This is a genomic window from Actinoplanes xinjiangensis, from assembly GCF_003148685.1.
Lineage (GTDB): Bacteria > Actinomycetota > Actinomycetes > Mycobacteriales > Micromonosporaceae > Actinoplanes > Actinoplanes xinjiangensis.
Genome location: NZ_QGGR01000003.1, coordinates 286302 through 516987 on the forward strand (window position 1 = coordinate 286302; position 230686 = coordinate 516987).

195 protein-coding genes, 4 tRNA genes and 1 pseudogene (2 of these 200 only partly in view) are annotated in these 230686 nt (G+C 71.0%); 83 read left to right on the top strand and 117 right to left on the bottom strand.

Going from position 1 to position 230686, the window contains the following annotated elements:
- Positions 1-1836: the 3' portion of an RNA degradosome polyphosphate kinase gene (locus BC793_RS08240; RefSeq protein WP_109590903.1), read on the top strand. 513 nt of this gene lie to the left of the window's left edge; only the last 1836 of its 2349 coding nucleotides appear in the window; its start codon lies off the left edge, out of view; its stop codon occupies positions 1834-1836.
- Positions 1837-1848: 12 nt separating this feature from the next.
- On the top strand, positions 1849-2727 hold the full coding sequence (locus tag BC793_RS08245; RefSeq protein ID WP_109590905.1) for an NUDIX hydrolase: 879 nt from the start codon (positions 1849-1851) through the stop codon (positions 2725-2727).
- Here BC793_RS08245 and BC793_RS08250 read toward each other — a convergent pair.
- The 4 genes from BC793_RS08250 to leuC form a co-directional block, all read right to left on the bottom strand.
- Positions 2654-3115, bottom strand: a complete 462-nt coding sequence (locus tag BC793_RS08250) for a hypothetical protein (protein ID WP_109590907.1) — start codon at positions 3113-3115, stop codon at positions 2654-2656. The two genes, BC793_RS08245 and BC793_RS08250, sit on opposite strands and share 74 nt — an antisense overlap.
- Positions 3116-3205: 90 nt before the next feature.
- Entirely contained in the window at positions 3206-3970 is a 765-nt protein-coding gene (locus tag BC793_RS08255; protein ID WP_109590909.1) for an HU family DNA-binding protein, read from the bottom strand.
- 161 nt (positions 3971-4131) lie between these two features.
- On the bottom strand, positions 4132-4722 hold the full coding sequence (gene leuD, locus BC793_RS08260; protein WP_109590911.1) for a 3-isopropylmalate dehydratase small subunit: 591 nt from the start codon (positions 4720-4722) through the stop codon (positions 4132-4134).
- 13 nt (positions 4723-4735) lie between these two features.
- Positions 4736-6190, bottom strand: coding sequence for a 3-isopropylmalate dehydratase large subunit (gene leuC, locus BC793_RS08265; protein WP_109590913.1), 1455 nt, complete (start codon positions 6188-6190; stop codon positions 4736-4738).
- A 49-nt stretch (positions 6191-6239) separates the two neighbouring features.
- On the opposite strand from leuC, the gene BC793_RS08270 reads away from it, so the two are divergent.
- Positions 6240-6926: an IclR family transcriptional regulator gene (locus BC793_RS08270; RefSeq protein WP_014447202.1), complete on the top strand. Its 687-nt coding sequence runs from the start codon at positions 6240-6242 to the stop codon at positions 6924-6926.
- Positions 6927-7250: 324 nt separating this feature from the next.
- On the opposite strand, the gene BC793_RS08275 is transcribed toward BC793_RS08270, so the two are convergent.
- From BC793_RS08275 to BC793_RS08295, 5 genes are all read right to left on the bottom strand, one after another.
- A complete protein-coding gene (locus BC793_RS08275) occupies positions 7251-7922 on the bottom strand; it encodes an N-acyl homoserine lactonase family protein (RefSeq protein WP_109590915.1) in 672 nt (223 codons plus the stop codon).
- 455 nt (positions 7923-8377) lie between these two features.
- Positions 8378-8453, bottom strand: a tRNA-Glu gene (locus BC793_RS08280).
- A gap of 715 nt (positions 8454-9168) precedes the next feature.
- Positions 9169-9241: transfer RNA gene (locus BC793_RS08285), tRNA-Glu, on the bottom strand.
- Between the two features lie 50 nt (positions 9242-9291).
- Positions 9292-9363, bottom strand: a tRNA-Gln gene (locus tag BC793_RS08290).
- Between the two features lie 63 nt (positions 9364-9426).
- Positions 9427-10224 (bottom strand): NAD(P)H-binding protein, encoded by a 798-nt coding sequence (locus BC793_RS08295; RefSeq protein WP_109590916.1) that lies wholly within the window; start codon positions 10222-10224, stop codon positions 9427-9429.
- A 46-nt stretch (positions 10225-10270) separates the two neighbouring features.
- Here BC793_RS08295 and BC793_RS08300 point away from each other — a divergent pair, with 46 nt between their 5' ends.
- Positions 10271-10975, top strand: coding sequence for a TetR/AcrR family transcriptional regulator (locus BC793_RS08300; protein ID WP_109590918.1), 705 nt, complete (start codon positions 10271-10273; stop codon positions 10973-10975).
- Here the strand turns inward: BC793_RS08300 and BC793_RS08305 are convergent.
- The 4 genes from BC793_RS08305 to BC793_RS08320 are packed head-to-tail and all read right to left on the bottom strand — an operon-like array spanning position 10964 to position 13752.
- Entirely contained in the window at positions 10964-11758 is a 795-nt protein-coding gene (locus BC793_RS08305) for a fumarylacetoacetate hydrolase family protein (RefSeq protein ID WP_203896042.1), read from the bottom strand. The genes BC793_RS08300 and BC793_RS08305 overlap by 12 nt on opposite strands.
- 38 nt (positions 11759-11796) lie before the next feature.
- Entirely contained in the window at positions 11797-12039 is a 243-nt protein-coding gene (locus tag BC793_RS08310) for a helix-turn-helix transcriptional regulator (RefSeq protein WP_109590922.1), read from the bottom strand.
- Between the two features lie 7 nt (positions 12040-12046).
- Positions 12047-12862, bottom strand: coding sequence for an ABC transporter permease (locus tag BC793_RS08315; RefSeq protein WP_109590927.1), 816 nt, complete (start codon positions 12860-12862; stop codon positions 12047-12049).
- Positions 12859-13752 carry an ABC transporter ATP-binding protein gene (locus tag BC793_RS08320; RefSeq protein ID WP_109590929.1) on the bottom strand — a complete coding sequence of 298 codons (894 nt, stop codon included), beginning with the start codon at positions 13750-13752 and terminating at the stop codon, positions 12859-12861. Before BC793_RS08320 ends, BC793_RS08315 begins: the two co-directional genes overlap by 4 nt.
- 133 nt (positions 13753-13885) lie before the next feature.
- Between BC793_RS08320 and BC793_RS08325 the strand changes: the two genes are divergently transcribed.
- Entirely contained in the window at positions 13886-14827 is a 942-nt protein-coding gene (locus tag BC793_RS08325; RefSeq protein WP_109590931.1) for a 3-methyladenine DNA glycosylase, read from the top strand.
- A 667-nt stretch (positions 14828-15494) separates the two neighbouring features.
- Here the strand turns inward: BC793_RS08325 and arfB are convergent.
- Positions 15495-15932, bottom strand: coding sequence for an alternative ribosome rescue aminoacyl-tRNA hydrolase ArfB (gene arfB / locus BC793_RS08330; protein ID WP_109590933.1), 438 nt, complete (start codon positions 15930-15932; stop codon positions 15495-15497).
- A 174-nt stretch (positions 15933-16106) separates the two neighbouring features.
- On the opposite strand from arfB, the gene BC793_RS08335 reads away from it, so the two are divergent.
- The 6 genes from BC793_RS08335 to thrS all read left to right on the top strand — a co-directional run bounded on the left by BC793_RS08335 (position 16107) and on the right by thrS (position 22076).
- The gene (locus tag BC793_RS08335; RefSeq protein ID WP_109590935.1) at positions 16107-17420 is read left to right on the top strand and encodes a M16 family metallopeptidase; all 1314 of its coding nucleotides are present in this window, start codon (positions 16107-16109) and stop codon (positions 17418-17420) included.
- Entirely contained in the window at positions 17417-18757 is a 1341-nt protein-coding gene (locus BC793_RS08340; RefSeq protein WP_109590937.1) for a M16 family metallopeptidase, read from the top strand. The genes BC793_RS08335 and BC793_RS08340 overlap by 4 nt, the downstream gene beginning before the upstream one ends.
- 85 nt (positions 18758-18842) lie before the next feature.
- Positions 18843-19124: a hypothetical protein gene (locus BC793_RS08345; protein ID WP_146246203.1), complete on the top strand. Its 282-nt coding sequence runs from the start codon at positions 18843-18845 to the stop codon at positions 19122-19124.
- Between the two features lie 52 nt (positions 19125-19176).
- A complete protein-coding gene (locus BC793_RS08350) occupies positions 19177-20172 on the top strand; it encodes an endonuclease/exonuclease/phosphatase family protein (RefSeq protein WP_109590941.1) in 996 nt (331 codons plus the stop codon).
- Entirely contained in the window at positions 20169-20708 is a 540-nt protein-coding gene (locus tag BC793_RS08355; protein ID WP_373871187.1) for a GNAT family N-acetyltransferase, read from the top strand. The genes BC793_RS08350 and BC793_RS08355 overlap by 4 nt, the downstream gene beginning before the upstream one ends.
- Before the next feature lie 147 nt (positions 20709-20855).
- Entirely contained in the window at positions 20856-22076 is a 1221-nt protein-coding gene (gene thrS / locus BC793_RS08360; protein ID WP_109590943.1) for a threonine--tRNA ligase, read from the top strand.
- Here the strand turns inward: thrS and cimA are convergent.
- A complete protein-coding gene (gene cimA, locus BC793_RS08365; RefSeq protein ID WP_109590945.1) occupies positions 22043-23629 on the bottom strand; it encodes a citramalate synthase in 1587 nt (528 codons plus the stop codon). The genes thrS and cimA overlap by 34 nt on opposite strands.
- Before the next feature lie 246 nt (positions 23630-23875).
- Here cimA and BC793_RS08370 point away from each other — a divergent pair, with 246 nt between their 5' ends.
- A complete protein-coding gene (locus BC793_RS08370) occupies positions 23876-24622 on the top strand; it encodes a tyrosine-protein phosphatase (RefSeq protein WP_109590947.1) in 747 nt (248 codons plus the stop codon).
- 174 nt (positions 24623-24796) lie between these two features.
- Here the strand turns inward: BC793_RS08370 and BC793_RS08375 are convergent, their stop codons facing one another.
- Both BC793_RS08375 and BC793_RS08380 read right to left on the bottom strand, forming a co-directional pair.
- Positions 24797-25915, bottom strand: a complete 1119-nt coding sequence (locus BC793_RS08375) for a branched-chain amino acid aminotransferase (RefSeq protein WP_109590949.1) — start codon at positions 25913-25915, stop codon at positions 24797-24799.
- A gap of 143 nt (positions 25916-26058) precedes the next feature.
- Positions 26059-27084: a 3-isopropylmalate dehydrogenase gene (locus tag BC793_RS08380; RefSeq protein ID WP_203896045.1), complete on the bottom strand. Its 1026-nt coding sequence runs from the start codon at positions 27082-27084 to the stop codon at positions 26059-26061.
- A 462-nt stretch (positions 27085-27546) separates the two neighbouring features.
- Here BC793_RS08380 and BC793_RS08385 point away from each other — a divergent pair, with 462 nt between their 5' ends.
- Positions 27547-27897: a hypothetical protein gene (locus BC793_RS08385; protein WP_109590953.1), complete on the top strand. Its 351-nt coding sequence runs from the start codon at positions 27547-27549 to the stop codon at positions 27895-27897.
- A 7-nt stretch (positions 27898-27904) separates the two neighbouring features.
- On the opposite strand, the gene serA is transcribed toward BC793_RS08385, so the two are convergent.
- The 5 genes from serA to BC793_RS08410 all read right to left on the bottom strand — a co-directional run bounded on the left by serA (position 27905) and on the right by BC793_RS08410 (position 35413).
- Positions 27905-29479, bottom strand: coding sequence for a phosphoglycerate dehydrogenase (serA, locus tag BC793_RS08390; RefSeq protein ID WP_109590955.1), 1575 nt, complete (start codon positions 29477-29479; stop codon positions 27905-27907).
- Between the two features lie 37 nt (positions 29480-29516).
- The gene (gene ilvC / locus BC793_RS08395) at positions 29517-30530 is read right to left on the bottom strand and encodes a ketol-acid reductoisomerase (protein ID WP_109590957.1); all 1014 of its coding nucleotides are present in this window, start codon (positions 30528-30530) and stop codon (positions 29517-29519) included.
- A 47-nt stretch (positions 30531-30577) separates the two neighbouring features.
- Positions 30578-31096, bottom strand: a complete 519-nt coding sequence (gene ilvN / locus BC793_RS08400; protein ID WP_109590959.1) for an acetolactate synthase small subunit — start codon at positions 31094-31096, stop codon at positions 30578-30580.
- Positions 31093-32922 carry an acetolactate synthase large subunit gene (locus tag BC793_RS08405; RefSeq protein ID WP_109590961.1) on the bottom strand — a complete coding sequence of 610 codons (1830 nt, stop codon included), beginning with the start codon at positions 32920-32922 and terminating at the stop codon, positions 31093-31095. The genes ilvN and BC793_RS08405 overlap by 4 nt, the downstream gene beginning before the upstream one ends.
- 151 nt (positions 32923-33073) lie before the next feature.
- Positions 33074-35413 (bottom strand): putative bifunctional diguanylate cyclase/phosphodiesterase, encoded by a 2340-nt coding sequence (locus tag BC793_RS08410; protein WP_109591470.1) that lies wholly within the window; start codon positions 35411-35413, stop codon positions 33074-33076.
- A 120-nt stretch (positions 35414-35533) separates the two neighbouring features.
- Between BC793_RS08410 and ilvD the strand changes: the two genes are divergently transcribed.
- Entirely contained in the window at positions 35534-37381 is a 1848-nt protein-coding gene (gene ilvD, locus BC793_RS08415; RefSeq protein ID WP_109590963.1) for a dihydroxy-acid dehydratase, read from the top strand.
- 542 nt (positions 37382-37923) lie between these two features.
- On the opposite strand, the gene BC793_RS08420 is transcribed toward ilvD, so the two are convergent.
- The 4 genes from BC793_RS08420 to BC793_RS08435 form a co-directional block, all read right to left on the bottom strand.
- Positions 37924-39051 carry a hypothetical protein gene (locus BC793_RS08420; RefSeq protein ID WP_146246204.1) on the bottom strand — a complete coding sequence of 376 codons (1128 nt, stop codon included), beginning with the start codon at positions 39049-39051 and terminating at the stop codon, positions 37924-37926.
- Between the two features lie 421 nt (positions 39052-39472).
- Positions 39473-45265: a peroxidase family protein gene (locus BC793_RS08425; protein WP_109590967.1), complete on the bottom strand. Its 5793-nt coding sequence runs from the start codon at positions 45263-45265 to the stop codon at positions 39473-39475.
- A 142-nt stretch (positions 45266-45407) separates the two neighbouring features.
- A complete protein-coding gene (locus tag BC793_RS08430; protein ID WP_109590969.1) occupies positions 45408-46142 on the bottom strand; it encodes a hypothetical protein in 735 nt (244 codons plus the stop codon).
- Complete coding sequence (locus BC793_RS08435) at positions 46142-47812, bottom strand: multicopper oxidase family protein (RefSeq protein ID WP_109590971.1); 1671 nt, start codon at positions 47810-47812, stop codon at positions 46142-46144. The genes BC793_RS08430 and BC793_RS08435 overlap by 1 nt, the downstream gene beginning before the upstream one ends.
- Before the next feature lie 133 nt (positions 47813-47945).
- On the opposite strand from BC793_RS08435, the gene BC793_RS08440 reads away from it, so the two are divergent.
- On the top strand, positions 47946-49661 hold the full coding sequence (locus tag BC793_RS08440) for an AfsR/SARP family transcriptional regulator (RefSeq protein WP_109590973.1): 1716 nt from the start codon (positions 47946-47948) through the stop codon (positions 49659-49661).
- Between the two features lie 97 nt (positions 49662-49758).
- On the opposite strand, the gene BC793_RS08445 is transcribed toward BC793_RS08440, so the two are convergent.
- The 4 genes from BC793_RS08445 to BC793_RS08460 form a co-directional block, all read right to left on the bottom strand.
- On the bottom strand, positions 49759-51882 hold the full coding sequence (locus tag BC793_RS08445; protein WP_109590975.1) for a PKD domain-containing protein: 2124 nt from the start codon (positions 51880-51882) through the stop codon (positions 49759-49761).
- A gap of 262 nt (positions 51883-52144) precedes the next feature.
- Positions 52145-52984, bottom strand: coding sequence for a carbohydrate ABC transporter permease (locus BC793_RS08450; protein ID WP_373871188.1), 840 nt, complete (start codon positions 52982-52984; stop codon positions 52145-52147).
- An 11-nt stretch (positions 52985-52995) separates the two neighbouring features.
- Positions 52996-53976: a carbohydrate ABC transporter permease gene (locus BC793_RS08455; protein ID WP_239169710.1), complete on the bottom strand. Its 981-nt coding sequence runs from the start codon at positions 53974-53976 to the stop codon at positions 52996-52998.
- Between the two features lie 65 nt (positions 53977-54041).
- Positions 54042-55325: an ABC transporter substrate-binding protein gene (locus BC793_RS08460; RefSeq protein ID WP_109590979.1), complete on the bottom strand. Its 1284-nt coding sequence runs from the start codon at positions 55323-55325 to the stop codon at positions 54042-54044.
- A gap of 284 nt (positions 55326-55609) precedes the next feature.
- Between BC793_RS08460 and BC793_RS08465 the strand changes: the two genes are divergently transcribed.
- Positions 55610-56623 (top strand): LacI family DNA-binding transcriptional regulator, encoded by a 1014-nt coding sequence (locus tag BC793_RS08465; protein ID WP_109590981.1) that lies wholly within the window; start codon positions 55610-55612, stop codon positions 56621-56623.
- A gap of 10 nt (positions 56624-56633) precedes the next feature.
- On the opposite strand, the gene BC793_RS08470 is transcribed toward BC793_RS08465, so the two are convergent.
- Positions 56634-59105, bottom strand: coding sequence for a putative bifunctional diguanylate cyclase/phosphodiesterase (locus tag BC793_RS08470; RefSeq protein ID WP_109590983.1), 2472 nt, complete (start codon positions 59103-59105; stop codon positions 56634-56636).
- Positions 59106-59288: 183 nt separating this feature from the next.
- On the opposite strand from BC793_RS08470, the gene BC793_RS08475 reads away from it, so the two are divergent.
- The 3 genes from BC793_RS08475 to BC793_RS08485 are packed head-to-tail and all read left to right on the top strand — an operon-like array spanning position 59289 to position 62655.
- The gene (locus BC793_RS08475) at positions 59289-59756 is read left to right on the top strand and encodes a PH domain-containing protein (protein WP_239169711.1); all 468 of its coding nucleotides are present in this window, start codon (positions 59289-59291) and stop codon (positions 59754-59756) included.
- A 37-nt stretch (positions 59757-59793) separates the two neighbouring features.
- A complete protein-coding gene (locus tag BC793_RS08480) occupies positions 59794-60978 on the top strand; it encodes a PQQ-dependent sugar dehydrogenase (RefSeq protein ID WP_109590985.1) in 1185 nt (394 codons plus the stop codon).
- 48 nt (positions 60979-61026) lie between these two features.
- On the top strand, positions 61027-62655 hold the full coding sequence (locus BC793_RS08485) for a metallophosphoesterase family protein (protein ID WP_239169712.1): 1629 nt from the start codon (positions 61027-61029) through the stop codon (positions 62653-62655).
- 311 nt (positions 62656-62966) lie between these two features.
- On the opposite strand, the gene BC793_RS08490 is transcribed toward BC793_RS08485, so the two are convergent.
- The gene (locus BC793_RS08490; protein ID WP_146246205.1) at positions 62967-64133 is read right to left on the bottom strand and encodes a PPC domain-containing protein; all 1167 of its coding nucleotides are present in this window, start codon (positions 64131-64133) and stop codon (positions 62967-62969) included.
- 135 nt (positions 64134-64268) lie between these two features.
- Between BC793_RS08490 and BC793_RS08495 the strand changes: the two genes are divergently transcribed.
- Complete coding sequence (locus BC793_RS08495) at positions 64269-65501, top strand: hypothetical protein (protein WP_146246206.1); 1233 nt, start codon at positions 64269-64271, stop codon at positions 65499-65501.
- A gap of 205 nt (positions 65502-65706) precedes the next feature.
- Here the strand turns inward: BC793_RS08495 and gatB are convergent, their stop codons facing one another.
- Positions 65707-67206, bottom strand: coding sequence for an Asp-tRNA(Asn)/Glu-tRNA(Gln) amidotransferase subunit GatB (gatB, locus tag BC793_RS08500; protein ID WP_109590991.1), 1500 nt, complete (start codon positions 67204-67206; stop codon positions 65707-65709).
- A gap of 95 nt (positions 67207-67301) precedes the next feature.
- On the opposite strand from gatB, the gene BC793_RS08505 reads away from it, so the two are divergent.
- Complete coding sequence (locus tag BC793_RS08505; RefSeq protein ID WP_109590993.1) at positions 67302-68744, top strand: M1 family metallopeptidase; 1443 nt, start codon at positions 67302-67304, stop codon at positions 68742-68744.
- Positions 68745-68782: 38 nt separating this feature from the next.
- Here BC793_RS08505 and gatA read toward each other — a convergent pair whose 3' ends face one another.
- The 9 genes from gatA to BC793_RS08550 form a co-directional block, all read right to left on the bottom strand.
- Positions 68783-70246 (bottom strand): Asp-tRNA(Asn)/Glu-tRNA(Gln) amidotransferase subunit GatA, encoded by a 1464-nt coding sequence (gene gatA, locus BC793_RS08510; protein ID WP_109590995.1) that lies wholly within the window; start codon positions 70244-70246, stop codon positions 68783-68785.
- 2 nt (positions 70247-70248) lie between these two features.
- Positions 70249-70548 (bottom strand): Asp-tRNA(Asn)/Glu-tRNA(Gln) amidotransferase subunit GatC, encoded by a 300-nt coding sequence (gene gatC / locus BC793_RS08515; protein ID WP_109590997.1) that lies wholly within the window; start codon positions 70546-70548, stop codon positions 70249-70251.
- A gap of 16 nt (positions 70549-70564) precedes the next feature.
- On the bottom strand, positions 70565-72598 hold the full coding sequence (locus tag BC793_RS08520; protein ID WP_109590999.1) for a putative bifunctional diguanylate cyclase/phosphodiesterase: 2034 nt from the start codon (positions 72596-72598) through the stop codon (positions 70565-70567).
- 125 nt (positions 72599-72723) lie between these two features.
- Positions 72724-75051: an NAD-dependent DNA ligase LigA gene (gene ligA / locus BC793_RS08525; protein ID WP_109591001.1), complete on the bottom strand. Its 2328-nt coding sequence runs from the start codon at positions 75049-75051 to the stop codon at positions 72724-72726.
- Positions 75052-75119: 68 nt separating this feature from the next.
- The gene (locus BC793_RS08530; RefSeq protein WP_109591003.1) at positions 75120-76115 is read right to left on the bottom strand and encodes a methionine synthase; all 996 of its coding nucleotides are present in this window, start codon (positions 76113-76115) and stop codon (positions 75120-75122) included.
- A complete protein-coding gene (mnmA, locus tag BC793_RS08535; protein ID WP_109591005.1) occupies positions 76108-77196 on the bottom strand; it encodes a tRNA 2-thiouridine(34) synthase MnmA in 1089 nt (362 codons plus the stop codon). Before mnmA ends, BC793_RS08530 begins: the two co-directional genes overlap by 8 nt.
- Before the next feature lie 66 nt (positions 77197-77262).
- Positions 77263-78438: a cysteine desulfurase family protein gene (locus tag BC793_RS08540; RefSeq protein WP_109591007.1), complete on the bottom strand. Its 1176-nt coding sequence runs from the start codon at positions 78436-78438 to the stop codon at positions 77263-77265.
- A gap of 224 nt (positions 78439-78662) precedes the next feature.
- Entirely contained in the window at positions 78663-79595 is a 933-nt protein-coding gene (locus BC793_RS08545) for an electron transfer flavoprotein subunit alpha/FixB family protein (protein WP_109591009.1), read from the bottom strand.
- A 20-nt stretch (positions 79596-79615) separates the two neighbouring features.
- On the bottom strand, positions 79616-80392 hold the full coding sequence (locus tag BC793_RS08550; RefSeq protein WP_109591011.1) for an electron transfer flavoprotein subunit beta/FixA family protein: 777 nt from the start codon (positions 80390-80392) through the stop codon (positions 79616-79618).
- Between the two features lie 412 nt (positions 80393-80804).
- On the opposite strand from BC793_RS08550, the gene BC793_RS08555 reads away from it, so the two are divergent.
- The 3 genes from BC793_RS08555 to BC793_RS08565 are packed head-to-tail and all read left to right on the top strand — an operon-like array spanning position 80805 to position 81906.
- Positions 80805-81179: a YidH family protein gene (locus BC793_RS08555; RefSeq protein WP_203896043.1), complete on the top strand. Its 375-nt coding sequence runs from the start codon at positions 80805-80807 to the stop codon at positions 81177-81179.
- Positions 81179-81532: a DUF202 domain-containing protein gene (locus tag BC793_RS08560; RefSeq protein ID WP_109591015.1), complete on the top strand. Its 354-nt coding sequence runs from the start codon at positions 81179-81181 to the stop codon at positions 81530-81532. The genes BC793_RS08555 and BC793_RS08560 overlap by 1 nt, the downstream gene beginning before the upstream one ends.
- Positions 81533-81570: 38 nt before the next feature.
- Positions 81571-81906, top strand: a complete 336-nt coding sequence (locus BC793_RS08565) for a PLDc N-terminal domain-containing protein (RefSeq protein WP_109591017.1) — start codon at positions 81571-81573, stop codon at positions 81904-81906.
- A gap of 3 nt (positions 81907-81909) precedes the next feature.
- On the opposite strand, the gene BC793_RS51145 is transcribed toward BC793_RS08565, so the two are convergent.
- Together BC793_RS51145 and BC793_RS08575 are read right to left on the bottom strand one after the other, a co-directional pair.
- On the bottom strand, positions 81910-84258 hold the full coding sequence (locus tag BC793_RS51145) for an Hsp70 family protein (RefSeq protein ID WP_239169713.1): 2349 nt from the start codon (positions 84256-84258) through the stop codon (positions 81910-81912).
- Positions 84259-84300: 42 nt separating this feature from the next.
- A complete protein-coding gene (locus tag BC793_RS08575; protein ID WP_109591019.1) occupies positions 84301-85074 on the bottom strand; it encodes an enoyl-CoA hydratase/isomerase family protein in 774 nt (257 codons plus the stop codon).
- An 82-nt stretch (positions 85075-85156) separates the two neighbouring features.
- On the opposite strand from BC793_RS08575, the gene BC793_RS08580 reads away from it, so the two are divergent.
- From BC793_RS08580 to BC793_RS08595, 5 genes are read left to right on the top strand one after another with little or no spacing between them, the layout of a single operon-like run.
- Entirely contained in the window at positions 85157-85618 is a 462-nt protein-coding gene (locus BC793_RS08580) for a DUF6232 family protein (protein WP_109591021.1), read from the top strand.
- On the top strand, positions 85615-85968 hold the full coding sequence (locus BC793_RS08585; RefSeq protein ID WP_109591023.1) for a DoxX family protein: 354 nt from the start codon (positions 85615-85617) through the stop codon (positions 85966-85968). The genes BC793_RS08580 and BC793_RS08585 overlap by 4 nt, the downstream gene beginning before the upstream one ends.
- A gap of 51 nt (positions 85969-86019) precedes the next feature.
- Positions 86020-86562, top strand: a complete 543-nt coding sequence (locus BC793_RS08590; RefSeq protein WP_109591025.1) for a PAS domain-containing protein — start codon at positions 86020-86022, stop codon at positions 86560-86562.
- Positions 86559-86807 carry a hypothetical protein gene (locus BC793_RS50180; protein ID WP_146246207.1) on the top strand — a complete coding sequence of 83 codons (249 nt, stop codon included), beginning with the start codon at positions 86559-86561 and terminating at the stop codon, positions 86805-86807. The genes BC793_RS08590 and BC793_RS50180 overlap by 4 nt, the downstream gene beginning before the upstream one ends.
- A gap of 17 nt (positions 86808-86824) precedes the next feature.
- Positions 86825-87478, top strand: coding sequence for a methyl-accepting chemotaxis protein (locus tag BC793_RS08595; protein ID WP_275416084.1), 654 nt, complete (start codon positions 86825-86827; stop codon positions 87476-87478).
- Between the two features lie 32 nt (positions 87479-87510).
- On the opposite strand, the gene BC793_RS08600 is transcribed toward BC793_RS08595, so the two are convergent.
- The 3 genes from BC793_RS08600 to BC793_RS08610 all read right to left on the bottom strand — a co-directional run bounded on the left by BC793_RS08600 (position 87511) and on the right by BC793_RS08610 (position 90596).
- Positions 87511-88404, bottom strand: a complete 894-nt coding sequence (locus BC793_RS08600; RefSeq protein WP_109591027.1) for a ribokinase — start codon at positions 88402-88404, stop codon at positions 87511-87513.
- Positions 88404-89219, bottom strand: a complete 816-nt coding sequence (locus tag BC793_RS08605) for an ABC transporter ATP-binding protein (protein ID WP_239169714.1) — start codon at positions 89217-89219, stop codon at positions 88404-88406. Before BC793_RS08605 ends, BC793_RS08600 begins: the two co-directional genes overlap by 1 nt.
- Positions 89220-89417: 198 nt before the next feature.
- Positions 89418-90596 carry an ROK family transcriptional regulator gene (locus BC793_RS08610; RefSeq protein ID WP_109591029.1) on the bottom strand — a complete coding sequence of 393 codons (1179 nt, stop codon included), beginning with the start codon at positions 90594-90596 and terminating at the stop codon, positions 89418-89420.
- A gap of 170 nt (positions 90597-90766) precedes the next feature.
- Between BC793_RS08610 and BC793_RS08615 the strand changes: the two genes are divergently transcribed.
- Positions 90767-92455 carry a glycoside hydrolase family 3 protein gene (locus BC793_RS08615; RefSeq protein WP_109591031.1) on the top strand — a complete coding sequence of 563 codons (1689 nt, stop codon included), beginning with the start codon at positions 90767-90769 and terminating at the stop codon, positions 92453-92455.
- 616 nt (positions 92456-93071) lie between these two features.
- Here the strand turns inward: BC793_RS08615 and BC793_RS08620 are convergent.
- Positions 93072-97883: pseudogene (locus BC793_RS08620) on the bottom strand (NAD-glutamate dehydrogenase); the annotation flags it as partial.
- A 229-nt stretch (positions 97884-98112) separates the two neighbouring features.
- On the opposite strand from BC793_RS08620, the gene BC793_RS08625 reads away from it, so the two are divergent.
- Positions 98113-100020, top strand: coding sequence for a penicillin-binding transpeptidase domain-containing protein (locus BC793_RS08625; RefSeq protein WP_109591035.1), 1908 nt, complete (start codon positions 98113-98115; stop codon positions 100018-100020).
- A gap of 845 nt (positions 100021-100865) precedes the next feature.
- Here the strand turns inward: BC793_RS08625 and BC793_RS52765 are convergent.
- From BC793_RS52765 to BC793_RS08645, 4 genes are all read right to left on the bottom strand, one after another.
- Positions 100866-104279 (bottom strand): arginase family protein, encoded by a 3414-nt coding sequence (locus BC793_RS52765; protein WP_282959000.1) that lies wholly within the window; start codon positions 104277-104279, stop codon positions 100866-100868.
- 29 nt (positions 104280-104308) lie between these two features.
- Positions 104309-105271, bottom strand: coding sequence for a tetratricopeptide repeat protein (locus BC793_RS08635; protein WP_109591037.1), 963 nt, complete (start codon positions 105269-105271; stop codon positions 104309-104311).
- Positions 105272-105415: 144 nt separating this feature from the next.
- Complete coding sequence (gene icmA, locus BC793_RS08640) at positions 105416-107089, bottom strand: coenzyme B12-dependent isobutyryl-CoA mutase large subunit (RefSeq protein WP_109591039.1); 1674 nt, start codon at positions 107087-107089, stop codon at positions 105416-105418.
- Positions 107090-107254: 165 nt separating this feature from the next.
- Positions 107255-108460 (bottom strand): FAD-dependent oxidoreductase, encoded by a 1206-nt coding sequence (locus BC793_RS08645; protein WP_109591041.1) that lies wholly within the window; start codon positions 108458-108460, stop codon positions 107255-107257.
- Positions 108461-108513: 53 nt separating this feature from the next.
- On the opposite strand from BC793_RS08645, the gene BC793_RS08650 reads away from it, so the two are divergent.
- Positions 108514-109095, top strand: coding sequence for a PadR family transcriptional regulator (locus BC793_RS08650; RefSeq protein ID WP_109591043.1), 582 nt, complete (start codon positions 108514-108516; stop codon positions 109093-109095).
- A 19-nt stretch (positions 109096-109114) separates the two neighbouring features.
- Here BC793_RS08650 and meaB read toward each other — a convergent pair whose 3' ends face one another.
- On the bottom strand, positions 109115-110083 hold the full coding sequence (gene meaB, locus BC793_RS08655; RefSeq protein WP_109591045.1) for a methylmalonyl Co-A mutase-associated GTPase MeaB: 969 nt from the start codon (positions 110081-110083) through the stop codon (positions 109115-109117).
- A complete protein-coding gene (locus tag BC793_RS08660) occupies positions 110080-111264 on the bottom strand; it encodes an acetyl-CoA C-acetyltransferase (RefSeq protein ID WP_109591047.1) in 1185 nt (394 codons plus the stop codon). Before BC793_RS08660 ends, meaB begins: the two co-directional genes overlap by 4 nt.
- A gap of 81 nt (positions 111265-111345) precedes the next feature.
- Between BC793_RS08660 and mce the strand changes: the two genes are divergently transcribed.
- The 4 genes from mce (at position 111346) to BC793_RS08680 (ending at position 116259) form a co-directional block, all read left to right on the top strand.
- Positions 111346-111813: a methylmalonyl-CoA epimerase gene (mce, locus tag BC793_RS08665; RefSeq protein ID WP_109591049.1), complete on the top strand. Its 468-nt coding sequence runs from the start codon at positions 111346-111348 to the stop codon at positions 111811-111813.
- 279 nt (positions 111814-112092) lie between these two features.
- Positions 112093-113412, top strand: a complete 1320-nt coding sequence (locus BC793_RS08670; RefSeq protein ID WP_109591050.1) for a coiled-coil domain-containing protein — start codon at positions 112093-112095, stop codon at positions 113410-113412.
- Between the two features lie 244 nt (positions 113413-113656).
- Positions 113657-115048 carry a Laminin subunit beta-1 gene (locus BC793_RS08675; RefSeq protein WP_109591052.1) on the top strand — a complete coding sequence of 464 codons (1392 nt, stop codon included), beginning with the start codon at positions 113657-113659 and terminating at the stop codon, positions 115046-115048.
- An 80-nt stretch (positions 115049-115128) separates the two neighbouring features.
- A complete protein-coding gene (locus BC793_RS08680) occupies positions 115129-116259 on the top strand; it encodes an AI-2E family transporter (RefSeq protein ID WP_109591054.1) in 1131 nt (376 codons plus the stop codon).
- On the opposite strand, the gene BC793_RS08685 is transcribed toward BC793_RS08680, so the two are convergent.
- Positions 116256-117035 carry an alpha/beta hydrolase gene (locus tag BC793_RS08685; protein ID WP_109591481.1) on the bottom strand — a complete coding sequence of 260 codons (780 nt, stop codon included), beginning with the start codon at positions 117033-117035 and terminating at the stop codon, positions 116256-116258. The two genes, BC793_RS08680 and BC793_RS08685, sit on opposite strands and share 4 nt — an antisense overlap.
- A gap of 52 nt (positions 117036-117087) precedes the next feature.
- The gene (locus BC793_RS08690) at positions 117088-117414 is read right to left on the bottom strand and encodes a hypothetical protein (protein ID WP_109591057.1); all 327 of its coding nucleotides are present in this window, start codon (positions 117412-117414) and stop codon (positions 117088-117090) included.
- A gap of 53 nt (positions 117415-117467) precedes the next feature.
- Between BC793_RS08690 and BC793_RS08695 the strand changes: the two genes are divergently transcribed.
- From BC793_RS08695 to BC793_RS08705, 3 genes are read left to right on the top strand one after another with little or no spacing between them, the layout of a single operon-like run.
- Complete coding sequence (locus BC793_RS08695) at positions 117468-118961, top strand: aldehyde dehydrogenase family protein (protein ID WP_109591059.1); 1494 nt, start codon at positions 117468-117470, stop codon at positions 118959-118961.
- A 9-nt stretch (positions 118962-118970) separates the two neighbouring features.
- On the top strand, positions 118971-119618 hold the full coding sequence (locus tag BC793_RS08700; protein WP_109591483.1) for an ABC transporter ATP-binding protein: 648 nt from the start codon (positions 118971-118973) through the stop codon (positions 119616-119618).
- Positions 119615-121090 (top strand): DUF6297 family protein, encoded by a 1476-nt coding sequence (locus tag BC793_RS08705; RefSeq protein WP_109591061.1) that lies wholly within the window; start codon positions 119615-119617, stop codon positions 121088-121090. The genes BC793_RS08700 and BC793_RS08705 overlap by 4 nt, the downstream gene beginning before the upstream one ends.
- 789 nt (positions 121091-121879) lie before the next feature.
- Here BC793_RS08705 and nucS read toward each other — a convergent pair.
- Positions 121880-122539, bottom strand: coding sequence for an endonuclease NucS (nucS, locus tag BC793_RS08710; RefSeq protein ID WP_109591063.1), 660 nt, complete (start codon positions 122537-122539; stop codon positions 121880-121882).
- Positions 122540-122610: 71 nt separating this feature from the next.
- Here nucS and BC793_RS08715 point away from each other — a divergent pair, with 71 nt between their 5' ends.
- From BC793_RS08715 to BC793_RS08730, 4 genes are read left to right on the top strand one after another with little or no spacing between them, the layout of a single operon-like run.
- Positions 122611-123231: a DUF4126 domain-containing protein gene (locus BC793_RS08715; protein WP_109591065.1), complete on the top strand. Its 621-nt coding sequence runs from the start codon at positions 122611-122613 to the stop codon at positions 123229-123231.
- On the top strand, positions 123228-124565 hold the full coding sequence (locus BC793_RS08720) for a hypothetical protein (RefSeq protein ID WP_239169720.1): 1338 nt from the start codon (positions 123228-123230) through the stop codon (positions 124563-124565). Before BC793_RS08715 ends, BC793_RS08720 begins: the two co-directional genes overlap by 4 nt.
- A gap of 38 nt (positions 124566-124603) precedes the next feature.
- Complete coding sequence (locus BC793_RS08725; RefSeq protein ID WP_109591069.1) at positions 124604-127066, top strand: FtsK/SpoIIIE domain-containing protein; 2463 nt, start codon at positions 124604-124606, stop codon at positions 127064-127066.
- A 32-nt stretch (positions 127067-127098) separates the two neighbouring features.
- Positions 127099-127854 (top strand): hypothetical protein, encoded by a 756-nt coding sequence (locus BC793_RS08730; RefSeq protein WP_109591070.1) that lies wholly within the window; start codon positions 127099-127101, stop codon positions 127852-127854.
- A gap of 648 nt (positions 127855-128502) precedes the next feature.
- Here BC793_RS08730 and BC793_RS08735 read toward each other — a convergent pair.
- Positions 128503-129351 (bottom strand): 3-hydroxyacyl-CoA dehydrogenase family protein, encoded by an 849-nt coding sequence (locus BC793_RS08735; protein ID WP_109591072.1) that lies wholly within the window; start codon positions 129349-129351, stop codon positions 128503-128505.
- Between the two features lie 118 nt (positions 129352-129469).
- Between BC793_RS08735 and BC793_RS08740 the strand changes: the two genes are divergently transcribed.
- Entirely contained in the window at positions 129470-129802 is a 333-nt protein-coding gene (locus tag BC793_RS08740; RefSeq protein WP_109591074.1) for a hypothetical protein, read from the top strand.
- A gap of 36 nt (positions 129803-129838) precedes the next feature.
- On the opposite strand, the gene murA is transcribed toward BC793_RS08740, so the two are convergent.
- Positions 129839-131125, bottom strand: coding sequence for a UDP-N-acetylglucosamine 1-carboxyvinyltransferase (gene murA, locus BC793_RS08745; RefSeq protein WP_109591076.1), 1287 nt, complete (start codon positions 131123-131125; stop codon positions 129839-129841).
- Positions 131126-131167: 42 nt separating this feature from the next.
- Here murA and BC793_RS08750 point away from each other — a divergent pair, with 42 nt between their 5' ends.
- Both BC793_RS08750 and BC793_RS08755 read left to right on the top strand, forming a co-directional pair.
- Positions 131168-131746: a cob(I)yrinic acid a,c-diamide adenosyltransferase gene (locus tag BC793_RS08750; protein ID WP_109591077.1), complete on the top strand. Its 579-nt coding sequence runs from the start codon at positions 131168-131170 to the stop codon at positions 131744-131746.
- Positions 131716-132126 (top strand): VOC family protein, encoded by a 411-nt coding sequence (locus tag BC793_RS08755; RefSeq protein WP_109591079.1) that lies wholly within the window; start codon positions 131716-131718, stop codon positions 132124-132126. Before BC793_RS08750 ends, BC793_RS08755 begins: the two co-directional genes overlap by 31 nt.
- 300 nt (positions 132127-132426) lie before the next feature.
- Here the strand turns inward: BC793_RS08755 and BC793_RS08760 are convergent, their stop codons facing one another.
- From BC793_RS08760 to BC793_RS08820, 14 genes are all read right to left on the bottom strand, one after another.
- Entirely contained in the window at positions 132427-133242 is an 816-nt protein-coding gene (locus tag BC793_RS08760; protein WP_109591081.1) for a PhzF family phenazine biosynthesis protein, read from the bottom strand.
- Between the two features lie 91 nt (positions 133243-133333).
- On the bottom strand, positions 133334-133801 hold the full coding sequence (locus tag BC793_RS08765; RefSeq protein ID WP_109591083.1) for a DUF2550 domain-containing protein: 468 nt from the start codon (positions 133799-133801) through the stop codon (positions 133334-133336).
- An 8-nt stretch (positions 133802-133809) separates the two neighbouring features.
- The gene (locus tag BC793_RS08770) at positions 133810-134091 is read right to left on the bottom strand and encodes a F0F1 ATP synthase subunit epsilon (RefSeq protein WP_093619050.1); all 282 of its coding nucleotides are present in this window, start codon (positions 134089-134091) and stop codon (positions 133810-133812) included.
- Positions 134092-134188: 97 nt separating this feature from the next.
- Positions 134189-135247: an LCP family protein gene (locus tag BC793_RS08775; RefSeq protein WP_109591485.1), complete on the bottom strand. Its 1059-nt coding sequence runs from the start codon at positions 135245-135247 to the stop codon at positions 134189-134191.
- 252 nt (positions 135248-135499) lie between these two features.
- On the bottom strand, positions 135500-136942 hold the full coding sequence (gene atpD, locus BC793_RS08780; RefSeq protein ID WP_109591085.1) for a F0F1 ATP synthase subunit beta: 1443 nt from the start codon (positions 136940-136942) through the stop codon (positions 135500-135502).
- Positions 136942-137883 (bottom strand): F0F1 ATP synthase subunit gamma, encoded by a 942-nt coding sequence (locus tag BC793_RS08785; RefSeq protein WP_109591087.1) that lies wholly within the window; start codon positions 137881-137883, stop codon positions 136942-136944. Before BC793_RS08785 ends, atpD begins: the two co-directional genes overlap by 1 nt.
- A 2-nt stretch (positions 137884-137885) precedes the next feature.
- Positions 137886-139451 (bottom strand): F0F1 ATP synthase subunit alpha, encoded by a 1566-nt coding sequence (gene atpA, locus BC793_RS08790; protein ID WP_109591089.1) that lies wholly within the window; start codon positions 139449-139451, stop codon positions 137886-137888.
- Positions 139452-139525: 74 nt separating this feature from the next.
- Entirely contained in the window at positions 139526-140347 is an 822-nt protein-coding gene (locus tag BC793_RS08795) for a F0F1 ATP synthase subunit delta (protein ID WP_109591091.1), read from the bottom strand.
- Positions 140347-140895, bottom strand: coding sequence for a F0F1 ATP synthase subunit B (locus tag BC793_RS08800; protein WP_109591093.1), 549 nt, complete (start codon positions 140893-140895; stop codon positions 140347-140349). The genes BC793_RS08795 and BC793_RS08800 overlap by 1 nt, the downstream gene beginning before the upstream one ends.
- Positions 140896-140921: 26 nt before the next feature.
- Positions 140922-141149: an ATP synthase F0 subunit C gene (locus tag BC793_RS08805; RefSeq protein ID WP_109591095.1), complete on the bottom strand. Its 228-nt coding sequence runs from the start codon at positions 141147-141149 to the stop codon at positions 140922-140924.
- Positions 141150-141226: 77 nt separating this feature from the next.
- A complete protein-coding gene (gene atpB, locus BC793_RS08810) occupies positions 141227-142012 on the bottom strand; it encodes a F0F1 ATP synthase subunit A (protein WP_109591097.1) in 786 nt (261 codons plus the stop codon).
- 15 nt (positions 142013-142027) lie between these two features.
- Positions 142028-142189: an AtpZ/AtpI family protein gene (locus BC793_RS50185; protein WP_170167211.1), complete on the bottom strand. Its 162-nt coding sequence runs from the start codon at positions 142187-142189 to the stop codon at positions 142028-142030.
- A 285-nt stretch (positions 142190-142474) separates the two neighbouring features.
- The gene (locus tag BC793_RS08815; RefSeq protein ID WP_109591487.1) at positions 142475-142894 is read right to left on the bottom strand and encodes a hypothetical protein; all 420 of its coding nucleotides are present in this window, start codon (positions 142892-142894) and stop codon (positions 142475-142477) included.
- Positions 142895-143043: 149 nt separating this feature from the next.
- Positions 143044-144354, bottom strand: a complete 1311-nt coding sequence (locus BC793_RS08820) for a serine hydroxymethyltransferase (RefSeq protein ID WP_239169721.1) — start codon at positions 144352-144354, stop codon at positions 143044-143046.
- 82 nt (positions 144355-144436) lie between these two features.
- Between BC793_RS08820 and BC793_RS08825 the strand changes: the two genes are divergently transcribed.
- Positions 144437-145900 carry an SDR family oxidoreductase gene (locus tag BC793_RS08825; RefSeq protein ID WP_109591102.1) on the top strand — a complete coding sequence of 488 codons (1464 nt, stop codon included), beginning with the start codon at positions 144437-144439 and terminating at the stop codon, positions 145898-145900.
- Here BC793_RS08825 and BC793_RS08830 read toward each other — a convergent pair.
- From BC793_RS08830 to prmC, 4 genes are read right to left on the bottom strand one after another with little or no spacing between them, the layout of a single operon-like run.
- Positions 145883-146848 carry an L-threonylcarbamoyladenylate synthase gene (locus BC793_RS08830; protein ID WP_109591104.1) on the bottom strand — a complete coding sequence of 322 codons (966 nt, stop codon included), beginning with the start codon at positions 146846-146848 and terminating at the stop codon, positions 145883-145885. The genes BC793_RS08825 and BC793_RS08830 overlap by 18 nt on opposite strands.
- Complete coding sequence (locus BC793_RS08835) at positions 146845-147441, bottom strand: arsenate reductase/protein-tyrosine-phosphatase family protein (RefSeq protein WP_109591105.1); 597 nt, start codon at positions 147439-147441, stop codon at positions 146845-146847. The genes BC793_RS08830 and BC793_RS08835 overlap by 4 nt, the downstream gene beginning before the upstream one ends.
- Position 147442: 1 nt before the next feature.
- Positions 147443-148087: an L-threonylcarbamoyladenylate synthase gene (locus BC793_RS08840; protein ID WP_109591106.1), complete on the bottom strand. Its 645-nt coding sequence runs from the start codon at positions 148085-148087 to the stop codon at positions 147443-147445.
- Between the two features lie 24 nt (positions 148088-148111).
- Entirely contained in the window at positions 148112-148999 is an 888-nt protein-coding gene (gene prmC / locus BC793_RS08845; protein ID WP_109591107.1) for a peptide chain release factor N(5)-glutamine methyltransferase, read from the bottom strand.
- A gap of 67 nt (positions 149000-149066) precedes the next feature.
- On the opposite strand from prmC, the gene BC793_RS08850 reads away from it, so the two are divergent.
- Positions 149067-150563 (top strand): GGDEF domain-containing protein, encoded by a 1497-nt coding sequence (locus BC793_RS08850; protein ID WP_109591108.1) that lies wholly within the window; start codon positions 149067-149069, stop codon positions 150561-150563.
- A 2-nt stretch (positions 150564-150565) separates the two neighbouring features.
- Positions 150566-151939: an outer membrane protein assembly factor BamB family protein gene (locus BC793_RS08855; protein WP_109591110.1), complete on the top strand. Its 1374-nt coding sequence runs from the start codon at positions 150566-150568 to the stop codon at positions 151937-151939.
- Here the strand turns inward: BC793_RS08855 and prfA are convergent.
- Entirely contained in the window at positions 151923-153014 is a 1092-nt protein-coding gene (gene prfA / locus BC793_RS08860; protein ID WP_109591112.1) for a peptide chain release factor 1, read from the bottom strand. The genes BC793_RS08855 and prfA overlap by 17 nt on opposite strands.
- Positions 153015-153093: 79 nt before the next feature.
- The gene (gene rpmE / locus BC793_RS08865) at positions 153094-153318 is read right to left on the bottom strand and encodes a 50S ribosomal protein L31 (RefSeq protein ID WP_109591114.1); all 225 of its coding nucleotides are present in this window, start codon (positions 153316-153318) and stop codon (positions 153094-153096) included.
- Between the two features lie 210 nt (positions 153319-153528).
- Here rpmE and BC793_RS08870 point away from each other — a divergent pair, with 210 nt between their 5' ends.
- Genes BC793_RS08870 through BC793_RS08880 form a run of 3 tightly spaced genes read left to right on the top strand, consistent with a single transcriptional unit; the run spans position 153529 to position 156108 of the window.
- The gene (locus BC793_RS08870) at positions 153529-154596 is read left to right on the top strand and encodes an RNA ligase (protein ID WP_109591116.1); all 1068 of its coding nucleotides are present in this window, start codon (positions 153529-153531) and stop codon (positions 154594-154596) included.
- Positions 154593-155489 carry a phosphatase domain-containing protein gene (locus BC793_RS08875; protein WP_109591118.1) on the top strand — a complete coding sequence of 299 codons (897 nt, stop codon included), beginning with the start codon at positions 154593-154595 and terminating at the stop codon, positions 155487-155489. Before BC793_RS08870 ends, BC793_RS08875 begins: the two co-directional genes overlap by 4 nt.
- A gap of 1 nt (position 155490) precedes the next feature.
- Positions 155491-156108 carry an RNA ligase family protein gene (locus BC793_RS08880; protein ID WP_109591120.1) on the top strand — a complete coding sequence of 206 codons (618 nt, stop codon included), beginning with the start codon at positions 155491-155493 and terminating at the stop codon, positions 156106-156108.
- On the opposite strand, the gene BC793_RS08885 is transcribed toward BC793_RS08880, so the two are convergent.
- The 5 genes from BC793_RS08885 to BC793_RS08905 all read right to left on the bottom strand — a co-directional run bounded on the left by BC793_RS08885 (position 156092) and on the right by BC793_RS08905 (position 165391).
- Positions 156092-157252, bottom strand: a complete 1161-nt coding sequence (locus tag BC793_RS08885) for a nitric oxide synthase oxygenase (protein ID WP_109591122.1) — start codon at positions 157250-157252, stop codon at positions 156092-156094. The genes BC793_RS08880 and BC793_RS08885 overlap by 17 nt on opposite strands.
- A gap of 134 nt (positions 157253-157386) precedes the next feature.
- Positions 157387-159537, bottom strand: coding sequence for a transcription termination factor Rho (rho, locus tag BC793_RS08890; protein ID WP_109591124.1), 2151 nt, complete (start codon positions 159535-159537; stop codon positions 157387-157389).
- Between the two features lie 297 nt (positions 159538-159834).
- Positions 159835-160779, bottom strand: a complete 945-nt coding sequence (thrB, locus tag BC793_RS08895) for a homoserine kinase (protein WP_109591126.1) — start codon at positions 160777-160779, stop codon at positions 159835-159837.
- Positions 160780-160799: 20 nt separating this feature from the next.
- Positions 160800-162056: an MFS transporter gene (locus BC793_RS08900; protein WP_109591128.1), complete on the bottom strand. Its 1257-nt coding sequence runs from the start codon at positions 162054-162056 to the stop codon at positions 160800-160802.
- A 62-nt stretch (positions 162057-162118) separates the two neighbouring features.
- The gene (locus tag BC793_RS08905) at positions 162119-165391 is read right to left on the bottom strand and encodes an efflux RND transporter permease subunit (protein ID WP_109591130.1); all 3273 of its coding nucleotides are present in this window, start codon (positions 165389-165391) and stop codon (positions 162119-162121) included.
- Between the two features lie 258 nt (positions 165392-165649).
- Between BC793_RS08905 and BC793_RS08910 the strand changes: the two genes are divergently transcribed.
- Entirely contained in the window at positions 165650-166120 is a 471-nt protein-coding gene (locus BC793_RS08910; RefSeq protein WP_109591132.1) for a MarR family transcriptional regulator, read from the top strand.
- A gap of 8 nt (positions 166121-166128) precedes the next feature.
- Here the strand turns inward: BC793_RS08910 and thrC are convergent, their stop codons facing one another.
- The 4 genes from thrC to argS form a co-directional block, all read right to left on the bottom strand.
- Positions 166129-167178 carry a threonine synthase gene (gene thrC / locus BC793_RS08915; RefSeq protein WP_109591134.1) on the bottom strand — a complete coding sequence of 350 codons (1050 nt, stop codon included), beginning with the start codon at positions 167176-167178 and terminating at the stop codon, positions 166129-166131.
- 155 nt (positions 167179-167333) lie between these two features.
- The gene (locus tag BC793_RS08920) at positions 167334-168632 is read right to left on the bottom strand and encodes a homoserine dehydrogenase (protein ID WP_109591136.1); all 1299 of its coding nucleotides are present in this window, start codon (positions 168630-168632) and stop codon (positions 167334-167336) included.
- Positions 168629-170014 carry a diaminopimelate decarboxylase gene (gene lysA, locus BC793_RS08925; RefSeq protein ID WP_109591138.1) on the bottom strand — a complete coding sequence of 462 codons (1386 nt, stop codon included), beginning with the start codon at positions 170012-170014 and terminating at the stop codon, positions 168629-168631. Before lysA ends, BC793_RS08920 begins: the two co-directional genes overlap by 4 nt.
- 3 nt (positions 170015-170017) lie before the next feature.
- Positions 170018-171679: an arginine--tRNA ligase gene (argS, locus tag BC793_RS08930; RefSeq protein WP_109591140.1), complete on the bottom strand. Its 1662-nt coding sequence runs from the start codon at positions 171677-171679 to the stop codon at positions 170018-170020.
- Positions 171680-171765: 86 nt separating this feature from the next.
- On the opposite strand from argS, the gene BC793_RS08935 reads away from it, so the two are divergent.
- The 3 genes from BC793_RS08935 to BC793_RS08945 all read left to right on the top strand — a co-directional run bounded on the left by BC793_RS08935 (position 171766) and on the right by BC793_RS08945 (position 173379).
- Positions 171766-172557: a thioredoxin-like domain-containing protein gene (locus BC793_RS08935; protein ID WP_109591142.1), complete on the top strand. Its 792-nt coding sequence runs from the start codon at positions 171766-171768 to the stop codon at positions 172555-172557.
- 3 nt (positions 172558-172560) lie between these two features.
- Positions 172561-173202 (top strand): DUF305 domain-containing protein, encoded by a 642-nt coding sequence (locus BC793_RS08940; RefSeq protein ID WP_109591144.1) that lies wholly within the window; start codon positions 172561-172563, stop codon positions 173200-173202.
- A gap of 105 nt (positions 173203-173307) precedes the next feature.
- A tRNA-Arg gene (locus BC793_RS08945) sits at positions 173308-173379 on the top strand.
- 1512 nt (positions 173380-174891) lie between these two features.
- Here BC793_RS08945 and BC793_RS08950 read toward each other — a convergent pair.
- Both BC793_RS08950 and BC793_RS08955 read right to left on the bottom strand, forming a co-directional pair.
- The gene (locus BC793_RS08950) at positions 174892-176796 is read right to left on the bottom strand and encodes a capsular polysaccharide synthesis protein (RefSeq protein WP_109591146.1); all 1905 of its coding nucleotides are present in this window, start codon (positions 176794-176796) and stop codon (positions 174892-174894) included.
- Between the two features lie 77 nt (positions 176797-176873).
- Positions 176874-178430, bottom strand: coding sequence for a serine/threonine-protein kinase (locus tag BC793_RS08955; protein WP_109591148.1), 1557 nt, complete (start codon positions 178428-178430; stop codon positions 176874-176876).
- A gap of 217 nt (positions 178431-178647) precedes the next feature.
- On the opposite strand from BC793_RS08955, the gene BC793_RS08960 reads away from it, so the two are divergent.
- Genes BC793_RS08960 through BC793_RS08970 form a run of 3 tightly spaced genes read left to right on the top strand, consistent with a single transcriptional unit; the run spans position 178648 to position 181287 of the window.
- Positions 178648-179106 carry a hypothetical protein gene (locus BC793_RS08960; protein WP_109591150.1) on the top strand — a complete coding sequence of 153 codons (459 nt, stop codon included), beginning with the start codon at positions 178648-178650 and terminating at the stop codon, positions 179104-179106.
- Positions 179107-179146: 40 nt separating this feature from the next.
- Positions 179147-179737, top strand: coding sequence for a TetR/AcrR family transcriptional regulator (locus BC793_RS08965; RefSeq protein ID WP_109591152.1), 591 nt, complete (start codon positions 179147-179149; stop codon positions 179735-179737).
- Positions 179734-181287 carry an MDR family MFS transporter gene (locus BC793_RS08970; RefSeq protein ID WP_109591154.1) on the top strand — a complete coding sequence of 518 codons (1554 nt, stop codon included), beginning with the start codon at positions 179734-179736 and terminating at the stop codon, positions 181285-181287. Before BC793_RS08965 ends, BC793_RS08970 begins: the two co-directional genes overlap by 4 nt.
- Before the next feature lie 59 nt (positions 181288-181346).
- On the opposite strand, the gene BC793_RS08975 is transcribed toward BC793_RS08970, so the two are convergent.
- Positions 181347-181703: an STAS domain-containing protein gene (locus tag BC793_RS08975; RefSeq protein ID WP_109591156.1), complete on the bottom strand. Its 357-nt coding sequence runs from the start codon at positions 181701-181703 to the stop codon at positions 181347-181349.
- 297 nt (positions 181704-182000) lie between these two features.
- Here BC793_RS08975 and BC793_RS08980 point away from each other — a divergent pair, with 297 nt between their 5' ends.
- Positions 182001-182978, top strand: a complete 978-nt coding sequence (locus BC793_RS08980; protein WP_109591158.1) for an AraC family transcriptional regulator — start codon at positions 182001-182003, stop codon at positions 182976-182978.
- Positions 182979-182985: 7 nt separating this feature from the next.
- Here the strand turns inward: BC793_RS08980 and BC793_RS08985 are convergent, their stop codons facing one another.
- Together BC793_RS08985 and BC793_RS08990 are read right to left on the bottom strand one after the other, a co-directional pair.
- Positions 182986-183315 (bottom strand): hypothetical protein, encoded by a 330-nt coding sequence (locus BC793_RS08985; protein WP_109591160.1) that lies wholly within the window; start codon positions 183313-183315, stop codon positions 182986-182988.
- 252 nt (positions 183316-183567) lie between these two features.
- Positions 183568-184464, bottom strand: coding sequence for a Gfo/Idh/MocA family protein (locus BC793_RS08990; protein WP_109591162.1), 897 nt, complete (start codon positions 184462-184464; stop codon positions 183568-183570).
- Positions 184465-184541: 77 nt separating this feature from the next.
- On the opposite strand from BC793_RS08990, the gene BC793_RS08995 reads away from it, so the two are divergent.
- A complete protein-coding gene (locus BC793_RS08995) occupies positions 184542-184907 on the top strand; it encodes a hypothetical protein (RefSeq protein ID WP_109591164.1) in 366 nt (121 codons plus the stop codon).
- On the top strand, positions 184900-185334 hold the full coding sequence (locus BC793_RS09000; protein WP_109591166.1) for a hypothetical protein: 435 nt from the start codon (positions 184900-184902) through the stop codon (positions 185332-185334). The genes BC793_RS08995 and BC793_RS09000 overlap by 8 nt, the downstream gene beginning before the upstream one ends.
- Here the strand turns inward: BC793_RS09000 and BC793_RS09005 are convergent.
- From BC793_RS09005 to BC793_RS09030, 6 genes are all read right to left on the bottom strand, one after another.
- On the bottom strand, positions 185327-186757 hold the full coding sequence (locus BC793_RS09005; RefSeq protein WP_239169722.1) for a glutathionylspermidine synthase family protein: 1431 nt from the start codon (positions 186755-186757) through the stop codon (positions 185327-185329). The genes BC793_RS09000 and BC793_RS09005 overlap by 8 nt on opposite strands.
- A gap of 27 nt (positions 186758-186784) precedes the next feature.
- Positions 186785-187174 carry a hypothetical protein gene (locus tag BC793_RS09010; RefSeq protein ID WP_109591169.1) on the bottom strand — a complete coding sequence of 130 codons (390 nt, stop codon included), beginning with the start codon at positions 187172-187174 and terminating at the stop codon, positions 186785-186787.
- A 48-nt stretch (positions 187175-187222) separates the two neighbouring features.
- Positions 187223-187984 carry a 3-oxoacyl-ACP reductase FabG gene (fabG, locus tag BC793_RS09015; RefSeq protein ID WP_109591170.1) on the bottom strand — a complete coding sequence of 254 codons (762 nt, stop codon included), beginning with the start codon at positions 187982-187984 and terminating at the stop codon, positions 187223-187225.
- Between the two features lie 96 nt (positions 187985-188080).
- Complete coding sequence (locus tag BC793_RS09020) at positions 188081-189727, bottom strand: alpha-amylase family protein (protein WP_109591171.1); 1647 nt, start codon at positions 189725-189727, stop codon at positions 188081-188083.
- A complete protein-coding gene (locus BC793_RS09025) occupies positions 189720-190739 on the bottom strand; it encodes a hypothetical protein (protein ID WP_109591172.1) in 1020 nt (339 codons plus the stop codon). Before BC793_RS09025 ends, BC793_RS09020 begins: the two co-directional genes overlap by 8 nt.
- Positions 190736-191083, bottom strand: a complete 348-nt coding sequence (locus BC793_RS09030) for a PadR family transcriptional regulator (RefSeq protein ID WP_109591173.1) — start codon at positions 191081-191083, stop codon at positions 190736-190738. The genes BC793_RS09025 and BC793_RS09030 overlap by 4 nt, the downstream gene beginning before the upstream one ends.
- Positions 191084-191208: 125 nt before the next feature.
- Here BC793_RS09030 and BC793_RS09035 point away from each other — a divergent pair, with 125 nt between their 5' ends.
- Complete coding sequence (locus tag BC793_RS09035) at positions 191209-191859, top strand: DedA family protein (protein WP_109591175.1); 651 nt, start codon at positions 191209-191211, stop codon at positions 191857-191859.
- Positions 191860-191863: 4 nt separating this feature from the next.
- On the opposite strand, the gene BC793_RS09040 is transcribed toward BC793_RS09035, so the two are convergent.
- Entirely contained in the window at positions 191864-193240 is a 1377-nt protein-coding gene (locus BC793_RS09040; RefSeq protein ID WP_109591177.1) for a carbohydrate-binding protein, read from the bottom strand.
- 126 nt (positions 193241-193366) lie between these two features.
- On the opposite strand from BC793_RS09040, the gene BC793_RS09045 reads away from it, so the two are divergent.
- Both BC793_RS09045 and BC793_RS09050 read left to right on the top strand, forming a co-directional pair.
- Complete coding sequence (locus tag BC793_RS09045) at positions 193367-194527, top strand: carboxylate-amine ligase (RefSeq protein WP_109591179.1); 1161 nt, start codon at positions 193367-193369, stop codon at positions 194525-194527.
- Between the two features lie 274 nt (positions 194528-194801).
- Positions 194802-196055, top strand: a complete 1254-nt coding sequence (locus BC793_RS09050; RefSeq protein ID WP_239169723.1) for a polysaccharide deacetylase family protein — start codon at positions 194802-194804, stop codon at positions 196053-196055.
- On the opposite strand, the gene BC793_RS09055 is transcribed toward BC793_RS09050, so the two are convergent.
- The gene (locus BC793_RS09055) at positions 196003-196863 is read right to left on the bottom strand and encodes an Fpg/Nei family DNA glycosylase (protein WP_109591181.1); all 861 of its coding nucleotides are present in this window, start codon (positions 196861-196863) and stop codon (positions 196003-196005) included. The genes BC793_RS09050 and BC793_RS09055 overlap by 53 nt on opposite strands.
- A 91-nt stretch (positions 196864-196954) precedes the next feature.
- On the opposite strand from BC793_RS09055, the gene BC793_RS09060 reads away from it, so the two are divergent.
- The 4 genes from BC793_RS09060 (at position 196955) to rocD (ending at position 200603) form a co-directional block, all read left to right on the top strand.
- Positions 196955-197560 (top strand): ATP-dependent Clp protease proteolytic subunit, encoded by a 606-nt coding sequence (locus BC793_RS09060; RefSeq protein WP_109591183.1) that lies wholly within the window; start codon positions 196955-196957, stop codon positions 197558-197560.
- A 102-nt stretch (positions 197561-197662) separates the two neighbouring features.
- Positions 197663-198247 (top strand): DUF308 domain-containing protein, encoded by a 585-nt coding sequence (locus BC793_RS09065; RefSeq protein ID WP_109591185.1) that lies wholly within the window; start codon positions 197663-197665, stop codon positions 198245-198247.
- A gap of 258 nt (positions 198248-198505) precedes the next feature.
- Complete coding sequence (gene ddaH, locus BC793_RS09070; RefSeq protein ID WP_109591188.1) at positions 198506-199303, top strand: dimethylargininase; 798 nt, start codon at positions 198506-198508, stop codon at positions 199301-199303.
- Between the two features lie 85 nt (positions 199304-199388).
- Positions 199389-200603 carry an ornithine--oxo-acid transaminase gene (rocD, locus tag BC793_RS09075; RefSeq protein WP_109591190.1) on the top strand — a complete coding sequence of 405 codons (1215 nt, stop codon included), beginning with the start codon at positions 199389-199391 and terminating at the stop codon, positions 200601-200603.
- Between the two features lie 61 nt (positions 200604-200664).
- Here rocD and BC793_RS09080 read toward each other — a convergent pair whose 3' ends face one another.
- Positions 200665-201813 (bottom strand): FHA domain-containing protein, encoded by a 1149-nt coding sequence (locus tag BC793_RS09080; protein ID WP_109591192.1) that lies wholly within the window; start codon positions 201811-201813, stop codon positions 200665-200667.
- Between the two features lie 141 nt (positions 201814-201954).
- Between BC793_RS09080 and BC793_RS09085 the strand changes: the two genes are divergently transcribed.
- A complete protein-coding gene (locus BC793_RS09085) occupies positions 201955-202725 on the top strand; it encodes a hypothetical protein (RefSeq protein ID WP_109591194.1) in 771 nt (256 codons plus the stop codon).
- 19 nt (positions 202726-202744) lie between these two features.
- Here the strand turns inward: BC793_RS09085 and BC793_RS09090 are convergent, their stop codons facing one another.
- Both BC793_RS09090 and BC793_RS09095 read right to left on the bottom strand, forming a co-directional pair.
- Complete coding sequence (locus BC793_RS09090; protein ID WP_109591196.1) at positions 202745-203785, bottom strand: 1-acyl-sn-glycerol-3-phosphate acyltransferase; 1041 nt, start codon at positions 203783-203785, stop codon at positions 202745-202747.
- The gene (locus BC793_RS09095) at positions 203785-204630 is read right to left on the bottom strand and encodes a patatin-like phospholipase family protein (protein ID WP_109591198.1); all 846 of its coding nucleotides are present in this window, start codon (positions 204628-204630) and stop codon (positions 203785-203787) included. The genes BC793_RS09090 and BC793_RS09095 overlap by 1 nt, the downstream gene beginning before the upstream one ends.
- 84 nt (positions 204631-204714) lie before the next feature.
- Between BC793_RS09095 and BC793_RS09100 the strand changes: the two genes are divergently transcribed.
- Entirely contained in the window at positions 204715-205077 is a 363-nt protein-coding gene (locus tag BC793_RS09100) for a MerR family transcriptional regulator (RefSeq protein ID WP_109591200.1), read from the top strand.
- Entirely contained in the window at positions 205059-205406 is a 348-nt protein-coding gene (locus BC793_RS09105; protein WP_109591202.1) for a thioredoxin family protein, read from the top strand. Before BC793_RS09100 ends, BC793_RS09105 begins: the two co-directional genes overlap by 19 nt.
- 42 nt (positions 205407-205448) lie before the next feature.
- Here the strand turns inward: BC793_RS09105 and BC793_RS09110 are convergent, their stop codons facing one another.
- From BC793_RS09110 to BC793_RS09140, 7 genes are all read right to left on the bottom strand, one after another.
- On the bottom strand, positions 205449-205604 hold the full coding sequence (locus BC793_RS09110) for a hypothetical protein (protein WP_239169724.1): 156 nt from the start codon (positions 205602-205604) through the stop codon (positions 205449-205451).
- Positions 205605-205706: 102 nt separating this feature from the next.
- Positions 205707-208820: a cyclic nucleotide-binding protein gene (locus BC793_RS09115; protein ID WP_109591206.1), complete on the bottom strand. Its 3114-nt coding sequence runs from the start codon at positions 208818-208820 to the stop codon at positions 205707-205709.
- A gap of 229 nt (positions 208821-209049) precedes the next feature.
- Positions 209050-210627 carry a S1C family serine protease gene (locus BC793_RS09120; RefSeq protein WP_109591208.1) on the bottom strand — a complete coding sequence of 526 codons (1578 nt, stop codon included), beginning with the start codon at positions 210625-210627 and terminating at the stop codon, positions 209050-209052.
- A 39-nt stretch (positions 210628-210666) separates the two neighbouring features.
- Positions 210667-212247, bottom strand: coding sequence for a sensor histidine kinase (locus BC793_RS09125; RefSeq protein ID WP_109591210.1), 1581 nt, complete (start codon positions 212245-212247; stop codon positions 210667-210669).
- 8 nt (positions 212248-212255) lie between these two features.
- Positions 212256-212969: a response regulator transcription factor gene (locus tag BC793_RS09130; RefSeq protein WP_093619114.1), complete on the bottom strand. Its 714-nt coding sequence runs from the start codon at positions 212967-212969 to the stop codon at positions 212256-212258.
- Positions 212970-213044: 75 nt separating this feature from the next.
- Positions 213045-213824, bottom strand: coding sequence for a lysophospholipid acyltransferase family protein (locus BC793_RS09135; protein ID WP_109591212.1), 780 nt, complete (start codon positions 213822-213824; stop codon positions 213045-213047).
- The gene (locus BC793_RS09140; RefSeq protein WP_109591214.1) at positions 213821-214582 is read right to left on the bottom strand and encodes a GNAT family N-acetyltransferase; all 762 of its coding nucleotides are present in this window, start codon (positions 214580-214582) and stop codon (positions 213821-213823) included. Before BC793_RS09140 ends, BC793_RS09135 begins: the two co-directional genes overlap by 4 nt.
- Positions 214583-214675: 93 nt before the next feature.
- Between BC793_RS09140 and BC793_RS09145 the strand changes: the two genes are divergently transcribed.
- From BC793_RS09145 to BC793_RS09170, 7 genes are all read left to right on the top strand, one after another.
- Complete coding sequence (locus BC793_RS09145; protein ID WP_109591216.1) at positions 214676-215344, top strand: hypothetical protein; 669 nt, start codon at positions 214676-214678, stop codon at positions 215342-215344.
- A 38-nt stretch (positions 215345-215382) separates the two neighbouring features.
- The gene (locus BC793_RS09150) at positions 215383-216303 is read left to right on the top strand and encodes an ABC transporter ATP-binding protein (RefSeq protein WP_109591491.1); all 921 of its coding nucleotides are present in this window, start codon (positions 215383-215385) and stop codon (positions 216301-216303) included.
- Entirely contained in the window at positions 216300-217106 is an 807-nt protein-coding gene (locus BC793_RS09155; protein WP_109591218.1) for an ABC transporter permease, read from the top strand. Before BC793_RS09150 ends, BC793_RS09155 begins: the two co-directional genes overlap by 4 nt.
- Positions 217107-217301: 195 nt before the next feature.
- Complete coding sequence (locus BC793_RS09160; RefSeq protein WP_428839520.1) at positions 217302-221057, top strand: multifunctional oxoglutarate decarboxylase/oxoglutarate dehydrogenase thiamine pyrophosphate-binding subunit/dihydrolipoyllysine-residue succinyltransferase subunit; 3756 nt, start codon at positions 217302-217304, stop codon at positions 221055-221057.
- Between the two features lie 60 nt (positions 221058-221117).
- Positions 221118-221294, top strand: a complete 177-nt coding sequence (locus BC793_RS50190; protein WP_170167212.1) for a DUF6104 family protein — start codon at positions 221118-221120, stop codon at positions 221292-221294.
- A 130-nt stretch (positions 221295-221424) separates the two neighbouring features.
- On the top strand, positions 221425-223497 hold the full coding sequence (pta, locus tag BC793_RS09165; RefSeq protein ID WP_109591222.1) for a phosphate acetyltransferase: 2073 nt from the start codon (positions 221425-221427) through the stop codon (positions 223495-223497).
- Positions 223494-224609, top strand: coding sequence for an acetate/propionate family kinase (locus BC793_RS09170; protein WP_109591224.1), 1116 nt, complete (start codon positions 223494-223496; stop codon positions 224607-224609). The genes pta and BC793_RS09170 overlap by 4 nt, the downstream gene beginning before the upstream one ends.
- A 6-nt stretch (positions 224610-224615) precedes the next feature.
- On the opposite strand, the gene BC793_RS50195 is transcribed toward BC793_RS09170, so the two are convergent.
- The gene (locus tag BC793_RS50195) at positions 224616-224777 is read right to left on the bottom strand and encodes a hypothetical protein (protein ID WP_170167213.1); all 162 of its coding nucleotides are present in this window, start codon (positions 224775-224777) and stop codon (positions 224616-224618) included.
- 125 nt (positions 224778-224902) lie between these two features.
- On the opposite strand from BC793_RS50195, the gene BC793_RS09175 reads away from it, so the two are divergent.
- On the top strand, positions 224903-225709 hold the full coding sequence (locus tag BC793_RS09175) for an alpha/beta hydrolase family protein (RefSeq protein ID WP_158319210.1): 807 nt from the start codon (positions 224903-224905) through the stop codon (positions 225707-225709).
- Here BC793_RS09175 and BC793_RS09180 read toward each other — a convergent pair.
- The 3 genes from BC793_RS09180 to BC793_RS09190 all read right to left on the bottom strand — a co-directional run bounded on the left by BC793_RS09180 (position 225706) and on the right by BC793_RS09190 (position 228419).
- Positions 225706-226647, bottom strand: coding sequence for a zinc-binding dehydrogenase (locus BC793_RS09180; RefSeq protein WP_109591228.1), 942 nt, complete (start codon positions 226645-226647; stop codon positions 225706-225708). The two genes, BC793_RS09175 and BC793_RS09180, sit on opposite strands and share 4 nt — an antisense overlap.
- 79 nt (positions 226648-226726) lie before the next feature.
- Positions 226727-227965, bottom strand: coding sequence for an NAD(P)-dependent malic enzyme (locus tag BC793_RS09185; protein ID WP_203896049.1), 1239 nt, complete (start codon positions 227963-227965; stop codon positions 226727-226729).
- A gap of 145 nt (positions 227966-228110) precedes the next feature.
- Positions 228111-228419 (bottom strand): S26 family signal peptidase, encoded by a 309-nt coding sequence (locus tag BC793_RS09190; RefSeq protein WP_275416100.1) that lies wholly within the window; start codon positions 228417-228419, stop codon positions 228111-228113.
- A gap of 85 nt (positions 228420-228504) precedes the next feature.
- Here BC793_RS09190 and sodN point away from each other — a divergent pair, with 85 nt between their 5' ends.
- On the top strand, positions 228505-228909 hold the full coding sequence (gene sodN, locus BC793_RS09195; protein ID WP_093619126.1) for a superoxide dismutase, Ni: 405 nt from the start codon (positions 228505-228507) through the stop codon (positions 228907-228909).
- Between the two features lie 99 nt (positions 228910-229008).
- Positions 229009-229410 carry an ATP-binding protein gene (locus BC793_RS09200; protein ID WP_109591233.1) on the top strand — a complete coding sequence of 134 codons (402 nt, stop codon included), beginning with the start codon at positions 229009-229011 and terminating at the stop codon, positions 229408-229410.
- A 22-nt stretch (positions 229411-229432) separates the two neighbouring features.
- On the opposite strand, the gene BC793_RS09205 is transcribed toward BC793_RS09200, so the two are convergent.
- Both BC793_RS09205 and BC793_RS09210 read right to left on the bottom strand, forming a co-directional pair.
- Positions 229433-230125: a FadR/GntR family transcriptional regulator gene (locus BC793_RS09205; RefSeq protein ID WP_109591235.1), complete on the bottom strand. Its 693-nt coding sequence runs from the start codon at positions 230123-230125 to the stop codon at positions 229433-229435.
- A 38-nt stretch (positions 230126-230163) separates the two neighbouring features.
- The gene (locus BC793_RS09210; protein ID WP_109591242.1) at positions 230164-230538 is read right to left on the bottom strand and encodes a hypothetical protein; all 375 of its coding nucleotides are present in this window, start codon (positions 230536-230538) and stop codon (positions 230164-230166) included.
- Between the two features lie 50 nt (positions 230539-230588).
- Here BC793_RS09210 and BC793_RS09215 point away from each other — a divergent pair, with 50 nt between their 5' ends.
- Positions 230589-230686: the 5' end (the start) of a diacylglycerol/lipid kinase family protein gene (locus tag BC793_RS09215; protein ID WP_109591244.1), read on the top strand. The gene runs 853 nt beyond the window's last position; the window shows 98 of its 951 coding nt (coding positions 1-98); the start codon lies at positions 230589-230591; its stop codon lies off the right edge, out of view.

Sequence of the window (230686 nt, forward strand, 5' to 3'; positions counted from 1 at the left end):
ATCGAGATGATCACCGAGCGGACCACCGACCTGGTGACCCGGCACTCGGCCTGCTTCTCCGACGAGGTGCGGCCGAAACTGGCCGCGGAGAGCATCGAGCTGGTCTCGTGGAAGGAGCTGAACGCCGCCGAGCAGGGGCGGTTGCGGACCTTCTTCCGCGAGCAGGTCTTCCCGGTCCTGACCCCGCTCGCGGTCGATCCGGCGCACCCGTTCCCGTACATCTCCAGCAAGTCCTTGAATCTCGCCGTCGCCCTTCGTTATCCGGACGGTGACGCGCCGGAGCTGTTCGCCCGGGTCAAGGTGCCGAACAACGTGCCGCGTTTCGTGACCGTGCAGAACGACAGCCGCGGCATCCGGTTCCTCCCGGTCGAGGAGCTGATCGCGGTCCACCTGAGCCAGCTGTTCCCGGGCATGCAGATCCTGGAGTGGCACCTGTTCCGGGTGACCCGCAACGCCGAGCTGGAGGTCGACGAGGACCGCGACGAGGACCTGCTGCAGGCCCTGGAGCGGGAGCTGGCGCAGCGCCGGCTGGGTCCGCCGGTCCGGCTCGAGGTGGCTGCCTCGATCAGCGACCACGTGCTCGACCTGCTGGTCCGCGAGCTCGACATGGACAGTCACGACGTGCTGCGGGTGCCCGGTCTGCTCGACCTGTCGTCGCTGTGGCAGGTCTACGGCGAGTGCGACCGTGACGACCTCAAGGACCGTCCGTTCGTTCCGGCGACCCACCCGCATCTGGCCGACGGCGAGGTGCCGCGCAGCGTGTTCAACCGGCTGCGCGAGTCCGACATCCTCGTGCACCACCCGTACCACTCGTTCTCGACGAGCGTGCAGCGCTTCATCGAGCAGGCCGCGGCCGACCCGCTGGTGCTGGCGATCAAGCAGACCCTGTACCGCACGTCCGGTGACTCGCCGATAGTCGACGCCCTGGTCGACGCGGCCGCCGCGGGCAAGCAGGTGGTGGTCCTGGTCGAGGTGAAGGCCCGGTTCGACGAGGTGGCCAACATCGCCTGGGCACGCACCCTGGAGCGGGCCGGCTGCCACGTCGTCTACGGCCTGGTCGGCCTCAAGACCCACTGCAAGACCTCCCTGGTGGTACGTCAGGAGGGCAACCAGATCCGGCGCTACTGCCACATCGGCACCGGCAACTACCACCCGAAGACCGCCCGGCTGTACGAGGACTTCGGCATGCTGACCGCCGACCCGGAGGTGGGCGCCGACGTCACCGACCTGTTCAACGTGCTCACCGGGTACAGCCGGCAGACCACCTACCGCCGGCTGCTGGTGGCCCCGCACGGGGTGCGCAAGGGCCTGCTGGAGCGGGTCGAGGAGCAGGCCCGGATCGCCCGGGAGGGCGGCGAGGCGCTGGTGCAGTTCAAGGTGAACTCGCTCGTCGACGAGAAGACCATCGACGCGCTCTACCGGGCCTCGCAGGACGGGGTCAAGGTGGACCTGATCATCCGGGGCATGTGTGCGCTGCGCCCCGGTGTGCCCGGCCTGTCGGAGAACATCCGGGTCCGCTCGATCGTCGGCCGGTTCCTGGAGCACTCGCGGGTGTTCCGGTTCGGGCCGGGCGCCGACGCCGAGTACTGGATGGGCTCCGCCGACCTGATGCACCGCAACCTGGACCGCCGGGTCGAGGCTCTGGTCAAGGTGACGCTGCCGTCGGCCCGCGAGGAACTGCGGAATGTGCTGGAACTGTCGATGGCGGAGACCACCGAGGGCTGGGACATGGACGCCGACGGCCTCTGGCATCGCAACCAGGGCACTCCGGGCCGCCCCCAGGTGCATCTCCAGGCGGCGATGCTCCGGCGCATCATCGGCAAGAAGAACGCCTGAGAAACGCCGTTGATGACAGACGTGGAACGTGCGGCCGGCGGGGTCCTCTACCGCCGCGCCGGCGATCGGGTCGAGGTGTGCCTGGTGCACCGCCCGCGCTACGACGACTGGAGCCTGCCCAAGGGCAAACTGGCCGGCGGTGAACACCCGCTGGCCGGGGCCCTGCGGGAGGTCGAGGAGGAGACCGGCGCCGCGGCCGTCCCCCAGCTGCGGCTGCCGGACACCGACTACGTGCTGCCGGACGGCCGGCCCAAGAACGTGGCGTACTGGCTGATGGCGGCCGCCTCGGACGGGCCCGTGCTGGACACCGCCGAGGTGGACGAGCTGGCCTGGCTGCCTCTGGCGGAGGCGGCCGCGCGGTGTACGTACCCCGATGAGAGAACCGTCCTCGCCGGAGTCGCCGCGCTGCCGCCGGTGACCGCGGTGGTCGCGCTGGTCCGGCACGCCCGCGCCGGGGAGCGTAAGAAATGGGCCGGGCGCGACGAGCTGCGGCCGATCGATCCGGTCGGTGCGAAGCAGGCGGACCGGATCGCCGCCCTGCTCACCACGCTGCGCCCGCGCCGGCTGGTGGCGGCGACGCCGCTGCGGTGCACGCAGACGCTGGAGCCGCTGGCGGCGGCGCTCGGCGACCGGCCGATCGTCCGGGACGCGGCGTTCGCCGAACCGGCCCGGCCCGAGGAGGTGCCGGCCCGGGTGGCCGCCGCGCGGGCCCGGCTGGCCGAGCTGCGCGGCTTCGAGCGGGTCGTGGTGTGCAGCCAGGGCAAACTGATGCCGCACCTGCTGGCGTCGCTGCTCGGCGAGGCCGATCACCGGCCCTTCAAGACACCCAAGGGCGACGGGTGGTTGCTGACCTGGTCCGGCGAGACGTTGCTGGGCGCTTCGCGGCTGTGACGGTACGGTGCGCGGGCGCGTCGGCCCGCCAGTGACCGATCAGGTCGCCGGTGAGCCAGCGGGCCTGCCACAGCTCGTCCCGGCGCGGCTCCCAGTCCCGGTAGGGCAGCAGCGCCAGCCGCCAGCTGAGGACCCCGGCCAGGTACCAGCCGTACAGCGGCACCGCCCCGGCCAGCCCGTCCATCCGCCGGTACGAGCCGTAGGGGGCGCCCACCGCCACGGCCAGGCCCGACCAGCCGCAGGTGATCAGCCAGTCCAGCACCGGCCACCCGGTGGCGTCCTCGGCCAGGTCGCCGAGTGTCCATCCGGGCACGACCGCGACCGTGAACAGCGCCGCGGCGATGCCGGCGCGGCTGGTCAGGCCACGTGGCCTCGATCCTCGCTGCATGATGCGGACGGTAGGGCGGCCGGACGGGGCCGCGCCGGAACACCGAAAAGGCGTCCACCGTACGGGTGGACGCCTTCGGTCTGCCGTGGATCAGCGGCTGCGGCGGGGTGACGCCGCGCGTGCGGGCGCCGGGGCCGGAGCAGCCGTCTTGCGGGCGGTCCGCTTGGCCGCCGGAGCAGCCTTCGCGGTCTTGGCCGCCTTCGTCGTCTTGGTCGCCGGGGCGGTCTTGGTCGCCTTCGGCGCCGTTGCGGTCTTGGTCGCCGCCGCCTTGGTGGCGGTGGTCTTCTTGGCCGCCGTAGTGGTGGCCGCCGCGGTCTTCTTCGCCGCGGCGGTGGTGGTCGCCGTCTTCGCCGGCGTGGCCTTGGCCGTCGTCGTCGTCGACTTCTTCGCGGCGGCCGTGGTCTTCGTGGCCGCCGCCTTGGTGGCGGTGGTCTTCTTCGCCGCCGTGGTCTTGGTGGCCGCCGTCGTCTTGGCCGCCGCCGTTGTCTTGGTGGCCGCCGCCGCCTTGGTGACCGGGGCCGCCTTGGTGGTGGTGGCCGCCTTGGCGGAGGCCTTCTTCACCGCGGCCGCCTTGGCCGGCTTTCCGCTCGCGACCAACTCGCGGAATGTGTTGCCGACCTTGAAGACCGGGACCGACGTCTTCTTCACCTTGACCGGTTCGCCGGTTCGCGGATTACGCGCGACCCGCGGATTACGGACCCGCTTCTCCCAGGAACCGAATCCGGTGAGTGCCACTCGGTCGCCCTTGGCGACAGCGTTCTGCACTTCACTGATGAACGCGTCGAGCGCCAGGGTCGCGGTCTTCTTGTCGCCCAGCTTGACTGCGAGCGCCTCGATGAGCTCGGCCTTGTTCACGGTTTCCTCCCGGACGTGAGAACTGGCCCGTCACGGGCCATTCTGCGCGCACGGTATGCCCTGTGACCTGGTTACAGAAACATTCAGGGGAAAAAACCGTTGTGTCCCAACGAATTCGCCCCTGCCGGGTGACCCGGGCAGGGGCGAATTCGACGGCGGAGCTAAAGGACGACGACCGGCTTGAAAGCGGGGCGGCCGTTCTCGTACGCGGTAATCGCTTCCTCATGCCGCAGTGTCAGTCCGATGTCGTCGAGGCCCTCCATGAGGCGCCAGCGACTGAAATCGTCGATCGGGAAGCCGTATGCGGCGTCGTCGACGCGGACCACGCGGCCCTCCAGGTCGACGGTGATCTCCTTCTCCGGCTCCGACTCGGCCAGGTCCCAGAGGCTCTCCACGACCTTCTGGTCCAGCTGGATCGGCAGCAGGCCCTCCTTGAGGGAGTTGCCGCGGAAGATGTCGCCGAAGCGGGAGGCGATGACCGCCTTGAAGCCCCAGTCGCGCAGCGCCCAGACGGCGTGCTGCCGGGACGAGCCGGTGCCGAAGTTCGGCCCGGCGACCAGGATGGTCGCGCCCTCGTGCCGAGGTCGGTTCAGCACGAAGTCCGGGTCCTCCCGCCAGGCGTTGAAGAGGCCGTCCTCGAAGCCGGTCCGGGTGACCCGCTTCAGGTAGACCGCCGGGATGATCTGGTCCGTGTCCACGTCGGAACGGCGCAGCGGCATGACCTTGCCGCTGTGGGTGACGAACTTGTCCATGACTCTCCCCTACTCAGAGGTCGGAGGGGGCGGCCAGCCGGCCGACCACGGCGGTGGCGGCGGCGACCTGCGGCGAGACCAGGTGGGTGCGCCCACCCTTGCCCTGCCGGCCCTCGAAGTTGCGGTTGGAGGTGGAGGCGGCACGCTGGCCGGGGCTGAGCGTGTCCGGGTTCATACCCAGGCACATCGAGCAGCCGGCGAACCGCCACTCGGCGCCGGCCTCGGTGAACACCTTGTCCAGGCCCTCGGCCTCGGCCTGCTCCCGCACCAGGTAGGAGCCCGGCACGATCATCATGCGTACGCCGTCGGCGACCTTGCGGCCCCGGATGACGTCGGCGGCGGCGCGCAGGTCCTCGAGGCGGCCGTTGGTGCACGAGCCGACGAAGACCACGTCCACCGGGACCTCGCGGAACGGGGTACCGGGAGTGAGGTCCATGTAGTCGAGGGCGCGCTGGGCGGCGCCGCGCTCGACCTCGTCGAGGAAGTCCTCGGGGCTGGGGACGACGCTGTTCAGCGCGGCGCCCTGACCCGGGTTGGTGCCCCAGGTGATGAACGGGCTGATCGCCGAGGCGTCCAGGATGATCTCGGTGTCGTACTCGGCGTCCGCGTCGGTGGCGAGAGTCTTCCAGTACTCGACCGCGGCGTCCCACTGCTCGCCCTGCGGGGCGTGCTTACGGTCCTTGAGGTACGCGAACGTGGTCTCGTCCGGCGCGATCATGCCGGCCTTGGCGCCCCACTCGATCGACATGTTGCAGATGGTCATCCGGCCCTCCATGGAGAGCTTCCGGATGGCCTCGCCGCGGTACTCCACGATGTGGCCGTTGCCGCCGCCGGTGCCGGTCTGCGTGATCAGCGCGAGAATCAGGTCCTTCGCGGTGACACCCTCGCCCAGCTCGCCGACGACCGTGACGGCCATCGTCTTCGGCTTGGCCTGCGGCAGCGTCTGGGTGGCGAGCACGTGCTCGACCTCACTGGTGCCGATGCCGAAGGCCAGCGCGCCGAACGCGCCGTGGGTCGCGGTGTGCGAGTCGCCGCAGACGATCGTCATGCCGGGCTGGGTGAGCCCCAGCTGCGGGCCGATCACGTGCACGATGCCCTGGTTGACGTCGCCCAGCGGCCGGATCTCCACACCGAACTCGGCGCAGTTCTTGCGCAGGGTCTCGATCTGCGTCCGCGAGACCGTGTCGGTGATCGTGAGCAGGTCACCGCGGCGGGTGTTGAACGCGGGGTCCGCATACCCGGTCGGGGTGTTGTGGTCCTCCGTCGCGAGCGTGAGGTCGGTACGGCGGACCGGGCGACCGGCCATCCGCAGACCGTCGAACGCCTGCGGGCTGGTGACCTCGTGCAGGAGATGCAGGTCGATGAAGAGCAGGTCCGGCTCGCCCTCGGCCGTGCGCACCACGTGGTCATCCCAGACCTTCTCGGCCAGGGTCCTGGGTTTCCCGCTCTGGGGAGTGACTCCCACCATCTGGACATCCTAAATTCTGGAATGTATGTTTCGGCTTGTGGGACACAGTATGAGCGGTGTAGGCGTTCTCGACAAGGCGGTTGTCATCCTCGCCGCATGTGTCGACGGCGCCAGCCTTGCCGAGTTGGTCGAACGCACCAAGCTGCCGCGGGCGACCGCACATCGCCTGGCCCAGGCCTTGGAGATCCATCGGATGCTGGTGCGTGACACTCAAGGAAGATGGCGTCCGGGCCCACGATTGGGCGAGTTGGCCAACGCCGCACCGGACGTTCTGCTGACCGCCGCCGAACCCCTGCTGTCCGCACTTCGGGACGCCACCGGTGAGAGTGCTCAGCTCTACCTGCGCCGTGCCGATGAGCGTATCTGCGTCGCCGCCGCCGAACGCGCGAGTGGTCTTCGCGACACCGTGCCGGTCGGCTCGGTGCTCCCGATGGTCGCCGGCTCGGCCGCACAGATCCTGCTCGCGTGGGAGCCCCCCGAGGCCGTGATGCCGCTCCTGCCGCGCTGCAAGTTCACCGGCCGCACCCTCGCCGAGGTCCGCCGCCGCGGCTGGGCCCAGAGCGTCGCCGAACGCGAGCCCGGTGTGGCCAGCGTCTCCGCGCCGATCCGGGACCGGACGGGCCGGGTCATCGCGTCGATCTCGATAAGCGGTCCGATCGAGCGCCTCGGCCGCCGCCCCGGCGAACGGCACGCGATGGCCGTCGTCCGCGCCGGACAGCGCCTCTCCGGCCTCTGACCCTCCGCCTTCCCCCCTTTCCTCCCGGTCCGCCCCGCGATTCCGCGGGGCGGCCTGTCTTTTCCCCCGCACCCATGGCCTTTCAACGGTGTCGCGCCCGGGGTCGGCTCCCGAACCGACTCCCGGACCGGCTTGCGGACCGGCTTGCGGACCGGCTCCCGGACCGGCTCCGGGGCCGGCTCCCTGCCGGTGAAGGCGCTCGGCGACGTCACCGCCACCCCCGGCTGGTTCTCACCGCTGTCTCGAGCGCGCTGAGACAGCGGTGAGAACCAGCCGCGTCCGCCTTTCGCCTTGCGTGCCCGGCCGCGCCTGCGGATCCCTGGGTCAGGGGGTCCAGACGGCGTTGTCGTGGGCGAAGACGATCCGGCGGGGGTCGTGGGCCAGCAGGGTCTCGATCCAGGATGGAGGTGTGCCGATGCCGGTCCGGTGTGCCAGCGCGTCGTACGTGAACGCGGTCGCGTGGTCATGGCTCTGCCCCGCCACGATCACCGTGCCGTCGGCGGCGATGACCACCACGGACTGGTGACCGTCGGTGTGGCCCGGGGTCGGCACGATCCGCACGCCGGGCAGAATCTCCGCCTCGCCGTCCAGTTCCTCGTAACGGGCACCGGCATGGTCGACGAGTTCCGGCAGCGTGTGCCCTTCGACGGTACGGGCCAGCGCCAGTTCCGCCCGCTGCGCGAAGATCGGTCGGCCGGCCAGGTCGGGATTTCCTCCACAGTGGTCGAAGTGCAGGTGACAGTTCACGACGTACCGAATGTCGTCGATCCTCGTCCCCGCCGCGGCGAGGGCGTCGCCCAGAGGAACCCGTCGCGGCTGATAGTGGCGGTCCACGTCCGGGTGGCTGCCCATACCGGTGTCGACCAGGATCCGCCCCGCCGGATGGTCGATGAGATACCCGAGCGTCGGCTCCACCCGAGCTACACCGGTCCCGGTCTCCTCGCCCGGCCGGACGAACCATCCGAAGTCGACTCGCCGAATCGTGATCTCGCTCATCGCCGAAGTATCAATGCCCCGACAGGGCGGGAGCCCTGAAATCTCCGCCCAGCAGAACAGCACGGGGCCAACTGTCGACGTGGCGCCGGACAAGCAGCGTGCGGCCCACCGGCGGCGTGCGCCGGAAATGCAGCATGCGGCCCACCGGCGGCGTGCGTCGAAAGAGCAGCATGCGGCCCACCGGCGGCGTGCGTTGAACGCAGTATGCGGCCCACCGTCGGCGCGAACCGAAAACACCGGATGCAGCGCCGTCGGCATACACCGGAAACATGGCCCGCGGCGCATCGTCGGCGTGCGCCGGAAACGCAGCATGCGGCCCACCGTCGACGCGAGCCGAAAACACAGCACACGGCCAACCGTTGGCGGGCGCCAAAAACAGAGGAGGCGGCGCACCGTCGGCATGTGGCGGGAACGCAGATCGGCCCGCACCGTCACCGATGCGGGCCGATCTTTTCTGGTAGTCCCGAAGGGATTCGAACCCTCGCTACCGCCTTGAGAGGGCGGCGTCCTAGGCCGCTAGACGACGGGACCAGAACTTTCCATTCACCGCCCGGTTGCGGCGGCGGACTGAACTCTATCAGCACTCCGCCCGCAGCCGAAATCGGATATCCACCCACCTCAGCAGGGGTGACCCGGGCCACTGAACACCCACACACCCCACCCGCGGGCCGTTGCCCAAACCCTCCATCGCCGCTTCGAAGGGTGCGTGGTGACGGCGCCTCGAAGGGCGTGGTGACGGCGCCTCGAAGGGCGTGGTGACGGCGCCTCGAAGGGCGCGGGGTGACGGCGCTCAGCGGTGGGCGGAGTGAGGGCGCCTCGAAGGAGGCGGGCCGACCGCGCTCAGAAGGGCGCGGGGCGATGGCGCCTCGAAGGAGGCGGAACGACGGCGCTCAGAGTGGCGCGGAGCGATGGCGCCTCGACGGTGCAGGGTGACCCCGCCCGCAAGACGTGGGGCGGACCCGCCTCGAAGGTGTCGGGTGAACGCGCTCAGAGGGGCGCGGAGCGACGGCACCTCGAAGGAGGCGGGGCGACGACAGGTGGCGGCTTGCGATCTGCGGTGACCGTCGCATCCGCCCGGCGGGCGCGTTTCGGGCGGGAGTGCCGCCTGCCTCGCGCGGGAGCCACGGGCGTCGATCGTTGCGGTTGCGGGAGGTGTGGCTCGTACCGCTGCATGGTTGGTGAGAAGTGAGCGGGAGTGCCGGAATGCGAAACGGCCCGCATCAGTTGACGCGGGCCGTCCTCGATGTAGTCCCGAAGGGATTCGAACCCTCGCTACCGCCTTGAGAGGGCGGCGTCCTAGGCCGCTAGACGACGGGACCAGAACACGCTGACTGCTTCCAGCACTGCCCTTCCCGGGGGAAGGACTGCGCTGGGGTACCAGGACTCGAACCTAGACTAGCTGAACCAGAATCAGCCGGGCTGCCAATTACCCCATACCCCATTTGGCCCGGCTTGCCGCGCCGTGGAGAACTTTACCCGAGGCCACCCGGGCCGCCAAATCGGGTTACCTAAATAGATCCGCGTGACGGCGCACCCACTCGGCGTAGTTCATCGCAGGGCGGTTGAGCAGGGTGGCCACGGTCGGCAGGGCGGGCTGCGGGTGTTCGGCGAGTTGCGCGAGGCCGTCCAGATACCAGTCGCCGAACTCGCCCATCAGCTCGCGGTAATGGGCGACCGCGGCGTCGCCGGTCAGCTCGACGTAGGTGAGATCGCGGCCGAGTTCCGCGCCGATCAGGGCGACCTGTTGCCGCCGGCTGAGGGTCTCGGGGCCGGTCAGTTCGTAGGAGCAGCCGTAGTGGTCCTCGGAGAGCAGCAGCCGGGCGGCGATCGCGGCGATGTCCTCCTGGGCGATCGGCGCATTGGCCGCGTCGCCCCACGCGTCGCGAACCTCGTCACCGGCTCTGATCTGCGGTGCCCAGCTGGTGCTGTTGGCCATGAACTCGCCCGGCTCCAGGTGGGTGAACGGGACTCCGGACGCCTCCACGGCGTCCTCGATGACCTGCCAGTGCAGGCCTTTCACCCCGGCCAGGTCGACGATGTGGCGCACGCCGGCGTCGCGTGCCGCGCGGCAGACGTCGAAGGCGGTGGGGCGGTGCGGGGCCAGATACATCTTGTCGACGCCGTCGAGTGCCGCGGCGAGGGTGTCGGGCCGGTTGAAGAAGCCGGTCGCCACCTCGACGCCGGGTGGCAGTGCGGCCCGGACCGGGTCGACGGTGAAGGCCCGCACCTCGGCGGCGCCGAGCAGCTCGTCGACGACCATGCGGCCGATGTTGGCGGTGGCGCCGGTCACCAGGATGCGCATTCTCGTACTCCCTACGGAAAGTCTTTCCCGTAGGGTATACGGAATCATGGAGAACTACCCACTGCTCTGGCGCAGAAGCCGGCCCGCGAAGAAGGCCGCCGGGCGCCCGCCCCGGCTCACCGTGGACGCCGTGGTGGCCGCCGCGATCCGGATCGCCGACGCGGACGGCCTGGATGCGGCCTCGATGGCGCGGGTCGCGGCGGATCTCGGAGTGGCGACGATGACGCTCTACAGCTACGTGCCGTCCCGCGCCGATCTGGTCGCGCTGATGGTCGACGAGGTGCTGCTGGCGCGGCGGCTGACCGCAACGGCGGAGACCTGGCGCGAGCGGGTCGGGCTCTTCGCGGAACGGACCCGGGGGATGTATGCGGCGCACCCGTGGCTGACCGAGGTGTCGCTGGTCCGGCCGCCGCTCGGGCCGGGGACGATGGCCGAGCGGGAGTTCCTGATCGCCACGATGGCACTGGCGGGCGTGCCGACCGCGGCCGTCAACCGGGCGTCGCTGGCGGTGACCGCGTACGTCTACGCCTTCGCCCGCGAGGCCGGCGAGGACGCGCGCCTCAGCCGGGCCAGCGGCCAGTCCACCGAATCGTGGTGGCACGAGCGGGGCGAGTTCTGGGAGAAGTGGTTCGACGTCGAGGCGTATCCGGCGATGACCGCCCTGTGGAACGCGGGCGGATTCGAGGACCAGGCCGTGTTCGATTACGGCCTGGTCCTGATCCTGGACGGGATCGAACGGTCAGTCGAGTGAGACGACCGGGTTACGCAGTTCGCCGATGCCCTGGATGCTGACCGACACGGTGTCGCCCGGGGTGATCCGGCTGACTCCGGCCGGCGTGCCGGTCAGGATGACGTCGCCGGGCAGCAGCGTCATGACGTGCGACACGTACGAGATCAGGCTCGGAATGTCGAAGACCATGTCCTTGGTCCGCCCGATCTGGCGCACCTCCAGGTTCGCCGGGTCGCGGCCGACCTCGCAGCGCACCTCGATGTCGCTGACGTCCAGCCCGGTGACGATCCACGGGCCGATCGGGCAGAACGAGTCGAAGCCCTTGGCCCGGGTCCACTGCGGGTCCTTGCGCTGGAGGTCGCGGGCGGTCACGTCGTTGCCGCAGGTGTAGCCGAAGATCGCCTTCTCGGCGCCGGCCCGGTCGACGCGGCGGGCGCCGCTCGCGCCGATCACGACGGCGAGCTCGGCCTCCTCCTCGACGTGCTGGGTCACACTCGGGATGCGGATCGCGTCGTTCGGCCCGATCACCGAGGTGGACGGCTTGATGAAGATCAGCGGCTCCTTGGGCACCTCGTTGCCCATCTCGGCGGCGTGGTCGGCGTAGTTGCGGCCGATCCCGATCACCTTGCTGGAGAAGATCGGGGCGAGCAGCCGGACGTCGGCCAGCGCCCACCGCTGGCCGGTGAAGCGCACCTCGTTGAAGGGGATGCTGTCGATCTCGGCGACCGTCAGTCCCGAGGAGCTGTCGCCCTCGACGACGCCGAACGACACTCCACCAGGGTGGACAAAACGGGCGAAGCGCACGGGGATTCCCATCTCTAGCGGTGCTGGCGCCTCAAAATCTACGCCGGTCGCGACTCCGTACCGAGTCGCGGGAACGGCTCCAGCGAGAACACCACCTCGACCGGCACCTCGAAATAGGTGCAGATGCGCAGTGCCAGGTGCAGGCTCGGGCTGAACTCGCCGCGCTCCAGGTAACCCACGGTCTGGTAGTGGACCCCGAGAGCGTCGGCGAGTTGCCGCCGCGAGATGCCGCGCTCCGCGCGCAACATCGCGATCCGGTTGTACGTGATCTCGCTGCCCATGGCTCCCTCAGATGACCCGGGCCATCGCCCGTTCCCGACGGGCCGCCACCAGAGAGCCGGACTCCCGGCGCGCCATCCGCCGCAGAATACGCGGAGCCAGGGCCAGCCCGATCACGGCCCAGAGTCCCAGCACCGCCGCCACGGCCAGGCGCTGCTCCGGCTCACCGGGCAGAAAGGCGGACCGCAGCCCGGAGCCCATCCAGTACATCGGAAAGACCTTGGAGACACCCTGCACCCAGCCCGGCAGCACCGAGTGCGCGTAGAAGACCCCGGAGATCGCGGTGAGGGCGATCACCGGCAGCATCAGGATCGCGGCACCGCGGGCGCTCTGGAAGAACGACCCGAGAACGGCGCCGGCCGGCAGGAGGGCGAGCATGATCAGCGGCGTCAGCCAGAGCAGAGTCACCCAGGTGTCGACGTCGAACCGCAGCCCGTCGACCATGAGGGCCCCCGGCGCGAGGGTCACCACACAGGTGATCACCATGACACCGGCCACCAGCACGATCTTGCCGATCAGGTAGCCGGTCATGCCGTTCGGCGTGGCCTTGGCCCGCAGGAGGGTGCCGTCCTCCCGGTCCATCGTCAGATACTGCGCGGTGGAGGTCAGGCCGCTGATCACCAGCATCAGGGCCAGGGAACTGACCAGGCTGTAGGCGCCGAGGGACACCTCCGAGCCGGGCACGTCGTCGTCTCTGCTCAGGTACAGCCAGCCGAGCAGAAGGGCGACCGGGAACAGGTAGCCGAAGATGTCGCTGACGTTCGTCACGGTGTGCCGCAGCTCGATCAGGCCTCGGCGCAGACCGATACGGATCAACCGGCTCATGACCCCTCCGCCTCACGGACCAGCTTCATATACGTCTCCTCCAGGCTGGCCCGGCGCACCTCGAGGTCACCGACGGCCGCACCGTGCTGCTGGAACAACTCCCGCACGAACTTGGTGGCGTCGACGTCGGAGTGCACGAACCGCCGGCCGTCCTGCGTCCAGCGCACCTCGGCCTCACCGGCCACCTGACGGGACAGCTCGTCGGCCGAGCCGCTCGCCACGATCCGCCCCTTGGCCAGGATCAGGATGCGATCGGCGAGTTTCTCCGCCTCGTCCAGGTCGTGCGTGGTCAGCAGCACCGTCGTCGAATCGAGATCGGTCATCCGGTGGATCAGGTCGTGGAAGTCGCGCCGCGCCTCCGGGTCGAACCCGACCGTCGGCTCGTCGAGGAAGAGCAGGTCGGGTCGGCCGACGATCCCGATGGCCACGTCGAGACGCCGCCGCTGACCGCCGGAGAGCCGGCCGATGACGCTGCCGGCCGCAGCGGTGAGGCCCACCACCTCGAGAAGCTCGTCGATCACCCAGGGCCGCCTCTTGTCCGGAGTGGAGAAGGCGGCGTAGTAGGCCCCGAGGTGGGCGAGCAGCTCCCGGACCCGCCATTTGCTGTGGTCACGCCAGGACTGCAGGACCACGCCGAGCCGGGCCCGCCACGCCTCGCCACCGTCGGCCGGATCGACGCCGAGCACCCGGACATCACCCCCGGACCGCATCCGGAAGCCCTCCAGGATCTCGATCGTGGTCGTCTTGCCCGCGCCGTTCGGCCCGAGGAGCACGACCACCTCGCCCGGCGCCGCCGAGAATTCGACGCCGGACAGCACTTCCCTGTCGCCGTAACGCATGCGGAGGTCACTGACCTCCATCACCGGCGTGTCGACCAAGGTCCCCAACATATCCAGGACACTATCAAATATGTAGTACATCTACTACACATCAATGTACGTCTCTCATGCCACATTCGGTGGTGCAACTCATTCGCGCCAAACGGTGATCGTGTTGATCGCCTCGGCTAGATACATTGGTGCGATGGGGATCAAGCAGGTGAGGGCACTCACCACCACGCTGCCCTCGGTTACCTGGATTCCCCTCGCCCGGGCGCACTCCGAGCGCGCCGACCAGATGACCGCGGGCCACCGCGCCCGCCGGGCGACGGGCGAGAAGCATGCCATCGAAGATTTTCTCTACGACTACTACGGGACCCGCCCGTCGCTGATGCGCCGCTGGCACCCCGGCGTCGGCACCGGCCTGTCAGCGGCCCCCGACGGCCTGGCCGAGCACGCCGGGTGGAAGTTCTACATGTCCTACCCCGACGGTGTCGTCACCCTCGATCAGGACGCGTTCATGCACGCCCGCGCCGAGAGCGTGCGCTACATCCACGGCCTGCTCACCGCGACCGCGTCCCGGCCGGTCTTCTCCGGCTGCTTCGGCCTGCACGAGTGGGCGATGGTCTACCGCGACACCGAGCACCGGCACGAGCTGCCGCTGCGCCTCGGCCAGGCCGGCACCAACGAGGTGGTCGAGCAGCACAGCATCCGCTGCACCCACTACGACGCGTTCCGGTTCTTCACGCCCGAGGCGGTCGGCCTCAACCGGTTGCAGCCGACCCGCGCGACCCAGGTCGACCTCGACCAGCCCGGCTGCCTGCACGCCGCGATGGACGTGCACAAGTGGGCGCAGAAACTCGGTCCCGCCGTGCCCGGCGCCCTCGCCCTGGACTGTTTCGCCCTGGCCGGCGAGATCCGCCTGCTCGACATGCAGGCCAGCCCCTACGACCTGACCTCCTACGGCCATCCCCCGGTCAAGATCGAGACCGCGGAGGGCAAGGCGGAGTATGTGGCACGCCAGCGCGAGCTGGCCCGCCGGGCGGCCGGCCTGCGCAGCCGCCTCATCCGCGTCTGCGAGGCCCTGCTCGGCGCGGACGCCGCCGCGCAGAACCGCGAGGCGGTCGCACCCTTCAACCAACGCTGAGATCTTCTGGTACGGAGTGAGCGCGCCCCGGCGCCAGGCGACGTCCGCACTCCGCGCCAGTCGACGTCCGCGCCCCGCACCAGTCGACGTCCGCACTCCGCGCCAGTCGACGTCCGCGCCCCGCGCCCCGCGAAGTCCGCGCTCCGCGCCAGTCGACGTCCGCGCCCCGCGCCAGGCGAAGTCCGCGCCCCGCGCCAGGCGAAGTCCGCACTCCGCGCCAGGCGAAATCCGCACTCCGCGCCAGGCGACGTCCGCGCCGCACCGACCTCGCCGTCCGACATCGTCGCCCGGCCACGACAGGCGCACACAATCGCCGATCGTGAGATCTCACCCACGCCATCACGACGACCGGCGCACACAGAACCGTGATCGTGGACGCCCACCCACGCCATGACGACGGCCAGAGCACACATACCCGCAATGTGTGCTCCGGTCGTCGACGCCGGCTCCCGAAGATCTGTCGAGGTGGGGGTCTGCGCCCACCCGGGACTGCGCCCGCCCGTCCGGGACCCGACCGAGGACTGCGCTCGCTCGTCCGGGACCCGACCCGGGACTGCGCTCGCCCGTCCGGGATCCGACCCGGGACTGCGGTCGCCCGTCCGGGATCCGGCGCACCGTCCCATCGCGAAGCGTCACAGGACCGGGTGACGGAACGCGGACGGCGCGGTCAGTCGTCGGTGTCCCGGCGGTTGCGTTTCGTCTGGCCGCGCCGCTTCTTCTCGGCGATACGGCGCTCGACCGACCCACGGGTCGGCTTGGTAGCGCGGCGGGCCCGCGGTGGTGCCGCGACGGCGCCGGCGATCAGGCCGGCCAGGCGCCCCGCGGCGGCCTCCCGGTTCCGCAACTGGGACCGGTGCTCGGCGGCGATGACAGTGATCACACCCTGCACCAGCCGCGCACCGAGTCGTTCGGCGGCACGCTCCTTGAGCATCGGGGGCAGCAGGTCGGAGCCGAGCACGTCCCACGACAGCTCGACCCTCGAATCGGTGGTGTTGACGCCCTGACCACCGGGGCCGCTCGCGCGGGAGAAGCGCCACGAGAGCTCGGCCGCCGGGATGGTCAGGCGGTCGTTCACCCGTACGTCCTCAAGCACGCCGCCCAGCATCGCACCCGGCCATGATCACGCGCCACGCAGTAAAGCCGGAATCGTGCCCGGCAGGCCGGGATCGCGGGCGACGCAGTCGCCACACACAGGTCGGGATCGCAGGCGACGCAGTCGCCACACACAGGTCGGGATCGCAGGCGACGCAGTCGCCACATACAGGGCAAGATTGGTCGGGTGACGTCACCATCCGCACCGGTCGCCACGACCGGGTATCCGTGGCCCATCGAAACCACGCAGCTCGCGAACGGTCTGCGCGTCGTCGTCAGTGAGGACCGCACGGCGCCCGTCGTCTGCGTCAACCTCTGGTACGACGTCGGCTCCCGGCACGAGCCGCCAGGCCAGACCGGGTTCGCGCATCTCTTCGAGCATCTGATGTTCGAGGGTTCGCAGCACGTGAAGAAGACCGAGCACATGAAGCTGGTCCAGGGCAACGGCGGCTCCCTGAACGCGACCACCAACCCGGACCGGACGAACTACTTCGAGACGATGCCGTCCGAGCATCTGGAGCTGGCGCTCTGGCTGGAGGCGGACCGGATGGGCGGTCTGGTCCCGGCGCTCACCCAGGAGACGCTGGACAACCAGCGCGAGGTGGTCAAGAACGAGCGGCGCCAGCGGTACGAGAACGTGCCCTACGGTGACGCGTGGCTGCGCCTGCTGCCGCTGCTGTACCCGGAGGGGCACCCGTACCACCACTCCACGATCGGGTCGATGGAGGACCTGAACGGGGCCGCCCTGGACACCTTCAAGGCCTTCCACCAGCAGTACTACGCGCCGAACAACGCGGTCCTGACGGTCGTCGGCGACGCGGCGGCGGCCGAGGTGTTCGCGCTGGCCGAGAAGTACTTCGGCGCGATCGCCACGGTTCCGGACATCCCGGCGGCGCCGGACGGCACCCTGCCGGGCCCGGCGGAGCAGGCGGTACGCGAGACGGTCACCGCGAAGGTGCCGGCCCCGCGGATCTACCTGTCGCACCGCACGTACCCGTTCGGCACGGCCGGGTACGACGCGGTCACGGTGCTGGCGACGGTGCTCGGCAACGGCCGGGGCAGCCGGCTCTACCAGCGGCTCGCCGACGGCGCCCGGATCGCCCAGCCGGACTACATCGGGGCGTACGGGGTGGATCTGGCGCACGCGCCCGCCCCGCTGATCATCACGGCCACCGCGAAGGACGGCGTCGACCTGGAGACGCTGGAGGCGGGCCTGGCCGAGGTGGTGCAGAGCCTGATCGACGAGCCGGTGGGCGAGGACGAGCTGAACCGGGCGAAGGCGCTGCTGACCACCTCGTGGTGGCGGGGTGTGTCGACGGTGTACGGCCGGGCCGACCTGCTGGGGCGGTACACGACCCAGTTCGGTGACCCGGCGACCGCCGCCGACCGGCTGCCGAAGTGGCTGGCGGTCACGGCCGAGGACGTCACCGAGGCGGCCCGGCACGTGCTGCGTCCCGAGTCCCGCGTCACCCTCACCTACGTTCCCGGGGAGCCGTCATGAGCCTCGTCACCACCCGACCGGGCGCCGGCTCGGCCCGGCCGTACGCCTTCCCGGCGATCCGGCGGGTCACCGCCCACGGCGGCACGGTCATCGCCGCCCACATGCCGGGCCAGATCCTGGCCAGCGCGCTGCTGCTGCTGGACGCGGGCGCGGCCCGGGAGACCGACGGCCGCGAGGGTACGGCCACCGTGCTCGCCAAGTCGCTGGAGGAGGGCACCCGTAGGCGTGACTCGGCGGCGTACGCGCTGGCGCTGGAGAGTCTCGGCGCGGAGCTGTCCCCCGGGGTCGACTGGGACACCTTCCGGGTCGGCGTGTCGGCGCCGGGACCGCTGCTGGCCGACGCCGTGCGCCTGGCCGCGGAGGCCGCGCGTACGCCGAAGCTGGACCCGGAGGACGTGGCCCGGGTCCGCGACGACGAGGTGACCGCCCTGCGGATGGACTGGGCGCAGCCGGGTCCACGGGCCGACGCCGCGCTGCGGGCCGACCTGTTCGGCGCCGACGGGCGGTACGGCCGGCCACTGCACGGCGATCCCACCTCGGTGGCCGCGGTGACCGTCGACGACGTGCTCGCCTTCCACGAGGCCTGGCTGCGGCGGCCGGGGGTGCTGCTGGTCGCCGGCGATCTGGACGCGCTGGACCTGGCGGCGCTGGCCGAAGCCGCGTTCGAGGGCACCTCCGGCGACCCGCTGGAGCAGACCGGGCCGCTGGGGGTGGTGCTGCCGGCACGACGGCGCACGATCCTGGTGGACCGGCCGGACTCGGTGCAGTCGACGCTGCGGCTGGGGCACCGGGCGCCGGAGCGGGCCACCCCCGACTACGTGCCGATGACGCTGGCGGCGACGGTGCTGGGCGGCGCGTTCACGTCCCGGCTCAATCACCTGATCCGCGAGGTGAAGGGGTACACGTACGGGATCCGTGGGTCGTACGCGATGACCCGCCGCTGGGGCCGTTTCGAGGTGGCGGCCGGGGTGCAGACCGCGGTGACCGCCCCGGCGATCCGTGACACCCTCGGCGAGATCGCGCGCACCCAGGCGGAGGGCATCACCGAGGACGAGCTGGAGGTGGCCCGTTCCTGGCGGGCCGGCCAGCTGTCGGTGGAGATGCAGACGCCGGGTGCCATCGCCGGTGCGCTGAGCACCCTGGTCGTGCACGGTCTGCCGGACGACTACTACGCGACGCTGCGCCGGGAGTATCTGGAGGCGACCGTCGAGCAGGTGTCGAAGGCGGCGGCCGAGCATCTGTCGGTGGACGCCCTGACCTTGGTGGTGGAGGGCGACGGCGCGGCGATCCGGGCGGAGCTCGCCGAGTTCGGCGAGGTCGTCGACTCGACGATCTGACGACGGACGGGGTGTGCGATCACACGGTCGCGCACCCTGTCGTGCGCCTAGCTGTCATGGTTCAGCTAGGCGTACGCTGTCACCCATGACGCGCATCGGATACAGCCTTCCGAAGGATCTCCTGCGACGCATGGCCGCCCGGGCGGAGGCCGAGGGCCGGGCCGAGGGGCGGCTGATCGGCATGATCGGCGCGCTGTTCCATGTCCTCAAGGCACGCGGTGTCGAGATCTCCGGGGAGACCCGTGACACCATCCGGGGCTGCAAAGACCCTGCTCAGGTCTATCGCTGGGTCAGACGGGCGGCGACCGCGAACCGGGTGGAGGATCTGGGCGGCCCACTCGCCCGCCGACCACCGTCGATGATGTGACGTGAGCCGCGTTGCCCCTTCATGGTGGCAGCCTGCGGATACCGTCGCCGCCATGACGATCACCGACGCGCCACCTGCGGCACGCCCGGTCGGGCGCCGACGCATCGTGTGGACCGTTCTGTTCTGGTTGTCGCTGGTCCCGGCGGCGATCTGGCTCGTTGCGCGTACGTTCGGCTGGGACGCCGGCTTCTGGGTCCAGTTGCTGGCCTTCACGCCGTACGTCGCGATATGGACCCTGATTCCCGCCCTCGGTGCCCTGATCACCCGCCGGTGGGCCGCCGCCGCGGTGGCGGTCCTGATCGCCGCCGGTTTCGCGACGGCGACCGTGCCGCGGGTCCTGGCCGACGGTGACAAGGGTCCGTCGACCGGCGTCGAGCTGCGGGTGATGACGTCGAACATGCTGTTCGGCGGCGCCGACGCCGGCGAGATCGTCGCGCTGGTGCGCGACAACCGGATCGACGTGCTGGCCGTGCAGGAGTTCACCGAGCGCGGGCAGCAGGCGCTGAAGGCGGCCGGGCTGGAGCAGCTGCTGCCCTTCAACCAGCTGGCGCCGGAGTGGGGTGCGAGCGGCTCCGGCCTCTACTCGCGTTACGACTTCGCCGAGCAGGCGTCGCGCCGCAACGACGGCGGCTTCCAGCAGGCGCACGCGGTGGTGCAGGTGCCGGGCGCCGGGACGGTCTATGTCGAGTCGGTGCACCCGCTCGCCCCGGCGAGCCGGGACATGGTCCCCGGCTGGGCCGCCGACCTGGGCGACCTGGTGCCGGCCGCCGGGGGGCTGCCGAAGATCCTGATGGGCGACTTCAACGCGACGCTGGACCACCGGCCGCTGCGCGACCTGATCGACACCGGCTACCGGGATGTCGCGGACGCCGTCGGGAAGGGCTGGATCGGCACGTGGGGTCCCTACGACGGCGACCCGATCCCGCCGGTCACCATCGACCACGTGTTGGCCGACGACCGGATCGGGGTGAAAGATGTCCAGGTGCACAGTGTGAAGGACTCCGATCATCGCGCGGTGATCGCCTGGCTGGTCGTCCCGGCCGCATGACCGACATCGCGATCCGGTTGATCAGCCCCGTCGACGCCGCGGAGATGGCGGCCCTGCTGCGCGCCAACCGGGAGCACCTGGCCCCGTGGGATCCGCTGCGCGAGGAGAGCTACTACACCACCGAGGGCCAGTGGCAGATCATCTCCGACGCGCTGCGGGCAGGTAACGCCCTGCCGCACGCGATCGTCGAGGGCGGCCGGATCATCGGCCGGGTCAACCTGTCGAACGTGGTGCACGGTGCCTTCCAGTCGGCGAACCTGGGTTACTGGGTGGACGCGTCCGCCGCGGGGCGCGGCGTCGCGAGCACCGCTGTCGCGGCGGTGGTCGAGGCGGCGTTCCTCACCTACGGTCTGCATCGGGTCGAGGCGGGCACGATGCTCCATAACGTACGGTCGCAGCGCGTCCTCGAACGCAACGGCTTCGTCCGCTTCGGGATGGCGCCCCGGTATCTGAAGATCGCCGGTGACTGGCAGGACCACTACCTGTTCCAGCTGCTCTCGGAAAACTGGCTGGCCGCCCGCGAGGGGGCTGTCTAGCATCGTCGGCATGATGCTCAGCTCGAACACGACGACGCCGGGAAGACCCGGCGCCGAGTCGATGCCGAGCTAGAAGCGACGACGCAGCCCCGGGCGACATGCCCGGGGCTTTGTCGTCCGGGGTCCCCGAAACGAGGGAGACCCACGATGTCCATCGATCACCGCAGGCTCGGCCGGGAGCTGAACCTGTTCGACTCCGACCCGCTGATCGGCGCGGGACTGCCGTTCTGGCTGCCGGCCGGCGCGGCCGCGCGCCACGAGGTGGAGTCCTACCTGTACGACCTGGAGCGGCGCGCCGGATACCGCCACGTGTATTCGCCGGCTCTGGGCAAACGCCGGATGTACGAGCTGTCCGGCCACTGGCACAACTTCGCCGACGACATGTTCCCGCCGATGCGCGTCGGTGAGGACGAACTGGTGCTGCGGCCCAGCCTGTGCCCGCATCACGCGCTGATCTTCCGGTCCCGCGGCCGGTCGTACCGTGATCTGCCGTTGCGGATCGCCGAGCTGGGGCCGATGTACCGGGCCGAGCGGTCCGGCGTGGTCGGCGGCCTGTCCCGGGTACGGTCGATGCTGCTCAACGACGCGCACATCTTCTGTGCCGAGGAGCAGGCGGGCGCCGAGGTGGCCGGGGTGCTGGCGCTGATGCGGCAGGCACACGCCGCGCTCGGCATGGGCCCGGTCTCCTACCGGCTGTCACTGCGCGGACCGGGAAAGCGGTACGGCGGGGACGACGGCTCGTGGGCACGTGCCGAGGAACTGCTGCGCGGGGCGCTGGCCGACGCCGGCGTCGAGTACGTCGCGGTGCCCGGTGAGGCCGCGTTCTACGGCCCGAAGATCGACATTCAGGTCGCCGATCCGTCCGGCCGCGAGTGGACCCTCGCGACCGTGCAGATCGACTACCACCAGCCGGAACGGTTCGAGCTGGAGTACGCCGACCGCAGCGGCGGACGGGACCGGCCGGTGATGGTGCACCGCAGCCTGGCCGGCTCGATGGAGCGACTGTTCGGGCACCTGATCGAGGTGCACGAGGGCGCGTTCCCGGTCTGGTACGCACCGGTCCAGCTCGCGGTCCTGCCGGTCGGCGCGGACCAGGATGCGGCGGCTCGCGGGTTCGCCGCGTCGGCCGCCGGTCTTCGGGTGGAGGTGATCCACGACGGCTCGGTCGGTGCCCGCATCCGGGACCACCACAGGGTTCCGTACCTCGCGGTCATCGGTGCCCGCGAGGCCGCATCCGGCGAGGTGGCCCTCCGGCTGCGGGACGGCAGCCGGCTGGACCCGATGCCCGGGGCGGCGGCGATCGAACTGATCGAGGCCGCCGCCCGGGACGAGCGTCAGGCCGGAGCGGAGGTACGGGCCAGACCGTAGGTGAGAGCGTCGACGAGAGCCGTCCAGCTGGCCTCGACGATGTTCTCGTGCACACCGACGGTGGTCCACTCGCGGTTGTGGTCGCTGGTCTCCAGGAGCACCCGGGTGACCGCGTTGGTGCCGTGGCTGCCCTCCAGGATCCGCACCTTGTAGTCGGTCAGCTCGAACGACTTGAGGTGCGGGTAGTGGCCGGTCAGCGCGGTACGCAGCGCCTCGTCGAGGGCGTTGACCGGGCCGTTGCCCTCGGCCGTGGCGATCACCCGTTCGCCGCGGACCCGCACCTTCACGGTCGCCTCGGAGATGACCGTGCCGTCCTCCCGGTGCTCGACCAGCACCCGGTACGACTCCAGGGTGAACGGGCGGGCCACGTCGGCGCCGGGCAGCTCACTGCGTACCAGCAGCTCGAACGAGGCGTCCGCGGCCTCGAACGACCAGCCGGTCGCCTCCAGGTCCTTGACCTTGCGGGTGACCTTCGTCAGGGTGTCCGGGTGGCCGGCCAGGTCCAGTCCGAGCTCACGGCTCTTGAGCTCGATGCTGGCCCGGCCGGCCATCTCCGTCACCAGGATCCGCATGTCGTTGCCCACAACCGCGGGGTCGATGTGGTTGTAGAGCAGCGGATCCACCTTGATCGCGCTCGCGTGCAGCCCCGCCTTGTGAGCGAACGCCGCGGCCCCGACATAGGCCTGGTGGGTGTCGGGGGCGATGTTGGCGATCTCGGCGAGCGCGGTGGAGACCCGCGTCGCCTTCTCGAGGCATCCGTCCGGTAGGACCTTCAGCCCGAGCTTGAGTTGCAGGTTGCTGACGACGGCGAACAGGTCGGCGTTGCCGGGTCGCTCGCCGTACCCGTTGGCCGTGCACTGGAAGTGCCTGACGCCCGCCTCGACGGCGGCGACCGTGTTCGCGACCGCACAGGCGGTGTCGTTCTGGCAGTGGATGCCGAGCTGGTCCGCGCGGACCCCGGTCCTCTCCACCAGCGAGGCGATCGCCTTGGTGATCATCGACGGAAGCATGCCGCCGTTGGTGTCACACATGACCACCCGCTCGGCGCCCGCCTCGAACGCGGCCTTCACCACCGACGCGGTGTACTCCGGGTCGTAGCGGAACCCGTCGAAGAAGTGCTCACAGTCGACGAACGCACGCCGCCCGTTCGCCACCAGGTGCCGCACCGTGTCGCGGACCATGGCCAGGTTCTCGTCGCCGGTGGTGCGCAGCGCCCGCTCCACGTGCCGGATGTCGGATTTCGCGACCACGCAGACCACCGGGGTGCCGGCGTCGAGCAGCGCCTTGACCTGGGCGTCCCGGGTCACGTCGACACCCGCCTTGCGGGTCGAACCGAACGCGACCAGGACCGCGTGTTTCAGGTCCAGCTCGGTCTTCGCCCGTTCGAAGAACTCGGTGTCCTTGGGCATGGCGCCCGGCCAGCCGCCCTCGATGAACCCCACACCGAACTCGTCCAGCAGGCGCGCGACCGCGAGTTTGTCGGCGACCGTGTAGCTGATTCCCTCGCGTTGCCCGCCGTCGCGCAGCGTCGTGTCGAACACCTGGTAGTCCATCGGGGAAAGTCCTTTCGATCGGTCATCCACGAGCCACAACAAAAAGACCCCCCGCGGATGCGGGAGGTCTGCGCGTCGACGAGGAGTCAGTCGGCGCGCTAGGTGCGAATAATCAGCACGGAGTGGGTCATGTCCCGAAGCATGCCACGCGCCGCCACGGGATGAGACGGAAATCCACTTGATGAGACGGCGAGAGTGACGAAATCGACGGGTGGAGCAGTCGCCGTCGCCGGTTAGGTTGGGACCGTGGTCGCCGAATCGTATTCACGCAATCTGCCGTTCTCGAAGGCGTACAACTTCCGGGACGTCGGCGGTTACGCCGGCCTCGACGGGCGCCGCGTCCGCTGGCGGCGGCTGTTCCGCGCCGACTCCCTGCACCGGATGCACGAGGCCGACGGCGAGGCGTTCGCCGCCCTCGGCATCCGCACGGTGATCGACCTGCGCCGCGAGTTCGAGGTGCAGAAGTTCGGCCGGGTCGCCGAGGAGCACGGCGTCGACTACCGCAACCTGGTGATCCGGCACGTCGACTGGGAGGAGGTCGAGCACTCCGCGGACACGGTCCACGAGCGCTGGCTGGCCGACCGCTATCTCAACTTCGCCGAGGACGGCCGCGAGGGCATCGCCGGCTCACTAAAGGTCATCGCCGACCCGGCGGCCGGCCCGGTCGTGGTGCACTGCATGGCCGGCAAGGACCGGACCGGCACGGTGTGCGCGCTGACGCTGTCCCTGCTCGGCGTGTCCGACGAGGACATCGCCGCCGACTACGCCCTGACCACCGAGGCGATGCGCCCGCTCACCGAATACCTGCTGCGCGCCAGCCCTGAGGCGGTCAAGGGCAACGAGCACATGTTCGACTCCCCCGCCGAGGCGATGCACTTGTTCCTCGACGACCTCCGCGCCCTGCACGGCTCGGTCGAGGCCTACGCCAAGGACATCGGCCTCACCGACGACGACCTGCAATCGCTGCGGTCCCATCTCCTCACCGACATCTAGCGGATGACGACCGGCCGCTGAGTGGTCAGGGACGGATACGCCCCGGCGGACGCGCTGGGATCTGGACGGACCTCGGCGGTCGCGGTGTAGTGCGGGACGGGTGGGTGCGTTTGTCGGCGCTCCCACCCGTACCGAAAAAGTGCGGTGACCCTGTGGAAAGGGTGACCGGACCGGTCAGAGGACCCGGTGGACCCAGCCGAAGGGGTCTTCGGCCCGGCCGCGCTGGATGTCGACGAGTTCCTTGCGGATGGCCATGGTGACCTCGCCGGAGCCGCCGTCGGCGACGGCGAAGTCGCCGTCGGCGACGGCGAAGTCGCCGTCCTCGCTCTTGATCGTGCCGATCGGGGTGATCACCGCGGCGGTGCCGCAGGCGAACGCCTCGCGGACCCGGCCGGAAGCCGCGCCCTCACGCCACTCCTGGAGGCTGATCGGGCGCTCCTCGACCTTGCGGCCGGCCAGCTCGGCGAGTTTGATCACCGAGTCGCGGGTGATGCCGGGCAAGATCGTGCCGGTCAGCGGCGGGGTGATCAGGCTGCCGTCGTCGAGGACGAGGAAGACGTTCATGCCGCCGAGCTCGTCGATGTACTTACGTTCCACCGCGTCGAGGTAGACGACCTGGTCGCAGCCGTGTTCGGAGGCCTCGGCCTGGGCGGAGAGGCCGGCCGCGTAGTTGCCGCCGCACTTGGCCGCGCCGGTGCCGCCGGGGGCCGCGCGGGTGAAGTCGGGCGTCACCCAGATGCTGACCGGCTTGACGCCGCCGGAGAAGTACGGGCCGACCGGCGAGGCGATGACCAGGTAGAGGTACTCGGTGGCGGGACGGACGCCGAGGAACACCTCGCTCGCGTAGGCGAACGGGCGCAGGTAGAGGCTGCCCTCCGGGTCCTCGGGAATCCAGTTCCGGTCGATCTTGATGATCTCGTGGAGGGACTGGAGGAACGTCTCGACCGGCAGAGCCGGCATCGCCATCCGGGCCGCGGACTGGTTGAACCGGTTCGCGTTCGCATCGGGGCGGAACATCGCGACACCACCGTCGGGTGTCGTGTACGCCTTCAGACCCTCGAAGATCTCCTGCGCATAGTGCAGGACGGCGCTCGCCGGGTCCATCGGGATCGGCGCGCGAGCCTCGACACGCGGCTCATACCAGCCTTTACCGTCGGCGTAGCGCACCGTGACCATGTGGTCGGTGAAGATGCGGCCGAAACCGGGATTGGCCAGCAGGGCGGCGCGGTCCGCGTCGCTGACGGGTGCCGGGTTCGGACGGATCTCGAAATCGAGGTGGTCACCACCGCTCATAACAGGTGGACCTGCTTTCTTACGCAGAAGTTGGGAAGCATGCATGAGGGCACCCGCAGTGCCCCATGAATTTACCCCGAACGGTCGTTAAAAAATAATGACCGTGGGTGACGAGCCCCGCAGGGCTGAGTGACGGGCCGCGCTCAGACGGCGGCGGCGACGCGGTCGCCGACTTCGGCGGTACGCAGCGGCGCGCCCGGAGTCCGGGACGCGACCTCGACCGCGACCGCCTCGGTTACTCGCCGGGCCTCGTCGAGCTTGCCCAGGTGCTCCAGCAGCAGGGCCGCGGACAGGATCGCGGCCGCCGGGTCGGCGATGCCCTTGCCGGCGATGTCCGGCGCGGAGCCGTGCACCGGCTCGAACGTCGACGGGTAGATGCGCTCCGGGTTGACGGAGCCGCTGGCCGCCATGCCGATGCCGCCGGTCACGGCCGCGGCGATGTCGGTGAGGATGTCACCGAAGAGGTTGTCGGTCACCACCACGTCGAACCGCTGCGGGTTGCTGACCATGAACATGCTGGCCGCGTCGATGTGCTGGTATTCCGTGGTGACCTCGGGGTGCTCCGAGGCGACGGCGGCGAACGCCCGCGACCACAGGTTGCCGGCGTGGGTCAGCACGTTCGTCTTGTGCACGAGGGTGACATGGCGGCGGTCGCGGCGCTGCGCGCGGGCGAACGCGTCGCGGATGACCCGCTCCACGCCGTGCCGGGTGTTCAGGCTCTCCTCGGTCGCGATCTCAGCGGGGGTGTTCTTGTGCAGAACGCCGCCGGCGCCGACGTAGAGACCCTCGGTGCCCTCCCGGACCACGACCATGTCGATCTCGCCGGGCTTCACACCGGCCAGCGGACTGGTGGTGCCGGGCCACAGCTTGGACGGGCGCAGGTTCACATACTGGTCGAAGTCGAAACGGAGCTTCAGCAGCAGGCCGCGCTCCAGCACACCCGGCGGGACGCTCGGGTCGCCGATGGCGCCCAGCAGGATCGCGTCGTGACCGGCCAGCTCGTCCTGGACCGCCTGCGGCAGGACCTCGCCGGTGCGGTGGTAGAGGCGGGCGCCCAGGTCATAGTCGTTGTAGTCGACTCCGGGGAGGACAGCGTCGATGACCTTGCGAGCCTGAGCGGTCACCTCGGTACCGATGCCGTCGCCGCCGACAACCGCGATCCGCGCCACGCTCACGTCAAATCCCCCAATGATTCTGGAAGTCCCCCAATGATTCTGATGAACCCTGGCCAGGCTACCCGCCCGTCCCGGTCATCGGTACGGCAGTCCCATCAAGTGAACGGCGGACGAGCCGGAATGCGAACAGCCCCCGGACCGCGGCAAACGGTCACGGGGGCTGTAGCGACGAGAAGTCCCGCCGGGATACGCACCACTCGTCTCGGAGGCGGGCACCATCACCCGAAGACAGGCCCGTACGAGACGTGCGGCTTGGGGCACAACGCTAGCGAGACGGACTTATGACGCGCAAGCCACCCCGCCGCGCGTGTCGCACCATCGGTCTCCGGAAAGCGGGACCGGGTCACCCGTGGGGACGGATCCGCACGAACCGCGCCGCCACGAGCGGCATCGCCGTATCCGCGTGTCGGGCGGCCGGTTCGCGACGCCGGGCACCGGTGATGGCACCATGCGCCGGTGAGTTTCGACCTTGTGGTGTGGGCCATGGACCGGACGGCGGACCAGGACGCGGTCCGGGCCGCGAACGCGCGCTGCTTCAGCGGTGATCATCCACAGCGCGCCGCCGACCCTCGCGTGGTCGCCTTCTATGACGCCGTGACCAGCTATTACCCCGATCGTGGGCCGCGGGCCGCGCAGTCCGGTTCGCCGTGGGCCAGTGCTCCGTTGCACGCCGAGGCCGACCACATCCACATGAGACTCGACGAGAACTGCGCCGACGTGGTGCTCGAGATGATCGAGAAGTACGCCGCGCAGTTCCACCTCGACCTGCTCGACCTTCAGGACGGCTCGGTCTACCGGGCCTTCTAGCGGAAACTCAGTCGGCTCGCAGGTCGACCACGGCCGCGCGGGAGGCTCCGATCACCGCGGCGACCCCGGTCAGCAGTTCCGGTGAGACCGTGGAGTCGACGGTCAGCGCCATCAGGGCCTCGCCGCCGGCCGCGCGCCGGGCCACCTGCATCGCGGCGATGTTGATCTCCGCTTCGCCGAAGGCCATCCCGAGCGCGCCGACCACACCCGGCCGGTCGGTGTAGGTGAAGAACACCAGCACCCCGTCCGGCGGCAGGTCCAGGTCGAAGCCGTCCACCTCGACGAGCTTGGCGGTGACGCCGAGGGTTCCGGCGACGGTCACCCCACGGCCGTCCGGCAGCGCGCCGTGGACCCGGAGCAGGTCCTCCGGCTCGTCGACGGCCGACATCTGCACCGTGACCCCGCGTTCGGCGGCCAGGCGGGTGGCGTTCACGTACGTCACCGGTTCGCTCACCACCGGAGCGAACAATCCCTTCAGGACGGCCAGTTCCAGGACCGAGACGTCGTGGCCGGCGGCGGCGCCGTGCACCTCGACGGTCACCCGCTCGGGGAGGTGCCCGGCGACGGCGGTGAGCACCCGGCCCAGTTTCTCGGCCAGCGGCAGCAACGGGCGTACGTCCTCGTCGACCGGCCCACCGGCCCGCACGTTCACCGCGTCCGGCACGAACTCGCCGCGCAGCGCCAGCCGGACACTGCGCGCCACGGCCAGGCCGGCCTTGTCCTGCGCCTCCACCGTCGACGCGCCCAGATGCGGGGTGACCACCACGTTGTCCAGGGCGAACAGCGGTGAGGAGGTGAGCGGTTCGGTCTCGAAGACGTCCAGCCCGGCACCGGCGACACGTCCGTCGGCCAGCGCCTCGGCGAGCGCGCGCTCGTCGACCAGGCCACCGCGGGCGGCGTTGACGATCCGCACCCCCGGTTTGACCAGGTTCAGTTCCTTCTCGCCGATCAACCCCACGGTCTCGGGGGTACGGGGAAGGTGCACCGAGACGAAGTCACTCTCCCGCAGCAGCTCGTCCAGCCCGACGAGGTGCACACCGAGCTGGGCCGCACGGGCCGGCTGGACGTACGGGTCGTACGCGATCAGCCGTACCCCGAAAGCCGCCATGCGCTGGGCGAACAGGACGCCGATCCGCCCGAGGCCGACCACCCCGACGGTTTTGCCCTGCACTTCGACCCCGGTGTACGCGGAGCGCCGCCAGGCGCCCGCCTTGAGCGCGGCACTCGCCGCCGCGGTGTGCCGGGCCACCGCGAGCAGCAGCGCCACCGCCTGTTCGGCGGCCGAGACGATGTTGCTGGTGGGCGCGTTGACGACGAGCACGCCGCGGGCGGTGGCGGCCGGGACGTCGACGTTGTCGAGGCCGACTCCGGCGCGGGCGACGACCTTGAGCCGGCCCGCCGTGTCGAGTGCCTCCGCGTCGATCGCCGTGGCACTGCGGATGATCACCGCATGCGCATCGGGCAGCGCTCCGAGGAGCGCCGCCCGATGTGTGCCGTCGATCTGTCTGACCTCGAAGTCCTCGGCCAGCACGTCGAGTGCGGCCGCTGCCAGTTCCTCGGTGACGAGCACTACTGGACTCATGGACTTCGATATTAGGGCCCGGTGGGCCGGAAACGGGTCAGGCGGTTTCGGTGATCGGCCGGTCCACCCAGCTCATCATGCCGCGCAGCTTCTTGCCGGTGATCTCGATCGGGTGCTCGGCGCCCTGCTCACGGTACTTCTTGAGCTCGGCGCCGCCGTTCTCGTCGTCGGCGATCAGACGGCGGGTGAACTCGCCGGACTGGATGTCGGCGAGGATCGCCTGCATCTCCTTCTTGGTCTCCGCGTTGATCACGCGGGGGCCCGAGACGTAGTCACCGAACTCGGCGGTGTCCGAGACGCTGTAACGCATCCGGGAGATGCCGCCCTCGTACATGAGGTCGACGATCAGCTTGAGCTCGTGGAGGCACTCGAAGTAGGCGATCTCCGGGGCGTAGCCGGCCTCGGTGAGCACCTCGAAACCGGTCTGGACCAGCGCCGCGGTGCCGCCGCAGAGGACGGCCTGCTCACCGAAGAGGTCGGTCTCGGTCTCCTCCTTGAAGGTGGTCTTGATGACGCCCGCGCGGGTGCCACCGATCGCCTTCGCGTAGGAGAGGGCCAGCGCCTGGCCGTCGCCGGCCGGGTCCTGCTCGACCGCGATCAGGGCGGGCACGCCCTTGCCGTCCACGTACTGACGGCGGACCAGGTGACCCGGGCCCTTCGGGGCGACCATCGCGACGGTGACGTCGGCCGGCGGCTTGATCAGTTCGAAGCGGATGTTCAGGCCGTGGCCGAAGAAGAGCGCCTTGCCGGCGGTCAGGTTCGGGGCGATCGACTCGGCGTAGATCTTGCGCTGCGCGGTGTCCGGCGCCAGCACCATGATCACGTCGGCCCAGGCGGAGGCCTCGGCCGGGGTCTTCACGGTCAGGCCCTGCTCCTCGGCCTTCGGGCGGCTCTTCGAGCCCTCCTGGAGGCCCACCACGACCTCGACGCCCGAGTCACGCAGCGACAGCGAGTGCGCGTGGCCCTGGCTGCCGTAGCCGATGACGGCGACCTTCTTGCCCTGGATGATCGACAGGTCGGCGTCGCCGTCGTAGAACACTTCCGCGGTCATGACTTCCTTCTTCTCTCGTTTTACTAACTCAGGCGGCGCTTGAGGACTCAGGCGGCGCGCAGCGCGGGGCCCGTGGTGATGGAGCGGGAACCGCGGCCGATGGCCACGAGGCCCGACTGGACCATCTCCTTGATGCCGTACGGCTCGAGGTCGCGCAGCAACGCATCCAGTTTGTCGGGATTACCGGTGGCCTCGATCGTCAGGGTGTCCGGAGCCACGTCGATCACCCGCGCCCGGAACAGCTCGACGGTCTCGAGCACCTGGCTGCGCTGCGCCCGATCGGCACGCACCTTGACCAGCAGGAGCTCGCGCTGGACCGACTGGGCCGGGTCCAGCTCCACGATCTTCAGGACGTTGACCAGCTTGTTGAGCTGCTTGGTGACCTGTTCCAGCGGGTTCGAGTCCGCGTTGACCACGATCGTGATGCGGCTGACGTCCGGGTTCTCCGTCTCGCCGACCGCCAGGGAGTCGATGTTGAAGCTGCGCCGGGAGAACAGCCCGCTCACCCGGGCGAGCACGCCGGGCTTGTTCTCGACCAGCACGCTCAGCGTGTGTTTGTTGGTCACAGGTCGTCCTCTTCGAAGGCGGGGCGCACGTCCCGGGCGAACATGATCTCGTCGTTGCTGGTGCCGGCCGCGACCATCGGCCACACCATGGCGTCCTTGCCGACCGTGAAGTCGATGACCACCGGGGCGTCGTTGATCTCCATGGCCTGCTTGATGACCTTGTCGACGTCGTCCTTCGACTCGCAGCGCAGGCCGATGCAGCCGAGCGCCTCGGCGAGCTTCACGAAGTCCGGGATGCGGTGCTTGTGCGTGCCCAGCTCGGTGTTGGAGTAGCGGCCGTCGTAGAACAGGGTCTGCCACTGCCGGACCATGCCCAGGTTGCCGTTGTTGATCACGGCCACCTTGATCGGGATGCCCTCCAGGGCGCAGGTGGCCAGCTCCTGGTTGGTCATCTGGAAGCAGCCGTCGCCGTCGATCGCCCACACCGTGGTGCCCGGCTGCGCGACCTTGGCGCCCATCGCGGCCGGAACCGCATAGCCCATGGTCCCGGCACCGCCCGAGTTGAGCCAGGTGCCCGGCTTCTCGTACCGGATGAACTGCGACGCCCACATCTGGTGCTGACCGACGCCGGCGCAGTAGATCGCGTCCGGGCCGACGATCTCGCCGATCCGCTCGATCACGTACTGCGGGGCCAGCGTGCCGTCGGTCGGCTCGTCGTAGCCCAGCGGGTAACGCTCGCGGATGTCGTTCAGCGTCGCCCACCAGGCGGCGTAGTGCTCGGTGCCGCCCGCGGAGCCGGAGACCGCCGCGATCAGCTCGTCGATCACGTGCCGGGCGTCGCCGACGATCGGGACGTCCGCGTGCCGGTTCTTGCCGATCTCGGCCGGGTCGATGTCGGCGTGCACGATCTTGGCGTCCGGTGCGAACGAGTCGAGCTTGCCGGTGACCCGGTCGTCGAATCGGGCGCCCAGGGTGATCAGCAGGTCGGCCTTCTGGAGGGCGTAGACCGCCGGGACGGTGCCGTGCATGCCGGGCATGCCCAGGTGCTGCGGGTGCGAGTCGGGGAACGCGCCGAGCGCCATCAGGGTGGTGACCACCGGGATGCCGGTCAGCTCGGCCAGTTTGCGCAGCCCGTCGGTGGCACCGGCCTTGTGGACGCCGCCGCCCACATACAGCACCGGGCGCTTGGCCGCGGCGATCAGCCGGGCCGCCTCACGGATCTGCTTGCCGTGCGGGTGCAGGGTCGGGCGGTAACCCGGCAGGTCCAGGGCCGGCGGCCAGAAGAACGTGGTCTGGTCCTGCTGGACATCCTTGGGGACGTCGACCAGAACCGGGCCGGGCCGGCCGGTGGCCGCCAGGTGGAACGCCTCGGCCAGGATCCGGGGCAGTTCCTCGGCGGTCTGGACCAGGAAGTTGTGCTTCGTGATCGGCAGCGTGATGCCCTGGATGTCCGCCTCCTGGAAGGCGTCGGTCCCGATCGCCGCACGGGTCACCTGACCGGTGATCGCCACGATCGGCACCGAGTCCATGTACGCGTCGGCGATCGCGGTCACCAGGTTCGTCGCGCCCGGCCCACTGGTCGCGATGCAGACCCCGACCCTGCCGGTGGCCTGCGCGTAACCCGTCGCCGCGTGCCCCGCGCCCTGCTCGTGGCGCACCAGGATGTGCCGCACCTTCGAGTCGAACAGCGGGTCGTACGCCGGCAGGATCGTCCCGCCCGGAATGCCGAAGACGACCTCGACCCCGAGCGCCTCGAGCGACCGGACGAGCGCGCCCGCACCGGTGGTGGCTACCGGGGCCACGGTGGCGGGAGCAGTGTTCACGGCCGCCGCGACGGTGGCCGGAGTGGCTCGATGTGCGAGGGATTCAGGAGTGGGTCTAGTCATGGCAAGTCAGACCTTTTCGGTAAGCGGTCCCGTTACTTGAGCAACAAAAAAGGCCCTCGTGCGTATGCACGGGACCTAGCGCACCCACTTCATCGAAAGCTCGATGAGAGAGTGCGCTCAGATAAGTACTCGGGACGCGAAGCACATGCGCCTAACCTTGCCCGATCTCACGGCCTGAGTCAACTGATCCCACATTTTGATCACTCGTCGCCGTCGCGAAATCCGGATCGCTCGGCAACAACGCTCTGACCTGCCGCATTCCCGGCCCGAGCTGCACCACCTGACTACGGGCCGGCGCGTCGTTCTGCGGCGGTGACGACCGCGGCGCGGGGGCCGGGCGCGTGGCCGACGACCGCAGCGACAGCAGCCGGGACTCGAAGTGCTCGGCCGGCACACCCCAGCCGAACAGCGAACCCTGGCCCAGCCGGCAGCCGGCCTCCTCGACGATCTCCCGCTGCGCCGGGGTGCCGATCCCCTCGGCCAGCACCTCCAGGCCCAGCCGATGCCCGAGCCGGACCACCACGTCGACCAGCGGCGCCGCCGTCCCGGTCCGCGACTCCGGCTCGGCCACCAGGGCGTGATCGATCTTCAGGATGTCCACCGGAAGGGTCCGCAGCTGGGTCAGCGACGAATACCCGGCGCCGAAGTCGTCCAGCGCGATCCGCACCCCGGTCTCCCGCAACTCGGCGAGCCGGCGGACCAGCTCCTCCATGTCGGTGGCGACGGCGTGCTCGGTCACCTCCAGCACCAGGCGCTGCGGGGGTACGCCGTACTCGGCCAGCACGTCGGCGACCTGGGCGGCGTAGTCGGAGTTGTGCAGCTCCTTCGGCGACAGGTTCACCGACAGCCAGACGTCGTGGCCCTTCGCCCGCCACTCGGCGAGCTGCTTGCAGGCCTGCTCCAGCACCCAGGCGCCGATCCGGTTGATCAGCCCGGACTCCTCGGCCACCGGGATGAACTCGACCGGGCCGACCCGGCCCAGCTCCGGATGGGTCCACCGCAGCAGCGCCTCGGCGCCGACCGGGCGCATCGACGGCAGCGCCACCACCGGCTGGAACACCAGATGCAGCTGGTCACGGTCGATGGCGTGGCGCAGTTCCCCGGTCAGCGTGCCGCGGCGGCGCAGCAGCTCGTCGTACCCCTGCTGGTATCGCTCCACCCGGTTCTTGCCGCGCTGTTTGGCGTAGCGCAGCGCCAGGTCCGCGTCGTGCAGCAGCTCGCCGGTGGCGGCCACGCCCAGGCTCGCGGAGAGGAAGATTGAGCCGCCGTCGACCTCGTACGGCTCGCCCAGCACCGCGAGCAGCCGGTGCGCCGCGAGCACCGCCTCGTCCGCGTCGCCGTGCATCAGGACGGCGAACTCGTCGCCGCCGAGCCGGGCCGCCACGTCCCCGGCCAGCAGGTTGCGCCGCAGCCGGGCGCCGACCTCGGCCAGCACCCGGTCGCCGACGTCGTGCCCGCGCAGGTCGTTGACCGTCTTGAACCCGTCCATGTCGATGCCGATGAGCGCGCCCTGCTCCGCCACCGAGCGCAGTGCCCGTTGCAGGCCGCGCCGGTTGGCCAGCCCGGTCAGCGGATCGGTGTGCGCCAGCTCCCGGAAGTGCGCCTCGCTCTGCCGCAGCCGCAGGGTGTACCGGCGGACGTCGTCGAGCGCCAGGTACTGCCGGGAGACCAGGGCCAGGCCCTCGACGGTGCAGCCGAGAAAGCCGAGCAGGTCCATCGTGCCGCCGCGGGCCAGGTGATACCCGAGAGCGCCGACCATCGCGACCATCGGGGCGACCGCGTACGCCCCGCCGCGCTCCAGCACGTCCCCGGACACCTCGACCGGCCGGTCGGCGGCCCGCACCGCCCACGCCACGTACGCCAGCCCGGCCGTCAGCAGCAGGCCGCTGACCAGCGTGTACCCGTCGTGTTCCCGGCAGATCCCGATGGCCAGCACGTTCGCCGCGGCGGCCACCACGGTGACCCCGGCCGCCACCCGGACGGTGTGCCGTCGCGGCCGGTGCGCGTGCAGCGCCAGCACCGCGGTCAGGCCCAGCCCGAGCACCAGGAGGACGGCCGGCAGCAGGATGGCGAGGCACCGGTTCGGCGTCGCGTCGCCCAGGATCCGGGTCGGCCGGCTGATCAGCACCCACCCGACGAACCAGATGGCCGCCGCGATCACCAGCCCGTCCAGCACGTGCCGGATCGCCGCGGCCGGGCTGCGTGCCGAACCGGGGAGCACCACCGTCCCGGCCAGCAGGGCGAGCGTGCCCAGGCCCATGCCGACGGCGACCGCGGTGGCCAGCGTGCGACTGTGCCCCGGAGTGGTGTGATGGGTACCCAGGAGCGCCGTGACCAGGCCGGCCAGGGCGGCCGCGGTCGCCACCGCGCCGCCGGCCGCCAGGAGGAGATGGGCACGCCGGGCGGCCCCGGTGTGCCGGCGGCCGGACCGGCCGAGATAGGCGACCGCCGGGACGGCGGCGAGCAGGCCCGCGAGGCCCGCCAGCTCCATACCGGACGGTGAGTGCACGGACACACTGTGCCGGATCTTCTCGGATTTCGACACCCCCGGCGTCCCGCGCTGTGGACGTCCGGCACGGTCCACGGCCCCGTCGGTGGCACTATGGGTGGCATGCCTGAGCTGCGCTCCCGGACCTCGACCCACGGTCGCACCATGGCCGGCGCGCGCGCCCTGTGGCGCGCCACCGGCATGACCGACGACGATTTCGGCAAGCCGATCGTCGCCATCGCCAACAGCTATACCCAGTTCGTACCCGGGCATGTGCACCTCAAGGACATGGGCGGCCTGGTCGCCGAGTCGATCTTCGAGGCCGGCGGCATCGGCCGTGAGTTCAACACGATCGCGGTCGACGACGGCATCGCGATGGGCCACGGCGGCATGCTCTACTCGCTGCCCAGCCGCGAGCTGATCGCCGACGCCGTGGAATACATGGTCAACGCCCACTGCGCGGACGCGCTGGTCTGCATCTCGAACTGCGACAAGATCACCCCCGGCATGCTGCTCGCCGCGCTGCGGCTCAACATCCCGACGGTCTTCGTCTCCGGCGGCCCGATGGAGGCCGGCAAGACGATCGCCATCGAGGGCGTCGTCCACGAGAAGCTGGACCTGGTCGACGCGATGAGCGCCGCCGCCAACGACAAGGTCACCGACGCCCAGCTCGACACCATCGAGCGGTCCGCCTGCCCGACCTGCGGCTCCTGCTCCGGCATGTTCACCGCCAACTCGATGAACTGCCTGACCGAGGCGATCGGCCTGTCACTGCCCGGCAACGGCTCGACGCTCGCCACGCACGCCTCCCGCAAGGCGCTGTTCACCGAGGCGGGCCGGCTGATCGTCGAGATCGCCAAGGACTACTACGAGAACAACGACGAGTCGGTCCTGCCCCGCGCGATCGCCAGCCGCGACGCCTTCGAGAACGCGGTCGCCCTGGACGTGGCGATGGGCGGCTCGACCAACACGATCCTGCACCTGCTGGCCGCGGCCCGTGAGGCCGAGCTCGACTTCAGCGTCTCCGACATCGACGCGATCTCCCGCCGGGTGCCCTGCCTGTCGAAGGTCGCCCCGAACAGCCCGAAATACCACATGGAGGACGTGCACCGGGCCGGCGGCATCCCCGCCCTGCTCGGCGAGCTGTACCGCGGCGGCGTGCTCAAGACCGGCGTCCGCGCGGTCCACGCACCGTCGCTGTCCACCTGGCTCGACAAGTGGGACATCCGCGGCGACTCCCCGTCCGAGCAGGCGCTGGAGCTGTTCCACGCCGCACCCGGCGGGGTCCGCACCACCCAGCCGTTCAGCACGCAGAACCGCTGGGCGAGCCTCGACACCGACGCCGAAGGCGGCTGCATCCGGTCGGTCGAGCACGCCTACACCGTCGACGGCGGCCTGGCCATCCTCTTCGGCAACCTCGCCCCCGACGGCTGCGTCGTCAAGACCGCCGGCGTCGACGAGTCGATCTGGAAATTCACCGGCCCGGCCCGCGTCTACGAGTCACAGGACGACGCGGTCACCGGCATCCTCGGCAAAGAGGTCGTCGAGGGCGACGTCGTGATCATCCGCTACGAGGGCCCGCGCGGCGGCCCCGGCATGCAGGAGATGCTCTACCCCACCTCGTTCCTCAAGGGCCGGGGCCTCGGCAAGGCCTGCGCGCTGATCACCGACGGCCGCTTCTCCGGCGGCACCTCCGGCCTCTCCATCGGCCACGTCTCCCCCGAGGCGGCCGGCGGCGGGCTCATCGCCCTCGTCGAGACCGGCGACGAGATCACCATCGACATCCCCGGCCGCAGCATCACCCTCAACGTCCACGACGACGTCCTGGCCCAGCGCCGGCACGAGCAGGAGCGGCGGCCCAAGCCGTACACGCCGGTCTCCCGCCAGCGCCCGGTGTCGGCGGCGCTGCGCGCCTACGCCTCGATGGCCACCGCCGCCAGCGACGGCGCATACCGGCGCGTTCCCGAATAGAAACCACGCGACGGGGCCGGGAGACAGACGTCCTCCCGGCCTCGGCCTTTCCTCCCGTACGGCCCTTTCTCCTGTACGGCCCTTTCCCTTGTACGGCCCACCACTCCCGCCGACTACCCCGTCCCGGACCACACCGCGACGCGGGCGGCACTCCCGGCCGTAACGCGCCCGCCGGGCTGATCCGGTGGTCACCGGCTGGTTCCCACCGCTGTCTCCAGACCGCTGAGACAGCGGTGCAAACCAGCCCGGCACTCGCGGCTGGTCACCACCGCTGTCTCCAGGCGGCTGAAACAGCGGTGACAACCAGCCCGGCACTCGCGGCTGGTCACCACCGCTGTCTCGGGGTGGTTGAGACAGCGGTGGGAACCAGCCGGGCACTTGTGGCTGGTCGTCACCGCTGTCTCGGGGCGGCTGAGACAGCGGTGAGGACCAGCCGGGCACTTGTGGCTGGTTCCCACCGCTGTCTCCGGGCGGCTGAGACAGCGGTGAGGACCAGCCGGGGGTGGAGGGCGCGCGGGTCGGGGGCGCGGGGCTGGAGGGGGTCAGTTCCAGGTGGGGAGGGGGCCGCCCGGCGACTTGCGTTCGAGGTAGCGGAGCACCTCGCGACAGTCGAGGTTCGGGGAGCTGTAGGTGTTGCCCTTCAGCGCTTCCAGCAGAGGTTGGTCACCGGCCAGCTGGTCGTTCTCGTTATGGCAGGTCAGGCGGCTGTCCACGGCGGACTGCGGGATGCGCATCACATAGCGGGTGTCGGCGTGCAGGACCGTCAGCCACTCCTCGGTCTCCGCGATCGGGTAGCCGACGAAACGGCTCGACGGTCGTACCTCCAATCGGTTGACGCCGTCCTCGAGGTTCTGAGTGGAGGTCACCGCGGAGCCGTTGAGCAGGAACGCCTGGGCGGACACCCACGGGGCGTCGAGACTGTGCATGAACTGGAACGCCAGCGCCGCGGCACCCAGGTAGACGACCGACAGCCCCTGCCAGGAGGCGAGCGTCCGGTGGCGGCGGCTCAGGCGCTCGTCGGGAGACTCGGACCAGCGGCGGCGCAGACGCAGGACGACGAGTTCCACGCAGAGGGCGACCGCCACCACGGCCAAGCCGTTGAGCAGATATTTGTACGGTGAGGCCAGAGCGGTCACCGTGGCGACGATCAGGATCAGCGGCCACAGGGCGGGCTGGAGCCGGGCGCGGAACCGGATCGCGAACCACAGCGTTCCGAGAGCGATCGCGGGAAGCACGTAGTAGGCGTAGATGGTCACCGTTCCCAACGCGACCTGCACCGGGGTCGCGGCGAGAAGAGCCGTCGTCGTGGTCAGCGAATACCGGCCCACTCCGTAGATCTTGATCAGGAACAGCAGCAGGAGCAGCGCGGAACCGATCGCCAGCAGTTCCCGCGTGGTGATCTTCGACTCGGCCCGGTCGCCAGCCGATCCGGCGTCGGCCGCCGACACCGTCGCATCGCGGCCGGTCTGCGCGGGCAGCCCTGCCGCCGGCGGCTCAACCGTCGACTGTCGGGCCGTCAACTCCTCGGCGGGGGCGGCCGCCGCGGCACCGGGAGTATCCGCCGCGGCCGGATCGCCGTGCGCCTTGCGCGGGGTCGGCATCGGATTGCGGCGGGATTCGGCGGACGAGCGGTATGGGTGGATACGGGAACGCTTCCGGGGGTTCGCCATCGACGTCCAGCCTTTCGTGAGCCGGTCTCCCGCCGCCAGCGTAGGCATCGCCCACAATGGCCGGAACAGCAGGAGTCGCCGCCCCTCGCGGGACGGCGACTCTTGTTCAAACGGCTCAGCGACCGGAACGGATACCGGTCACCGAACCAGCCTGGCCAGCGGCCCGGCCTGCGACCGGCTGCCGAACCCGCTTGCCCCAGCGACCAGCTGATCAGCGAGCCACCGGTCACCGGCCGATTAGCGAACCCGCGTCACCCCCTCGGGGCCTACGGAGCCCGGCCGCGGGCCAACGGGCACCGGCCTTCGGTCGCGGGCCAACGGACGCGCCATCTGGACGGCTGACGAACCCGCTTGCCCTCCGGCCCGCGGCCTGGGGCCGCGGGCCGGTCAGCCGACCGTGACGGTTATGGAACCGCGGTGGTCAGCGGACCGTGGTGGTCACTGCTGATCCGGGGGCGGTGCCGGCTGCATTGACGGCCTGGACGGTGGCCCGGTACCGGGTGTTCGCCGGAACCCCGGTGGGTGCGGTGAAGCTCGCGGCCTTCGCACCGGCGGGGACGGTGGTCACGACGGCGGTGCCGCGGGCGGTGCCCTTGGCGTTCAGGCGCTGCCAGGTGATCCGGTAGCCGGTGATCTTCGAGCCGCCGGTGCCGGCGGGGGCGGTCCAGCGGACGGTCGTGGTGAGCTTGCCGCCCCTGCTGCCGGGCTTGGCGGTCAGGGAACGGACCTTTCCGGGTACGGTCCGCGGTGTCACCACCGTGCTGGAAGTGGACCAGGCGCCAGCACCCAGCGCGTTGACCGCGCGGACCCGGAACCGGTAGGCAGTGCCGTTGGCCAGGCCGTTCACCGTCTGCACGCCGGCCGCGGCCGGAGCGGTCCGCAGTGCGCCGGACTGGCGGCCGGCACCGTTGAGTACCTGGATCTCGTAGCGCTGGACCGGGCTGCCCCCGTTGTCGACCGGGGCCGTCCACCGCACCACCGCGGCGGCGGCTGCCGGGTCGGGCTTCCCGATGCGGGCGGCGCCGGGCACGGTCCGCGTGTCCGGAGTGGAGCCGGGGCCGCCGGGGGTCGGCGTGGTGCTGCCGGTCGGGCTGGGCGTCGCGGTCCGGGTCGGCGAAACCGTCGGACCAGGCCCTCCGGGGCGGGTCGGCGACACGGTGGGAACCGGAGTCGCCGTCCAGGTCGGCGTGGCGGAGGGCGCCGGAGTGACAGGCCCGGTACCGGGGCCACCGGTTCCAGGATTGCCGGCGCCGGGGCCGCTTCCGGGGATACCGGTTCCGGGGCCCGTGCCAGGACCGGTTCCGGGGTTGCCGGTGCCAGGCTCCGTTCCGGGGTTGCCGGTACCGGGGCCAGCGCCAGGGCCGGTTCCGGGGCCCGTTCCGGGGTTGCCGGTACCGGGGTCGGTCGTGCCCGGGTCAGTGGTGCCGGGGTCGGTGGTACCAGGGCCGGCCAAGGCGGTCGGCGTGATCGTGTTGGAGATGCCGGAGAAGGCGCTGGCGCCGGCCGCGTTCACCGCACGCACCCAGAAGGCGTAGGGAACGCCGCTGGTCAGCCCGGTCATGGTCATCTCGTTGATTCCGGCGTCGGCCACGTCGACACCGACGACGATGCCGGTCTCCGCGTCGAGGACCTGGATCTCGTAGCCGTAGATCGGGGTTCCGCCGTCGTGGAGGGGCGTGGTCCAGCGGACCACGGCACTCTCCTCCCCGGCAGTGGCGGCGCCGATGCCGGGAGCATCCGGCGCGACGGGCGTCGCCGGCCGCGGCGGCGCCACCGTGGTCGGGGCGGTGGTGGGTGTGCCCGGAGCGGTCGTCGGCGGCGTGACGACGGGAACGGTAGTCGTCGGCGTGACCACGGGAACGGTGGTCGGCGGCGTGACCACGGGAACGGTCGTCGTCGGCGCCGCGGTCGGCTCGGTGGGAGCGGTGGTGGTCGGCGTGACGCTGGTGGGTCCCGGCTGCGGGGCCGGCTCCTGCCCGCTACCGCCCGCGCCGGGCCCGTTCGCCCCGGGCCCGTTCACCCCAGGCTCGTTGTCGCCGAGATCGTTGTCGTCCGGCTCGGTCTCGCCGGGCTCGGCCGGGCCGTCGTCGCCGGGGACGGCCGCCACCGGGGTGACCGGGCCGAACGGTGCGGTGAAGACGCCCGGGCCGGCCGCGGTGTCGGTGCGGATCCGGAACGTGTAGCCGGTGCCGTTGGTCAGGCCGGTGACGACCAGGCTGCGGGTCTCGGCGTCGAGGCCGGTCAGGATGGTCTCGCCGGCGCCGGTGCGCTCCAGGGTGAGGCCGGTGACCGGCTCGCCGCCGGTGGCGTCGGGAACGGTGATCAGGACGGTGGCCCGGCCGTCGCCGGGGAAGGCGCTGACTCCGAGGAAGGCCGACATGGCGCTGATGTCCACGGTCTGGTCGTCGAAGTGCAGCAGTTCGACGTTGCGGACGATGTCGCTGCCGTCGGGGCCGGAGACGAGGACGCCGCCGGAGATCGGGGTGACCGCGTACTCGGCGCGGGCTCCGGCGTAGACGGCCGTGTCCCTGCCGGGCGTGGGTGAGGTGGCGATCTCCCGTACCGTGATGACGTCGTCGGGGTTGATCCTGCCTGCGAAGACGTCGGCCCGGAGTGCGGCGAGCGACGACGCGGTGATCGAGGTGCCCCGGACCGCGAGCCGGACCGTCAGGTGGCGGTCGCCGTCGATGATGTCGTTGCCGAGACGGCCTTCGATGAGGTCGTCGCCGGCGCCGCCGAGCAGGATGTTGCCCTCGCCCCAGACGTCGCCGGTGAGGTCGCAGGCGCGGCCGGTCCGGTTGGCGACGCCGCTCACGGGCATCGGCAGTTCGGTGACCACCTGGTCGAGGCCGTGGATGCGGGCGATGCCGGCGGCGTCGAGAGCGTCGCAGCCGATCGCGCCGTCGACCGCGGGCACCGTGTCGTCGCCACGCAGGATGTCGTCGCCGTTGCCGCCGGAGAGCGATTCGACCTCGTCGTAGCGGTCGCGGACGCCGGTGTCGAGGCCGTCGAGACCGAGCAGCGGCAGGTCGAGGTCAGCGTCGACGGCCGCCGAACCGGCAAGAGAACCGGCGAGAGAACCGTCGAGAGAGCCGGTGGGAGAGCCGGTGAGAGAACCGGCGAGGGAGCCGGCGAGAGGGCCGGCGATGGACCAGTCCCAGCCGGAGCCGCCGGCGTTCTTCTCGATGCCGGGGCCCTGGACCCCGATGTCGTCGCCGCCCTCCATGTCGTAGTCGTCGTCGCCGCCCTCGCCGATCAGCACGTCGTGGCCGGGCCTGTTGGCGTCGTCGCGGAAGAACAGGTTGCCGCTGTCGCCCTGGAGCAGGTCGGGTGAGTCGCCGCCCTCGATCCAGTCGTCGCCGGAGTCGCCGAGCGCGCTGTCCTCGCCGTCCCCGGCGATGATCATGTCGTCGCCCTCGCCGCCGAAGGTCTCGTTGGCGTTGGCGCCGCCGTTGGTGAAGTCGCGGCCGTCGCCGCCGAGGACGATGTCGAGGCCGGGTCCGGCGTCGATGGCGTCGTTGCCGGGGCCGCCCATCGAGAAGTCGGCGCCGCCGGAGTCGGTGAGCAGGTCGTCGCCCTCGCCGCCGACGGTGACGTCGTCGCCGGCACCGCCGTCGAGCACGTCGTCGCCTTCGGCGCCCCAGATGGTGTCGTTGTCGTTGCCCGCCCGGATCCGGTCCCGGTTCTCGGTTCCGCTGTAGACGGACTGGGCGTTCATGCCGGCCTTGTCGACGCTGTTGCGGGCCCGGTACGCGATGGTGCCGTCGGGCAGGCGCATCAGCATGGCCCGCTCGTCGCACTCGCTGGCGGGGTCGTCGTCGACCAGGTTGCCCTGCCGGGCGTACCCCTGTCCGGTCCCGTCGAGGGTGTGGAGGTCGAATTTGCAGTCGGCGGTGGCGAAGACGTCGGCGCGCAGGCCGGTGGCCGTGGTGTTGCGGCTGATCAGCTCGGCGAACGTGTTTCCCTCGAGCTGGCCGCGCAGGTTCATGCCGGGGGTACGGGCCAGGTAGTACAGCCGGTCCCCGTTCTGCAACGCGGTCAGCTGTGCCTCGAAGACGTAGTCGAAGGTGCTGCCGAGCAGCCCGCCGAACGGTTCGGTGGTCTCGGCGAGACCACCGATCCACAGGTCGATGTCGTCGAGGCCGGAGCCGGCCGCGGTCCACGTGCCGGTGGCGTTGAGGAAGTCGGCGCCGGCCGGGGTCTCGAGCAGGGTACGCGCGGCGGCCCGCCGGCCGTCCACCGTGGTCGCGCCGACCACCGACGGGTGCCTGCCGTACGCGGCCACGAAGTTGACGAGCGACTCCGGGTGTTTGAGGTGCTCGCCGAAGTCGACCCAGCTGGCGTACGGCCGCAGCCGCCCGTCGTTGGTGCGGCCGTGCAGCACCCGGCGCAGGTTGTTGAGCGTCGGGATGCCCTCGGAGCGCCCCCGGGCGATGTTGATCGCGCCCAGGTCCATCGGCAGGCCGAGCAGGTTGTTGCGCAGCGTGTCGGTCATGAACTCGTCGAGGTCGTTGCCGACCTGCTCGGTCATGCCCATGACGATCTCGCCGGCCGCGGCCTCCGGTGACAGGGTGCCGCCGTTGGTGAACGCGGGCGGGTTGAGGAAGCCGTCGAGCAGGGAGAGGTCTCCGGCGGTGGGCCGGTGGATGCTCTCGTTCAGCATCGAGTGGCCGAACCGGTAGACGGCGTGCGCGAATTCGGCGTAGACGGCCGGGTCGAGTTCGGTCTGGGTGAACGCGGCCGGCTGGAAGGGGTTGATCGCCGGCTGGATCTTGCGGGCGAACTCCTCGAAGACGAGGTGCTGGTACTCCATCTCGTTGATGAACCGGGCGGCCTGGAAGATCCGCTCACCGGTCCACTCCGGGTTGCCGTCGATGATCCGCGCGATGTCGCTGACCAGGCGGTTGTGCTCGGAGTGGAAGATCTGGTGCACGGCGGTGAGACCGATGTTCTCGTTGGCCCGGCCGTCACCGGCGAGGTAGTGGGCGGCCAGCATCTCGTCGTCGTAGGTGCCGGCCGGCTGGGCCGCGAAGTCGGCGGAGGCGACGGTGTCGGTGTCCGGGACGAGGGGCCTGCCGCTGGACGACGAGACGGGCGTCGCGTGGTGTGCGATGTCGGTGAGGAACGGGGTGTCGAAGTGCACCACGTTCGCGGGCACCGCCACCGGGTTCGCGAGGTCGCCCTCGACCAGGCCGGTCGCCGTGACGTACTGCGGGAGGCCGCGGGCCGGGCCGGGGACGAAGGCGCCGTACGCGTCGGCGAGCACCATCGGCACGTTGAGCGCGTCCCGGTCGCTCAGCGACAGTCCGAGCACCTCCCGCGCCTGCCGCCTGACGTCGGCCCAGGTCGGCAGGCCGCCCGCGGCACCGGTGAGCAGGTTGCCGGTGGTCTTCCCGGCAGCGGTGTACTCCCGCAGGAACACCTGGTGGGCGGCGTGCGACGTGTAGGTCTGCGAGTTGTCGACGTACGGGGTGTCGGTGTTCTTCGACGGGTTCTTCGCCCGGGTCAGCATCATGAACCGCATGGCCGGCGGCACGTACTTCGCGTCGCCCGGCTTCGGGTCGTCGGCGGTGCCGGTGAGCCGGTCGGGTCCGGCGATCAGCGGGTCGTCGGCGCGCAGCGGCACCATGACGATGTCGTCGCCCTTGACGGTCTGGTCGATGCCGTGGTCGAAGAACTGCCCGAACAGCGTGAACCACGAGTTGTACGGCGCGGACAGCCCGAAGTCGGTGGTGACGTTCGGGATGAACAGCGTGACGCCGTCGGTGTTGCCGCCGGAGACCGCGACCGCGGCGGGATTGGCCGCGGTCTGGTCGGCGATGATGTTGCTGATCTGCCGCGGTGCCGCGTCGACCGGGCGGGGGCCCCGGTAGGCGCCGGTGTGCTGGGCCGGGGCGAGGCGCGGGAACTCCTGGTCGGCCGCGCCGTAGTTCTCCTGACCGGGCGTGAGGTGGTTGCAGGTTCCGTCGACCGTGCGCAGGCCCATCGAGAGCAGTGGGCTTCCGAGCTGGTCCAGCAGGGCTCCGCACGGACCGGTCTCGCTGGTGGTGGCGGCGACGTGTGCCTCGGCGATCCTGATCTGCTGGAGGATGTACGACAGATCGGCCTCGGTGATCGTGAACCCCTGACCGATCGGGGCGGCCTGCGCGGGAACGGCCAGGACAGTGGTGGCGAGCAGCGCACCGAGCGCCGCGGCGGACCAGACTCTACGCAAGGTGGGACCTCATCCGGGGAGCGAGAATGCCCGTTTGGAAGGGCTATTTCGGCATATGTTCTGGCAGCGGGCAGTGGTCCACCTGTGGGGATCCTGAAAGCAGAAACGGCCCCCCTCCGCAGAGGGGGGCCGTGGCCGGGACTCAGTGTCCGTGTGGTGCGTCCGATAGATCAGGCACGCCGTGCGACAGGTCCACACCCGGACCGGACAGGGTCGCCGTCACGAGGACCCGGTCGGCCGGCACCCCGGCGGTCCGCCCCATCGAGTCCCGCACCGCGGCGATCTGCGCGTCGGAGAGGACCGCCCCGAAGTAGCGGACCGTCACCCCGTCCGGCTGCACGTCGGTGACGTACCGGTGGAGCGAGTCGCCGAGCACACCCTCGGCGTCCTGCCGCTCCGACACCCGCGCCGGGCTCACCCCGGCGGCCGGGACCACGCAGAACGTCAGGTCGTGCACGAGAACCGCCTGGACCAGGTAGAACGCGACACTGGCCGGCTGGTGGTCACGCATGAACGCCTCGGCGTCGTAGACCCGCGCCCCCTCGTCGAGGACGAAGGTCATCTCCGGTACCAGGTACGCCAGCATCTCCTCGGAGAAGACCGCGAAGGTGGCGTCGGTCAGCGAGCCGATCTTCGCCTCGGTGGCCAGCGCCCGCAGTTCCCGGGCGATCGCGGCCCGGTCGGCGCCGGGTGCCGGGTGGATCGCGATGGCGGCCCGCCGGCGGACCATCGGGCCGTCGAACGACGTGCCGGCCAGTCCGTCGCCCTTGTCACCGGCGACGACGTGGGCGACCGGGGTGGGCGGCTCCGCGGCGGGATACGCGTACCAGGCGACACCCGCGGCGGCCACCAGCAGTCCGGCGAGAAGCCGCTTCATCAGCTGCCCAGCGGGTAGCTCGGCGCGTACGTCACCGGCAGCTCGGCCGAGGCGTCGGGGTAGGCCGGATCCGCGTGGATCGGGTCGTTGTTCGCCATGTCGCCGACCGCGAACTGGATCATCATGTCGCTGTCCTCGTGCACCAGGTTGTGGCAGTGCAGCATGTACCGGCCGCCGTCGTTGCCGTCGCCGGTGGTGAACTGCATGAGCACCGACGCGGTCTCGTTCTCACCCAGGTAGAAGACGTCCTTCGGACCGTTCTCCCAGGCGTACGGCTTCCGGCCGGCGGTGTTGTTGCGGGAGAGCAACCGGCCGTCGACCAGGTGGACGTGCACCGGGTGGAACCAGCCGCCCGACTCGTTCACCAGGTCCCAGATCTCGATGTCGTAGGGCTTCGGGTTGCCCAGCACCCGTGTGAAGTCGCTCTTCTCGACGTCGTCCCAGGTCTCGCCGTTGACGGTCCAGAGGCCGTGCTTGCGCTCCACCCGGACGGTCCGGCGGGCCGTGGCCATCTCCGGCTTCAGCTTCATCACGTCGAGGGCGCCCCGGTTCGCCCACGGCACCGGGCCGGTGTCCAGGGTGGACGGGATGACGTACGTGTCCGGCGTCCCCGAGTCGGCGACCACCTCGAACTGCATCACCTTGTCGGTGTTCCGGAAGTCCTCGTTGTTCTTGTTGCTGAGGTTCCGCAGCTCGATCTTCTGACCGGCCCGGTACTTCCGGAAGTCGATGAGCACCTCGTAGCGCTCGGCGGGGGCCTGCCGGAACGACTCCACCGCGGCGACCTTCGGCACCATCCCACCGTCGGTGGCGACCACGTGGAACGGGTCGCCGGTGCTGAGCTTGAACCGGTACGAACGGGAGATCGACGACACCAGGAAACGGAACCGGTAGACGCGGGGCCGGACCCGCATCTTGGGCCACGGCACCCCGTTCACCAGGATCACGTCACCCATGAAGCCGGCGTGGTCCTCGTCGTCGAAGGCCACCGAGCCGTCCGCCTTGAACGCGATGTCGCTGACCACGATCGGCACGTCGTACTGGCCCTGCGGCAGCTGCGCGGCCTCGTACCCGTCGGTCAGGTGGTACTGCCCGGCCAGGCCGGCGTAGGCGTTCGCCGCCGTGGTCCGGTGGTTGTGGTCGTGGTACCAGAGGGTCCGGGCCGGCTGCCAGTTCGGGTATCGGTACGTCTTGCACTCGCCGGGGTGGGTGTGGTCGTTGGCGTACCCGTCGTACTGCGGCAGCGACGCCGACCCGTGCAGGTGGGTGACCGTGCTGAACGGCTGCCCGTTGATCCGGTTGAGGGTCAGCGAGTTCTTGATCCGCACCTCGGAGCGGGTGCCCCGGGGAACCCGGATGGTCGGGCCGGGAAAGATCCCGTTGTAGCCGGCGATCGTCGTCGTCAGGCCGGGCACGATGCTGGCCTGCCCGGCCTTCTGGGTCAGCCGGTACCTCTGGAACGGCCCCTGGTCGTCGACGCCCTCCTCGTACGGCATCAGCACCGGCGGGCGCCGGAACATGCTCGTGTACGGCGCCGGCGTGTTCTTCGAGGCCAGCCTGCTCGACTGGGCCACCACCGCTCCGCCGCCGGCCGCGATGACCAGGCCGCCGCCACCGAGGGCGATCGCTCCCTTGAGCACGTCACGCCGACTCAGACTTCCCCGTGTCATCGAACTCCCTCACACTTCCGTCCGTCAGTCGGCAGCGAAGCTATGAGCAGGGCCTTTGGTAATCCTGTGGAAAGCCTCAACCCGGTGCCGCCGAGCGCCGAAACGTCCTCGGACGAACCCACGAGGAGGCCACATGCGCGTCAGCGTGCTCGGGCAGCTGACCGTCACCGGCGAGCACGGCGAGCCACTGCCCGCCGGTGAACTGCCCCGCCGTGCCCGTCAGGTGCTCGCGGTCCTGGCCGCACGGCACGACCGGATCCAGTCGAAGGACGCGCTCGCCGACTCGGTGTGGGGCGACGACCTGCCCGGCAACCACGTGGCCGCGCTGGAGCACTACGTGTCGGTGATCCGGCGGCGGCTCCAGCCGGACGGCTCCTCGGCGAACTGGTTCATCGTCACCCGTAGCGGCGGATATCTGTTCGACACCAGCCGGGCGGGGCTCGACCTGGCCGACCTGCGCACGCTGATCCGGCGGCTGGACGCGCCCACCCCGGGCTCGCCCGAGCGCCTGGCCGTGCACGCCGACATCCTGACCCTGGCCCGGCAGCTGCCGTTCCCGGAGGACCCGTACGCGGAATGGGCCGAACCGGTCCGCACCGAGGTGCAGGTCGCAGCCGTGAACGCACTGCTGCAGCACGCCGGGTCGACGCTGTGCGACGATCCGGCCCGTTCGCTGCGGCTGGCCCAGGAGGCGATCGAACTCAACCCGTTCCTGGAGTCGGGGTACCGGGCGGCGATGACCGCCGCGATCGCCATGGACCGGCAGGACGATGCGCTGCGGATCTTCGAGCGCTGCCGGCAGCTGCTCGACGAGGAACTCGGCGTGACGCCGTCGGCCGACCTCGTCCACCTGCAACAACAGATAGTCACCACCCGTACCGCCCCGATCTGCCCGCCGCCGCCCGCAGCACGGCCGGTGCCGGCGCCCGAGCCGGTGGTGCGGGAGCGTTTCCTGGGCCGTGTCACCGAGCTGCGGCTGCTGCTGGAGCCGGACCCGCCGCCGGTCGTGCACATCGTGGGCCCGTCCGGGTCCGGCAAGTCGGCGTTCCTGGCCGAGCTGGAACGGCACGCGCCCGGCCGGGTCGGCATCGGGCACGGCGCGTCCTCGGTCGGGGTGCTCCGGCACGCCTGGCTGCGCGCCGTCCTCACCGACCTGGGTGCGCCCGCCGAGGTGCTCGCGGTCGTCGACGCGGCCGGGCCGGAACGGCCGCTGCTGCGGCCCGACCTGGAGGTGATCGGCACCGCGCTGGACGGCCCGGAGCTGATCTTCGTGGCCATCGACGACGCCGCCGACCTGGACGCCGCCAGCGTCGCCGAGCTGTCCTGGCTCGGCCGGCACTGCCCGGCGGTGCGGATCGTGCTCACCTACTGCTATCCGTCGGAGATCGCCGAACGCCCGCTGTCCGGGCTGGGCTCGCCGGTCGTGCTGCGCCTGGAACCGCTCACCGACGGGGACCTGACCGTCCTCGGCGACAAGGATCTCGCGGAACGCACCGGCGGGATCCCCGCGCTGGTCGGGGCCGCGGCGCGGCCCACCGAGGTGTCCTACGCCGTGGCCATGCAGATCGCCCGGCAGCGCACCCGCTGGATGCCGGACCCGTCCTGGGAGATCCTGCGGCTGTGCGCGGTCCTCGGCCCGCTCAGCGTCGGCGAGTTGTCCACGCTCACCGGATATCCGCTGCCGGAACTGCTGGCCTGCGTCGACCATCTGGTCCACGCGCACCTGCTCACCGAGGACGAGGACGGCCGGGTCCGGCACCGCAGCTCGCTGACCAGCGCCGCGGTCTCCGGCCAGGTCTCCGCGGCCTCGGCCCGCTACCTGCGCCGCCGCCTCGCGGCCGACAACTGACAGGACCCGGCGGCGGGCTCCACGCAGGAGGCCCGCCGCCGGGTCACTGATCTTCATGCGGTACGGGCCACGCGTTCCGTGGCCGCGCAAGAGGCGTTCAGTTGGTCACGGTCACCGGGAAACCGAGCACCTGGCCACCGGTCGAGCTGACGAAGCTGATCGTGCGGACCGTGCCCGGGTTCGGGCCGGTCACCCGGATGCTGAACGCGCCCGCCGCGTCGACCGTGACCGGAGTGCCGACGACCCGGCCGGCCGGCGTGCCGCCCAGAACCGCGGTGATCCGCTGCCCGGCGAGCAGGTTGCTGGTGCCGGAGATGCGCCACTCGTTGTTGCCGGTGCGGTACCGGACCGTCAGCCCGGTGAACGTCTCCGCCTGCGGCCGGACCGTCACCCGCGAGGTGCTCGTGCCCGAGGGGTTCCGGGCGGTCAGCTCCAGCACGACCGGGTCGTTGGTGTAGACGTAGGCCGGGTTCGGGCCGGGGGCGGCCGGCAACGTCAGCGACGGGTAGGTGAAGGTCGGCCTGGCACCGGTCGCGCCGGTCAGCGTCACGGCCGGGCCGGACACCTGTCGCCACTGGTAGGTCTCGGCACCGGTCGACGCGGAACCGTCTAGAGTGACCGTACGGCCACGGATCACGGTCTGGTCGGCGCCGGCGTTCGCCACCGCCGGAGCGGCGCCGGTGACCGTCACGGACACGCTGACCGGAGTGCCCGCGCCGCCCGGGCCGGACACGGCCAGCCGGAACGTGTAGGTGCCCGCCTGGGTGGCGACGAACGAGGCGGCCGGGGTCGCCGCACCGGTCACGATGACCGCGGGCCCGGACGTCTGGGTCCAGGAGTACGTGTCGATCGCGCCGGTCGAGCCGGTGCCGTCGAGGGTGACCTTCTGGCCGGCCACGGCGGCGGCCGGTGCGACCGCGTTGGCCACCGGCAGATCCGGCACGAACGCCTGACCGGAACCGGTCAGCGGAACGGTCGTCGATCCGCCGCTCGACGAGGTGACGGTGACCGTCGCGGGCGGGGCGGTGACGCCGGTGAACGGGCCGGTGATCGGGCCGAATCCGGTGACCGACAGCTGCGGCGGGGTCGAGTCCGCGTCGCTGGAGGCGGCGGCGACGGTCAGGGTGCCGGCATCGGCGTCGTAGCGGGCGTCGGTGACCCGGACGACGTCGACCAGCTTGCGGGTCTTCCTGGCGACCGGGCGGTCCCCCGCGTTGACCACCTCGATGCTGGCGCCGCCGGCCGGCACCGAGCCGGTCACCGGGAACCGGCCGTAGTAGCGGCCCTTGTCGCCGCGCAGTCTGGTGGTCCGGAAACCGAGCTGGGAGTTCCCGGTCACCTCGATCGACTGGCCCGGCTCGCTGCTCGCGAAGACCTCGATGACGCCGGTGCCGTTCGCGCCGACCGTGTACGTGGCCTGGTCGATGTCGATACCCGAGTTGGCGGCGTACCGGCCCTGCACGCTGAACAGGTCGGTGGACCCGAGGTCGGCGATCACCGCGCCGCCGGCCGGGTCGACCTGCTCGACGCGGACGAAGTTCGTGCCGTACGGGCTGCCGACGACCCGGTGGTCCACACCCGGGTCACCGGTGTAACCCGCCGGTGCGGCCGGGGCGACCGCGGGGTCCCACTTCAGGAACGGGCCGACCCGGCTGGTGATCGCCTGCCCGAACGCACCCGGCGTGGTCCCGATGTCCTCGGTCATGTTGACGCCGCGGTCGTCGGCGGTCAGCTCGTCCACGCCGTACGGGTGGGTGATCCGGTAGCGGGTGCCCTCGACCGCGTCGAACCGGATCCGGATCCGGCCGAACACCATCTGGTCGCCGTCCCTCACCTCCTCGGCCGCCCAGGCGCCCTCCAGGTCCATGCCGATCCCGAAGTCCACCCCGTTGGCGAGGGTCATCTCGGCGCCGGCGAGCTGGTAGAAGAACTCGCCCGGGAAGTTGTCCGGGTACGAGACCGGTGCGTCCGGGTTCGGCACCTCGTCCGGCAGGGTCGAGCAGAGCGGGTCGTCCAGGGTCGTGCAGGCCTCCAGCCGCAGCCCGTTGCTGTCCCGGTACCAGGCCGGGAAGCCGTGCTCGGCGAGCGGACCGGCCTGGGTCAGGCTGCCCTGCCGGGTCGCGGTGGTGACCACGACCGCGGCCGCCGTGCCGGCGAGAGGCGCGATCACTGCCACGGTCACCCCCGCGGTGACCGCGAAACGACGCAGTTTCTTCTTCATTGAACTCCTCAGGTTCTCCGGGCGCCACCGGGGCGCTCGGAGGCGCACCCTGCCCGGGCGACCCTTGGTCCGCCTGAGTCCACCTGCGGAAATGCTTAGTCTTCGCTGAAAGAGTGGTGTGAGTCCGGCGCCGGTAGCCGCCGGAGGCGGGGAACGGGCGCATTGTTTCTGTGGACTGTGTGGCCGTACCGGATGCGAGGTCGGGAAAACGGTGAGGCCCGCCCACCGGAAGTGGTGGACGGGCCTCGCCGTGACGCCGGGGTTACTTGATCGCGCCCTCCATGATGCCGCGGACCAGCTGGCGACCGCCGAGGAGCAGCAGGATGACCAGGGGAACCGTGGCGACGAAGGCGCCGGCCAGCACGCGGCGGTAGACCACGTAGTTACCGCTGGCCAGGTCGGAGAGAGCGACCATCGAGGTGGGGAAGTCGGTGCCGTTCAGGGTGATCAGTGGCCACTGGAAGTCGTTCCAGGTGGCCACGAAGGTGAGCAGGCCCAGGACCGCGAGGGCGGGCCGGATCGCCGGGACGACGACCGTCCAGTAGATGCGCAGCGTGAGGGCGCCGTCGATGCGGGCCGCCTCGACCAGCTCGTCCGGGATGGCGTGCCCGATGAACTGGCGCATGTAGAAGACGCCGAAGGCGGTGACCAGGCCGGGGGCGATGACCGCGAGCAGGGTGCCGTTCCAGCCGAGCTCGTTCATCACGATGAAGAGCGCGACCACGCCGAGCTGGTTGGGCACCGTCAGGGTCAGGATGACGATGAACATCAGGACGTTGTTGCCCTTGAAGCGCAGCTTGGCGAAGGCGAAGCCGGCCAGCGAGCAGAAGAACAGCGTCGACGCGGTCACCGCGAGGGCCACGATCAGACTGTTGATCAGCGAGGCGGTGAAGAAGACGTCCTGCATGGTGAAGACCTCACGCAGGTTCACCATCAGCTGATCGCCGGGGATCAGCGCCGGCGGCGACGACATCACGGCCTCGTCGCTGCTGGTCGCGATGACGAACATCCAGTACACGGGGAAGGCCGAGATCAGCAGGATCGCGGCGAGCCCGACGTACGACTTCCAGGTGCCCGGGGTGTCCTGGGGCGCCCGGCTCAACAGGCGGCTGCTCACTTTCCGCCTCCCAGGCGCCGGGTGACCAGGGCGTTGATACCGGCCACCACCAGAATGATCAAGAACAGTGCCCAGCTCATCGCCGCGGCGTAGCCGAGGTTGAGGTCACTCCAGCCGACCCGGTAGATGAGCTGCGAGATGGTGCGCCACTGGTGGTCGTAACCACCGTTGGCCTGCGCCGGGTTCTCGTCGAAGAGCATCGGCTCGGTGAAGAGCTGGAGACCGCCGATGGTGGAGAGGACGACGGTGAACAGGACCACCGGCTGGATCATCGGCACGGTGATCTTCCACAGCTGGCGCCACGGGCCCGCGCCGTCGACCGCGGCGGCCTCGTAGACGTCCTTCGGGATCGCTTGCATCGCGGACAGGTAGAGCAGCGCGTTGTAGCCGATCCACTTCCAGTTGACCATGACGGCGATGGCGACCCAGCTGCTCCAGGTGCCCGCGCGCCAGTCGAGGGGCTGCTCCTGACCGAAGCCGACCAGCGACAGGAACCAGTTGGCCAGGCCGTTGTCGCGGCTGAAGAACACCGCGAAGACAAGCGACGACGCGGCGACCGGCGTGACGTACGGCAGCAGGATCCCGATCCGCCAGAAGGTCGCGCCACGCAGCTTGCGGTTCAGCAGGTTCGCGATCATCAGGGCGATCAGCAGCTGCGGAACGGTGGAGAGGATGAAGATGCCGAACGTGTTGACGAGGGCGTCCCAGAAGTCGGAGTCGCCCGCCAGCTTCGTGAAGTTGTCGAAGCCGACCCAGCCGTTCTTCTCCTTGTCGATGAGGTGCCAGTGCCGCAGCGACACCACCGCGTTGAAGATCAGCGGGAACAGCCCGAAGATCGCGAAGAGCACGAAGAACGGCGCGATCATCAGGTACGGGAAGGTCTTGGTGTCGAAACGGTGGAGCCAGAACTTCGGCCGCTTCGGCGGCGCGTGCTTCGGCTCCTCGGTGTGCGCGACGCGCACGTCGGTGAGGGCCACGGGTAACTCCTAGGGGCCGGACGGCGGGGCGGCCGTGGCCGCCCCGCCGTTCTCTTCGGGATGGATCAGGAGTTCGCGGCCTTCTCGGCTTCCTTGACCGCCTCGGCCCAGGCGTCAGCGGACTTCAGCGTGCCCTGGCCGACGCGGTTGATCACGTTCTCCACGGCGAGCCGGGTCGGACCGTTCTTCTTGCCCAGGTACTGCGGCTTCAGGTTCTCCGCGGTGGAGGCGAAGATCTGGCCGGTCGGGGCGTTGGTGAAGAACTCCTTCTTGTAGTCGAGGACGGCCGGGTCCTTGTAGAGCGCCGGCTGCGACGGCAGGTTGCCGACCGTCTTGAAGACCTCGATCTGCTGCTCGGGCTGGATCAGCCACTCGACGAACTTGTACGCCTCGTCGACGTTCTTGCCCTGCTTGGGGATGGTCCACCAGGAGCCGCCCCAGTTACCGCCGCCGCCCGGGATCGCGGCGATGTCCCACTTGCCGGCCTGGTCGGGTGCGGTCTTCTGAATGTGGCCGAGCATCCAGGCCGGGCAGGCCAGGACCGCGAACTGGTCCTTCTTGAAGCCCTGGTCCCAGTTCGGCTGGAAGCTGGCGAGGTTCGCCGAGATGCCGGAGTCGAGCGCCTTCATCGCGACGTCGAAGCCGACCTTCGGGCCGCCCTCCATCTGCAACTGCTCCTGCTCGTTGTAGAAGCCGACCGGCTGCTGCGAGAGGATCGGGTTGAACAGGTTGGTGGCGGAGTCGATGAACTTCTTCTTGGTCTTGTCGGTGTAGGTCTTACCGGTCTGCAGGAACGCGTCCCACGTCGGCCAGAGCTTCGACACGTCCTCGCGCGAGGTGGGCAGGCCGGCCGCCTTGAACAGGTCGGTGCGGTAGCACATGGCCAGACCGCCGACGTCGGTGCCGAGGCCGATCTGCTGCCCGGCGGCGGACTTGGAGGCCTGCCACTTCCACGGCAGGTACTTCGACTCCAGCGCGCCGGCGCCCTTGTCGGTCAGGTTGACGAACTGGTCGGCCTGCTCGCGGAACTGAACGATGAAGCCCTCGTCGACCGCCGAGATGTCCGGGGCACCGGAGCCCGCGACGAGCTTCTTCTGCAGGTCCTGGTGCTGCGCCTGGTACTCGCCGGTGTTCAGCGAGATCTTGACGTTGGGGTTGGCAGCCTCGTACTTCGTCTTCAGCTGATCCAGGCCCATGTCGCCCCAGAAGTTGATCTTCAGCGTGACCTGGGCGTTGCCGCCCTCGGTGTTGCCGCCTTCCAGGTCCTTGCCACTGCAACCCGTTATCGCCAGCGCGGCCACGAGGCCGGCGGCGCCCATGCGCAGGGCACGGCGTCCGAACTTTTCCATAGTCATTTCCTCCGCAAGGAGATCCGCATCACTGAACCGGGTAAGTTGGGGGAACCGTAAGCCCGCCTTTCAACGGTGTCAATACCCGGTTACGGGCGCGCTCCCAGTACGTATCAAGCCGGATTTATCGGACGGGCGGAAATCGACGGTTTACATCATGCGCCGTGTGCCGTAACACTTAACCGATCAAGCGCGCGTCCAGCGAACGTCCAACGTCGAGGGAGTCCGGCGGCCGCCGCCCGGCGCCCGATAAGCTCGGCAGCAGTGGGGACAGAGGAGACTGAGTGAAGCGGCCCACGATCGCCGACATCGCACGACGGGCCGGCGTGTCCAAGGGCGCCGTGTCGTATGCGCTCAACGGCCAGCCCGGCGTCTCCGAGGCGACCCGCAAGCGCATCCTGTCGATCGCCGAGGAGATCGGGTTCAACGCCAACAGCGCGGCCCGGGCCCTCTCCGGCGCACGCGCCCGGGCCGTCGGCCTGACCCTGTGCCGGCCCGCCCGGATCCTCGGCATCGAGCCCTGGTTCATGGGCCTGATCAGCGGTTTCGAGGCCGAGCTCGGCGCCCGCTCCTATGCGCTGACGTTGCAGGTGGTGGCCACCCCCGAGCAGGAGGTCGAGGTCTACCGGCGGTGGTGGGGTGAGCGCCGGATCGACGGCGTGATCGTCACCGACATCCGGGAGAACGACATCCGCATCCCGGTCCTCCTGCAGCTCCAGCTACCCGCCGTGGTGATCGGCGGCCCCGGCGACACCGGCCCGATCGCGCAGATCTGGTCCGACGACGCGGGCGCCATCACCGAGGCCGTGCGCTACCTGGTCGCCCTCGGCCACCACAAGATCGCCCGGGTCAGCGGCGTCCCCGGCCTGCTGCACACCCAGAACCGGACGAAGGCCTTCGAGAACGTCTGCGCCGCCCTCGGACTAGACAACGCGATCACCATCCCGGCCGACTACACCGGCGAGGAGGGCAGCCGCGCCACCCGGCGGCTCCTGATCGGCGGCGACCGGCCCACCGCGATCATCTACGACAACGACGTGATGGCGGTCGCCGGCCTGGCCGTCGCCCAGGAGATGGGGCTCTCCGTCCCCGGCGACCTGTCCATCGTGGCCTGGGACGACTCGCCGCTGTGCAGCCTCGTGCACCCACCGCTCACCGCGCTCAGCCGCGACATCTCGGCGTACGGGGCGCAGGCCGCTCTGGAACTGCTGAACGCCATCGACGGCCGGACCGTCGGCAACGTCGAGGCCGGCCGCGTGCACCTCACCCCGCGCGGCAGCACCGCACCGCCCCGCTAGCCGCCTCCGGCTAGGTCCGGTGGCTGTCCAGGTATGCCTCGACCCGTTCCGCCGGCCCCGGATGGCCCAGCGCGAAACCCTGGCCGTAGCGGCAGCCCGCCTCGGTGGCACGGGCGATGTCGTCGGCCGATTCCAGCCCCTTGGCCACGATGTCCAGGCCCAGCCGGCGACCGAGACTGACCACCACGTCGACCACCGACCGGTCGGACATCAGCGCCGGGCTCAGTTTCAGCATGTCGACCGGCAGCCGCCGCAGGTGCGACAGCGACGTCTGCCCCGAGCCGAAGTCGTCCAGCGCCGCCCGTACACCGAGTTTCCGCAGGCCGGCGAGGGCGGCGACGATGGCCGGCACATCCTCGTCGATCCACGTCTCGGCCACCTCGACGACCAGGCGTTCCGGTGCCAGGCCGTAGCGCCGCAGGGTCGACCCGACATACTCCGGGAACCGGGCGGTCAGCAGCTCCCGCGGCCCGATGTTCACCGACAGCCAGAACTCCTCGCCCGCCGACCAGCCGGCCAGGCGCCGGCACGCCTCCTCGAGTACCCATTCGTCCAGTTCGGCGGTGATCCCCAGCGCCGCGGCGATCGGCAGCAGTTCCTTCGGCGGGATCGGGCCCAGATCCGGATGCCGCCAGCGCAGCAGCGCCTCCACCCCGGCGGGGCGGCCGTCGGTCAGCCCGGACACCGGCTGGAAGACCAGGTCCAGCTCACCGCGGGCGGCCGCGCCGAGCAGCTGGTGCTCCAGCTCCATCCGGCGGTGCAGCAGGAGTTCGAGGTCCGGGTCGTACCATTCGACGCGGTCCCGGCCGAGCTGGCAGGCGCGCTGCCGGGCCAGATCCGCGTGCCGCAGCACCTCGTCGGAGTCGGCGCCGCCGGACAACTCGGCCAGGCCCACACTGGTGTGCAGGTCCACCGTCGCGCCGGGCAGCGGGTACGGCTCGGCCAGATTCGTGACGATGCGGGTGGCCAGGGCGTACGCCGGGATCGACGAATCCGGGGTGAGCACCGCGAACTCGTCGCCCCCGAGCCGGGCCGCGACGTCCTCCGCGCCGGTCAGGGCACGCAGCCGCCGGGCCACCTCGATCAGCACGGCGTCCCCGACCTCCCGGCTCCGGAGGTCGTTGATCTCGGCGAGCCCGTGCAGGTCGATCACCAGCAGGGTGCCGGGACGGCCCGGCCGGCGGCGCAGGGCGAGCAGGTCCCGCATCAGGGCCTGACGGTTCGCCAGGCCGGTCAGCTGGTCCAGGTAGGAGAGGCGGTGCAGGGCACGTTCCAGATGACGGCGTTCACCCACATCGCGTACGTGGACGACGAGCGCCGCCACCTCCGGGACCCGGCGCAGGTCGGAGATGGTCGACTCGGTGTCGCGCCACATCTCGGCACCGTCGCGCAGCCGGGCACTGACCAGCACCGGCGGACCGCCCTCCGGTTCGCCGTCGAGCACCGACCCGATGACCGCGAGGGCGTCCCCCACGTCGTCGGGGTGGATCAGCGAGCGGAACTCCCGGCCGATCACCTCCGGATCGCGCAGCCCGAACAGCCGGGCGGCCGCCGGTGACTGCCAGCGCACGGTCAGGTGTTCGTCGAGTACCAGGGTGAGGTCGGTGGCGCCGGTCACCAGCGACCGGAAATGTGCCTCGGTGACCCGGAGGCGGCCGGCGTACCGGCGGATGTCCCGGACCACCAGCAGCTCCCGGACGACCAGCACGCTCACCATCACGAGACCGAAGATGATCGCCTCGGTGCCGAACTCCTCGACGGTCAGCAGATGCCAGATCGCGGCGATCACACCGACCGCCGCCGGTACCGCCAGAAGCGGATAGCTGGCCAGATACTGATCCGGATTACGGGGTTCCAGCGGCGGTGGCGGCAGGTCACGACGCGAGCCGCCCCACGCCGAGGCACCCAGCCCGGCCACCACGCCCAGCCCGGCGAGCAGCTGCGCCGGGCCGGTCACGCCGAACCCCAGCACGCCGAGGGACAACATCACCAGCGAGGTGCCGGCCCCGCACCAGGCGGCCGCCCTCGGCCGCGGCCGGGCGCGCAGCACGATCACCGTGACGATCGCGATGCCGGCGGCCGCGATCAGCAGGGCCGGCACCGCACCGGGCCGGCTCGACGCCGCCGGCACCAGGTAGATCGCGAAACCCAGGCTGACACCGAGCCCGACCCCGTCGTACGCCCTCCGCAGCCGGACCACCCAGTTGCTCGCCGCGCCGGGCAGCAGCGACGTGCCCGCCACGAAACAGACCGCGGCGACGGTGAGCCCGGCGGTGATCCAGGCGGACGGGTGCTCCGGCGCCCACCACAGGACCAGCCCGGTGAGCCCGGTGCACAGGGCGCCCATGCCGACCAGGCCGGCGCCCCGGCAGGAGACGAACGCGCGTTCGGCACGGTGCAGGGCGAGAGCAGCGCGGATGAGGACGGCGCCCGCACACAGACCGGCGGTGCCGATCGCCCCCGCGAGCAGAACGGCGATCATCGACGAGTCCTCTGCTTCAGGGAACTGCACCGGGTCAACGACGGTCCCCGGATCGGGTTACGGCACGGCGTGTCGTCATCCCACGAACGGATCGTCGGTCATCCAGCGATGACGGTCAACTCCCCGCCGGGCCCGCCGAGACCGGCACGATCGCCGATCACCGCGGGTGGGAGGATGGGAGACGTGAGAAGTCGTATCCTCCTCCGCATCCGCAGGGCCGGCGCCGTGCTGGTCGCCGCGTTGCGGAGGACGAGAGGCGAGCGCAGTCGTCCCGTCCTCCGCGTCCGCAAGTCCGGCGCCGTGCTCGTCGCCGCATTGATCGCGCTGGTCGGCACGGCCCCGCTCGCCGGCTCCTCCTGGGCCCTGAGCCCCCTGTTCCTGCTCCCGATCGCCGCCCTGGTGTGGTCGTGGCGGGCGGGCACCGACGTCTACCCCGAGGAGCTGCGGGTCCGCGCCCTCTTCGGCGGCACCCGGGTGCCCTTCGCCCGGATCACCGAGTTCGCGCCCGACCGGCACGGCCGGGTCTCGGCACTGCTCGACAACGGCAACATCATCCGACTCACCGGGGTGACCCGGGAGAATCTGCCCACGGTGCTGGAGGCGTCCGACCACCTGGTCGCGGCCGGCCGGCCGGACACCACCGATCAATGAGCCGGTTCTGTCAGACGGCGCGGCTACCCTGGTCGGCATGACCGGAGGGGGTGGTTGGGTCGTGCGATTCCGCCGGAGCCGTGCGCTGGCCGCGAGTTCCACGGCCCTGCTGGCGCTGACCGCGGGGTGCAGCTTCGGGCCACCCGGCCCGGATCAGGCCGGTTCCCCGCCCAATCTGCCCCGCCCGTCGGCCGCGCCGACGGCCGGCGGTGACGACACCTCCCGCGAGGTGGCGATCACCGTGCTGGCCAAGAACCTCGAGGTCCCGTGGGGGATCGCCTTCCTGCCCGACGGCGGTGCGGTGGTCACCGAGCGCGACACCGCCCGCATCCTGAAGATCGGTCCCGAGTCCACGGCCGGCGGTCTCAAGGTCACCGAGCTGCGACGGCTCAACGAGGTCCGCGCCTCCGGCGACGGCGGCCTGCTCGGCATCGCCGTCTCCCCCGGCTACGCGACCGACAAGACCCTGTTCGTCTACTACTCCACCGATCAGGACAACCGGATCGGCAGGCTGGCCGGCGACGGCCGGCTGGAGCCCGTCCTCACCGGCATCCCGCGGTCACCCGAGCACAACGGCGGCGCCCTGGCCTTCGGCCCGGACGGCTTCCTCTACGCCGGCACCGGCGACGGCACCCCGGAGGGCGGCCAGGCGCAGAACGCCAAGAGCCTCGGCGGCAAGATCCTGCGGATCACCACGGCCGGCAAGCCCGCACCCGGCAACCCGGTCAAGACCTCACCGGTGTGGACGTCCGGGCACCGCAACGTCCAGGGCCTGGCGTGGGACGCGGCGAAGAGGCTGTATGCCACGGATCGCGGCCAGCCCCGCACCGCCGAACTCAACGTGGTGGTGAAGGGTAAGAACTACGGCTGGCCGAAAGCCGACGGCGAGAGCACCGACGCCAAGTTCACCAACCCGCTGACCTCCTGGCCCACCCAGACGTCGTCGTGCGCCGGGGTGGCCGTCCTGGAGTCGCTGGTCGCCACCGCCTGCCTGCTCGGTCAGCGGTTGCAGCTGCTCGACGTCACCGGCACCGGGACGGTGCTGGGCAGCCCGCAGGAGCTGCTGACCGACGAGTTCGGACGGCTGCGGACCGTGGTCACCGCGCCGGACGGCTCGTTCTGGGTCGGCACCTCCAACCAGGAGGACGCGGGACGCCCCAATCCCGAGGACGATCGCATCCTCCGGCTGGTCTTCTCCGACGGCGGCGCCGGCCGGAGTTGACGGCCATGACTGTTTCGTCCCGAGCCCGGCAGGGCAGATGAGGCCCCGATGATGCGAGAACGGCCCTCGTGGCGGCAGCGGTGGCGGTCGGCGACCGAGCTGACCGGCCGGGCCGCCGGGCGGACGGCCGGTCTGACCGGCCGGGTGTTCCGGCACCGGTGGGCCCGCCGTGTGCGGGTGGCCACGGCCGTCGGGCTCACCGGGGTAGCCGGCGCCCTCATCGGGGTGATGCTGTTCGCCCGCGCCGACATCAACGTGGGGCCGTTCAGTGCCGAGATGTCCGTGGAACCGTCGGTCACCGGCGGCACCGAGATCAACATCCCGCCGCTCGGGTCACTCCACCTGGACAGCCACCGGGGCCCGGTCCATCTGCGGGTCGACCTGGGCTCGCTGGACCAGAGCCGCACCGAGGCGCTGATCGACAACCCGTCGGCGATCAGCTCGGCCGGTGACCGGGCCGTCGACGAGGTGGTCGCCGGAGTGTCCCGGCTCGGGCTGCGCACCATGGGCCTGGGCGTGCTCGGCGCTCTGCTACTGGCCGCGCTGACCTTCCGCGACGTGCGCCGGACCGCGGCGGCCGGTGCGACCGCGCTGGTCGTCACCGGCGGCAGCCTGGGCCTGGCCGCCGGCACCCTGCGCCCCGACTCGATCAGCGAGCCGCGCTACGAGGGTCTGCTGATCAACGCGCCCGCGGTGGTCGGTGACGCCCGGCGGATCGCCGACAACTACGGGCGGTATGCGGAGCAGTTGCAGACGATCCTCGGCAACGTCAGCCGGGTCTACTCGACCATCTCGGCGCTGCCCGTCTACGAGCCGGCCGGCAACACCACCCGCCTGCTGCACGTCTCCGACCTGCATCTGAACCCGGCGTCGTGGGGCCTGATCCGGACCGTCGTGGAGACCTTCGAGATCGACGCGGTGATCGACACCGGCGACATCGTCGACTGGGGCAGCAGCGCCGAGACCGGATATGTGTCGTCGATCCCGTCGATCCAGGTGCCGTACATCTACGTCCGCGGCAACCACGACTCGACCGCCATCCAGGCCGCCGTCGCCGCCCAGAGCAACGCGATCGTCCTCGACAACGGCCTCGCCGAGGTCGACGGGCTGACCATCGCCGGCATCGGCGACCCCCAGTTCACTCCCGACAAGAGCGAGACGAACGAGGCCGGCGACGACGCCGCCCCCGAACTACTGACCACGGCCGGGGAGAACCTCGCCCAGACCATCCGGGGATCCGGCAAGCAGGTCGACATCGCCCTCGTGCACGACCCGGCGATGGCACAGCCCCTGTCCGGGCTGGTCCCGCTGGTCCTCGCCGGTCACCAGCACAGCCGCTCGGTCACCATGCTCCCGGCCCCTGCGCCGCCCACACCCGACCCGTCGGTGTCGGCCTCCCCGGCGCCGTCGCCGTCCGCACTCGCGGCGATCCAGCCGGTCGTCCCGACCCGCCTGATGGTCGAGGGCTCCACCGGGGGCGCCGGCCTGCGCGGCCTGGAGAACGACGATCCGACCCCGCTGAGCCTGTCGGTCCTTTACTTCGACGAGAACCGCGAGCTCAAGGCCTATGACGACATCCAGTTGGGTGGCACCGGCCAGTCCAACGTGGAGATGCAGCGCAACGTGATCGGTCTCGAGGAGCAGCCCACCCCGACACCGGTGCCCTCCACCAGCTGACGCGCTCGGCCCCATTTCCGCGGCCGGCACCACCGCCGGCCTCACCGCTCCCGCCCCGTCGCCCAGCTACCAGCCGCACCCGACCGGCTGGCGCCCACCGCTGCCTCAACACCCCCGAGACAGCGGCCAGAACCAGCCCGACCGGACCGGCTGGCGCCCACCGCTGCCTCAACGCCCCTGAGACAGCGGTCAGGACCAGCCCGACCCGACCGGCTGGCGCCCACCGCTGCCTCAACACCTCTGAGACAGCGGTCAGGACCAGCCGGGCCAGCTGGTGCCTTGCCTGATGCGCCCGGAACGGCCGGCATGGGTCAGGGCAGGCGGTGGAGGTCCAGGAGCAGGGTGCCGGTGTCCAGACCCTCGGGGTCGATCTCGATCGTGTAGGTGCCGGCCGAGGAACTGAAGCCCAGCGTGGCGACGGGTTTCGACGTGGTCAGGGTGGCGTCGACGACGTCCAGGCCGGCCGGGGTGCGTACCTTCAGGACGGTTTCCGAGGTGGTGGTCAGGGTGCCGGGACGGGCGGTCAGGCGGAACTGCTCGGCCTCGGCGGCCCGGAACGTGACGAAGGCGCGCTCGCCGGGCTGGGTGAAGGCGATCCGGGCCGGCCTGCCCGGCGTCAGGGTGGCGCTGATGGATCCGGTCAGCTGGACCGTGAGGGTGCCGGTGCGATCGGTGTCGGGGTTCACCTCGACGGTGTGCCGGCCGGTTCGGGTGACGTCGAAGTCCAGCGTGCGGTACTCGGATTCGTAGCCGACCGCACCGGACGTGTTCACTTCGCCGGACGGGCCCCGGATGTCCAGGTAGGTGTATTCGTCCTTGGCGAGGGTGCCGCGCCGGGCCACCACGGTGAGCCGCTGGCCGGCGGTCGCCGCGAACGTCAGGAACGCGCGCTCGCCCGGCCTGGTGATGGTGACCTGCTGTGCCGGACCGCGGAGTGCCAGCGTGCCGGCGGACGCTCCGGCGAGGCTGACCAGGAGCGTTCCGCGGTCCTTGGCGGCCCGGGGACTGATCCGCACCGTGTACGCCCCGGCGGCCGGTGCGGTGAAGTCGACGCTGACACTGGCCCACGTGACGATCAGCGCCCCGTCGGCCACGGTGGTGCCGTTCCGGACGATCGTCAGGTCGGTGTTGTCGGTGGCGGTGAGGGTCCGGCGCTGGGCGAGCACGGTGAGTCGCTGGCCCGCGGTGGCCTGGAAGCCCACGGTGGCGGGCCCTTTCAGGTCGAGCAGAACGGCCGGCCCACCGACGGTGAGCTGCGGACCACCTGGGCCCGGCCGACCGGAAGCGGCTGCGGCCGGGGTCGGGGCGCCGCTGCCAGGGGCTGCGGCCGCGGTCGGGGCACCGCCGGCGACGGCTGCGGTCGGGTCGCCGCCGGCGAGGGCTGCGGCCGGGGCCGGGACGCCGCCGGCGAGGGCGGCCGTCAGCGCGACGGTGAGCAATCGCCGGGGGCGGCGGGTCGCCGCGGGGTGCACTGCCACCGGGGCAGGTTATGCCACTTGATGCCGCGAATTCCGATGGAACGGGACGAAGTCCCCCGGCCCGGCGAAAAGGCGGATGCCGGTCGGATCGAAGATCAACTATCGTGACGCGGCGCTTCTCACACGGGGGTATCCATGAGTGACAGTCCGCCCGGCTCCATCCGCCCACCACTGGCCTGGGAGGTGGGTACCGGCGCCCTTCTGCTGGTCACCGCCGGGTCAGGTGTCCTCGTCGTCCTGTCGGTGGCCCTCGGCCTTGCCGTTCAGGACTACCTGGGTAGCGACGCGGACATGTCGCCCGTCCTGACCTGGCTCTATGAGAACCCGGACCGCGCCTACGGGATCGATGCTCTCGGCCTGATCCTGACGTTCGCCTCCATCGTCGGGTTCTTCGTGTGGCGGTACCGCACCCGTGCCCTGCTGCGTCGCTACGACCTCGATCCGGTCAGCCTGACCAGACATCCGGGTGTCGTGACGTGGGGCGTAGCCACCTTCATGGCCTACTGCTGCGCGGGCGGGCTGATGGAGCCGGGGACCTACGACAGTGTGGACGGCATGGTCGGCCTGCTTCAGATCGTCGTCTTCTCGGGCGTCCTGCGTCTCGTCGGTCTTGCCGGTCTCATGATCGCGATCTGGCAGATCCGGCGCCGGGTTCACCTGTCGCTGGGTGCCTACTTCCCGCCGGCCTTCATGCCACCCTCGCCGTACGCGGCAACCACGCCGCCGTACACGGCGGCACCCCCGTACACGGCTCTCCCGCCCTACACGGCGACCGCGCCATATCCGGCGACACCCCCGCCGTACGCGGCGGTCCCGACGCCTCCGGTCACACCGCTGACCCCCGCGGATGGGGACCTGCCGGTGGCGGACGACGACTTCTGGCACCGGGTCCGGCAGGCGGCCGCCGACACGGAGCTGGCCCTGCTGGAGACCAGCGGTCCGGGCCTGCACCGCTGGGTGCTGATCCCCGCCGGCCGGAATCAGGACGCGGTGCGGGAGAGCCTGACGGATCAGGACGCGGTGCGGGAGAGCCTGACGGATCAGGACGCGGTGCGGGAGAGCCTGGCGGATCTGGACGCGGTGCGGGCGAGCCTGGCGGATCTGGACGCGGTGCGGGCGAGCCTGGCCCCGGGTGCGGCGATCACCGTCTTCACCGAGCCGCCGGTCCGGCGGGAGACGAACGGACACCGGCCGCCCGAGGCAGCCGAATATCACGGTCTGCTGGAGAGCGCCGTGACCGGTGCGCTGCGCCATCAGCCGGTCGGGCCGCGAACCCTGCTGAGTTTCCTGGACCGTGCCGAGACCGGGGGACGGTGGGCCCTCTACCCGATCGGCGACCCGAACGCGCTGACCGCCCGCATGCCCTGAACAGGGACGACACCCGGCCTCGCGGACACGGGACCCGGCGACCCGAACGCGCAGACCGCCCGCCTGCCCTGAACAGGGACGACACCCGGCCTCGTGGACACGGGACCCGGCGGCCCGAACGCGCTGATCGCTCGCCTGCCCTGAATGGGAACGACGCCCGGTCCCGTGTTCACGGGGCCGGGCGTCGACCGTACAGCTGAAGGTTTCAGGAAGCGCCGAGCCGGGCGAGGATGAGCTCGCGGACGGTCTTGGCGTCCGCCTGACCCCGCGTGGTCTTCATGACCGCGCCCACCAGGGCGCCGGCCGCGGCGACCTTGCCGTCCCGGATCTTGGCGGCGATGTCGGGGTTGGCGGCGATCGCCTCGTCGACGGCGGCGGTGAGCGCGCCGGTGTCGTTGACCACCCCGAGCCCGCGGGCGGCCATCACCTCGGCCGGGTCGCCCTCGCCGGCGACGACGCCCTCCAGGACGGTCCGGGCGAGTTTGTCGTTGAGCTTGCCCTCGTCGACGAGTTTCTGCAGCTCAGCGACCTGGGCGGGGGTGGCGCCGACGGCGGACAGCTCGATGTCCTGCTCGTTGGCACGGCGGGCCAGCTCACCCATCCACCACTTGCGGGCACCGGCCGGGGATGCGCCCGCGGCGATGGTCTCCTCGATCAGGTCGACGGCCCCGGCGTTCGCCACCGACTGCATGTCGAGCTCGGAGATACCCCAGTCCTCGCGGAGACGGGCCCGCTTGGCACTGGGCCGCTCCGGCAGCCCGGCCTTGAGCTGGGCGACCCACGCCGGGTCGGGCGCGATCGGCACCAGGTCGGGCTCGGGGAAGTAGCGGTAGTCGGTCGCGGTCTCCTTGGAGCGGCCCGGCCGGGTGTCGCCGGTGGTCTCCTGGAAGTGGCGGGTCTCCTGGAAGATCCGGGTGCCGACGTCCAGGAGGCCGGCCTGCCGGATCACCTCGGAACGGACCGCGCGCTCGACCGAACGCAGCGAGTTGACGTTCTTCGTCTCGGTACGCGTACCCCATTCCTCGCCCGGCAGGTTCAGCGAGGTGTTGACGTCGCAGCGCAGCGAGCCCTGCTCCATGCGGACGTCGGAGACGCCGAGGGAGCGGATGATGTCACGCAGCTCGGCGACGTAGGCCTTGGCGATCTCGGGGGCCAGCGCGCCGAGGCCGGGGACCGGTTTGGTGACGATCTCGACGAGCGGGATGCCGGCCCGGTTGTAGTCGACGAGCGACTCGGTGGCGCCGTGGATCCGGCCGGTGGCCCCGCCGACGTGCAGGGTCTTGCCGGTGTCCTCCTCGATGTGCACCCGCTCGATGCCGATCCGGTACTCCTTGCCGTCGACGACGACGTCCACGTAGCCGTCGACGCAGAGGGGCTCGTCGTACTGCGAGGTCTGGAAGTTCTTCGGCATGTCGGGGTAGAAGTAGTTCTTCCGCGCCATCCGGCACCACTCGGCGATCGAGCAGTTCAGCGCCAGGCCGATCCGGATGGTGGCCTCGATGGCCGCGCCGTTCATCGCGGGCAGCGCGCCGGGCAGCGCCAGGCACACCGGGCAGACCTGGGTGTTCGGCTCGGCGCCGAATTCGGTCTTGCAGCCGCAGAACATCTTGGTCTGCGTGCCCAGCTCGACGTGCGTCTCCAGGCCGATCACCGTCTCGTAACGGCTGGTGGCGTCTTCGTAGGACGGCAGCGCGATGGTCGTCATGTGCGTGCGGCTCCGGCTTTGAGGACATCGGGACGAGCCCCAAGCCTAGTCGCCCGGTCTGACGGACTCTGCAACCGCCCAGGAAGATCTACCGCATGCGCCGCACCTCGACCGTCGCCGCCCTCGCCGCGACTCTTCTCATCACCGGCTGCACCGCGGCCGACAAAGACAAGCCCGCGCCGGCGGCTTCCACCACCGGCGAGACGAAGATCGACTACAGCGCCTGGGCGGCCGGCCGGTCCACTCCGGTGGCCGATCAGCTCTACCCGGAGAAGGGCAACGCCGGCCTGGACGTTCTGCACTACGGGCTGGAGCTGGACTGGAAGCCGGACACCAAGGTCCTCACCGGTACGGCCACCCTGCGGATCCGCCCGGTCGCCGACGCGGGCGAGCTCAAGCTGGACTTCACCGGCCTCGCCGTCGACAGGGTGACCGTCGACGGGAAGGCGGCCACCGGCACGGTCGAGAAGGGGAAACTGGTCGTGCCCGGCGCGGTCACCGCGGACCGGCCGGTGACGCTGACCGTCGCCTACCACGGCACCCCGAAGCAGGTGGAGATGCCGTCCCACCGCGGCGACGCCTCCGAGGGCATCGGCATGCGGTCGTCGAAGGACGGCGTCCTCTGGACCATGCAGGAGCCGTGGGGAGCGCTGACCTGGTATCCGGTCAACGAGCACCCGTCCGACGAGGCGCTCTACGACCTGGCGGTGACCGTCCCGCAGGGCTGGGCGGCGGCCGCGAGCGGCACACCCGGCCCGATCGAGGGGAGCACCTACCGCTACCGCAGCGTGGACCCGGTGGCGGCGTACGTGACGACGCTCGCCGTGGACCGGTACAAGAGGATCGAACAGACCGGGCCGCACGGGCTGAAGATCACCCACTTCGTGGTGCCGAAGAGTGACGACCGCTACCTGAGCACGCTGAAGAAGACACCGAAGCTGATCGAGTGGCTGGAGAAGCGGTTCGGGCCGTACCCGTACCCCTCGGCCGGCGCCCTGATGAACGGCTCCATCTCCGCCATGGAGACGCAGCAGATGCTCAGCATGGGCCGGGCGGCGTTCACGGAGAGCGACCTCAGGGAGTTCGAGGCGGTGTTGGTCCACGAGTACGCCCACCAGTGGTTCGGCAACGCGGTCACCCCGAAGACGTGGACCGACCTGTGGCTCAACGAGGGCTTCGCCACCTACGTGCAGAACCTGTACGAGCAGGAGCTGTACGGGTTCGACGACGCCTACCTGGAGAAGTATCTGCGGGAGGCGGACGCCAGGCTCCGCAAGCGGGTGGGCCCGCCGGGGAAGCCGACCGCCGGCACCTTCGCCGAGAGCAACGTCTACGTCTGCCCGGCGGCCATGCTGAAAGAGCTGAACGACGCGCTCGGTGACGAGAAGTTCTTCGCGCTGGCCGCGGCGTGGGTGGAGAAGAACCGCAACACCAACCAGGACCGGGCCTCGTTCACCGCCTTCGTGAACGAGCAGACCGGTAAGGACTTCACCAAGCTGATCGACGCCTGGCTGGACTCGCCGACGACACCCGCCTGAGCGGATGAAGAGGGGGCCCGGGCCCCCTCTTCATCCGCTCAGAGCGCCGGCGGCGTGAAGGTGCCGACCGCCGACTCCAGCGCGGCGGCGACCCGGTACATCCGGTCGTCGGCCAGCGTCGGGGCCATGATCTGGAAGCCGACCGGCAGGCCCTCGGAAAGACCGCAGGGGACCGAGATCGCCGGACCGCCGTACAGGTTCGTCGGGATGGTGAACAGGTCGGCGAGATACATCTGGTACGGGTCGCTGGTCCGCGACCCGAACGGGAACGCCACGAACGGGGTGGTCGGCGAGACCAGCACGTCCACCTGCTCGAACGCGGCCTGGAAGTCCCGGGTGATCAGGGTCCGGACCTTCTGTGCCTGGCCGTAGTAGGCGTCGTAGTAGCCACTCGACAGCGCGTAGGTGCCGAGGATGATCCGCCGCTTGACCTCGGGGCCGAAGCCCTCGTCCCGGGTCAGCGACATGACCTCCTCCAGCGACCGGCTGCCGTCGTCACCACTGCGCAGGCCATACCGCACGCCGTCGAAGCGGGCGAGGTTGGACGAGCACTCGCTCGGGGCGATCAGGTAGTAGGCGGGCAACGCGTACTGGAAGTGGGGGCAGGACACCTCGACGACCTCGGCACCCAGCTTGACCAGTGCCTCCAGGGACTCCCGGAACGCGGCGGTCACACCGGGCTCGGAGCCGTCACCGGCGAACTCCTTGACCAGGCCCAGCTTCACCCCGGTCAGATCGCCGGTCGCGCCCCGGCGGGCGGCGGCCACCACGTCCGGCACCGACTGCGGGATCGAGGTCGAGTCGCGCGGGTCGTGGCCGGCGATCACCGCGTGCAGCAGGGCGGTGTCCTCGACGGTCCGGCCGCAGGGGCCCGGGGTGTCCAGCGAGGAGGAGAACGCGATGAGGCCGTAGCGCGAGGTCCCGCCATAGGTCGGCTTGGCACCGACCGTGCCGGTGACCGCGCCCGGCTGGCGGATCGAGCCGCCGGTGTCGGTGCCGATCGCGAGCGGCGCCTCGTAGGCCGCGAGCGCCGCCGCCGAGCCGCCACCCGAGCCGCCCGGGATCCGGCCCAGGTCCCACGGGTTTTTGCTCGGACCGTACGCGCTGTACTCCGTGGAGGAGCCCATCGCGAACTCGTCCATGTTGGTCTTGCCGAGGATCGGCATGCCGGCCGCCTTGAGCCGCTCGACGATCGTCGCGTCGTATGGCGGCTTCCAGCCCTCGAGGATCTTGGAGGCGGCCGTGGTCGGGATGCCCTTGGTGGCCATCACGTCCTTGACGGCGATCGGCACACCGGCCAGCGGCCCGGTGATCTCGCCCCGGTCGACCGCGGCCGCGGCCTCGAGCGCACCGGCCCGGTCCACGTGCAGGAACGCGTGGACGCGCTCGTCCACGGCGTCGATCCGGTCGAGGTGGGCGGTCGCCACCTCGACGGCGGAGACCTCCCTCTTCCCCATGAGGGAAGCGAGCTCAGCGGCGGAAAGCCTGGTCAGGTCACTCACGGTCAGACCTCCTCGTCCAGGATCCGCGGCACGCGGAAGCGGCCCTCGTAGGCGTCCGGCGCACCGGACAGCGCCGCGTCCTGCGCCAGGCTCGGCGTGGGGACGTCATCGCGATACACGTTGGTCAACGGGACCGAGTGCGAGGTCGGCGGAATGTCCTCCGCGGCCACCTCACCGACCCGGGCGACCGACTGGAGGATCACGTCGAGCTGGCCCGCGAACCGGTCCAGCTCCTCCTCGGTCACGGCGAGCCGCGACAGGCGCGCCAGGTGCGCTACCTCTTCGCGGGAGATGGCGGCCATCCTGCCCCCTTGCTGATCAGTTACTTGACGTTTGCGATGTGCCCACAGAGTCTATTTCGCCGCGATTCCCGGGTCGGACCGGGCGGTACCGCCCCAGCCACTCCCGGAGATCCGCGGCCGGCATCGGCCTGGCGTGGAACCAGCCCTGCGCGGTGTGACAGCCGGCGGCGGCCAGAAGACGCCAGGTCACCTCGTCCTCCACACCTTCCGCGACGGCACGGAGGCCGAGGGCCTCGGCCAGACCGACCACCGATCGTACGATCGCCGCGTCCCCGGCGTCACCGGCCATACCGAGCACGAACGAGCGGTCGATCTTGACCTCGGACAGCGGCAGTCTCCGCAGGTGCTGCAATGACGAGTACCCGGTGCCGAAGTCGTCCAGCGAGATCGCCACCCCCATCCGGGACAGCCGGGTGGTGGTCTCCAGCACGCGGTGCGGATCCGCCATCAGCGCGCTCTCGGTGATCTCCAGCTGGAGCAGGTCGGCGGGCACCGCGTACCGGTCGAGGAGTGCCCCGACCCGGTCGGCGATGTCACCGGCGTGCAGGTCACGGGCGCTCACGTTGACCGCCGCCCGCAGCGGTGCGCCGGCGTCGCGCCACGCCGCCAACTGCGCCACCACCTCCTCCAGCACCCGGGCGGTGAGCAGGCGCATCACCGGGGTCGGCTCGGCCGCCCGCAGCAGTTCCTCCGGCCCGATCGTGCCGCGCCGCGGGTGCCGCCAGCGCAGCAGCGCCTCCACCCCGACGACCGCGCCGGTCGCGATCGCGATCTGCGGCTGGTAGTAGAGGACTATTCCGTCGTCCGGCGGCTCCCGGCGCAGCGCGGTCCGCAGGTCGGCGACCAGACTCAACCGGTCGGGCGTGTGCTTGGCGGCCTCCGGCCCGTGCACCGCGACCTGATCACCGCGCTGTTTCGCCTCGTACATCGCCGACTCGGCCTCCCGCAGCAGGGTGCCGCCGTCGCGACGGCCCGCCTGCAGGGCTATGCCGATCGACGCGCTCAACTCGACCGGGGTGCCGTCCAGCGGGAACGGGCGGCTCAGCGCCTCGGTCAGGTGCTGGGCGATCCGCCGGGCCGACGCCGGGTCCTCGACCCGGGTGGCGAGCACCGCGAACTCGTCCCCACCGAGCCGCACCACCAGGTCGTGGGCCGGGACCACCGCGGTGAGGCGGTCGGCGACCCGGCTCAGCAGCCGGTCGCCGGCCCCGTGCCCGAGCGCGTCGTTCACCGCGCGGAACCGGTCCAGGTCGAGCAGTAGCAGCGCCCGGCGCCGGTCGGCGGGGCGCTCGGCGATCGCGATCTGCAGGGCGCGCCGGTTGGGCAGGCCGGTCAGCGGGTCGAACCGCGCGGCCCGCTCCGACTCGCCGGCCCAGCGGACCATCCGGTGCACGGCGTGCAGGGCCACCAGGGCGAGGGGCAGCAGGGCCGGGCTGACCAGGGCGGCGACCAGGACCACCGGGCCGAGCAGCAACAGCGCGGCGGAGGCCAGGAGATCGGCGTGACCGCGGCGGCGCCGGGCCGGGGCGTGGCCGTCCGAGGTGAGGGCGCGAACCAGGCCGGCGACCGCGTGCCGGGCGGTGATCCAGGCGGCCGCGGCCACACAGATGAGCATGGCGTCCCACCAGTCGGGGCTCGGGTCGATGCGCAGCCGGCCCAGGCCGGCCACCGCCGCCGCCGCGCTGAGCGCGGCCACATGCTGCAGACCCAGATGCACGGTACGCCGCAGCGAGTGCCGCATCCGCGCCCCGGCCACCGCCACCGCGACCAGTTGCACCGCGATCGCCGGAGCCGCACCCCAGGCCAGCGCCACCGCGAAGGTGAAGCAGATGGAGGGCAGGATCACCGCGCTGGCCCGGCGCCCGGGAACCACGTAGGGCCGGGCGTCGACGAGGACGGCGAGCAGTGCCATCGCCCAGAAGGCCGGTGGCAGGGCGTCGGCCGGCCCGAGCAGCAGCAGGGTCAGGGCCACGACGCCGGCCGAGGCCGTGGAGACGATCACCGTCCGCCGGTGCCGCCGGCCGTCCGTCCGTGGGCGAGCGGCATCCATGCGACCTCCACGATGGCCTCGATCACCAATCGCATACACCATAGATCCATATGGCGGTTTTTGCCTTAAAGCACCTATACGTAGTTAGACACCCCTAATGTCCTGAACGTGGGATCCGTCACGATTCACCCTTCCGGGGTGGTCTCGGCGACGGCGCGGGCCGCCTCCGGGCCCTCGGCGAGCAGCACGGCGAACCCGGCCTCGTCGAGCACCGGCACCTTGAGAGCGACCGCCTTGTCGTACTTGCTGCCGGGGTTCTCCCCGACCACCACGAAACCGGTCTTCTTCGACACCGAGCCGCTCACCTTGCCGCCCCGGGACGTGATCTCCTCGGCCGCCCTGTCCCGGGTGTAACCGGCGAGCGTGCCGGTCACCACCACGGTCAGCCCGTCCAGCGTGCGCGGGCCGGTCTCGACCCGCTCGTCGGCCATCACCACACCGGCCGCCCGCCACTTCTGGATGATCTCGCGGTGCCAGTCGACGGCGAACCACTCACGCAGGCTCTCCGCGATGGTCGGCCCGACACCGTCCACCGCGGCGAGCGGGTCGACGGCCTTGGCGGCCCTCCGCCGGGTCGCCGTAGCGGCCGCCTCCACCTCGCCCGCGTCCGCCTCGCCCGCGTCTGCCTCATTCTCGTCCACCGAGGCAGCGTCCATGTGGGCAGCATCCGCCGGAGCAGCGTCCGCGGACGCAGCGTTCGCCAGCGGGGCATCCGTCTGGGCATCCGCCAAGGCGGCATCCGCCCGCGCGGCATCGGCTCCGGCCGGCGGGAATGCGGCCGACGTCTGCTCGATGAGCTCCTCGATCGCCGCCATCGAGCCGAACTCCAGCGCCAGCGCGCCGGCCGCATCCGGTCCGACGTGGCGGATCGACAGTCCGCGCAGGATACGGGCGAGCGGCCGCGTCTTCGCCTCGGCCAGGCTGGCCAGCATCTTGGTGGCGTTGGCGCCGAGCGTGCCGTCCTTCTTCACGAAGAACGGGGCCCGCAGCAGATCCTCCTCGGTGAGGTTGAACAGGTCACCCTCGTCGAACAGCACACCCGAGTCGATCAGCGCCCGCGCCGACTTCTCCCCCAGCACGTCGATGTCGAGGACGTTGCGATGACCGACATACGTCAGCCGCTCGCGGCGCTGGCCCAGGCAATACCGCGAATTCGGGCAGCGGATGTCGATGTCGCCCTCTTTCGCCGGGGCCAGCGGGGTGCCGCAGTCGGGGCACTCGGTGGGCATCACGAACGCCCGCGCGTCCGCCGGGCGCAGCTCCAGAACCGGCCCGAGGATCTCCGGGATCACGTCGCCGGCCTTGCGCAGCACCACGGTGTCGCCGATCAGCACGCCCTTGCGGACCACCTCCTGCGCGTTGTGCAGGGTGGCGAACTCGACCTCCGACCCGGCCACCACGACCGGCTCCACCACGGCATACGGGGTGACCCGGCCGGTGCGGCCCACGTTGACCGCGATGTCGAGAAGCCGGGTGGTGACCTCCTCCGGCGGGTATTTGTACGCGATCGCCCAGCGTGGGGCTCGGCTCGTCGAACCCAGCCGCCCCTGGATCGCCACGTCGTCGATCTTGACCACCACGCCGTCGATGTCGTGCTCGACGTCGTGCCGGTGCTTGCCGTAGAACTCGATGAACTCGCGCACCCCGGCCAGGTCGTCGACCAGCTTCCACCGCGAGCTGACCGGCAGCCCCCACGCCCTCATCGCCTCGTAGGCCGCCGACTGCGAGGCCGGGCTGAAGCCCTCACGCGCGCCGAGACCGTGCACCACCATGCCCAGCCCGCGCGCGGCGGTGACCCGTGGGTCCTTCTGCCGCAGGCTGCCCGACGCCGCGTTGCGCGGGTTCATGTACGTCGGTCTGCCCTGCTCGACCAGCATCGCGTTGAGTGCCGCGAACGCCTCCGCCGGGAAGTAGATCTCGCCGCGCACCTCGACCAGATCGGGCAGGTCGTCGCCGGTCAGCCGCTCCGGGATGTCGGCGATGGTGCGCACGTTGGGCGTCACGTCGTCACCGACGCGCCCGGTGCCCCGGGTGGCGGCACGGACGAGCACGCCCTTCTCATACGTCAGGTTGATTGCCAGGCCGTCGATCTTGAGCTCGCAGAGGAAGCGCACCGGCCCGCCGGCGTCGCGCTCCGCGCGCTCGGCCCATGCCGTCAGCTCGTCGAGGCTGAACACGTTGTCCAGCGACATCATCCGCTCGGCGTGCTCGACCTTGGGGAAGTCACCGGAGACCGTGCCGCCGACGCTCTGGGTGGGCGACTCGGGGGTGCGCAGCTCGGGGAACTCCGCCTCCAGCGCCTCCAGCTCGCGCAGCAGCAGGTCGAACTCGGCGTCCGACACCGTCGGGGCGTCGAGCTGGTAATAGCGGTGCTGGTGCTCGCGGATCTCGTCGGCCAGCTCGGCATGCCGGGACGCCGCCCGCAGAGCCGGATCCGCCTCGGGTGTAGCCACTGAACCGAACCTCCGTGTCAGGAATACCTAGGTGGCACGGTAGTCCCACCCCCTGACACTTTCCGCCCTCAGACCTCGGCGATCCGGCGGCCGGCCTCCGTACACGCCTTGAGCAACGCGCGAACATACCCCACCGGCGCGCCCGCCAGCCCGCACGCCGGAGTGATCACGACCTGCTCGGGCAGCCGCGCCGGCGGGAAGCCGAGACGCCGCCACAGGGTGCTCACCCGCTCGGCGATCTGCTTCGACTCCGGGGGCCGCCCACCGGGCGGGCGGGTCGGCGCCGCGCCCGCGAAGATCCCCAGGCCGGCCTCGATCGCCTCGCCCAGCGGGTCCAGGTCCTTGATCAGCGACAGGTCGAGGGCCACCGCCACGGCACCGGCGTCGCGGATCACCTGGAGCGGGATCTGCGGCGCGCAGCAGTGCACGATCACCGGAGCGCCGGCGGCGTCGACCACGGTCCGCAGGCGGGTCGCCGCGTCCGGGCCGTCCACCTCCCGGTACGCGCTGAGCCCGCTCTCGGTCGGCACCCGCCCGGCCATCACGGTCGGCAGGGACGGCTCGTCCAGCTGGAGCAGGATCGTGGCGCCGGGCACCCGCTTGCGCACGTCGGCCACGTGCCGGCGGAGTCCCTCGGCGAGTGAGTCGGTCAGATCCCGGACGGCGCCCGGGTCCCGCAGCATCCGGCCGCCGATCGGCAGATCCAGACCGGCGGCGAGGGTCCACGGCCCGGCCGCTTGGATCTTGAGCGGCCCGGTGTATCCGTCGGCCTGCTCGGTCAGCTGGTCCAGGTCACGTTCCAGCAGGTCAGCGGTTTGGCGCAGATCTTTTCCGGGCCTCGAGCTGATCTGCCACCGCCCGGCGTAGATCTCGACCGGCAGCTCGACCAGGAATCCGGCGGTCCGCCCGATCATGTCCGCTCCCGGGCCGCGATCCGGCAGCTCGGGCAGGTGCGGCAGGCCGGGCAGCTCACCCAGGACGATGCGCTGGGCCTCGGCGATGTCGATACCCGGCAGCGACCCGATGCCGGTCGCGGCGCCCGGCCCCCACGGGAAGTCAGGCATGTGACTCGGCCCGCGCGCCGGCCGTGATCGTCGCCGAGCCGAGCACGATGTCGCCGCCGGGGTCGGGCCGGTAGGCCACGATCGCCTGACCGGCGGCGACCCCCCGCGCGGGCGATTTCAGGGTCGCCACCAGCGTCTCCCCGGTCACCGACACCGACGCGCCGACGACCTCGCCGTGCGCCCGGAGCTGGACCTCACAGTCCGTGGTGTCCGATGCCGCGTGCCAGATCGGGCGGTCGGCCGTCACCACGTCCACGGCGAGGTCCTCGCGCGGCCCCACGGTCACCGTGTTGGAGACGGGCGTGATCGAGAGCACGTAGCGCGGACGGCCGTCGGCGGCCGGGACCCGCAGGTCGAGGCCCTTGCGCTGGCCGATGGTGAACCCGTAGGCACCGTTGTGCGTGCCGAGTCTCTCCCCGGTCCGCCCGTCGACGATGTCGCCGGGCGCCGACCCGAGCCGGCTCTCCAGGAACCCGCGGGTGTCACCGTCGGAGATGAAGCAGATGTCGTGCGAGTCGGGCTTGTCGGCGACGGCCAGGCCCCGCTCGGCCGCCTCGGCCCGGACCTGTTCCTTCGTCGAGTCACCGAGGGGGAAGATCGCCCGGTCCAGCTGCGCGCGGGTCAGCACGGCCAGCACGTACGACTGGTCCTTGGGCAGGTCGACGCTGCGGCGCAGCAGCCCGTCGGCGCCCAGGCGGGCGTGGTGGCCGGTGACCACCGCGTCGAAGCCGAGCGCGACCGCCCGGTCCAGCACGGCGGTGAACTTGATCTTCTCGTTGCAGCGCAGGCACGGGTTCGGTGTGCGGCCCGCCGCATACTCGTTGACGAAGTCGTCGACCACGCTGTCGTGGAACTCCTCCGCCATGTCCCAGACGTAGAACGGGATGCCGATCACGTCGGCCGCCCGGCGCGCGTCGCGCGAGTCCTCCAGGGTGCAGCAGCCGCGCGCCCCGGTCCGGAACGTCTGTGGATTACGGGCCAGCGCCAGGTGCACCCCGGTGACGTCATGGCCGGCATCCCGGGCGCGCGCGGCGGCGACCGCGGAGTCGACACCACCCGACATGGCCGCAAGAACTCGCATGAACCCCAGCCTATCCGGGCCCGGTGCGCACCTGTTCAGCGCGGCATCGGCGAACGGCCGGGCCGGTCAGCGCGGCGTCTTCCAGGCACCGGCCCGCCGGGCCCGCTCCACCGCTCCGGGCAGGGCCACGAGCAGCGCGTCCACATCCGCCTTCGTACTGTCGTGCCCGAGGCTGAACCGCAGCGACGACCGCGCCCGCCCGTCGTCGGCGCCCATCGCGAGCAGCACGTGACTGGGCTGTGCCACCCCCGCCGAGCACGCCGACCCGGTCGAGCAGTAGATCCCCTGCGCGTCCAGGAGCAGCAGCAACGCGTCCCCCTCGCAGCCGGGGAAGGAGAAGTGCGCGTTGCCGGGCAGCCGGCCGTCCGGGTCGCCGTTGAGGATCGCGTCCGGAATCGCGGCCCGCACCCGGCCCACCAGGTCGTCCCGCAGCGCGGCCACCCGGGCCGTGTGCTCCTCGCGCTCGGTGACCGCGGCCTCGACCGCCGTGGCGAACGCCACCACACCGGGTGTGTCCAGGGTCCCCGATCGCACGTCCCGCTCCTGGCCGCCGCCGTGCAGCAGCGGGGTGCACGGCACGTCCCGGCCGAGCAGCAGGGCACCCACCCCGACCGGCCCGCCGACCTTGTGCCCGGTGAGCGTCAGCGCCGCGGCCCCGCTGCCCGCGAAGTCGACCGGGACCTGCCCGACCGCCTGCACCGCGTCGGTGTGAAAAGGGACACCCGCGCCCGCCGCGATCGCCGCCAGCTCGGTCACCGGCTGCACCGTACCGACCTCGTTGTTGGCCCACTGCACGCTGACCACCGCGATCTCGTCGCCGTGCGCCCGCACCAGCTCGGCGAACTCGGCCGGATCGACCCGTCCCGCCGCGTCCACCGGCTGCAACGTGACGTCGGCGCCCTCGTGCCGCCCGAGCCACTCGACCGCGTCCAGAACGGCGTGGTGCTCCACCGCCGAGGCCACCACACGCCGCTTCCGCGGATCGGCGTCCCGGCGTGCCCAGAAGATGCCCTTGGCCGCGAGATTGTCGGCTTCCGTGCCGCCGCCGGTGAACACCACTTCCGACGGCCGCGCTCCGAGCACCGCGGCCACCCGCTCGCGCGACTCCTCCACCAGCCGTCGCGCGCCCCGCCCCGCCGCATGCAGCGAAGAAGGATTCCCAAGCTCACGCGCCGCCGCGACGTAGGCGTCCAGCGCGGCGGGCAGCATCGGCGTGGTCGCCGCATGATCAAGGTAGGCCATCACCGTCAAGCTTAGGCCGTCCGCCCGCCGTCTTCGGTGCCCGTCCTCCCCCAAAGATCAACACCACACTTCCGCTCCGGTACGCCGCAGCCCGCCCCCGACCGCATCGGTCCCGCCCCGTCCGTCCCGCGCGGGGCAGGCGGTGGTCCGGGCCGATGGGCGCCCGCCGGGGGAAAACGGAACGGCCCGGCGGAGGACCGCCGGGCCGTGACCGTATGCCTGTCTCACTTACGCTTGCGGATCTCCTCGGCGGCCTGCGGGATCACCTTGAAGAGGTCGCCGACCACGCCGAAGTCGGCCAGCTCGAAGATCGGGGCCTCGGCGTCCTTGTTGACCGCGACGATCGTCTTCGAGGTCTGCATGCCGGCCCGGTGCTGGATCGCACCGGAGATGCCGAGCGCCACGTACAGCTGCGGCGACACCGTCTTGCCGGTCTGCCCGACCTGGAACTGGTGCGGGTAGTAACCGCTGTCGACCGCCGCACGCGACGCGCCGACCGCACCGCCGAGCAGGTCGGCCAGCTCCTCGACCAGCTTGAAGTTGTCCGCGTTGCCGACGCCGCGACCGCCGGAGACCACGATGCCGGCCTCGGTCAGCTCGGGGCGCGAGCCCTTCTGCTCGACGACCCGCTCGACGACCTTGGTCAGCTTGTCGGTCCCGGAGACGGCGACCGTCAGCTGCTCGACCGCGGGGGACGCGGCGGCGGGCACCGGGGTGACCGAGTTCGGGCGGACCGTGACGATCGGCAGGCCCTTGGTCACCTTGGACTTGACGATCGCGGAGCCGGCGAACACGGCCTGGGTGGCGGTGCCGTCGGCGGCGACCTCGACCGCGTCGGTGAGCAGGCCGTTGTCCAGCTTGATCGCCAGGCGGGCGGCGATCTCCTTGCCCTCCTGGGTGGAGGCGAGCAGCACGGCGGCCGGCTGCACGCTCTTGACCAGCTCGGCGATCACGGTGGCCTTGGGGGCGACCAGGTAGCCGTCGACGTCCTCACCGGACGCCGCGTAGATCTTCTCGGCGCCGTACTCACCCAGCTTGGCGGTGTCGGCGTCGCCGAACACCACCGCCGAGACGGACCCGAGTCCACGGGCGATCGTCAGCAGCTCGAGGGTGACCTTCTTGACGCCGTTCTCGACGACGACCAGTACTTCAGCCATGTCTTCCTATCCCCTCAGACTCAGACGAACTTCTCGGTGGCGAGGTACGAGACGAGCTGCTCGCCACCGTTGCCCTCGTCGACGACCTTGGCGCCACCGGTGCGTGCCGGGCGCTTGGTGAATTCCAGCACCTGGCTGGTGGCGCCGGCGAAGCCGACCTCGTCACCGGAGATGCCCAGGTCACCCAGGGAAAGGGCCTGCACCGGCTTCTTCTTGGCGGCCATGATGCCCTTGAAGGACGGGTACCGCGGCTCGTTGATGGTGTCCCACACGCTCACGATCGCCGGGGTGGCGGCCGTGACGACCTCGTAGCCCTCGTCGGTCTGCCGCTCGACGGTCAGCTGCGAACCGTCCACGGTGAGCTTGCGGGCGCCGGTGAGGGCCGCCACGCCGAGGAGCTCGGCCAGCATGTGCGGGACGACCTGGACACGGCCGTCGGTGGACTCGGCGCCACTGAGGATCAGGTCGGCGTTCAGGGTGCGCAGCGCGGCGGCGAGCACCTTGGACGTGGCGACCGCACAGGAGCCGTGCAGGGCGTCGTCCTGCACGTGGACAGCCTTGTCGGGCCCCATGGACAGGGCCTTGCGGATGGAGTCGGTAGCGCCTGCCGGACCGACGGTCAGGACGGTCACCTCGCCGCCGTGCGCCTCTTTGATCTTCAGCGCTTCCTCGATGGCGTACTCGTCCATCTCGTTGATGACGTTGCTCGACGAGGCTCGGTCCACCGAGAAATCAGCGCTCAGGGTGCGCTCGGCACCGGAGTCGGGTACCTGCTTCACCAGTACGACGATGTTCATCGCGCTCCTACGACCCTCCTGTATTGAACGCACCGTTGCGGTCGACCCTGTCCTTGGCGCCGGAACGATGCCGGGGCGGCGGACATGTCAGCCAGGTTACCCGCCAGTAGCTTCACTGTTGCCGGCCACCCAGAGTGACACACCTCACCCGCATGGCGATCTCGATCGCTACAGTGGGCGATGAGGAGGTGTCAGACATGTCCGGTCAAAACGTCTCACTCGTGGAGGGCACAAGCCCATCCACGACCCATACTCCCTCACGCCCCGATCCCCTGGAGCCGCAGTCCCATGGACGAGCGGGCCCGGACTCCCCGTGGTGCCTGTGCGGACGGCCACGCGAGGCGTGCGTGAGTGACGAAGTCCGCAATCTCTGGCACCACCTTCTTGACCCATTAGGTCAATAATCGGCAGCGTGTTCGGTGAGCTGAGGCATTGGTTCGGCACGTCACAGACCGGCAGCACTCCCGACTACCGCTTCTCGCTCGCCAACGAGCGGACCTTCCTGGCCTGGATCCGCACCGGCCTGGCCCTGATCGCGGGCGGCCTGGCCTCCGCGCAGTTCCTGCCACCGCTCCCGGTCGCCCACCTGCGGGAGATCATCGCGATCCTGCTGCTGGTGCTCGGCGGGCTGGTCGCGCTGCGGGCCGTCGACCACTGGGTGCGCACCGAACGGGCCATGCGCCTGGGCACGGATCTGCCGCGGTCACGGTTCCCGGCGGTGCTGGCGGTCGCGGTGGCCGCCGGTGCGGTGGTGCTCATCGTCGCGGTCCTGATCCAGGTGTTCTGATGAGCGGCCCCTGCGCCGAGCACCGGCAGGACCCGGGAGCGTGCGGGGAGGTGCGCCGCGATCCGGGTGCCTCGGCCGAGCGGACCCGGCTCGCCTGGCGGCGTACCGGACTGTCCGCGGCCGTGGTGGCGCTGCTCGCCGTCCGGCCGGCGTTCCGGCCCGGCGCCGGGCCGGCCGAGTGGCTCGCCGCGGCGGCGTCCATGGTCACCTGGGCGGGCGCCGTCGGCATCGCCCTGCACCGGGCACGCGATCTGCGGGCCCGTTTCCCCGGGCCGGCCCCGCGTCCGATCCGGGCCTACGCCGTCCTGGTCACCGCGCTCGCGATGCTCGGCTGTTGGGTTGTCATGCTCTGATCGTCGCCGTCCCGCCGCGGGCGGGGCATCATTGCGGCATGGTCCGGTTGTTCATCCTCCTGGCCGGGGCGGCGCTCGTGCTGCTCGTCCTGGCACTCATCAGCGTTCTGTCGGCCGAGCGGGTGCGTCACGCCCCGCGCGCCGTCTGGGTCCTGGTGGTCCTGCTCGTCCCGATCGCCGGCCCGATCCTCTATTTCGTCGCGGGCCGCCCCATTGATCGCACCCGCCGGCCGTCCCGGCGCCCGGCCTCACCCGACGACGATCCGGATTTCCTGCGGTCCATGGACGACGAGCAGTCGCGCCGTGACCGTGAGCTGCTCGCCCAGTGGGAACGCGACATCCACCAGGACGACGAGCAGCAGGACCGTCCGTGACCGTCAGCGGAGGCCGAGCAGATCCGCGATGTCCTTGAAGACGTTCACCGCGTCCTGCTCGATCGTCGCGTTGTTGCCGTACCCGTAGGCGAGGATCAGCGCCACGATCGGCACGGTGATCATCACCAGCAGGCTGATCAGGACCTGGAGCGTGCGCCGCACACGGCCACGCCGGCGCGGCCGGTGGACCAGTGCCGGCTCCGGGGTGTGCTGCGGCTGCTGCGGCACGGAGGCGGTCGCCCGCTGCGGCGAGACCGGGCGGGCGGAGCCCACCGCCGGTGAGACCGGACGGGACGGGATCACCACAGGTTGCTGGGCACGCTGCGGGCGCGACGGTGGCCCGGGTTGCCTCTGCGGTGGTACGGGCGTCCGGCTCTCATACTCCGGCGGGCTGGTGGCCACCGTCGCGTCCGGGTCGGGACGCCAGGTGACCGAGGCGGCGTGCGGCCACGGGTCCACCGGCGGGCGCAGGTGCGGCGGGGCGTCCGGGCCTCCCTGCCGGGACGGGCGACCGGGACCACGGCCGGAGCCACGGCTCTGGTTCGGGACGGAGCGGGACGGCGGGCCGTCCGGCCGGGGCTGTCGTTTCGGCAGCGCGTCGACGTCACTCTCGCGAGCCGGAACCGCCTGCGCCGGCACCATCCGCGTACGCGCCGGTGTCTTGACCGTGTCGTCGGCCGAGGTGCCCGCGGCGGCCGGTGCCGGGCGCTCGGGGTCCTCCAGGGCCTGCTCGGACGGCACGGCCGGCACCGGCGTGGTCGCGGGCGGCGGGAGCGGCCGGTCCACCGGCGCGGTCGGCCGGTCCGCCTCGATCTCCGCCTTCGACGCGACCACCGTCGCCCGGTCGTCCATCGACGATTTCGACGCGACCACCGTGGGCCGGTCGTTCATCAGCGATTTCGACGCCACCACCGTCGGCCGGTCATCCATCAACGATTTCGACGCGACCACGGTCGGCCGGTCATCCATCAACGATTTCGACGCGACGACGGTGGGCCGGTCGTCCGGCACCGGCTTCGGGGCCGGCGCCGTCGTCGGCCGGTCCTCCGTCGACGGCCCGGCCGCCACCGCCGCGCGGTCGTCGATGAGTGATTTCGACGCGACCACGGTGGGCCGGTCGTCCATCCGCGGCTTCTCGGTCACCATGGTCGGCCGGTCGGCCGGCGCGTGCGGGGATGCCGGGCGGTCGCCGGACGGCTCGTCGGCGACCTCGGACGACAGGTACCTCGACGGCAGGCGCAGTTCCTCGGTGGGGCCGGGTGCGGCCGGTTCGGTGCTGAGCAGGGCCGCGCCGGCCAGGATGCTGCCCTCGGCGACGACCAGCTCGGGCTGCTCGATGACGACCGGCGGGTCGCCGAGCGCGCGGTGCAGCAACGTCGCCACGAGCGGGATCCGGCTGGCACCGCCGACCAGGAAGACCCCGGCGAGCCGGCCGTCCGGCAGATCGGCCCAGCGCAGGAGATTTTGCGTGATCTGAACCGTCTGCTCCAGCACGGGCCGGGCGACCGTCTCCAGTTCCTCCCGGGTGAGGTGCGCCTCGACGTCGAGCAGCGGCACCACGAAATCAGCGGACTGGGCGCGGGAGAGCCGCTCCTTCGCGATCCGCACGTCGTCCCAGAGCTGGCGGCGGGCGCGGCGCTCCTCGACGGTGGCCGGCTCCATCAACCGGGCCCACTCGTCGGTGCGCAGGTGCTCGACGACCGCGGCGTCCACGTCCAGGCCGCCGAGATCGTCGCGGCCGTCGACGGCGAGCACCTCGAACCCGGAGGAGGTCCGGGCGACGACGCTGGTGTCGAAGGTGCCGGCTCCGAAGTCGTGCACCATCACGACCGAACCGATCGGCACGTCCCGGCCGAGGACCTCGGCGAAGTAGGTGGCCGCGGCGACCGGCTCGGCGACCAGGCGGGCGCCCTCCAGACCGGCCCGGGCGGCGGCCTCGGCCAGCAGCGTCCGGCGGGTCGCGCCCCAGCTGGCCGGGCAGGTGAGGGTGACTTCCGGACGATACGGCCCGACCGCGCGGTGCCACTCCTCGGCGACCCGGGCCAGGACGGCCGCGATCAGATCGACGATCTCGAACTCACGCTCACCGAGCAGCACCAGGCCGTCGTCGACCCGCCGTTTCGGGTTGGGCTCGAACTTCGCCGGGTCGAGGCGGGCGCTGTGCACGGCATCCCGGCCGACGAGCAGATTGCCCTCGGCGTCGGCGAACACGGCGGACGGCAGCAGTGGAGAACCGTCGACGAGGATCGGCCGGGAGCGGCCGTCCGGCCATCGCGCCACGGCGACGGTGTTGGAGGTGCCGAAGTCGACGCCGAGGGCGTACCGCTTCGGACCACCCTGGTCGATGGGCATGCCCGCAGTCTAGGCAATGACTGCCCGCATCCGAGCGATCCACTACCTGCCGGTGAACTTGGGGGCCCGCTTCTCGACGAACGCGGTAGTCCCTTCGAGCCGATCGTCGGTGGCGAACAGGCCCGCGAACAGGTGTGACTCCAGCGCCAGGCCGGACGGGAGGTCGACACTCAGGCCGCCGTCGACGGCCTGTTTCGCCGCGCGCAGCGCCAGGGCCGGGCCGGTCGTGTACTGCCGGACCAGCTCGACGGCCGCGGTGTACACCTCGGCGGCCGGGACCACCCGGTCGGCCAGGCCGATCCGCAGTGCCTCCGCGCTGTCCACCATCCGGCCGGAGAAGATCAGATCCTTGGCCTTGGCCGGGCCGATCAGCCGGGCCAGGCGCTGGGTGCCGCCGGCGCCCGGGATGATGCCGAGTTTGATCTCCGGCTGGCCGAGCTTCGCGTCCTCGGCGATCACCCGCCAGTCGCAGGCCAGCGCCAGCTCGCAGCCGCCACCCAGCGCATATCCGCTGATCGCGGCGACCACCGGCTTGGGGATCCGGGCGACCGCGTCGAACGCACCGGACAGCGCATGCGTCCGGGCCACCATCTCCTGGTAAGTCACGCTGGTGAACTCGGTGATGTCGGCGCCCGCGGCGAAGTGCCTCCCCGCGCCGTGCACGACCACCGCCCGCACCGACGCGTCGTCCGACGCCTGCTGCGCCGCGGTCCGCAACTCCTCCTGGACCTGGGTGTTCAGCGCGTTCACCGGTGGCCGTTCGAGCCGGATCGTGCCGATGCCGTCCGCCACTTCGAGCCGCACGAACTCGCCCACCCGGACCTCCTCGTCATCGAGTCGTTTCGCCGCCAGCCTACGACGGGTAGGCATTAGATTGGTCCCCCTGGGGAGGAAGAAGATGACCACGTACTACCGGGATCCGGAAGTGCTGATCACATCGTCCGGCGTCTGGATGAACGGCCGTGAGTTCCGGCTGCCCGAGCTGATCCAGGTCTGGTACACGAAGGGCGCCCGGTCCTGGGGCGTCATCGCGTGGCGCGGCGCTCTCGGGCTCGCCGTGCTGCTACCGCTGATGGTGGGCGCGCTCGCCGTGCTGGTGGCCGTGCTGATGGACGCACCACTCGGAACCACGGTGGCCATGGTCGTCGGCGGTCTCCTGGTCGGGCTGGCCGTGGTGCCGGTCGCCGACCTGATCCTGGAGAGCGTCGACAGGTCGTACGACCGCGGCACCCGCACCCTGGAGATCTGGGGCCGGGTCCGCGGCGGAGACGTCCTGCTGATGCGGACGAACAACGCGCAACGGTTCGGCCGGATCTACCGGGCCCTGCAGCGGGCGCTGGAGCCGGCGGTGCGCCGGTGAGGCGGGACGCCGCGGGGCTGGCCGGGCTGCTGGCGACCACGGGCGTGCTGCATTTCGTGGCGCCGAACCCGTTCGACGGCATCGTGCCGGGAGCACTACCCGGCTCACCGCGCACGTGGACGTACCTGAGCGGGGCCGCCGAGCTGGCGATCGCCGCCGCCGTCGCGCATCCGCGGACCCGCCGGGCCGGTGCGCTGGCCGCGGCGGCGCTGTTCGTCGCGGTGTTCCCGGCGAACGTGAAGATGGCGGTGGACTGGCGGCACGCGCCGCCGGCGAGACGGGCCATCGCGTTCGGGCGGCTGCCGCTCCAGGCTCCGTTGATCGCCTGGGCACTGCGGGTGGCCCGCTGATTCGGCGAATTCCAGGCATGAAACGCCCCGATTGGCGACGATCAGGGCATCATGAGAGCCACCGAGGTACGGCCCACCGGTGTCGAGCGCACCTTCGGCGAGAACGAGCTGATCGTGTCCAAGACCGATCCGCGCGGGGTCATCACGTACGCCAATGACGTCTTTCTCCGCGTCTCCGCCCTGCCGGAGGCGCAGACGGTGGGCAGCCCGCACAACCTGATCCGGCACCCGGACATGCCGCGGGCCGTGTTCAAGCTTCTCTGGGACACCCTGGAACAGCGGCGGGAGATCTTCGCCTACGTCCTGAACCTCGCCGCCGACGGCGCGCACTACTGGGTGTTCGCGCACGTCACACCCTCCTTCGACAGGGCCGGGCGGCTGCTCGGTTATCACTCCAACCGGCGCCGGCCGGCACAGTCGTCGGTCACCGCGATCCGCGAGGTCTACCGCCGGCTCCTGGAGGAGGAGCGCCGGCAGTCCCGTACCCCCGACGCGGTCGCCGCCGGGATCGCCGCACTACAGCGGATGCTCGACGAGCGTGGCGTCACGTACGACGAGTTGGTCTGGCAGATCACCGACGGCAGCGGGCGATGAAGCCGAAGCCGGAGAGCGTCGACATGGCCGCTCTTGATCAGGCGGTGCGGCTGGTCACCGAGGTCTGCGAACGGGCCCTGAACGGCGACCTGGAGGCCCGGGTCCCGTTGATCAGCGGCTCGGAGCGGGCGACCCGGATCCGGACCGCGATCAACGGGCTGCTCGATCACGTGGACGCGTTCGTCCGGGAGGCCGGAGCCGCCTCGGCGGCCGCCTCGAGGGACGGTTCCACCGGCGGTTCCTGACCCAGGGGCTGGACGGCGTGTACCGGGCGGCGGCCGAGCAGATCACCCACTCCAACCAGGTGATGAGCCGGACCGCGGCGCAGTTCGCGGAGGCGGCCCGGCAGCGGCAGGCGCTCGCCGACGAGTTGGAGTCGGCGGTGCTGACCGTTTCCGAACAGGTGGCCACGGCCGCGACCGAAATGGGCCGGTCGGCGAACGGGCTCGCCGACTTCGCCCGGGTCGCGGTCGCCGACGCCGAGCGCGGCCTGGGCACGGTGTCGTCCCTGCGCACCTCGTCGGACGAGATCCGGCACGCCGTCGACCTGATCAACCAGGTGGCGGCGCAGACCCGGCTGCTCGCTCTGAACGCGACGATCGAGGCGGCCCGCGCCGGCTCGGCCGGGCGCGGCTTCGGCGTGGTCGCCAACGAGGTGAAGAACCTGGCCAACGAGACCAGCGCCTCCAGCGAGGAGATCATGAGCCAGGTCAACACAGTGCAGCAGTCGGCGGCCGACGCGATCGCCGTCCTGGAAGCGGTGACCAATCGGATCCGGGAGATGAGCGGGCTCGTCGAGGGCATCGCGCTGGCCGTCGACGGCGGCCGGCACACCGACAACGCCGGGCTGTCACAACTCGCCGAAGTGCTGCGGGCCGAGGTGTCGCGGTTCGTCACCACGATCCGCGAATCCTGATCCTCCGGCTCCGCACCCCGGCCGGATCGTGATCAGGGCCGGCTGTAGAGGGCCTCGATGTCGGCGCGGGTGGGGAGGGCGTTGCTGGCGCCGACACGGCGCACGCAGGCGGCTCCGGCGGCGTTGGCCCAGCGGACCGCGTCGATCAGGTCGCGGCCCTCACCCCAGGCGACGGCCAGGGCGCCGGTGAAGGCGTCCCCGGCTGCCGTCGTGTCGGCCACCTCGACCCGGAACGCCGGGACGTGCACGTCGGCGCCGTCCCGGTCGGCGTAGCGGGAGCCGTTGCCGCTGAGCGTCAGCACCACCCGCGGCACCAGGGCGAGCAGCGCCTTGACGTCCGGATCGTCGCCGCCGGTGATGGCCCTGGCCTCGGTCTCGTTGACGACCAGCAGGTCCACCTCGTCCAGCAGGCCGGACGGCAGGACCCGGGCGGGTGCCGCGTTCAGGATGGTCCTCGTCCCGGCGGCCCGGCCGGCCCGCAGCGCGGCCTGCACCGTGGCCATCGGGATCTCCTGCTGGCAGAGCAGCACGTCAGCGGCGGCGACGGCGGCCGACTCCTCGTCGGTGAGCCCGACGAAGCTGCGGTTCGCGCCCGGGCTGACCAGGATCGAATTCTCGCCGGCACGGTCCACCATGATGACCGCCACCCCGGACGAGCCGTAGCTGGTCCGTACCAGATCGACGCCCACGCCGGCCGCCGCCAACCGCGCGTTGAGGGTGACGCCGAAGGCATCGGAGCCGATGGCTCCCAGGAAGACCGTCTCGCCGCCGGCCAGCGCGGCGGCGATGGCCTGATTGGCGCCCTTGCCGCCGGGCGTCATCACGAAGTCGTCACCGAGCACGGTCTCCCCCGGCCGGGGCAGGCTCGGCGCCAGCCCGACCAGGTCCATGTTCGCGCTGCCCACGACGACGACCCGGGTCGGCATCAGCCGGCCCGTGCGGTGTACCGATCGCCGAACCGGTCGACGATCAGCGGCAGCCCGAAGGCCTTCGTCAGATTCTCCGCGGTCATCACCTCGGCGAGCAGACCGGCCGCGACCACCGTGCCCTCGCGCAGCAGCAGGCCGTGGGTGAAGCCCGGCGGGATCTCCTCGACGTGGTGGGTGACCAGCACCATCGCCGGGGCGTCCGGGTCGAGCGCCAGCTCGGTGAGGTGACCGATCAGCGTCTCCCGGCCGCCCAGGTCGAGGCCCGCGGTCGGCTCGTCGAGCAGCATCAGCTCGGGGTCGGTCATCAGCGCCCGGGCGATCTGGGTGCGTTTGCGCTCCCCCTCGGAGAGGGTGCCGAACTCACGGTCGGCGAACGCCCCGATGCCGAGCTGGTCGAGCAGCTCCCGGGCCCGCGCCTCGTCCTGCGGGTCGTAGCTCTCCCGCCAGCGGCCGACCACCGACCACGCGGCGGTCACCACCACGTCGAGCACCCGCTCGGACGGTGGGACCTGATCGGCGAACCGGCCGGTGGTCATGCCGACCCGGGTCCGCAGCTCGGTCACGTCGGTCCGGCCCAGTTTCTCGCCCAGCACATACGCGTTTCCCCGCGTCGGATGCATCCGGGCGGACGCCAGATTGAGCAGGGTGGTCTTGCCCGCACCGTTCGGGCCGAGCACCACCCACCGCTCGTCCAGCTCGACCTGCCAGGACAGGTCGCGGATCAGGTAATTTCCACCGCGCACCACGTTGACGCGGTCGAAGGCGATGACGGTGTCCTCGTCGGGCGGAATGGATACGGCAGCCTCGCGCACGCGTCCATCCAACCACGTCCGCTCCCGGCAGCCGGACGGCGTGCCGGTGACCCGCCCCCGCGGGGGAAACCAGCTGGTCCCCACCGCTGTCTCAGCTGCGCTGAGACAACGGTGAGAGCCAGCCGAACCTACCTGGCTGGTCGCCACCGTTGCCTCAGCGCAGCTGAGACAACGGTGAGAGCCAGCCGGTGTCTTCTGTCAGTCGGTGGTGGAGCCGAAGACCTCGTCGCGGACGGCGTCCAAGGCCGTGCGGAGGGCGCCGTGCAGGACCGGCTCGGAGGCCACGCCGGTCACCACGACCTTGGGCGAGACGAGGGTGATCGCCGCGACCTCGCGTTCCACCCGTTCGGCGAGGGCGGGACCGCCGGCCCGGCTGACCTCGCCGGCCAGCACGACGAGCGGCGGGTCGAGGACCGCGCAGGTGGCGGCCACGCCGAGGGCCAGCCGGCGGGCCAGTTCGTCGAGGACGGGTTCACCGGCCGGGCCGGCGGCGACGGCGGCGCGGACCACGTCGGAGGCCTCGGCACCGCGGAAGCCGAACTGCTTGCCGATGGCCTTGACCGCGTCGGCACCGGCGATCGACTGGAACGCACCCTTCACGCCGCGGCGGGAGGCGTTGTGGGGCACCTCGGCGCCACCGACCGGCAGGTAGCCGATCTCCCCGGCGGCTCCGGTGGCACCCTGGTGGAGGCGGCCGTTGATGACCGTGGCGAGGCCGACGCCCCGGCCGATCCAGATCAGGGCGAAATCGGTCACGCCGGTGGCCGCGCCGGTGCTCGACTCGGCGACGGCGGCCAGGTTGACGTCGTTGCCGAAGAAGACCGGGATGTTGAGGTCGCGGCGCAGGTCGGCGAGCAGGCCGCGATGCCAGCGGGGCAGGTCGTGAGCGAACGAGATCTCACCGGACTGCGGGTCGACCAGGCCGGGGGTGCCGAGCACGACGCGGCGCACCGAGGACATGTCGGCGCCGGCTTCACCGGCGGCCTGGACGACGGCGTTGTGTACGACCCCGACCGGATCGTCGGTGTCCTTGGTGCTCTGCTCGACCCGGCTGATCACGGTTCCGGCGATGTCCGCGCAGGCGGCGACCACGCCGTCCGGCCCGACCTCGACACCGATGACGTGGGCGCTGCCCGGGGTGACCGCGTAGAGCTGTGCGTTCGGGCCGCGACCGCCGGCCTGCTCACCGACCCGGCGGACCAGTCCGCGCTCCTCCAGGCGTTCCACCAGCTGGGAGGCGGTGACTTTGCTGAGACCGGTCATCTCGCCGAGCTGGGCCCGGGTGAGCGGGCCTCGGGTGAGCAGCAGATCCAGTGCGGCGCGGTCGTTGAGAGCGCGCAGCAACCGGGGCGTGCCCGGAAGGCGAGTGGCGGCCATAACATAGTCCCCTAATACTAAGGATTCTTTCCTGTTAGTGTCGACGCACGACACGCAGCCGCAGCGTAACGGTAGGCAATGTCGCCGGACCGCAAGGTGGCTATCGACTCCGAGCGATCATGGCAGCTCCGGGCCACGTGCGGCCATAGTTGCGTCATCGGAAGGACACCATGGCGATCGACCCCGGCCTCCGCCGACTGGCCCTGCGCACCCTGCTCGCCGCGTTTCCCGGCGCGACCGTGCCGCCGTGGGCCGGCGATCTCCTGCTCGACGGGCTGGCCGGGCACACCTTGTTCGGTGGCAACGTGGTCGATCCCGGTCAGGTCGCCGATCTCACCGCCCAGCTGCGGTCCGCCCGCGCGGACGTGCTGATCGCGATCGACGAGGAGGGTGGCGACGTCACCCGGCTCGGGCACCGGACCGGTAGCGCGTACCCCGGGAACGCCGCCCTCGGCGCGGCCGGCAACCTCGACCTGACCCGCCGGGTGTACGCCGCGATCGGCGCCGACCTGGCCGCCACCGGGATCAACCTGGACCTGGCGCCGACCGTCGACGTCAACACCGCCGACGACAACCCGATCATCGGCACCCGGTCGTTCGGGGCCGACCCGGAGCTGGTCGCCCGGCACACCGCCGCCGCCGTCACCGGCCTCCAGTCCAGTGGGGTCGCCGCCTGCGCCAAACACTTCCCCGGGCACGGGGCCACCGTCACCGACTCCCACCTCGAACTGCCGACCGTCGACGTGCCGCTGTCCCTGCTGCGCTCCCGGGACCTGCCGCCGTTCGCCGCCGCCGTCGAGGCCGGGGTCAAGTCGGTGATGAGCGCCCACATCCGGGTGCCGCAGCTGACCGGCGACGGCCCGGCCACCTTCAGCCGGACCGCGCTGACCGGACTGCTCCGCCACGAACTCGGCTTCCGCGGCGTGATCGTCACCGACGCGCTGGAGATGCGGGGCGCGGCCGGTGCGGCCGGCAGCATCCCGCGGGCCGCCGTCGCCGCCCTGGCCGCCGGTGCCGACCTGCTCTGCATCGGCGCGGTCGTCGACCGGGAACTGGTCGAGGCGATCGCCGCCGAGATCGCGGCCGCCACCGGCGACGGGCGGCTCAGCCTCGACCGGCTCGAGGACGCGGCCGAACGCAACGCCGCGCTGGCCGCCTGGAGCATGCCGACCACGGCGGCCGCCGCCGCGTCGTCGCCGAAAGACCAACGGGCCGGCACCGGCGCACCGATCCTCACCGTCAGTGACCGGCCCGGCTCCGACGCATCCGCCCCCACCGGCAGCGACCGGTCCGGCTTCGGCGTACCCATCCTCACCGTCAGCGACCGGTCCGGCTCCGACACACCCATCGTCAGCGACCCGTCCGGCTTCGGCGCAGCCATCGCGACGACCGAAACGGCCCGGCCCGATCTCGCCTTGGGTGTCGAGGCGGCCCGCCAGGGGATGCGGTTCGAGGGATCGGACGACCGGCTGCGCAATCCGCTGGTGGTGCGGTTCGTGGCCGGCTACTCGATCGCCGAGGGCAAGGTGCCGTGGGGACTCGCGCCGCACCTGGCGAGCACCGAGGAGATCGAGCTGGTGGCCGCTGACACCACCGTCGAGTCGATCACGGAGCGTGCCGGGGACCGGCCGATCGTGCTGGTCGGCCGCCGCCTGCACAACTCCCCCGCGGCCCGGACCCTGATCGAGAAACTGGCCGCGGAACGCCCGGTCGGCGTGGTCGAGATGGGCTGGCCCTCAGTGTGGCGCCCGGCCGGCGTGGACGCCTTCGTGATCACGCACGGTGCCAGTCTCGCCAACAGCCGCGCCGCCGCCGAGGCACTCGGCCTGACCGGCCGCACGTCACCGCGCTCAGCCTGACCGGCCGGACGTCACCGCGCTCAGCCTGACCGACCGGGCGCCGCCGCACCCGACCCAGCCCGGCCCGGTGGGGCGTCACCGCACTCGGCCCACCCGGACCGACCGGGCGGCACCGCGCTCGGCCGTGGCCGGCTGGACGTCAACGCCCTCGCCGCTGGCCGGCTGGACGCCACCGCTGTCTCAGCGCAGCTGAGACAACGGTGAGAACCAGCCGGATCCAGCGGGACGCCACCGCTGTCTCAGCGCAGCTGAAACAGCGGTGAGAACCAGCCGGATCCGGCGGGACGCCACCGTTGTTTCAGCGCAGCTGAGACAGCGGTGAGAGCCAGCCGGATCCGGCGGCAGCATCACGGTGCGTTACTAGGCACATGCCGGACGTCACGAGTGTCCGTCTATGGGCGAAACTTCCGGGCGAACCGGACCATCCGAACGGTCAATCCGCCTACGCTCCGCTTCCCTGCGCGCTGCCACGTCACCTAGCGTGATGACCAGAAGGTGGGTCTGGGGAAACGTCGCGGAACTCGGCTCGGGACCAGTTCGAACCGCGGCGCAGACGGTGAGCCGGACTTCAGCAGGGCCTCGGGAGCTGCCCGTTGAAGTCCGGCTCACCAAAAAATCAGGCTGCCGACGAGGTCTTGACCAGCGTACGGATCTGGCGCAGCAGCACCGACAGTGCCGCCAGCTCGGCCGGAGTGTCCGCCACGTTGCCCATGGCGTTCGACGCGCGGGCGATCGAGGCCGCGTTCACCTGCTCCCACTCCGACACCCGGTCCTCCGGAGCCGCCGTCGACGGAGTCGACTGGAGCACCTCGGCGGTCAGGGCGGCCAGCGCGGCATACAGGTCGTACCGCAGGGCCATCCGGGCGAGGGTCTGCCAGCGGTCGCCGCGCGGCAGCCGGGAGATGTGCGACAGCAGCGCGTCCACCCCGAACCGCTCGGAGAGCACGAAGTAGACCTGGGCCACCTCACCCGGGTCCCGGTTGATCGCGGACGCCGTCTCCAGGATGTCCAGCAGGCCGAAGCCGTAGAACACCCGGCTCACCGCACCGGCCAGCTTCTCCGGCACCCCCTTGCCGGCGAGTTCCTCGGCCCGGTTCTCCAGCGAGCGGCGCTCCCCGCCGACGATCACCTGCGGCAGACGGGGCATCAGTTCGGCGACACCGGGACGCAGTTTCGCGATCTCGCCGGCCACGTCGATCGGTGAGCGGCGGGTGCTGACCAGCCAGCGCACCGCCCGGTCGAGCAGCCGCCGGGTCTCCAGGAAGACCAGCGTCTGCGCGGACGTCGGCACCTCGTTGTCGAGCGCCTCACCGGCCGCCCAGATCTCCGGCAGCCCGTAGACGTCCCGGATCACCACGTAGGCCCGGATCACGTCGGCCGCGGACGCGCCGCTCTCCTCCATGGCCCGGTAGACGAACGACGTACCCCCGCGGTTGACCACCTCGTTGACCAGCGACGTCGAGATGATCTCCCGCCGCAGGCGGTGCCCGGCCATCCGGGCGGCGAAGCGGTCCCGCAACGGCGTCGGGAAATACTCGGAGAGGACCGTGCTGGTCCAGGCCTCGTCGACCAGCTCGTCGGCGAGCACCTCACGCTCCATGCTGATCTTGACGTACGCCAGGAGCACCGCGAACTCCGGAGCGGTGAGGCCTTCCCCGTTCTCGTGCCGGACGGCGAGTTCCTTGTCCGTCGGCAGGGCCTCCAGTTCCCGGTTCAGTTCACCGCGCTGCTCCAGCGAAGTCAGCATGCGCCGGTGCACCGGCAGGAGCGAGTGCGCCTGCGAACGGGCGTTGCCGAGTGCCATCGCCTGCTCGTAGTTGTCCCGCAGGACCATCTCGCCGACCTCGTCGGTCATCGCGGCGAGCATCTCGTCGCGTTCCGGGATGGTCATCTCGCCGTCGACGACCGCGCCGCCGAGCAGGATCTTGATGTTGACCTCGTGGTCGGAGCAGTCCACCCCGGCCGAGTTGTCGATGAAGTCGGTGAACACCCGGCCGCCGGCGCGGGCGAACTCGATCCGGCCGCGCTGGGTCAGACCCAGGTTGCCGCCCTCACCGACCACCTTGACCCGCAGGTCGGCGCCGTTCACCCGGATCGCGTCGTTGCCCTTGTCACCGACCTCGGCGTGCGACTCCGACGCCGCCTTCACGTAGGTGCCGATGCCGCCGTTGAAGAACAGGTCGACCGGTGCCTTGAGGATCGCCCGCATCAGGTCGCCGGGACTGATGACCGCGTCCTCGCCCAGTTGCAGCCGCTCCCGCACCTGTGGGCTCACCGGGATCGACTTGGCCGACCGCGGGTAGACACCACCTCCCTCGCTGATCAGGGACTTGTCGTAGTCGTCCCAGGAGGAGCGGGGCAGGTCGAACAGGCGCTTGCGTTCCGCGTACGACATCGATGCCGTGGGGTCGGGGTCGAGGAAGATGTGGCGGTGATCGAAGGCCGCGACCAGCCGGATGTGCTGCGACAGCAGCATGCCGTTGCCGAAGACGTCGCCGGACATGTCGCCGACACCAACTACCGTGAAATCCTGGGTCTGGGTGTCGAGGCCCAGGTCACGGAAGTGCTTCTTGACCGATTCCCACGCCCCGCGGGCGGTGATGCCCATCTTCTTGTGGTCGTAACCGGCCGAACCGCCGGAGGCGAACGCGTCGCCCATCCAGAAGTCCTTGCCGACCGAGATCTCGTTGGCGATGTCGGAGAACGTGGCCGTGCCCTTGTCCGCCGCCACCACGAGATAGGGGTCGTCGCCGTCGTGCCGGACCACGTCCTTCGGCGGCACGATCTTGCCGCCCAGGATGTTGTCGGTGACGTCGAGCAGCGCGGTGATGAACTGCTTGTAGCACTCCACCGCCTCGTCCCGGTCGCCCGGTTTCTGCTTGAGGACGAAACCGCCCTTCGCGCCCACCGGCACGATCACCGAGTTCTTCACCATCTGCGCCTTGACCAGGCCCAGCACTTCGGTACGGAAGTCCTCGCGCCGGTCCGACCAGCGCAGACCACCGCGCGCGACCGCGCCGAACCGCAGGTGCACGCCCTCGAACCGGGGCGAGTAGACGAAGATCTCGAACTTCGGACGGGGCTGCGGCAGGTCCGGGATGGCCTGCGGGTCCAGTTTGAAGGCCACGTAGGACTTCGGCCGCCCCTCCGGGCCGCGCTGGAAGAAGCTGGTCCGCAGCGTCGCCTCGATCAGGGTGAGGTAGGAGCGCAGCATCCGGTCCTGGTCCAGGCTCTCCACCTGATCCAGCAGGTCGGTGATCCGGTCGCGGACCTCGCCGGCCTGCCGGGCCCGTTCCGTCTCGCCGACCGGGAGGTTCGGCGAGAAGCGGATCTCGAAGAGCCGGACCAGCAGACCGGCGATCTCCGGGTACGCGGTGAACGTCGACTCCAGGTAGCGCTCGGAGAAGACGTTGCCGGTCTGGCGCAGGTACTTCGCGTAGGCGCGGAGCACCACCACCTGCCGCCACGTCAGGCCGGCCAGCAGCACCAGCTCGTTGAAGCCGTCGACCTCGGCCTCGCCCCGCCAGGCGGCCGCGAACGCGTTCTCCACCTGCGGGCGGACCTCGGCCAGTTCACGGTGACCGCTCGGGGGCAGCAGCCCGAAGTCGTACAGGTGGATGACGCCGTCGTCGCGGCGGATCTCGTACGGCCTCTCGTCGATGACCCGGACACCCAGCGAGTGCAGCACCGGCAGCACCGCGGACAGCATCATCGGCTCGCCGTACCGGTACACCTTGAAGCGGACGTCACGCTCGTCCGGCGTAGGCGTGCCCTCCGGGCCCAGCCGCCGTCGCCGGAACAGGTGCATGGCCAGCTGACCGGGCTCCTCCAGGAGCTCCAGCTTCGCGAGGTCCTGCATCCCCTCGTACGGCGTGTGGGTGTTCTTGTAACTCTCCGGGTAGGCCGAGGAGTAGCGCAGGAACAGCCGCCGGGCCTGCTCGTCGCCGAGTTTGCGCTCCAGCACCAGGGAGAAGTCGTCGTCCCACATCCGGGTCGCGTCGGCCAGCAGCTCGGCCAGCTCGTTCGGCTCCAGATGGCCGGGCGGGGCGGCCGGGTCGGTACGCACGATGAAGTGCACCCGCGCCAGCATCCGCTCGGTGACCCGGGTCGTGTAGTCCACGCCGACGCCGTTCAGCTCGCGGAGCAGGATCTCCTGCATACGCAGCCGGTTGCCGGTGGTGAACCGGTCCCGGGGCAGGTAGATCAGGCAGGAGATGAACCGGCCGTAGCCGTCGCGCCGCAGGAACAGCCGCAGCTGCCGGCGCCCGGCCATCCGCAGCACGCCGATGACCGCTTCGTACAGGTCGTCGGTCTTGATCTGGAACAGCTCGTCGCGGGGATAGGTCTCCAGGATCTGCAGCAGGTCCTTGCCGGAGTGGCCACGGGGCGACAGACCGGAACGGTCCATCACCTCCTGCACCTTGCGCTTGACCACGGGCAGATGGCGCACGCTCGTCCGATACGCGGAACTGGAGAACAGGCCCAGGAACCGGCGCTCGCCGACCACCTCGCCGGCGTCGTTGAACAGCTTCACGCCGATGTAGTCGAGGTAGGCCGACCGGTGCACGGTGGCCCTCGAGTTCGCCTTGGTGATCACGAGGAGCCGTCGCTCCATGGCCCGCTCGTAGATCTCGGTGGCCATCTCGGTGGCCAGCCGGCGCGGCCTGCTCGCCCCGCGCAGGATGCCCAGTCCGGTGCCCGGAACCGCGGTCAGGACGCCGTCGTCCAGCCGGTACTCCCGGTAGCCGAGGAAGGTGAAGTGGTCGTCGGCGAGCCACTTGAGCAGCTCGATCGAGTCGGTGACGTCCTTGTCGGGCACCGGCAGGCCACGGTCCGAGCCGCGGGCGGCGGCCAGCTCGTCGGAGATGACCAGGGCCCGCTGGCGCATCCGCGGCCAGTCCTCGACCGCGTCGCGCACGTCGGTGAGCACCCGCCGCACCTCGTTGAGCAGCTGCTCGCGGGCCTCCGGACGGCGCACCGGGTCGATCTCGATCCGGATCCAGCTCTCCACCAGGTCGCCCTCGATGGCGTCGTCGGCCTCGACGTCCGCCTCCAGCTGGGCGAGTGCACCGAGCGGCTCACGGCGCACCACGATCAACGGGTGCACCATCAGGTAGACCTGCAGATTGTGGGCGGTGAGCAGGGCGATCACCGAGTCGACCAGGAACGGCATGTCGTCGGTCACGATCCGCAGGACGCTGTGCGCCTGCGGGCCGCTCGGCTCGGTGATGGCGAGCTTGAGCTCACCGGGCAGACGATTGCGGGCCAGCTCGCGGTGCTCCACCGCCGCCGCATACATCTCGTCGGGCGTGTATCCGATCAGTTCCTCGTCGGGTGCGAACCGCCAGAAGCGGCCCACCAGCGAGGCGGTGTTGTGGTCCCCGCCCGCCCGCTCGACCGCCTGGGCCACCAGCCGCTCGGCGTTCGGCACCTCGTCAACCAACAACGCGGTCTGATCAGAATCGGTCGCTGCCTCGTCGGCGACAGCCATGTTCCGGCGCTCCCCTCACCCACGGCACTGTGGGCTCGAACGTGTCGAGGACAGCCTAGAGCCCGGCCCCCGTACCTCTCACACCCCCGGTGTGCCCGATACGCGGGACAGCCGAACGGGCATGGGTTTATTACGGTTCGTTCAGCTACCCACCGAGAGGATCCTCATGCACCGCTCCTCCGCCGGCCTGGCCGCCCTGCTGCTCGCCGCCTCCTGCGGGCTCACCGCCTGCTCCTCGGAGCCGGCCGGGGACACCGTCACGGCGTTCCTCGACGGCTGGACCGGCGGCAAGCTCGACGACATCGGCTTCGTCACCGCGGCCGGCGGCAAGATCGCCGCGGGGGACGTGCAGAGCCAGATCAACGCCCTCTACGGTGACCTCACCGGCCAGCCGCTCGCGGTCACCACGGCCGGCGCCACCGAGGAGAACGGCGACAACGCCAGCACGCCGATCACGGTCAAATGGACCCTGCCGGGCGGCGCCGAGTGGAGCTACCGCAGCACCGTGCGCACCACCAGGGCCGACAAGGACGGGTGGAGCGTCGTCTGGGAGCCCGCCGTGGTCCAGCCCGACCTGGCCGCCGGCGAGAAACTACGGCTGCGCCGCGTCGCCGCCACCCGCGCCGGCATCCTCGACGCGAGCGGCAACGCCCTGGTCGGGCCGCAGAAGGTGACGATCATCGGGGTCACCCCCGAACGGATCACCAACCTTCCGCAACTCCAGAAGGACCTGGCCACCGCGTTCCGCAAGATCAATGTGGACGTGGGCCTGAACGACCTCAAGGACCGGGTCGGCAAGGCCCAGCCCGGCGCCTTCATCGACCTGGTCAGCCTGCGGCGCACCGACTACGAGAAGATCAGGGCGGAGGTACGGCCGCTGCCCGGCACCGTCTTCCGGGACGAGACCCGGCAGCTCGCACCCACCCGGGCCTACGCGCGCGCCCTGCTCGGCACGGTCGACCCCGCCACCGAGGAGGACATCGCCGCCAAACCCGGCATCCTCCAGGCCGGCGACCAGGCCGGGCACGGCGGCCTCCAGGAGAAGTACGACGACCTGCTCCGCGGCAGCCCCGGCCTCTCCGTGGTCATCGCCCGCGAGGCCGCCGACGGCGACACCGAGGAGGCCAAGCTGTTCACCAGCGAGCCGGTCGCCGGCAAGCCGATCAAGGTGACGCTCGACACCAGAGTGCAGAACGCCGCCGACACCGCCCTCGCCACCGAGAAGCAGCCCAGCTCCCTGGTCGCCATCCGGGTCAGCGACGGCGCCGTCCTGGCCTCCGCAAACGGCCCCGAGCCCGGCGGCGTCAACACCGCCTTCACCGGCCAGGTCCCGCCCGGGTCCACCTTCAAGATGATTTCCGCGTACGGCCTACTCGCGCGCGACGTCATCACCGCCGACACCGTCGTCGACTGTCCGAAAACGGTCACGGTCGATGGGCGGGAGTTCAAGAACTCGCACGATCAGGCGCTCGGCAAGGTCCCGTTCCACGTGGACTTCGCCAAGTCCTGCAACACCGCCTTCGCCGCGCTCGCACCCAAGCTCGGCTCAGCCGGCCTCCAGGAGGCGTCCAGCGCCCTCGGCCTCGGCGGCACGTGGGATCTCGGCATCGACGCGTACTCCGGCCAGGTCTCCGACGGCGGCACCGCCACCGAACTCGCCGCCGCCGTCTTCGGCCAGGGCAGCACCGTCGTCAGCCCGCTCGCCATGGCGGCCGCCACCGCGGCCATCGCGAAAGGCCAGTTCCAGCAGCCCAAACTGGTACTCGACCCGGCGCCCGCCGCCGCAGCAGCCGCCGGACCGCAGCTCGACCAGGACGCGCTCACCGCGCTGCGCACCATGATGCGCGAAGTCGTCACCGCCGGCACCGCCACCGCGCTCCGCAACGTCCCCGGCGGCGCCGTCCACGGCAAGACCGGAACCGCCGAATTCAAGACCGGCTCCGAGGACACCCACTCCTGGTTCATCGGCTACCAGGGCGACGTCGCCTTCGCCGTGATGATCCAGAAGGGCGGCGCCGGCTCCGAGGCGGCGGTGCCGGTGGTGCAGCGCTTCCTGACCGCCCTCAACCGGTAGGGCCCGCCCATCACTCACGGTCCGGCCGGGCCCGCAGTCTCCGGCCGGACCACCCCGCCCCAGACCGCGCCGCCCAGCCCAGCCCACACACCACCCCGGGACCGCGCCGCCCAGCCCACACACCACCCCGGGACCGCGCCGTTCAGGCCGCGCCGCCCCGGACCGCGCCGTTCAAGCCGCGCCGCCCCGGACCGCGCCGTTCAAGCCGCGCCGCCCCGGACCGCGCCGTTCAAGCCGCGCCGCCCCGGACCGCGCCGTTTCACGCCACGCCGTCCGGACCGCGACGGCGGCCCACGCCGCCCCCGCCGCGCCGTTTCAGGCCACGCCGCCCCAACCCGCGCCGTTTCACGCCACGCCGCGCCGCGCCGGACCGCGCCGCCAAGACACGCCGCTCCTGGACCGCCCCGTTCACGCCGCGCCGGACCCCCGGCTCCGGATGCGGCGGCATCAGCCGAGGGCTGATGGGCTGCGAGCGATGGCAGGAGCGCACATTGGCGTTATGTGTGCTCCTGCCATCGCTCTGGCGAGGTTGAACGCGCACGATCCAACGATCGTGTGCGCCTATGCGTGCCAGAACGTAGCGAGAGCCCACGTTGAGCGATTGTGCGCGCTGGCCACCGCCACCGCCGTCGGTGACCCCGCAGTGTGTCCATCATCCCGGCAGGGATCAGCGGGCCCGGCGGGCCGCCAGAAACCAGCTACCGACGCGGTCGGACACCCGTGCCTGGTAGTCGCGCGAGAACCGGCACCCCACGTGCGGGCCCTGGGGCCGGAAGCTTTCTGGCGTCCTGAGTCGACACTATGGGAAGAAGCCGCTGACCTGGGGGCCTGCCGGGCAGCGACGTTCAGGCGGCACCGGGTGGGAGACCGGTCAACGGGCCCGCGTCTGCGGCGGGCGGGCCGAAACCGCCGTCGGCAGGTGGGCGTGGGCGAAGCATTCCCGGGCGGGTCGCGGGCAGCGGCTCGGAATCGAGCAGCGGTGCCGAACCGAGCAGCCGGGACAGCAGGCGACCCCCGGCGACCTCCGGTTCGGCGCGGCTTCGCTCCAGCCGCGGCTCGCCGTCGGACTCGGTAGCCGGCCCGGATTCCTCGCCGACGGGATCGGGCTCGGCGCCATCCGCCGGGACCTCCGCTACACCATCGGCCGGGGCATCTGCTGAGCCATCCGCTGCACCATCGGCCGGGACATCTGCTGCACCATCCACTACCCCATCGGCCGAGACATCCGCTGCGCCATCCACTACCCCATCGGCCGAGACATCCGCTGCGCCATCCACTACCCCATCGGCCGAGACATCCGTTGCACCATCAGCCGGGACATCTGCTGCACCATCGACTGCGCGAGCCGAGGGGGCATCTGGGCCCAGATCCGCGGGGGACTCTGATCCGGTATCCGGCCCGGGAATGGTCTCGTCACCGGGTCGACTGGCATCGTCATCCGACTCGGCGGTGACGGGCATATCCGATTCGGCGACGTTCTGGGCATCGTCGAGGACGTCATCCGTGAGACCGAGAGCGACGAGGCCCGGGCGGCCGGTTCTGGTCGGGGCTTCCTCGCCGTCACCATCTGAGACGCCCTGGTCAGGCCTGCCGGTGATGTCCTCGGCCTCAGTTGTTGCTGTCCTGGTCTCGGTTACTCCGTCGACGGACTCGGCTGCCACATCGTTCGTCGGGCCTGCGAACTGCCGGGGCACGACCGCGCCCGCCTCATCGCCGCCGGCCGGGACCGGTGCTCGTCTGGCGGCGAGTGCTGCGGCCGACGGCATCGGCGCATGTCCTGTGGCGAGTGCCACGGCCAGCACGAAGTCGGCATCGGACCGCGTGAAGCTCGGAAAGCCACCCGCGGCCGGCCTTGTCTCTCCGCTCACGGCAGCGGTCAGGCTCGGAGCCGCAGGCTCGGCATGACGGCCGGGGGTATCGGTGACGGTCGCCGTCCCGGATGCCGGATCAACCGGACCCGGCCCGGCCAGATCGGCTCCCCCGCCGTCGACACCGACGTCACGGCGCTGGTCGGCTGATGGACCAAGGCGATCGGACTCGACACCCGACTCCGAAACCGCGTCATCCGCATCTGCCGGAACGGCGCCACCATCGGCAGCGACATCCGGTTGGGAGACAGCCGCATCCGCCGGAACGGCGCCACTATCAGGAACAGCGCTCAGATCGGAGACAACGGCATCCGCACCCGCAACCACCCAAGTAGCGCCACTACCCCGAATGGCGCCCATCTCGGAGACGGCGGCATCCGCACCCGCAACCACCCAAGTAGCGCCACTACCCCGAATGGCGCCCATCTCGGAGACGGCGGCATCCGCACCCGCAGCCACCGAAACGGCACCACGATCGGGAACGGCATCCGGCTCGGAGACAGCTCCATCCGCAACCGCCGAGTCGTGGCCGTGGTCGCGGACGACGAGATCTGCGGCGTCCGCCCCGGTTTCTGGCACGTGCGCAGAGTCCGGCCTCTGGATCTCGATCGAGATCGTTCGGACGAGCGATCCGGCGGGAGTAGCTCGCATATCTGCGGCGAAAGTGTCGAGATCTGTGTCGGTGGCCGAAAACGCCGATCCCGGGGCGACCGCCGAGGCAACGTCGCCGGAGCCCGAGTCTCCTGCAGCAGTGTCGCCGAAATCCGAGGCGGCGGCAGCAACGCCCAACTCCGAAGTGACACCGCCGTCTTCGGAGCCCGACGCGTCGCCGGCGGCCTCCAGATCCGAAGCGGTACCGACGCTGCCGGAGCTCAACGCGGCACCGGCGACAACGAGGTCCGAAGTGGCATCGACGCCGCCAGGCCCAGACGCGGTGCCGGCAACGCCGGAGTCCGGGTCGACGCCAGCAACGCCGGATCCCAGGTCAGCGGCAGCATCACCGTGGCCCGGGTAGGTACCGCCATCACCGTGCCCATGGGTGCTACCGGCATCGCCGTGCCCAGGGATGGTGACGGCGTCGCCGTGGCCAGGGGCGGTACCCGCATCACCGTGGCCAGAGGCGGTGCCGGCATTACCGTGCCCAGGAATGGTGACGGCATCGCCGTGGCCAGGGACGGTACCGGCATCGCCGTGGCCAGGGGCGATACCCGCATCACCGTGGCCAGGGGTGGTGACGGCATCGCCGTGGTCAGGGTCTGGAGTGGTGGCCACGCCGGAGCCCGGGTCGTCGGCGGCATCGTCGTGGTCCGGGCTGGTGGCATGGGGGTCGGGGCCGACGGCCCGGGCGGCGGTCGCGAAGGTGCGGTCCCCGAAGGTCGTGTCCATCGAGCGGAACACGCCGGCGGGGCGGCCGGCATTGCGGCGGGCGGCGGGCTTGTCGAAGTCGCGGCGGGCGGCGACCAGGTCCGGGCGGGGGCTCGTCGTGCGTACCGGAGAGAGGCCGCTGACCACCGCGGACGTGATCTCGGACGCATAGCGGCCGTCCGGGTCGTAGTCCGGGTCGAAGACGGTGATCTCGACGCCCAGGCAGTGCGGGGATTCGACGAGATTGCTGAGGAGGAGCTCCAGCTCGGGGAAGGCGATACCGCCGGGGTCGGGTGCGTCGACGGCTGGCATGACGGCCGGGTCGAGGACGTCGACGTCGACGTGCACCCAGTAGCCGGCGCAGTCGACGAGTTGGTCGCGGGCCCACTGGGCGCTGCGGGCGGCGCCCTCGGCGCGGAGGGCCGGGACGGGGCGGGTGACGATGCCGGCGGCCTGGAGGTCGAGACGGTACTCATCCTGGGCGCGGATGCCGAGGACCACCACGTCGATGTCCCGGAAGTACGGCCGGCGGGACTCGATCGCCGCCAGGTCGGCCTGGCCGCGGCCGGTGACGAGTGCCAGGTCCTCGCCGGCGGCGGCGCCCACGTAGGAGGCGTTGCCGGGATGCCGGAAGTCGGAGTGGCCGTCCACGAAGACGAGCCCGATGCGGCCGCCGACCGCGTCGCCGAGGCGGTGCATGGCGATGCCGGCGCCGATCAGTATCGAGCAGTCCCCGCCGAGCACCACCGGGAACTCGCCGCCGTCGATGATGACGCCGATCCGGTCGGCGAGTGCCCGGGAGTAGGCGGCGATCTCGGCGGCGTGGGCGACCCCGTCACCGGGGCGCCAGTCACCCGGGTCGTACCGCGGTGGGGTGAGGCAACCCGCGTCGCGGGCGCCGAGCCGGGTGAGCAGACCCTGGTCGCGGAGGGCGCCGGGCGCCTTGGCGCAGCCCGGCACCGACGTCGCCGTCGGCGGGCGCAGGCCGAGATTGGACGGTGCGTCCAGAACGGCGATGCGGCGCACGACGCCCCCCTTCGTTGAGAAGCCGCAGCTTAGAAGAGTGCGCGGGCCAGCGCACGCCTTGCGCCGGCGACCGCGGGGTCATCGGGCCCGGCGACGGCGAACAACGACAAAAGGTGCTTGCGCACCACCTCGCGGTCGTCACCGGCGGTCTTCTTCACCAGGGTGATCAGCCGTTCATACGCCTCGGGCGCCTGCCCGCTGAGCACCTCGATGTCGGCGGCGAGCCGCTGGGCCTCGACGTCCTCCGGGTCGGCGTCGGCCTTGGCCAGGGCGGTCGACGGGTCGACGCCGGCGATCCGCCGGTACAGCTCCACCTGGGCCAGGCCGGACTCGGCGGCCGCGTCGGCGGGTGACTCGGCGAGGATCTTCCGGTACGCCGCCTCGGCCGCGTCCAGGTCACCACCCATCAGGGCGTCGTCGGCGGCGTCGAGACGCGGGTCCTCGGGGGCGGCCACATCGACGCCGGCCGCCTTGAGGACGGCGTCGACATACTGCCGGACCTGGGTCTCGGAGAGGACCCCGCTGAAGCCCTCGACCGGCTGCCCGCCGATCAGCGCCGTCACCTGCGGGATGCCCTGCACGCGGAAGACCTGCGCGAGACGCGGGTTCAGGTCCACATTGACCTTGCCGAGGATCCACGAGCCGCCGTACTCCTCGGCCAGTTTCTCCAGCACCGGGGAGAGCTTCTTGCAGGGTTCGCACCAGTCGGCCCAGAAGTCGAGCAGGATCGGCGTGGTCAGGGACCGTTCCAGAACGGACTGGAAATCGGCCTCGGTGACGTCGATGATCACGTCCGGGGTGACCCCGGGAACGGCGCCGGCGGGCGGGCCCGGCACGGCGCCGGGAACCCCGCCGGCCGGGGCGGCCGGTGCGGCGGGGGCGGCGGCGGGACGGCTCGGCGCGGCCGGTTTGGCCGGTGCCGAGGGGCGCAGCGCGCTGAGATCGACCGCGCCGCGGGTGAAGATCGACGGAGTGGTCCGTGGGTCGCTCATGGTTACCTAGTCTCGCACGCTGTCACGCCTGCTCGCGCCGCCACCAGGCCGCCGATATCGGACGTCACAACCCGCCCCGCAGCCGCCTCCCCACCACCCACGACGCACTCGACGGCCGGCACCGTTCCGGCACCGGGAACGGGGTCAGAAACGCGGGGGTTCGCGGTAGATGCCCCACTCGGATTTGAGGATGCCGCAGATCTCACCGAGGGTGGCCTCGGCACGAGCGGCGTCGAGCATCGCGGGGATCATGTTCTCCCCGGTACGGGCCACCGTGATCAGGTGTTCCAGGGCGGCTTTCACCCGTACCCCGTCGCGGTTGGCCTTGCGGTCGATCAGTTCGCGGCGCTGGACCTGCTCGACCTCGTGGGACACCCGGAGGATCGTCAGGTCCTTGGCGACCGTGCCGGTGTGGGCGTTGACCCCGACGACCTTCTTCGCGTTCGTCTCCAGCGCCTGCTGGTACGCGAACGCCGCCTCCGCGATGTGCGAGGTGAACCACCCGTCCTCGATGCCGCGCAGGATGCCGGCGGTGATGCTGCCGTCGTGCCCGAGCTCGCGGATCCGGGTGAAGATCTCCTCCGCCTCGGCCTCCATGCGGTCGGTGAGCGCCTCCACATACCACGATCCGCCGAGCGGGTCGGCGACGTTGGCCACCCCGGTCTCCTCCATGATCACCTGCTGGGTGCGCAGGGCGATCTCGGCGGACTCGTCGGTGGGCAGGGCGAGGGTCTCGTCGAGGGCGTTGGTGTGCAGCGAGTTGGTGCCGCCGAGCACCGCGGCCAGGGCCTCGACAGCGGTCCGGACGACGTTGTTGACCGGCTGCTGCGCGGTCAGCGACACCCCGGCGGTCTGCGTGTGGAACTTCAGCCACAGTGCTTTCTCGCTGGTGGCCCCGTAATCGTCACGCAGGTGCCGGGCCCAGATCCGGCGGGCGGCGCGGAACTTGGCGATCTCCTCGAAGAAGTCGACGTGCGCGTCGAAGAAGAAGCTCAGCCCGGGGGCGAAGGTGTTGACGTCGAGGCCGCGGGACAGGCCGAGCTCGACATACCCGAAACCGTCGGCCAGCGTGTACGCCAGTTCCTGCGCGGCGGTCGAGCCGGCCTCCCGGATGTGGTAGCCGCTGACCGACAGCGGCTTGTACCGCGGGATCTCGCGGGCGCAGTACTCCATCAGGTCGCCGATCAGGCGCAGGTGCGGCTCGGGGGCGAAGAGCCACTCCTTCTGCGCGATGTACTCCTTGAAGATGTCGGTCTGCAACGTCCCGTCGAGCCTGCCCAGGTCGGCGCCCTGGCGTTCGGCGGCCACCAGATACATGCAGAAGACCGGCACGGCCGGGCCGGAGATCGTCATGCTGGTCGTGACGTCCTGGAGCGGGATGCCGTCGAACAGCACGTCCATGTCGGCGGCCGAGTCGATGGCGACGCCGCAGTGGCCGACCTCGCCGAGCGCCTCCGGCTCGTCGGAGTCGCGGCCCATCAGCGTCGGCATGTCGAACGCGACGCTGAGCCCGCCCCCGCCGGCGGCCAGGATCATCTTGTAGCGCTCGTTGGTCTGGCGGGCGTTGCCGAATCCGGCGAACTGGCGGATCGTCCAGGTCCGCCCGCGGTAGCCGGTCGGGTGCAGCCCTCGGGTGAACGGGAACTCGCCGGGCCATCCGATCCGCTCGAAGCCGGGGTAGGCGCTGCCCTCGGGTGGCCCGTAGACCGGTTCCACCGTCGCCCCGGAGAGCGTGGTGAAGTCGGCGTCCCGCTTACGGGCCGCATCGTAGCGTCGTTGCCAGCGCTCACGGCCGGCGTGGATCTCGGCTGCATCCATACCTGCCATGGTAGATCAGAACTGAACGATCGCTAAGGATTCGCGGGTGGTGGAACAGCAAGGGTTTTCCCCGTTGCCGCCCGGACCGGCCGGAACGAGAGTGGAGGGCAAGCAGTTCCCCAGAGGCCCCGGTGGCGCCCGCCACGCCGCCGGGGCCCCCGCCACTCACCGCGGCGCCCGGGTCAGCACCGGCACCCGGTGCTCGAAGATCCAGGCCTGCGGATCGCCGCGCCGGTGCATCATCCGCATCACCAGCGGCGTCATCGCGTCCCGCATCGCCGCACCGACCGGCCCGAGGACCTTCGTGCCGCTGGTCCGCCGCCCGTGCGCGACCACCTTCTCCACCCGCGGCCGGCGCGCGGCCTCGTAGGCGGCCAGCCCGGCCGGCAGGTCCCGATGCTCCCGCAGGCTGTGCCCGAGGACCACGGCGTCCTCCAGCGCCATCGACGCGCCCTGCCCCGACGACGGCGCGACGGCATGGGCCGCGTCGCCGATCAGCACGATCCGGTCGCCGTGCCAGACCGGCACCCGGGGCAGGTCACGGGTGCTCCACGGGCCGAGGATCCCACCGGTCGCCTCGATCAGACGTGCGCCCGGCTCCCCCTCGAACAGATCCAGCAGGTGGGCGCGCCAGGTCTCGGCGGTGAACTCACCGGGCTCGACCGGACGGCGGCGCGGCGGGTTGGCGAACCACCAGACCCGGCCGTCCGGTGCGGCGGCCCAGCCGAAGAAGGCCCGGCGGCCGAACGACATCTGCATCACGCCGGCCGGCGGGAGCAGCGCGGGATCGACCGGGCGGTCGGTGAAACCGCCGGTGTCGAGCAGACCGAGGAAGTGCGGCGCGGGCGCCGACGGATCCAGGGCGGTACGGGTCCGCGAGTTCAGCCCGTCCGCCCCGACGAGCAGGTCCCCGGTGACGGTACGGCCGTTCGCGAACTCCGCGGTGACGCCGTGCGGGCCGGATCGGGCGGCGGCGAGCCGGTGGCCGTACACGATCTCGACGCCCCGCTCCCGCGCCTCGGCCCGCAGCGCCGCGTAGAGGTCGGCCCGCCGGATGGTGGTGGTGACCGTCCCGTCCGGCAGCGGCCCACCCAGGGGCAGTTCGGCGAGCAGCCGGCCGGACGCGCGGCGCAGCGCGAGCCGCGGTGTGGCGAACCCGCGGCCCAGCACGACGGCCGGGTCGGCGCCGAGGGCCCGCAACGCGTTCACCCCGTTCACCGCGATGGTCACGAAGACACCGCGTTCGGCGTCACCCGGGCCGTACGCCTCGTAGATCACCGGGGTCCGGCCGGCGGCCCGGAGAGCGATGGCGGCGGCGGTGCCGGCGATGCCACCACCGACGACGATGGCGCCATGTTCGCTGATAGTCATACAATGACTATTGATGAGATGACTATCGATCGTCAACCCCTAAGCTGGCCCGCATGAAGCGGTCTCCCCTGGCGATGGTTCTGCTGGCACTACTGGTGGAGGCGCCGATGCACCCGTACCGGATGCAGCAGATGATCAAGGAGCGCGGCCAGGACCAGCTGGTCAACGTCGCGCAGCGCAACAGCGTCTACCAGACCCTGGACCGGCTGGTACGCGAGGGACTGGCCCGTCCCGCCGGCACCAGCCGGGAGGCCGGCCGCCCGGAACGGACCGTCTACGAGGTGACCGAGGAGGGAGCCGCCAGCCTGCGCCGCTGGCTGCTGGAGATGCTGCCGGAGCCGGCCCGCGAGTTCCCGGAGTTCCCGGTGGCCCTGGCCTTCCTGCCGATGCTCACCCCCACCGAGACGCGGGAGCTGCTGGAGCGCCGGGTCGAGGCGCTGACCGCACGGGCCGACGCCGTCGACGGGCAGGCCCCGCCCGGACTGCCCCGGCTGTTCCTGATCGAGGACGAGTACCGGGCCGGCATGCTGCGCGCCGAGATCGCCTGGCTGCGCACTCTGATCAGCGAGCTGGACGACGGCACCCTGCACTGGGACCGCACCCTGATCGAGGAGACACTGGCCCGCTTCGGCTAGCCCCGGACGGGTGCGGGGCTCAGAGGCTTTCCAGCAGCTTCGCCGCGGCCGCGTGCGGGTCGAGGTCACCGTCGGCGACCCGGGCCGCCAGCTCCGGGAGGGTCGCGCCACCGCGCAGATCACCCATCCGCGCCCGCAGCGTGCCCAGCGCCAGCGCGGAGATCTCCACGGCGGCCCGATGCTCGCGCCGTCGGCGCAGGTTGCCGGTGCTCTCCAGCCACTCACGGTGTTTCCCGATGGCGGCCACCACGTCGTCGATGCCCTCGTTCTTCACGGCGACCGCGCGTACCACCTGGGGCCGCCACTCGCCGGGACCGCGTTCGCCGAGGGCGAGCATGCCCTGGATGTCCCGGTAGGTGGCGTCGGCGCCGGGCCGGTCCGCCTTGTTGATCACGAAGACGTCGGCGATCTCCAGCACGCCCGCCTTCACGGCCTGGATCGCGTCGCCCATCCCGGGGGCGAGCAGCACCAGCGTGGTGTCGGCGAGGGAGGCGATCTCCACCTCGGCCTGCCCGACCCCGACCGTCTCGACCAGGATCACGTCGCAGCCGGCGCCCTCCAGCACCCGGACCGCCTGCGGGGTGGCCGCCGACAGGCCGCCGAGCTGGCCACGGCTGGACATCGAGCGGATGTAGACGCCGGAGTCGGCGGTGTGGTCCTGCATGCGGATCCGGTCGCCGAGGATCGCCCCGCCGGTGAACGGGCTGGACGGGTCGACGGCCAGCACACCGACCCGGTTCCCCGCCTCACGCAGGGCGCGGACCAGCTCGTTCGTCGTGGTGGACTTGCCGACGCCGGGCGCCCCGGTGAGGCCGACGACCTGCGCCCGGCCGGCGTGCGACGCCATCGCGGCGGCCACCTCCGGCAGGGCGGGATCACCGTTCTCGACCAGGCTGATCAACCGTGCCACGGACCGGGCGTCGCCCTCCCGGGCCCGGGCGACCAGGGAGGGGACATCGCGGCTCCGCCGCCCGGCGCCGACGGTCACGCCGCGGGGACCTTGATGATCAAGGCGTCACCCTGGCCACCGCCACCGCACAGGCCGGCCGCGCCGAGGCCGCCACCACGCCGCTGCAACTCCAGGGCGAGGGTCAGCACGAGGCGGGCGCCGGACATGCCGATCGGGTGGCCGAGCGCGATGGCTCCACCGTTCACGTTGACGATCGACTCGTCGACCTTGAGCTCGCGGGTGGACTGGATGACCACCTGGGCGAACGCCTCGTTGATCTCGATCAGGTCGAGGTCCTCGACGGCGAGGCCGGCCTTGCCCAGCGCGTGCCGGATCGCGTTGGCCGGCTGGGACTGCAGCGAGCTGTCCGGGCCGGCGACGTTGCCGTGCGACACGATCTCGGCGAGCCAGGTGAGACCCAGCTCCTCGGCCTTGGCCCGGCTCATCACGACGACCGCGGCGGCGCCGTCGGAGATCGGTGAGGAACTGGCGGCGGTGATCGTGCCGTCCGGGGTGAAGGCCGGGCGCAGCCGGGCCAGCGACTCGCCGGTGGTGTCCGGGCGGACGCCCTCGTCGCCGTCGACCGGCCCGGTGGCGTTGCGGCCGCCGGCCGGGACCGGCGCGATCTCCTCGGCGAACCGGCCGTCCCGCTGGGCGGCGGCGGCCCGCTGGTGGCTCCGGGCGGCGAACGCGTCCTGCTCCTGGCGGGTGATGCCCAGGCCGGCGCCACTGGCCTCGGTGGACTCACCCATCGAGATGCCCGCCCACGGGTCCATCAGGCCGTCGAACGCGGTGTGGTCTCGCACCAGCACGTCACCGAACTTACGGCCCGCGCGCTGGTCGGTCAGCAGATGCGGCGCATTGGTCATCGACTCCATGCCACCGGCCACCACGATGTCGAACTCGCCGGCCCGGATCAGCTGGTCGGCCAGGGCGATCGCGTCGAGGCCGGAGAGGCACACCTTGTTGACGGTGAGTGCGGGAACGGTCATCGGGACACCGGCCGCGACGGCGGCCTGGCGGGCCGGGATCTGGCCACAGCCGGCCTGGAGGACCTGGCCCATGATCACGTACTGAACGCGCTCGGGCTCGATGCCGGCCCGGCTGAGGGCGGCGGCGATCGCGTGCCCACCGAGGGCGGTGGCGGGCAGGTGCTTGAGGTTTCCGAGGAGGCGCCCCATCGGGGTCCGGGCGCCGCTGACGATGACGGAGCTGGTCACGGTCGTGATCCGATCTGCGGGACCGGGCGCGGGGCACACCCGGGTTGGCCTTAACGATGGGTCAGGTCCGAGACTAGCTCCATGACAGACGACACACCGAGCCGGATCGCGCTTGAAAATGTCACATTCTCCGATGTCGGCCTGCTGAAAATCGATCATGTCGGAATCGCGGTGGCCGATCTGGACGAAGCGCTCCGCTTCTATGCCGAGACCTTCGGTTTGCACTGTGTGCATCAAGAGACGAACGAGGAGCAGGGCGTCCGGGAGGCGATGCTCGCGGTCGGCGACGGCAGTGGTCCACGGCTGCAACTACTGGCCCCGGCCCGGCCGGACTCGGCGATCGCGAAATTCCTCGACCGCAGTGGCCCGGGGCTGCAACAACTCGCCTACACGGTGGCCGACGTCGAGGCGGCGGCGGACGCGCTGCGGGCCCGGGGCCTGCGGTTGCTCTACGACCGGCCGAAGCGGGGCACCGCGGGTTCCCGGATCAACTTCGTGCATCCGAAGGACGCCGGGGGTGTGCTGGTCGAGCTGGTGGAGCCGGCGTGAGGGGTCCCTCCCACGGGTGAATCAACCTGACGGGGACCCGCCCGCCTGGCAGGATCGTGGCCATTGAGCAGGGCCGACGACCCCGACGACGGGTCCGGAATCCCCCGAAGCCCCGAGTGGGCTGGTGACAGCGGGACGACACCGGACCGGCCGGTGAGTCAGTGGTCCTCCCCGAACGGCCCGGGGGCGGGCTGCGCTCCAGGTCGAAGCTGATCTACGATGCGGTCCGGATGCCCATCGGCTCTTGCATGTCCGATTCCTCTTCGCCAGGATGGCGCAATGCCCCAGCAGCAGGATCAGAACCTGGCCTTCTTCGAAACCGCCAACTCGCAGCACGATTTCACGGTCGTCCTGCGGGGTTACGACCGCCACCAGGTCGACGGACACATCGGCCGGCTGCTCGCCGCGCTGAACCAGTCGGAGGCGGCCCGCGGCGAGGCCGAGCAGCGGATGAACGACGCGCAGCGTCGCCTGCGCCAGGCCGAGCAGCGTCTGAACGCGCTCGAGCAGAAACTGGCCGACAGCAACAAGCTGCTGGAGGAGAACAACAGGCCGACGCTCTCCGGGCTGGGCACCCGGGTGGAGCAGATCCTGCGTCTCGCCGAGGAACAGGCCAACGATCACCGTAACGAGGCGAAGCGGGAGTCCGAGGGCATTCTCTCCGCGGCCCGTCTCGAGGCCCGCGAGATCACCGACAAGGCGCGTGCCGAGGCCGCCGCCATGAAGGCGACCGCCGAGCGTGAGGCCGGCCAGGTCCGCACGCACGCCGAGCGGGAGGCCGCCGAGGCCCGGGTGCAGGCCCGGCGCGAGGCCGACACGCTGCGTTCGGACGCCGACCGCGAGACCAAGCAGCTGCGCACGGTCACCGCGCACGAGGTCGCCGAGCTGAAGTCGACCGTGGAGCGTGAGGTCGCGTCGCTGCGGGCCACCGCCGAGCGGGAGATCACCCAGGCCCGCGCGAAGGCCGGCCGGGAGGCCGAGGAGAAGCGCGCCGAGGCCACCAAGCTGCTCAGTGACGCCCGCGACAAGCGCGAGAAGGACCTCCAGGCCCTCGCCCTGGAGATCGCCGAGCGCCGCGAGAAGGCCGAGACCGAGGAGTCGCAGCGGCACGCCGCACAGGTCGCCGCCACCCAGAAGATGGTGGCTGAGGCCGAGGAGCGGGCCCGCGCCGCCGAGGACCGGTCGAAGGAGATCGAGCAGCGCGCCGAGAGCCGCCGCGTCGAGTCCGAGCGTCACTCGTCCGAGACCGTGGAGAAAGCGCGGGCGCTGGCCGAGAAGACCGTCAGCGAAGCCCGCCAGGAGGCCAACCGCCTGCTCGGTGACGCCCGCCAGGAGGCCGAGCTGACCACCCAGGCGGCCCGCCGCGAGGTGGAGGACCTGACCCGTCAGAAGGACGCCGTCACCAACCAGCTGGGCCAGATGCTGTCCGGCCTGTCCGGCCTGGTGCCGGGTGTCGGGGGCGCCTCCGCCGCGCCGGCCGCCGCCGCTGCGGTGGCCGCTGCCGCCAAGCCCGCCGAGGCGCCCGTGCAGCGCGCTTCCGAGCAGGCCGCGACGGAGGACACCGAGGGCGAGCCGGTGGCCGCCAAGACGAATTCCTGACCCGAGACCATCGTCTCTCTCCGGTTGCGGAGCCGCCGCGAGTGCGCGACGGTTGACAACGGCCGGGGGCATTCGACGACGAAATCAGGCCGTACCGGAGTTTCTCCGGTACGGCCTGACTCGTTTCGCGCTTGCCTGGGTTTATCGAGCCGAGGTTAGACAGATCACAACTACCCGGATCGTCTCCTCCAAACCGGTGTGTATCGACACGCCACGGGACGATGCGTATGTGAGGATGGAAAGCATGTCGCATGGCGGTGAAATTCTCGGTCTCGGCGGAGATTCGGCCACCGAACCCAGCTTCGAGACCGCCCTGCGGGGTTATGAGCGCAAGCAGGTCGAGCGGTATGTGACCCGGGCGGAGAACGAGATCGCCGCCCTCCTCGCCGACCGCGAGCAGGCCTACTCGCAGATGCAGGCGATGACGGCGCAGATCAAGGGTCTCCAGGCGGAGCTGGCACAGGCACGGCGTGACTCCGGGATGAGCGGTGAGGTGTCGTTCCGGCACCTGGGCCCGCGGGTCGAGCAGATTCTGGCGCTGGCCGAGGAGCAGGCCGAGGCGATCAAGGCCTCCGCCACCGACGACATCGCCTCCCGTCTGGCCGAGGCGGAGCGGATCCGGGCCGAGGCCGAGGCGCACGCCCACAACGGCATCCGCGACTTCGAGATCGCCCTGGCCGCGCGCCGTGCCGAGGAGGAGAAGGTCGACGCCGCGAAACGGGCGGCCTCCGACAAGGCACTCGTCGCCGCCCGCCAGGCCGGCGAGCAGATGCGCAAGGAGGCGGAGGCGGTCCTGGCCCGGTCCCGCAACGAGGGCAAGCACCTCGTCGACCAGGCCACCCAGGACGCGGCCCGGGCGCGGGCCGAAGTGGACGGATACGTGCAGTCCACCCGCATGCAGGCCGAGCAGGAGATCAAGGCGCTGCGGGAGAAGACCAGCCAGGAGATCGCCGCGAAGCGGGCCGAGGCCGAGCGCGAGCTCGCCGACCTGAAGGCGTCCGTCGAGCACGAGCTGGCGCTGCGCCGGCACTCGGTGATCGAGGAGCTGGGCCAGATGCGGTCCGGTGTCGAGAAGCAGTGCGCCGATCTGCGCAGCGAGGCCGACAAGTATGCCGAGGAGGTCCTCCGGCGTTCGGACGATCAGGCGACGGCCGTACGCAAGGAGATCGCCGCCCAGCAGGAGAAGATCGCCCAGGCCGGCCGGGAGCTGGAGGTCGCCACCGCCGAGGTGGCGCAGGCCGAGCAGCGTCGCACCGCGGCGCAGGAGCAGGCCCGGGCCGCCGAGAAGGAGGCCGAGCGGGTCGGCCAGCGTCTCGCCGAGACGTCTCAGCAGCTGGAGTCGGAGCTGAAGCGGGTGGCCGAGGCCCAGCGCGCCGGTGAGGCCGCCGAGCGGCACGCCGCCGAGGTTCGCCGCCAGGTGCAGAGGGAGGCCAAGCGGGTGGCCGAGCTGGCCGCGGCCGCGGTGCTCGCGGCCGCCGCCGACCCGGGGGAGCAGGAGCCGCCGGCCGAGAGCCCGGTGGAGCCGGTGCCGGTCGCGGTCCAGCCCCAGCCCACGGACAAGCAGCCGGCCAAGGTCACCGCCTCGGCGAAGGTGACGGTTCCGCAGGCGACCCGGGTGCCCGCCGACGCGGAGTGACATCCGGTACATCCCCGGTGGCGGGCCGGGCTCGGCGACGATAGCCTCCGATCGCCGGTTGCGGTGATCGAGGAGGTCAGATGTCTGCCGAGCCGCCCGCTGACGGTGCACCACCAGCCGCCGAGAGACCCCCGGCCGGGGAGAACGAGCCGGCCGACGAGAAGCCGTTCGGCGAGCCCGGGGCGCCACTGAACCGGCGCAACCCGTTCCTGTTCGGCTTCCTCTTCGGGCTCGGCGTCATCGTGGCGTACGCGCTGTTCCTCGGCGTGCGCAACGCGGCCTCGATGCTGATCCTCGTCTTCATCGCGCTGTTCCTGGCGATCGGTCTCAACCCCGCGGTGGCCCGGCTGCGCCGCTGGGGGCTGCGCCGGGGCGCGGCGGTGGCGATCGTGGCACTCGGCGTGGTCGGGCTGATGGCCGGCGGCATCGTGGCGCTGATACCCCCACTGGTCACCCAGACCACCGAGCTGATCAACAACGCACCGGACGTGGTGGAGAGCCTGCGCCGCAGCGAGACGATCAACGAGCTGGTGCAGCGCTACGACATCGCGAACCGGGTGCAGGGCGCGGTGAACGCCGGGACGATCACGAACGCCCTGGGCGGGGTGGTCGGCGGCGCCCGGCTGCTCTTCGGCACGATCTTCAACATCCTGACCGTGCTGGTCCTGACGATCTACTTCATGGCCTCGTTCGACCGGATCAAGGCTACCGGGTACCGCCTGGTCCCGGCCTCCCGGCGCGAGCGGGTCTCGCTGCTCACCGACGAGATCCTGACCAAGGTCGGGGCGTACATGGTGGGCGCGCTCGCGATCGCGGTGCTGGCCGGGGCGAGCACCTTCGCGCTGGCTCTGGTGCTCGGCCTGGCGTACCCCTTCGCCCTGGCCGTGGTGGTCGCGGTCTGTGACCTGATCCCGCAGATCGGGGCCACCCTCGGCGCGGTGGTCGTCAGCCTGGTCGGGCTGGCCTCGTCACTGACCGACGGGATCGCCTGCCTGGTCTTCTTCCTGATCTACCAGCAGCTCGAGAACTATCTGATCTACCCGCGGGTGATGCGCCGCTCGGTCCGGGTCAGTGACGTGGCGGCGCTGGTGGCGGCCCTGCTCGGGGTCGGCCTGTTCGGGGTGATCGGCGCGCTGATCGCGATCCCGATGGTGGCCGCCATCCAGCTGATCATGCGGGAGGTCCTGCTGCCCAGCCTGGAGGAGCGTTAGCCCTTGTCGAAGGCGGCGACCGTGCGGTCGGCGTAGGCGGCGGCGTCGCCGGTCTCCATCGGGCCGTCCCAGGTGACCGGCAGCGGGGTCGCCACATCCGGGGCGACCCGGCGGACGATCTCGTTCAGGACCTTCTCGGCGTCGCCCACCCACAGGTGCTTGGCGCCGGGCATCGGGACGACCTCCGCCTGCGGGATCGCCGCGAACCGCTCAGCGGCCTCGGCCGGCCGCAGATAGTCGTCGAACTCGGGGATCAGCGCGGTGACCGGCTTGCCGTCCTCGGCCCAGGCGGCCAGATGCGACGGCTGGGAGAACCGCAGCGGCGGGGAGAGCAGGATCGCACCCGTGACGGCCGGGTCCAGGCCGTACATCAGGGTCAGGTCGGTGCCGAACGACCAGCCCACCAGCCAGATGTCCGGCAGGTCGGCGAACTCCGCGTACTCGATGGCGGCGGCCACGTCGAAACGCTCGTCGACCGCCTTCGCGAACGAGCCGCCGCTGGTGCCGCGGACGCTGCTGGTGCCGCGGGTGTTGAACCGCAGCACCGCGAGACCGGCCAGGGCGGGCAGCCGCCACGCGGCCTTGCGATAGACGTGACTGTCCATCATCCCGCCGTGCGTGGGCAGCGGATGCAGGCAGACGAGGGTGGCCACCGGGTCACGGTCGAGCGGCCGGGCCAGCTCGCCGACGAGGGTGACGCCGTCCGCGGTGTGCAGCTCGATGTCCTCCCGGTGGGCCGGCAGGATCGAGTTCGCCCGGATCTGGTTGTTGCTCATGATGAGAGGTTTCATTCCTTTTCAGGGGCGGCGGGTGGGGCGGTCGGATGGCTTACCCATACCTGGGGGCGTTGCGCGAGCGCTCCACTCCCGGGGTGCGCCGGTCACGGCCACGCCAGCAACCGGTGTGCCAGTGCCGGCGGTCGGTCATGTCGCCCCAGCCGTCGGCCGGCCACGCCACCACGTGCGCCACGCCGGGCCGGATCTCCTGCATGCAGCCGGGGCAACGGTACGTCTTGACGGCCGCCGCACCGAAGATCGACCGCACCATCCACTCGCCGTCCCGCCACTGCTGGACACGCTGCTCGGTGATCCCGGGACGGTCCGGGTTGCGCTCGTCCTCGGACGGCCGGCGGGGGCGGTTACGGCGGGGGCTCACGAGGTCAAGCGTACGTAGTGACTCGCCGGTAACAATCACCCTAGACTCGCGTCATGACGGCGACTCACGTTCCCGGCCTCCCCGTGATCGATGACGGCTGGCTGATCTCCACCAACCCGGCCACCGGCGAGGAGGCCGGCCGCGTGCCGGTCGCCGACGAGAAGGCGGTGATCGCGGCCGTCGAACGTGCCAAGGAGGCCGCCGTGTGGTGGCAGGGGCTCGGCTTCGACGGCCGGAAGACCCGGCTGCTGCGATGGCGCACCCTGATCGTCCAGCGGATCGAGGAGCTGGCCGAGCTGGTCCACCGCGAGTCCGGCAAGCCCCTGGCCGACGGCACGATCGAGGCGGTCGCCGCGGTCGAGCACCTGGACTGGGCGGCCCGCCACGCGAAGAAGGTCCTCGGCCCGCGCCGGGTCCGCACCCGCATCCTGGTCGCCGAGCACTCCGGCCACCTGGAGTACCAGCCGTACGGCGTGGTCGGCGTGATCGGCCCGTGGAACTATCCGATCGTCACGCCGGTCGGCCCGATCAGCGGCGCCCTGGCCGCCGGCAACACGATCGTCTTCAAGCCGAGCGAGTACACCCCGGTGACCGGGCAGTGGCTGGCCGACACGTTCGCCGAGGTGGTTCCGGAGCACCCGGTGCTCCAGGCGGTGCACGGCCTCGGTGACGTCGGCGGTGCGCTGTGCCGGGCCGGAGTCAACAAGGTCGCGTTCACCGGCTCCACGGCCACCGCCAAGAAGGTGATGGCCGCCTGCGCGGAGAATCTGGTGCCGGTGGTGCTGGAGGCCGGCGGCAAGGACGCGCTGATCGTCGACGCGGACGCCGACGTGACGGCCGCCGCCGAGGCCGCCGTCTGGGGCGCCATGACCAACGCCGGGCAGACCTGCATCGGCATCGAACGGGTCTACGCGGTCGAGGGGGTCTACGACCAGTTCGTCGAGGCCGTCGTGGCGAAGGCGGGCAAGCTGCGCACCGGCGAGGAGATCGGCCCGATCACCATGCCGAGACAGCTCGACATCATCCGCGACCACATCGAGGACGCGCTGGCCAAGGGCGGCCGGGCGGTGCTCGGCGGTGCCGGGGCGGTGCAGGCGCCGTTCGTCTCGCCGACCGTGCTGGTGGACGTGCCGGAGGACTCGTCGGAGATCCGCGAGGAGACCTTCGGGCCGACCCTGACGATCACGAAGGTGCGCGACGCCGACGAGGCCGTGCGGAAGGCCAACGACACGCCGTACGGCCTGGGCGGCTCGGTCTTCGGAAAGAAGAACGCGATCCGGATCGCCCGCCGGCTGCGGTCCGGCATGGTCGCGGTCAACGGGACGCTCACCTTCGTCGGCATGGGCAACCTGCCGTTCGGCGGGGTCGGCGAGTCCGGTTTCGGCCGCATCCACGGCGAGGACGGCCTGCGCGAGTTCGCCCGGGCGAAGGCGATCACCGTACGCCGGGGCCCGTCGCTGCTGCCCGCGATGACGTTCGAGCGCACGCCCGCCCAGGTCCAGCAGATCGTCAAGGCACTGCGCCTGCTGTACGGCCGCAAGCCCTAATCTGTGTGGGTGGTGGAGCACCCAGCGGTCGAGGTCAATGGTCTGCACGTTCGTTACGGCTCGACGCCGGTGCTGGTGGATGTGGGACTCACCGTCCCGGCCGGCGCCGGCGTCTGCGTGACCGGTGAGAACGGCATCGGCAAATCCACCCTGCTGCGGTGCGTGAGCAGCCTCCAGCAGGCCGACGAGGGCACCGTCCGGGTCTTCGGCGCGGTGCCCGGCGACAGCCCGGAGTTCTGGCGTGCGGTGGCCACCACGGTCGAGCCACCCACCTGGTACCCGGGCCTGACCGCCCGCGAACACGCCGAACTGGTGTGCCGGGCGCACGGCCAGGACCCGGACTCCTCCGGCATCGACGAGGCGCTGGAGCGGTTCGGGCTGGCCGGGCACGCCGACGCCATCCCGCCGTCGCTGTCGTCCGGCCAGAAACAGCGGCTCACCCTCGCCCTGGTCCTGCTGCGGCCCAGTTCCCTGCTCATCCTGGACGAACCGGAACAGCGCCTCGACCCCGAAGGCCGGGCGCTGGTCGCCGGGATGCTCGCCGACTATTTGGCCACCGGCGGTTCGCTGCTGCTGGCCAGCCACGACGACAAGTTCGCGGTGGCCTCCGGCGCGGAGATGGTCTCGATGGAGCAGCTGACCGGGCCGGCCTCGTGACAGCCGTCGTCGCCCTGCGGCCGGTCCGCCGCTGGATCAGGAAGGCACAGGCCTCCCACCGGGACCGTGGCGACGCCCTGGCCACCGTCTACACCGCGGTGTTCTCGATCGCCGTGCTGTCGGTGATGGCACAGGACACCCTCCGGGCCGTCTTCAGCCCGCTCGTCCCCCACCTCAGCGGCGTCGGAGCCGTCGCCGCGGCCGCCTGCAGCGCCGGCCTGATCCACCTGGCCCTGCGCCGCCTCGGGCCGGTCACGGTCACCCGCCCGGCCGCGTACTTCCTGCTCACCGCCCCGGTCAGCCGACAGCGGCTGCTGGCTCCGTCGCTGGTCACCGCGGCCCTCGGTGCGGCCCTGGCCGGCGGCGCTGCGGCGTTCGGCATCCTCGGCAACGCGGCGGCCACCGGATCGATCGTCCTGGTGGCCACGGGAGCGCTCGCCGGCGTACTCCTCGCGCTCCTCGCCTCGGCCGCCCAATCGCGGCCGCGACTCGCGTCACTCGTCGACACCGCCGCACGGATCGCGCTCGCCGTCGGCCTGGCCGGCCTGGTCGCCGAGGCGATCGGCTGGACGCCGCCCACCCTGGGCGGCGAAGCGCCGGCGCTCGTCCTGGTCACGGTCACCGGTGCCCTCGCGGTCGTCGCGTTCATCCTGGGGGTACGAGACCTCGCGCGCACCCCCAACGACGCGATCCTGGAGTCCGCCAAGACCACCGGAACGCTCGCCGACTCGGTCTACGGGATCGAGCCCTCGTTCTTCGCCGAGATGCTGGAACGCCGCTACTGGGCGTCCCGGCGACTGCGCTCGGCCCGGCTGCCCCACCGGCTGCCCCCGCTCACCGGCCAGGACCTGCTGCTGGCCCGGCGCCGCCCGGCCCGTCTGCTGTGGACGGCCGCGTCCACCGCCCTGCCGCTGCTGCTGATCTCCGCCCCTCGCTGGGTACTGGTGATCGCCCTTCTCACCGGCACGGTCATCGCGGCCCGCGGCACCACCGCCACGATCAAGACCGACGCCGGCAACCCGGTGCTGCTCCGGATGCTCGGGCTCACCTCACGCCAGGTGGTCCAGCAGCGCCTGTGGCTGCCGGCCGTCCTCGGTGCCGCCTGGGCCACGATGGCGCTGGGTCTGCTCCAGGTGGCCGGAGCGCTGCCGCCGGGCCAGTGGTGGGCGCTGGGGCCGGCGATCGGGGCGATCGGCGGCGCTGCCGCGATCCGGGCGGCGCGGGCCGGGTTCGTCCGCAACGACCTGATCCCGATCGACACCCCGATGGGTTCGGTACCGACCGGGCCGGTCGTCTACGCCTTCGCCGGCCTCGACCTGCTGCTCCTCACCCTGCCCACGGTGATCCGCCTGTTCCAGGACCTGCCGGCCACGTGGAGCGTGATCGCCGTCCAGACCGGCCTGGCGGCCCTCGGCGTCCGGGCCTACATCTCCTGGACCACCGACCCGGAACGCGTCGGCCTGTCCAAGTGAGGCCCCCTTCCGCCGGCCGGCCCCGCCCCGGCCACGTCCCAGGCTTCCGCAGCGCACCCCGCACAGCCTCCCGCCGCGGTCCTCGGCGGCCGATCCGGGCGAGATCCGGTCGCGCGCCGGCGGTGCGATCCACTGAAGCTGGACACCTTCGTCGACCAGCTTCTGACGGCGCGGTGCCGGCCCCAGCACAGCTCGACTGCTCCTCACCGCTGTCTCACGCCGCCAACCCGGCTGGTCCTCACCGCTGTCTCACGCCGCCAACCCGGCTGGTCCTCACCGCTGTCTCACGCCGCCAACCCGGCTGGTCCTCACCGCTGTTTCGAGGGCCTTGAGACAGCGGTGAGGATCAGCCGGATCAAGATCTGTCATCGGGCGGAACCCGACTGGCAGGGGCGATCAGCGCACACAATCGCCGATCGTGGGCTCCGGTCGTTGCCCTGGCGTGGGTAGGCGCACGCGATCCCGCGATCGTGGTTGCTCGTCTACGTCATAGCGGTGACCGGGGCACACGATGGCGTTGTGTGTGCGCCCATCCCCGTTGCGGCCGCCCTCTGCGAGTGGCCCCGGAACGGGGACGGGCCAGTCGCGCGCGTGTCGTCTTGCCGGCTGGGAGAGATTTCCCACCGGCATGGCGGATCAGCGGGGGTCCAGCGGCCATGTCCGGCGATAGGAGCCGGGAGATGCGGCGTGGGGTCTGGGGGTGACCGCAGGGCTTGCGCGTGAGGCGCGGTGGCCGGCGGGAGTGTCGCCTGCGCCGCGGTGTGGCTCACGGTGCTTTGGGTAGCCGTACTAAAAAAGGGTTAGTTCGTCTTTTTTCATGCCCCGTAGCTTGTCGTAGTCGACGACGAGGCAGCGGATGCCGCGGTCGGTGGCCAGGACGCGGGCCTGGGGTTTGATCTCCTGGGCGGCGAAGACGCCCTGGACCGGGGCGAGGAGCGGATCGCGGTTCATCAGCTCCAGGTAGCGGGTCAGCTGCTCGACCCCGTCGATCTCGCCGCGCCGTTTGACCTCGACGGCGACCGAGCCGCCGGTGGCGTTCTTGAGGAGCAGGTCGACCGGCCCGATCGCGGTCATGAACTCGCGGCGGACCAGCGTGAAGCCCTCGCCGAAGGTCTCCGGGTGTTTGGCGAGCAGCTCTTGGAGGTGTGCCTCGACACCGTCCTTGACCAGGCCAGGGTCCACACCGAGTTCGTAGGAGTAGTCCTGGAAGACCTCCTCCAGGGTGATCCGCAACTCCTCGCCGGCCTTGTTCACCACCTTCCACACCCCGGGGGCCTCCTGCAGCTTGCAGGGCGGGCTCATCCAGTTGAGCGGCTTGTAGGCACGGTCGTCGGCATGGATCGACACCGACCCGTCGGCCTTGACCATCAGCAGCCGCACTGCCGGGGGCAGATGGGCGGAGAGACGGCCGACATAGTCCACGGAGCACTTCGCGATGACCAGGCGCACCCCGCGACGGTACCTGACCGTCCACCGAAGCTCGGCGGGCGGCACGAGCGTGGCGGTGCGATCCTGAGATCGTGTTCGAAGTATTGACCGGTACCGGTCTGGCGGCCTCCGCCGGGCTCAACGCCTACATCCCGCTGCTGACCATGGGGCTGCTGGCCCGTTACACGTCGGCGATCGACCTGCCGTCCGGGTCGGCGTGGCTGACCAACGGCTGGACGCTGACGATTCTGTCGATCCTGCTCGCCATCGAGATGGTGGCCGACAAGGTGCCGGTGGTCGACCACGTCAACGACATCGTGCAGACCTTCGTCCGGCCGACCGCCGGTGGCCTGGCGTTCGGCGCCGGGTCGGCGTCGGAGACGGTCACCGTCACCGACCCGGGCTCGTTCTTCACCTCGAACCAGTGGGCGCCGATAGCCGCCGGCGTGGTGATCGCGCTCGTCGTGCACGGCCTGAAGGCGGCGTCCCGCCCGGTGGTGAACGTGACCACCGCCGGATTCGGCGCGCCGGTCGCCAGCACCGCCGAGGACATCGGCAGCGTGCTGATGTCGGTGCTGGCCATCGTGCTTCCGGTGCTCGTTCTGGGAGGGCTCGGCGTGCTGGTGTGGGCGGCCGTCTGGGTGGTCCGGCGGCGGAACCGGCGGAGGCGGGAACGAGCCGCGAGTGTCGGGACACGTCACCTGTTTGGTTGACTCTCGGGGTGTTCGCGATCGCCGTACCCGCCTTCGCCCTGAGTTGCTGGCTCGCCTGCTATCTGATCGGCCGCGATCCGGGCCGGGCCACCCTCCGGTGGTCGGCGGCGGCCCTGGTGTCGTACGCCCTGGGCGTCGCCGCCTGGACCGTGTGGCCCGGCTCGGCCACCGCCGAGGTGCTGCTCTGCGTCCCGGCGCTGTGCTGGGCCGGCGCCGTGGTGTCGCTGCTGCCGCTGACTCCGGCCGAGCGGCGGCCGGTCGACCGGGGCGCCCTGCTTCTCGGCGGCGCCTTCCTCCTCATGATCGTCTTTCTGCCGCAGGCGGGCCGGCTCGTCGTGCTCGCCCCGATGATCGGCGCGCTGAGCCTGATGTGGCGGCTGCGCGGCCAGGTGGTGCCGGCGATGCTGCCGCTCGCGCTCACCGTGATGGCGCTGCTGTGCACGGCGGCTCTGGTGCTGCTGCTGTTCACCCGGTCCGGGGAGTTGGCCGCGATCGCCGCGCTCGGCCTGGACCTGCTGGTGGTGGGCTATCTGATGGCGGTGGCGCACGCCGGCGAGACCGGTGAGCGGCTGCGGCCCGATCTGCGGCGTTCGCTGGTCGCCCAGGTCGCGGTGCTGGTGCTGGCCGGCATCCCGGCCGGTGTGACCCTGTGGCTGGTCCCGGAGCGCGACGGGGTGGCGCTGATGCAGTTCGTGGTGCTGGCCGCCGGGTCGGCTCTGGCCGGTCTCGGCTCCCAGGTGCGCCGGGCGCTGGACCGGGTGGCGCTCGCCGATGACCAGCCGTTGCGGTCCGACCGGTCGGCGTTGTTCCTGAATGCGGACGCGCTGCTGCGGCGGCGTGAGCAGCGGCGCCTGAACACCATCGGCGAGCCGGAGTTCCTGCGGATGACCCGGCGGGCGCTCAACGACTTCGGTGATCTGAACCGGCTGGCCCGCAGCCCGCTGACCGGCCTGCCGGCGGTGGAGCGGCGGCTGGCCGGGCGGGAGGACCAGCCGCGGGCCCGGGCCCGGGAGCTGCGGGCGGTGCTGCGGGAGTGCGTGTCGTCGATGCGCCCGGCCGGGCCGTTCGGGACGACCGAGGAGTGGCGGTATTACAACGTTCTCCAGTTCTGCTGCGTGCTGGGCCTGAACCCGTATTCCCGGCGGTTGCGGACCGACGGGGCGAGCCGGGAGGCGCGGCTGGCCGTGGAGTGGTTCAAGCGGTATGTGCCGCAGGACATCACGAAGCAGTGGCAGCGGGAGGCGGCCATGCTGGTGGCCGAGCAACTGTGGATCGATGTGGTGGGCCGGCACCACGCTCTGCCGTCAGCCGAGATCACGACACGCTCCACCTAAACACCATAAAAGGTCATTTAGGGCTAATATCCCCGACCATGAGCCACCGCAACGCGCTGGTCGCCGCGGTGCGGCAGGAGCTCGCCGAGGCCCGCGGCACCGCCCGTGCGGTCCTCGCCGCCGCCGAATCGGCCCGTGGCGAGGCACAGCAGCGGCGGCGGCTGGTGCGCGAGGCGTACGGCACCTGCCTCACCCAGCTGTCCGCCGCCCGGGAGGCCGCCCGCCAGGACATCCAGCAGCGCTACCGCGGCGAGGCCACCCGCCTCGCCGGGCACCTGCGCGGCCTGGCCACGATGAGCGCCACCGGGGCGGCCGGGGCACCGTGGCGGTTCTGGGCGCCCAGCGAGCCGGAGCCGGGCACGACGCCCGGACTGCTGCGGATCGGGACCATCACCTTCGAGGAGACCGCCGCACTGCCCGCGCTGATCCCCCTGCTCGACCGCGCCCACCTGCACCTGAGTGGACCGGCCGCCACCCTCGACGAGGTGATCACCGGCCTGCTGCTGCGGGCCCTCGGCAGCACCCGCCCCGGCGACGTCGACCTGATCGTCTACGACCCGGAGAGCCGCGGCGCTTTCGGACAGCTCGGGCCCCGGTTCGTCGGGCCCGGTGGGATCGGGACACTGCTCGAGGAACTCTGCCACGCCGACGACCACGACGCCTGGCGGCTCGTCGTGCTGCTCGCGGACCGGGCCACCGCCGACGAGATGACCCGGGCGCAACGGGCTCAGCTGGACCGGATCGCGCGTACCGGGGTGGACCGCGGGGTGCACCTGATCGTCCGGGGCCTCGACCTGCCGGACGACCCGGCGGTCGAACGGATCGTGGTGCACGACCGGGTCGCCGCCTGCGCCTCGCTCGGCCGGCTCGAGGTGCACCTCGACCCGCCGCCACCGGCCGCCCTCTGCCGCGACGTGGCGGTTCGGCAGCGCCAGGGCCCGCCCCCGGCCCGGCTCGCCGACCTGGAGCCGGCCCGGCTGTGGGACGAATCTGCCAGGTACGGCCTGTCCGCCCCGATCGGCGACAGCACCGACGGCACGCTCGTGGAGATCCCGCTCGGCGACGAGCTGCCGCACGTCCTGATCGGCGGGCCGTCCGGCTCCGGCAAGACCAACCTGATCTACACCTGGCTGGGCTCCCTCGCCACCCGGTACGGCCCCGGCGAACTGGCCCTCTACCTGCTCGATTTCAAGGAGGGCGGGTCGTTCTCCCGGTACGCCCCCGGCCCGCGCGATCCCAGCTGGCTGCCGCAGGTCCGGCTCGCCGGCGTCAACGTCCGCAACGACCGGGAGTTCGGTCTGGCCGTACTCCGGCATCTCGGCGAGGAACTGCGCACCCGCTCCGCCCGCCGTGCCGACCCGGCCGACCGGCCCCGCGTCGTCGCCGTCCTCGACGAGTTCCCGGTGCTGCTCGACGGCCGGGACACCGTCGCCGACGAGGCGGCAGGCCTGCTCCAGGACCTGGCCCGGCGCGGCGGCGAGCAGGGCATCCACCTGGTCCTGGCGACCCGTGACACCGACGGCCTGCGGGCGTTGCAGGGCCGCCCCGCCCTGATCGCGCCGTTCACCCTGCGGATCGCCCTGCCCAAGGCGAACCGGATCCTCACCGACGACAACCTGGCCGCCTCGGTCATCCCGGCCCGGCACGCGGTCGTCAACACCGAGTCCGGGCTGGCCGGCGCGAACCAGGTGGTGCGCCTGCCGGACGCCGGTGACCCGACCGCCTGGCGGGCCACCCAGCGGCGGCTGTGGCGGTCCCGGCCGCTCGGCTGCGAGGAGCCGCGCCTGTTCGACGGCGACGCGGTGCCCCGGCTGCCGTCGGCGTACCGGCCGTCCGGGCGGGTGCCCACCGCCGGCGCACCGGTCGGATCGTCACCCGGCGCGGTCCTCGGCGAACGGATCGACGTGGCGGCGCGGCCCGCCCGGGTACGGCTCGGCCGGATGCCCGGCCGCAACCTGGCGGTCATCGGTGCCCGCGCCGACGAGGCCTGCGACGTGCTGGCCGCCGCCGCCCTGTCGCTGGCCGCCCAGGGGCCCGCCCACTTCAGCATCGTCTGCCTCGACCCGGCCGCGGAACGCTCGGCGGCCCGGCTGGTCGCCGAACTACCGGCCGCCGACTGGTACGACACCTCCGACGTCCACTTCGACCCGCCCACCTCCGACGTGCCCCGCTACGTGATCGGATACGGACTCGAAGCGGCCGGTCCACCGCACCGTCCGGCGCTGCGCGCCCTGCTCGACACCGGCCCGTCCCGGCGTGTGCACGTCCTCGGCTGGTGGCGATCGGTCAGCCGGCTCCGCGACGACCTGGCCGGCCGGTTCGACCCGATCGGCGCCTGGGTGGCCCTCGACGTGCACGGCGCCGACCTGGCACCGCTCTATCCCCAGCCGGGCGGCCCACTCTGGCGCCCACGGCCGCGCCGGGCCCTCTTCTTCGACCGGTCCGTACACCGCACACCCGAAGTGATCATCCCGTACGAGGTGAACAGTGACCACACGTGACCACACCCGCCGGCCGGAAACCGAGGTGAACCGTGACCACCCGTGACCGTCAGCCGCTCGGGCGTGACTACCAGCTGATGGTGAGCGCGCTCGCCGACGTCACCCGCCGCCGGGACGCCGAATTCGACGACGCCGAACAGGCCTATCAGGACAACGCCGCCCGCGCCGCCGGTGAACTCGCCCGCGCCGAAGGTGAGGCCCTGGCCGCCGACCGCTGGGCCGGTGCCGCCGCCGCCCAGGTACTCGACGTCGACCGGGAGGCCGCCCGGCTCTGGGACCAGCTCCGCCGAGCCCGTGGCCTGCGGGTCCGCGCCATCGGCGAGCTGCCCGAACCGGCTCCGGTCGAGGCCATGCCCCGGGTCGCCCTCCAGCGCCGCCCGGAACCCGGTGAGGACGTCGTCCCGATCGGCCGGCAGTCCCCGCGCGTGCTGCTCTCCCGCGCCGCCGACCGCATCGACGTCACCATCCATCCGCGCGGCACCGGCGTACTCCCCCGGTGGGCGCTGCCACTGCTCCCCCTGATCGGCGCCCTCAGCGCCTTCGTCACCGGGCTGGTGGCGGCCGGTCTGGTCACCTTCGGTGACACCGCGCTCTGGGGTGGCCCGGTCATCCGGGGGATCGGCTGGCTGACGTTCCTCGCCGCCCCGTCCGCGGGCGTCCCGGTGGCCGCCTATCTCACCCACCGCCGCATGCGCGCCCGCATGGACATCGGCGGCATCGGCCTGACCCTCCTCGGCGGCATGCTCGCCGCCACCCTGCTGTCCCTCTCCTTCGCCGCCACCCGCTGACCCCCGCTAACCGCCACCCGCGGAGCCGCCGCCCCCTCAACCGCCACCCGCTGAGTCGCCATCCGCTGACCACTTCCGGTCACATCCGCCTCCCGGCCAGGCGATGCCGCACCGCTGCCCGCCTCGCACGGCAGACGGGCCTCCCGCTTCAGACGTTTCCGGTACGACCTGAGCAGAGTCACGTGACTCGCGGCGGCCCGGCGAGGTGCCACCTCACCACCGACCCCCGCCGCCGGCTCATGCATGCCCTCCCCGTTACCCCCGGCTGGTTCCCACCGCTGTAAAAACCCGCCGGAGACAGCGGTGACAGCCAGCCACAGAACACCGGCTGGCTCCCACCGCTGCCTCAACCGACCTGAGACAGCGGTGGCAACCAGCCACAGAACACCGGCTGGTTCTCACCGCTGTCTCAGCCGACCCGAAACAGCGGTGGGAGCCAGCCGGGGAGATCCGAAGTGGGCCATGCCGGCCTACCGGCGGGCGGCCGGATACACCGGCGGTAGCCGCCGGAGGCGGGGGGCGGGTGGTGCGGTCGAGGGAGTCGTGGCCGTACCGCTGCGGGGTTCTGGGCCGAGAAGAAGCGTGCCGGGCACCGCGGTGCGGCACCCGGCACCTACGCCGCGGTTCGGCCCGGAAGGCCGAGAATGATCAGTAGCTGTAGAAGCCCTTGCCGGTCTTGCGGCCGAGGTCGCCGGCGGTGACCATGCGCTGGAGCAGTTCCGGCGGGAAGAACTTCTCGTCGGCGGTGTCGCGGTAGATGTTGCTCGTCGCGTTGAGCATGACGTCGAGGCCGGTGAGGTCGACGGTGGCGAGCGGGCCCATGGCGTGGCCGAAGCCGAGCTTCATGACGGTGTCGAGGTCGGCGGCGGAGACGACGCCGGATTCGACGAGCTGGATGGCTTCGACGAGGATCGCCGAGAAGAGCCGGTTGGAGACGAAGCCGGCGACGTCGCGCTTGACCTCGACGCACGTCTTGCCGACCTCTTCGGCGTAGTTGCGGGCGGCCGCGAGCGTCTCGTCGGAGGTCTGGTATCCGCGGACCAGCTCGACCAGCTTCATCATCGGGACCGGCGAGAAGAAGTGGATGCCGACGACCGATTCCGGTCGGCTGGTGACGGTGGCGATCTGGGTGATCGGGATGGCCGACGTGTTGGTGCCGAGGATCGCGCCGGGCTTGCAGATCTTGTCGAGGGCCTTGAAGACCTCGTGCTTGGCCTCCACCTTCTCGTAGATGGCCTCGACCACGACGTCGGCGTCGGCGGCCGCGTCCAGGTCGGTGGTGGGGGTGATCCGGGCGAGGGTGGCCTCGACGTCGGCCTCGGCGATTCTGCCCTTGGCCGCGAACCGGCTGAGCGAGTCCTTGATCGCGGACATGCCGCGGGCGAGCGAGGCGTCGTCGACGTCCCGCATGGTGACCTGCCACCCGGCCTGCGCCGAGACCTGGGCGATGCCGGAGCCCATCAAACCGGAACCGATGACCGCGAGACGACCTGCCATGATCCACTCCTTCGTCAGAGGCAGTCAGTTTAGCGGCGTTCCTTAACGGAAGTTCAGCACGGTTCACGATCGGGGCGAATCACCGGAAAACGCGCTACCGCAGTGTCAGACTGTGCCCATGGCCACGAGCGGCTGGTACCTCATCGGACCGCTGATCGCCGTCGGTCTGGTCGGCTTCCTGGGCGCGGTGTTCTGGCGCATGGGACTGCAACCCACCGTCGCTCCCGAGACGGCTCCCGACGGTCTGGCGATCTTCGGCGAACCGGACGACTACGGCCTGCTGTGGCCCGCCGCCGTCACCGACGAGCCCGAGGTGGCCGACGAGATCCGGCGGCTGCTCTCCGACGCGGGCATCCGGGCCACCAAGGCCGTCCGGCGCGACGGCCGGGTGAGCGTGCTGGTCTTCTCCGAAGAGGTGGAGGAGGCCCGGCGCCTGGTGGCCTCCCTCTGAGACCTCAGAGGGACTCCTGTGGACCGCGGAGCCTCCTCAGAAGTCGAAGGTCGGCTCCGGTACGTCCGTCCGCTCCACCTCGACGCCGAGACGGGCCAGGTCGGAGACGAAGTCCGGGTAGCCCCGGTCGATGTGGTGCACTTCGCCGACCTCGGTGACCCCGTCGGCGCACAGCCCGGCGATGACCAGACCCGCACCGGCCCGGATGTCGGTGGCCCGCACCGGGGCGCCGGACAGCCGGTCCCGCCCGTTGACGACGGCGTGGTGCCCGTCGGTACGGATGTCCGCCCCCAGCCGCACCATCTCGTTCACGAACATGAACCGTCCGTCGAAGATGTTCTCGGTGATGAGCGACGACCCCTCGGCGACCGCGGCCAGCCCCAGCGCCATCGGCAGCAGGTCGGTCGCGAAACCGGGATAGGGCAGGGTCACGATGTCGACACCACGCGGCCGGGCGTCCATCCGCACCCGGAACCGGTTGTCACCCGGCTCGACCGTCGCGCCCGCGGTCACCAGCTTGTCCAGCGCGATGTCGAGGAACTCGGGCCGCACCCCGTGCACGGTCACGTCACCGCGGGTCATCACCGACGCGAACGCCCACGTGCCGCCGACGATCCGGTCGCCGATGGTCTGGTGGCGCACCGGTTTCAGCGCGTCCACCCCCTCCACGATCAGAGTGGAGGAGCCGGCGCCCTCGATCCTCGCGCCCATCGCGGTGAGCATGTCGCAGATGTCGACGATCTCCGGCTCCCGGGCCGCGTTGTCGATCTCCGTGACGCCCTTGGCCAGCACCGCGGCCATCAGGATGTTCTCGGTGGCGCCGACACTCGGGAAGTCCAGCCAGATCTTCGCGCCGTGCAGGCCGCGGGGCGCCGACGCGATCACGAAACCGTGCTCGCCGGAGATCTCCGCACCCATCCGCGCCAGGCCGGACACGTGCATGTCCAGGCCACGGGAGCCGATCATGTCGCCGCCGGGGAGTGCCACCCGCACGTAGCCGCGGCGGGCCAGCAGCGGCCCGAGCACACAGATCGACGCGCGCAGCCGCCGCACCAGGTCGTAGTCGGCCTCGCTGCCCGGCTCGGCGGGCACGTCGATCACCGCCTCGGTGCCGTCGAGCGTGACGCCGCAGCCCAGCCGCCGCAGTACCTCGGCCATGATGGCTATGTCGGTGATCCGGGGAACGTTCGCCACCACGCTGCGCCCCTCGGCCAGCAGTGCGACCGCCATGAGCTTGAGCGCCGAGTTCTTGGCGCCGCCCACCGTGACGTCGCCGGCGAGGCGTGCCCCGCCCTTCACCCTGATCACATCCACGCGGGCCATCGTATGGTCCGCCACCCACCGGCGCCTCGTAGGGTGGGGCCCATGGCTGTGCATCTCACCCGCATTTACACCCGGGCCGGCGACGCCGGACAGACCCGGCTGGTTAACAACGAGGTCGCCCCGAAGACCTCCCCACGGATCGCCGCCTACGCCGACGTCGACGAGTGCAACGCGGCACTGGGCGCCGCGATCGCGCTCGGCGACCTGTCCGACGACGTCCGGCAGGTGCTCGCCACCATTCAGAACGACCTGTTCGACCTGGGCGCCGATCTGGGAAATCCGGTGAGCGACGACCCGCCGTACCCTCCGCTGCGCATCACCGAGGCCTATGTGACGAGGCTGGAGGGCTGGTGCGACGAGTTCAACGAACGGCTCGCCCCGCTGGACAGTTTCATCCTCCCGGGCGGCACTCCGGGCGCGGCGCTGCTGCACGTCGCCCGTACCGTCGCGCGCCGCGCCGAGCGCACCGCGTGGGCCCTCTACGAGCTGGAGCCCTCGACGACCGGCATGCAGCCGCTCAAATACCTGAACCGTCTCTCCGACCTGCTGTTCATCCTCTCCCGGGTCGCGAACCCGTCCGGCGACGTGAAATGGGTGCCCGGCGGCGACCGGCAGAAGTGATCCACCACATCGAGCTGTGGGTTCCGGACCTCGCCGGCGCACTGCGCCCGTGGGGCTGGTTGCTGGGCTCGCTCGGCTGGACCCCGTTCCAGGAGTGGCCGGCCGGCCACTCCTGGAAACACGACGGTCTCTACCTGGTGCTGGAGCAGTCCCCCGCCCTCTCCGGAACCACACACGACCGCCTCGCCCCCGGCCTCAACCACCTGGCCTTCCGCGCCGGCCCACCCGGCACGGTCGACCGCCTGGCCGCGGAGGCGCCGGCGCACGGCTGGTCACCGCTCTTCAGCGACCGCTATCCGCACGCCGGTGGCCCCGACTGCTACGCCGCCTACCTGGAGGACGCCTGGGGTTACGAGGTCGAGCTGGTCGCCGACACCTGACGCCCGTCACCGAGGGCGGTCCCGTCACGGTCCGCGTCTCCTCTCGACCGCGCCTTCTCCGGTACGCCGTCGGCCGCCCCCGACCGCACCCACCCCTCCCCTGACCACACCGCGACGCAGGCGGCAGTCCCGGCCTCCACAGCGCCCGCCGGGCGCATCCGGCGGTCACCCGGCTGGCTCCCACCGCTGTCTCAACCGCGCCGAAACAGCGGTGAGAACCAGCCGGACCTTCGTGTGGAGCTCTCACCGCTGTCTCACGGGCGGTGAGACAGCGGTGGGGGCCAGCCGGCATTCGGGGGGTCAGGGCAGGAGGTCGCCGTCGATGGTGGTCACGGCGTGGCCGCTGAGGTGGGTGCGGTCGCCGTGCAGGGCCACGTGGACCAGGCCGCCGCGGGGCGACGCCTGGTAGCCGGTGAGTTCGGTGCGGCCCAGCCGTCCCGCCCAGAACGGTGTGAGGGCGGTGTGGGCGCTGCCGGTGACCGGGTCCTCGTCGACACCCACGGCCGGGGCGAAGAAGCGGGAGACGAAGTCGTAGCCGGACGCCGGATCCTCGGCGGCCGCGGTGACGATGACGCCGCGCCGGGTCAGCCGGGCGACGGTCCGCAGGTCGGGATCGAGGGCCCGGACCGTCTTCTCGTCGGCGACCTCGAACAGCAGGTCGTCGGTCTGGGGGCCGGTGTGCAGCACGGTCCGGAAGTCGATGCCGAGGGCGGCGACCAACTCCGGGTCGGCGTCGACCGGACTGAGCGGTGCCGTCGGGAAGTCGAGGGTGATCAGCCCGGCCCCGTCGGTGGAGGCGCTCAGAACGCCGCTGCGCGTCCGGTAGCGCACGGGGCCGTCGAGGTATCCACCCCGGCTCAGAACGTGGGTGGTGGCGAGGGTGGCGTGGCCGCAGAGGGCCACCTCGACGGCCGGAGTGAACCAGCGCAGCGCCCAGTCCGCGTCCGAGCCGGTGGGCAGCCGGTGGACGAAGGCGGTCTCGGCATGGTTGACCTCGGCGGCGACCCGGCGCATCCAGTCGTCGGCGGGAAACCCGTCGTCGTCGAGGATGAGCACCCCGGCGGGATTCCCCGCGAAGGGCCGGTCGGTGAAGGCGTCGACGATTCGGATCCGCATGCCGCCGACCCTACGAAGTCACGGCCGACCGCACGACGGCCAATCGGGAAGAAGCGGCCGCCGGCCCTCGAACCGGCGACGGGCCGGGCGTTCAGCCCTCGATCGGGCGGGGACCGAAGACCGGGCGGCCACGGAGGCTGCCGGGGTCACGGGGTGGACCGGCTTCCAGCCAGGAGAGGAATCCCGTCACCGTGGTGTCGGCCATCGCGATCTCCAGCACGGAATCGGCCATACGGCAGCGGAGGACGACCCAGTGACCCGGGATGGTGAGACGCTCGGGGCCGGCCGGCAACCGCTTGTCCTCCACCGTGAGGGCTCGCCGGTCGAGGATCCGCTTGGGCCTGATCGCGAGGCTGAACATGCGGTGGAACCGGAGCTCGTCGCCGACGAACTGCCCGAGGCCGGGCGACCAGCCGCGGCCGGGCACGATCGTGTTGATGTGCACCTGGAGGCGAATGGTTCCGCCGCCGGTCATGAGCAACCGGCGGCGGAAGAAGATCGCGAAGAGGAGCGCAAGCAGCGCGACGACGCAGATTCCGGCAATCTCCAGAACCCGCATCGTCGGCGTCAGTGCGACTCGGGCGTGGCGGGCGTCGCGCTCTCGGCGAGGACGGTCACGCCGTTGGCGTCGATCGAGAGGAACCCACCGGCCACGTCGTACGTGAGCTGGTCGCCCCCGGCGAGCTTGACCCGCACCTGGGACGGCTCCTTCAGCAGACCGAGCAGCGGCGCGTGGCCCGGGAGCACACCGATCTCACCCTCGGTGGTGCGCGCCACGAGCATCTCGGCCTCTCCGACCCAGACCTTCTCCTCGACGGCGACGACCTCGACGTGCAGCTGGTTGGCCACGCTGTTCCCCTCAGGTGCTACAGATCCCTCAGATGCTACGAACCGAATGGGTGAAGTCTAATCGGCGGCGAACGCCGACGTGGTACGGGGTACCGCCTCAGCCGCTCGCCCCGGCGGCGTAGGCGGGATGGTCGAGCAGGAAAGCCCCGATCCGGTCCTCGGCGACGGCCTGGAAGAACTGCGCGGTCGAGGGATCGAGTTGTTCGCCGAGGTACGCGCCGTTCTGGAAGAGCCCACCGCCGGGCAGCTTGATCAGCGTCATGTCGGAGGTGTTGACGTCGGAGAGGGCGAGCCCCCAGTCGATGATGCTGCTGCCGCCGCCGTCGAAGGTCAGCGAGTCACCGGCCGCGTCGAGGACCGCCATGAGCCGGGCGGGGTCGGTCACCACGTCCCTGCTCATCGCCTGCTCGGCCATCGCCTTGATGAACTGCTGCTGGTGCCGCTGCCGGTCGTAGTCGCCGCCGGGCAGCCCGTACCGCTGACGGACGTAGTCGAGCGCCTCCCACGCCTGGAGGTGGTAGGTGCCCTTCTTGTAGACCTTCTGCGGCCCGATGTACGGATGGTCGCACCCACCGCCGGCGCAGGCGGCACTCCTGGGCCGGGGGCGCCCGTCCGGCTGGAGGTGCTCGGACCGCACGGTCTGGTCGATCGTCATGGTGACCCCGTCCATGGCCTCGACGATCTTCTTGAAACCGCCGAAGTTGATGATCGCCCCGGCGTCGAACGTCCGGATCCCGGTGAAGGCGCTGACCGTCTGGGCGAGCAACTGGAAGCCCTGCTCGACGTCGTGCGTGCCGTTGCCGCGGTCGCTGCCGTACGACATCGCCGAGTTGATCTTCGCGGTGGTGCCGTCGAAGCCGGTCGAGGCGAAGGGCGGGATCGGCACGTACAGGTCACGGGGGAGGGAGAAGAGGAAGACCTGGTCCATCGACGCCGGCACGTGGGCCACGATGATCGAGTCGGACCGTGGGGCCTGCGAGTCGTCGCGCGGGTCGATGCCGGCGAGCAGGATGTTGAGCGGGCCCCTGATGTCGGCGTCGTCCCGGGTCGCGCCGGACGCCGGATCGCCGATCAGGCTGCCCCCGGCGTCGACCTCGCTGGTGTACCGCGCGATGAGGGCCTGGCCGGTGACCAGCACCCCGCCGCTGCTGACCATGAGCACGCACCCGAAGGCGGCACAGAGCCGCGCCCACACGGGTGCACGGCGGCGTTTCCTCGAAGACTGTGGCACCCGGATCCCCACCTCGCCGGGCCGCCCGAGAGTGCCCCGGACGGCCGCCGGTCACCCCGGCGCGGGGTCAATCATACCCGCGTTGACCTGCGCGAATACCGAGGAAGGGGGTGGCTGGGAACGCGAAAGCCGCGCCGGTATTCACCGGCGCGGCTTCCTGGAACGACTGACGGATCGTCAGCCCTTCATCAGCTCGTGCGCGTTCTTCTCGAGGTCCTCGAGGCCACCGCACATGAAGAAGGCCTGCTCCGGGTAGTTGTCGTACTCACCCTCGGCGATCTTCTTGAACGCCTCGATGGTCTCCTTCAGCGGGACCGTCGAGCCGGGGACGCCGGTGAACTGCTCCGCCGCGTAGGTGTTCTGCGACAGGAACCGCTCGATGCGGCGAGCCCGCTGCACCGTGACCTTGTCCTCTTCGGAGAGCTCGTCCATACCGAGGATGGCGATGATGTCCTGCAGGTCCTTGTACTTCTGCAGGATCCGCTGCACCTCGCGGGCGACCGCGTAGTGCTCGGCACCGACGAACTCGGGGGCGAGGATCCGCGAGCTGGAGGCCAGCGGGTCCACGGCCGGGTAGATGCCCTTGTCGGAGATCGACCGCTCGAGGTTGGTGGTCGCGTCCAGGTGGGCGAAGGTGGTCGCCGGCGCCGGGTCGGTGTAGTCGTCGGCGGGCACGTAGATCGCCTGCAGCGAGGTGATCGCCTTGCCACGGACCGAGGTGATCCGCTCCTGGAGCTCGCCCATCTCGTCGGCCAGCGTGGGCTGGTAACCCACGGCGGACGGCATACGGCCGAGCAGGGTGGAGACCTCGGAACCGGCCTGGGTGAACCGGAAGATGTTGTCAATGAAGAGCAGCACCTCCTGGTTCTGGACGTCACGGAAGTACTCCGCCATGGTCAGAGCGGTCAGGGCGACCCGCAGACGGGTGCCCGGCGGCTCGTCCATCTGGCCGAAGACCAGCGCGGTCTTGTCCAGAACGCCACCCTCGTCCATTTCCAGGATGAGGTCGTTGCCCTCGCGGGTGCGCTCGCCGACGCCGGCGAACACCGAGGTGCCACCGAAGTTACGGGCAACGCGGATGATCATCTCCTGGATGAGCACCGTCTTGCCCACGCCCGCGCCACCGAACAGGCCGATCTTGCCACCACGCACGTACGGCGCGAGCAGGTCGAGCACCTTGATGCCGGTCTCCAGCATCTCGGTCTTCGGCTCGAGGTCCGCGAACGCCGGGGGCTTGCGGTGGATCGACCAGCGCTCGGTGATGTTCAGCGTCGACGGGTCGACGTTGAGCACCTCGCCGAGGGCGTTGAACACGTGGCCCTTGGTCACGTCACCGACCGGCACCGAGATCGGCGCGCCGGTGTCGGTGACCGCGGAGCCGCGGACCAGGCCGTCGGTCGGCTGCATCGAAATGGCGCGGAGCAGGTTGTCACCCAGGTGCTGGGCGACCTCCATGGTCAGCTTCTTCGTGCCGCCGGAGAGGGTGACCTCCACGTGCAGCGCGTTGAAGATCGCGGGCATCTCGTTACGGGGAAACTCGACGTCGACGACCGGGCCGATGACCCGGACGACACGGCCGACAGCGGTCTCCGCCTTGGTGGGCTCAGCAACAGCAGTCATCACACATCACTTCCCGCCGCGGCCAGCGCGTTGGCGCCGCCGACGATCTCACTGATTTCCTGGGTGATCGCAGCCTGCCGCGCGGAGTTCATCTCGCGCGTGTACCGCTTGAGCAGGTCGTCGGCGTTGTCCGACGCGCTCTTCATCGCCCGCCGGCGCGAGGCCGACTCACTGGCCGCCGAGTCCAGCAACGCCGCGTAGATGCGGGTGTTGAGGTACTTCGGCAGCAGCGCGTCGAGCAGCTCGTCGGCGTCCGGCTCGAACTCGTACGCCGCGCGCGGCTCGGAGGACTTCTCCTCCGCGTCCGCCTGCGCCTCGACCTGCACCGGCGCGAGCGGTTTCGCGTTGGCGTGCTGCGTCATCAGCGACTTGAACTCGGTGCTCACGAGGTGCAGCTCGTCCACGCCCGCGATGCCGTCGGGGCCGAAGGTGCCCTCGGTCTCGGAGCCGGCCGCGAATCCCTCGATCAACGCGTCGCCGATCTTCTTCGCGTCCGCGAACGACGGGCGCTCGGAGAAGCCGGTCCAGCTGGCGGCGATGTCCCGCCCACGGAACCGGTAGTAGCCGACGCCCTTGCGGCCGACGATGTACAGCGCCACCTCCTTGCCCTCCGACTTCAGCTGAGCGATCAGCTGCTCGGCGGTCCGGATGGCGTTGGCGTTGTAGGCGCCGGCCAGGCCCCGGTCACTGGTGATCAGCAGGACCCCCGCCCGCCGGACACGCTCACGCGTGACCAGCAGCGGGTTGTCCACCGAGGCGTTCGACGCCAGCGCGCCCAGCACCTTGGTGATGGCCAGCGAGTACGGCCGGGAGGCGTTGACCCGTTCCTGGGCCTTCGCGATCCGGCTGGTGGCGACCAGCTCCTGCGCCTTGGTGATCTTCTTGGTCGACTTGACGGTGCGAATGCGCCGACGCAGCGCCTGTACCTGACCGGCGGCCATGCCTAGCTACCGCTTTCGCCGGTCGCGCTGCCCTGGAAGGACTTCTTGAACTCGACGACGCCGGCCTTCAGCGTCTCGATGTTGTCGTCGCTCAGCAGGTTCGTCGACTCGATCGCGGTGTAGACGTCACTGTTGTGCTGCTTGAACCACTGCAGGAACTCCTGCTCGAAGCGGCGCACGTCGGCGACCGCGACATCGTCGAGCTGACCGGTGGTACCGGCCCAGATCGTGATGACCTGGTCGACGGTCGAGTACGGCGAGTACTGCGGCTGCTTCAGCAGCTCGACGAGGCGGATGCCCTTCTCGAGCTGGGCACGCGACGCGCGGTCCAGGTCGGAGGCGAAGGCCGAGAAGGCCTCCAGCTCACGGAACTGGGCCAGGTCGAGACGCAGGCGGCCGGAGACCGAGCGCATCGCCTTGACCTGCGCCGAACCACCCACGCGGGACACCGAGGTGCCGACGTTGATGGCGGGACGCACACCGGAGGCGAACAGGTCCGACTCGAGGAAGATCTGACCGTCGGTGATCGAGATCACGTTGGTCGGGATGTACGCCGAGATGTCGTTGGCCTTGGTCTCGATGATCGGCAGACCGGTCATCGAGCCCGCGCCCAGCTCGTTGGAGAGCTTGGCGCAACGCTCCAGCAGGCGGGAGTGCAGGTAGAAGACGTCACCCGGGTAGGCCTCACGGCCCGGCGGGCGGCGCAGCAGCAGCGACACGGCGCGGTAGGCCTCGGCCTGCTTCGTCAGGTCGTCGAAGACGATCAGGACGTGCTTGCCGTTGTACATCCAGTGCTGTCCGATGGACGAGCCGGTGTACGGGGCGATGTACTTGAAGCCGGCCGGGTCGGACGCCGGAGCAGCCACGATGGTCGTGTACTGCAGAGCGCCCTGCTCCTCCAGCACGCCGCGGATGCTGGCGATGGTGGAGGCCTTCTGGCCGATCGCGACGTAGATGCAGCGAACCTGCTTCTCCGGGTCGCCGGAGTCCCAGTTCGCCTTCTGGTTGATGATCGTGTCGAGCGCGACCGTGGTCTTACCGGTCTTGCGGTCGCCGATGATCAGCTGGCGCTGGCCACGGCCGATCGGCGTCATGGCGTCGATCGCCTTGATACCGGTCTGCAGCGGCTGCTTCACCGGCTGGCGGGCCATGACGTTCGGCGCCTGCAGCTCGAGCTCGCGGAAACCTTCGTTCGCGATCTCGCCACGGTCGTCGATCGGGTTGCCCAGGGCGTCCACCACGCGACCCAGGAAGGCGTCGCCCACCGGGACGGAGAGAACCCGGCCGGTGCGCTTGACCGGCTGGCCCTCCTCGATCTTCGTGTAGTCACCCAGGATCACGGCGCCGATCTCGCGGACGTCGAGGTTCAGGGCGACACCCAGCGTGCCGTCAGCGAATTCGAGCAGCTCGTTCGCCATCGTCGAGGGCAGGCCCTCGACGTGCGCGATGCCATCGCCCGCGTCGGAGACGATGCCGACCTCTTCGCGGGTGAGATCATGCGTAGCGGACGAGACGTAGCGCTCTAGCGCCCCACGGATCTCATCCGAGGAGATGGTCAGCTCGGCCATCCTCTGCCTTCTCTGTCTAGCTCGGGACGTCACCGCCGCCGAGGGGGCTTCTCGATCAGGATCGAGGGGAAAGACTATTTAGCGAACGCCTGCTTGGCTGCGTTCAGCCGGCGCAGGATCGTGCCGTCGTAGAGATCGGAACCGACCCGGACGCTGACACCGCCGATGACAGCGGGCTCGACGTCCACCTTCAACGAGACCTGACGGCCGTAGATGGTGGCCAGTTTCGCGCCCAGTGCCTGCTCTTCGGCGTCGGTGAGCGGCTTGGCCACCGTCACATACGCCACCTCGCGGTCGCGCTTCTCGGCGGTCGCCTCGACCAGCCGGGCCAGCGAGGCCTCGAAGCCACGCCCACCGAAGCCGGTGAGCGCCATCTCGACGAGCCGGCCGGTGGCCACGTGCACCTTGCCCTTGAGCAAGTCCTGCACCAGCTTAACGCGCCGCTCCAGCGGAGCGCTGCCGTCACTGAGCGTGACCGCAAGGCCGGAGTCACCGGAGACGATCTGACCGAAGCGGAACAGCTCGTCCTCGACGTCGGGGAGCTTGCCGTCCCGGTCCGCCGAGGCGAGCAGGGCGTCCACGCCCAGCCGCTCGGTGGCGTCGAGCAGGTCGGCCGGCCGGGAGAACCGACCGGCGGCCAGAGCGGCCACCGCGTTCACCGCGATCTCGGAGACCTTGCCGCCGAGAATCGACTTCAGCAGACCGGCACGCTCGTTGCCGGGCCGGGACGGGTCGGTCAGCGCGCGGCGCAGCCGGGGCTGGGCCCGCAGCAGACCGGCCACCGACAGAATCTCGTCGGCAACCGTCGCCAGTTGCGGGGCCGTCAACGCCACGGTGTTCGCGGCGAGCTGTTGAGTCGCCTCGCCGTAGGCCTCTCGGCTTACGCTCGACGCCATCAGCGCCGCCCGGCCGTGGTGTCGAGGTCGGCGATGAACCGCTCGACGGTGCCGCGGGTGCGGGCCTCGTCGGCAAGTGCCTCACCGACGATCTTGCCGGCCAGGTCGACGGCGAGCGTGCCGACCTCGGACCGGAGTTCCCGGACGATGGACTCACGCTGGGCCGAGAGCTGCTCGTTGCCGGCCGCGATGATGCGGTCCGACTCCTCGCGGGCCTTGGCCAGCACGTCCTGACGGATCCCCTCGGCGTCGGCCCGGGCCTCGTCGCGGATGCGAGCGGCCTCGGTCCGGGCCTCGGCGAGCTGCGTCTTGTACTGCTCGAGCAGCTGGTTCGCCTCGGCCTGAGCGGTTTCGGCGCGCTTGATACCGCCCTCGATGGCGTCCACCCGTGCCTGGAACGTCTTCTCCATCTGCGGGAAGACGAACTTGATCAGCACGAAGCAGAGCACCGCGAAGGCGACCGAGCCCACCACGATCTCTTCCCAGATGGGAAAGATCGGGTTGTGGCCGTCCTCTTCCGGGGCAGCGGCCAGGTAAAGGTTGATCATGTGAACCTCCTAGTCGAGGCCGAGGATCACTGGCCGGCCCAGATGAAGCCGAACGCGATACCGAGGAGCGCGAGCGCCTCGATGACGGCGAAGCCGATCCAGACGAACGGCAGGGTCAGGCGGGACGACTCCGGCTGGCGGGCGGTCGACTGGATGTAGGCCGAGAAGACCAGGCCGACACCGATGCCGGGGCCGATGGCGGCGAGGCCGTAACCGATGGCGGCGGTGCTACCGACAACTTCGGCGAGCTGCATTTCTCAGTTCCTCCTGGTATCTCGCGTGACTGTCACGCGGGACGGCAACGGGGTGTTACGTGGAGATCGGGTACTGCTCAGTGCTCGTCGGCGAGCGAACCCTGGACGTAGCTCGCGGTCAGCACCGTGAAGACGTAGGCCTGGAGGCAGATCACCATGAACTCGAGGAAGGTGATCGCGATGGTCAGCACCCAGGACAGCACGGAGACCGGCGCCAGGAAGACGTTCGCGTTGATCATCGCGAAGCCGCCGAGCGTGAACACCAGCAGCAGCATGTGGCCCGCGAACATGTTGGCGAAGAGACGAACCGCCAGCGAGAACGGCCGGACCAGGAAGTTGGAGAAGATCTCGATCGGGATCAGCAGCGGCAGGATGCCGAGCGGCGCGTTCGGCTTCACGGCGTGCACGAAATACGCCATGCCGTGCTTCTTGATGCCGACCCAGATGAACATCACGTAGCTGATCACCGCGAGAACCGCGGGGAACGCGATGTGCGACATCGGCGAGATCTGCACGAGCGGCAGGATGCCGAAGAAGTTGTTGACCAGGATGAACATGAAGAGTGTCGTCAGGTACGGCGCGAAGCGCACACCCTGCGGCCCGATCATGTCCACCGCGATGTTGTTCCGCACGAAGCCGTAGATGCTCTCAGCGAGCCACTGCTTCTTCGTCGGCACCAGCTGCGGCTTCCGGTACGACATCAGGAAGAAGATGATGATCGCCGCGACCGCCACCCAGACCAGCACCGTGATCTTGGTGAACCAATAGCTCTCATGCTGGTTCCACGGCAGGATGCTGGGCAGGTAGAAGTCCTCGACGCTGGGCGGGAATGCCGCCGCGAGGACCGTCGACTGACTGATCACCTTGGCCCTTTCCTGTCAGGCGCCGAGTCGGCGCACGATGAGGTACACACCACCGGCGACCCCGAGGATCGCGCCGATTCCGGCGAAGATGCCCTTGGTCCCGACGAAGTGGTCGACGAGCCAGCCGATCCCGCCCCAGGACAGAATGCCCGCGATGAGATACGACAGTGCGGTCATGCCCGCACCTGAGTCAGGAGGCGGGTTCGAACCGTCGTCACCGCGAGATTCGGGGGGAGGTTTCTGGCCGGTCATGACGGCCCGAACGATATCAGCAGGAAACACGAAGCTAAGCGGGACCCCCCGCACAACCGTAGTTGTCCAGGCGTCAGGGGTCTCGCAACTGACTGGACACGGTACTCCTGTCGCGCCAAATCGGAACACGGCACGAGCGAGGAGGTCACCGGATAGTGGCGCGTTGCCCGGTTTTCACATCGCTGACCAGGGAAGACCAGGTGCTCTAGATCACTTTCGCATGACGCGGCGGTGCACCCACCAGGCCTGCACGCCCGTCCAGACCATCACGGCGGCGACGATGCCCCAGCCCAGGGCGTTCCAGCCCGGCCACTTGATCCCGACGCCGACCGCCAGGATGACTCCCAACAAGGAGTATTTCACCACATAAGTGAGCATTCCGAGGGGCATCAGCAAAGCCGGCCGGACCGTGTCCGCCCAGGCGATGACCAGGGTCGACATGGTGTAGCTGACGGTCACGATGAGCACACCGGCCGCCGCGCCCAGAGCCGCGTCCGGACCGCCGGTGAGAAACCCCACCGAACCGGCACAGAGCAGCAGCGCCATGGAGACCGCGGAGAGCAACGGCAGATGCTCGATCCGCCAGGCCGGATTCGGCGCCGGCGGGGCCGGACGTTCCTCGGTCGGCACCTGACTCACCACAACCCCCAGAAGAGACGAACCGCAGCGGGCCACGCTATCACCGCGCCCGGATCACCCCGCGAATCAATCCACCGCCGGTTAAGGCTCGTTAAGGTGGCGTTCCCGGAAATCCTCCCGGGAATTCACCGCCACCCGATTCAGCGCACGAACACGGAATCGGCCGGCAATTCCGTGCCGAGCGGATAGGGCGGGAAGCCCCCCACGATCTCGGACACCTCGGCGGCCACCTCGCGGATCACCGCCTCCCCCGCCGTTGTCTCCAGCCCGTCCCGCACGACCCGGCCGATCAGCCCGGCGATCCGCCGCATTTCGCCCTCCCGCATCCCCTGCGAGGTGACGCTGGGCGTGCCGACCCGGACGCCGGACGCCACGGCGGGACGCTCCGGGTCGTACGGCACCGGGTTCTTGTTGAGGGCGATGCCCGCCCGCGCGCACCGCGCCTCGGCATCCCGGCCGGTCACGCCCGCCTCGCGCAGGTCGAGCACCGCGAGATGGTTGTCGGTGCCACCGGTGACCGGCCGCAGCCCCTCGGCCGTCAGGCCGTCGGTGAGCGCCCGCGCGTTGCGCACCGTCTGGTTGGCGTAGCCGCGGAACTCCGGCGTGCCGGCCTCCCGGAAGGCGACCGCCTTGGCCGCGATGGCGTGCATCATCGGCCCGCCCTGGGCGAACGGGAAGACCGCCTTGTCGATCCGCTGGGCCAGTTCCGGCCGGCAGATGATCATGCCGCCGCGGGGACCGCGCAGCGCCTTGTGGGTGGTGCCGGTGACCACGTCGGCGTACGGGACCGGCGACGGCACCGCCCGCCCGGCCACCAGGCCGATGAAGTGCGCCGCGTCGACCATCAGGTACGCGCCCACCTCGTCGGCGATCTCCCGGAAGAGGGCGAAGTCGATCAGCCGCGGGTACGAGGTCGCGCCACAGATGATCAGTTTCGGACGGTGGGCGAGGGCGAGATCGCGCACCTCGTCGTAGTCGATCAGCTCGGTCTCCGGGGCCAGACGGTAGGCGATGGGATGGAACCACTTCCCGGAGAAGTTCGCCCGGCTGCCGTGGGTGAGGTGACCGCCGTGCGGCAGACCCATGGCCAGCACCACGTCACCGGGTTCGGCCAGCGCCGCATAGGCGGCCAGGTTCGCGCAGGCGCCGGAGTGCGGCTGCACGTTGACGTGCGGCGCCGCGAACAGGTCCTTGGCACGCTCCACGGCCAGCGCCTCGGCCCGGTCCACATGGGCGCACCCACCGTAGTAGCGCTGCCCCGGATAGCCCTCGGCGTACTTGTTGGCCAGGGTCGACCCGAGCGCCGCGAGCACCGCCGGTGACGTGAAACTCTCGCTCGCGATCAGCTGGAGCGTGTCCCGCTGGCGTGCCACCTCGTCGAGGAGCACGGACGCGATCTCCGGATCTTCGCGTTCGAGCATCGCGAAGTCCGGCCCCCAGAAGGTGCCCACGCTGGCCTCCCGAGATCGAGGAGCCTTCCGGTTTCCGAGCATATGGCTTGTGACCCCTCGTTCGTGGGCACAGTCTCCAGTTATGCGGTGCTTGGTTACCGGCGCGACCGGCTACATCGGGGGGCGGCTCGCCCCCAGACTTCTCGAAGCGGGACATCAGGTGCGATGCCTGGCACGCAGCGCCGGCCGGCTGCGGGACGTGCCCTGGGCCGACCGGACCGAGATCGTCCAGGCGGACCTCGCCGACCCGGCCACCCTTCCGGCCGCCTTCGAGGGCGTCGAGGTGGCCTACTTCCTGATGCACTCGCTGGGCCGGCCGGACTTCGAACAGCTCGACCGGGAGGCGGCCCGGAACTTCGCGGCGGCGGCGCGCGCGGCCGGCGTACGCCGCATCATCTATCTCGGCGGCCCGGAGCCGCCCGCCCACGAACGACCCTCCGCCCACCTGCGCTCCCGGGCCGAGGTGGCCCGGATCCTGCTGGACAGCGGCGTGCCGACGGTGGTGCTGCGCGCCCCGGTCATCATCGGTTCCGGGTCGGCCTCCTTCGAGATGCTGCGCTATCTCACCGAGCGCCTTCCGGCGATGATCACCCCGCGGTGGGTCAAGAACAGGATCCAGCCCATCGCGGTACGCGACGTCCTGCACTACCTGATCGGCGCGGCCGGTCTCCCGCCGGAGGTGAGCCGCGGGTTCGACATCGGCGGGGCGGACGTGCTGACGTACGAGCAGATGATGCAGCGGTACGCCCGGGTGGCCGGACTCCCCCGCCGGGTCATCGTGCCGGTGCGGCTGCTGAGCCCGTGGCTCTCCGCACACTGGGTCGGCCTGATCACCCCGGTCCCCAACAGCATCGCCCGGCCCCTGGTGGCCAGCCTGATCCACGAGGCGGTCGCCCAGGAGAACGACCTGGCCGAGCTGCTGCCCGGCCCGCCGCCACTCGGGTTCGACGAGTCGGTGCAGCTGGCCCTCGGCCGGATCCGCGACGCCGAGGTGGAGACCCGCTGGTCCACCGCGTCCGGTCTGAACCCGTCGGCCGAGCCGCTGCCCAGCGACCCGGACTGGTCCGGCGGCAGCCTCTACGTCGACGAGCGGTCCCGGCCGGTCAACGCGAGTGCCGGCGAGCTGTGGCGGGTGATCGAGGGCGTCGGCGGCGAGAACGGCTGGTACTCGTTCCCGCTGGCCTGGTCGGTGCGCGGCTGGCTGGACCGGCTGGCCGGGGGGGTCGGGCTGCGCCGGGGCCGCCGCGATCCGCACCGGCTACGGGTCGGCGAGGCACTGGACTGGTGGCGGGTCGAGGAGATCGAGCCGGGCGCGCTGCTGCGGCTGCGTGCCGAGATGCGAGTACCCGGCCGGGCCTGGCTGGAGATGCGCGCCGAGCCCGACGGGACCGGCCGCAGCGTCTACCGGCAGCGGGCGGTCTTTCTGCCGCGCGGTCTCGGTGGGCACCTCTACTGGGCGTCGGTGCTGCCCTTCCACGGCGTCGTCTTCAACGGGATGGCCCGCAACATCACCCGGACCGCGGAGACCTCACGCGGCGGCGCGTGACAGGCGGTCGCGGACGGCCAGCCAGTCCTCGGTCCGCGGCGGCTCCTGGACCAGGATGGTCGGGTAACCCGCGTCGTCCAGCCGGTGCAGGGCCGCATACAGGTCGGCGGCGTACTCCCCGGGGTCGGCGGAGAGGATCTCCGTGCCGTCCGTTCCCTCGTAGGCCAGCACCGCGACCGGCTCGGTGAGACCCGACCGATCGACGTCCCGTACGTCCGGGCAGAGGACCACCCTGGCGCGCGGCGCATAGTGCCGGCGACTCAGACCCGGTGACGACCGGGCCTCGCCGTCCTCGGCCGCCGCTCCGGGCAGTGTGATCGGGCCGACCGTGTCACGCAGCACCCGCAGGCCGAGCGCGCCCGGGCGCAGCAGCCGCGGCACGTCCCCGGTCAGGTCCAGCACCGTCGATTCGATGCCCCACGAGCACGGGCCGCCGTCGAGCACCATCGGCACGTCCGGCAGGCTGCGGACCACGTGCTCGGCGGTGGTCGGCGAGATGCCCTCGGAACGGTTGGCGCTCGGTGCGGCCAGCGGAAGCCCGGCGACCTTCAGCAGTTCGAGAGCGACCGGATGGGCCGGCACCCGGACCGCCACGGTGTCGTTCGACGCGCCGATGCCCGGCAGATGCGGCGCCCGGCGGACGACCAGGGTGAGCGGGCCCGGCCAGAACCGGGCGGCCAGCTCCTCGGCCCCGTCCGGCCAGTCCGCGGCGAGCGAGCGGGCCGCCGCCACGTCGGCCACGTGCACGATCAGCGGGTTCCAGGTGGGCCGGTTCTTCAGGCGGTAGATCTCGCCGACCGCCTTCTCGGAGAAGGCGTCGGCGCCCAGGCCGTAGACGGTCTCGGTCGGGAACGCCACCACCGAACCGGCCCGCAACAGGCCGGCTGCGCGGGACAGTCCATCGGCGTCGGACGCGACGATCCGGTCACGCCATGCGGCACCACTCACGGGAGGAGCAACGCGGCGAGCGGCATCGTGGTGTCCTCGATCTCGTCCGCCACCCGCTGGAACGTCTGGTCGCCACGGCCCCACGGGTCGTCGAGATCGTCGGCCGGCTGTGCGGCCTCCACACCACGCAGCTCCGCCACCGCCTCGACGATCGCGGTACCGCGGGCGTGGACCGCCTCCGGTTTCGGCTCCGCCGGAGGCAGCGCGCCGGTGTCGACGGCGCCCAGCAGGCGGCCGAACTCGCCCAGGACGAACGTGCGGGCGGCGGCGTCGGGACGCAGTGCCACCACGTAGTCGTACTGGTCGGCGGTGGCGGTGAGGATCAGGTCGGCCTCGTCGATGAAGTCGCCGCGCAGCTTGCGGGCCAGGAAGTTCTCGTCGGTGCCGCGGCGGGCCCGGACCAGCCGGGCGGCCGGCGGGTTCATCTCCTCACCCTCGTGCCAGCCACCGGTACCGGCGCTGACACTGCGCAGCAGCGGGGCGCCGTCGGCGTCACCGGCCCGCTCGCGGACCGCCCGGGCCAGCAGGCGCTCGGCCATCGGCGACCGGCAGATGTTGCCCATGCAGACGTGCAGAACAGTGAACGGAGCCAAGTCAGTCCTGCCCATCGACGATGTCCGGGACGACGTCACGGAGTTTCCCGGTCGGGATCGCCCCGGCCCGGAGAATGCGGGGGACGTCGCCGGTGACGTCGACGATCGTGCTCGGTGCGGGGTCGGCGGCGGGGCCGGCCTCCAGATAGACGCGCACCGCATACTCCAGCTGGTCGCGGGCCTCGTCGGCGGTGAGCGGCGCCGGGGAGCCGAGCTTGTTGGCGGTGGTGACGGCCATCGGGCCGACCTCGCGCAGCACCTCCAGGGCGACCGGGTGCAGCGGCATGCGGACGGCCACCTGCCCGCCGGTGTCACCGAGATCCCACTGGAGGCTGGGCGAGTGCTCCACGATGATGGTCAGCGGGCCCGGCCAGAACGCGTCGGCCAGCTCACGGGCCGCCCTGGGCAGCGAGTAGACCAGACCGTCCAGCGTGTGCCGGGAGCCGACCAGCACCGGCGGCGGCACCCGGCGGTCCGAGCCGCGGGCGTGGTGCAGCTGGGTGATCGCGTGGGTGGCGAACGCGTCGGCGCCCACCCCGTAGACCGTGTCGGTGGGGAAGACCACGAGCTCGCCGCTCTTGGCCGCCTCGACGGCAGCGGCGATGCCGCGGTCCCGGTCCGCGACGGTGGCGCAGTCGTAGAGCATCACGAGATGCAGTGTGCCATGCGGCTACGCACCGTCCCACCGGCGGCGGGCGGTCGCGTACCGGGGGCGGCCGGTGAGGTCGTCGTGTGCGGTCACCTCGATGAACCGGCCGTCCGCGCGGAGCAGCTCGGGAACCGCCTCGCCGTGCACGTCGTCGTGCTCGATACCGACCGATCCACCGGGTTTGAGCAGCACCGCGGCCAGCGCGACGACCGGCCGGATCACGTCGAGACCGTCCGCGCCGCCGAAGACCGCCTCGGCCGGGTCGTGGCCGGCCACCTCCGGCGGGACCTCGGTGCCGTCCGGAACGTACGGCGGGTTGCAGAGCAGCACGTCCACCGCACCGTGCAGATCGGACAGCAGGCCGGGATCGGTGACGTCGCCGGCCACCACCTCGACCACCGGGTACGCCGCGGTGTTGCGGCGCAGCCAGGCCAGTGCCGCCGGCGACCGCTCCACGGCGATCACCCGCCCGGCCCTCGTCTCGTCGGCGATCGCGATCGCGATGGCGCCGCTGCCACTGCACAGGTCGACCACGAGCGCGCCCGGCCCGGCCCGCTCGGCGCCCCACCCGGCCAGCAGCTCGGTCTCCGGCCGGGGCACGAAGACCCCGTCACCGACGGCCGGCTCCACGTGCCGGAACGCGGCCGTGCCGAGCAGGTGCTGCAACGGGATCCGGGCGGCCCGCCGCTCGACCAGCTCGCGGAAGCGGGCCAGCTCCGCGGGCCGGATCGCGTCGATCAGCAGCAGCCGGCCCCGGGGCACCCCGAGCACGTGCGCGACGAGCAGCTCGGCGTCGACCCGGGGGGACGCCACCCCGGCTCTCGCGAGATCGGCGGTCGCCACTGCCAGCTCCGGCGCCAGGCGCGCCCGATCCGTGCTCTCGCGGGGGTGTTCGTGTCGCGGTGTCACGGCATAATCATGGGACGTCGCGCACGCGGGCCCGCCGGCGACCCGCCGATGCCGTGGGAGGCGCCTGGTGAGTTGGTTGGACCAGCTCGCGGAACACGTCGATGAGCTGCGCCACGCCGGGGAGCTCCAGCAGAACGGGCAGTCGGCGACGGCCCTGCCGATCCTGGACCGCGTGCTCGCGTCCGCCTCGAATCCGGCCACCCGGGCGTACGCACTGGTGCAGCGGTTCGGCGCACTCATCAACCTGGGCCGGATCGGTGAGCTGGCCGCCGCGATGGCGGCCGCCGCCGAGGCGGTCCGTGAGGTGCCCGATCCCTATCTGCGCGGGCAGATGCACGCGTTCGCCGCTCTCGGCGCCCATCTGCAGAGCAATCTGGACCGCGGGGTGACCCACCTGGTGCAGGCGGCCCGCGCGCTGGCCGCCGTTCCGGAGCGTGACTCGGAGACCGCCTGGGGCTGGCACGACCTCGCCATGGCCTACTCCTACCTGGGCTTCCACGGGCAGGCGCTGACCGCGGTGGAGCAGGCCCGGGAGATCGGCGCGGCCGCCGGGCTGGCACCGGAGGTGTTCGCCGCCCCCGGCATCCGGCTGCGCAACGCGGTCGCCCTCGACCATCACGGCGACACCGACGGCTGCCTGCGGGTGCTGCGCGACATGGACGCCGAGTTGTCCCGCTACCTCGCCACCGACCGGCTGCGGCCGGGCAGCCGCACGGTGTACGGCTACGCGCTGGCCCGCCGTGCCGCGCTCGGCGAGCCCACCGCCCCGGAGGCGGGCCGCTGGCTGACCGGCGGCGGCGACAGCGCCCGTACCCGGGACCTGCGGCATCTCGGCTCGGTCTGTCTCTCCATCGCGTCCGGCCGGCCGCAGCAGGCGCTGGCCATGCTGGCCGCCGTGCCGGTCTCGGCCGAGGTGCTCGGACCCGCCGAGCCGGCCCGGCTGCGCAGCATCTGCCACGCCAGCGCGGGTGACCACGCCGCCGCGCACACCGCCGACCGGTATGCGTTCCGGCTCGCCGCCCTGCGCATCGACCAGCTCCGCGACGGCTACCTGGACGGGGTGGCCGCCCGTCTCGACGCCCAGGAGACGCACCGCGACCCCGGGCGGTACGGCGACGAGACCCTGACCGACCCGCTGACCGGTCTGCCCAATCGCCGTCAGCTGGAGCGATACGTGGATACGCTGCTGTCCCGCGGCGAACGGGCCGCTGTCGGCGTCTGTGACGTGATCGGTTTCACCACCGTCAACCTGCGGCACGGACGGCACTGTGGCGACCTGGTGCTACAACGGATCGCCGGTGTACTGCACCGCGTGATGCGGCGTGGTGACTTCGTGGCCCGGTTCGCCGGCGACGAGTTCGTGCTGGTTCTTCCGGGGGCCGGCCCGCACCAGGCGGCCGAGGTGGCGCGGCGCATCGGCGCGGCCGCCACGACCGAGAACTGGCAGGCCCTGGTGCCGGGCACGTCGATCGGCCTGGCTTCGGGCTGGTCGGAGGTGGGGGCCAACGGGCGGGGACTGAGCGCGGCACTGGCGGCCGCGGCAGCGAGCAGGAAACCTACGTGAGCATGTCCGTGATCGACCTCGGCGACGTCAGCCACCTACCCGACGAGCCGGAGGGCTATCCGGGTGGTCACCCCGGGCTCGGGCGGTTTCGTGTCGGGCGGCTCGCGAAGGCCGCGATAGCGGTGGTCGTCACCCTGGCGGCCGGTGGTTCCGCGCTGCCCGGCCCGCCCGTGCTGCGCGAGGTGTGGTCGGTGCCGGTCTCCCCCGAGCAGTCGATGACTGTCGACGACGACTCGGTGTACCTGCATCGTCCCGCCGACAACGGGACCGAGCTGACCGAGCTGACCGCCTACGACCTGGGGACCGGCCGGGTTCGCTGGACCAGGCGGGTCGACACCGGCCCGTCCTGGTTGGGCGCGGCACCACAACACGGGGTGCTGCTGCTCCCCGGCGACGAGCAGTCGATCGAGGTCAAGTCGCCGGACGGCGCGATGATGAGCTACTCCTACGCCGGTTCGCTGACGGCCCTCGACCCGGCCACCGGCGAGCAACTGTGGCAGCGCCCCGGCGCTCAGCACTGGGCGGACACCGGCGACACGCTGCTGATGTACGAGCGGGACCGGACCGGCACGCTCACCTGGCTCCGGCAGGTCCGGATCCGGGACGGCTCGATCGTCTGGGAGCGGCGCGCGCCGGCGAACGCCGACACCGTGGACGTCCAGTTCGGCGGCGACACCCCGGAGCGGATCGTCACCGCCGGCCCGGGGGGCCGGCTGACGGTGCTGCGCTACGCCGACGGCACTCACGTGACGTCCCGGTCCCTGCCGTGGCAGTCGGTGTCGCCCGAAACCGGTGTGGGCAGCAACCTCGGCACCGTGAAAGGGCGGCTCGTCGTCGTCGACACCGGTCTGAAGGGCGACGCCGACCGGAGCCGGGTGACCGTCTACCGGACCGACAGCCTGGTCCCGCTGTGGAGCCGCGACAGCAAGGGGTGGGCGAACGTGCAGGACTGCGGGCCGCTGGTCTGCCTCAGCACCGCGGAAGGGCTCTTCGAGGCGGTCGACCCGGAGACCGGCACCCCACGCTGGACAATGACGGGCAGCCCGTTCATCGGCGCCGTCGCTGGCGGGGAGCGCCTGCTGATCCCCGGTATCGAGGAGGACCAGAAGCAGACCCTCGTCGACGCGGCGACCGGGCGGGCGATCGGGTCCACCACCGCCGGCGGCGTACTGTCCGTGGACCACGAGGAGGGCACGGCGATGCTGCTGCGCCACCTCGATCCGGCCACCAGCGTCCTGAGCCGGATCGACACCACCACCGGGCACACCACCGTGCTCGGCCTCCTCCCGGCCGGCGATCAGATTCTCTACGGCGGATCGGGACGCCGGATCGTCTGCATGCTCGGCGACCGGATGGTCGTCATGACCGCCGGGTGAACTCCGTGTCGCCGGCCAGCCGGGCCGCCCGGTCCGCGCCGGCGAGCGCGTCCAGGACGCCGTCCAGTTCACCGCCGAGCACCAGGTCCAGGTTGTAGGCGGTGTAGCCGATGCGGTGGTCGGTGATCCGGTTCTGCGGGTAGTTGTAGGTGCGGACCCGCTCGGAGCGGTCGACCGTACGCACCTGGGCCTTGCGGGCGTCACCGGCCGCCGCGTCCGCCGCCTCCTGGGCCACCGCCAGCAGCCGGGAGCGCAGGATCCGCATCGCCGACTCCTTGTTCTGGAGCTGGCTCTTCTCGTTCTGGCAGCTAACCACGGTGCCGGTGGGCAGGTGCGTGATCCGGACCGCGGAGTCGGTGGTGTTGACCGACTGACCACCCGGACCGGACGAACGGAACACGTCGATCCGCAGGTCACCCGGCTCGATGTGGATCTCGACGTCCTCGGCCTCGGGCAGCACCAGCACGCCGGCGGCCGAGGTGTGGATGCGGCCCTGGGACTCGGTGACCGGGACCCGCTGCACCCGGTGCACGCCACCCTCCCACTTGAGCCGCGACCAGACGCCGTGACCGCCCTCGGGCAGGCCCTTCGTCTTGACCGCGACCGAGATGTCCTTGACGCCGCCCAGGTCGGACTCCTGGGAGTCGATCACCTCGACCACCCAGCCGCGGCGCTCCGCGTACCGGGTGTACATGCGCAGCAGGTCGCCGGCGAAGAGCGCGGACTCCTGGCCGCCCTCGCCCGCCTTGATCTCTATGATCACGTCCTTGGCGTCGCTGGGGTCGCGCGGCATCAGCATCTCGCCGAGCTTCTCCTCCAGCGCGGGCAGCACCGCGGCGACCGCCTCGACCTCGGAGGCGAACGCCGGGTCCTCGGCGGCCAGTTCCTCGGCGGCGGTCAGGTCGGCGCGCGCGGCCTCCAGCTCGTTGTATGCGGCGTTCAGCGGCGCCAGCTCCGCGAACCGGCGGCCGACCCGGCGGACCAGCGCCTGGTCGGCGTGGATCGACGGATCCTCCATCCGCTTCTCGAGGTCCGCGTACTCGGCGAGAAGGGTGCTAAGGCGGTCGTTACTCATCGTTCTCTCCCAACCCAGACGGCGGACCACATGCGAACGGCGCCCGCCCCGGATTCCGGGACGGGCGCCGTCGACGCGGTTACTTCTTCTTCGCGGCGGTGACCTTCGCGTACTTCGCCTGGAACTTCGCCACCCGGCCCGCGGTGTCGAGGACGCGCTGCTTGCCGGTGTAGAACGGGTGGCAGGCGCTGCAGGTCTCGACGCGGATCTCGCCGCCCTTGGCGGTGCTCCGGGTGCTGAAGGTGCTGCCGCAGGAGCAGATGACCTCGGTGGTCGCGTACTCCGGGTGGATGCCGCTCTTCATGTCTTCTCGGTCCCTCTCGAAAATGCGGGCCGCCGGGTCGCCTGTGCTGAACAGATGTGCTGAACGGCAGACGTGAACCGGAACCCTTACTGGCCGATGTACCAGTCTGCCATGCCTGGAGCCCTGGCCGGAAATCAGGAGGCGCAACTGGATTCATGCTGGTTAACGTGAGCGTCCCTTCCGGCATTCCCGCCCCTGAAAGGCATCGCCATGACGCTCCTGCACGACGTCCTCGATCCGGCCGAACTGGCCGCTGCGATCGGCAACGGGCTCGTCCGGTCGCAGCGTCACCCCAGCCGGCCGTTCCTGATCTACAACTACACCGAGGCCTGCCAGTACAGCGCGGCCTGGACGCCGGTGACGCTCGCCTGCCGCGGTCTCGTGGTGGACGCCGCCGGCCGGATCGTCGCCCGGCCGTTCCCGAAGTTCTTCAACCACAACCAGTCGCAGGCGCCGGTGCTCGACCCGGGCGCGCGGGTCACGGTGACCGACAAGGCCGACGGCAGCCTCGGCGTGATCTACCACGACGGTTCCGGCCCGGCCGTCGCCACCCGCGGGTCCTTCGCGTCCGACCAGGCCCGGCACGCGACTCGGCTGCTGCGTACGCGCTACCCGTCCTTCGTACCGCCGCCCGGTCTGACCGTGCTCGTGGAGATCATCTACCCGGACAACCGGATCGTCATCGACTACCGGGGGCTGGACGACCTCGTGCTGCTCGGCGCGGTGGAGATCGCGACCGGGCGGACCCACGGCCCGGAGGCGGTGCCGGAGTGGCCGGGGCCGGTCGTGGAGACGTTCGCCTACACGAGCTTCGCCGAGGCGCTGGCCGCCCCGCCGCGGGACGGCCGGGAGGGCCTGGTCGTCCACTTCACCGAGGCCGACCAGCGGGTGAAGATCAAGTACGCGGACTACGTACGGCTGCACCGCCTGGTCACCGGGCTCACCCCGCGCAGCGTGTGGGAGATCCTCGCCACCGGCGGGGACCTGGCGGCGCTCACCGAGCCGCTGCCGGACGAGTTCCACGTCTGGGTCCGCGGTGTCGCCGCCGGACTCACCGCGGAGGTCGACGCGCGGGCCGCGGCGGTGGAGGCCGCCTACGAGACGATCATCACTTCACTGCCGGAGGGCTGGAGCCGCAAGGAGTACGCGGCGCAGGCTTCGCGCAGCGAGCACCGCGCCGAACTGTTCCTGCGGCTCGACGGCAGGGATTACCGTCCCGGCCTGTGGCAGCGGGTTCGCCCGGCAGGTGCCCGCCCCGGAGGGGAAGACGAACAATGACACGACTGCTCATCACCAGGGGCCTGCCGGCCTCCGGCAAGACCACGTTCGCCCGCAAGCTCCAGCCGGGCGTGGTCCGGGTCAACCGGGACGACCTGCGGCGGATGCTGCACGGGCGGCCGCTGTTCACGCAGCGCGCCGAGGCTCAGGTCACCCAGGCACAGCGGGCCGCCGTCGAGGCGCTGCTGCGGGCGCGGGGCAGCGTCGTCGTCGACGACACCAACCTGCGGGCCAAGACGGTCCGCGAGTGGGCCGAGATGGCGGCACGCCACAACGCGTCGTTCGAGGTGCACGACTTCACCGACGTGCCGGTCGACGAGTGCGTGCGGCGTGACGTCGACCGGCCTGAGGACGTGCGGGTCGGCGAGGACGCGATCCGCCGCATGCACCAGCGCTACCTGGCCGGTAGGAATCTGCCGCTGCCGGTTCCGTTCGTCGACCCGGGTGGGCCGGGCGTGATCTACCGGCCCGACCCGGAACTGCCGGAGGCGGTGCTCGTGGACATCGACGGGACGGTGGCGCTGATGAGCGGCCGGAGCCCGTACGACTGGGGGCGGGTCGGCGAGGACGAACCCAACCCGGCGGTCATCGCCGCGGTACGGGCGATGCACGCCGCCGGCCACGCGATCGTCTTCTGCTCCGGGCGCGACGCGGTGTGCCGCGCGGAGACCGAGGCCTGGCTGGACCTGTTCGTCGGGGTGCCGTACGAGGCGCTGTTCATGCGGCCCGAAGGCGACAGCCGGAAGGACTCGATCGTCAAGCGGGAGATCTTCGACCTCGAGGTCAGGGACCGCTGGCGGATCGTGGGGGTGTTCGACGACCGTCAACAGGTGGTACGTATGTGGCGGCAGCTCGGCCTGACCGTCTTCCAGGTGGCGGAGGGAGATTTCTAGGGTGAAGTACCCGCGGACGTTCCATCTGCCCGGCTCACCGGGAGCGACCGCCGACGACCGTGTTCAGCACGATCTGTCCTGGCTGGACGGCGAGCTCGTGGTGACCGAGAAAATGGACGGCGGGAACCTCACCTTCACCCGCGACACCATGTACGCCCGCTCGCTGGACTCCGGCACCCAGCCCTGGGACCGGCCGGCCAAGGCGCTGTGGGCGATGACGGCGTACCGGATACCCGACGACTGGCGTGTCTGCGGCGAGTCCATGTGGGCCCGCCGCAGCGTCGCCTACCGCGACCTGCCCGGCGTCTTCCTGGTCTTCGGCATCTGGGACGAGACGAACACCCTGCTCGGCTGGGACGACACGGTGGACTGGGCACGCCGCCTGGAGCTGCCGGTCGTCCCGGTCCTCTACCGCGGCGGCAGCCTCTCCGAGGCGTGCGCCGCCTGGGCCGCCCAGCGGGACAGCGAGACCTCCGAGGGGTACGTGGTGCGTGCGGCCGGGCGCATCCCGGCCGCCGAGTTCGACCGCAAGCTCCTCAAGTGGGTCCGGGCCGACCACGTGCGTACCGATGCCTCCTGGCGTCACCGCGACGACTTCGCACTCAACGAGTTCGCCTAGGGCAGCCCCGGGCCAGCTCCGCGGCCTCGTCGTCGAGATAGAAGGCGGGCCGCTCGTCGAATTCGTCGTAGTAGCGGTGGAAGACCGGGGTGATGCCGCCGGAGATCGGCGGGACGATCCAGGTCCAGTCGGCGGGCACCCGGCGGCCGGCCTTCTCCTCGTTACGCAGGTGGGTGATGAACCGCTGCGACTCGGTGTGGTGGTCGCTCATCCGGACGCCGGCCCGCTCGAAACTGTGCAGGACCGCCCGGTTGAGTTCGACGAGTGCCCGGTCCCGCCAGAGCGTGGACTCCCGGCTGGTGTCCAGGCCCATCCGGGCGGCGACGAGCGGCAGCAGGTCGTAGCGGTCGGCGTCGGCGAGGTTGCGGGCACCGATCTCGGATCCCATGTACCAGCCGTTGAACGGTGCCAGTGGATAGTGCACGCCGCCGACGGTGAGGCGCATGTTGGCGATCGCCGGTACCGCGTGCCAGCGCAGTCCCAGCTCGGCGAACCAGCTGAACTCGGGGTGACTCAGCGGCACCTCGCGGATCGCACGCTCCGGCAGTTCGTAGACGCGTACCCCCTCGGCGGGCGTCTCGATGACCAGGGGCAGCACGTCGAAGGCCTCTTCCTTGCCCTGCCAGCCGAAGCCGCGTACCGCCGTGGTGAGGCCGATCTGCCGGGGGTCGCCGACCGCGCCGCCGTCCCCGGTGCGGTATCCGGCGTACCGGATCAGCTGCTCGTTCCACACCCGGGCGTACGGCTGGCCGGGCTGGGCCGGGGCGAACACGCTGATCACCGGCCGGATCTGCGCGCCGCCCGCGGTCTGGAGGTGCTGCACGAGCAGCGAGTAGATCTCGTCGGCGGTACGGGCCCGGCGGCGGTCCAGGACCATGAGGCTGCGCCAGTAGAGCCGCCCGATGCACCGGCTGGCGTTGCGCCAGGCCATCTTCGCGCCGTGGGCCAGCTCGTCGGTGGTGTGCACATAGGTGCCGGTCGCGGCGATCTGTGCGCGGACGATGGCGAGCCGGGGCTCGACCGGGCCGAGCCGCGGGTTCTCGGTGTAACAGCGGCGCAGGAAGTCCTCGGCTTCACCGGGGTCCACCGGAGAGCCCGGATCCCAGGGCAAGGCGGGACAGTCCCGGTAGCCGGGCACGATCATCGGGCGCCTCCGGAGTTGTCGAGCGGCGGGGATACCGGAGGTTCGCACGAGCCGGGCTGGGCCGAATCAGACAGGTTGTGCGACGAAAACGACGCAGCCCACCCGATTGGGTGGGCTGCGTCGTTTTCGTCTGGTTATTCGCCAGGCGTGGACTTGGCGATCTGCATCAGGAACTCGATGTTGGTCCGGGTCTGCTTGAGCCGGTCCATCAGCAGGTCCAGGGCAGCGCCCGACTCCAGCGAACTGAGCACCTTGCGGAGCTTGTGGATGATCGCCAGCTCCTCCTTGCCCAGAAGGATCTCTTCCTTACGGGTGCTGGAGGCGGAGACGTCCACGGCCGGGAAGATCCGCTTGTCCGCGATCTTGCGGTCGAGCTTGAGCTCGGCGTTACCCGTGCCCTTGAACTCCTCGAAGATCACCGTGTCCATCATCGACCCGGTCTCCACCAGCGCGGTCGCGAGAATGGTGAGCGAGCCACCGTTCTCGATGTTGCGCGCCGCACCGAGGAAACGCTTCGGCGGGTAGAGCGCGGTCGAATCGATACCACCCGACATGATGCGGCCGGAGGCCGGCGCCGCCAGGTTGTACGACCGGCCGAGGCGGGTCACCGAGTCGAGCAGGACGACCACGTCGTGGCCCAGCTCGACCAGCCGCTTCGCCCGCTCGATGGCGAGCTCGGCGACCGTGGTGTGGTCCTGCGGCGGACGGTCGAACGTGGCCGCGATGACCTCGCCCTTCACCGTGCGCTGCATGTCGGTGACCTCTTCGGGCCGCTCGTCCACGAGCACGACCATCAGGTGGCACTCGGGGTTGTTGCGGGTGATCGCGTTGGCCAGAGCCTGCAGGACCATCGTCTTACCGGCCTTCGGCGGGGAGACGATGAGCGCGCGCTGGCCCTTACCGATCGGCATCACCAGGTCGATGATGCGGGTGGTGAGGATGTGCGGCTCGGTCTCCAGCCGCAGGCGCTCCTGCGGGTAGAGCGGGGTGAGCTTGTAGAACTCGGGACGGCGGCGGGCCTCGTCCGGCTCCATCCCGTTGATGGTGTCGAGGCGGACCAGCGGGTTGTACTTGTCCCGCCGCTGCCCGTCGCCGCCACCGTCACGCGGGGCGGACCGCACGGCGCCGGTCACCGCGTCGCCACGGCGCAGACCGTACTTCTTGACCTGCGACATCGAGACGTAGACGTCGTTCGGCCCGGAGAGGTAGCCGGTGGTACGGACGAACGCGTAGTTGTCCAGCACGTCCAGGATGCCGGCGACCGGGACGAGCACCTCGTCCTCGGCCACGTGCGGCTCCCGGCCCTCACGCTGGCCGCCACCGCGCTCGTCACGCGGGTTGTCGTCACGGTCACGGCCCCGGCGACGGTCCCGGAAGCGGCTGCGCCGGCTCCGGCGGCCGCCCTCGCCGTCACTGTCGTCGTCGTCGTGACCCTGGCTGTCACGCGGGCCGCGGTCGTTGCCGCCGCGATCCTCGCGCTGCTGGTCGTCGCGCTGCCGGCCGTCACGCGGCTGGCTGTCACGCTGACCGTCACGCGGCTGGCCATCACGCTGACCATCACGCGACTGGCCATCACGCTGACCGTCACGCGGCTGGCTGTCACGCTGACCGTCACGCGGCTGGCCATCACGCTGACCGTCACGCGACTGGTTGTCGCGCTGACCGTCACGCTGCTGACCGTCACGCTGGTTGCGCTGCCGGTCCCGGTTGCGCTCGCCGCGCTCGGGACGCTCGCCGCGCTCCGGACGCTCGGTCGGCTCGGCAGCGGGTGCGGGCGCCTCGACCGGTGCGGCCACGGCGACGGCGACGGCGGGAGCCTCGGCCGGTGCGGCCACGGTCTCCTGCTGGCGCGGAGCGCTTTCCCGGGAGCCACGCTCACGGCGGCTGCGGGACGGGCGCTCGGCCGGAGGAGCGGTCTCCGCCGGAGCGGCTGCGGCCTGCGGCGCCTCGACCGGAGCGACCGCAGCGACCGGAGCGACCGGGGCGGGAGCCTGGGCGACGGCCTCGGAGCCGTTGGTACGCGGGCGGGGAGCCGTCTCGACAGCGGCAGCGGCAGCGGCGGGGGCACCACCGCTCTGACGCTCGGTGATCGCGGCGATCAGCTCGCCCTTGCGCATCCGGGCGGTGCCGGAGATGCCGAGGGAGGCGGCGAGGCTCTGCAACTCGGGCAGAAGCATCGCGGACAGCCCGGTGCCGCCCCGGCGGCGCTTCGTAGCGGTCGCGGTGGTGCCTGCGCCGTCAGCGACGTCAGAAACACCCGACGTCACGTCGGTGGTGTCGCTCAATGGATTCCTTCCGTCGGAAAAAGCCCGAGTCCACCCGGAACTTCAGCCTTGGGCCGGGTGCCCTCGGAACCCGCTTCGCAACAGCGGTGCGGGAGTTCATGCAGCACGGCAGCTCGACGGTATCCCTGCCCGTCGAGGGTGCCGGCGGGTAGGTCTCGGCGAGTGCAGCGATCTATCGACTGCTGCCCGGCGTTTGCCTTGATGAGAGTTGAGAAAGACCAGAAGGCCCAGAATCTCGGGGGTGCGCCGAACCGCAGAGATCGCTTGCTTCGCGGCTGTGCTAGGTCTTGAGCGTAGTCAACTCGTGCGACCTGCGGCAACAGGACCCCGCTCGGCGTGTTCCACCATACCCCCTTTCACACGAGCACCGACGTCATCCACGCCCAGCACTTCGCTGTGCCAGTGCGCACCCGGCGCGAAATCGTCCGGGACCTCGGTCAGTGCCAGCACGGTCGGGCCGGCGCCGCTGACCACGGCGGCCACTCCCACCGCACGCAACGCCGCCACCAGAGCCGCCGTGGCCGGCATCCCCGGAGCGCGATAGCCCTGGTGCAGCCGGTCCTCGGTGGCCGCGAACAGCAGCGAGGGATCAATCGTGAGAGCGTGCGTGAGCAGCGCGGCCCGCCCGGCGTTGAATGCGGCGTCGTGATGCGGCACCTCGGCCGGCAGTGCGGCCCGCGCGGACGCCGTATACCCCAGCTCGGCGGGAACGAAAACCGTCGGGCGCACACCCTCGGCCGGCGTCAGCTTAACCGCCCGTGCCCCGTCCGGCTCGGTCCAGGCCACCGTGAACCCGCCGAGCAGGCACGGAGCGACATTGTCCGGATGGCCCTCGATGCGGGCCGCGATGCGCAGCGCGGCCGCGTCGTCGATCAGATCGAGGCCGCCGGCGATCAGGCCGCGGGCCAGTTGTACGCCACCGACGATCGCCGCCGACGAACTGCCCATGCCCCGCGCCTGCGGGATCCGGTTGACGCACTCGACGGCCAGGCCCGGCGGGCGCACACCCGCCTCGTCGAAGGTCTCCAGCATCGCGCGGACCACCAGGTGGTCGGCTCCGGTCGGCAGCTCCCCGGCGCCCTCGCCGAGAACCGTCACGGAGAAGCCGCCGGCGGTCACGCGGGCCGACAGGTCGTCGTAGAGCGTCAGCGCCAGGCCCAGGGAGTCGAAACCGGGGCCCAGATTGGCGCTGGTCGCCGGGGTGCTGACGGAGACCGTTTCGGTGACGAAGGTCAAGCCCATCGCCACATGCTAGGGCGTGATCATTTCGGCGGAAGCTCCCCGGTACCGGTAATCCCGAATGTCGGCTCGGTCGAGGGCTGGAGCCGACGGGTCGCGATCCGCCACCCGATCGCGTAGGTCAGCGTGATCGACGCACAGCCCGCGATGATCCACCGCGAGTCGACACGGTCGATGGCCGCGCCCGCGATCAGCTGGCTCACCGCGATCGCGAGCGTCGCCAGCATCATGTCGGTCGCGAAGACCCGGCCCCGCAGAGCGTCCGGCACCTCGCCCTGCAACGCGAAGTTGGACAGCACCCAGTTGCTGCCGCCGGCGAAGTGCGCGACGAAGACCAGGGCCGCCACCAGGGGAAACCACGGCGCGAACGCGACACCCAGATAACCGATGCCGTACAGGCCCATGGACAGGGCCAGGCCGGGCAGCAGCCAGGCCGGCCGGTTCAGCACCGGGCGCATCACCAGCGGGCCGACCAGCGCGCCCGCGCCGCGCAGTGCGAACAGCAGCCCGGCCCCCAGCGCACCGACCCCGTGTGCCGCCGCGATCAGCGGGAACACGGTCAGCACCCCGTTGCCGAGCCCGACCGCGGACTTCACCGTCACCAGGGCACGCAGCCGCGGGCGGCCACCGATGTAGCGCAGCGACTCCAGCAGCGCGGGCAGGGCCCGGGCCGGCTCGCCGCCGCCGCTGCGCGGCGCCTGCATCGGCCGCTTGATCAGGGTCGTCAGCAGGCTTCCGGTGAGCAGGCAGACGGCGGTCACGGCAAAGCAGACGTACGGGCTGAAGACGCTGCTCACCACGCCACCGAGAGACGCGCCCACCACCGTCATGGTGCCCCAGGCGGATCCGGCGATCGTGTTCGCCGCCGCCAGGTCCTCCGGGTCCACCAGGTTCGGCAGCGCGGCCGACGCGGCCGGGGAGTAGAACGCCTTGGACACCGCGATCGCGCCGACCGCCACCAGCGCCAGCGGGGCGGTGGCCTCCGACCGGACCGCGAACAGCAGCAGCACCGACAGGAAGGCCGCGGCATTCGAGACGATCAGGATCTTGCGACGGTCCACCCGGTCGGCGACCGTACCCGTCCACGGGAGCAGCAACGCCAGGATGCCGGTGTCCGCGGCCAGCACCATCGCGCCCATCGTGCCGCCGCCGGTCAGCTCCGGGAGCAGCACGAGCAGCGGCACCATGACGAACCAGTCGGCGCCGAAGACCACCAGCTCGGCCGCGAACAGGCGGCGGAAGTCACGGTTGCGGGTAAGGACCGAGAAGGCTGCTGGCACGTACCGACCATATAGGCGATGCCCGGCCCCACCGGGGACCGGGCATCACCTTCGTCAACCGCCTACTCGGCCGGGCCGGCCGGCTTGCGCGGCATCTTCAGCACCTCGAACTGGTCGGTGAAGCCCCGCAGCGCCGACTTGCCGGTCTCGGGCCGTGCCTCGTGGGCGCCGCCGCTGGAATCCGGCGCCGCCGCCCCGGCCGACACCAGGTCGTCGGACGGTTCGTCGGCGGCGTGCTTCGGCGTACCGGATCCGTCGCCCTCGCCCTTGCGCAGCCGCTTGGCCCGGCGCTTGGCCCGGCTCTTCTCCTTGCGGTTCTCCACCAGGGTGTAGAGCGTCGGTACCAGCACCAGCGTCAGCAGCGTCGAGCTGACCAGACCGCCGATCACCACGATGGCCAGCGGCTGCGAGATGAAGCCACCCTCGCCGGTGAGGCCCAGCGCCATCGGGATGAGCGCGAAGATGGTCGCGATCGCGGTCATCAGGATCGGGCGGAGCCGGTGCCGGCCACCCTCGATCACCGCCTCCTGCACCCCGTAGCCCTGGGCCCGGTAGTGGTTGATCAGGTCCATCAGCACGATCGCGTTGGTCACCACGATGCCGACCAGCATCAGCACACCGATCAGAGCCGGTACGCCGAGCGGGGTGCCGGTGATCAGCAGCAGGCCGATCGCGCCGGTCGCCGCGAACGGGATCGACACCAGCAGGATCACCGGCTGGAGCAGGCTGTGGAAGGTGGCGACCATGATGATGAAGACGATCGCGATGGCGGCCAGTACGGCCAGGCCGAGCTGCCCGAACGCCTCCGCCTGGTCGGCACCGACACCGCCGATGGTGATCTCCGCTCCGGGCGGCGTCTCCAGCCCGTCGATGGCTGTGGCCAGGTCGGCGTTCACCTTGCGGAGGTCGGAGCCGACGACCACACCGGTGACGGTGGAGGTGCGGTTGCCGTCGGCCCGGCTGATCGTCGGCGGACCGCCGACCTCCTTGACGTCGGCGACCTGGTCCAGCGGGACGGGCCCGCGCGGGGTGGTCAGCGGCAGTGCCCGCAGTGCGGCCGGGTCGGCCGGAGCCGAACCGAAGGAGATCACCACGTCCTCACCGGCACCGTCGACGCTGATCTGACCGGCCGGGACGCTGCGGAACATGCCCGCCACGGTCTGACCGATCTGCGCCTCGGTGAGCCCGGCGGCAGCGGCGGCCTTGCGGTCCACCTCCACCTCGAGCCGAGGAACGCTGGCCACCAGGCTGGTGTCCACGTCGGTGACGCCGGAGATCCCGGCCATCGCGGTCCGCACCTGCTCGGTAGTGGTGGCGAGCACCTCGTTGTCGGCGGCGGAGACCTGCACGGAGAGCTGGCTGCTGCCCAGCCCGGAGCTCTCCTCACCGATCTTGATCTCGCCGGCGTCGGTCAGCCGCGCGAACTCGTCGCGCAGGCCGTCGGAGACCTGCTCGGCGTCGGCGTCCTCGTCCAGGGCCACGCTGTAGCTGGCGGTGCCGGACCCACCGCCCCCGGCGAACGGGTTGGCCGAGTTGCCGCCGACGGTGACCTGGTAGGTGGTGATGTCGGCGCGAGCCGCGAGGATGCCCTCGACCTTCTTCGCCGCCGCGTCGGTGGCGGCCAGACTGGTACCCGGCGGCAGCTCCTGACTGATGTTCAGGCTGTCCTGCCCCGACTCGTCGAGGAAGTTCGTCTCCAGCCGGGTGGAGAGCGCGAACGTCCCGATCAGCACCATGATGCCGATCAGCACCGTGGTCCAGCGCCGGGTGGTGGCGAACCGGATCACCGGCAGGTAGCCGCGCTGGAGCGGGCTGCGCAGCTCCTTCTCCTCGGCGGCCCGGCGGATCGCCTCGTTGTCGGCGCCCGCGGGCGGCGGCTTGAGGAACCAGAACGCCAGCACCGGCACGATGGTGAGCGACACGAACAGCGAGGCCAGCAGCGCCACCGTCACGGTGATCGCGAAGGACGAGAAGATCTGCCCGACCAGACCACCGACCAGGGCGATCGGCGCGAAGACGGCGACCGTGGTGAGCGTCGAGGCGACCACCGCGCCGGCCACCTCACGGACCGCGCCGAGGATGGCGTGCACCTTCTCCTCGCCGTACTCGAGGTGGCGCTTGATGTTCTCCAGCACCACGATCGAGTCGTCCACCACCCGGCCGACCGCGATCGTCAGCGCGCCGAGGGTGAGCAGGTTGAGGGTGTAGTCGCCGATCCACAGGGCGATCAGCGCCACCAGCACGGAGAGCGGGATGGAGACCGCGGTGACCAGGGTCGAGCGGACGCTGAGCAGGAAGACCAGGATGACCACGACCGCCATCACGAGACCGAGCAGGCCCTCGGTGGTCAGGCTCTCGATGGACCTCTCCACGTACGGCGCCTGGTCGGTGATCACGGTCAGCGTGGCGCCGGAGTCCTTCTGGAGCTCGGCGAGCAGGTCCCGGACCTCGTGCGAGATCGAGACCGGGTTGCCGTCGGGCCGGGCCGTGACCGCGATGCCGAGGCTGTCCACCCCGTCGGTCCGCGTATAGGACTCGGCGGCCGGCAGCTTGCTCTCGACCGCGGCGACGTCACCGAGCCGGACCGGGCCGCGCGAACCGTTGAGGTAGACGTCCTTGAGCTGGTCCACCGAGGTGATCGGGGTGCCGACCTGCACGGTCAGCGACTTGTCGGCCTGGGTGACCGCGCCGGCCGGGATGGAGACCCCGTTGGCCTGGAGCACGGTGGTCAGCGACGTCGGGTTGACGCCGGCCGCGCCCATCTTCGCCAGGTCCGGAGTGATCACGACCTGCTTGGCCCGGGCCCCGGTGACCTGGGTGTCGCGGACGCCCTCGATCGCGTTGAGCTCCGGCACGACGGTCTCGTTGAGCTTGCGGAGCAGATCGGCCTCGTCGGAACCACCGGACGCGGCGAGCACGATCGCCGGGATGTCGTCGGTGCCGCCGGCGAAGACCGCGGGGTCGACATTGTCCGGCAGCTGCGACTGGATCCGGTTGATCGAGGTGGTGACCTGGTTGACGGCGGACTCGATGTCCGTGCCGAACTCGAACATCACGACGACGCTGGCCGCGTTCTCGCGGGAGGTCGACGTCACGGTGTCGATGCCGTCGATGCCCTTGACCGCGTCCTCGATCGGCTTGGTCACCTGCTCCTCGACCGTTTCCGGCGAGGCTCCGGGCAACACCGCGCTGACGAACGCGGCGGGCAGCTCGATCGAGGGAAAGAGCTGCTGCTTGAGGGACGGGATCGCATAGAGCCCGAAGCCGCTGATCACCACGGCGATCAGAGCGACGAGACCTCGGTTGGCAAGGCTGAGCCGTGTCAGAGCTGACATGGGCGCTCCCCCGAGATTGATTCGGTCGATACTGATAGTTTGCATGACGCGAACAAATGGTTTTTCACCAGGGGGCCTCCGAGGTCTGTTCGCGACGGTGGAGGCGGCGCGCCCACCAGGTGTGCGAAACGCGGGCTGAGGTAGGTCGCGAACGAACTCCGCTGGTACCGTCCGTCATCAGGTGGAGACGAACACGCCACCGGCACGTCACAAAAGGAGCAGGCGCTGGGCGAGAAAGAGAAGCTCATCGCGGACATCATGGGCTCGTCGATCCAACTCGAGCACCTGTTCGCCGATGACCGGTCCGACCCGCTCTTCTCGTCACACCTGACGATGTCGCAGCTGAAGATCATGTTGCTGCTGTCCCGGCACGGCACGCTCGCCGGCGGTGAACTGGCCCGGATGCTCGGTGTCGGCGCCGCGGCTCTCAGTGGCATGGTCGACCGCCTCGTCGTGCAGGACCTGGTCACGCGCGCGGAGGACATGAACGACCGGCGGGTTCGCCGGATCGGACTCACGAAGGCGGGCACCGAGGTCATCGATGGCATCATCACGGCAGGGGTGGCGAAGCAGCGTGAACTCCTCAGCCGGCTCTCAGCGGAGGAACTGACGATCGTGGCCCGGGCCATGGAGTTGCTGGTCCGCGAAGCGGGATCCCAGGCAGCCGAAGAGGCCGCAGCCAGTCTGTCAGACCACGCTGCGGCCGATCCGGAAACCGGGGAAAACTAGAGGGGCGCTCAGGCCAGGTCGAGGGCCTTCGCGGCGAGCAACGCATCGTTAGCGATCACGGTCGGCGACGGAGCGGTCGAGATCGCCCACTCCGGGTCCTTCAGACCGTGCCCGGTCACCGTGCAGACCACCCGCGCGCCGGCCGGGATCCGCCCCGCCGCCGCCTGCTGCAACAGACCCGCCACGCTGGCCGCGCTGCCCAGCTCGACGAAGACGCCGACCTCGCGGGCCAGCAGCCGGTACGCGGTCAGGATGTCCCGGTCGGTGACGGCCGAGATCAGGCCCTCCGACGCGTCCCGCGCGTCCAGCGCCTTGGTCCAGCTCGCCGGGTTGCCGATCCGGATCGCGGTGGCGATCGTCGACGGCTGCTCGACCACCGCGCCGTTCACGATCGGGGCCGCGCCGGAGGCCTGGAAGCCGTACATCTTCGGCAGCTTCGAACTGTTCCCCGCCTCGAAGTCCTCCTGGTAGCCCATCCAGTAGGCGGAGATGTTGCCGGCGTTGCCGACCGGCAGGCAGTGGATGTCCGGCGCGTCGCCGAGCGCCTCGACGATCTCGAACGACGCGGTCTTCTGCCCGTGCAGGCGGAAGATGTTCACCGAGTTGACCAGCGACACCGGGTAGTCCTGGGACAGCTTCGAGGCGAGCGCCAGACAGTCGTCGAAGTTGCCGTCGACCTGAAGCAGGCGGGCCCCGTGCACCAGCGCCTGGGCCAGCTTGCCGAGCGCGATCTTGCCCTGCGGCACGAGCACCGCGCAGGTGATCCCGGCACGGGCGGCGTACGCCGCGGCGGAGGCACTGGTGTTGCCGGTGGACGCGCAGATGATCGCCTTGGCACCGTCCTCGACCGCCTTGGAGACGGCCATCGTCATGCCCCGGTCCTTGAAGGAGCCGGTCGGGTTGGCGCCCTCCACCTTGAGGAAGACGTCAGCACCGACCCGCTGGGACAGCACCGGCGCCGGCACCAGCGGGGTGTTCCCCTCGTGCAACGAGACCACCGGTGTGGCTTCGGACACCGGCAGCCGGTCCCGGTACGCCTCGATCAAGCCCCGCCACATGGCAGTACTCCTCACTCAAGCTGGGAAGTTCCGGCCCAGCGTGCCGGACTCACCCGATCCATGGGACCGGATGACCATTATTCAGGACGGTGACAGACGGCCTCGACGTTGTGGCCGTCCGGATCGCGCACGAAGACCGAAGGAGTGGCCGAGCACTAGCCCGCACCCCCCTCGACGCGCAGCACACTCGCGATCGACCGGACGATGTCCAACCGCGACAGGGCCTCCACCGTGGCGGCCAGCGCCGCGTCCGGAGCGCTGTGGGTGACGATGACCAATTTCGCGTCGTCCTCCCGGCCGGACTGGCGGACCGTCGCGATCGACACCTCGTGGTGGGCGAAGACACCGGCCACGGTGGCCAGGACACCCGGCTTCTCGGCCACGTCGAGGCTGATGTGGTAGCGGGTCAGCGACTCACCGATCGGGCGGACCGTCAGCTCGGCGTAGTTGCTCTCGCTCGGCGCGCGCGCCCCGGTCAGCCGGTTGCGGGCGGCGGCCACGATGTCGCCGAGCACCGCACTCGCGGTCGGACGGCCACCGGCGCCCCGGCCGTAGAACATCAGCGGGCCCGCCGCCTCGGTCTCGACGAACACCGCGTTGAAGGCGTCACCGACACTGGCCAGCGGGTGGGTGAGCGGGATCATCGCCGGGTGCACACGGACACTGACGGCGTCCGTGGTGCGCTGCGCGATGCACAGCAGCTTGATCGTGCAGCCCATCTCCTTGGCGCTGGCCATGTCACCGGCGGTCACCCCGGTCATGCCCTCACGGAACACGTCGGCGGCGGTCACCCGGGTGTGGAAGGCCAGCGAGGCGAGGATGGCGGCCTTCGCGGCGGCGTCGAAGCCCTCCACGTCGGCGGTGGGGTCGGCCTCCGCGTACCCCAGCTCGGTGGCCTCCTCGAGGGCCTCGTTGAAGCCCGCGCCGGTCGACGCCATCGAGGAGAGGATGAAGTTGGTCGTGCCGTTCACGATGCCGGTGACCGCGGTCACGCGGTCACCGTGCAGCGATTCGCGCAGCGGCCGCAGCAGCGGGATCGCGCCGGCCACCGACGCCTCGTAGTAGAGATCGGCGCCGCCGTCCGCGGCGGCGTCGTGCAGCGCGCCGCCGTCCTCGGCGAGCAGCGCCTTGTTGGCGGTGACCACGCTCTTACCGGCCCGCAGCGCCTCGGTCAGCCAGGTCCGGGCCGGCTCGATGCCGCCGACGACCTCGATCACCACGTCCACGTCGTCACGCTTGACCAGACCCAGCGCGTCCGTCGTGAACAGCGACGGGTCGACCGGCAGATCGCCGCGCTCCCGGCCCGGGCGCCGCACCGCGATGCCGGCGATCTCCAGAGGGGCGCCGATCCGGGCGGTCAGGTCGTCACGCTGCTCGTGCAGGAGACGGACCACTTCGGAACCGACGATGCCGCAGCCCAGCAGGGCGAGGCGGACGGATTTGGCGGGGCTCATCCAACATCCAATGCAAGCAGGTCGTCCTCGGTCTCCCGCCGCACGATGACACGGGCGGCGCCGTCGCGAACCGCCACCACGGGTGGCCGAGGAACGTGGTTGTAGTTGCTGGCCATGCTCCGGCAATACGCACCGGTCCCGGGGACCGCGATAAGATCTCCGGGCTGCACGTCGCTGGGCAGGAATTCATCCTTCACGACAATGTCCCCGGACTCACAATGTTTTCCCACAACGCGGGCGAGCAACGGCTCGGCGTCACTGCGCCGGTTGGCCATCGTCGCCGAGTAGGAGGCGTCGTAGAGGGCGGTGCGGATGTTGTCGCTCATCCCGCCGTCCACGCTCACGTAGGTGCGGATGCCGTCGACGTCCTTGACCGTCCCCACCTCGTAGAGGGTGAAGACCGCCGGGCCGACGATGGCCCGTCCCGGCTCGATCGACAGGTGCGGCTTGCGCAGCGAGGCCAGCTCGCACTCCGACTCGACGATCTTGTTGATCCGCTTGGCCAGATCGCCGGGCGTCGACGGGTCGTCCTGCGTGGTGTACGCGATACCGAAACCGCCGCCCAGGTCCAGCTCCGGCAGCTCCACGCCGCGCGCGTCCCGGATCTGCGCCTGGAGCTCCAGGATCCGCCGGGCGGCCACCTCGAACCCGCTGGTGTCGAAGATCTGCGAACCGATGTGCGAGTGCAGGCCGCGCAGGTCCAGCACACCCTCGTCGAGGATCTGCGCCGCCGCCGCGAACGCCGCCCCGCCCGCCAGCGAGAACCCGAACTTCTGGTCCTCATGGGCGGTCGCGATGAACTCGTGGGTGTGAGCCTCGACACCGACGGTGACGCGGAGCAGCACACCGGGCCGCTTGTTCAGCTCGGTGGCCAGCTCGCTCAGCCGGGCGATCTCGTGGAACGAGTCGACGATGATCCGGCCGACCCCGGCCTCCAGCGCCCGGCGCAGCTCGGACACCGACTTGTTGTTGCCGTGGAAGCCGATCCGCTCGGGCGGGAACCCGGCCGCCAGCGCCACCGCCAGCTCACCGCCGGAACAGACGTCGAGGAAGAGCCCCTCCTCGTCGATCACCCGGACCACGGCCTTGCAGATGAACGACTTGCCGGCGTAGTAGACGTCCGCCTCGGCGAAGGCCGCCGCGAAATCGCGGCAGCGGGCCCGCAGGTCCTCCTCGTCGAGCAGGTAGGCCGGCGTGCCGTAGTCGGCGGCCAGATCGGCGACGCTGACGCCGCCGATCTCCAGACCCCCGGCGTCCGTCCTGGTCACGGTCCGCGGCCACAGTTGCGGCACCAGGGCGTTCACATCTTCGGGGGTACGCAGCCAGGCCGGCCCGCGATTACCGAGGTCACCGTGCAGGGCCCCGGCCTCGTGTGCGCGCATGCCTTACATCCTCTCCGGCGCGGAGACCCCGAGGAGGTCCAAACCGTTGGCCAGCACCGTACGAGTGGCCTCGGCCAGCCACAGCCGCGACTGGGCGAACTCGGAGACCGGCTCGTCACCCTTCGGCAGGACCTGGCAGGCGTCGTAGAAGCGGTGGTAGTCGGTGGCCACCCGCTCCTCCAGGTAGACCGCGATCCGGTGCGGCTCACGCAGCTCGGCGGCGGTCGCCACCACACCCGGGAACTCGCCGAGCGTCTTCAGCAGGTTGCGCTCCCGCTCGTGGGAGAGCCGCGAGGGGTCGTACACCTCGGCGCGGTTGATCTTCTTCTCCTCGGCGTTGCGCAGCAGCGAGCAGATCCGGGCATGCGCGTACTGCACGTAGAAGACCGGGTTGTCGCTGGAGTTCTTGGTGATCTCCTCGATGTCCAGCGTGAGCGTGGAGTCGGTGGAGGACCGGGCCAGCGAGTAGCGGGCCGCGTCCGGGCCGACCGCGTCGAGCATCTCGTCCAGCGTGATGATGTTGCCGGCCCGCTTGGACAGGCGCACCGGCTGCCCGCCCCGGACCAGGTTGACCAGCTGGCCGATCAGGATCTCGATGTTCTTCTGCGGGTCGTCGCCGGCACACGCCGCGATCGCCTTCAGCCGGCCGATGTAGCCGTGGTGGTCGGCGCCTAGCAGGTAGATGCAGCGGTCGAAGCCGCGCTCCCGCTTGTTGATGTAATACGCCGCGTCGGCCGCGAAGTAGGTCTTCTCCCCGTTCGACCGGATCAGCACCCGGTCCTTGTCGTCGGTGAAGTCGGTGGTCCGCAACCAGATCGCGCCGCCGTCCTCGAAGATGTGCCCCTGCTTGCGCAGCTCCTCGATGGCGTGCTCGACCGCGCCGCCGCCGTGCAGCGTCTGCTCCGAGAACCAGACGTCGAAGTGCACGCCGAAGCGCTCCAGGCTCTCCCGGATCTCCTTCAGCATCAGCTCGTAACCGCGGGCCAGGAAGATCGGCAGCGCCTGCTCGGCGGGCTGCCCCACCAGACCGGGGTCGGCGTCGGTGATCTCCTTGGCGATCTCGGTGATGTAGTCGCCGACGTAGCCGTCCTCCGGGGCCGGCTCGCCGTTGGCCGCCGCGAACAGCGACCGGGCGAACCGGTCCACCTGCGCACCCGCGTCGTTGATGTAGTACTCACTCGTCACCTCGGCGCCCGCGGCGGTCAGCACCCGGCGCAGCGAGTCGCCGACCGCGGCCCAGCGGGTGTGCCCCAGGTGGATCGGGCCGGTCGGGTTCGCCGAGACGAACTCCAGGTTCACCTTTTCGCCGGACAGGGCACTGTTGTGGCCATACGCTGAGCCGGCCTCGACCACCAGGCGGGCGATCGCGCCGAGCGACGCGTCGTCCAGCCGGATGTTCAGGAAGCCCGGCCCGGCGATCTCCACCGCCTCGACACCGGCCCGGCGGCGCAGCTCCTCGGCGAGTGCCGTGGCCAGCTCACGCGGGACGACGCCGGCCTTCTTGCCCACCTGAAGGGCGAGGTTGGAGGCGTAGTCGCCGTGCTCGGGGTTGCGCGGCCGCTCCACCGTCGTCGCGGCGGGCAGCAGCGCGACATCGAGTCCGCGCGTCTCGAATACGGCACGAGCGGCTGAGAGAACGGTGTCAGCAAGGTTGGCGGGAGTCACTCAGCCATGCTATCGGGGGTAGACTTCGGCGTTCGGCGGCCACCCGAGCCCCGCCCCTTCCCGTTTTGACGAATCGACGAGGCACGATGAGCATGAGCACTCCGGGGCCCGAACGGGTCCCGTCCACCGTCAAGGTCGGCAAGACCACCGGTCAGGGCAAGCCCCCCACCGGCGGCTCCGGCGCCAACCGGCCCGGTGGCTCACGCCCCACCGGCAAGGGCGGCAAGGGCAAGGGCCGCAAGCCGGTCACCCCGGTGAAAGTCGCCGGGGCCCGCAACTGGGGCCCGATCGCCGTCGCCGGTCTCGTCGTGGTCATCGCGGTCGGGATCATCGGCTGGGGAGTCTTCGCCTCCGTCAAGAGCGACAAGCAGAAAGCCGTGCCGTGGGAGGAGCGGGCCGCCGCCATCTCCGGGCTGGTCAACTTCCGCGAGACCAACCCCGACCTGGTCAAGGGCAGCCAGCACAAGAGCGGCGTCCTGAAGTACGAGCAGACCCCACCGGTGGCCGGTGAGCACAACCCGGCCTGGGAGAACTGCAACGGTGTCGTCTACACCGAGCCGGTCCCCAACGAGCACGCCGTGCACAGTCTCGAGCACGGCGCGGTGTGGATCACCTACCGTCCGGACCTGCCCGCCGACCAGGTCGCCACCCTCGCCGCCAAGGTCGAGGGCAAGGAGAAGACCATGCTCAGCCCGTTCCCCGGACTCAGCAACGCCGTCTCCCTCCAGGCCTGGGGCTACCAGCTCAAGGTCGACTCGGTGGACGACCCGCGGATCGACGAGTTCATCAAGTCGCTGCGCGTCAACGCCTCGATCGAGGGACCGACCGCGCTCTGCGACCGCGGCGTCTCCGTCACCGGCAGCACCCCGCAAGGCTGATCCGTGCCCGACCCCGTCACTGCGGACGACCCCACTCCGGCACCGCCCCGGTTCAGTTACTGGATTCCGGTGGCACTGGTGGTGGGGCTCGTCCTCGGCGTCGCCATCGGTCTGCTGGTGCCACGCGGCGACAGCCTGCCCGCCGACGACTCCGCCGAGGCCGGCTTCGCCCGGGACATGACGACCCACCACACCCAGGCGGTCGAGATGGGGCTCATCGCGTACGCGCAGGCCTCCGACCCCGAAGTGCGGACCATGGGCGTCGACATCGCCCTCAACCAGCAGGGCCAGATCGGCATGATGCAGGCCTGGCTCCGCGAGTGGAACCTCCAGCCGACCGGCTCCCAGCCCGCCATGGCCTGGATGCCCGACGGCGCGGAGAGCGTGGTCAACGGCCTGATGCCGGGCATGGCCACCCCCGACGAGATGAAGCGGCTCCGCGAGTCGACAGGCATCGAGGGCGACCGCCTCTTCCTCCAGATGATGATCAAGCACCACCTGGGCGGCGTCCACATGGCCCAGGAGGTCGTCGCAGTGAGCAAGGACAAGGAGGTCGTCGAGGCCGCGCAGCTGACCATCAACAGCCAGCAGCGCGAGATGACCGACATGAAGTCCCTCCAGGAGAAGCTCGGCGCCACCTCCTGACCAGGCAGTATCGACGGGCCGCCGGGAATTCCCGGCGGCCCGTCCGTTTTCGGCGATACCGGTTGGCCGGGCCGTCGGGGGTCCTGCTAGGCTCATCATCACTGAGCCCCCGTAGCTCAGGGGATAGAGCGTCGCCCTCCGGAGGCGAAAGCGCAGGTTCGAATCCTGCCGGGGGCACAAGTCTCCAGGCGATCCATGTCCGCGGAAAGCGCGGACGGGGTCGCTTGTTTCGTTTTTGCTGGGGCCCGAGGCCCCAGACCCCGCGTTCCGGTCACTCGCCGTCTGCGGCCGCTCGGCGTTCACCCAAGACCCTGCGTTTCGCTTCGCTCACCGCGGTGGCGAGCAGCGGGAATGCCGACAGCCGAACTCACCGCCTCGGTCGTTCGCCGTGCACTAGGCCCAGCGATCCCCTTCACTCACCGTCTCGGGTCATTCGGCGTGTATCCGGCCCCGCCTTCCGCTCCACTCACCGCCTCGGTCGGTCGGCGTGCACCCACACCCGACTTCCGCTCCACTCACCGCCTCGGTCGGTCGGCGTGCACCCACACCCGACTTCCGCTCCACTCACCGCCTCGGTCGGTCGGCGTGCACCCACACCCGACTTCCGCTCCACTCACCGCCTCGGTCGGTCGGCGTGCACCCACACCCGACTTCCGCTTCACTCACCGCCTCGGTCGGTCGGCGTGCACCCACACCCGACTTCCGCTTCGCTCACCGCCACGGGTCGTTCGGCGTGCGCCCGGCCCCACGTTTCGCTCCACTCACCGCCCGTGGTCGCACCGCCTGCGGTCGCACGGCGTACGCCCAGACCGCGCGTTCCGCTTCAGTCACCGCCGGCTTCGCCGCACCCGCGCTTTCCCGCGCCTTCCCGCCATTCCCACCGTCCGCGCCGCTTCCGCCGCTCCTGCCGCCCCTACCGTTTCTGGCCGTGATGATCGAAGCGCCGCGGGTCGCCAACAGCAGGATGGGTGACGTTGGTCAACGCACACGATCGCCGAATGTGGGCTTTCGCTTCGTCCTGGCACGGGTGGCCGCACACAATCCACCTACTGTGTGCGGCCACCCGGGTCATAGCGAAGACAGGAGCTCTCATATGCGTTGCGTGCGCTCCCGTCGTCGGTGGCGGACCACTGACCCCGGGCGACGCGGCTCCCGTCGTCGCTCGCAGACCGCTGGCCCCGGGCGACGCGGCCACAGTCGTCGGTCGAAGACCATTGGTGCGGGCGGTGTAGCCGGTACCGGAGCGGAACCGACCGCTCGGGCGGATACCGCCATACGTGCAGCTCACCGCCATCGCCGCGCCGGCCCTTACACGCACAGACGAAACCCGTGTCCCGGAAGTTCTCCGGGAGTCGGTGTCGAGGTCTGCGGCTTGTGCCTCGATCTTGGGGAGTTCTGCGATAACGGTGTGCCAGAACACAACACGATCGCAAGAGAACGTCGTCGGCAGGGTCGGTGCCCGTCGGCCGCAGCTCAGCCACCGAATCCCGCGTCGCCACCGATGCCGCCGGGACACCGAATCCCGCGTCGCCACCGATGCCGCCGATGCCGCCGGGCCACCGGATCCCCGTGTCCGAAGCCGTGCTGGGGTGCAGCCGGGCGCCTCTGCCGTACCTCTCAGGGTGGTGGGACCGCGGCTGAAGGGTGCCTGCGTGACGGCTCGCGGTTTCTGGATACGCGCGGCCGCCCTCAGTGGTCTCCGCGGATGATGCGGGCCAGGTAGGACTCGCTGCCGCCGGCGGCGGCGGGGAGCTGGTGGCGGAGTTTGTGGACGAAGGCGCCTTCCGTGATCGTCTGGAACATCTCCGGGTCGTACGGGCGGAGCAGTACCGACTGCAGCGCGTGCGGGGGTGTCGCGTTGAGCCGGAGGCCGGCGTCCCATTCGGTGCGGAAACGGTCGTCCAGGCGGTGCAGCATCTCGAAGATGTGGTGGTGCAGGAGGAAGTCGACGATCTCGCCGCGTTTCTCCCACCACAGGAAGGACGCGGCTCGCCACAGGTGCATGACGTAGCTGCCCGGGCGGCTCGCCAGGAACCAGTTGACCAGGTACGGGCCGGTGTAGGTGAAGGCGAACACGCTGCCCTGGGCGAGGGCCCGGTCGATGTGCGGCCGCAGTGGCTCGGTGACGAGGCAGGCGGCGTCGACCCAGATTCCGCCGAACTTCTCCAGCAGCAGCATCCGCAGCAGGTCGGAGAAGTGGTAGTGGTCGCCCTCCAGCGCGGCTGCCAGGTCTTCCGGCACGTCCACGTAGGCGCCGATGTTCGCCAGGGACAGCTCGTGCACCCGGGAACCGGGGTTGTTGGCGTGCAGCGCGGCCAGACAGGCCTTCACCACCGGCGGCGCCACGTCGAAGCCCTGCGCCCAGTAGACGAAGATCGGCTGGTCGAACGTGCTGTGCGCCGGGCGGGCCAGGCGCTGTTCGGCCTGGATGCGGATCTGGCCCAGGTGTTCGGCCAGGAAGATGCCCAGTTCACGGCGGGCGCCGAAGGACGTGACGTCGGAGTCGAGGAGGGCCGCTCCGTCGAACGGCAGCTTCGTGTCGTGGGCCAGGGCCGCGGCCGAGGCCCGGTGGCTGTCGTCGCGGCGCTTGAGTTTGTCGTAGGCCAGTGCCAGCGCGTAGCCACGCTCGAACGCCTCCGGCCGCTTCGCCACGGCGCCGCGCAGCAGCTGCTCGGCGGCCGCCCAGCGTTGCTCGGTGAGCGCGATCCGGCCCAGCTCCCAGGCTGCCTCGCCGTCCGGGTCGCCGGCCTTGACCACCTGCCGCAGCCCGTTGACGGCCGCCTGGGTGTCACCCTCGGCGAGGGCGAGCCGGGCGACGGCCAGCGGATCGCCGGCCATCAGCTCCCGCAGCGCAGCGGCTTCCTCGGGCGTCTCCGGTATGACGAGGGGCCCGTTGAGGGCAGCCCCAGAAACACCGGGAGCGTCGTCTGCGGTAGACGCGGTTATGGCGGCCGGGTCACGGCGCAGGGTACGGCGGGACGGTGACGCGTTCGGCTCGCCGGTCCACTCGTGGACGTGGACGGCGTCGTCCGGGGTGGCGCCGTCGAAGTGCCGGATCAGCGCCTCGGAGGCGGTGACCGCGTAGTCGTACCAGATCGCGTCGCCCTGTCCGGCGCCGAACCGGACCCGGACGTCCCGGGCACCGTCGGGAACGGTGAAGGTGACGCCGATCCGATGATGACCGTGTTCGTTGCGGGCCGGCATCGACCGGGTCGACACCGGCTCGTCGAGTGACCACTCGGCGGCCAGGCGTGGCGGTGGGCCGTCCAGCGGTTCGGCCAGGTAGACCGACACGCTGGCGCGGTAGGTGCCGGCGGGCAGGGTGGTCAGGGCCGGCGTCACGGCGGCACCGCCACCGCCGGGGACGGTCACCTTGAGGCCGGTCACGCCGGGCCGGCCGGGCACCTCGACCCGCTCGGCGGCCACCTGCTCGGGCACGTCGACGCCGTCCGGAGCGACCCGGAAACCGGGATCGGGTGCCAGGTTGAGCACCGATGGTGGGGCGGCGGCCGGCGTGGGGCCGGACTGCGGCGGGGTACGGCGGAGCACCGCTCGGATCCGGGTGAACCATTCGTCGGGTGCGGTCGCCGTCATCGATGTTCCTTTCGCAGCGTGCCGCCGCAGTTTAGTAGGACATCCGACGCGGTCCGGCAGTGAGCGGACGAACGGTTCTACAACGGCAGCACCACCGCGGAGGGCCGCGCGCCGACGCAGGTCACGGTCATCCGGTAGCGCATCAGGTCGCCGGCGAACACCACGGCCGCGGCCAGGTCCGGGCCGGGGTCGGCCCGTTCCACCTCGAATCCGGGCCGTGGCTCCCAGGCCAGCAGTTCCGCGCCGGCGGTCACGCACTTGGCCAGCACCGACCCGCCCGGTGAGTCCAGACGGGTGCCCTGCACCGGCGGCGCCGAGGGGGACGGCGAACGGGAGGTGGTGACGCTCGGTTGCGGCCCGGCCTGCGAGGGCGCCGGCGGCTGCGGCGTGCGTGACGGGCCGCTTGCCACGGCTGCGGCGCTTGCGCTGGTCACCGGGGCACGTTCGGGGCGGCTGGTCACCTCGGTGGGCGGGGTGGCGGTCGGCCCGGCGGGAGCTTTGCGGGTGACCGTGGGTGAGGACCACGGTGGGGCTGCGGCTCCGGGTGATCCGGCCGGGTCGCCGTCTCCGGCGGCGAGCGCGAACGGCAGGACGAGGGCCAGGGTCGCCACGACGGCTGCGGCGGGCAGCCGCGCATGCTTCCAACGATGGGGTACGCCCACCCGCCCCGTGCCGTTGCGGGCAGCCGTTCCGCGCGGCCCTGGTGTGAGCGTCGTCGGCGCCCGGACGACGGGGCGGGTCTGTTCGCCGGTGCCGTCCGACGCCTCATGTGCGAAATCGGGCGCGTCCGGTCGTACCGTATCGGTGGGGGAAAGGATCGCGGCCTCGGCCGCGTCGCCCAGCATGCCCGCCACCTCCGCCGCGTCCGGTCGTGCCGCCGGGTCCTTGGCCAGGCACCGGGTGACCATGTCGATGATCTCGGCGGGCACCCCGGTCTGACCGGCCAGCGGGATCGGCTCCTGGTAGACGTGCGCCTTGAGCATCTGCGTGGTGGTCTCGACGCTCCACGGCGCGATCCCGGCGAGGAGCCGGTAGAGCATCACCCCGAGCGCGTAGACGTCGGAGGCGGGTTCGATGGCGCCGCCGGTGAGGCGTTCCGGCGCGAGGTAGGCGGGGGTGCCGAGCAGGACGTCCTCGGGTGTGGCGGGCCCGGCGACGGCGGCGATGCCGAAGTCGACGACCTTGGCTCCGGCCGGGGTGACCATGATGTTGGCGAGTTTGATGTCGCGATGCACGAGTCCGTCGGCGTGCGCGACGGCGAGGGCGGTGGCCACCTCGCCGCAGATCCGGAAGACGGTGCGCGGCGGAATGGGGCCGCGGGCGATGCGTTCCTGCAACGTCGGGCCGTTGATCAGTTCCATCACCACATAGGGGACCGGATGCCCGTCCTCGGCGGACTCGCCGAAATCGTAGATCTGCGCGATGTTCGGGTGCGAGAGGGTCGCCGCGGCCCGCGCCTCGTGCAGGATCCGGGCGCGGAACCGGTCGTCGCCGGCATAGCGTCCGGCCAGCACCTTGACCGCGACCTGGCGGTCCAGCACCTCGTCCAGCGCACGCCAGACGACCGCCATGCCACCGCGGCCGAGTTCGTTCTCCAGCCGGTACCGGCCGCCGAGTTTCCGATCCGACTCCACCCGACGCAGTGTGCCCAAATGCTCGCCGATTCGCACATCCGAACACCGCTCGAATGCCATTCATGTTTCACATTCACCTTTGTTCCGATAATCATTTCACGACTTACCGTCCACTATTCGGTGAATGGGCGGGGTTGGGCGGTGTGGTCCACCGGAGCGGTCATTCCGGTCCTTCCCGCCCGATCCCCGCCGGCCGTACGCCCGTAGGGTCTCCCGCATGACGGACGACTGGCGGCATCTGCCCGCACCCGCCCGCCCGATCGCGGCCGCGGCCACCGCCGGTGTCGCCGCGGTCCGGGCCGCCGATCACGCCGCGCTCGACGAGGCGACGGCGGATCTGGCCGCTCTCGATCCGGCGCGCACCGGCCTGGTCCTGGGTACGGCGGTCCGCCTGCTGCTGGAGGACGGCCATCCGGACGGGCTGACCGCCGACGACGTGCGTGCCGTGCTGGCGAGTGGTGTCCGGTCGTGGCCGGACGCCGATCCGCAGGTGATGCTCTGGCTGCTGGCCGCGGCGCTGGGCGTGCTCGACGAGGACGCCGCGTCACCGCCGAAACCGGATGCCCTGGCCCGGCACGCTGTGGTGCTGCTCACCGACCTGCTGGCCGGCCGGGAGGTGGCGCCCTGGTGGACGGCGGCGCTGGCCGAGATCGAGCGGGCCCAGCTCAACGATTAAAACTTTGCAGAGACTGCAAGTTTGGAACTAACCTCTCCGCGTGCACGCGGATGACTCCCCCCTGCCCGGACGCCGGGAACTCAAGCGACGGCAGACCCGGCTCGCGCTGATCACAGCCGCGCTGCGCCTCGCTGACGAGCGCGGCGCCGACCGGGTGACCGTCGACGAGATCAGCGCGGCCGCCGAGGTGTCGCCGCGCACGTTCTTCAACTACTTCGCCACGAAGGAGGACGCCCTCGTCGGCGACCCCCTGGAGGACTGCGGCACCCCCGTGATCCCGGACCTGCCGCTGCTGGACGCCCTGCTGCACGCGCTGACACCGGCTTTCGAGCAGATCCAGCAGGACCGGGACCTCTGGCTGCTCCGGATGCGCGTGATCGCCGCCAACCCGCAGCTGCTGCCACTGCTCATCGCCGCGGCCGCCTCGGCCGAGCAGCGCCTCTCCGCAGCGATCGCCGCGCGCTCCGGCCTCGCCCCGGACCACCCCCGCCCGCCGGTCGTCGCCGCCGTGGCCAACGCCGCCGTCCGGGTCGCGCTGATCCGCTGGGCCGGCTCCGGCGGCTCCCGCCCGCTGATCGAACACGTCCGTGAAGCCTTCGCCATCCTCCACGATCTGAAAGAAAGCCGATGACAGCAGTAGAACCCGAACCCGCCGAGACCGCCGAGCGCATGTCGCACAAGGAGGTGGTGCAGGCGCTCTCCGGTCTGATGCTCGGCATGTTCGTGAGCATCCTGGCCTCCACCGTGGTCGCCAACGCACTGCCGCGGATCATCGCCGACCTGAACGGCAGCCAGTCCGTCTACACGTGGATCGTCACCACCGAGCTGCTGGCCATGACCGCCACCGTCCCGCTCTGGGGCAAGATGGCCGACCTCTACAGCAAGAAGCTGCTGATCCAGCTCTCCCTCGGTCTGTTCGTGGTCGGCTCACTGGTCGCCGGGTTCGCCCCGAACGTCGAGGTGCTCCTGGTCAGCCGGATCATCCAGGGCGTCGGCGCGGGCGGCATGACCGCGCTCGCGCTGATCGTGATGGCCGCGATGATCCCGCCGCGGGAACTGGGCCGCTACTCCGGCATGTTCGGCGCGGTCTTCGGCGTCGCGACCATCGCCGGGCCACTGATCGGCGGCGTCCTCGTGGACACGTCGTGGCTCGGCTGGCGCTGGTGCTTCCTGATCGGTGTGCCGTTCAGCCTGATCGCGATCGCACTGCTCCAGAGGACCCTGCACCTGCCGGTGACCCGCCGCGAGGTGAGCATCGACTGGCTGGGCGCACTGCTGATCACCGCGGGCGTCAGCACCCTGCTCGTCTGGTCCACCCTGGCCGGGCAGCACTTCGCGTGGGCGTCCTGGCAGACCACGGCGATGGTCTCGGCCGGCGTGGTGGTCCTGGCGCTCGCCGTGTGGGCCGAGTCTAAGGCCACCGAGCCGATCATCCCGCTCGGTATCTTCCGGCACCGCACCGTCACCCTCGCCATCGTCGCCAGCGTGCTGGTCGGGGTGGCGATGTTCGGCGGGACCGTCTTCCTCTCCCAGTACTTCCAGATCTCGCTCGGCAAGTCGCCGACCGTGGCCGGCCTGATGGGTCTGCCGATGGTCTTCGGCCTGCTGATCTCGTCGACCGTGGCCGGCGCGCTGATCACCCGGTTCGGGAAGTGGAAGGGCTTCCTGGTCGCCGGGTCGATCGTGATGACCGTCGGCATGCTGCTGCTCAGCACCATCGGCGCGGACACCGGCGTACCGGTGATCTCGGTCTACATGGCGATTCTCGGCATCGGTGTCGGCCTGCTCATGCAGAACCTGGTCCTGGCCGCGCAGAACGACGTGCCCGCGACCGAACTCGGCGCCACCACCTCGGCACTGACGTTCTTCCGCAGCATGGGCGGCTCGATCGGGGTCAGCGCGCTCGGCGCCGTCCTGACCAACCGGGTCACCACACTGTTCACCGAGAAGTTCGGCGCCGCCGCCGGTGGCGGCGAGGCGAAGGTCCCCGACCTGGAGACGTTGCCGCCCGAGGTCCTCACGGTGATCAAGGAGATCTACGGTACGGCCACCGCCGACCTGTTCCTGGTCGGGGCGCCGATCGCGTTCCTCGCGGTGATCGCGGTGCTCTTCATCCGGGAGAAGCCGCTCTCCACCCTCTCCGGTGACGAGCGGCTGAAGCAGGAGTCGGCCCTGCACTGACGTTCACCACGGGCCGGTCGATGTCGGTCGGCCGGCCCTGCCCGAACGGGTGAGACCGGTCAGGACGGGCGCAGGCCCACCGAGGTCCGCGGTGTCGGCGGCTCGGCGCACCCGAGGAGGCCGACCAGCCCGGACACCCAGAGCTGCCGGTAGACCGTGGCACTGGGATGGCTGACCACCAGCTTCACACCGCTCGCGGCGGCCGTGTGGAAGCAGGCGACCAGAATGCCGATCCCGATGCTGTCGATCAGCATGACGCGTTGCAGGTCCAGACAGATCCGGCTCGGCGTCATGCCGGTCAGGACGTCGTTGACCGCGTCCCTCATGACGTGAGCGTTGTCCAGATCGATCTCGCCGCTCGGGGCGATCTCGACGGTGCCGTCGGCCAGCTGGCGGGTCGTGATCGGCAGATACACAGCTGCCCTCTTCCTGGCGTCAGAGCCTTCTGAGCCGACGCCGAATCCTGCCGGGGACACGGTGGCGCCGACCGAAGAAGTGGGGTCGTGCGCTGAGCGGCGTTCGCTGGGGACGCCGACCGGGAACCCGCGTTCCTACAACAATCCGCTGGTCTGCAAGTTACGCCACGTAGGCGCGGAACGCCAGAGTAGTTCATATGGCCGGAATGTGCTGGAACGGTCACTGCGTGGCGGCCACGTTGACTGTCCACCCGCCTGACCGAATACTCACCCCTATGCCTTGCAGCGCCAGACGGCATGGTTGACGCCCTGCCGCGCGCCACGCCGGCGCCGGACGTCGTCTACTGCGACAGCGTCGACGGCGATCGGGCCCGACAGGTCCTGAATCGTTTTTACGCCCCGATGGCCGCCGGCGGGGACCTGCGACTCGGCGTCGAGGTGATCCGGCTCGGACCTCTCACCGTGGGCCACCTCACCTTCGCCACCGGCGCGACCCTGGACTTCCGGTCACCGGCCGCCTACCACGTCACGCTGCCTCTCAGCGGGCTCGTGCGCGCCCGCCGGGACGGGCACGAGGTCACCGCCACCCCGGCCACCGCGCTCGTCTTCCGGCCCGGTGACCGGGTCCAGCTGCGCCAGGAGCCGAACACCGCGGAACTGGACGTACGGATCGAGAGCTGGGCGCTGGAGGCGGAGTTGGTCGCGCTCCTCGGCCACCCGCTCGACGGCCCGATCGACCTGCCGCCCCACTTCGACCTCACCGAGGGCCCGGCGCTCAGCTGGAGCCGGCTCATCCGGTTGCTGCGTGACGAGTTCGACCACGAGAACAGCCTGATCTTCGAGCCGCTGATCGCCGAACAGCTGTGCAGCAGCGTGCTCAGCGGGCTGCTGCTGAGCGTGCCGCACCGGTATGCCGCCGAACTGGTGGCACCGGCGGCCACCGGACCGCCCCGGCCGATCCGCCGGGTTCTGGAGGCGATCAGCGGCGAGCCGGAACACGCGTTCACGGTCGGCGAACTCGCGGCGATCGCCGGGATGAGCGTCCGCTCGCTCCAGTCCGGGTTCCGCCGGCACATCGGCAGCGCGCCCATGACGTATCTCCAGCAGATCCGGCTCACCCGGGCGCACGAGACGCTCCGTACCGGTGACCCGGCCGCGATCACCGTCGCCGACGTGGCGAACCGCTGGGGGTTCGCCCACCTCGGGCGGTTCGCGTCCGCCTACCGGAAACGCTTCGGAGAGTCACCGTCGGAGACACTGCGGACGTCCACCTGAACGGGTGTCACTCCCCCGGGTCACCGCAGCGCCGCGGTTGGGGCACCCCGTCGGACTGACGCCGCACGCCCGGTACGCCGAACAGATGCCCCCGCGGGGGAACCCAGTCGCGCCAGGCCGCCAGCCGCGGCGGCACCGCGACCATCTCGCCGTCCCCCGGGGCGCATTGGCGGCGTAGGTACGCCACGACGCGCTCCGCCGCGGCCCCGCCGTTCTCGGCCAGGCTGCGCAGCACCCTGGGGTCGGCGCCGTCGCCCTCACGCAGCAGGGCGGCCAGGCCGGACAGTGCCTGCGCCACCTCGGAGGCGTCGCGCTCGGCATCCCACAGGCCGGTCATGCCCGCGCTCCCCCGCGCCGGGCCGGATCGTCCATACCTCTGGCTGTGCGGTCGGTCATGCAGTGCATCCCCTCACCCCGACACGTACGCCGGCAGCGTCGCGGGCCCGCGATCGCCACCGCCGGGCGATTCGGCCCCCGGTGCACGTGACAAGGCGAAAATGTATTCGGCTCGCTACTATGCGTCCATCCGTAACGCGCAGGTTCTGTCCACTTAGCGCTCAGATCGGCCAGGACCAGATCAATACGACCGTCACCCCGAGTGAACGGCGACGGTGGCGCGTTCGGCCAGGGAACGCTCGGCGGCGGCCAGGATCGCGGTCACCTCGGCGCCGAAACGGACATCGCAGGCCGGGGACGGGCCACCGGCGGCCGCCGCGAGCAACTGGTCGACGGCACGGCCGAGAGCGTCGGCCGGCTCCCACCGCCCGCGCGGGACCTCCCGGAGCCCGGCGTCGCCGGCGAAGACGGCCTCCTCCCGGGCCGCGGCGGGCGGCGCGTCCACCGCCAGCGTGAACCGGCTGATCGCGCCTCCGGCGTGCTGGAGGAGCACAAACGTCAGATCACGCGGGCCGGCCACCGCGGTCACCTCGGTGACCGGGCCGAGCACCGGCAGCACCACGGCCAGCGCGTGCGGGCCGACGTCCCAGAGACCACCGCGCTCCCGGCGCCACGGCGACGCCCCGAACGGGTTGTCCGGCACGAAGATCGAGCCGAGGTGGTCGATCCGCGCCTCGGCCCACCCGCCGGTCGCCACCGCCTCGGTCAGGAAGCCGTCCAGCTCCGGCGTGAACCGGCGGGTGAAGAACACCACCGAGGCCACGTCACCCGCCGCGGCGGCGAGGGCTTCGGCATCCTCGGTACGCAACGCGACCGGCTTGTCCAGCAGGAGGTGCCGGCCGGCCCGTGCCGCCCGCAGGGCGATCGGTGCCTGCACGTCCGGCGGGAGCGCGATCGCGACCGCGTCGACGTCGGCGATCAGCGCGTCGGCGTCGGAGTACGCCGTGACGCCGTACCGGCCGGCCAGATCGGCCGTCTTCTGCGGATCCCGCCCCCAGACGCCGGCGAACTCCACGCCGGGGTGTGCGGCCAGCCCCGGCGCGTGCGCCAGTCGAGCCCATGGTCCCGTACCGAAAAGTCCGAAGCGCACCGGTTGACCCCGCCCTCGTGTTCTTGATCCCCGGGCCGGAAGTTACCAGGCCGGAAGGGCCTCAGTAACCTGGCCGGGTGAACGGTGCCCTGTCGACGGCGACCATTGTCGCCGCTCTCGTCCTGGCGGTCTGGTATCTGGTGCGGACGGCCCTCGACCGGGCGCCGGATCCCATCGACCTGATCGCCGCCGTCGTGCTCGGTGTGCTGACCGCGGTCCTCGTCGTGGTCGCCGTCGCCGGCCTCTTCGACGGTGCGCGGCCGGCCGACACCGGCACCTTCGCCGGCTACCTGGTCACGACGGCCGGGCTGGTCCCGACCGCGGTGATCCTGGCCAAGATGGAGCCGACGCGCTGGGGCAACCTGATCCTCGGCGTCGGCTGTCTAGTCCTGCCCGTTCTCGTGCTGCGCCTGCAGCAGATCGCGTCGGTGACCGTTGCCTGAGAAGACCCCCTCGGAGACCACCGTCCGTCCGGCCGACGCCGCCCTCGGCTCGGGGATCGGCCGGGTCCTGCTCCTCGTCTACGGCGTCTTCGCGCTGTCCGCGAGCGCCCGGGCCCTGGTGCAGATCACCACCCACTTCTCCGAGGCGCCGCTCGCCTACCTGCTCTCCGCCTTCGCCGGCCTGATCTACATCACCGCCACCGTGGGCCTGGCCCGCGGTGGCCCCACCGGCCGCCGGACGGCCCTGATCAGCTGCACCATCGAGCTGATCGGCGTCCTGGTGATCGGCACCCTGAGCGTGGTGGACAGCGGCGACTTCCCGGACGCCACCGTCTGGTCGAACTTCGGCAGCGGCTACGGCTACGTCCCCCTGGTCCTGCCCTTCGTCGGCCTCTGGTGGATCTGGCGGCACAAGCCGGCTAGCTGATCACGTGCGGCACGAAGTTGCACGTGTTCGTGGTGACCAGGCCGGCGGTGCCGACGCCCTCGCGGATGCCCATGCCGGCCGGTTCCCCGTCGATCAGCCACGCGCCGATCACCGGGTGGACCGGCCCTTCCAGCCCGTCGAAGGTCGGCAGTTCGCACAGTTCCTGGACGACATACCGGCCGTCCGAGCCGTATTCCGAGGGCACGCCGGTGATCGGGGTCCCGTCGCGGACCAGGGTCACCGATCCGCCTTCGCGACCCCACACGGGTTTCTTCGCGTACGAGGTCAGCCGGGCCGCCCCCGACGACTCCGCGAAGTAGGCGGGCAGCAGGTACTTCCCGCGTTCCGGGTCGTCGCCGAAGAGTTTCCACAGCACCGGGAGCAGCGCCTTGTTGCCGAGCAGCGCGGCCTTGTAGGGCGGCTCCATCCACACGGTCCCGCGTTTCTGCGGATCGGCCATGTTGCGGAAGAAGGCCTTGCCGCCCTCCTCGTGCCAGAACCACTCCCACGGGTAGAGCATGAAGATGACGTCGATCGGCTCGGCACGGTGTTCCTGGCCGGGCGCCGGGACGAACAGGACACGGTCCCCGGCGACGTCCCATCCGATCTGGCTCATGGCGATCAGCTCGACCGGGTACCCGGCCTCCTCCGCGGTCGCCATCAGGTACGCGACGTTCATCCGGTCCTCACCCGAGGTCTCGGACGTCTCGTACGCGAAGTAGATCTTGGGTTTCGCCGGAAGCCAGGGACGCGCCTCGCGGAGTTTGCCGATGTTGCGCCGCCACGCGCCGGGGTCGCCCGGCTCGCCGGGTGCGTCCTCCCAGCCGACGAGCCGCTCGTGGATCGAGTTCCACTGGCGCCACTCGTGCTGTGCGACGCCGGTCTGATCCATCCAGTGCCACTGGATGACGGCGGCCTCGACCAGTGAGGTGGGGGTCTGCGCGTTGAACTCGAGCAGCCGGGGCACGGTGCCGGCCCCGTTGTACCAGAGATCGAAGCGACCATAAACGGTCGGCGACCAGTCCGGCGTCTGCATCGGCAGCCGGCCGTCCGGGTCCTTGTCCTGGTGGGTCCACGTCTCGGCGTCACCGTCGAGCCAGGTCCGGATGATCTGCTCGTGGGTGTACTCGGGGATGCCGATCCGGGTCAGGAAACATGTGTCGGCGGTGCAGATCGAGGCGAAGTAGCCCTGTCGGCGACCTTCGACGGTACGCCGTGGGCACTGCTGGATCATCCAGTCGCCGGCCTCCAGGCACATGGCGTAGAGGGTCGAACTCGCGCTCTCCAGCTCCTCGATCTCGGCCGCGGTGAAGTCGTAGTACGGCCCCTCCTGCCAGTACGAGTACGGCGTCCCGTCCGGCAGGACGTCGTCGTTGTAGGTCAGGCCGAGGCTGTAGTTGGTGAGCCGCCATCCGTCGCGCACCGGCCCGTGCGGAATCCGCCGCAACCGTCAGCCCCCCGACGACGAGCCGCCGCCGCCCTTACCGACGACACTGCTCTTCACCGTGCCGTTGGGGATCTTGCCCGTGGAGGGCAGCCCGAACTTCGACCGGGATGCGGCGTCGTTGTAAGGGAACTTGGTGCCCCCGGCGGGCAGTCTGGTGCCGATCGGATAGCCCGAGCGGTATCCGGACGAATGCCAGATGAAGAAACCGCCGCCGCCGCCACCGCCACCATCGTCGTCGCAGAGGTCCTCGTCGACGATCGTGCCGTCGGCGTCGGCGCAGTAGAAACCCTCGTCCACGTACTCATCGTTGTCGCACGCGGCCAGACCGCCCGCTGCCAGCAGGAGGAAGGTGCTGGTGAGCGACACGGTCCGGGAACTCATGCGTCGGTTCATGATTTCTTTGTAACTCTTCTCAGCAAGTTGCCAGTAACCCTTAGCCTGTCAGTCCCTCGGCCCGCCCGCCACGTATACGACCTGTCCGGAGACGAACCCGGCCCCTTCACCGACCAGGAACGACACCGTGTTCGCGACGTCCTCGGGGCGCCCGGCGCGGGCGACGGGAATCTGGCTCACCGCCGCCTTCTCGAAGTCGTCGAAGTCGACCCCGACGCGCGCCGCGGTCGCCCGGGTCATGTCGGTCACGATGAAGCCGGGCGCGACCGCGTTCGCGGTGATGCCGAACTTGCCGAGCTCGATGGCGAGCGTCTTGGTGAAACCCTGGAGGCCGGCCTTGGCCGCGGCGTAGTTGGCCTGGCCCCGGTTACCGAGGGCGGAGGTGCTGGAGAGGCTGACGATCCGGCCGAACTTCGCGGCGACCATGTGCTCCTGGACGGCCTTGCTGAACAGGAACGCACCACGCAGGTGGACGGCCATCACGGTGTCCCAGTCGTCCTCGGACATCTTGAAGAGCAGGTTGTCGCGCAGCACCCCGGCGTTGTTGACCAGCACCGTCGGGGCACCCAGCTCGGCCACGGTCCGCTCGACGGCCGCTCGGACCTGATCTTTGTCGGCCACGTCCGCGCCGATCGCGATGGCCGAGCCACCCGCCGAGACGATCGCGTCGACCGTCTCGGCGCCGGCCTTCTCGTCCAGATCGACGACCGCGACCGCCAGGCCGTCGGCGGCGAGCTTGCGGGCGATCGCCGCGCCGATGCCGCGGGCGGCTCCGGTCACTACAGCGACACGACGTACGGACTGCGACATTGCGGCCTCCGGTAGTGATCCACGCTGCTGGAGAGTGGTGATCCACGCTGCTGGAGAGTGGTGATCCACGCTGCTGGAAGCCGATGCTAAACCGGGTCAGGCGGTTCTGCGCATCCGGATCCACCGGTATCCGTACCCCGCGACGCGGATCTTGTCGAATTCGCCCGGCTCCGGGTACTCCTGGTCGGCCAGCACGTCGTTCGGGAAGTCGGCCTCGGCGGCCAGGCTGCTCAGATCGACCTCGCCCTCCTCGGTGCCCAGATTGTGCACGAACAGCATGGTTCCGGTGTCGGCGTCGGCGCGGTGCACCAGGATGCCCCTGGGGGCGGGCACGTCGACGTGGGTGCAGGATCCGCCGCCGATCTCGGGCGCCTCGCGGAGGGTCCGGATCATCCGCTCGAACCACGACAGCAGCGACTTCGGGTCGTGCCGCTGGAGGGTCGCGTTGAGCGTCTCGTAGCCGAACTCGCCACCCGAGATCACCGGCCGGACCAGCTGTTTCGGCTCCGCGCTGGAGAACCCGGCATTCGGCCGGTTGTTCCACTGCATCGGGGTACGGATGGCGTAGCGCCCGTCCAGGGAGAGGTCCTCGCCCATCCCGAGCTCCTCGCCGTACCGCAGCACCGGTGTGCCCCGCAGGCTGAACTGGAGCGCGTACGCCAACTCCAGCCGCCGCCGGTCGTTGCCGAGCATCGGTGCCAGCCGGCGGCGGATGCCCCGTCCGTACAGCTGCATGTTCTCGTCCGGGCCGAACTGCTCGAGCACGTCCTTGCGCTGTTCGGCGGTGAGCCGGGACAGGTCGATCTCGTCGTGGTTGCGCAGGAAGGTGGCCCACTGGCCGCCTTCCGGCAGCTGCGGGGTGTCCCGCAGCGCGTCGATGATCGGCTCGGTGTCCTGCCGGGCCAGCGCGAGCATCAGCCGGCCGTTCATCATGAAGTCGAACAGCATGTGGATGCGGTTGCTGGAGCCGCCCTCGTCACCGAAGAAGGCCACCAGCTTCTCCGGCTCCACATTGGCCTCGGCCAGCAGGACCGCGTCCCCCTTGCGCCACTGCACATGCTGGCGCAGCTCGCTGAGGAAGCCGAAGTCCATCGGCGAGGCCGGGTTGCCCGGCTCGGTCTGCTCGATGATGAACGGCACCGCGTCCATCCGGAAACCGGAGACCCCGAGCTGGAGCCAGAACGCGCAGATCTTCTTGATCTCCGCGCGGACCTCGGGGTTGTTGATGTTGAGGTCCGGCTGGAACTTGTAGAACCGGTGGTAGTACCAGAGCTTCGCGGTGCGGTCGTAGGTCCACGTCTCGGCCTGCTCGCCGGGGAAGACCATCCCCTGCTTGCGGTCCGCCGGCTCGGTCTCGCTCCAGACGAACCAGTCACGGAACGGCGAGTCCGGCGACGACCGCGCCGACTGGAACCAGTGGTGCTGGTCGGACGTGTGGTTGACCACCAGGTCGATGATCACCTTGATGCCGCGGTTGGCCGCCTGGTGCAGCAGCTCGGCGAAGTCGCCCAGGGTCCCGAAACGCGGGTCCACATTGTAGAAATCGGACACGTCGTAGCCGTCGTCCTTGCCCGGCGACGGGTGGATCGGGTTGAGCCACAGGCAGTTGATCCCGAGGCGGGACAGGTAGTCGAGCCGTCCGATCAGGCCGCGGATGTCACCGCAGCCGTCACCGTCGGAATCGGCGAACGTGTCGATGTCGAGGCAATAGACGACGGCCTTGGAATACCACCGGTCACTCATGCGCCCTTACTTGTCCGTGGCCCCGGTCGGCCAAACTCTCCAGGACCCGCAGCACCCCGAGACCACCGCCGAGGATGACGACCGGCGCCAGCAGGCTCACCGTGATACCACTCAGCATCTCCGCGCCGCCCAGATCGCCCCGGAGCGCCACGTTCACCAGTCCCGGCACGTCCCGAAGGACGTGGACGACGGTGAACAGCGTGGCCGACAGAACCGCGATGCGGCGACGCACCCACCGGCCGGCGGTCCACGTCGCGGCGGCCAGGACGAGGACCGGCGCCCAATCCTGGATCACCTCCCCCGGCTGGAAGAAGCTCTGGTCGAAGCCCTGGGGGACCCAGAAGCCCTCCAGGGCGGGCATCCGGGTCACGGCGGCCAGCGCCGCCCCGCCGACGGCCAGGGCCAGGCCTCGGGCGCCCAGCACCGAACGCACCCAGCGGCCGGAGACCGCGACGGCGAACAGAGCGGTGATCGCGATCCCGGCCGCGAGACCCCACACCGGCGACAGGCCCCGCGCATTCATCGGCACCGACCACAACCCGACCACCACGGCCTGCACCAGGACCCCGGCCACGGCCAGCGCGACCGTCGTCCGGCGCAGACCCAGCACGGCCGCGAGGACGACCAACGGCCAGACGACGGTGCGCATCGCCGGGTCGAGCAGCATCAGCCCGTCCACCCCGTGCAGCCGCAACGGGTCGCCCTGCCCCCACAGCACCAGGCCGGCGATCAGCCGGTTGATCCCGGCGCCGGCCATCAACAGCGCGGCAAACAGGGCGGTGACCGCGGCGGCGTCTCTCCACCCCGTACCCCTCTGGAGGTGGAAGGCCCGGCCGAGACGGGCGGTGAGGCCCGCGCGGATCAGATCCATCGCATCGGCCGGGGCGGGGAAGCGACGGCCGGGCGGGGCGCCGGACAGCAGCACGCCGATCATCTCCTCCTCGTACGCGGCCCGGTGGCCGGCCGGATAGACCCGCATCAGGCGGCGGTAGCGCCTCTCCAGACCGGTCACGTGGTCGCTCCTCCGAGTCGGGCCCGACGGCCCTGCAGACGGCGCTCGGCGATGGTCGCCTGGGCGCGCAGGCGGGCGGTCTCGGTGGCCAGGCTCTGCTCGCCGGCCCCCGTGAGCCGGTAGTAGCGCCGCAGCCGGGACTGCACCACCTCTTCGCGGTCGACCTCGATCAGCCCCTCGGTCCGCAGCCGGTCGAGGGCGGCGTAGAGGGTGCCGGCCCGCAGGCGCACCCGCCCTCCGGTCATGGCGGCCACGTCCTCGATCACGGCATAACCGTGGCGGGACTCCTCGGCCAGCGCGGTGAGCACGAGAAACGTCGGCTCACGCATCGGCGTGTCAGTCATGACGGAAGCATATACCGATGATCGGTATATGAGGTAGACGGTTCGGTGGCCTGCTCACGGGTAACTCTCAGAAACCGCCTGCACAGTGTGTGGGGAGTTCACGGCGACATTCGAAAGGCGGGCTCATGGCCGACGGTGATCTCGGTAATCTCGGTGGACTGACCGGCTGGGTCGCCTCGGTGATCGATTCGCTCGGCGAGATAGGCGTCGGGCTGCTGGTCGCACTGGAGAACCTGATCCCGCCGATCCCGAGTGAGATCGTCCTCTCGATGGCCGGCTATCTGGCCAGTCAGGGCCGGGTCAACCTGATCCTCGTCTGGATCACCGCCACGCTCGGCGCGCTCGGTGGCGCGCTCGTTCTCTACTGGCTGGGCCGCGGGCTCGGCGAGGAGCGACTCAAGCACTGGCTCGACCGCATCCCGCTGGTCGACCTCGACGATCTGAACACCGCCGACCGCTGGTTCGAGAAACACGAGCGGGCCGCGGTGCTCTTCGGCCGCTGCGCGCCGGTGGTCCGCAGCCTGGTCTCCATCCCGGCGGGTGCCAACCACATGCCGATGGGCCAGTTCATGCTCTTCACCGCGATCGGCAGCGGCTTCTGGAACGCCCTGTTCATCGGCGGCGGATACGCGCTCGGCTCCCGCTGGAAAGACCTGGAGATGTACGCCCAGTGGTTCGACTACGCGATCTGGGCGTTCTTCGCGGTCGCCATCGGGTCGTGGGTGGTGAAGAAGGTGCGCAAGCGGCGGCAGCGCACCGCCGCCCGCGCACGCTAGCCGGTCACTTGCGGAACTGGATCCAGTTGACGTTCACGAAGTCGGCCGGCTGGCCGCTGGTGAAGGTCAGGTAGACGGTGTGGGATCCGGTCACGTTCGACACGTTGGCCGGGATCGAGGTCCAGTTCTGCCATCCGCCGGTATTGGCGAGGGCGAAGCTCCCGATCGGGGCGTTGCCGCGGCTGTCCAGGCGCACCTCGATCAGGCCACTCACCGCGGAGCCCGCACCGGAGGCCACCCGGCCCACGAAGTCCTTCACCCCGCCGGTGCCGAAGTTGACGTTGTTGAACTGCAACCAGTCACCGTTCGCGATGTGACTGACGTTCTGCCCGCCCTCCGAGGAGGTCTCGAGCTGCACCCCGGCGGAGGCGTTGTACGACTCGGCCTCGATCCGGGAGTACGCGTCCCGGCTGCCGGACGGCGGCGGGGTGGTGGTCGGGGGCGTGGTCGGCGTGGTGCCACCGCCGGACTGGTACACGGCCACATAGTCGACCACCATCGGCACGCCGGACTGGGTGGCCGCGGTCGGTCCGCCACCGAACGCCGCCGGGAACCCGCCGCCGATCGCCACGTTGAGGATCATGAAGAACCCGTGGTGCAGGGCGTTGTTCCAGGTGGTGGCGTCGACCGCGTTCGAGGTGAGGGTGAAGTAGTTGTTCCCGTCCAGATAGAAGCGCAGCTGCTCCGGCGAGACGCTCCGGTCGTACTCCGTGGCGTACGTGTGGAAGCTGCCGAGACAGCCGCTGCAGGCCCGCTCGCCGCTGGTCAGGCCGGTGGTCTCGTTGCACGGGCCGCCGGGGTTGGTGCCGCAGTGCAGGGCGGAGAAGACGCTGGACCGGCCGTTGATGTTCTCCAGGATGTCGATCTCGCCGATGCTCGGCCAGTTGGTCGCACCGACCGGGCGGGCCGCGGCGCCGAGCGCCCAGAACGCCGGCCAGTACCCGGCGGCGGCCGCGCCGGTGACGTTGGGCTGCTGGATGCGGGCCTCCATGCGCATCTTCCCGCCGGCCGGCGCGGCGAAGTCGGTGCGCTGGGTCTCGACCCGGCCGGAGGTCCAGCGGCCGGCGGAGTCCCGGATCGGCTTGATCACCAGGTTGCCGCCGCCGTCCTGGTAGACGTTGGCCGTCGAGTCGGTCATCGTCTCGATCTCACCGGTGCCCCAGTTGGCGGCACCGCCGGGATATCCGGTGCCGGTGGAGTAGAGCCAGTGGGACCGGTTGAGGCCGGTGCCCGCGGCACCGGTGAAGTCGTCGCTGAAGACCAGCGTCATGCCGGCGGGCGCGGCGGGGACCGCGGCGTCGGCGCTGGCCACGAAGGTCACCGAGGCGCCGACGGCGAGCATCGCCGTGGCTGTGGCCAGCAGTTTCCGGGGGATTCTCATGGGGGACGCGCCTTTCCTGGGGAGCTGAGAGAGCGCTCTCAGAGATTGCACGCTTGTTTCCAGGGCTTGTCAATATGGAAGTACGCCTATCGTTTCCGAGGAGATCAGCCCGGGTAATGCGCTCGCATGGATACGGCGATCTCTCCCGAACTCGCCACGAAAGCCGAGCGTGACGACCTTCTCACCCTCGGCGTCGAGGAGGAGTATCTGCTGGTCGACGCGGTCGAGCCACGAGCCGCCGAGGCGGTGGACGCGGTCTTCGCCGAGGTACCCGGCGAGCTGCGGGACGGGGTGCAGCACGAGTACTACCGCACCCAGATCGAGGTGGCCAGCCCGCCACAGCTCGAACTGGACGAACTCGCCGCGGCACTGCTCCGGTTGCGCTCCGGCGTCGCGGCCGCCGCCGAGCGGGCCGGCGTCCGGCTCGTCGCGGTCGGCACCGCACCGGCCACCGGCCAGAACGCACGCATCGTCGACAACGAGCGGTATCACCGGATGCGGCAGCGCTTCGGCGACCTCTCCCCCGGCCAGGGCATGTGCGGCACCCACGTGCACGTGAGCATCCCCGACCCGGAGACCGGCGTGCGGGTGCTCAACCACCTGCGCCCGTGGCTGCCGGTGCTCCAGGCGGCCACCGCCAACTCACCGCTGTTCGGCGGGCGCGACACCGGATACGCCAGCTGGCGCTCGATGATGTGGGAGCGCTGGCCCACCGTCGGCCCGACGCCGTACCTGCGGTCGCACGAGCACTATCTGACGCTCATCGGCGACCTCGAGGCGAGCGGCGCGATGCTCGACGCGGGGATGCTGTACTGGTACGCCCGGCTCTCGGCGACCTATCCGACCGTGGAGATCAGGATGGGCGACGTGATGCCCACCGCCGACGACGCGGTGCTGCTCGCCGCGCTGGCCCGGGCGCTGGTCGGCACGCTGCTGCACGAGGTGCGGGCCGGCATCGAGGCGCCGGACGTCGAACACCCGCTGCTGATGGCGGCGCACTGGCGGGCCGCGCACGACGGCCTGGAGGGCCTGAACATCGACATGGCGACCCGTGAGCCGCGCCCGGCGTGGCGGCTGCTGCGCCAACTGTTCGACTACGTGCGCCCGGAGCTGGAACGGCACGGCGACCTGGCCACGGTGACCGCCCTGATGGGACGCCTGCACGAGCACGGGACCGGCGCGGCCCGACAGCGGGCGATGCTGGCGAGCGGGGCGTCGGTCGGTGACGTGGTGGACGAACTCGCCCGGGCCACCCGGGGCGAGCCGGGGAATCCACCCATCGACTGACAAGGTCCTTCTGTCCTTTATGGGTACTTGATCACGCTCATTGGGATATGACGCTCACAGATTGCACCCTCCGGCATCACCTCGGGTGAACAGCGCATATGTCGCTGCGTGAGCAGACAGTGACCGATTCGGTATCGCGCTGGATCATGCGGCACGGTAGGCATGACGAATGTCGTCGCACGCTTCCCTCCCACCTGCGCCGACGTCCCGTGCAGACAGCCCGGCGACCGGCCGGCACCGGGCTCCGGCCGGGGCGACACCCGCACAGCCTGTGGTGTCCCGGCTGACCAACCTGCGCGCCGCGATCGTCACCGCCTCCGGAGCGACCGTTCCGGCTCCCCGGTCCGCTCGGCACCGCGCCGGGTCGTACGACTCCTACGGGGCCACCGCCCGCCGCGCGCAGGCCCGTACCGCCCGGCACTCGCCACCGCCGGGGTCCGAAAAGGACCGTACTTCCGGCGGCGCGCACCGCGCGCCCTCGACGATGCCGGTCGAGACCTGGGTCCGGGCGGCGAAGAACCGGCCGCAGGTGCTGCTCGGCACCCTGGTCGCCGCCGGCCTGCTGCTCACCGCCGTGCCGACCATCCCGCAGGAGGACGGTGGCACCACCTCGGTGATGACCGCGGCCGCCGAGGCGGTCGGCGTGATCGAGAAGACCGAGCGCAAGAAGCCCGCACCGGACCGCGAGCCGGCCGTCATCGCCGGCGCCCCGGCTGCCACCCGGACGGCCGAGCCCGAGCCGTCGACTCCACCGGCCACCCCCGCCGTGAAGCCCACCGAGGACGCTCCGCCGCAGATCGTGGTGCCGGCCGGGGACGGGCCCTTCAACTCGTTGCGTACCACCGGTTCCCGCGTGGTGATGCTCAGCTTCGACGACGGCCCCGACCCGGTGCAGACGCCCAAGATCCTCGCGCTGCTCGACAAGTACCAGGTGAAGGCGGTGTTCTGCCTGGTCGGCACGCAGGCCCGGCGGCACCCGGACCTGGTCCGGCAGATCGCCGAGGGCGGGCATGTGCTGTGCAACCACACCTGGAGCCACGATCTGAAGATCGGTGGCAAGAGGACCAACCAGATCAAGGCTGATCTGGATCGGACGAACGCGGCGATCCGGGCGGCGGTTCCGGGCGTCGAGATCCCGTACTTCCGGGCGCCCGGCGGCAACTTCACCGACCGGTTGGTGAAGACGGCGTACGTCGACGGCATGACCTCCCTCTACTGGGAGGTCGACCCGCGCGACTGGGAGCACCCGGAGGGCGAGACCTCCGAGCAGCACGTGAAACGGATCATCGAGCAGGTCCGGAAAGAGACCCGGCCCGGCGCGATCGTGCTGTCCCACGACTTCAACCAGCCGGACACCACGGCGGCGTACGAGCAGTTGCTGCCCTGGCTGGTGGAGAACTTCGAGGTCGGCGTCCCCGGAGCCGAGACCCCGGAGCCCGCGCCGTCGTCGTCCGCCCCCGAGCCGGCCCCGTCGGTCACCCCGTCCGGGGCACCGTCCGCCGCACCGAGCGACGCCGCGGCGGCGTGACCGGCGGCTGACACGACGGGCACCAGTAGAGGTTGCGGCCGGCCAGCTCGTCCCGCGCGATCGGGGTGCCACAGATCAGGCAGGGCTGGCCGGGACGGCGATAGACATACACCTCGCCGCCGTGCCGGTCGACCCGCGGTGCCCGCCGCATCGCCTCCGGCGTGTGCTGCGTGTGCACGGTGTCGATCCGGCCGCGCAGCACGCCCTCCTTCATCAGCGCCCGCAGATCGTCCCAGATCGCCGCCCAGCGGTCGGCGTCGATCGCGACACCCGGCGTCTCCGGGGACAGCCCGGCCCGGAACAGCGTCTCGTTGGCGTAGATCAGGCCACAACCGGCCACGATGGACTGGTCCATGAGCAGGGCGAACAAGGGCTTGGTGCTGGCCCGGACGCGGGCGAACGCGGCGGACGGGTCGGCGTCGTCACGCAACGGGTCGGCCCCCAGCCGGGACCGCAGCAGGTCCACCGCGCCCGGGTCGAGGACCTCGCAGGCGGTCGGGCCGCGCAGCTCCAGCCAGTGACCGGAACCGGTCAGAACCATCCGGATCTGACCGACCGGGGCCGGGGCGGGCAGCTCCCCGTCGGCGAACTTCCCGTAGAGGCCGAGGTGTACGTGCAGGGTCTGCTCGCCCTCGTAGTGGTGCAGCAGATGCTTTCCGTACGCCTCGGTGTCGAGCAGCCGGCGTCCGTCGATCAGCGCGGCGCCCGCGGTGAAGCGGCCCTGCGGGCTGCCCGCGGTGACCGGATGCCCGGCGAAGAGTTCGCGATGGCGGATCGCGAGGCGGTGAATGGTATGTCCCTCCGGCACGCACCAAAGGTAGCCGGGCATTATGCCGTCAGCGGATTCGCCCTGAGGCGAATCGCTGGGATCCACGGCCCGGCTGGGAGAAAGTGTCTGCATGAGCATTGAGACGACCATGCGTGGTGGCGGCGCGACCTTCGACGACCAGGTCTTCGAGAGACTGCTCCGGGAGCGGATCATCTTCCTCGGCAGTGAGGTCAACGACGAGGTGACCAACCGCATCTGTGCGCAGATGCTCCTGCTCGCCTCCGAGGACTCGGAGCGCGACATCGCGCTCTACATCAACTCACCGGGTGGCTCGATCAGCGCCGGCATGGCGGTGTACGACACCATGCAGTACATCAAGAACGACGTGGCCACCATCGCGATGGGCATGGCCGCCTCGATGGGCCAGTTCCTGCTCTGCGCCGGCACCCCCGGTAAGCGGTACGCGCTGCCGCACGCCCGGGTGATGATGCACCAGCTCTCCGGCGGCATCGGCGGCACCGCGGCGGACATCGCCATCCAGGCCGAGAGCATGCTGCACATCAAGCGGGTGATGAACGAGCGGATCGCCTTCCACTCCGGCCACACGCCGGAGGAGATCGAGCGCGACTCCGACCGGGACCGCTGGTTCACCGCCCAGCAGGCCAAGGACTACGGCCTCGTCGACCACGTGATCAGCAGGGCCACCGACGTGAACGCGGTGTCCTCCCTGGTCTGACCCGGTTTCGGCGAAGGGCACGTCCTGGAGGGCGTGCCCTTCGTGTCGTTTGCGGGCGGTAGGGGTATGTAGCCGTGTCACACCTGCCAAGGAGGTTCAGACGTGAGGCTCCCCACCTTCCCCCGCCAGACGACCGTCGACGACGCGAACACCGAGCGCACACCGGTGACGCCGCGACACGACGAACCCACCACCGCCACACTCGCGCCGGTCCGTTCGGACACCGTCGCTCCCCCGCCGGCCCGCCCGCAGACGTTCCCGCCGCGTACCGGGACCTCCCTCTCGGGGACCTCTCCCTCCGAGACCGAGCGGGCCCGCGCCGTCTCCGAGCCGGTCACCGTGCCGGTCACCACGCCCGCTCCGCGGGCCCGGGCCAGCCTCGTCGCGACCCTCGGCCTCGTCCTGGCCGTTGCCGGCGCGCTGCTGGTGCTGTCCGGACCCCTTCTGGGGTACGGCGTGGGCGTGTCCGCGGTGGCGCTGGTCCTCTCGCTCGCCGGTATCTTCGCGACCCGCAAGCGGCACGTGGCCGGCAAGACCGGCGCACTGATCGGTGTGGTCCTCTCGCTCGCCGCCGTCGTGATCGGCGTGCTCGCGCTGGCCGGCCAGCTGTGGTGGCTCGGCACCGACACGCAGACCGTCACGGAACTGCGGACGTGGCTTGACACACAGTTTGAAACCCGGATTTGACGGGTACCTGACATTCACCGCCGATGATGTGGCGGCGGACATTCTCTCGGAACCGGGACGGCGAAGGCCGGCCCGCCCCGAATGCCTCCGGCGGTTCGCCGGAGATCGTTGAGGCCCCGGCAAGGGCGGCGGTTCGCCGTCCCGCCGGGGCCTTTGCAATGAATCGCCGTCGACCACCGTGATCACGCAACGATCCGCCGGTGTACGCATGGTTACTCCCTGGGGATCGTCGGTCACCCCCGCATACCGTTTTTCACCATGAGCCTGAAGCGCCGCTACCTGATGTGCCGGCCCACCCATTTCGCCGTCACGTACCGGATCAATCCGTGGATGGACCCGACGGCGCCGTACGACAACGCGCTGGCCGTCAGCCAGTGGGAGAACCTGCGGCAGACGTTCCTCGGGCTCGGCCACACCGTCGAGCTGATCGATCCGCTGCCCGGCCTGCCCGACATGGTCTTCGCCGCGAACGGTGGCACCGTCGTCGACGGACGGGTGCTGGGGGTGCAGTTCCGCGACGCCGAGCGGGCCGACGAGGCCCCGGCGTACGCCTCCTGGTTCCGGGAGCGCGGCTTCGAGGTCCGCGAGCCCAAGCACACCAACGAGGGCGAGGGCGACATCCTGCTCGCCGGTGACGTGCTGCTGGCCGGCACCGGGTTCCGGACCGCCCACGCGTCGCACGCCGAGACCCAGGAGTTCCTCCAGCGTCCGGTGATCACCCTGCAACTCGTCGACCCGGCCTACTACCACCTGGACACCGCGCTCTGCGTGCTGGACGAGCGGACCGTCGCGTACCTGCCGGAGGCCTTCTCGCCGGGTTCGCAGGCCGTGCTCCGGCAGCTGTTCCCGAATGCGATCATCGCCACGCCGGAGGACGCCGCCGTGCTCGGCCTGAACGCGGTCAGCGACGGGGAGACCGTCGTCCTGGCCGAGCAGGCCACCCACCTGGCCGGGGCGCTGCGCGCGGCCGGTTACCGGACCATCGGGGTCGACCTGTCCGAGCTGCGCAAGGCCGGCGGCGGACCCAAGTGCTGCACGCTGGAGGTACGGCCGTGATCGACTGCACCGAGTGGCACCTACCCGCACCCGCGGGAAACCTCGCGGACGAGGGCCGGGACAGCATGGCAGGAGGGCACAGCTCGTGACGACCGTGGAATTCCGTACGCCGGAGGCGCTCGCGGAGGCGGAGCGCTGGACCGCCCACAACTACCACCCGCTGCCGGTGGTCGTCGCCGAGGCCGAGGGCGCCTGGGTGACCGACGTCGACGGGGTGCGCTACCTGGACTTCCTGGCCGGATACTCGGCGCTCAACTTCGGGCACCGGCACCCCGGCCTGATCGCCGCCGCGCACGCCCAGCTCGACCGGGTCACCCTGACCAGCCGGGCGTTCGTGCACGACCAGTTCGGCGCCTTCTGCCGCGGGCTCGCCGCGTTGTGCGGCAAGGACATGGTGCTGCCGATGAACACCGGCGCCGAGGCCGTCGAGACCGCGATCAAGGTGGCCCGCAAGTGGGGCTACCGGGTCAAGGGCGTGGCCGCCGAGCAGGCCGAGATCATCGTGGCGGCCGACAACTTCCACGGGCGCACCACCACCATCGTCAGCTTCTCCACCGATCCCGATGCGCGGGCCGACTTCGGGCCGTACACGCCCGGGTTCGTGGTGGTGCCGTACGGCGACCTGGCCGCGGTCCGGGACGCGATCACCCCGAACACGGTGGCCGTGCTGATGGAACCGATCCAGGGCGAGGCCGGGGTGCTGGTGCCGCCGGCCGGCTTCCTCGCCGGGCTCCGTGAGCTGTGCACCGAGACCGACGTGCTGATGATCGCCGACGAGATCCAGTCCGGCCTGGGGCGTACCGGGAAGACCTTCGCCATCGATCACGACGGCGTGGTGCCCGACATGTACGTGCTGGGCAAGGCCCTCGGTGGCGGCATCGTGCCGGTCTCCGCGGTCGCCGCCGACCGGGCGGTGCTCGGTGTGCTGCGGCCCGGTGAGCACGGCTCCACCTTCGGCGGCAACCCGCTGGCCTGCGCGGTCGGAACCGAGGTGGTCAAGCTGCTGGAGACCGGCGAGTTCCAGGAGCGCTCGGCCCGGCTCGGCGCCCGGTTGCACGCCGGACTGGAGGCGCTGATCGGTCAGGGCGTGATCGCGGTCCGCGGGCGGGGCCTCTGGGCCGGGGTGGACATCGACCCGGCGCTGATGACCGGCCGGCAGGCCTGCGAGCGGCTCGCCGAGCGTCGTGTGCTGGCCAAGGACACGCACGGCTCGACGATCCGGCTGGCGCCGCCGCTGGTCGTCACCGAGGAGGACCTGGACCACGCGCTGGCCCAGCTCGCGGCGGTCCTGCGGGGCTGACCGGAATCGTGAAAGGGGCGCTGCCGACGGCAGCGCCCCTTTTCTCGTCTGTTTGCGGCGGTCAGCGGCCGACCGGCCGGAACGCCATCGTCGGGGCCTCGCCCATCACCGACTCCGGCTGGACGTTGCCGCCGCTGGCCCAGAGTCGTGACCGGCCGATGAGCACCGCGTGGTAGAGCTCGACGATGTCGTCCTCGGCCAGCACCCGGCTCTCGTCACGCCGCAGGGTGATCCGTGCGCCGTCGTCCATCGAGCCGCCCGGCCGGACCCCCGAACCGTTCATGCTGATGTCGGTGACGGTCACCTGACCGCCGCGCAGCGTGAACTGCACGTGCCCGCGGCTGATCCATTTACGGGCGTCGTCGGTCAGCCACTGGCCCAGCATGACCCCCGAGCCGCCCTCCGGCGCCCGGCCGACCACCGTCGCCCGGTCCTCGGAGACCACGAACCGCTGCCGGATCACACCGTCGATACGGACCGAGAAGACCTCGGTGGCCGGGCGCGGCCCGACATCCTTCAGCCGCTCGCCGTGCCGCGGGCAGGTCGGTGCGCCGGCCCGCAGAGCGGGCGGTGGCTGCGAGACCGGGCTCGTATACGTCCTCATGTCGGCGAACGGGCTGTCCGAGTCGCCACCGTCGCCGTAGCTGTTGCAGCTCAGGGACGGGCACCGCCACACCCGGGCGAGCAGCCGCTCACCCAGCGGCGAACGCGGCACCGGCGGTGTCGCCTCGCCCCGGCCGACCCGGGCCACCAGTGTCGGGCCACCCTGGGCCGACACCAGGGCCAGCAACCGGCCCGGCTCGGCCACCCAGGGCCGGCTGGCCCGGAACCGGTCCTCCCGGTCACGGGTGAGCACCGGCAGGCCGAGCATCTCGGCCACCTCCAGCACCCGGTCCTCGACCTGCGGCACGACCTCGACCTTGCCGTCGTCCGCCCAGCGGCGGACCACCATGCGCTCGTTCGAGGTGAGGTCGGTGTCGGAGAGCAGGCCATGCGGCGTCACCACATAGACCGGCACGTTCTCCTCGGAGACGTAGCGGCCGAGCGCATCGACCAGCAGACCGAGACGGACCAGGCTGGCCGGACGACCACCATCGAGATCCGCATAACGGACGACTTCTGCCAGATCCACCACGGCCCGGGCAAGCGCCGGGTCGGTGGTGAGCCGGGCCTCGATGGCGTCGAGGACCTTGCTGACCTCGAATCTCACGAGTCCTCCCCCTGTACGTACGCGTGCGGACTCCTCCGATCCATCATGCCCCTCTCATGATCGCCCCGGAAATCGGGCCGGGAATTGTCGGACCCGCCCGCTATCGTGGGCCCCGTTCAAAACATTGACAGGGAGATACACATGAGTTTCCAACGCTTGGCCGTCGTCTCGGTGACGATCGCCGCCATCGTCGGGCTCGGCGGGTGCAACTCCGGGTCCAAGGATTCCGGCACCAACGGCGCCGCGCCGGCCGCCACGACCGCGGCCGCCACCACCCCGCTCGAGGATTTCGTCGCCGCTTCCAAGAAGCTCGGCGGCGAGACGATGAAGATGAAGATGTCGATGCCCGGTGGCATCGAGGCCACCGGCTCCGCCGATCTGGCCGGCAAGAAGCTCGACATGAAGATGACCATGGCGATGGGCACCGAGTCGCTGGACATCGCGGTTCGCCTGGTCGGCGAGACGATGTACATGAAGATGGGCCCCACCGGCGACAAGTGGATGTCGCTCGACGTGTCGAAGCTCCCGGCGGGCAACTCGCTCAACCCGGAGAACATGGCGAACGCCGAGGCGTTCGCGGCCGCCGCGGTCGACGTGAAGCGTGACGGCGACAACTTCAGCGGCACGCTCGACATGACCAAGTCGCCGACCGCCGACCCGGAGTCGATCAAGGCGCTGGGCGCCAAGGCCACCGCCGTCCCGTTCACCGCCAAGCGTGACAGCGAGGGCCGTCTCACCGAGATGGTCATCGACATGAGCGGGATGGGCGCGGGCGCTGGCAAGATCACCACGACCTACTACGACTTCGGCACCAAGGTCGACGTCGCGGCACCGGCTGCCGGCGAGGTCACCCCGATGCCGGCGGAGATGCTGAAGGCGTTCACCGCCCAGGGTGCCACCGCCGGGGCGTAACGGCTGTTCTGGTGGGCCCCTATCGCGCGCGTGGCGTCCAGAGCGGGCGCGGCGCGGGCCGGTTCTCGTCGATCCACGCGTCGATGCGGGCCCACCAGTCGTAAAGCCACTCGGTCCGCTCCTGCTCGCCGGTGGGCACCTCCTCCGGCGGCACGCTCCAGAAACGCATCACCAGGCGCTTGTCCATCGGCAGCTCCCGCCACACGTCCGCGACGCTCACCATCCGGTCCAGGCCGGTGTGCGCCACGAAGATCACGCCGGCGTCCGGTGCGGCGTCGATCGCGGCGAGCAGGCCACCCGGTTTCGGTGGCAGCAGATTGCGCAGGCTCTCCGCCCGGACCGCCATGTCGTGCAGGCCGCGGGCCCGCAGCCGGGCGATCGCGCTCACCTTGCGGCGCGGCGTGAAATTGCCGCCCTCCGGGAAGATCACGAAGGCGTCGTTGTCGTCCAGGCCGGTGGCCAGCTCGCCGATCTGCTCCTCCAGCGAGGCCGTCCGGGTGCGGCCCGGCGAGATGAACCGGTTGGGCAGCCGATTGAGCAGTACGTCGACCGCCGGATCCCACTGCAGCGCGGCCTTCAGCACGATGCGCGGCTCCCGGGCGAACCAGTTGACCAGCGCGTGGATCAGCGTGAACGAGTCACCCGGGCCGGCATGGCGGCTGACCACGATCTCCGGCCGCCCCGGCTGGGCGGTGTCCGGGTCGGTGCCGACCACGTCGATCTCCAGGTGCAGCGACCAGCGCGCGAACCAGAAGAGCGCGCCCAGGAAACGGCCGGTCAGCACGTAATGGGCGCGCTGGAACCACGGGCCGCGGATCCGCAGGCCGAACCCGGAGACGATCCAGAGGACGCCCAGGGACACCAGCGCCACCGCGTCCCACACCAGGTAGACGACCACCAGGAACACCAGCCGCGGGACCCGCAGCCGGCCCGGCACCAGTGGCGAGACCGCCAGCGCCAGGATCAGCCAGATCGGCAGCGTGGTGAGCAGGGTGAACGCCAGGAGCACGACGGTGGGTGCGATCACCAGGCGCCGGACCCAGACCGGAGGCGGTCTCATCAGGACTCCGGCAGCGGATGCACGTTCGCGGCCAGATAGCGCCGCGAGGCGGTGTACGCCCGGCTGATCCGGCGGCCCACCGCGGCCATGTCCCGGTACGCCCACGGCGAATCGTCCCGGCCGTCACCGCCGCCGCCCGGGAGCACATGCACCCGCACGTCGTCCGGCAGGGAGGCCATCTCGCGCGCGAACCGGTGCCGGCGGGCGATCTCGAACGCCACCTGCGCCACCTCCCACGGCCGTCGGGGCACACTGAGCGGCCGCTCAACCCGCCCGACCTGCAACACGAAGATCAGTTTCGCCCCGAGCCGCACCGCCTCGCCGATCGGGATCGAGTTCACGATTCCACCGTCCACATAGTTCTCGCCACCGATCTCCATCGGCGGCAGCAGACCCGGCACCGCCGACGACGCGAGCACCGCGTCGACGAGCGGTCCACTGTCGAACCAGTGCTCGGCGGCCCGCTCGATGCTCGCCGCGCAGCAGTGGAACGGCACCTTCAGATCGGCGAACGTGGCCGACTCGCCCAGCTCGCTCTCCAGCAGGCGGCGCAGCGGGCGGGGCGAGTGCAGATGGGTACGGGCCGCGAACCGGCGCATTTGACGGCCGATCGAGTCGCCGTAGACGGCCGCCGCCTCCGGTGACGTCCAGAGACGGACCAGGCGCTCGGTGACCGGCTCGGACGGGTCGGAGGCGACCAGGGCACCGTTGACCGCACCGATCGACGTACCGACCACCAGGTCCGGCCGGAACCCGGCACGGAACAGCGCCCGGAGCATGCCGACCTCGACCGCGCCGAGGACACCGCCGCCGCCGAGCACGAACGCCACCGGACCGTCGACCATGCGCCCATCCTCGCACGATCTTGTGCCCGTGCCGCAGGTCACGGCCTTGCCTTGACGCCGGTGTCAGGCCCTACCGTCGACCTCATGCTGATCGGAGAGCTGGCCGAGCGGGCCGGCACCAGCCCTCGCACGCTGCGCTATTACGAAGAGCACGGGCTGATCCACCCGAGCCGCGACGCCAACGGCTACCGGCAGTACGACGACGGTGAGCTGCGCGTCGTGCACGAGATCCGGGCCCTGCTCGCCGACGGTTACGGCGTGGACGACATCAAGCCGTTCGTCGCCTGCCTGCGGGCCGGCAACAGCTCGGGCCACGTGTGCCCGGACTCGGCCGCCGTCCTGCGCCGCCGGCTGGCCGAGGTGGACGGCTATCTCGATCAGCTGACCGCGGTCCGGCACCGCCTGCAGACCCAGTTGGAGGAGATCACATGCCCGATGACGCCCTGATCACGGTGACCGACGCCACCTTCGCCGAGACGGTGCTGGCCGCGCCGACGCCGGTGCTCGTCGACTTCTGGGCGACGTGGTGCCCGCCGTGCGGCCCGGTGGCCCGGATCCTCGGCGAGCTGGCCGGGGAGTTCCGCGGCCGGCTGCTCGTCGCCAAGCTGGACGTGGACGCGAACCCGGCGACCACCATCGCCTACCGGGTGCACTCCATGCCGACGCTGCTGCTCTTCGACGGTGGCGTGGTGACCTCGACGATCGTCGGTGCCCGCCCGAAGACGATGCTCCGGCAGGCCATGACGAACGCCCTCCACCCGTACGTGAACAGCTAGCAGCCACCGGCGCGGGCCTGCCGGATCGGACCTCGGACGGCCCTAGTCCAGCTCGGGCATGGCGACCGGCTGGGGCCGGGGATGGCAGGCGCCGCACTGCACGGCGTCCTCGACCACCAGCGCCTCGGCCCGGTCACGCCGTGCCGACCGGGTCACCTCCAGCAGGTACGGCCCGAACCGCGCATGACCCGCGCACACGCCACGTCCGCAGAACCGGCACGTCGCGCGCGACGCCTCAGCACAGAACCAGCAGAGCATGGGCGGCCACTCCTCACTTGTCGCCGGCGAGGCCGCCCGCTGTCACTCGGTGGACGGCTCCGTCGGTTCTTCCGGGACGCTCGGCGATGTGGACGGCGTGTCGGGAGTGGTCGGCGACGTCGAGGCCGAGGCGCTGGCGCTCGGTGACGACGACCTGCTCGAACTCGGGCTCGTCGACGGGGAGGGCGACCGGGACCGGCTCGGCCGGATACTCGGGGCCGTGGTGGCCGGGGCGCCGGTGGTCGCCTCGGTGGTGGTCTCGGTGGCCGGGGCGGACGACTCCACGGTAGTCGGAGACACCGACGGGTCCACAGAGGCCGAAGGAGTGGATTCGGTCGGGAACACCTCGGTCGGTTCCTCGCTCGGCTCGACCTCGGTCGGCGGCTTGACCGTCACACCGTCACCGCAGTTCAGCTCCTTGCCGTCGGCGGTGCTCCCGGCCCCGCCGATGGTGACCGCACCGGACGAGACGGCGACCGAGCCCGGGTCGACCGAATACCAGGCGCGCCCGCCGCTGACGACGTCACCCTGGCCGCGCAGCACGGTCAGGGCGAGCGGCGCGAACGCCCCGCTCGGGCTGCTCGTGTCGGCCAGCAGCCGCCCGTTCTCCAGGGCCAGCGTCCCGGACGGGCTGGAGGTACGGCCCTTCTCCACGCCGACCCCGTTGACGGCGACGCGCGAGTTGCCGCAGAGCACCACGGCCCCACCGCCGGGGAAGGTCAGCAGGGCCACGCCCTTGCCGGGCACCTCGACCTTCGCGCCGGCCGCCAGATAACGCTGCTCGCCGAGCTGGAGTGACACCGCGGCACTCTTGATGTCCGCGGTGACCGTGCCGCGCTGGACGCTCAGCAGCACCCGCTCGGTGGGCATCTCGGCCCAGGCCGGGCCGCTGCGCACGTTGATCAGCAGGCTGCTGAGCGCGAACACCAGCAGCATGCTGACGAAGCCCCACATCCGGCGTTCGAAGTGCCGGTCCACGTCGTACTGCTCGTCGGCGTCCGGCGGGCCGGGCGGGACCGCCAGCGGCGGGTGCGCGGAACCGGGCCGGCCCACCGCCGGGGTGCTCGGGCGCAACATCGGCATCGGAACGCCGGGGCCGTACGAGCCGATCAGCGGCGGCAGGTCGGAGGCGTCCGGGAGGACCCAGAGCCGGACCGGGGTCCGCGCCTGCGCCACCATGCCGGGGCTGCCGTCGCCGACCGGGCCGACCAGGGTGCCGCGGCGCAGCTCGACGCCGTCCGGCATGGCGATCACGCCGGACTCGACGACCACGGCGTGGGTGGGGCCGGGCAGGATCACCGGCGCCCCCGGATCCAGGTCGACCGGGTGCGCGGCGGCGATCAGCGCGAGCCGCTGGTCCTCCTCCAGCGCGGCCAGCGCCGGGGTGTCGGCGAACAGCGCCTCGGCCTCGGCCCGCTCCTGCGGCGGTGGGCCGGGCATCGGCCCGACCACGGTCGCCACCGTCGAGGCGGGCAGGGCCAGCAGGGTGACGCCGGCGGTGTGCCAGTCGAGCTGGGCGGTGCGCCCGGTGAGCGCGGTGGCCAGGCCGACGACGCCGCCCGGGCCGACGTGGTGGCGGATGGTGCCGCCCGGATCCCCGGGACGCCGGCCGTGCAGCGCGCCCTCGACCACCACGTGCACGGCGCTGGAGGTCTCGCCGGCGAGCACCAGCTGACGACCGGTCGGCGGGCGCATCCAGCGGGCGCGGGCGGCCAGGGCCTGCAACGACGGCTCGGGCAGGCCGCCCAGCTCGGAGGCGCGCAGCGCGGCCACCCGGCGGGGCAGGTCGGCGTCCCGGTCGCGTTCGGCGGCCCGCTGCCGCAGCCGGCGGACGGTGCGCGCCATCCGGCCGAGCACGAACCAGAGCGGCGGGGCGACCACGCCGAGGATGATCACGAGCAGCAGGAGACGGGACCCGATCCCCTCGTACCAGAGGCCGACGGCGAGGCCGTGGATCCGGTCGGTCCACAGGCGGTAGCCCAGGCCGACCGCGCTGACCAGCCAGAGCAGGCCCAGTACGCCGTAGAGGGCGACCAGGCGGCCCTCCCGGTCCAGCATCCGCCAGCGGGGGCCGCGGCGGCGCAGGCGGCCGGACAGCCAGGACAGGCCACGGGCCCGTACGTCCGGGATCTCCAGCCAGTCCATCAGCAGGTACTTGCCGTCCAGCGGCAGCAGTGGGCTGAGGTTGAAGAACGTGTGCAGGTAGAAGAGGAACGCCAGTTTGAAGGCGAGCCCGGCGACGGCCGGTACGGCGAAGCCGGTGACCTGGAGCAGGCCGGCGAGCCCCAACGCGGTGGCCGGCCCGGCGGCGGTGACCGCGATCCGGGCCCGGCGCCCGGCCATCCAGACGTCGCTGGTGTCGACGAAGACCGAGGGGATGCCGAAGCGGAGCATCAGGCCGGCGGCCGGGACCTCACGCCCGACGCGTTTCGTCGCGAGCGCGTGGCCGAACTCGTGCAACCCGAGCACGAGCATGTTGAGCAGGACCAGGGTGCCGGCGCCGAGCAGGTACGAGTCGCCCACCAGGAACAGCGACCGGCTGCCCTGCTGCCAGGCGCCCGCGAACAGGATCAGCCCGGCCGCCGCCAGCAGCGCGCCCAGCCACACCGCGACCCGGGTGAACAGGAATCGCCCGACCGTCCGGTAGAACGTCGTGACGAGACCGTCCACCGGGACGGACAGGACCACACGACCGCGGCCCGCGGAGGCCGTCGGCTCACCGCGGAGCTCGCGCAGCGGGCGGAACGCGTCCATCGGGAGCTCTTCGAGCATCCGGTTGGCGGCCAGGTCGGCGACGACCCGGCGCACCTGGTCGGGCGCGAGCCGGCCGGCGATCCGGGCGAACTCGGCGACCAGCCGGGCCACCGTGCTGTCGCCGTCCATCATCAGGGCGAGCTGGTACTCCTCCGGGGTGAGCCGAAGGTACGAGCTGCGCCCGCCGTCGTCGGGCGAGCGGAGCATCACGTACCGGCCGCCGCGCACCGCGGTCCGGTGCCGGACCTCGATCCCGGATCGCAGCACCGGGCGGGCGCTGGCCGGGTTCAGCCGGTCGGCGACGGTGTGCCAGAGCCCGGTGTCGGCCGGTCCCGACGGGGCTCCCGGAGCCCGTCCGGCCAGGGCTTCCCAGACGTTCGTCCGGGTCTCGACATACGTCAACTCAGGGGGCCTTTCACTCCGCCGTGGCGAACACCGCGCGACCGCACCGACGGACGATGGCTTCGCCGATGGCGAATGGAGATTAGGCGCTTGCCTGCGGGAACGCGAGTCCTGCGCGCTAAATCTGTCCTCTTCTCCCGGAAAGGTCCGGATTCCCGGGGAACACGATCACGGCGGGTGACGCGCCCACCCCCGGGTCACGTCACCCGCCGTAGCGGAAGGGGAATGTCTACTCGGATTCCTGGAGCGTGACGGTGACTGTCTGCTCCGTGCCGTTACGGGTGAAGGTGAGGGTCATCTGCTGGCCGACGGCACCCGCCTGAACGGCTGCCACCAGGTCGTCCGAGTCGCCGATCGGCTTGCCGTCCACCTTCGTGACGACGTCGCCGCGCTGGAGCTTGGCCTTGGCGGCGGCGCTGTTGTCGACCACCGCGCTGACCGCCGCCCCGCCGTTCTCCGCGTTGGTGACGCTGACACCGAGGGCCGGGTGGCTGACCTTCTTGCCCTGCATCAGGGCCTCGGCGACCTGCTTGGCCTTGTTGCTGGGGATCGCGAAGCCGAGACCGATGTTGCCGGTGCCGGAGCCGGAGGTGGCGATCGCCGAGTTGATGCCGATCACCTCGCCGTTGGTGTTGACCAGGGCGCCACCGGAGTTGCCCGGGTTGATCGGGGCGTCGGTCTGCAGCAGGCCGGTCATCGTGGTCGGCGCCGACTGCTGCTGCCCCTGGCCGCCCCAGGGCGTCTGCGGCTGCTCCTGCTCGCCGCCGGACTGGATGGTGCGGTCCTTGGCGCTGATGATGCCGGCGGTGACCGAGCCCTCCAGGCCGAGCGGGCTGCCCAGGGCCAGGACGGTGTCACCGACCTCGATCTTGGAGCTGTCGCCGAAGGTGGCGGCCTTGAGAGCGGACACGTTCTCCGCCTTGATCACGGCCAGGTCGGTACGCTCGTCGGTGCCGACGATGCTGGCGGAGGTCTTCGTGCCGTCGGCGAAGATCACCGTCACGGTCGAGCCCTGCGCCGTCGAGACGACGTGGTTGTTGGTGACGATGTAGCCCTCGGCGGTCAGCACCACACCGGAGCCCTCGCCCGAGCCGGTGGTGATCGAGACGACGTTGTCCTGCACGGCGGCGGCGATCTGGGCCAGCGACGAACGGTCCACGACCCGGGTGACCGAGGAGTTGCCGGTCTGCACGGCCGCGGTGGGGTTGTCGGAATCCATGGCCACCGCGGTGGCGGCGCCGATCCCGCCCGAGACGAGCGCGATCAGCAGGGCCGCCGCACCGGCCAGGACGACCTTCCGCCCGCGGCCGGGGGGACGCCCGGAGCCGCCGGCCTGGGGCCCCGGGGTCCAGCCGGGCGGGACGCCGCCGGCACCGGAGGCCTGCGCCGTCGCGGCCGCGTGCCAGGCCTGGTACGCCGCCTGCTGCTGCGAATAGTCCGGGTAGTCGCCGCTCTGCTGCCCGTAGCCCGCCTGCGGGGCCTGGTAGGCGTAGTGCGGGTGACCGTAGGGCGCACCACTGGCCGACTGGGCGGTGACCGGCTGGGCCGACACCGGATGGGCGGCGGCCGGCTGCGCGGACACCGGATGGGCCGACACCGGCTCACCGGAGGCCGGCTGCTGCGACTGCCAGGGCGACTGCTGCGCCCAGGCGCTCTGCTGTTGAGTGGGTGCCGCGGACTGGGGAGCACCCGACTGCGGGGCAACCGGCGGCTGCGCAAGCGTCGGTTGCTCAGACTCCACCCGCTCCGCGCTGGTGTTGTCAGCGGCGGCGTCCGCGGGCCGCGGGTTGGTCTCGTTCTCGTTCATGTCGCTAACTCTGCCCCGTCGGACTCGTACCGAACTGAGTTACTCCTGGACGTTTTCTGTGAACCCTTTATCCGGATTTATGGTAGGCAAAGATACGCGGAACGTCGCACCCTGGCCCGCATCCGAGATCACCTGCACGGAACCTTCGTGCGCCCGCACGATGGCCGCCACGATCGCCAGCCCCAGACCGGTGCCGGTGGCCTCCCGTTCGGTGTCGCGGGTCCGCGCCTCGTCCACCCGGTAGAACCGCTCGAAGACCCGCCGGGTCTGCGCATCGCTCAGGCCGGGACCGGTGTCCGACACCTCGACCACCGCATGATTGCCCTCGCCGGCGTACAGCCGCAGCGTCACCGACGCGTCGGCCGGCGTGTGCACCAGGGCGTTCGTCATCAGGTTGCCGATCACCTGGCGCAGCCGGGCGTCATCCCCGTACGCCACCAGCTGCTCCGCCGAATCGCGGACCTCCAGGGTGATCTCCCGCTCCGGGGCGGTGGCCTGGGCCGCCTCCACCGCGTCCATGGCCAGCACCGGCAGCTCCACCGGAGCTAGCGTGAGCGGGCGCTCCCGGTCGAGGCGGGCCAGCAGCAGCAGGTCCTCGACGAGCAGCCCCATCCGGGCCGCCTCGTCCTCGATCCGCCGCACCAGGGCGGCCACCTGCTCCGGGTCGGAGACCGCGCCCTGCCGGTAGAGCTCGGCGAACCCGCGGATCGTGGTCAGCGGAGTGCGCAGCTCGTGCGAGGCGTCCGCGACGAACTGCCGCATCTTCCCCTCCGACTGGAGGGCGCGTGACTCCGACTCCAGGGCCCGGGCCTCGGACTGCTGCGCCGCGTCGGCCGCGAACCGGGCGGCCTGCTCGGAGTCGGCCCGCGCCTGGAAGGCCGCCTCGATCTGGGCGAGCATCGCGTTCAGCGCCCCGGAGAGCCGGCCCAGCTCGGTGGTGGGATGGCCGCCGGACTCCTCCGGGTCGGGCACCCGCCGGGTGAGGTCGCCGGCCGCGATCGCCGCCGCCGTCCGCTCCACCTGGCGCAGCGGGATCAGGCTCTGCCGGACCAGCCCTGCGCCGACCATGGCGAGGGTGATCAGCACGCCGACGCCGACCAGCACGTCCACCAGAACGAGCCGGGCGATGACGTCGTCGACGCCCGTCATCCGCTGGCCGACATGCATGACCCAGCCGTCGGACTGGACGACGACGAGCATCCGCCACATGTACTTGCCGTTCTCGCCCCTGACCGTGTAGGGCTTGTCGGCCTGCTTGGTGATCGCATCCACGCCCTGCAGCAGCAGAGGCGCGTCGCCCGCCTCGACGCCGATGCCGGTGACGCCGGCCAGGGGCCGACCACTGACCGCGGTGAACGCGACGAGGTAGTCCGGCGGGGTCCAGATCTTTCGGACGTGCGCTTCGGAGTCGTCGCCGGGGTCGTTGACGATGGCCCACAACTGGGTGTCCATCCGGGCGACCATGTACTCGCTGAGAAAATACGTGCTGGCGGCGCTGATCAGGGTGAGCGCGGCGAAGACCAGCACCAGGACGGACGCGACCAGTTTGGTCTGCAGCGAGATCCGGCGCAGCCCGGAATTGCGGGGCATCCGCTCGCGGACCCGCTCGGTCAGTGTCATCGCAGGGCCTAGACGGCTGGCTTGCGGAGCACGTAGCCCACGCCACGCAGGGTGTGGATCAACCGCGGCTGGACGTTGTCGACCTTGCGGCGGAGATACGAGATGTAGGACTCGACGATGTTGTCGTCACCACGGAAGTCGTACTTCCACACGTGGTCCAGGATCTGCGCCTTGGAGAGCACCCGGTTGGCGTTGAGCATCAGATAGCGCAGCAGCTTGAACTCGGTGGGCGAGAGCTGCACCCGGGAACCCGCCCGGTAGACCTCGTGGGTCTCCTCGTCCAGCTCCAGGTCGGCGAAGACCAGCCGGGAGGGCTGCTCGTCGCCGGCGTTGGTGCGGCGCAGCACCGCCCGGATCCGGGCGGTGAGCTCCTCCAGGCTGAACGGCTTGGTCACATAGTCGTCGCCGCCCAGGGTCAGGCCGCGGATCTTGTCGTCGGTGCCGTCGCGGGCGGTGAGGAACACCACCGGCGTCCGCTGCCCGCCCTCCCGCATCAGCCGGATCACCTCGAAGCCGTCCAGGTCGGGCAGCATCACGTCGAGGACGACCAGGTCGGGGGTGGAGTTGCGGGCGGCGCTGACGGCTGCGCTGCCGCTCATCGCGGTGGTCACCTCGAACCCGGCGAAGCGCAGACTTGCGGAGAGGAGCTCGAGAATGTTCGCATCGTCCTCGACGACGAGCAGCTTCGCTTCGCTCTGCTTGGGCTGGGTCTGGGTGGCCATGGCGCCATTGTCGTCCCGACCCCTGCACCTTGCCTGCACACTCGCTGAAAATTGTCTGTGAGACACCCGGCACGGTTACGCCGCCAGGTGGTACCCCCTCCCGGCCAGGCTGGACTGGGCGGCCCGGGCCAGCGCCCGCCGGTCCGCCCCCGGGTCGGGCCGCAGCGCGGGCGCCGCCGCCAGGGTCAACGTGAGCCTGGGCAGCCGGGCGATCCGCATGATCGACTCGCCGAGCGTGTCGTCGCCCACGAACGCCGCCTCGGTCGAGTCGTAGCCGATCGACACCGGCACCACCGGGGCACCGGCATCGATTGCCGACTGGAAGAGCGCGGAACGGAAGGGGCCTCGCTCGGGGCCGCAGTAGGTCGTACCCTCCGGAAAGAGGACGACCGAATGCCCGGCCCGCAGCGCGCCGGCGACCTCGGCCACCGTCCCCGGCAGCGCGCTCGGCCGCGTGCGGTCGATGAAGATCGTGCCGGCCCGCACCGCCGCGCCGCCGATGCCGGGCCAGGCCCGCACGTCGTGCTTGGCCACCATCCGCGCCGGCAGGACGGTGGCCAGCGCCAGCACGTCCAGCCACGAGACGTGATTGGCGACCAGCAGGCTGCCGGGGCGCGGCGCGGGACCGCGCCACACCAGCCGGACCCCGAGGACCGCGAGGATCCCCCGGGCCATCGCCCGCAGCGCGGCGCTGTCGAGCACCGCCATCGCCAGACCCCCGAGGAGTACGGCGACGAGCGCCACCAACCGCACCACGACGGCCACCGGCCCCGCTCGCCGGACCGCACGGCCGTCCCGGCACCGGTCGTCGCACCCCGAGGCGGGCTGCCAGAACGTGCCCACGGGCGCGGTCATCGGGACGCACCGAGGAAGTGCCGGCGGTACCGCGGGTCCAGCCGGTCCATCGAGAAGAGCACGTAGAAGTCGGCGCAGTCGAAGTTCGCGTCGTAGGCCGGTTCGCCGCACACCCAGCTGCCGAGCCGCAGGTAACCGCGGAGCAGTGCGGGCGGCGCCACCTTCGGGTCGGCCTCGACGTCCGCCGGTGGCGTCCAGAGGGTGCGGGGCCGGACCCGCATCGCCGGCGGGGAGAGGTGCCCGGCGTTGACCCGGGCCCGGACGCCGGCGGCCAGCCGACCGCCGTCGCCGAGCGGGACCGAGGCACAGCCGCCGAGCCAGCGCAGGTTGTTGAGGTGCAGGTAGCGGGCGATTCCGGCCCACATCAGGTTCACCACGGCGCCGGAGCGGTGGTCGGGGTGCACGCAGGACCGGCCGATCTCGACCAGGTGGTCGCGCAGCGGGCGCAGCGCGCTCAGGTCGAACTCGGCGTCGGCGTAGCGCCGGCCGGCCAGTTCGGCGGCGCGCGGCGGCAGCATCCGGTAGGTCCCGACCACCTCGCCGGACGCGTCGTCGCGCACGATCAGGTGGTCGCAGTAGGCGTCGAACTCGTCCGCGTCGATGCCCTCGGTGCCGGTGGTGAGCCGGGCGCCGAGCTCCCCGGCGAAGACGTCGTGGCGCAGGCGCTGCGCGGCCTCGACCAGACCGGGATCGTCGGCGAGGAGAAGCGTGTAGCCGCTGGTCCCGGTGGGTGCGGCGGCCGTCATGAGAACTGCCATGTGATCTGTGTAAGGCTGACGTCTGCCGATGGCGTGTCGCTTCAGGTGGCGATGTGTGACCGGTTGATGAACTGCGTGTGCGAAGGTCGGGGGGTGCGTATCCCGGCTCGCTTCAACGGCCCGCCCGGCTCCGGTAACGGGGGCTGGTGCGCGGGCCTCTTCGCCACCGCTGCGGGCGCCCGGATCGGCGGGCCGCCGGTTCAGGTGACCCTGCGGGTGCCGCCACCGCTCGACACCGCTCTGCTGCTCGACGGCGGCTCGGTCCGGGCCGGCGACGTCCTGGTCGCCGAGGTCACCGAGGCCGGCGACACGGGGGTGCCGGTGCCCCCGGTCCCGCTCGCCGAGGCGACCGCGGCCGCGCGGGACTACCCCGGCTTCGTCACCCACCCGTTCCCCGGCTGCTTCGTCTGCGGCCCGGACCGCGCGCCCGGCGACGGTCTGCGGATCTTCCCGGGCCCGCTGCCCGGCGATCGCACCGCGGCGCCGTGGACGGTGCCGGACGACGTCACGGCCGAGACGATGTGGGCGGCTCTGGACTGCCCCGGCGGCTGGACCGCGATCGGCACGGCCGGCCGCCCCTTCGTGCTCGGCCGGATCACCGCGACGGTCGCCGCGCTGCCCGCCCCGGGTGCCGGGTGCGTGGTGGCCGGAGCGCTGGCCGGGGTGAACGGCCGCAAGGCCACGGTGGACTCCTCGGTGTACGGGCCGGACGGCCGTCACCTGGCGCAGGCACGGGCCACCTGGCTCGCTCTCGTCCAGTAAGTTGATCGTTTCGAGCCGACGGGGAGGGAGCCGTGACGATGAGCCGGCCCAACTACGCGGAGATCAGCGTCGAACGCCTCACCAAGCATTACGCCAAGGTGCGCGCGGTCGACGACCTCTCCTTCACGGTCCACGCCGGCCGGGTCACGGGCTTCCTCGGTCCCAACGGGGCCGGCAAGACCACCGCGTTGCGGATGATCCTGGGCCTGGTGACGCCCACCTCGGGCACCGCCACCATCGGCGGGGTGCGGTATGTGGACATGCCGGACCCGATCCGGCAGGTGGGCGCGATCCTCGAGGCGTCGAGCGCGCACCGCGGCCGCAGCGCCCGCAACCACCTGCGGATCATCTGCCGCGCGGCCGGCCTGCCCGACCAGCGCGCCGACGAGGTGCTCGCCATGGTCGGCCTGAACACCGTCGGGACCCGCAAGTTCAAGGGCTACTCACTCGGTATGAAGCAGCGGCTCGGGATCGCCGCGGCGATGCTCGGCGACCCGCGGGTGCTGATCCTGGACGAGCCCACCAACGGTCTCGACCCGGAGGGCATCCGGTGGATGCGCGACCTGCTCCGGGCACTCGCCGCCGAGGGGCGCACGGTGCTCGTCTCCAGCCACCTGCTCGGTGAGATGCAGCAGCTCGCCGACGACGTGGTGATCATCGCGGCCGGCCGGCTCATCCGGCAGGGCCCGGTCGCGGAGGTGCTCGGCTCGACGGCCGGCGTGGCCCGGGTACGGGTCCGCACACCGCAGCCGGATCAGCTCGCCGCCGCCCTGCGGGACGCGCAGCTGGAGGTCACCGCCACACCGGACGGCCTGCTCCAGGTCTCCGGCGCCGACGCGGCCCGGGTCGGGCACCTCGCCTTCACCGCGGGGGTGGAGCTGCACGAGCTGACCGGGGAGAGCGCCGACCTGGAACGCGCCTTCCTCGACCTGACGGCCGGAAAGGCGGGGGCGCGATGAACCTCATCAGTGCCGAGCTCCTGAAACTGCGTACCACCTCGCTGTGGTGGATCTTCGCGGTCTCGATGGTGCCGTTGTACGGGCTGGCGCTCGGATACAACTGGCTCACCACCAGCGTGATCACCGAGATGGACGTGCCGGACGAGGGCCCGTTCGGGCTGATCAGCATGCAGCAGATCGTCAGCAACCTCTACACCAGCGGGCAGTTCGCCGGGGTGCTGCTGGTGCTGCTGCTCAGCGCGATCCTGGTGACCAACGAGTTCTTCCACCTGACCGCCACCGCCACGTTCCTCACCACCCCGCGCCGGGAGCTGGTGATCCTGGCGAAGATGGCGGTGGCGGTGCTGATCGCGGTGACGGTCTGGCTGTTCACCACCGGGCTCAACCTGATCTTCGCGCCGGTGGCGCTCAGCTCGACCAACAACGAGTCGTTCCTCGGTGAGTCGTTCGTCTGGCAGGCGATCTCGCTGAATCTGCTGGTCCACGTGCTCTGGGCACTGGTGGGCATCGGCTGTGGTGTGCTGATCCGCAGTCAGATCGGCACGACGATCACCCTGACCGTGCTCTACGTCGTCGGCACCCAGATCTTCACCGCCGTCTTCGCCGTGCTGGCCAACCAGGTCGACGAGGTGTTCATGCAGCTGCGGGTGCTCGTCCCGACGCTCGCCTCGGAGCTGCTGGTCTCCGGCCCGCAGTCGCCGGAGGACCTGCCCCGCTGGGTGGGCGCCGTGGTGCTGCTGGCCTATGCCGGGGTGGCCGGGGTGCTGGGCACGCTCATCACCAAGCGGCGGGACATCGCCTGACCCGTGACATCGCCTGACCCGTGCTCGTGGCGGCCCGGCCATGTAGTCTCGCCGGGTCGCGACGGGGCGACGGGAAAGCCGCCGGTCGCAGGGTCTGATTGGCCACACAGCGGACGTCCGCACCGACGACGCCTGCGCACGGCGTAGCCTGGACACCGAATCCTACCCGTCCCGCGTGACGTGAGCGGTCACGTGATGACAAAAACGGTGAAAGAGGCGAACGCGGCAGTGTCGACGCAGCAGACTTCGCAGGACAATCCACTCGCGGACTTCGGTCCCAACGAGTGGATCGTCGATGAGATGTACCAGCGATACCTGGCCGACCCGACCAGTGTCGACCCTGCCTGGCACGATTTCTTCGCCGACTACAAACCGGCGACGTCCCAGGGCTCGATCGCGACCCCGGACGAGGCCACCGCGGCCAATGCGACCGCGACCGCGGCCAAGGCCGGTACCGATGCCCCGGCCGCCGCCAAGGTCGCCCCGGCCAAGCCGGTGACCCCGGCACCCGCCGCGAAGCCGGCCCCGTCGGCCGCTCCGGCCGCCCCGGCGACGAAGCCCGCCGCCAAGCCGGCCGCCGCAGCCGAGGCCCCGGCCGGCGCGAAGACCGTCACCCTGCGCGGCGTGGCCGGCAAGATCGTGCAGAACATGGAGGCCTCGCTCCAGGTCCCCACCGCCACGTCGGTGCGTGCGGTGCCGGCCAAGCTGATGGTCGACAACCGCATCGTCATCAACAACCACCTCTCCCGGGGGCGGGGCGGCAAGGTCAGCTTCACGCACCTGATCGGCTGGGCGCTGGTCCGCGCGGTCGTCGCGCACCCCGAGATGAACAACACGTATGCCGAGATCGACGGCAAGCCCACCCTGGTGCAGCCGGAGCACGTCAACCTCGGCATCGCGATCGACCTGGTCAAGAAGGACGGTTCGCGCACGCTGGTGGTGCCCTCGGTCAAGAACTGCGAGACCCTGGACTTCCGGGGCTTCTGGCAGGCCTACGAGGACATCGTCCGGCGGGCCCGCCGCAACGAGCTGACCATGGACGACTACTCCGGGACGACGATCTCGCTGACCAACCCCGGCGGCATCGGCACCGTCCACTCCATCCCCCGGTTGATGAACGGGCAGAGCGCGATCATCGGTGTCGGCGCCATGGAGTACCCGGCGCCCTACTCCGGGATGAGCGACGAGACCCTCGCCGAGCACGGCGTGAGCAAGGTCACGACGCTGACCAGCACCTACGACCACCGGGTCATCCAGGGTGCGCAGTCCGGCGAGTTCCTCAAGGTGATGCACGAGCTGCTGCTCGGCAACCACGGCTTCTACGACGAGATCTTCACGTCACTGCGGATTCCGTACGAGCCGGTCCGCTGGGTGCGTGACGTGGCCCGGACCTCCGAGGGGCAGATCGACAAGGCCGCCCGGGTGGTCGAGCTGATCCACGCCTATCGCGTGCGCGGTCACCTGATGGCCGACACCGACCCGCTCGAGTTCACCATCCGCAAGCACCCCGACCTGGACGTGCTCCAGCACGGGCTGACCCTGTGGGACCTGGACCGCACCTTCCCGGTCGGTGGTTTCGCGGGCAAGCAGAAGATGAAGCTCCGTGACGTGCTCGGCGTCCTGCGGGACAGCTACTGCCGCCGGATCGGCATCGAGTACATGCACATCCAGGACCCGGAGGAGCGCCGCTGGGTCCAGGAGCGCATCGAGGTCAAGTACACCAAGCCGGACACCGACGAGCAGAAGCACATCCTGCACCGGCTCAACGCCGGCGAGGCCTTCGAGACCTTCCTGCAGACCAAGTTCGTCGGCCAGAAGCGGTTCTCGCTGGAGGGCGGCGAGTCGCTGATCCCGCTGCTCGACGCGGTGCTCCAGTCGTCCGCCGAGGCGGGGCTGGACGAGATGGTGATCGGCATGGCCCACCGTGGCCGGCTGAACGTGCTCACCAACATCGTCGGCAAGCCGTACGAGAAGATCTTCAACGAGTTCGAGGGTCAGATGGACCCGAAGACCGCGCACGGCTCCGGCGACGTGAAATACCACCTGGGCCAGACCGGGAAGTACACGACGCCGGACGGCGAGTTCTCGACCACCGTCAGCGTGGTGGCGAACCCGTCGCACCTGGAGGCCGTCGACCCGGTCCTGGAGGGCATCGTCCGCGCCAAGCAGGACCGCCTCGACCTCGGCCTGCACGGCTACACGGTGCTGCCGCTGCTGGTGCACGGCGACGCCGCGTTCGCCGGCCAGGGCGTGGTCGCCGAGACGCTGAACCTGTCGCAGCTGCGCGGGTACCGCACCGGCGGCACGATCCACGTGATCGTGAACAACCAGGTCGGTTTCACCACCGCCCCGGAGTACAGCCGCTCCTCGATGTACTCGACCGACGTCGCCCGGATGGTCGAGGCGCCGATCTTCCACGTGAACGGCGACGACCCCGAGGCCGTGGTCCGGGTCGCGAAACTGGCCTTCGAGTACCGCCAGGCGTTCAACAAGGACGTCGTGATCGACATGATCTGCTACCGCCGCCGCGGTCACAACGAGGGCGACGACCCGTCGATGACCAACCCGCGGATGTACCAGATCATCGACACCAAGCGCAGCGTGCGGAAGCTCTACACCGAGGAGCTGATCGGCCGCGGTGACATCACCGTGCAGGAGGCCGAGGAGCAGCTGCGCGACTACCAGGGCCGTCTCGAGGAGGTCTTCAAGGCGACCCGCGACTCCGCCGGCAGCCCGCCGCGGCCGCACATCATCGCCGAGGAGCCGGAACCCGAGGTGGAGTCGGCGATCGACCCGGGCATGGTGCGCGCGGTCGGCCAGGCCCATGTCGAGCTGCCCGAGGGCTTCACCCCGCACAAGCGGGTCCAGCAGCTGCTCGACCGGCGGGCCAAGATGTCCACCGACGGCGGCATCGACTGGGGCTTCGGTGAGCTGATCGCCTTCGGCTCGCTGCTCAGCCAGGGCGTGACGGTCCGGCTGGCCGGTCAGGACTCGCGGCGTGGCACGTTCACCTCGCGGCACGCGGCCATCGTCGACTCGAAGACCGGCAAGGACTTCCTGCCGCTCAGCTCGCTGGCCACCGGCAGTGCCCGGTTCTTCGTGCACGACTCGCTGCTGTCGGAGTACGCGGCGATGGGCTTCGAGTACGGCTACTCGGTGGAGAACCCGGACGCACTGGTCCTCTGGGAGGCCCAGTTCGGTGACTTCGTCAACGGCGCCCAGTCGATCGTGGACGAGTTCCTCTCCTCCGGCGAGGTGAAGTGGGGCCAGCAGTCGTCGCTGGTGCTGCTGCTCCCGCACGGCATGGAGGGCCAGGGCCCGGACCACTCGTCCGGCCGTCCCGAGCGGTTCCTCCAGCTCTGCGCGCAGGACAACATGCGGGTGGCGAACCCGACCACCCCGGCGAACTACTTCCACCTGCTGCGCCGTCAGGCCCTGTCCACCAAGCGCAAGCCGCTGGTGGTCTTCTCGCCGAAGTCGCTGCTGCGCCACAAGCTGGCGGTTTCCGCGGTGAACGACTTCACCCAGGGTGCCTTCCAGCCGGTGCTCGGCGACGCCGGAGTCGGCGGCCAGCCGCTCGACGGCGGCTCGGTGAAGCGGGTGCTGCTCTGCTCGGGCAAGGTCTACTACGACCTGTTCCAGGCACGGGCCGACCGGGGCATCACCGACACGGCGATCATCCGGATGGAGCAGATCTACCCGCAGCCGGTCGAGGAGCTGAAGGCGGAGCTCGCGAAGTACCCGAACGCCGAGGACTTCGCGTGGGTCCAGGAGGAGCCGGCCAACCAGGGCGCCTGGTCGTTCGTGGCGCTCAACCTGCTGGAGCACCTGGAGGGTGTCCGGCTGCGCCGGATCTCCCGCCCGGCCGCGGCCGCCCCGGCGGTCGGTTCGGCCAAGATGCACGACGCCGAGCAGGCCGCGCTGATCGAGGCGGCGCTGCCGCGCCCGTGACACGCTGAGTCGAGAGGGGCCGCTCCGGGTATCCGGGGCGGCCCCTTTTACCATCCAGGCATGTACTTCACCGATCGTGGCATCGAGGAACTGGTCCAGCGGCGCGGCGAGGAGACCGTGACCCTGGAGTGGCTCGGTGAGCAGCTGCGCACCTTCGTCGACATGAACCCCGAGTTCGAGACCCCGATCGAGCGTCTCGCCACCTGGCTGGCCCGCGGCGACGAGGACGACGAGTAGGAGCGGGTCGACACTCCGGCTGGTCGTCACCGCTGTCTCAGCTCCGCTGAGACGACGCTCACGACCAGCCGGGCCCGGGATCGGGACCTTCGGCCCGGCCCGGCACGTTCCGGGCCGGTAGGTTGAAGGCGTGGCACGCAGTGTGTATGTCGCGGGCTTGGGCCCGTCCGTCGGCAAGGGGACCGTCGCGCTCGGCATCGTCGAGCTGCTGTCCCGTCAGGTGGCGAAGGTGGCGGTCTTCCGGCCGCTGGTCTCCGGGGCCGGGCCGGACCCGCTGCTCACCGTCCTGCGCAAGCGCTATCCCGGGCCGGTCGGCGTCGAGGAGTCGTCCGGCGTCACGGTGGCCGAGGCGTCCGCGCTGGTCGCCGACGGCCGGCGGGAGGAGCTGATCGGCCGGATCGTCGAGCGGTATCGCGAGGTCGAGCGGCGCAGCAGCGCGGTCGTGGTGATCGGCAGCGACTTCAGCGACAAACCCGAGGAGGGCCGCGAGGAGCTGCCACGGGAGCTGGCCTTCAACGCACGGCTCGCGACCGAGTTCGGCAGTGTCGTGATCCCGGTGGTCAGCGGTGAGGGGCGGTCGGCGGAGTCGCTGGCGGCGGCCACGCGGAGTGCGTACCACTCGCTGGTGGATCTCGGGGCGACGGTGGCCGCGGTGATCGCGAACCGGGTGCCGCAAGCGATCTCGATGTCCCGGCCCGAAGGGCTGCCGGTGCCGTTCTGGGCCGTGCCGGAGGTGGCGGTGATCGCCGCGCCGACGGTGGGTGAGGTGGCCGCCGCGCTGGATGCCACGGTGCTGTCCGGCTCGGCCGGCGCCCTGGAGCGTGACGTGCTCGACTACGTCGTCGGCGCCGCGCACGTGCCGACCGTGCTGGGCGCGCTGACCGACGGGGCGCTGCTGATCACCGCGGGCGACCGGGCCGACCTGCTGGTGGCCGCGAGCGCCGCGCACGCGGCCGGCAATGTCACGCTGGCCGGGCTGGTGCTCACCCTCGGGGAGCCGGCCGACGAGCGTGCGGTCCGGGTGATCGAGCGGCTCAACACCGGTCTGGCGATGCTCGTCACCAGGACCGACAGCTATCACACGATCGCCGCGGCCGACCGGATCACGGCGCAGCTCAGCACCCCGCGCAAGATCGAGGCGGCGCTCGGCGTCTTCGAGGAGAGCGTCGACACCGCCGAGCTGTCCCGGCTGCTCGACGTGGCCCGGTCCAGCCGGGTGACGCCGCTGATGTTCGAGAACGATCTGATCGACAAGGCCCGTACCGACCGGCGGCACCTGGTTCTGCCGGAGGGCACCGAGGAGCGGATCCTGCGGGCCACCGAGACGCTGCTGCGCCGGGGTGTGGCCGAACTGACCCTGCTCGGCGACCCGTCCGAGATCAACCGGCGGGCCCGCGAGATCGGTGTGGAGATCGGCGGGGCGCACCTGGTCGACCCGGCGTCGTCGGAGCTGCGCGAGCAGTTCGCCGAGCGCTATGCGGAGATCCGCAGGCACCGCGGGGTGACCCTGGACCTGGCATACGACGTGGTCCGTGACGTCAACTACTTCGGCACCCTGATGGTCGCCGCGGGACTGGCCGACGGCATGGTCTCCGGCGCCACCCACACCACGGCCGCCACGATCCGCCCGGCCTTCGAGATCATCAAGACGGTGCCCGGCCTGACCGTCGCGTCCAGTGTGTTCTTCATGCTGCTGGCCGACCGGGTGCTGGTCTACGGCGACTGCGCGGTCAACCCCGACCCGGACGCCGGGCAGCTCGCCGACATCGCGCTGTCCTCGGCGCAGACGGCGGCCGCGTTCGGCATCGAACCGCGGGTGGCCATGCTGTCCTACTCGACCGGCAGTTCCGGTGCCGGCGCCGATGTGGACAAGGTCGCCGCCGCCACGGCGCTGGTCCGGGAGCGCCGGCCGGACCTGCCGGTGGAGGGCCCGATCCAGTACGACGCGGCCGTCGACCCCGCCGTCGCCGCCGCGAAACTGCCCGGCAGTGCGGTGGCCGGGAAGGCCACCGTCTTCGTGTTCCCCGACCTGAACACGGGCAACAACACGTACAAGGCCGTCCAGCGGTCGGCCAACGCGGTCGCGGTCGGGCCGGTGATGCAGGGCCTGCGGGCGCCGGTCAACGATCTGTCCCGCGGCGCGACCGTGAAGGACATCGTGAACACGGTCGCCATCACGGCGATCCAGGCGGGAGCGAGATGACCCGGGTACTCGTGCTGAACAGCGGCTCGTCGTCGCTGCGCTACCGGCACTTCGACGGCTCCGAGGTGCTGGCCAAGGGCCTGGTCCAGCGGATCGGCGAGTCCGGCGGCGACGCGGCCGACCACGGCGCCGCACTCCAGCGGCTGATGGACGAGCTGGACCTGTCCGGGCTGGCCGCGGTCGGGCACCGGGTGGTGCACGGCGGCGACCGGTTCACCGCCTCGACGGTCGTCGACGACGACGTGCTGGCCACCATCGAGGAGCTGGTCCCGCTCGCGCCGCTGCACAACCCGGCCGCGCTGACCGGGCTGCGGGTGGCCCGTGACCTGCTGCCCGACGTACCGCAGGTGGCCGTCTTCGACACGGCGTTCCACTCGACGATCCCGCCGGAGGGTGCGCTCTGGGCGATCGACCGCGAGGTGGCCGGCAAATGGGGGCTGCGGCGCTACGGGTTCCACGGGACGTCGCACGCGTACGTGTCCCGCGAGACCGCCCGTCTGCTGGGCCGGCCGGTGGCCGAGACGAACGTGATCACCCTGCACCTGGGCAACGGGGCGAGCGCGACCGCGGTGCGCGGGGGCCGCAGCGTGGCCACCTCGATGGGGATGACGCCGTTGCCGGGCCTCGTGATGGGCACCCGGTCGGGTGACATCGACCCGAGCCTGATCTTCCACCTGCACCGGGTGGCCGGGATGCCGGTCGACGAGATCGAGGAGCTGCTGACCCGGCGTTCCGGGCTGCTCGGGCTGGCCGGCGACAACGATCTGCGGACGGTGCAGGAGCGGTACGAGGCGGGCGACCCGGACGCCACGCTCGCGTTCGACGTCTACTGCCGGCGGATCCGCGAGTACACCGGCTCCTACCTGGCGGTACTGGGCCGGGTGGACGCGATCACCTTCACCGGCGGGGTCGGGGAGAACTCGCGGCCGGTCCGGGCCGTCACGCTCGCCGGTCTGGAGCAGCTCGGCATCACCGTCGACCCGGATCGCAACGACCGCAACGCCCCGGTCATCTCACCGGACGGGTCGCCGATCGCGGTGTGTGTGGTGCCGACCGAGGAGGAGCTGGAGATCGCCTCGGAGGCCCGCAAGGCGATCGGGGCGGCGGACTAACGGCGCTCAGCGGACGAGCAGCACCACGAGCAGCGCGATCAGCACGACCGCGACCAGCCCGCCGACGAGGTAGGGAACCTTGGAGGGCGCCTCGGCGTCGGGGCCGGGACGGGTGAACGCCCGGAACGCCTCGGTGTTGCCGCTGGGGTCGACCTGGTTATCGGACATGCGCACGACCCTAGCCAAAAGGGTCGGGATCCGCGAAGGGCGGCACCTGTTCGGCGGACCCCGTGTGATGTCGGCAACCCCGCTCTACCAGGGAATTCCGATCTTCGGGCGGCAGAATGGCCCGGGTGTTACGCCGTTCCTTCCTCACCCTGTTCGCCGCCGCCGGTCTGAGCGCCTGTGCCGCGGAGAAGCCGCCCGCCCCGGTTGCTCCCCAGCACACGCGGGAGCTCGCCTTCAACCGTGGCGGTGGCCGGCCGCTGCCGACGAAGGTCTGGCTGCCCACCGGGAGCGGCCCCCACCCACTGATCTATTTCAGTCACGGCCTGACCTCTCAGCCCGACGACTACGCCGAACTGCTGGCCGCCTGGGCGGATGCCGGCTTCGTGGTGGCCGGCCCGAAGTATCCGCACACCTGGTACAAGGCGACCGAGTACATCGCCGATGACGTCGTCAACCAGCCCGCCGACGCCCAGTTCGTGATCACCGAGCTGCTGGCGGCCCTCGGCGGCCTGGTCGACCCGGGGCGGATCGCCGCGGCCGGGCACTCGGCCGGCGCCATCACCACGGTCGGGCTGTTCAGCGGCGCCCGTGACGACCGGCTCAAGGCCGGCCTGGTGATCGCCGGACGGCAGATGCCACAGCCGTCCCCGTTCGCCGGGCCCGCCGCGCCGCTGCTGTTCGTGCAGGGCAAGACGGACGAGACGGTCACCTACGAGGAGGCGTACGGCGCGTACAACCAGGTCCCCTGGCCCAAGGGCTTCCTGGAGATCCCGAAGGCCGGTCACCTGCCGCACCGCGACGAACCGGCCGTGGTGGCCGCCACCACCACGGACTTCTGGCGCTGGGCCCTGAACGGCGACCAGGCCGCCGGCCGGCGACTGCCACAGGATGCGACGTCGGGTGACTCGGCGGCCCTGACCAGCACCTTCTAGGGTTCGATCACGATCTTTCCGAAGATGTCGCCGCCGGCCAGCCGGGCGAACGCCTGGTCGGCCTCGGCGAGGCGATAGGTCGAGTCGATCACCGGGCGCGCCTTGCCGGACGCCACCAGCTCCAGCAGGGCGGCCAGTTCCTCCGGGGTGCCCATGCTGCTGCCCAGGATCTCCAGCTGCATGGCGAACACCCGGCGCAGGTCGATCTCGGCCCGGTGCCCGGCCGTCGCCCCGCACACCACGATCCGGGCGCCGGGGGCCGAACACTTCATCGAATGGTCGAAGGTGGCCGCACCGACCGACTCGATCACCAGGTCGACACGCTCCGGCAGCCGGGCGCCCGGCTCCACCGCGGTCGCGCCGAGCGCGGTGATCCGCTCCCGCTTACCGGGGTCGCGGCTGGTCGCGTACACCCGCTTGCCGAGACCCACGGCGAGCGCGACCGCCGCGGTGGCCACGCCGCCGCCGGCGCCCTGGACCAGCACCGAACCGGCGTCGGCGACCCGGCCACGGGTGACGAGCATGTGGTACGCCGTGAGCCAGGCCGTCGGCAGGCAGGCCGCTTCGGCGAACGACACCCCGGCCGGCTTGGGGATCAGGTTCTCCCGGGGCGCGGCCAGGCGCTCGGAGAGGGTGCCCGGGTGCCGCTCGGAGAAGAGCGAGAAGCCGCGTGGGTCCGCCTTGTCCTCCACCACCGGATAGACCACGACCTCGTTGCCGTCCGGGTCCACCCCGGCGGCGTCGCAGCCGAGGATCATCGGCAGCCGGTCGGCCGGCAGCCCGACCCCGCGCAGCGACCAGATGTCGTGGTGGTTGAGGGAGGCCGCCCGCACGTCGACGGGCACCCAGCCGTCCGGGACGGAGAGCGGCAGCTCACCCAGGGTCAGGCCGCTGAGCGGCTCCTCCGGGTTCAGGGCGGAAGCATAGGCAGCGCGCATCTGTCGACCTTAGCGACCGTTAACGCGTCACGCCGCCCACACCGGTTCCGGCGCGGGCGGCGTGACGTGTGTCGATGGATCAGGCGGGCTGGACCTCGGCCACCGGCGCCGGCGTGGGTGCGGCCACCCGGCGGGCGACCCCGTCCTCGATCGCCGCGGCGGCGACCGCGGCGGCCACCGCCGGGGCGACCCGCGGGTCCAGCGGCGACGGCACGATCGCGTCCGGCCGGAGTTCGTCGGCGACGATCGCGGCGATCGCGTCGGCCGCCGCCACCTTCATCCGGTCGGTGATCGTGGTGGCCCGGACGTCGAGCGCGCCACGGAAGATGCCCGGGAACGCCAGGACGTTGTTGATCTGGTTGGGGAAGTCGCTGCGGCCGGTCGCGACGATCGCCGCGAACCGGTGCGCGACCGTCGGGTGGACCTCCGGCGTCGGGTTGGCCAGCGCGAAGATGATCGCGCCCGGCGCCATGCCGGCCAGGGCCTCCGCGCCGATGTTGCCGCCGGAGACGCCGACGAGCACGTCGGCGCCGATCAGGGCCTCGGTGATCCCACCGGTACGCCCGGAGATGTTCGTGACCGCCGCGATCTCCGCCTTCATCCCGCTGAGATCCCCGCGCTCGGCGTGGATGATGCCGCGCGAGTCGACGACGATCATGTTGGCGCCCTCGACACCCGCCGCGATCAGGGTGTTCGTGATGGCGACCCCGGCCGCGCCGGCCCCGCTGACCACCACGCGCAGGTCGCCGAACGAGCGCCCGAGCAGCTTGGCGGCGTTGCGCAGCGCGGCCAGCGTGACGACGGCGGTGCCGTGCTGGTCGTCGTGGAAGACCGGGATGTCGAGTGCGGCGTCCAGCCGGCGCTCGATCTCGAAGCAGCGCGGTGCGCTGATGTCCTCCAGGTTGATGCCACCGAACGACGGGGCCATCGCCTTGACCGTCGCGATGATCCCCTCCACGTCCTGGGTGTCCAGGACGATCGGGATCGAGTCGACGCCACCGAACTGCTTGAACAGGACCGACTTGCCCTCCATGACCGGCATGGCGGCCTTCGGCCCGATGTTGCCGAGCCCCAGGACGGCGGATCCGTCGGTGACCACGGCGACCGTGTTCGACGTCCAGGTGTAGTCGGGGTAGAGCCCCTCGTCCTCGGCGATCGCCTCACAGACCCGGGCGACACCGGGGGTGTACGCCAGCGACAGATCGTCGCGGCTGGCCAGCGGGACGGTCGCGCTCATCGTCATCTTGCCCCTGCGGTGCAGGTCGAAGACGGGGTCGGCGGCCAGGGCGGGATCGAGTTCGAAACTGAAGAAAGACACGGTGAAACTCCACACTGCATCGACATTGATACGTGGCACCTGCTGGAATCCCGGTCGCGAGTATGCGCCGGAAACCGCGGTGCGATGCGGGGATCACCCGGTACAACCACCTCCAGCGCGGGTGTGCGCTGGGGATCAGAGGACACTAACGTAACCGGAACGGTCTCGGGTAGTAGCGAAATATCACACGCCCGATGACATCGGCGACGCCGTGAGCACGGGAATCGTCCTGGACGAATGTGTTGTCACCCAACAGCCACCACCCTCCGTCACGCTCGGCGGCGGCCCGTTTGACGACCAGCAGACCCGGCCGGGAGCGGAACTCGGCCACCACCACGTCACCGGGCCGCACCCGGCCGCCGCGCCGGACGATCAGAGCGTCCCCGGCCCGCAGTGTCGGGACCATCGAAGGACCCCGGACGAGTACGGCGAACAGTGGTAATTGCCACCGCACGGCATCAAGCCTCCGTCGCGTTACCGCATGGGCGTAAGGGGTAGTGTCAACCCCGGATCATCGCAAACTCTATGGAGGAGTCCTGATGCGACTTCCGCGTTTCCTCACCCCGCGCACCGTGGTCAGCGCCCACTGCGACCTGCCGTGCGGCGTCTACGACCCGGCCCAGGCCCGGATCGAGGCCGAGTCCGTCAAGGCCATCGCCGAGAAGTACCAGGCGAACACCGACCCCGAGTTCCGTACACGCGCGATCCTCATCAAGGAACAACGCGCCGAGCTGGTCAAGCACCACCTCTGGGTGCTGTGGACCGACTACTTCAAGGCCCCGCACTTCGAGAAGTACCCGCACCTGCACCAGCTTTTCAACGAGGCCACCAAGCTCGCCGGCGCCGCGGGCGCCAAGGGCCAGGTCGACCCGGCCGTGGCCGACCAGCTGCTCGGCAAGATCGAGGAGATCTCCAAGATCTTCTGGGAGACCAAGCAGGCCTGACCGCTCCTTACCGAGCGTCCGCCGCCGACGGCGCGGCCGGGTGAACCACCCGGTCGCGCCGTTCAGCCGCTACAGTCTCTGCATCGGGAGGAGGGGTCGGTGACCCAGTTGACGGAGCCGGATGTCGGAGACGACGTCGTACTGCTGACCGTGCCCGCCGACGGCGGCTACCTGGGCGTCCTCCGGACGGCCACCGCGGGCCTGGCGGCCCGCCTGCACTTCGCCCTCGACGAGATCGAGGATCTGCGCATCGCCGTCGACGAGGCGTGCGCCATGCTGCTGGCCATCGCCACCCGCAACGCCGAGTTGGAGTGCCGCTTCGCCGTCACCGACGACGCCCTCACCGTCGAGGTGACCGTGGCCACCGTCCGCGGCGCCCGCCTCCCCTCGGAGTCGTCCTTCGCCTGGAAGGTGCTGACGGCCCTGACCACCTCGGCCGCCGCCGAGGCGAACGGCCGGCACGCCACCATCCGCCTGCTCACGCGGCGCACCGAGTTCTGATCGCGATCACTCTCGGACACCGTCAGTGGACGGCGTCCGAGATGTAGTCGATGTGCGCACCGGCCACGCGGGCGGCCCCGTCGGCGTCCTGGGCGGCCAGGCACTCGATCATCGCCCGGTGATCACTGTCGATCCGGATCCAGTACCCCTCCGGAAGTGACCCGATCACGTCCTCCCCGTAGCTGGCCTGGTAGAGCGGCCGTCCCACGAGCTCGAACAGCGGGTTTCCACTCGCCTTGGCCATCGCCCGGTGGAAGGACGAGTGCGCGGCCAGCATGGTGTCGAAGTCGTCGATGTCGGGATCGAAGAGAGCGCTGCGCAGCTCGGTGAGATGAGTTTCCTCGCGACGGACGGCGGCCAGCCCGGCAGCCGGGACCTCCAGGGCGCGCCGCAGCTCCAGCAGGTCGGCGAGACCGATGACCGCGGAGTGGGTGAGCAGGGCGAACCCGGTGGAGAGCCCGTCGGCGAGCTGCTCGGCGTCGGGATGGGCGACGAAACTGCCGCCGGTGACTCCCCGGGTGGTGACGATGAGATGTTGGCTGGCGAGCAGGCGCAGCGCCTCCCGGACCGTGCTGCGGCTGACGCCGATCTTGACGCACAGTTCAGGTTCGGGTGGGAGACGTTCGCCCGGCTGGAGACGGCCGGACGTGATCTCCGCCCGCAACTCGTCCGCCAGTTGCTGATAGGCGGGTGGGCGCACCGTTGAGCCGGTCACCCGTCCAGGGTAGGCCCAGATCGGCTTCCGGAGACCCGTTAATCGACGCCCAACGCTCGACTACTGGGCGGAACGAGGATCAGTGCGGCTGTCACCGCGCCGAGAACGAGCAACGCGACACCGGCCCAGAGCGTTCCGTACTGCACCAGGAATCCGCCGGTGGCGAGCAGGAACAGCTGCACGACGACGGCGGGCCCGCGGGCGCGGACCGACCGCCGCGCGAGGGCCCGGGCGACCAGGAAGACGGCGGCCGCGGCGAGGGCGGCCATCACGGTGAGCGACACGGCGATCGCGATGACGACCTCACCGCGGGTCAGATCAAGGACGATGAGGTACGCCGTGAGCACGGCGAGCCCGGCGCTCTGCAGGTAGAGCAGCCGAACCCCCCAGTCGAGGGTGGGAGCGCTGGTCACGGCTGCACGATACGGCAGCTTTATCGGGTGCCGGCGGGTACAGTCCGCGCATGCGCGCACTGCTGGTGGTGAACCCCCGGGCGACGACCACCACGGAGCGCAGCCGAGACGTACTGGTGCGGGCACTGAGCAGCGCCGTGGAACTTTC

What these genes read in the sequence shown, in the direction of transcription:
- BC793_RS09130 (WP_093619114.1), bottom strand. Translation starts at nt 212,969, where the DNA reads ATGGCCACCCAGACCCAGCCCAAGCAGAGCGAAGCGAAGCTGCTCGTC.
- BC793_RS08420 (WP_146246204.1), bottom strand. Translation starts at nt 39,051, where the DNA reads ATGGCGAACCCCCGGAAGCGTTCCCGTATCCACCCATACCGCTCGTCC.
- BC793_RS08750 (WP_109591077.1), top strand. Translation starts at nt 131,168, where the DNA reads ATGGCTGTGCATCTCACCCGCATTTACACCCGGGCCGGCGACGCCGGA.
- BC793_RS09155 (WP_109591218.1), top strand. Translation starts at nt 216,300, where the DNA reads ATGAACCTCATCAGTGCCGAGCTCCTGAAACTGCGTACCACCTCGCTG.
- fabG (WP_109591170.1), bottom strand. Translation starts at nt 187,984, where the DNA reads ATGTCGCAGTCCGTACGTCGTGTCGCTGTAGTGACCGGAGCCGCCCGC.
- icmA (WP_109591039.1), bottom strand. Translation starts at nt 107,089, where the DNA reads ATGGATGCAGCCGAGATCCACGCCGGCCGTGAGCGCTGGCAACGACGC.
- BC793_RS08670 (WP_109591050.1), top strand. Translation starts at nt 112,093, where the DNA reads ATGCCCCAGCAGCAGGATCAGAACCTGGCCTTCTTCGAAACCGCCAAC.
- BC793_RS08615 (WP_109591031.1), top strand. Translation starts at nt 90,767, where the DNA reads ATGGCGATCGACCCCGGCCTCCGCCGACTGGCCCTGCGCACCCTGCTC.
- gatC (WP_109590997.1), bottom strand. Translation starts at nt 70,548, where the DNA reads ATGGCCGCCATCTCCCGCGAAGAGGTAGCGCACCTGGCGCGCCTGTCG.
- BC793_RS08410 (WP_109591470.1), bottom strand. Translation starts at nt 35,413, where the DNA reads ATGGAGCTGGCGGGCCTCGCGGGCCTGCTCGCCGCCGTCCCGGCGGTC.
- BC793_RS09120 (WP_109591208.1), bottom strand. Translation starts at nt 210,627, where the DNA reads ATGAACGAGAACGAGACCAACCCGCGGCCCGCGGACGCCGCCGCTGAC.
- BC793_RS08520 (WP_109590999.1), bottom strand. Translation starts at nt 72,598, where the DNA reads ATGGATGCCGCTCGCCCACGGACGGACGGCCGGCGGCACCGGCGGACG.
- thrB (WP_109591126.1), bottom strand. Translation starts at nt 160,779, where the DNA reads ATGGGCTTGACCTTCGTCACCGAAACGGTCTCCGTCAGCACCCCGGCG.
- BC793_RS09030 (WP_109591173.1), bottom strand. Translation starts at nt 191,083, where the DNA reads ATGACTGACACGCCGATGCGTGAGCCGACGTTTCTCGTGCTCACCGCG.
- serA (WP_109590955.1), bottom strand. Translation starts at nt 29,479, where the DNA reads ATGAGTCCAGTAGTGCTCGTCACCGAGGAACTGGCAGCGGCCGCACTC.
- BC793_RS50190 (WP_170167212.1), top strand. Translation starts at nt 221,118, where the DNA reads ATGTACTTCACCGATCGTGGCATCGAGGAACTGGTCCAGCGGCGCGGC.
- BC793_RS09125 (WP_109591210.1), bottom strand. Translation starts at nt 212,247, where the DNA reads ATGACACTGACCGAGCGGGTCCGCGAGCGGATGCCCCGCAATTCCGGG.
- thrC (WP_109591134.1), bottom strand. Translation starts at nt 167,178, where the DNA reads ATGTGGCGGGGCTTGATCGAGGCGTACCGGGACCGGCTGCCGGTGTCC.
- BC793_RS08960 (WP_109591150.1), top strand. Translation starts at nt 178,648, where the DNA reads ATGACGGACGACTGGCGGCATCTGCCCGCACCCGCCCGCCCGATCGCG.
- BC793_RS08905 (WP_109591130.1), bottom strand. Translation starts at nt 165,391, where the DNA reads ATGTCAGCTCTGACACGGCTCAGCCTTGCCAACCGAGGTCTCGTCGCT.
- BC793_RS08950 (WP_109591146.1), bottom strand. Translation starts at nt 176,796, where the DNA reads ATGACGGCGACCGCACCCGACGAATGGTTCACCCGGATCCGAGCGGTG.
- sodN (WP_093619126.1), top strand. Translation starts at nt 228,505, where the DNA reads ATGCGACTTCCGCGTTTCCTCACCCCGCGCACCGTGGTCAGCGCCCAC.
- BC793_RS09060 (WP_109591183.1), top strand. Translation starts at nt 196,955, where the DNA reads ATGAGCATTGAGACGACCATGCGTGGTGGCGGCGCGACCTTCGACGAC.
- BC793_RS09020 (WP_109591171.1), bottom strand. Translation starts at nt 189,727, where the DNA reads ATGAGTGACCGGTGGTATTCCAAGGCCGTCGTCTATTGCCTCGACATC.
- rpmE (WP_109591114.1), bottom strand. Translation starts at nt 153,318, where the DNA reads ATGAAGAGCGGCATCCACCCGGAGTACGCGACCACCGAGGTCATCTGC.
- BC793_RS08795 (WP_109591091.1), bottom strand. Translation starts at nt 140,347, where the DNA reads ATGGCGTCGAGCGTAAGCCGAGAGGCCTACGGCGAGGCGACTCAACAG.
- BC793_RS08495 (WP_146246206.1), top strand. Translation starts at nt 64,269, where the DNA reads ATGAGTGACAGTCCGCCCGGCTCCATCCGCCCACCACTGGCCTGGGAG.
- prfA (WP_109591112.1), bottom strand. Translation starts at nt 153,014, where the DNA reads ATGAGTAACGACCGCCTTAGCACCCTTCTCGCCGAGTACGCGGACCTC.
- BC793_RS08825 (WP_109591102.1), top strand. Translation starts at nt 144,437, where the DNA reads ATGCGGTGCTTGGTTACCGGCGCGACCGGCTACATCGGGGGGCGGCTC.
- BC793_RS09100 (WP_109591200.1), top strand. Translation starts at nt 204,715, where the DNA reads ATGCTGATCGGAGAGCTGGCCGAGCGGGCCGGCACCAGCCCTCGCACG.
- BC793_RS08485 (WP_239169712.1), top strand. Translation starts at nt 61,027, where the DNA reads ATGATGCGAGAACGGCCCTCGTGGCGGCAGCGGTGGCGGTCGGCGACC.
- BC793_RS08600 (WP_109591027.1), bottom strand. Translation starts at nt 88,404, where the DNA reads ATGCCGACCCGGGTCGTCGTCGTGGGCAGCGCGAACATGGACCTGGTC.
- BC793_RS09045 (WP_109591179.1), top strand. Translation starts at nt 193,367, where the DNA reads ATGGATACGGCGATCTCTCCCGAACTCGCCACGAAAGCCGAGCGTGAC.
- BC793_RS09180 (WP_109591228.1), bottom strand. Translation starts at nt 226,647, where the DNA reads ATGCGCGCTGCCTATGCTTCCGCCCTGAACCCGGAGGAGCCGCTCAGC.
- BC793_RS08935 (WP_109591142.1), top strand. Translation starts at nt 171,766, where the DNA reads ATGAGCATGAGCACTCCGGGGCCCGAACGGGTCCCGTCCACCGTCAAG.
- BC793_RS09090 (WP_109591196.1), bottom strand. Translation starts at nt 203,785, where the DNA reads ATGAGACCGCCTCCGGTCTGGGTCCGGCGCCTGGTGATCGCACCCACC.
- BC793_RS08610 (WP_109591029.1), bottom strand. Translation starts at nt 90,596, where the DNA reads ATGGCCGCCACTCGCCTTCCGGGCACGCCCCGGTTGCTGCGCGCTCTC.
- BC793_RS50195 (WP_170167213.1), bottom strand. Translation starts at nt 224,777, where the DNA reads ATGTCCGATAACCAGGTCGACCCCAGCGGCAACACCGAGGCGTTCCGG.
- BC793_RS08580 (WP_109591021.1), top strand. Translation starts at nt 85,157, where the DNA reads ATGACCACGTACTACCGGGATCCGGAAGTGCTGATCACATCGTCCGGC.
- BC793_RS08635 (WP_109591037.1), bottom strand. Translation starts at nt 105,271, where the DNA reads ATGAGCGACCCACGGACCACTCCGTCGATCTTCACCCGCGGCGCGGTC.
- BC793_RS08980 (WP_109591158.1), top strand. Translation starts at nt 182,001, where the DNA reads ATGGTTGACGCCCTGCCGCGCGCCACGCCGGCGCCGGACGTCGTCTAC.
- BC793_RS08800 (WP_109591093.1), bottom strand. Translation starts at nt 140,895, where the DNA reads ATGATCAACCTTTACCTGGCCGCTGCCCCGGAAGAGGACGGCCACAAC.
- BC793_RS08340 (WP_109590937.1), top strand. Translation starts at nt 17,417, where the DNA reads ATGAGCCTCGTCACCACCCGACCGGGCGCCGGCTCGGCCCGGCCGTAC.
- BC793_RS08785 (WP_109591087.1), bottom strand. Translation starts at nt 137,883, where the DNA reads ATGGCCGCCGGTCAGGTACAGGCGCTGCGTCGGCGCATTCGCACCGTC.
- BC793_RS08680 (WP_109591054.1), top strand. Translation starts at nt 115,129, where the DNA reads ATGTCTGCCGAGCCGCCCGCTGACGGTGCACCACCAGCCGCCGAGAGA.
- BC793_RS08725 (WP_109591069.1), top strand. Translation starts at nt 124,604, where the DNA reads ATGAGCCACCGCAACGCGCTGGTCGCCGCGGTGCGGCAGGAGCTCGCC.
- BC793_RS08675 (WP_109591052.1), top strand. Translation starts at nt 113,657, where the DNA reads ATGTCGCATGGCGGTGAAATTCTCGGTCTCGGCGGAGATTCGGCCACC.
- BC793_RS08560 (WP_109591015.1), top strand. Translation starts at nt 81,179, where the DNA reads ATGAGCGGCCCCTGCGCCGAGCACCGGCAGGACCCGGGAGCGTGCGGG.
- BC793_RS08775 (WP_109591485.1), bottom strand. Translation starts at nt 135,247, where the DNA reads ATGGTCAGCAGCGGCGGGGTGCTGGTCACCGGCCAGGCCCTCATCGCG.
- BC793_RS08505 (WP_109590993.1), top strand. Translation starts at nt 67,302, where the DNA reads ATGCGCCGCACCTCGACCGTCGCCGCCCTCGCCGCGACTCTTCTCATC.
- murA (WP_109591076.1), bottom strand. Translation starts at nt 131,125, where the DNA reads ATGGCCCGCGTGGATGTGATCAGGGTGAAGGGCGGGGCACGCCTCGCC.
- BC793_RS08320 (WP_109590929.1), bottom strand. Translation starts at nt 13,752, where the DNA reads ATGTTGGGGACCTTGGTCGACACGCCGGTGATGGAGGTCAGTGACCTC.
- BC793_RS08910 (WP_109591132.1), top strand. Translation starts at nt 165,650, where the DNA reads ATGGGCTCGTCGATCCAACTCGAGCACCTGTTCGCCGATGACCGGTCC.
- BC793_RS08550 (WP_109591011.1), bottom strand. Translation starts at nt 80,392, where the DNA reads ATGAACATCGTCGTACTGGTGAAGCAGGTACCCGACTCCGGTGCCGAG.
- BC793_RS08650 (WP_109591043.1), top strand. Translation starts at nt 108,514, where the DNA reads ATGAAGCGGTCTCCCCTGGCGATGGTTCTGCTGGCACTACTGGTGGAG.
- BC793_RS08855 (WP_109591110.1), top strand. Translation starts at nt 150,566, where the DNA reads ATGTCCGTGATCGACCTCGGCGACGTCAGCCACCTACCCGACGAGCCG.
- BC793_RS08920 (WP_109591136.1), bottom strand. Translation starts at nt 168,632, where the DNA reads ATGAGCCCCGCCAAATCCGTCCGCCTCGCCCTGCTGGGCTGCGGCATC.
- mce (WP_109591049.1), top strand. Translation starts at nt 111,346, where the DNA reads ATGACAGACGACACACCGAGCCGGATCGCGCTTGAAAATGTCACATTC.
- leuD (WP_109590911.1), bottom strand. Translation starts at nt 4,722, where the DNA reads ATGGACAAGTTCGTCACCCACAGCGGCAAGGTCATGCCGCTGCGCCGT.
- BC793_RS09095 (WP_109591198.1), bottom strand. Translation starts at nt 204,630, where the DNA reads ATGGTCGACGGTCCGGTGGCGTTCGTGCTCGGCGGCGGCGGTGTCCTC.
- BC793_RS08275 (WP_109590915.1), bottom strand. Translation starts at nt 7,922, where the DNA reads ATGAGCGAGATCACGATTCGGCGAGTCGACTTCGGATGGTTCGTCCGG.
- BC793_RS08300 (WP_109590918.1), top strand. Translation starts at nt 10,271, where the DNA reads ATGGAGAACTACCCACTGCTCTGGCGCAGAAGCCGGCCCGCGAAGAAG.
- BC793_RS09170 (WP_109591224.1), top strand. Translation starts at nt 223,494, where the DNA reads ATGACCCGGGTACTCGTGCTGAACAGCGGCTCGTCGTCGCTGCGCTAC.
- BC793_RS09010 (WP_109591169.1), bottom strand. Translation starts at nt 187,174, where the DNA reads ATGAACCGACGCATGAGTTCCCGGACCGTGTCGCTCACCAGCACCTTC.
- BC793_RS08970 (WP_109591154.1), top strand. Translation starts at nt 179,734, where the DNA reads ATGACAGCAGTAGAACCCGAACCCGCCGAGACCGCCGAGCGCATGTCG.
- BC793_RS09160 (WP_428839520.1), top strand. Translation starts at nt 217,302, where the DNA reads ATGACAAAAACGGTGAAAGAGGCGAACGCGGCAGTGTCGACGCAGCAG.
- BC793_RS08295 (WP_109590916.1), bottom strand. Translation starts at nt 10,224, where the DNA reads ATGCGCATCCTGGTGACCGGCGCCACCGCCAACATCGGCCGCATGGTC.
- BC793_RS08870 (WP_109591116.1), top strand. Translation starts at nt 153,529, where the DNA reads ATGACGCTCCTGCACGACGTCCTCGATCCGGCCGAACTGGCCGCTGCG.
- BC793_RS08250 (WP_109590907.1), bottom strand. Translation starts at nt 3,115, where the DNA reads ATGCAGCGAGGATCGAGGCCACGTGGCCTGACCAGCCGCGCCGGCATC.
- BC793_RS08445 (WP_109590975.1), bottom strand. Translation starts at nt 51,882, where the DNA reads ATGAAGAAGAAACTGCGTCGTTTCGCGGTCACCGCGGGGGTGACCGTG.
- BC793_RS08325 (WP_109590931.1), top strand. Translation starts at nt 13,886, where the DNA reads ATGGGGATCAAGCAGGTGAGGGCACTCACCACCACGCTGCCCTCGGTT.
- BC793_RS08345 (WP_146246203.1), top strand. Translation starts at nt 18,843, where the DNA reads ATGACGCGCATCGGATACAGCCTTCCGAAGGATCTCCTGCGACGCATG.
- atpD (WP_109591085.1), bottom strand. Translation starts at nt 136,942, where the DNA reads ATGACTGCTGTTGCTGAGCCCACCAAGGCGGAGACCGCTGTCGGCCGT.
- BC793_RS08405 (WP_109590961.1), bottom strand. Translation starts at nt 32,922, where the DNA reads ATGACTAGACCCACTCCTGAATCCCTCGCACATCGAGCCACTCCGGCC.
- ddaH (WP_109591188.1), top strand. Translation starts at nt 198,506, where the DNA reads ATGAGCCTGAAGCGCCGCTACCTGATGTGCCGGCCCACCCATTTCGCC.
- BC793_RS08590 (WP_109591025.1), top strand. Translation starts at nt 86,020, where the DNA reads ATGAGAGCCACCGAGGTACGGCCCACCGGTGTCGAGCGCACCTTCGGC.
- leuC (WP_109590913.1), bottom strand. Translation starts at nt 6,190, where the DNA reads ATGGTGGGAGTCACTCCCCAGAGCGGGAAACCCAGGACCCTGGCCGAG.
- BC793_RS08985 (WP_109591160.1), bottom strand. Translation starts at nt 183,315, where the DNA reads ATGACCGGCCTGTGGGATGCCGAGCGCGACGCCTCCGAGGTGGCGCAG.
- BC793_RS08530 (WP_109591003.1), bottom strand. Translation starts at nt 76,115, where the DNA reads ATGCCTGACTTCCCGTGGGGGCCGGGCGCCGCGACCGGCATCGGGTCG.
- BC793_RS08645 (WP_109591041.1), bottom strand. Translation starts at nt 108,460, where the DNA reads ATGACTATCAGCGAACATGGCGCCATCGTCGTCGGTGGTGGCATCGCC.
- ilvD (WP_109590963.1), top strand. Translation starts at nt 35,534, where the DNA reads ATGCCTGAGCTGCGCTCCCGGACCTCGACCCACGGTCGCACCATGGCC.
- BC793_RS08480 (WP_109590985.1), top strand. Translation starts at nt 59,794, where the DNA reads ATGACCGGAGGGGGTGGTTGGGTCGTGCGATTCCGCCGGAGCCGTGCG.
- BC793_RS08470 (WP_109590983.1), bottom strand. Translation starts at nt 59,105, where the DNA reads ATGATCGCCGTTCTGCTCGCGGGGGCGATCGGCACCGCCGGTCTGTGT.
- BC793_RS08540 (WP_109591007.1), bottom strand. Translation starts at nt 78,438, where the DNA reads ATGGCCTACCTTGATCATGCGGCGACCACGCCGATGCTGCCCGCCGCG.
- BC793_RS08355 (WP_373871187.1), top strand. Translation starts at nt 20,169, where the DNA reads ATGACCGACATCGCGATCCGGTTGATCAGCCCCGTCGACGCCGCGGAG.
- BC793_RS08840 (WP_109591106.1), bottom strand. Translation starts at nt 148,087, where the DNA reads ATGCTCTACGACTGCGCCACCGTCGCGGACCGGGACCGCGGCATCGCC.
- BC793_RS08760 (WP_109591081.1), bottom strand. Translation starts at nt 133,242, where the DNA reads ATGCGGATCCGAATCGTCGACGCCTTCACCGACCGGCCCTTCGCGGGG.
- BC793_RS09150 (WP_109591491.1), top strand. Translation starts at nt 215,383, where the DNA reads ATGAGCCGGCCCAACTACGCGGAGATCAGCGTCGAACGCCTCACCAAG.
- BC793_RS09035 (WP_109591175.1), top strand. Translation starts at nt 191,209, where the DNA reads ATGGCCGACGGTGATCTCGGTAATCTCGGTGGACTGACCGGCTGGGTC.
- BC793_RS08735 (WP_109591072.1), bottom strand. Translation starts at nt 129,351, where the DNA reads ATGGCAGGTCGTCTCGCGGTCATCGGTTCCGGTTTGATGGGCTCCGGC.
- BC793_RS08375 (WP_109590949.1), bottom strand. Translation starts at nt 25,915, where the DNA reads ATGAGCGGTGGTGACCACCTCGATTTCGAGATCCGTCCGAACCCGGCA.
- ilvC (WP_109590957.1), bottom strand. Translation starts at nt 30,530, where the DNA reads ATGACCGCGGAAGTGTTCTACGACGGCGACGCCGACCTGTCGATCATC.
- BC793_RS08270 (WP_014447202.1), top strand. Translation starts at nt 6,240, where the DNA reads ATGAGCGGTGTAGGCGTTCTCGACAAGGCGGTTGTCATCCTCGCCGCA.
- BC793_RS08625 (WP_109591035.1), top strand. Translation starts at nt 98,113, where the DNA reads ATGCACCGCTCCTCCGCCGGCCTGGCCGCCCTGCTGCTCGCCGCCTCC.
- BC793_RS08695 (WP_109591059.1), top strand. Translation starts at nt 117,468, where the DNA reads ATGACGGCGACTCACGTTCCCGGCCTCCCCGTGATCGATGACGGCTGG.
- gatB (WP_109590991.1), bottom strand. Translation starts at nt 67,206, where the DNA reads ATGACGACCATCGCGCTGCCGTCCTACGAAGACGCCACCAGCCGTTAC.
- BC793_RS08685 (WP_109591481.1), bottom strand. Translation starts at nt 117,035, where the DNA reads ATGAGCAACAACCAGATCCGGGCGAACTCGATCCTGCCGGCCCACCGG.
- BC793_RS08460 (WP_109590979.1), bottom strand. Translation starts at nt 55,325, where the DNA reads ATGGAAAAGTTCGGACGCCGTGCCCTGCGCATGGGCGCCGCCGGCCTC.
- mnmA (WP_109591005.1), bottom strand. Translation starts at nt 77,196, where the DNA reads ATGCGAGTTCTTGCGGCCATGTCGGGTGGTGTCGACTCCGCGGTCGCC.
- BC793_RS09140 (WP_109591214.1), bottom strand. Translation starts at nt 214,582, where the DNA reads ATGGCAGTTCTCATGACGGCCGCCGCACCCACCGGGACCAGCGGCTAC.
- BC793_RS08315 (WP_109590927.1), bottom strand. Translation starts at nt 12,862, where the DNA reads ATGAGCCGGTTGATCCGTATCGGTCTGCGCCGAGGCCTGATCGAGCTG.
- arfB (WP_109590933.1), bottom strand. Translation starts at nt 15,932, where the DNA reads ATGCTGGGCGGCGTGCTTGAGGACGTACGGGTGAACGACCGCCTGACC.
- BC793_RS08245 (WP_109590905.1), top strand. Translation starts at nt 1,849, where the DNA reads ATGACAGACGTGGAACGTGCGGCCGGCGGGGTCCTCTACCGCCGCGCC.
- BC793_RS08350 (WP_109590941.1), top strand. Translation starts at nt 19,177, where the DNA reads ATGACGATCACCGACGCGCCACCTGCGGCACGCCCGGTCGGGCGCCGA.
- cimA (WP_109590945.1), bottom strand. Translation starts at nt 23,629, where the DNA reads ATGGACTACCAGGTGTTCGACACGACGCTGCGCGACGGCGGGCAACGC.
- BC793_RS08885 (WP_109591122.1), bottom strand. Translation starts at nt 157,252, where the DNA reads ATGATCGTGCCCGGCTACCGGGACTGTCCCGCCTTGCCCTGGGATCCG.
- BC793_RS08545 (WP_109591009.1), bottom strand. Translation starts at nt 79,595, where the DNA reads ATGGCTGAAGTACTGGTCGTCGTCGAGAACGGCGTCAAGAAGGTCACC.
- BC793_RS08805 (WP_109591095.1), bottom strand. Translation starts at nt 141,149, where the DNA reads ATGCAGCTCGCCGAAGTTGTCGGTAGCACCGCCGCCATCGGTTACGGC.
- BC793_RS08765 (WP_109591083.1), bottom strand. Translation starts at nt 133,801, where the DNA reads ATGCGGGTTCTGGAGATTGCCGGAATCTGCGTCGTCGCGCTGCTTGCG.
- BC793_RS51145 (WP_239169713.1), bottom strand. Translation starts at nt 84,258, where the DNA reads ATGCCCATCGACCAGGGTGGTCCGAAGCGGTACGCCCTCGGCGTCGAC.
- BC793_RS08430 (WP_109590969.1), bottom strand. Translation starts at nt 46,142, where the DNA reads ATGAAGCGGCTTCTCGCCGGACTGCTGGTGGCCGCCGCGGGTGTCGCC.
- BC793_RS08740 (WP_109591074.1), top strand. Translation starts at nt 129,470, where the DNA reads ATGGCCACGAGCGGCTGGTACCTCATCGGACCGCTGATCGCCGTCGGT.
- BC793_RS50180 (WP_146246207.1), top strand. Translation starts at nt 86,559, where the DNA reads ATGAAGCCGAAGCCGGAGAGCGTCGACATGGCCGCTCTTGATCAGGCG.
- atpA (WP_109591089.1), bottom strand. Translation starts at nt 139,451, where the DNA reads ATGGCCGAGCTGACCATCTCCTCGGATGAGATCCGTGGGGCGCTAGAG.
- BC793_RS08755 (WP_109591079.1), top strand. Translation starts at nt 131,716, where the DNA reads ATGGGTGCCCGGCGGCGACCGGCAGAAGTGATCCACCACATCGAGCTG.
- BC793_RS50185 (WP_170167211.1), bottom strand. Translation starts at nt 142,189, where the DNA reads ATGACCGCACTGTCGTATCTCATCGCGGGCATTCTGTCCTGGGGCGGG.
- BC793_RS08565 (WP_109591017.1), top strand. Translation starts at nt 81,571, where the DNA reads ATGGTCCGGTTGTTCATCCTCCTGGCCGGGGCGGCGCTCGTGCTGCTC.
- BC793_RS09135 (WP_109591212.1), bottom strand. Translation starts at nt 213,824, where the DNA reads ATGACCGCGCCCGTGGGCACGTTCTGGCAGCCCGCCTCGGGGTGCGAC.
- BC793_RS08435 (WP_109590971.1), bottom strand. Translation starts at nt 47,812, where the DNA reads ATGACACGGGGAAGTCTGAGTCGGCGTGACGTGCTCAAGGGAGCGATC.
- thrS (WP_109590943.1), top strand. Translation starts at nt 20,856, where the DNA reads ATGTCCATCGATCACCGCAGGCTCGGCCGGGAGCTGAACCTGTTCGAC.
- BC793_RS09085 (WP_109591194.1), top strand. Translation starts at nt 201,955, where the DNA reads ATGAGTTTCCAACGCTTGGCCGTCGTCTCGGTGACGATCGCCGCCATC.
- BC793_RS08310 (WP_109590922.1), bottom strand. Translation starts at nt 12,039, where the DNA reads ATGGGCAGCGAGATCACGTACAACCGGATCGCGATGTTGCGCGCGGAG.
- BC793_RS09105 (WP_109591202.1), top strand. Translation starts at nt 205,059, where the DNA reads ATGCCCGATGACGCCCTGATCACGGTGACCGACGCCACCTTCGCCGAG.
- lysA (WP_109591138.1), bottom strand. Translation starts at nt 170,014, where the DNA reads ATGCGCGCACACGAGGCCGGGGCCCTGCACGGTGACCTCGGTAATCGC.
- BC793_RS08440 (WP_109590973.1), top strand. Translation starts at nt 47,946, where the DNA reads ATGCGCGTCAGCGTGCTCGGGCAGCTGACCGTCACCGGCGAGCACGGC.
- BC793_RS08875 (WP_109591118.1), top strand. Translation starts at nt 154,593, where the DNA reads ATGACACGACTGCTCATCACCAGGGGCCTGCCGGCCTCCGGCAAGACC.
- BC793_RS09040 (WP_109591177.1), bottom strand. Translation starts at nt 193,240, where the DNA reads ATGAGAATCCCCCGGAAACTGCTGGCCACAGCCACGGCGATGCTCGCC.